Here is a 230,686-nt window from a genome sequence, read left to right as displayed (position 1 = left end):
CTGCTCATCGGCCGCACGACGGTACGGTATCCCCGACCCGGAGCACACCCTGAAAATATGGTTCCGTACCTGGGCCCCAGCCGGCTACTCACGATTGTGGCCACCTTGGGCCGGGAAACGCGGAGACTCGGTAAAATTGCGGAATTCGGCAGTCCAGCCGCGAAGCGCCACCTCCGCAGGGTCGCGCCGGGGTGCCATCGCCGACCCTCGGGGCCCCGATCCTCGGCCGCCCAGGCGCTTTTTCAACTGGTCATTGGATCGCCATTCGTCGAAACATGGAAAACACCGCGGCTCTCCCATACGCTAGCCGTGGGTGTCGATCATCGAAGACAGCGGCCCGCAGCCGCGCTCGAGTGGCGAAGAGCCCGCGCGTGATCGAGTCGCGCTCGCCGAATGCTTCGCGCGAGCGCGTTCGATCTTGTCCGCGCTCGTCACCGGCGTGAAAGAGGGAGACGCCGTCATCGTTGCGACGGATCAAAATGGTTTCCCCGTCGCGCAGCGCGTGATCGAGCGGCCCAAGAACTTGCCCCACGCCGTCGTCATCGGTCGACACAACCGCTGCGCGCTCTCGATCCCCAACGACAGCCGCGTGAGCCTGCGGCACCTGCTGCTCACGGCCTGGCCTGGCCAGGGTCCGATGCGGCTGCGCGGCTACGACCTCGGCGGCCGCGCGGGGGTCGTGCTCGCCGACGGCAAGCGCGTGCCCGGGTTCTCCGCCCACGGACAGGTGGCCCTCGCCTTCGGCAGAACTTCACTCTTCGTCCTGCCTGGCGGCCCCGCCGGGCAGGAGATGCTCGAGGGTGAAGAGGCCGAGGCCTTCCGCAAGCTGACGGGACTCGACACCTCCGGCGCGGGCCATCGCCTGGCGATCTCCGCCATGGCCGAGCCCGGCGTCGCGGAGATCGGCGGCTACCGACCGATCGACATCGACGTCCGCCCCTCTCCTCGCGGCGCGCTGCGCCTGCGCTCGACCAAGCCCGACCGCGGCCGCAGCCATCGCAGCCGCAAGCGCGAGGACTCGGCCCAGGTCCGCGAGCTCGAGATCGACAGCGAGCTGCTTCAGCGCGGGCTGTTGATCGGGCGCTACAGCGATCGCTGCTCCCTCGCCGGCCAGGGGCGCAACCTGTCTCGGGTGCACGCGCTGGTCACCGAAGAGGGGCCGAACTCGCTGCTCGTCTACGACCTCGCCAGCACCAACGGCGTGCGGCCGACGGGGCAGAGCGAGGGGCCGAGCCATCCGGTGGTTCGCATGACGCCGGATGATCCTTGTTTGCTCGGGCACTTCGAGCTCAGCTGGGTGCCGGCCGAACGGCCGACGATTCACTAGGAGCCCGTGGTGGAACCCAGCGCGGCTCCTGGCGCCGGGTTTTTCGTCGAGGGCGCGAAGCCAAAACGCCGCTGTACCGGGCGTACTGCAAGTTTTGGCGACAAAGCCCTCGGCGAAAAGACCAAGCGAGGTGTCGTGTTGGGTTTCACCACGGGCTCCTAGGCTGCGGCTGCCTTCACCCCCGCGCTGCTTCGCTCGAGTCCACCTTCGGCGGCCTCGGGCGGGATGGTTGGTGCTCGACGATACGCACGTCGTGACCCGCAGTTCCCCCTTTGGTTCTCTCGCGCTTCTCGATCCTCTGCTCTCGCCCTCTCCTCCTCTCGGCGCATGGATCTCTCCTGCTACGGAAGGGAACAATCAGCCCCGTTTAGTGAATCCCAAATTCAATTTGGGTGGGCGAGTCGCGCGGAAGCGCTGGTGCCGTGCGTCGGCCGTGCGTCGTTGGTGGCTTGGTGGCGAGCAACATGCGCCGAGCGGTGTGCGGCGAAACCCTCGCCAGGGCTGTGGTGAACACGTGTGCCCCCGGAAGACCGTCGACGGATTGCTGGGGGCCGGGGGCTCCCCACGCCGCCAAAATGTGATACGCCGCCCATGCGAGGAGAGAAGAGAGATTCGAGTATGAGCAACGAAAGCGCTCCCCCATTTGACCGCCTCGTCAAGGCGCTGACCTCGACCATCTCCCTGAAGATCGTGATGGCCGTCACCGGATTGCTCGGTGCCGGCTTCGTGCTCTTCCACATGGTGGGCAACCTGCAGGTCTTCATCGGTCCCGAGGCCCTCAACAACTACGCCGAGTTCATGCAAGGCCTCGGCGGCATCAAGTGGGTCGTTCGCCTCGGCCTGCTGACGATCCTGACGCTGCACGTGGCCTCCGCCGTGGCCCTGGTCCAGCGCAACGCCGCGGCCCGCCCCGAGGGCTACGCCGAGACCAAGCGCAAGCGGACCTCGCTCGCCGCCATGTACATGGCCGAGCTCGGCATCGTGCTGCTGCTGTTCATCGTCTACCACCTCGGCCACTTCACCATCGGCTGGTTCCACGCCGACCTCGGCTACGAGGCCATGGAGACCGTCGACGGGGTCGCCCGCCACGATCTCTACGAGCACGTGATCCACAGCTTCCGCCAGCCGGCGATCGCTATCACCTATATCGTGGCCAACCTCGCCCTCGCCGCTCACCTCGCCCACGGTGTGACCTCGATGTTCAAGACCGTCGGCTTCGCCGCTGGGCGCTGGCGGGTGCCCTTCGAGGTGCTCGGCCCGGCCTTCGGGGTCATCATCGGCCTCGGCAACATCTCCATGCCCCTCGCCGTGCTGACCGGCCTGATTGGAGGCAACTGAACCATGGACCTCGACGCCAAGATCCCTTCGGGACCCATCGAGAAGAAGTGGGACAAGGCCCGCTTCGAACTCAAGCTCGTCAACCCGGCCAACAAGCGCAAGCACCGGCTGATCATCGTCGGCACCGGCCTCGCCGGCGCCTCCGCGGCGGCCACCTTGTCGGAGCTCGGCTACGACATCGACTGCTTCTGCTTCCAGGACAGCCCTCGCCGCGCGCACAGCATCGCGGCCCAAGGTGGCATCAACGCCGCCAAGAACTACCAAAACGACGGCGACAGCGTCTGGCGCCTGTTCTACGACACCGTCAAGGGCGGCGACTACCGCTCGCGCGAGGCCAACGTCTACCGCCTGGCGCAGGTCTCGGTGAACATCATCGACCAGTGCGTCGCGCAGGGCGTGCCCTTCGCCCGCGAGTACGGCGGCACCCTGGCCAACCGCTCCTTCGGCGGCGCCCAGGTCTCGCGCACCTTCTACGCCCGCGGTCAGACCGGTCAGCAGCTGCTGCTCGGGGCCTACTCGGCGCTCAACAAGCAGATCGCTCGGGGCAAGGTCAAGATGCACCCGCGCACCGAGATGCTCGACCTCGTCCTGGTCGACGGCCACGCGCGCGGGATCATCACCCGCAACCTGGTCACCGGTGAGATCGAGCGCTGGGCCGCCGACGCGGTCATCCTGGCCACCGGCGGCTACGGCAACGTCTTCTACCTGTCGACCAACGCCATGGGCAGCAACGTCACCGCTGCCTACCGCGCCTACAAGCGCGGGGCCGGCTTCGCCAACCCCTGCTTCACGCAGATCCACCCGACCTGCATCCCGGTCAGCGGCGACTACCAGTCCAAGCTGACCTTGATGTCCGAGTCGCTGCGCAACGACGGCCGGGTCTGGGTCCCCCGCAACAAGGAGGACCTCGGCAAGAAGCCCAAGGACATCGACGAGAAGGACCGCTACTACTACCTCGAGGAGCGCTACCCGAGCTTCGGCAACCTCGTCCCCCGCGACGTGGCCTCGCGCGCGGCCAAGAAGGTCTGCGACGAGGGCTTCGGCGTCGGCTCCGGTCAGTCGGTCTACCTCGACTTCAAGACCGCCATCGAGCGCGACGGCCGGGCCGCGGTCGCCGACCGCTACGGCAACCTCTTCGACATGTACGAGCGCATCACCGGCGAGAACCCCTACGGGACGCCGATGCGCATCTACCCCGCCGTCCACTACACGATGGGCGGGCTGTGGGTCGACTACAACCTGATGAGCACGATCCCCGGGCTCCACGTCCTGGGTGAGGCCAACTTCTCGGATCACGGGGCCAACCGCCTCGGCGCCTCGGCGCTCATGCAGGGCCTGGCCGACGGCTACTTCGTGATCCCCTACACCATCGGCAACTACATCGCGACGCAGTTCAAGGGCGAGATCGGCCCGGAGCACCCCGCGTTCGTCAAGGCCGAGGCCGAGGTCCGCGAGCGCACCCGCAAGCTGCTGGAGATCGGCAAGTCCAGCGGCAAGAAGCGCTCCGTCGACGACTTCCACCGCAGCCTCGGCAAGATCATGTGGGAGAACTGCGGCATGGCCCGCAACGCCAAGGGCCTCGAGCAGGCCCTGACCCAGATCCCCGAGCTGCGCGAGCAGTTCTGGAAGCAGGCCTACGTGCCCGGGGGCTCCGAGGAGCTCAACCCCTGGCTCGAGAAGGCCGGCCGCGTCGCCGACTTCCTCGAGTTCGCCGAGGTCATGTGCCACGACGCCCTCTACCGCGACGAGTCCTGCGGCGGACACTTCCGCGAGGAGCACCAGACCGAGGAGGGCGAGGCCGTGCGCAACGACGAGGACTTCGCCCACGGCGCGGTCTGGGAGTACGAGGGCGTCGGCACCAAGCCCACGCTGCACACTGAGCAGCTCGAGTTCGAAAACGTCAAGCTGACCACCCGGAGCTACAAGTAGAGATGGACATCAAGCTCAAGATCTGGCGTCAGAAGGGCCCGGAGCAACCCGGCTTCTTCGAGGACCACAAGGTCACGGCCAACCCCCACATGTCCTTCCTCGAGATGCTCGACGTGCTCAACGAGCAGCTGCTCGAGCAGGGCCGCGAGCCCGTCGCCTTCGATCACGACTGCCGCGAGGGCATCTGCGGGGCGTGCTCGATGGTCATCGACGGCTCGCCCCACGGTCCGCGCAAGGGCACGACCACCTGCCAGCTGCACATGCGCGAGTACGAGGACGGCGACGAGATCGTGATCGAGCCGTGGCGCGCCCGCGGCTTCCCGATCATCAAGGATCTGGTCGTCGACCGTCGGGCCTTCGACCGCATCCAGCGAGCCGGCGGCTACGTCTCGATCGCCACCGGCTCGGCCCCCGACGCCAACGCGATCCCGATCGGCAAGCACGACGCCGACGCGGCCTTCGACTACGCGGCCTGCATCGGCTGTGGTGCCTGCGTCGCCGCCTGCCCCAACGCCTCGGCGATGCTCTTCGTCAGCGCCAAGGTGGCGCACCTCGCCCTGCTCCCCCAAGGTCAGGCCGAGCGCCGCAGCCGTGTCGCGAGCATGGTCTCGACCATGGACACCGAGGGCTTCGGCGGCTGCACCAACCACGGTGAGTGCTCGGCTGCCTGCCCCAAGGAGATCAGCGTCGACGCCATCGCGTGGCTCAACCGCGACTACATCCGCTCGGGCTTCACTTTTTGAAGCCTGACTGAAGTTCGGCTCTAGGAGCCCGTGGTGAAACCCAACACGACACCTCGCTTGGTCCTTTCGCCGAGGGCTTTGTCGCCAAAACTGGCAGTACGCCCGGTACAGCGGCGTTTTGGCTTCGCGCCCTCGACGAAAAACCCGGCGCCAGGAGCCGCGCTGGGTTCCACCACGGGCTCCTAGCCGGGCTTCGTCTGTCCTTTCGGCCAGCGTTGGTGGAGCATCATCGGCGCTGGCCGAATCCGTTTTAGCGACCGCGAAAAGCTCGACTTCCTGGCGCTGGGACCCCGGTCGGTTAGACTCGAAAGCATCGCCGCCGAAGAGTCACTGCTGCGTCTCGATGCCGCCGTGGGATGTGAGGCCCACGGCACGCGCTTCGATGTCCAGCGCTTCGGCGCGCTGCACAAGCTGACCAGCAGCGGCCTGACCGCGCTCTACACCGCCGAGGATCAGCGCCTCGGCCGAGCGATGAGCTTCAAGCTCCTCGACGACGATCGCGGCAAGGACCCCAAGGCCCTCGCCCGCCTCGAGCACGAGGCCCGGCTGCTCGCGCGCATCGACCACCCCGAGGTCGTCCCCCTGCTCGACATCGGCGAGGTCGGCGACGAGCCCTGTCTGCTCATGGGCGCCGTCGGGCGCCGCAGCCTGCGAGCGTGGCTGGAGTTCGGCCCCGAGGACGCTCAGCGCCTCGACGTGCTCTTGCAGGTCGGCCGCGGCCTCGCGGCGGCGCACCGCGCCGGCGTCGCGCACTGCAACCTCGGGCCCGAGCGCGTCCGCGTCGACGACCGCGGCCAGGCGCGGCTGATCGACTTCGAATTTGGCCGCCTGCTCGACGCCGAGCCCGGCGCCTGGGAGCGCGACCAGCCCAACTACGCCGGGGATCCGCGCTACATGGCCCCGGAGGCCCGCAAGGCCGGACGCCGCGACGCTGCGGCGGATCAGTACAGCTTCTGCGTGCTCGCCTGGGAGGCGCTGACCGGCCGCCGGCCGCCCCACGACCCCCTCGCGGCCGCGCGCTCGAGCGGGCCCCGGCGCCGCGCGGTGCTGACCGCCCTCGCCCGCGGCCTCGCCATCGATCCCAGCGCGCGCTGGCCCGACGTCGACGCGCTGGTCAGCGCACTCGAGCGAGCCAACTCGGCGCCACGCGATCATCTCCGCGGGCCGTGGCTCACCGCGCTCACGATCGTCGTCGTCGCCGTCATGGCCAGCGGGCTCGCGCTGGCCTTTGGCTGAGCACTCGCCGGTGCTCGCTGGTCATCGTCGTCGCCACACGGGCCAGCGAACTCGCGCGGACCCGTGGCCGAGCACTCGCCGGTGCTCGCCCTCACCATCGTCGTCACACAGGCCAGCGAGCTGCGCTGGCCTGTGGCCGAGCACTCAGCGGTGCTCGTAGAAGATCGTGATCGTCAGGCAGTGAAACTCGCGGTCGGAGCTCTGCGTGACCTTGGTATCGACAAGCTCGATGCTGTCGCCCGCGTCCGCGAGCCAACCGGTGATGCGCTCGCCGAGCATCTCACGCTCACGAGCCTTGGTCGCCGAAAACACCTTCACTCCGCTGTACGAGACCGACATGTTCCGCCCTTCGACTAGGAGGCGTGTGTACCACTGCGCCTTTCAATCTCAAAGGAAAAATCCACCCAGGATGGAACCCAGGCGGACTGGCAGCCGTGCTCGGAGTCGCTGGGCGCCGCCCTATCGGGCATAGCGCAGATTTTGGGACACGGGCGTCGGTGCTCGGAGGTGAGCCCGGGGTCGTGACGGGTTTCACCCCGGGCGCCCAGGAGTCAGAATCACCGCGTGACCGACCTCGAGCGAGCGCCAGACGCGTGGACCACGATCCGCGTGCGCATGAGCCCCAGCCCAGACCAGCCCGCACCGAGCCAGGCCGAGGCCCTGGAGACCCTCGAGGGCCTCGCGGCCTTGTTGGCCGAGCGCGATGACGTGGGCGGGGTCGAGTGCCGCGACCCCGACGCGATCGCCGAGGGCCCCGACTTCGAGGCGCCGGAGGTCCCCGAGCTGGTCGTCTACACCACGCCGGTCAATCACGAGGCGGTCCTGTCCGCGATCGCTGCGCTCGCTACCACCCTCGGCGCGCGGACCTCCACGGCCCTCGAGCACCACGCCGGCGATGACTGGCGAGACGTGTGGAAGCGCCACTATCGCTCGCTGCGCTTTCGCTCCGACACCGCCGCCTTGATGATCCGGCCGAGCTGGATCCCCCGCGAGGACGGCGACCCCGAGCTCGAGGTGATCATCGATCCGGGCCGGGCCTTTGGCACCGGCCTGCACGAGAGCACGCGCCTGTGCCTCCAGCTCCTCGTCGACCTCGGGGGCTTCGTCGACCAGGCCCCCGCGCGCCTGGCCGACCTCGGCTGCGGCTCGGGGATCCTCTCGCTGGCGGCGCTGCGCCTGTTCCCCGGGCTCGCCTCGGTGGTCCTCGTCGACCTCGATCCCGAGGCCGTCGAGACCAGCGCGGAGAACCTGACAATGAACGGCTTCGCGCTCGGCGAGCCCGAGTCCGGCCCGCGGATCACCGCCGTGGCCATGGATCTCCTGGCCACGGGGGCCTTCCCCGGGGCGCCCGTGGACCTGCTGCTCGCGAACATCCGCCCCTCGGTGCTCGGCCCCGCCGCGCCCACGCTGATCGCCGGCCTCGCGCCCGGCGGGACCTTGGTGCTCTCGGGGATCCTCGACGAAGAGGTCGACGCGCTGCTGCCCGCCTACGCCGGCGCCGTCGAAGAGCTCGCGCGGCGCAGCGAGGGCGGGTGGACGGCCCTCGCCCTGCGCCGCGCCGGAGACCCATGAGCGTCCGCGCCTTCGCCGATACGGGAGCGAGCGCAGGAGCGAGCGACGGGCTCCAGCCGGGCGCCCGCCTTCGCCTCGACGCAGAGGAGTCGCGCTACCTGCTCAAGGTCCGTCGCCTGCGCCCCGACGACCGCTTCGAGCTCTTCGACGGCGCCGGCGGGCTGTGGCGCGCGCGCGTGCTCGGTGCCGACGGAGGCCGTGGCCAGGTCGAGGTCGAGGTCGAGGTCCTCGTGCCCACGCCCCAGCTGCCCGAGCGCGTGCTCTTGCTCGGCATCCCCGACACCCCAGCGACCCTGGAGTCACTGACCGCGGCGAGCGAGCTCGCGGCCACGGAGGTGATCTTGATCCGCTGCGCCCGCAGCCAGGGCCGCGTACCTTCGGTCCAGCGGGTGGATCGCGTGCTCCGGGCTGCCCAGCGCCAGTGCGGACGACCACGGGCCCCGCGGATCCTCGGCCTCGACGAGCCGTGGCCGCTCGCCCGCGCCCTGGCCCACCGCGCAGACCTCCCGGGGTGGTTCGCCTGGGAGCGCGAGCGAGGACCCGAGGCCGCCCAAAACGTGCCTGCGAGCGCCTCGATCGAGCCGGGCCTGCGCCTGCTCGTCGGCCCCGAGGGGGGCCTCGACGCGGCCGAGGTCGAGGCCCTGCGCGCCTCGGGCTTCAGCCCCCTGGGCCTGGGTCCCTGGGTGTTGCGGACGCCCACGGCCGTCGTCGCGGGGCTGACTCGGCTCCTGCGGTGAACACCCGCACCGGGGACACCCGCGCCGGGTCCTCGGCCCGTGGTGTGAAGTTGCGCGGCCTGCTAGTGTCGGCCTGTGCTTCAGGGGACTTCGAAGCTCGCCCCGCGTGGCCGCCGAGCCGCCCGCAGCGAAGCAGGAGGGATCGCGTGAGCGAAGATCTGCCCCTGCGCCGCCGGGCCATGCCCTGCCCTCACTGTGACGGCGAGCTCCCCCGCGAGCTCGCCGCCGAGCCCGAGCCGCGCTGCCCTCACTGCGGCCTGCCCTGCGTCAGCGCCGAGGTCGCGGGCTTCTGGCGGCGCCTGGCCGCCGGCGCCATCGACCTCGGCCTGCTCGCGCTGACCGCCGGCCCCGTGAGCTGGGCGATCCACCGCGTCACGCATCCCCTCCCCCTCGCGCCCAACGCCCGCGGTATCGATCTCCTGCTGACCGTGGGCGCGACGGACCTCGACGTCCTGCTCCGGCGCGCCGGCCCCTTCATCGTGCTCGCAGCCCTCTACTTCATGTTCATGACCCTGTGGACCGGGCAGACCCTCGGCCAGCGCGTGCTGGCGATGCGGATCATCGATCGCCACGGCGGCCGCCCAGGCCCCGTGGTCGCCATCGTGCGCACCCTCGCCCAGGTCGTCGGCACCCTCGCCGCCGCCCTGGGTCCGCTGTGGATCGCCTTCGACAGCGAGCGACGAGCCTTCCATGACCTCGTCGCGGGCACCTACGTCGTGAGGTCAATGTGACCCAGTTGCTCGATCAGCTCCGCGCCTCTGGTCTCGTCGACGAGCGCGCGCTCGAGTCGGCGCGGCGCCGTCAACAGATCTACGGCGGCTCCCTCGACACCGTCTTGCTCGAGCTCGAGCTCATCGATCCCTACGAACTCGAGGCCCAGCTGTGCGCGGCCAACCGCTGCGAGGCGGTCCCCGTGGCCGTGCTCGAGCCCGGGCCCGAGCGGCCCTGGGACGCGCTCCCCGAGGACCTCGCTCAGCTCGGCTGGGTCATGCCCCTGCGCAGGCACAACGGCATGATCCAGGTCGCCATCCACCCCGAGATCCCCGCGGATCAGCGCGCGGCCCTCGAGCGCGCCGTGGAGCACGTCGAGGTCCTCGTCACCTGCGAGGCCTGCCTGGCCAAGCTCGCGGCCGAGCGCAGCGCCTCGGTCATCCCCCAGCGCTACGCGATCTTGGCGCTGCGGTGGATCCAGGCCATGCGCCAGCGTCGAGAGCAGGGTGAAGAGCCGCCCAAGCGAGAGGCCGGCGCGCCCGCGCCGTGGATGAGCGTGGCCTCGGAGACGGCCCCCTTCGCCGTCCCGCCCACGGACGCCCCGGCGCCGCCCTCGAGCCCAGTGCTCAAGAATCGGCCGCCAGCCGAGCCCGGCCAGCGCAGCTCGACCTTCCTCTACGGCCTGCCCGTCGCCGACGACGACGAGGACGAGCTCCCCCCGCTGACCGACGACGACGAGGACGAGCTCCCGCCCCTCGACGCGCCGGCCTCCCCTCGCCCGCCGACATCGACATCGACATCGGCGGCTGCCTCGGCGCCGCCCCTCGGCGCGGCCGCGAGCGCGCCCATCTCCGACGCCCTGCGCGAGCGCCTCGCCGGCCCGCGCAGCACCTTGGCTCGAGCCACCAAGCGCGACCAGACCACCGACGCGCTGGTCCGCGCCGCCATGGTGCTCAGCCCTCGGGTCGCGCTCTTCGGCATCAAGCGCGAGGGCCTGCGCGGCCTCGACTCGCCCGGTGAGATCACCGAGGCCAAGGATCAGCTCGTCGAGATCAGCCCCAAGGTCGACGCCGTGATCGAGGGTCAGGCGAGCTTCGATCGCGTGGTCGACCTCGACCTGCGCATCGCCGTCGGCCAGGAGGTCGCGGTGCCCTGCATCTTCTTGCCGATCCAGGTTCACGAGCGCCCGGTGCTGATGCTCTACCTCGACCGCGACGGCGAGGCCTTCGCGCCCGAGGAGATCACGGCCGCCAGCGACCTGTGCGAGGTCGCCGGCCAGACCCTCGAGCTGGTGCTCCGCAACATCCGTGAGGGCGGCAGCGCCCCGAGCCCGGTCGCGCGCCCGCAGACCGCCCCCAACACGGTCAAGCACGCGCCGATCCCCGACGCGCCCGCGCCCGCGCCGATCCCCGTCTCGCCCACGCCCGCGCCGATCCCCGTCTCGCCCACGCCGAGCTCGGGCCCGGTCGCCAGCCCGCCGGCCTTCGAACCGCCGCGGCCTCGCTCCGGCCCGACCTTGACCTTTGGCGCGCCACCGCCCGGCACCGGCCCGCTCTTTCGCCCGCCCTCGGCCCCGGTCGGCTCGCCCAGGGCCCCCTCGGCCCCCTTCACCGTCGCCTCCCCCGAGCCGCCGCAGTCGGGGCCCCTGCCCGCCTCCGCGCACGCGTCCTCTGGGCCCAGCCCGATCCCGAGCCCGCCGCCGCTGCCCAGCGCCGCGCCCCCGCTCCCTCCCGCGGGCGTCCCCAGCTCCGCGCCGCCCCTCCCTCCCGCGGGCGTCCCCAGCTCCGCGCCGGGTGTCCCCGACAGCAAGCCCCCGGTCCGCGTCCCCCAGGCCGACTCGGGCGCCTCGCCGCGCCCCAAGTCGCGGGGCGTCGAGGCCCTCTCGCCGCCCCTCGGCGCCGGCAAGTCCGACGCCGGTGCGTCCATGCGCGGCCGCATCCAGCTCGACGACGAAGATCGCCCGCGCCGCGACGACACCAAGGCGGAGATCGACGCCGCCATCCAAGAGGCCATGCGCGGGAGCGGGTCAGCCATCGAGCACCTGCTGCGCCTCGGCGACCCGGCCTTCCGGCGGATCATCAAAAAATTCCCCGGCGAGCTCGACGTGGCCCGCCGCGACCTCGACGCGCTCCCGCCCTTGCCGGCCCACGGCCCGCTGATCCGCGCGGTCCTCGATCTCGGCGAGGTGCTCGGGTCCTACCTGCTCGAGATCGTCGATCACCCCAACCCCACGGTCCGCTTCTACGTCGCCTTCGTGTTCATGGAGCTGCGCTTCGAGGCGGCCGTCTCGGCCCTCGGCGAGCTCGCCTTCGACCCCGACGCGGACGTGCGCGCCATCGCCATGCGCGTGCTCGAGACCTACTCGGGCGAGCCGGGCTTCGACGCCGCCGTCGCGGCCATCCGCCGCGAGCTCGACAGCCCCAACCGCACGCGCCAGCTGCACTCGACCCGGGCCGTGGGCACGGTCCGCGACATCCAGGCCGTCGCCAAGCTGATCGATCTGCTGACCAGCAAGGAGCGCTACATCCAGGAGGCCGCGCTCGAGTCGCTGTGCTCGGTCACCGGGCAGCAGCTCGGGCTCAAGCCGCACCGCTGGCGCAGCTGGTACGGCGACAACGCCCACCACCACCGCGTCGAGTGGATCATCTCGAGCCTCGCCCACAAGGATCTCTCGGTGCGCCGCTGGGCCGCCGACGAGCTCCGGCGGATCACCGGCCAGCGCATCAACTTCCTGGCCGCGGGCAGCAAGCAAGAGCGCGAGATCGGCATCCGCAAGTGGGTCGAGTGGTGGAACGCCGACGGCCGGGCTCAGTTCGGCGGCTGAGCGCTCCGCTCGGCAGAGCGCTCCGCTCGACCGAGCGCTCAGGGGCGTCGCCGCGGCAGGCCCAGGCCGACGCCAGCCAGCAGGACCAGCGCGCCCAGGCCCTCGCGGGGCGCCACGCTTTCCCCCAGGGCGAGCCAGGCGATGCCCGCGGCGCCGACCGGCTCGAGCATCACCGCCATGGCCACGGTGTGCACCGGCACCCGGCGCACCGACCAGTTGAGCAGGCCGTGGCCGATCACGCCGGGGATCAGCCCGAGCCACAAGATCGCCAGCAGCGCCGTGGCCCCTGCGCCAGTCTGCGCCGGCGTCACGGCCACGCCCCGGGCGAAGACGACCGCCCACAGGGCCAGCGCCGCGACCAGGTTCATGATCACGAAGTAGCCCTCGACCGGCAGGGCGTCGCCGAGGCGCGCGTGGACATGGCGGCCGATCGCCAGGTGCACGGCCGCCGTGAGCGCGCCCGAGAGCGCGAGCAGATCTCCTCGCCAGCTCCCCCCAGCCAGCGCGCCGGGCTCCGCCGCCATGATCACCGTGCCAGCCACCGCCACGAGGGCGCCCAGATAGATCCGCCGCGGCGCCTCGTCGCCCACGGCCCGCGCCAGCAGCCCCGCCCACAGCGGCTGGGTAGTGACCAGCGCCACCGAGCGGACCACCGAGGTCATCCACAGCGAGGCGATCCACGCCTCGAAGTGCGCCGCCAGGCACAGCCCCGCGAGCAGCGTGAGCTTGGCCTCTCTCGGCGAGGCGATCAGCAGCCGCAGCGCCCGCGCGGTCGCCGGCAAGGTCAGCACGGCCAGCGCCAGGGTCGTCACCGAGACCCGCAGGCATGCCACCGCCTCGGGCCGCAGAGGAGGCGTCAGGCGGATCGCCGGCGCGGCCGTCGAGATCGCCACCACCGCCACCGCGAGGGCCACGGCCACGCCTGCGGCCCGCTCGGGGGCATCGCCGGGGGTCGCGGTCGCCACCTGTCCAGGCTCCTCTAGTTCCGAGCAGCGGGCAAGCAGGTCCGCGCAGTGGGCAAGCCCCCCGACACTTGTGCTATCTCCACTGCGTGTTCGAGACCATCTCCAAGGGTTTTCGGGCCGCGCGCGAGCGCCTCACGGGCAAGGGCGAGCTGACCGAAGAGGTCGTCGACGCGGCCCTCAAGGACGTGCGCCTGAGCCTGCTCGAGGCCGACGTCGAATTTCGTACGGTCAAGAAGTTCCTGCGCGCCGTCAAGGAGCAGACCCTCGGCGAGGAGGTCCGCCTCACCGCCAAGGGCAAGGACAACAAGACGATCCGCGTCCGCCCAGAGGACCACTTCGTCCAGATCTGCCACCAGGCGCTGGTCGACCTCATGGGCCCGGTCGACACCAGCTTGGCCCAGGCCAGCAAGGGCATCACCGGGATCATGATGGTCGGCCTGCAGGGCTCGGGTAAGACCACGACCAGCGGCAAGCTGGCCCGCAAGCTGCAAAAGCAAGGGCACGAGGTCATGCTGGTCGCCGCCGACGTCTACCGCCCGGCCGCCATCCACCAGCTCCAGGTCCTCGGCCAGCGCCTCGACGTGCCGGTCTTCGCCCAGCCCGGGGGCAACCCCGTGGACATCTGCCGCGAGGCCACCGAGGAGGCCGCGCGCAAGGGCTTCGACTACATCATCTACGACACCGCCGGGCGCCTGACCGTCGACGACGCGTTGATGGAGGAGCTCGAGAACATCCAGGCCAGCGTCCACCCGGCCAACATCATGCTGGTCATCGACGCGATGATCGGCCAGGACGCGGTCAAGACCGCCAAGGCCTTCGACGAGCGCCTCGAGCTCACCGGCGTGATCCTGACCAAGCTCGACGGTGACGCCCGCGGCGGCGCGGCGCTGTCGATCAAGGCCGCGACCGGCAAGCCGATCAAGTTCCTCGGCATCGGCGAGGGCCTCGACAAGCTCGACGAATTCCGGCCCGAGGGCCTCGCCGGGCGCATCCTCGGCATGGGCGACCTCGTCGGCCTGATGAACGACTTCCAGGAGGTCGTCGACGAGGAGCAGGCCGCGGCCGACGCCGAGAAGATGCTCGGCGGCGGCTTCGGGATGGACGACTTCCTCCAGCAGATCAAGACCATCCAGTCGATGGGCTCGCTGCGCGACCTCGTCGACAAGATGCCGCTCGGCTCGCTCTTTGGCGGCGACCTGCCCGAGGAGGTGCTCGAGCAGGCCGCCGACGACGGCGAGCTGGTCAAGATCGAGGCGATGATCAACTCCATGACCAAGCAAGAGCGCCGGGATCCCGAGCTCTTCTTGCAGGAGGAGGCGCGCACCTCCACGCCGGCGCACAGCAAGCTCAGCCGCCGCAAGAAGCGGCCCAAGAAGGCCAAGGATCCCTCGGCCCTCGACCCCGAGGACTTCGTCGACAGCCGCGTGAACCGGGTCGCGCGCGGCTCGGGCCGCGAGGGCGAGGAGGTCATGGGCCTGGTCTCGCGCTTCATGGTCATGCGCGACATGTTCGGCATGCTCGGCGACCTCATGGGCGGCTCGGGGCTGATGGGCAAGATCCCCGGCCTCAAGCAGATGAAGCAGATGAACGCGGTCCGCAAGCTCGCCAAGGACCCCGACGCCCTCCAGGCGCTCATGGGTGGCGGCGGCGGTGGCATGCCCGGGCTCCCCGGCGGCATGGGCATGCCCGGCGGCATGGGCATGCCCGGCGGCGCGGGCATGCCCGACCTCGCCAGCTTGCTCGGCGGCGCCGATCCGGGCGGCAAGCAAAAGAGCGGCAAGCAAGTGACCAAGACCAAGTCCAAGCGCAAGCAGGCCAACAAGGCGCGGCGCAAGAACCGACGCAAGTGAGGCGACCATGAGCGAGCCAGCCCGAGGATCCGAGACCGCGCCCGCCGGGGCGACCAGGCGCTACCGCTGCCCAACCTGCAAAAAGCAGCACATGGCCGGCCCCGAGACCACGCACCGCCCCTTTTGCAGCGACCGCTGCAAGATGGTCGACCTCGGGCGCTGGCTCGACGAGGACTACCGCATCAGCCGGCCGCTGGGCCCCGACGACCACGAGTGAGCGCCGCCCTCGACATCCGCGACTTCGAGCGCGTGGTGTTCTTCACCGGCGCGGGCATGTCCGCCGAGAGCGGCGTGCCCACCTACCGCGGCAAGGGCGGGATCTGGAAGTCCTACGACTACCAAAACTGCGCCTGCCAGGAGGCCTTCGAGCGCGACCCCGAGTACGTGTGGGAGTTCCACAACTACCGCCGCGGCCTCGTCTCGAAGTGCGCCCCCAACCTCGGGCACCAGCTGATTACTCGCTGCCAACAGCAGCTGCCCTCGGTCCGCGTCGTCACCCAGAACATCGACGGGCTGCACCAGGCCGCCGGCAGCGTCGACGTGCTCGAGCTCCACGGCAGCCTGTGGCGCGTCCACTGCGAGGCCTGCGGCTGGTCCGAGGAGGACCACGCCGCCCCCGTGCTCGCGCTGCGCTGCCCCGCGTGCGGCGACGCCTACAAGCGCCCGGGGATCGTGTGGTTCGGCGACCCGCTGAACGAGGCGGTGATCCGCGAGGTCGCCGACGCGCTCGCGGCCTGTGATCTGCTGGTCTCGATCGGCACCTCGGCGGTGGTCTACCCCGCCGCCCAGATGCCGTTGATCGCCAAGCGCGGCGGGGCCACCCTCGTGGAGATAAACCCCGAGGACACGCCGATCAGCCACGCCTACGATCACCACCTGCGGACGACCGCCACCGAGGGTCTCGCGGCGCTCTGCGCAGGGCTCGATCCCTGAGCAACCTGCGCGCCGCTCAAGCTCGACGAGGCGCGCCAGGGCTGCGGCCGAGCGCGTCGAGCTCGACCCCGGCGGCCTGCAGGAGCGGCGAGGGCCGCCCGGCCCACAGCAGCCACAGCCGGCTCATCGCCCGGGTCGCCGCGACATAGAGCGCCCGGCGAGAGGCCGCGTCCGCGGCGTAGCTGGCCGCGTTGAGGTCGGGGAGCACGACCATGTCGAACTCCAGGCCCTTGATCGCGTCGACGCAGGTCACGCTGATCCCCGGCGTGAAGCGAAAGTCCCCGTCGACCACCAGGCGACAGTCGACGGCCCGCTCGAGCAGCGCGTACATCCGCCGGCTCGAGGCCGCCCGCCGGCAGACCACGGCGACGCTCGCCAGGCGATCCCGACGGCGCAGCTCGGCCAGGGCGGCGCTCAGCCGGGCGAGGAGATCGAGCTCGTGGGCCGCGGGCGTGAAGCACAGCGCGGGGTCGTCCACGGCCACGCCCCCCGACTGCTGCCCCGCGCCCGCCTGCGGATCCACGACCCGGCGGGCGAAGTCCTCGAGCGCGGGCGGGCAGCGGTAGCTCTCCTTCAAGGTCACCCGCTGCGTCCGCGTCGCGACCCCGAGCTCGTCCAGCGCCCGCTCCCAGCCGCAAAATCGCAGGGTCTCGTCGACCTGCTGGTTGGCGTCGCCGGCGAGGGTCAGGGATCCGCGAGCCGCCAGCGCTCGGCCGATGACCGCGAACTCGACCGGCGCGAACTCCTGGCCCTCGTCGAGCAGCACGTGATCGTAGCGCGCGAGCTTGGGGTTTTTGCCCCGGCGCAGGCGCTCGAGCTCGAAGAGCAGCGCGAAATCTTCGACGTCGAGGCTCTCGGCGTCCTGGTCGGGGGTGGCTTCGTCGATCGCCAGGCCGTCGACGGTCTGGAGCCGGTCGGCGTCGACGTGGGCGTAGCGCTGCTCGCTCGTCGGCGAGAACTGGATCTTGGTGTGGGCGATCACCTGGGCGGCCATCCCGGCCGTGAGCTCGCCGCCGCTGCTCGCGACGAGCTCGTCGAGCAGCGCGCGGTCGCCAAACAGGTGCAGCAGGTCGTCGCGGATCTTGACGCGCTCGTCGTCGCGGTAGCCAGCCTCGAGCTCGCGCATCGCCTCGGTCTTGGCGACGATCCGCGGGAGCAGCTCGAGCAGCGCGGGGTGACGCTTGACCCGGCTGACCGCCAGCGAGGTGTCGCGGCTGTCTCGCGCCGGCAGGTCCCGAAAGGCCCGGCGACCCTGCGCGGCGATCCACCCCGCGAAGGTCTCGACCTCGGCGTCGTCGACCCCCAGACGCTCGAGCAGCGCGGTCAGCAGGTTGCGCAGGCCCGGCGTGGGCACGAGCACCAGCGCACGAAATTGCGGCTTGGGTCGCTCGCGGCGAGCCTGGGCGCGCAGCCGCGCGAGGCGGTGGAGCGCGACGGTGGTCTTGCCGAAGCCGGCCTCGCCGAGGATCAGCAAGCTGCACCCGGGCTCGAGCTCCACGGCGCCGCGCTGCACCGGATCGAGCTCGACCTCGATCGGCGAGCTGACCCGGTCGCGCTCGCGGCTGTCCCGGGGGACCAGGGGCGAGCGCAGCTGCGAAGGCTCGACGCGCCAGCACACGGCTGCATCCCCCCCGCTCTCGACCCGGACGAAGCGCAGCTCCCCGTCATCGACGACCGCCAGCCGCCCTGCCGCGACCACGAGCAGCTCCCGCGCGAGCACCTCCCCCTCGATGGCGTGGTCGTCGTCGAGCTCGACCTCGTACTCGTCGCCGACCTCGTTGGCGAAGAAGACCTCGGCCAGCGGGGCCTGCTCCCAGTCGATCATCCCGACCCCGCCGCGCACGAAGGACTCGCCCCCGAGCAGCAGGTCGCGGGTCCGCCCGGCGCTGCGCACCCGCAGGCGCCCGAGGCATTGCGCGCCAGGCTTGAGCTCCCACAGCGCGGCGCACAGGCCCTCGAGCTCGACGAGACGAGCGAGCTCGGGGGGGCTCGGGGGGCGACCAAGCGAGGGACGGGCGAGCGCAGCCATTCGCACGATCTGCGCCAAGCCGCCCGCCGGCGCAAGACTCGAAGTTTTCTCGGAGACGCGCTAGGATCGGCTCGAATCGGGGATGGAGATGGCGACCTCGCCGAGGCTCGCGCCAGCGTGTCGATGGAGCGCGCGGTACCAGGCCAGGGCCTGCTCGCAGCGCGCCGCGAAGGCCTGCGTCCCCCACAGCAAGCACAAGGTCTCGCGGGTCTGCGCGTGGGTCTTGCTGCGCTGGCTGTCCTTGACCGCGTTGGCGCAGGGCCCCGCGGCGTCGTGCAGGCACAGCAGCCCGTCGAGGCTGATCTCCTGACCCGAAGCGTTGAACACGTAGCGCCCCTGCTCGACGACGCCCACGCGCAGCGGCGCCTCGACGCGCTCGAGATCGACGACGCTGATCGGCACGCCGGCGTGGAGCGAGGCGACGTTGCACAGATCCACCGCGAGGTTGATCGAGCCGAGCTCGCCGCGGGTCGCCGCGCGCAGCAGGAATTCGCAGGCCGGCTTGCTGCGACCCGCGGGCTTGAAGCCGCCGTGGCGCAGCAGATCACGGACGGCCTTGCGCAGGGCGTCGTCGGGCGCCGGCTGCGGGCGCCCGGCGAGCTCGGGGGTCGCGTCGAGCTGCGCCGCGTCGAGCTGTAGGCCCGCGCGCAACCATGTGGGACTCGGCGTCGCCTCCAAGCTCGCGTCGAAGCGGGCGACGAAGGCACCGAGCCACAGGCTCGGGTGGGGCTCGCAGGTCAGCGCGATCGGCTCATCGGAGATCCGCATCGCCGAAAGTCTATGCAATCCCCGCCGCAGCTTGCATGAACCGACACATTCCTCGGACAAAGTGTCCTCCCCAACTCATATTTCATCTGTCAAACGTGAACTTGTCTGATACCCTGCGTTTCGGGCGAAATTCGTGGTCGCAGCGCCCAACCAGTCCACGACCACTCGAGCAATGAGCAGTGATCACGGGGACGTCTTCGATCCCGACGCGGTAGTGGGTCACCGCTACCGGATCATTCGCTATTGCGAAAAGCGCGATTTTGGCCAGGTCTACCTCGCGGAGGACACGGCCATGGATCTGCGCGTGGCGCTCTTGCGTCTCGAACGCGCGTTCTCCCAGGAGTCCGTCCGCGAGCGCTTCTTCGACACGCGCGCGACCGCCAGCGTCGAGCACGAGGCGATTGTCGACCTCACCGACTACGGCGAGGACCTCGACGGCCGGCTCTTCCTCGTCATGCCGGAGCACTCCGACGCGCGCTCGCTGCGAGCGGCGCTCGAGGCCGAGGCGCCGCTGAGCTGGGAGCGTGTCCAAAAGATCACCACGCAGCTCTGCGACGCCCTCGTCGCCGCCCACGCCAAGGGCGTGCTGCATGGCGCCCTCAACCCGCTGCACGTGCTCTTGGCCCCGGGTGATCGCGTGCACGTGGTCGACTTTGGCCTCGCCCGGGCGCTGGTTGGAGAGGCTGGCGCGAGCACCTCTCGCGGGGACAGCACGACCCGCTCGCTGCTCGGCGATCCCGCCTACCTCTCCCCGGAGCAGCTGCGCGACGAGCCGCCGACCGCGAGCAGCGACACCTACGCCCTCGGCCTATTGCTTTGGGAGCTGGTCTCCGGGGCCCCGCCGATCACCGGCACGCGCGCCCAGGTCCTCGACGCCCGCGGGCGAGCCCTGCCCGAGCTCGCCCGCCCCGGCGGCGCGCCGGTCGAGGTCGAGGCCTTCTTGCACCTCGCCCTGGCCAGCGATCCCGGCGAGCGCTTCGCCAGCGTCGAGGAGCTCCGCAGCACCTTCACGGCCCTCGTGGAGAGCGCCGAGCCGACCGCCCCCACGTCACCGGCGCGGCCGGCAGCCCCAGCCGCGAAGCCAAAGCCAGCCGCGAAGCCAAAGCCAGCCGCGAAGCCAAAGCCAGCCGCGAAGCCAAAGCTCCCCGCCGCGCCCAAGCCGGCCGCGCCCAAGCCCCCTGCCCGCGCCAGCGAGACCAAGAAGACCCACCTGGGCATCGGTCCAAAGTCCGCGCCCAAGACCCCGCGACCGCCCAAGCTGCCCTCGGCCGACGGTCGCAGGCCGCCGGCCGGCCGCATCCACCGACCCAGCGCGCAGCCGACCGAGCCCGTCCCGGTCCTCCCCAGCGCGCGCTCGGCCACGCCGGGCGTCCCAGCGGCGATCCCAACGACCACGACCAAGGCTCAGCGCCGCGTCGAGCCCACGCCGCCCCCCGAGCCCGTGCTCACCAAGTCGGCGACTCGCCGCGGCCCGCCCACCAGGCCGCTGCCCACCCTCGAGTCGAGCGACTCCCAGGCCGCCCCGCAGGCTCCACAGTCGAGCATCGACACCGCACCGCTGCGCAACGACACCACCGCCGCCGCCATCGACTCGGCCATCGAGGCCCTGCACGACGCGGGGCTCGAGGCGCTCGAAGAGCCCGCCGATCCCCTCGCCGCCCAATCCGGCGAGATCAACTCCAAGACCCCGAGCGCTCCGCCGACGCCCTTCACCTCGCCGCGACCGACCACCCCCGTGGTCACCGCCGGGCTCGCGCGATCCGAGCCCACCCCCACGCCGCTTCAGCTCGACGATCCAGCTCACGCCTCCGCCATCGCCAGCATCACGCCGCCGAGCCAGCGCCGGCGCTTTGGACCCCTCGAGCTCGGAGTCGTCGCCCTGCTCGCCCTCGCCTTGCTGGGCTTCGCTGGCTGGCGGATCTTCGGAGGCAGCCAGGACAGCGACGAGCTCGCCGCCAACACTGCGCCGACCACCGCGCAGGAGCCCCAGCCAGGCGCCGCCGGACCGGGCGCCGCGTCCGCCTCCGCCGAGCCCGCAAAGCCCACGCCCAAGCCGATCGCCGCAGGTCGACCCGAGGACGTCAACGAGGTCCTCGCCGAGCTCGTGCCCGAGCCCGTGTCCCAGGGCCCCACCCGCGCCCGCGGCCAGCGGCTCAGCGAGAAGGACTTCCGCGAGGCCATGGTCTCCGCGCGCGCGGGCATCGTCAGCAACTGCCTCGACTCTCGCATGCGTCGCACCCTCAAGGTCGCCGTCAAGGTCAAGCCCAGCGGCGAGGTCGAGGCCGCCCGCGTGCTCGGAGGCCTTGGCGACACCAACTTGGGGCGCTGCGTGGTCCGGCAGGTCTACCGCATCGACTTCCCCGCCACCGTCGAGGGCGGCCGAGACACCTACACCCTGCGGCTACGCTAGTGTGCGCGGGGAAGCCCCACGAAGCTCCTGTGCATCACGCACGCACCGAGCGCGACTCGACGAGCGAGGTGCCGCGCGAGCGCACCCCACTCGTCGCGCCGGCTCGGCTCGGATCAGCCGAGCTTGGCGTTGCCGACCTTCTCGAGGTAGCCCTGCAGGGTCTTGATGTTGGCGTCGTAGGCCGAGGGCTCGCCGACCGAGATGTTCCCACGCAAGTAGTATTGAATCGGAAGCTCGCGGACCGCGAAATAGCGGGTGAAGCCGTCCGGCTGACCATCGGGCCAAGACAGACCGATCGCCCAGTTGCGCGACTTGTAGTCGTTGAGCTGCGAGATCACGCCGTTGACGCTCGAGACCTCTTCTTGGCGCTCACGATCGATGTAGGTCGTCAGCATTGCGATGTTCTGATCGTAGGCCGCGGGCGACCCGATCGAGAGCCCCGCGCCGCGAATGTAGGTGACGAAGTTCATGTCGCGTTCGGCGAAGGAGACGGTGAACCCATCGGGCTTACCGGTGTCGCCATTGAGGCCAATGGCCCAGTTCTTGGACTTGTAGTCGTTGATCTCGATGACGGTTTTCTTGGCCCACTCGACCTCACTGAGGAAAGGACGGCAGACGACGACATTGGATACGGCCATGATTGTTCTCCTTGTTTCTCTACTGTTTCACGAGCTGCATTCAGCTCATTTGGCATGATTCGGCGCACACGGGGGCACGAACGTCGATTCGAGCTCGCCGAGCATTGGAGGAGGCGCCATGGGTCATTTCATGACCAAAGGCGCTACGCCACTCGCCCTGACATGACACCCACGCCAGCGCCCCGACAGCCTCCCACTCGCCCCGCTGAGCGTCAAGACAACATCAACATTCGAGATCACAACAATCATCAACTCTCCAACAACGACGATTCGCGTTTATCACCGACAGAACATGCATCGCTCGCTCGCTGAGGCGCCGCGCCCCGCGCAAAACTCACACATGAACGCCAGCGCTCACACCGCCAAAGCCAGCCATTTCCCTAACAGCTCCACCCCAGGCGCTTCCGCCACTGATCCTTCGCCAGCGCCACGGCTGGATCTCTGCTCGCCTCGCTGCCATGAGTCGGCCGTGTCTCGCGTCTTCATCTTCGGAGCGACCGGTGGCGTCGGCCACCGCCTGTGCCCCCTGCTCATCGCCGCAGGCCACCGCGTCAGCGGCCTGCACCGCGACCCCGCCCAGGCCGAGGCCCTGCGCGCGGCCGGTGTCGAGCCCGTGCTCGGTGACCTCATGACCCTCGACGTCGACGCGGCGATCGAGCTGATCCGCGATCACGACGTGATCGTGTTCTCGGCCGGCGCCGCCGGCAGCGGCCCCGAGCGGACCCGCACCATCGACGGTCACGGCCCGGTCACGGTCATCGCGGCCATGCGCGCCCTCGGGCTGCGCCGGCTCCTGCTGGTCTCCGCCTTCCCCGAGGCCAGGCGGGGCCTCGAGATCAGGCCCGGCTTCGAGCTCTACATGCAGGTCAAGAAGCAGGCCGACGCCGCCCTCGCGGCGACCGAGCTCGACTGGGTGATCCTCCGCCCCGGGACCTTGGTCCACGCGGACGGCGACGGGCGCGTGGCGGCCGGCCTCGCCCTCCCTTATGGCAACGTCGCCCGCGGCAGCGTCGCCGCGCTTTTGGCCGCTCTCGTCGACACCCCGGCCATCCGCCGCGAGATCATCGAGCTCACGGACGGCGAGACTCCCGTCGCCGAGGCCGTCGCCGCCCTCGTCCGCGAGTAGCACCAGTGCGCGCTGCGGAGGGGCTGAAGAGCCCCAGGCTTGGAGCACCGATCGCCGCTCTAGTCGGGCTGGTCGACGAAGCGCAGGTAGGGCGAGACAGCCTCGAACTCCCCCAGGCGCCGGCGCGTCTCCTCGTCCGAGAGCCGCGGCGAGACGATCACCCGATCGCCGCGCTGCCAGTCGGCCGGCGTCGCCACCGGGTAATGGTCGCCGAGCTGGAGGGCGTCGATCGCCCGGAGCAGCTCGCCAAAGCTGCGGCCCACGTTGACCGGGTAGCTCGAGCTCAGCCGGATCCGCTTGGCCGGGTCGATGATGAAGGCCGTGCGCACCGTGGTCGTGTCGGCCGCGTTGGGGTGGAGCATCCCGTAGAGGTTGGCCACGCTGCGATCGGGGTCGGCGATCAGCGGGAAGTCGAGGTCCACGCCCATGACCGCGCCGACGTTGCGGATCCAGTCCTCGTGCTCCTCGAGGGGATCGACCGACAGACCGATCACCTTCACGCCTCGGCGCGCGAACTCGGGCGAGAGCCTGGCGATCTGGGCTAGCTCGGTGGTGCACACCGGGGTGTAGTCCTTGGGGTGCGAGAACAGCAGGCCCCACGCGTCGCCCAACCACTGGTGAAGGCGAAGCTCGCCCTGTGTCGTCTGCGCGCTGAAGTCGGGGGCAGCGTCTCCAAGCCTGAGAACCATGGCCGCGAGCATAGCCTCCGCGCGACCGACCCGGAGACCGCTGCGCTCCCCCTTTGCCCGAGGTCCTCAGCCCCCGCGAACCACGTAGACCCGCTCGGTCAGCAGCTCGTCGTGATCCGGCGAGACCGTGAGCCCTGGGTTTAGATAGGCCCGAAAGATGAAAAACACGCTGTCGTCGAGCGCCACGCCCGGGAACGCCGTGGGCAGCGTCAGGCAATTCTCCCTGCCCGTGCAATCCCGACGAATCTCATGAGCCCAAAGCTGATCCGCATTTGGGTGATTGGGTAGGTAAGCAAAAGCGCTGCCTTGCATCTGATCGCTGTTGATCGCCGCCACACCAACGCGTGATTGCTGACTATAGAGCCCGGCGTTGGAGTATGTGGCCTTACCGGCCGCGGCGTGGTTGACCCCAAAAGCGACGAAGTAGTCGTTTGGGCCCAGGTTCAGGCTGCCCGTACCCTGAAATACCGAAAGTGGTCCGGCCGCGTAGGTCGCGTCGCCGTTGTCTCCCAAGCACTCGGTGACGAAGTCGATGCAGCGCTGCGGATCGATGGGGATCGCGACGAGGGCCGAGCTCGCGATGCCGACGCTTTGAAAGTCTGCCTCGCCAAAGCTGTCGACGATCGCCGCGTCGAGGGCGTTGAGGGCCGGCAGCAGCGAGGTCTCTTTGACCCCATCCCCCGGGGGGTGCGCGCGGGCGCTGCCAGGGCGGCCCCGCTGCCTTCGGGCGTCAGGCGATAGACCGCGAGCGGCGGCGCCTCGGTGTAGGCGGCCCCGGCCGCGGCGTCCTCGTAGAGCGCCACGCGACCGAGGAGCATCGTCGCGTCCGCGCTTTGTTCATCGAGGCCGAAGTCGACCAGCGCCTGGGGGAAGACCAGCTCGTTGATCGCCTCGCCGGGGACCCCCTCGGCCTCGAGGGCCCCGCGCGCGGCCGCAACCGCGTCCGCGTCCGATCCGGCGATCACCGCGATCTCGGCCGAGAACGGCCCGCCGGGCCCCGTGCCCGCGTTGACGAGGTTGAGCGTGTCGCCGAGGCTGGCGAACACCGAGATCCGCTCCCCCTCTCCGTCGACGCGCGAGAACAGGTAGGGCGTGAAACCGAAGTACCTGGCCGCGGGCGGGGTCTGGCCGTGGATGACCACGACCTCGTTGGCGGCGAGCAGGTAGGACGAGCTCATGTTCGCGGGGATCTTGGGCGCGCCGCCGACCGATCCGGGGCCCAGGGCGACCGGCTGATCCGGGTGTGCCGGCACGCTGAACAGCAGATAGGGCGTCGAGGGGTTGTTGCCGTAGCAGTCGTCGAGGAGCTCGCAGTCCGCGACGGTGAAGGACGTGACCACGCCCTCCTGGACGCGAAAGCCCGCGTCCTCGAAGTGCGCGAGCAGCCCCTCGGCGGGGGCCTCGGCCCCCTGGTCGGCGCTCGACTCGGCCTCGGCCGTCATCTCCTCCCCAACCGCGCCCTCGCCCGCCTCGGTCTGTGCCGCGTCGCCCTCCCCCGGCGCGCTCTCGCTGCCCGCGCTCTCGCCTTCCCCGCCTTCACCCTCGCTCTCGTCGCCCTCGTCGGCCTGGCTCTCGCCCCCGCCCTCGCCCGCATCGTCGGCGCACCCACAGCACAGCTGCGCGAGCAGCCCAGACAACGCCAACGCAGGCAGAATCTTCGAATCTCGACGCATCTCGTCCTCCTCACCGAATACGCCCCGTGACGCCCACGCCTCCCACCTTCGTGGGAACCAACAGGCGCGGCCTCGGGGTCCACGGCTCTAGCCAATCCTATTGCAGCTCGCCGCCAACGCAGCAGCTCGCGGCCACGAAAGCCGCCGGGAAACACAACTACACAGACTCGTGCGCGACGCAGGAGACTCGAAAGGGTCCAGGCGCGGGGTCCTCGACGACTTTGCAATATCTTCAGCGAGCCAGCCTCGGCATCATGGTCTCGCCATGTCCCTGCCCCCCGAGCTGCCCGAGGATCTCGAGACCCCTGACGCCGCGCAGGCCCCCGAGGGCGACGCCCTCGAGCCAGTCGATCGCCGCACCTTCTTGCGCATGGGCGCGGCCGCGGCCGCGAGCATCGCGGTGGGCTGCGCCGACGACGGGGCCGGGCTCGAGGCAGGCTCCGAGGACGAGAGCGCGGGCAGCGAGAGCGCCGGCCTCGACGAGATCGGGACCAGCGAGTCGGACACGGGCAGCGACGAGGCCGAGTCCGACGCCGAGACGGGCACGGACAGCGAGACCGAGACCGACACCGGCGAGCCGCTCGAGCAGTGCGAGGGCGAGCTGATCGACTTCGACCCCGAGGCCGTGGCCCTCGACGAGCTCGGCTTCCCGCTCGCGCTGATGGCCGGCGAGATGCGCCCCGACTCGGTCATGCTCGCCGTCTACATCGAGGACGCCGCGCCCAGGCTGCTGCGGGTGTGGCGGCCCAGCGACCAGCCGGGGGTCATCGACCTGATCGCCGAGCGCGAGGTGGTGCCCGACGCCGACGGCTACGCCAAGCTCGGCGTCGACGGGCTGTGCTCGGGGACCTGGTACCGCTACGCCTACTTCAGCGACGAGGACGGCGAGCTCACGGCCCGCAGCCGCGTGGCCGAGTTCCGCACGGCGATCGCCGAGGACTCGCTCGAGCCGGTGGTCGTGGCGATCTCGGCCTGCAACGGCAACAGCTTCGACTGGCCAGCCCTCGAGCGCACCGCCGAGGAGTACTACGACGTGTTTTGCCACCTCGGCGACATGGCTTACAACGACGGCGCGTTCACCCGCGACGAGTATCGAGCCAAGTGGAAGCAGTACCTCGGCAACGAGGGCTTCAAGTCGGTCTACGCCCTCGCCGGGCTCTACGCGACCTGGGACGACCACGAGATCACCGACAACTCGGCCTTCGACCCCGAGACCGAGGACCCCGCTCAGCTCGAGAAGAAGGACAACGCCCTGAACGCCTACTTCGAGGTCCTGCCGATCGCGCAGGCCGAGGCCGAGGACTACAAGCTGTGGCGCAGCTTTCGCTGGGGCCTGAGCGTCGAGTTCTTCGTGCTCGACTGCCGCTACGAGCGGCGGCCCTCGCTGGGCGAGTACATCAGCCAGGCGCAGATGGACTGGCTCGAGCAGGGCCTGATGGCCAGCCCCTGCCACTTCAAGGTCATCCTCAACTCGGTCCCGATCACCAACATGCCGATCTTGTGGGACGTGGCCGCCGACGACCGCTGGGAGGGCTTCCCAGGCGCGCGCGACTCCCTGCTCGCGTTCATCGACGACCACCAGATCGAGAACGTCTGGTTCATCGCCGGCGACTTCCACGTCTGCTTCGTCTCGCGCCTCGAGCCCATGGGCACCACGCTCTCGGCCCGGACCCGCGAGATCGCGGTGACCGGCGGGCGGACGAACTTCGCCGGTGACACCCTGGGCCTGTCGACCCAGTTCGACTACGGCGTGGGCGACCCGCGCGGCTGCGTGCTGACCTTCGACCCCGCCCTGGACGCGGTCAATGTCCGCTTCATCAACCCCGAAGGTGGCGACGACTACAATCAAGACCTGACCCAGGACTGATCCGCCTGGGGGCCGCGGTGTTACTCTGGATCCCCGTGGCGAACCCCATGCACAGGTCCCCCCGCCTCCTCCTGCTCGCTGCCACCCTCGCGCTCTCGGCCTGCTCCACGCCCGCCGACGACGGTGGTGACGATGGGACCGGGACCGGGACCGAGACCGACGCCGAGGACACGGACACGGACACCGACGGGGCCTGCAACCCCACGGGGACCTACGCCGAGTGCGGAGCCGCGGGCACCGCGGCCTGCATGGCCGACGGCCAGCCCCTGGTCTGCCTGGTCAGCGCCGAGGCGGGCACCTGCAGCCGCGAGTGCGAGGACGCCTGCGACTGCTGGGCCGCGCCCGAGGCCAACGCCGACAGCGCGACCGTCGACTGTCTCGCCCTGGTCGAGGGCGACCCGGTCAAGTCCTGCGTGCTCGCCTGCGCGGGCGGGCTCGCCTGCCCCAGCCCGATGACCTGCGACGAAGGCCTGGGCTTTTGCGTCCATGATTGAGTCCAGCCGCGCGGGCGCTCAACCCTTCAGCGCCTGGGCAACGAAGGACTCGATGGCTGGGGCCGGTCGCGCCCCCGCCACGCGCTCGAGCTCGCGGCCGCGGTGGTAGACGGCCATGGTGGGGATCGAGCGCACGCCCATCTGCGCGCCGACCCGGGGCAGCGCCTGGGTGTCGACCTTGGCGACCAAGAAGCGCCCCGCGCTGCGCTTGGCCACGGTCTCCAGCTCCGGGGCGACCATGCGGCACGGCCCACACCAGGGCGCCCAGTAGTCGATGAGCACGGGCAGGGCCGAGGTCTCGATCAGCGCCCGAAACGCCGCCTCGTCGAGGACCTCCGCCGGGGCGTCCGCGCCCTCGCCCATGGGCGCGTGGCAGCTCCCGCACTTGGCCGGCTCGTCGAGCTTGGCGAAGGGGACTCGGTTGACCTTCCCACAGCGAGGACAGGGCCGACGCAGGCCCTTGGGATCGACTTTGAACGCGGCCATGGGCCCAAACTAAGTCGACTGTCACAGGCCACAACCCAAGCCCCGACGTGACCCGCCCCACCTTCTTTGTCAGCGCCAGCTCACGCGTCGCAGCCCGCGCGGGTGTAGGGTTGGCGCAGCGTCATGACCAGCGACGACCAAGAGACCCAGGCCCCCGCGTCCCAGGACCCCGCCCAGGGCGACGCGACCACCGAGAAGCGACCCGTCAAGCCCATGAAGTTCGCGGTGCTCTCCCAGCGTCCCGAGCTCTACTCGACCCAGCGCATGGTCGAGGCCGTGCGCAGCCGCGGTCACGAGTGCCACCTGATCGACTACCGGCGCTGCTACATGAAGATCGCCACGCACCGGCCGACGATCACCTACGACGGCCAGCTGCTCGAGGGCTTCGACGCCGTGATCCCGCGGATCTCCGCCGCGCACTCGTCCTACGGCACCGCCGTGGTCCGGCAGTTCGAGATGATGAACGTCTACTGCGTCAACGGCTCCCAGGCGATCGCCCGCGCCCGCGACAAGCTGCGCAGCATGCAGATCCTGGCCAAGAAGGGCATCGGCCTGCCGCTGACCGGCTACGCCCACACGACCTTGGACGTCGACGGCCTCGTCGAGATGGTCGGCGGCGCGCCCCTGGTCATCAAGCTGCTCGAGGGCACCCAGGGCATCGGCGTGGTCCTGACCGAGACCCACAACGCCGCGACCTCGGTGATCGAGGCCTTCCGGGGCCTCGACGCCAACATCCTGGTCCAGGAGTTCATCGCCGAGGCCAAGGGCTCGGACCTGCGCTGCTTCGTGGTCGGCGACAAGGTCGTGGCCTCGATGATGCGCAAGGGCGCCCCGGGCGAGTTCCGCTCCAACCTCCACCGGGGCGGCAGCGCCGAGGCCATCAAGCTGACCCCCGAGGAGCGCAGCACGGCCGTGCGCGCGGCCAAGGCCATGGGCCTGCGGGTCGGCGGCGTCGACATCCTGCGCTCGAACCACGGGCCCTTGGTGATGGAGGTCAACTCCTCGCCGGGGCTCGAGGGCATCGAGAAGGCCACGAGCAAGGACGTGGCCGAGGCGATCGTGAAGTTCATCGAGAAGGACTCCGAGTCGGGGCGACGCGGGGACCGAAACCTCAACCACTGAGGACCCGCGCGCGCCCGAGCTCGCGCGCACGCGAAAGGCGAAGGCCCCTCGACATGCTCGAGCGGGCCTTCGCCTCTTTCGTGGGCGCCTGTGAGCTTTTACGTCCGTGCGCTCAGCCGGCCGCGCGCCGGCCTTCGAGGATCGTCAAAAACGAGCGGCTGCGCAGCTCCGCCTCGCTCAACCCCGTGCGCGCGAGCTCGTCGAGGGACACCGCCCCGCAAGCCAGGGCGCGCAGGAAGTAGTTCAGCAGCCCCTGGCCGGTGGCCGCGTCGTCGAAGACGTCGCCCACCAAGGTCGCCTGGGCGGCCTGCTCGACGAAGTTGCGCAGGCGCTTGGCCGCGGCGTCGAAGCCCTCGAGGAAGAACCCGTAGCAGGCGGCGTAGCGCGCGGGCAGCTGGGCGGGGTGGAGGTCCCAGCCCTGATAGAAGCCGCGCACCAGCGAGCGCCGGTTGTGGCCATGGGCCAGGCGCCAGGCGCCGTGGACCGCGGCCCGGTTCTCGGCGAGCTGCTCGTCGTCGAGGTCCTCGCCGCGGTGCAGGGGCACGGGCATCACGTTGGTCGCCCCGTCCGACAAGAACACCCCGGTCTCGGCGAAGCTGGCCTTCATCAGGTCGAGGGCGAAGTCGCAGGCCGGGTGATCCATGCGCTGGTGGGCCGCCGTGACCCCAAAGCTGGCCGTGAAGTCGTAGGTCCCGAAGTGCGCGCCCACGCAGCGCCCCTCGGCGGCCGCGAGGAGCTGGGGCAGCAGGCAGCGGCCCTCGTCGTCGAGCAGGCCGTGGGCGAGCTCGATCATCAGCTCCATGGCCAGCGCGCCCTCGTCGAGGCCCAGGCGGCGCTCGAGGGCCTCGAAGGCGCGGACCAGGGTCGAGACCTGCTCGGGCACCGAGATCTTGGGCAAGGTGATCACGAAGTTGTCGGGCAGGCGCCCGGCCTCCTCGACCAGCGTGGTCACGAAGCGCTCGAGGGTGCGGATCGACCGGCGCATGAGCGCGCCCTCGAGCGGCTTGATGCGGATGCCACAAAAAGGCGGCAGCGTCCCCGCGGCCAGGCCAGCCGCGAGCTCCCTGGCCGCCGACACCGAGGTCGCGTCCTCCTCGTCGTCGGGGCGGTTGCCGTAGCCGTCCTCGAAGTCGAGGCGGAAGTCCTCGACCGGCTCGCGCTCGAGCTTGGCCCGGACCCGCTCGTGGACGCTCAGCGCCAGCCAGGCGCTGGGCTGGAGCTGGCGCAGCGAGTCGGGGTCCTCCGCGAACTCGGCCATGGCCGCGGCCGAGTCCTCCCCCAGGCCCTCGGCGCCCGGCAGGCCCATGGCCCGGGCGAACTCGAAGGGGTCGGCGCCGTAGGTGTCGAGGCTGCGCACGGCCAGCGCCCCGAGCTTGACCGCGGTGTCGCGGCGAAACAGGTGCGCGCCGCCGTAGACCACGTGGACCGGCTGGCGATCCCCGCGCTCCCCGGGGTGGCGATCCGCGAAGCGCTCGCAGGCGATGTCGAGGGCGGCGAGGGTGTCGGCGATCTCGTCGACGAGGTCGGTGGTCGGCGTGGACATGGCTGGGGAGTCTACCAACTCCCCGGGCTGGCTCGGCTACCGCGGCCTGCTCAGCTACCGCGGTAGGTAGAGTAGCCAAAGGGGCTGAGCAGCAGCGGCACGTGGTAGTGCTGGTCCGTATCCTCGACCTGAAACACGATCTCCGCCCAGGGATAGAAGCTCGGCGCGTCGCCAAAGTACTCCGCGGTGTCGAAGTGGATCCGGTAGATCCCCGGGCGCATGCTCCCCGAAGAGATCAGCCCCGAGAGCCGGCCGTCCTCGTCGGTCTTGCCGCGGCCGAGCATCTCCCAGTGCTCGGGCCGATCTTGGCGCCACAAGGTCACGGAGACGCCCGTCGCGGGGCATCCACGCGCGGTGTCGAGGATGTGGGTGGTGATCGGGCTGCGAGAATCGTTCATGCGAGGGTCTCCAGTCGTAGCCGGGTGATCTTTGCCTGCTCGCCAGCGGCGACGCGAAGCTCGGTCTGGGGGTCGTTGGGCATGCGCGCGCGCAAGATCGCCAACATCTGCGCGGCGCTCTTGCCCGAGGCGCAGACGATGAAGATGTGGCCAAAGCGAGCCTCGTAGGCCAAGTTGGCGTCGCGCAGGGCCTCGAGCTCGGCCTCGCTGGCCGCGGCGGCGCCCGCTTGCTCGCCAGCGCTGAGCGCCGCGGTGTCGGCGAATTTCTCGCGCAGGCGCGAGAGGTCGGCGCCGATGCGCGGGTGATGATCGAAGGCCTCGAGCACGTCGGCGCGCGCCATCTTCGCCCACTCGGCCAATGCCGCGGCGTAGAGCGCCTCGTCGCCGGCGAAGGGCCGGCGCGCGAGCATGGCCGCGACCCAGCGAGAGGCCCCGCAGCACCGGACCAAAGCCGCCTCCGCGGCCGCCTCGTCCATCGTGTTCAGGGCCGCCGCGGGCCCTCGCCCCGCCTCACTCACCCGCCCTCCTCCACCGCCCGTCCATAGGCCCGCAGCCGCGCGACGCCGCCGTCGGGGAAGGTCTCGAGGCGCAAGTGGGTGAAGGGGCCGCGATCTTCGAGCGCGGCGATGAACTCGCGGCGGTCCGGCCCGAGGGTGTGCTCGCCAAAGATCCGCCGCCAGCGCGGCGCCTCGGCCGGCTGGGGCAGGACCTCCTGCCAGCCGCCCTCGCTGACATTCCCCACGAGCAGGTCCGTGGTCCTGGCCGTCGGCGCGAAGCAGCCCCACAGCGCGCAGCGCTGGGCGTGGTTGCCATGAAAGTGGCCGGTGTCGACCTCGATCACGTCCAGGCGCCCGGGCGCGGCCAGGCGCAGCAGGATCCAGTCGTGGCCCGGCCCGCGCCGCCGCCTGGTCTCCCAGCCGCCGCCCATGAAGGTCGAGCGGCCCGGGGCGATCAGGTTGTCCATGGGCGCGAAGAACATGTCCGAGCACGCCAGCGCCCGGCCGCCGTTGCGCAGCGCCGCGAGGTCGCGGGCCGCCGGATCGAGCTGGGCCTGGACTTGGGCCACGTCGTCGGGCGCCGGCCAGCTGCTCGGCGCGGCCGCGACCTCACCAAAGGCCCGCAGCCGCGCGACGCCGCCGTCGGGGGTGATGGTCAGGCGCAGGTGGGTGATCGCCTCTTCCCCCGCGAGGGTGAAGCAATTGTGCGAGCCGGCGCGCAGCGGCGACTGCTCGAGCAGCGGCCGCCAGCTGGCGTCGGCGAGGGCCTCGAGCGTCGCCTCGCCCGCGCCCATGTCGACCCCTTCGAGCCGGGCGAAGGGCGCGTGGTTACCCAGGAAGTGGCTGGTGTCGAGATCCACGGCGCGCACCCGGCCGCGGACGCCGAGGGCGAGCACGCACCAGTCCTCGCCGGGGCTGCGCCGCCGTCGGCTCTCCCAGCCGTCCATCCACTTGCCGCGCTCCGTGTAGCGCTCGGGGTCGAAGATCGCCGCCTCGACCTTGCAGAGGTTGGCGGCCGCGGCGAAGAACTCGTCGCTACAGCCCAGGGCCCGGCCGCCGAGGCTCGCGCTGGCGAGATCGACGAGGCCGGGGAAGCTGGGGGCATCGCTTGCAGTGACAATCATGTCTGTCGACCAAGCAGCGTACGCCCCTGCGCCTCGCCTGGAAAGCGCTCCGCCTGATCCGGCGCATAGATCGAGTGACCGCGCAGCCAAGTGCCGCGCACCTCGCCTCGCAGCTCGCGACCCAACCAGGGCGAGACCGGGTGGCGAAAGTGCAGGTGCTCGCGGCCGACCACGAAGCGCGCGTCGGGGTCGAAGGCGAGCAGATCCGCGTCGTAGCCCGGTGCGATTCGCCCCTTTCGTCCGCTCAGACCCGCGACGATCGCCGGCGCAGCGGACATCCAGTGAGCGACCTGCTCGAGCGCGATGCCGCGGCCAGACGCCTCGGTCCACACGCTCGACAGGCCCAAGGAGAGCGAGGCGATGCCGCCCCAAGCCTCCAGAAAGTCGCCGCGCTCGGACGCCTTGAGCTCCGGGGCACAAGGCGAGTGATCCGTGACCACCAGGTCGATCACGCCCTCGCGCAGCGCCGCCCACAGCCCCTCGCGGTTGTCGGCCTCGCGCACCGGCGGCGCGCACTTGAACTGCGTGGCCCCCTCGGGGACGTCCTCGGCGCACAAGCACAGGTAGTGCGGGCAGGTCTCCACGCTGACCGGCAGCCCCTCCGCGCGGGCGGCCCGGAGCATGGGCAGGGCGCTGGCCGCCGAGAGATGCACGATGTGCACGGCGCAGCGGGTCTCGCGGCACAGCGCGATCAGCAAGGCGATCGCCGCCTCCTCGAACTGCGGCGGGCGGCTGTGCAGCCAGCTGTGATAGTCGCGGGGATCTTCGGGCGCGCTCGCGTCGCCCTGGGCGAGGGCGCCGACGATCTCGGCGTGGGCCAGGAGCGGCAGCCCGGCCGCCGCCAGGGCGGTCATCGCCGCGCGCAGATCCGCCTCGCTGCTGGCCGGGAACTCCTCGATGCCCGAGTCACACAAAAATGCCTTGCAGCCGAGCACCCCGTCGCGCGCGAGGGCCCCGATGTCCTCGGCGTTCCCGGGCACCACCCCGCCCCAAAAACCAACGTCGATCCACAACTGCCCCGCGCAGTCCTCGAGCTTGCGCGCCAGCGCGTCGGCCGTGGTCGTGACCGGCAAGCAGTTGAGGGGCATGTCGACCAGCGCGGTCACGCCCCCCGCCGCGGCCGCTCGGGTCGCGGTCTCGAAGCCCTCCCAGTGCGTGCGCCCGGGCTGGTTGACGTGGACATGGCAGTCGACCAGGCCAGGGAGCAGCGCCAGATCACCGAGCTCGCGCCGCGGCAGGTCGCCAGGTAGCGCGCCGGGCTCGACGACCGCGGCGACGCGCTCGCCTTCGATGATCACCGCCGCCGGGCGCAGGCCCTCATCCGTCAGCACCCGCTCGCTGACCAGCGCGAAGCGCCCTTCCTTCGTCGTCGCGCTCATCGGCTCACCTCCGCGACCGCCATGACGTCGGCGCCCTGGGCGATCCACGCCGCGATGATCTCTCGCTCCTCCTCGGTCATCCCGGTCTGGTTGGCCAGGGGCATGGTCTTGGCGACCACGACCACCGAGTTGATGCGCGGGGCCAAGGTCGCGATCTGCTCGGGCTTGTCGAACATCACCCCCTGAGGCGCGGCCTTGTAGCCGCCGTGGGTCGGCGCCGCCGAGTGGCAGGTCACGCAGCGCTGACCGACGATCGTCCGCACCTCCTCGAAGCCGACCGTGCGGTAGTCCGCGTAGCTCTTGGGCTTGGACACGAAGGCCAGCGCGACCATGGCGAGCGCCGCGGCCGGCAAGATCCACACGTTTTGCTTGCCCTCGTCCTTGAGGTTGAACCAGTGCCGGGTGCCCGCGCCGACCAGCGCGATCGCGGCGAGCAGCGCCCAGTTCCACTGGTTGCCGTAGGTGAAGGGGTAGTGGTTGCTGACCATGATGAAGAGCACGGGCAGCGTCAGGTAGTTGTTGTGCAGCGAGCGCTGGGCCGCGTCGCGGTTCCACTTGGGGTCGGGCTCCCCGCCCTCGACCATCGCGCCCACCGTCTTGCGTTGGTTGGGGATGATCACCACGAACACGTTCGCGGCCATCATCGTGCCGAGCATCGCGCCCACGTGGATATAGGCCGCGCGGCTGCCAAAGGTCTGGGTCAGGCCATAGGCCACGCCGGTCATGACCAAAAAGCCGATCGCCGCGAAGGCCAGGGTGTGCCGGCCCAGGGGCGAGCGGCAGGCCAGGTCGTAGACCAGCCAGCCGACCACCAGCGAGCCCGCCCCGATCCCCACCGCGACCCCCGGGCTGAGCGCGCGCACGCCCGCGTCGATCAAGAACTGGTCGGCGCCCAGGTAGTAGACCAAGGTCAGCAGCAGCGCGCCGCTGATCCAGGTCATGTAGGCCTCCCACTTGAACCAGTGCAGGGTCTTGGGCAGGCGCTCCGGCGCGACCTCGTACTTGAGCACGCGATAGAAGTGGCCGCCGTGGATCGACCAGACCTCGCCGCCGACGCCCGCGCTGACCTGATCCGGTCGCTCGGGCTCACGCAGGGCGTGGTTGAGCCAGTTGAAGTAAAACGAGGTGCCGATCCACGCCGCACCGAACACCAGGTGCGCCCAGCGGACGATGAGCTCGAGCCAATCGAGGAGGTAGGTTCCCATACCCACCGCGATGATGGCACATGAGCCGTACACCGGCTGAGCGAGGCCGCCCACACCACACGCTCAAAGCCATGAAAGCAGTGAGGACTTGCACGACCAATTCCGGGCCCAGATCTGCGGCGCAAACATCGACCCAGCACGAACGCGACGAGCCCCCTCGTCGCCGAGGAGGCCCATCGAAGCCGCGAGCCCGCGGCCGCTCAGAACATCTCGCGCACGCGCTCGAACCACCGCCGCGGCAAGCTCGGCCCCGGCGCTCCGCCGCGCGCGTGGATCGGCGCGACGTCGAACTCCATCTCGACCGGCTCGTTGCGGGCCCCGTAGAGCACGAGGCCCACGCCGGTCGCGAAGCGAGCGTCCTGGATCACGCTGGCGAAGCCGCCCTCGGTCAGGCCGATCTCGCGGCCGTTGCCGTCGGCGTAGACCGGCGCGCCCAGGCGCACGGGCATCTGGAAGATGTCCTCGGCGATCTCCGACATGCCGGCCATCTGCGAGGCGCCGCCGGTCAGGACCACGCCGGAGGCGGCGAGCTCCACGAAGCCGCTCGAGAGCAGCTCTTGGCGGGCGAGCTCGAGGATCTCCTCGACCCGCGGCTCGATGATCTCGGCCAGGAAGCGGCGCTGGAACTCGCGCGGCGGCCGGGGGCCGACGCCGGGGACCTGGATGATCTCGTCTTGCTCGAGCATCGAGACCAGCGCGCAGCCGTGCTGACGCTTGATCGCCTCGGACTCGCTGACCGAGGTGCGCAGGCCGTGGGCGATGTCCTGGGTCACGCGGTGGCCGCCCATGACGATCACCGAGGTGTAGATGTTGGAGCCCTCGGAGTAGATCGCCAGGTCCGTGGTCCCGCCGCCCATGTCGATCAGCACCACGCCCAGGTCGCGCTCGTCGTCGTGGAGCACGGCGTTGGCCGAGGCGACCGGCTCGAGCACGACCTCGACCACGTCGAGGCCTGCGCGGTTGCAGCACTTGACGATGTTCTGGACCGAGGTCACGGCCGCCGTGATGATGTGCGCGCGGACCTCCATGCGCACCCCGGACATGCCGATCGGATCGCGGATCTGGCCCTGGCCGTCGATCATGTACTCGAGCGGCAGGGTGTGGATGATCTGGCGATCGAGGGGGATGTTGACGGCCTTGGCCTGGTCGATCACCCGGGCGACGTCCGCCTCGGTGACCTCGCGGTTGCGCATGCTGACCTGACCGAGGCTGGTGAAGCCGCGGATGTGCCCGCCCGCGATGCCCACGTAGACCGACTGGACGTCGACGGCGGCCATCTGCTCCGCCTCTTGAATCGCAGCGGCGATGCTGTTGGTGGTCGCCTCGATGTTGACGACCACGCCCTGGCGCAGACCCTCCGAGGGGCTGGTCCCGACGCCGATGACGTCGATACCCGACGAGGTCACCTCACCGATCACCGCAGCCACCTTGGTGGTGCCGATGTCGAGGCCGACGATCACTTCTCCGACTTGAGCCATTCTCTCCGTCCTCGCTTGCTACTCGTAGCGGGGGATGCGATTGCGACGACCGGCGGCGCGCGCCGGCTTGCGCTCGGGCTCGTCGGCGATCCCCGCGGGGTGTTGATCTTCAGGTTCTTCCAGGTCCGGCTCGGCGCGCTCGACCGCGGCCAGGAGCAGGGCCTCATCGCGCTCGCTGGCGAAGCGAGCGACGACCCGATCACGGCGATCGGGCTTGCTGTCGTGGTCGAGGTGGACGACCGCGAGACGATCGGCGCGCTCGCCCAGGGCCGCGCGCAGGGCGTCCCAGCGCTCGAGGCGGGCGGCGTACTCGCCACGGCCGAGGACCAGAGCGGTGCCGGCCTCGGCGGTGTAGAGGGTCACCGAGCCGTCGTCGCCCATGTGCAGCTCGCCCAGGCGCGGGCGCTGCTTGCTCTGGTATTGGCGCAGGAGCTCGAGGCCCTCGGCGATGTCTTCGACGGCGCGCTCGCGGCCGTCCTCGTCGAAGAGCTCGGCGCGGTCGATGCCGGTGATGATCGGCAGCTCGCCTCGCTCGCCGCGCTCGACCTGCTTGAAGGGTCGGCCCGCGCTGTCGACGAGGTAGAAGCGCTCGGCCAGGACGATGGCCTCGGGCTCGTGCTCGACGACCGCGACCTCGAGCGTGTCCGGGAGGTTGCGGGTCACCGTGGCCTCGGCCACCCAGGGGTGGGCCGCGACGCTCTCGCTGAGCGCGACGAGGTCGAGGGCCAGGATGTTCGTCCCCGGCTCGATCGCCAGCAGCTCGCGCAGGGTCTCGTCGTCGATGTGCGCCGTGGGCTCGTAGATGAAGTGGCTGGCCTCGAAGCGAGCCGAGGTCGTTGCGTACTCGTAGACCTCGCGGCCGGCGACGAGCAGCGCCCAGGCCACGGCCATGACCGCGCCCAGGCGCAGGCCCACGCGACCGAGGCGGCGCGGCCACTCGCGGCGCGGCGCGTCGGTGCGGGTCTCGAGAAAGGCGCTCGCCTCGGCGCGCCGAGCCTGGCGCTCGCGCAGGCGATCCCGCAGGCCCTCGCCGGCAGCCTTCATCCGCTCGCGGGCCGAGCTGGCGCCCGCACGAGTCGCGCGAGCCTTGGCACCCTGGCTCCGCCGCGCGCCCTCGCGGGGCTTGCGGACGTTGCGGTTGCGGCCGGTCTGCTGGCGACGCTGGTTGCGACCACGGGCCGCGCGGGAGGCGGTTCGTGGGCGTCGCTTGGGAGAGGTGCTCATGGGAGAGATCAGCCGCCGAGTGGGGTGAGATCGGCCGCTGATCTGCGATACATCCCGTGTGCGGGATCCCCAAAAAACCCGCGTCGCCGAGGCGCGTGGTGGCGGTGGTGAACGGGCGAGCAGCATCCTGATCCCCACCTCGAGGACGGAGATTCCCGGCAAAGAGCCTGGTAAACCGGGGCCCATGGCTGACGCCTCCTTGTTCTCGAGCTGGTCCCAGGTCTGCGCCGAGTTCCCGATCGCCTGCCGCAAGGTCGAGCTCTTCGACGGCAGCGCCGAGCGCCTGCTCTACCTCGACCACGCCGCGAGCACCCACGCCCCTCGCTGCGTGCTCGATCGCTACGTGCACTTCATGGCCGAGGAGTACGCCAACATCCACCGCGGCACGCACCAGCTCTCGCGCTCGGCCACGGAGACCTTCGACCAGTGCTACGCCACTGTCGCCGGCTTCATCGGCGGCGAGCTCGAGCGCGGCGCGATCGTGTTCTTGGGCAACACCACCCAGGCCATCGACCTCGTCGCCCACGTCGTCGATCCCCTGCCCGGCAAGGTCCTGATCACCGAGCTCGAGCACCACTCCAACGACCTCCCTTACCGCAAGCGCGGCCCGGTCCTGCGCGCCCGCGTCCGCGAGGACGGCAGCTTGGACATGGACCACGTCCGCGACCTGCTGCGCTTCAACCGGGTCAAGCTGCTCGCCGTGACCGGGGCCAGCAACGTCACCGGCTGGATGCCCCAGATCCACGCGCTCGCCCGCATCGCCCACGAGCACGGCGCCCTGATCGCCCTGGACTGCGCCCAGCTCCTCGCCCACCAGCGCATCGAGGTCCTCGACCTCGACGACGACGCCCACCTCGACTTCGTCGCCGGCGCCGGCCACAAGGCCTACTCCCCCTTCGGCGCCTCCTTCCTCTACGGCCCGCGCTGGCTCCTCGACCAGGCCCCGCCCTACCTCCCCGGCGGCGGCACGGCCAGCCGCGTCACCGCCCGGACCGCCGAATTCGTCGCCTCCCCCGATCGCCACCAAGGCGGCACCCCCAACATCGGCGGCGTGATCGCCCTCGCCGAGGCCCTGCGCTTCCTCGACACCATCGGCCTCGACCGCATCCGCGAGCACGAGCGCGCCTTGACCCAAAAAGCCATGACCGCCATGCGAGCCATGGACGGCGTCACCCTCTACGGCCCCGAAGACCCCGACGCCCGCCTCGGCGTCCTGAGCTTCAACATCGCCGGCGTCTCCGACCTGCTCGCCGCCGCCGCCCTCGCCCAGGAGCGCGGCATCGCCTGCCGCAACGGCCGCTTTTGCGCCCACGTCTACGTCGACCGCCTGCTCCAAAACCAAGCCGGCGCCACCGCAGAGCCCGGCGCCACCCCGGGAGCCGTGCGCGCCTCCTTTGGCCTCTACAACACCCTCGAAGACGTCGACCGCCTGCTCGAGGGCGTCTCCATGCTCCGCGACCGCCGCTGGCAAGGCCGCTACCGCGTGCTCGGCCCCGACAGCGAGAACGTCGCCCAGACCGAGGCCGCCTCCCGCTGCAACGACCGCTGGATGGCTCCCGAAGGCTGACCCCCCGGCTCTCCGACGACGGCGACGCTTCCCCGCCGCCTGCACCGGAGCGTCTCCCTCCAACGACGACGCTCCCCCCTCGCCTGTGCCGGAGCGTCTCCCTCCAACGAAGACGCTCCCCGTCGCCTGTGGCAGCGCGTCTCCCTCCAACGACGACCCCTCCCCATCGCCTGTGCCGGAGCGTCTCCCTCCAACGACGACGCTTCCCCGTCGCCTGTGCCGGAGCGTCTCCCTCCAACGAAGACGCCTCCCCGCCGCCTGTGGCGGAGCATCTCCCTCCAACGACGACGCTTCCCCGTCGCCTGTGCCGGAGCGTCTCCCTCCAACGACGACGCTTCCCCGTCGCCTGTGCCGGAGCGTCTCCCTCCAACGAAGACGCCTCCCCGCCGCCTGTGGCGGAGCATCTCCCTCCAACGAAGACGCCTCCCCGTCGCCTGTGACAGAGCGTCTCCCTCCAACGAAGACGCCTCCCCGTCGCCTGTGGCGGAGCATCTCCCCGCCGAAGAGGCGCACAAAAGGGACAGCAGGGGACCCTCTCGGCGAGTTTCGCGTACGCACAGCACCGCTAGCGAGACACCCCCCACCAACCACACCGCCCCAGCCACCGGAGCCCCTCCGGAGTCAGCGACCTGTCTGAGCCGCGAGGGTCCCCTGCTGTCCCGTGCGCCTGCTCGCCGTCGAGAAAGCCCCCGCAAAAGACTCGACGGCCCCCGTGCGCCTGCTCGCCGTCGAGAAAGCCCCCGCAAAAGACTCGACGGCCCCCGTGCGCATGCTCGCCATCGAGAAAGCCCCCACAAAAGACATCGCGAAACACTCGCAAGCCTCGCGAACAACCAGCATCCCCCCAAGCAAACACCCCCATCCCCACCACACCAAAAACACCCAACACCCCCACCCCACCATGCGATAACCCCCACAAATGCCCCTAACACTAGCCTTACTCACCACCCTCGCCGCCGAGATCCACCTAAACCCCGGCGACGACTTCAAGGCCACCGTCTCCAACGCCGCCCCCGGCGACGAGGTCATCTTCCACGCCGGCGACTACGCCACCGAGGGCTACTGGGGCCCCAACCTCCAGGGCACCGCCGACCAGCCGATCATCATCCGCGCCGCCGAGGGCGAGGCCGTGTCAATCACCGGCATCTCGGCTCAGAACGCCATCGATATCTCCGGCACCTACTACACCTTCGCCGGCTTCGAGATCATCGGCGGCTCCCACGGCGTCCGCGTCGGCAACTCCGCCCACGCCACCTTCGAAGACCTCGAGATCCACGACACCGCCGACGTCGGCCTGTCCTGCAACCGCACCGGCGAGGTCTACGAGGACATCACCATCCGCCGCGTCCACATCCACGACACCGCCGGGACCGGCGAGTGCATGTACCTGGGCTGCAACGACGGCTCGTGCACGGTGTTCTCCTCGCTCGTCGAGTTCAACTGGTGCCACGACACCACCAATTCCAGCCAGGGCGACGGCATCGAGCTCAAGACCGGCTCCTACGACGTGACCATCCGTCACAACGTGATCCACGACGTCAAGTACCCGGGGATCACCATGTACGGCACCCAGGGCGAGGCGCCCAACGTGATCGAGGGCAACATCATCTGGAACGTGGTCGACAACGGCATCCAGACCGTGGGCGACGCGATCGTCCGCAACAACGTGATCTTCAACGTCGGCGGCAACGGCATCCACGCCAAGCCCAGCCAAGACGAGGTCCCCAGCAATCTGACGGTCGTCCACAACACCGTGATCGACGACAACGGCCCGTGCTTTCGCGGCAACGACTGGCCCGAGGACAGCGGCAACCTGATCGCCGGCAACGCCTTTTTTTGCGAGGGCGGGACCGCGGTCAAGCTGGTCAACGCCGGCAGCGGCACGTGGTACGACAACGGCGTGATCGGGGCCCTCGACGGCCTGGGCGAGGGCACCTTCGCGATCCAGAGCGCCAGCGCCGAGCTGCTCGCCCCCGACGAGCACCACGCCTACCCCCAAGACGGCTCGAGCCTGCTCGCGGCCGCGAACGAGGCCTGGGCCGAGCTCGACTTCAACTGCCTGCCCCGCGACGCGACCGCGGACGTCGGCGCCTATGAGCACATGGGCAGCGACAACCCCGGATGGATCCCCCAGTCGGGCTTCAAGTCCTGCGCCGACGATGGCGGCGGGGGCGAGGACGACACCGGCGGTGAAGAAGACACCGGCGGTGAAGAGGACACCGGCGACGAGGGCGGCTCGACGACCGGTGACGAGGGCGGCTCGACCGGCGACGAGGGCTCGGGCGACGAGCTCGGCGATGACGCGGGCTCGGGCGACGACGCGGGGACGGGCGACGGCACCGGCGACGCGGGAGCCGAGGACGCAGGCGACGAAGGTGGCTGCGCCTGCGCCAGCGATGGGCGCCGCGGCGCCAGCCCGTGGGCGCTGCTCGGGCTCATGGGCCTCGCGCTGGTCCGCCGGCGTCGGCGTCAGCGCTGAGCCTCCTCGCCGCGGCCCGCTGACAGCGAGAGCGCCCGGCAAACACAAATACAAAGACGAGTGAGCGGAGGCGCCCGGCGCCCGCTCACTCGTCTTCGTCGCTCAGCCGCCAGTCCGACAGCCCCGTCGTCCACGCGCGCAGGCTCAGCGGGTGCTCCCAATGCCAGGGCTCGCGCTTGTAGGGCGTGAAGCCAAAGCGGTAGGCGTTGGCGATCAGCCACGCGTAGGCCGGCGTCTTCTTCTGCTTGGCCGCCGTCTTACTCTTGGGCTCGAGGCCGCCCGTGCCGAAGTCCACGGCCAGGCCAGTCTCGTGGGGCGAGCTGTAGGCCAGCCACTTGCGGCCCTCCTTCACGCTCCCGTACTTCTTGGTCACGTATTGCTCGTACTGCTTGCGCGAGCTCCAGCGGTGCCTTCGCCAGCCCGACTGAACGAGCAGCTCGACCCCGATGTCCTGCTTGCACGCGGCCACGAGCTGCGCGAGGTCGACGGCAGCGAGGCGGTGGAGCAGCCGCGTCTTGCCCCCGGTCCCGGGGACCTCGACCAGGACCGCGGAGCTGCGCGGCACGGAGCCCAGCCGGGCCACGCGGACCCTCCGCTCGACGAAGTCTCCGCTCTGGCAGCGAAAGCCAGCTTGCTTCCACACGCGGATCTCCGCCCGCGTCGGCGCGTCGACGATCCCCGCCTGGGCCTGGCCAAAGGACACCCGCACACGCTTGCGCGCGTAGGCGGAGATGCGGTCCTCTGCCCGCGCGGCCGTCTGAAAGGCGACCACGGCCTTGGTCGTGGCCTTGTCGAACTTCCCCGAGGGCGAGTCGTCGCACACGCCAAAGGCGAACAGATCGTTTTGCAGGGCGAGCACCGCGTCGCCCGAGTCGCCCTCGCGCAGATCCGCGTCCGCGTCGAAGTAGGCGAAGGCCTGGCCGACGCTCAACACCCGGGGCGGCGCGTCGCTGGCCTCGTCATCGTCGTCATCGTCGTCGTGCGGATCTTCGCCCTCGGCGACGTCGTCGAGCTCCTCCTCCCCCGAGGGCTCGTCGTCGCGCACCCAGACCTTTTTGAAGTGATCGAAGGTGCCCGGACCGACCTTGCCATCGGCCGCGATGCCCTGGGCGCGCTGCCAGGCCTGGATCTGCTTGACAGTCTGCTTGCCCCACTTGCCGTCGGCGCTCGCGCCCACGGTCCGCTGGATTCGCTTGACCGTCTCGACGTCGTAGTCTTGCTGCTTGTTGTAGCTGACCGCGCTCATACTCGCCGAGCATGATAGCGCCTCGGAGCCGAGGCGACGCCTGCCCTTCAGTGGGGCCCCGCCCAGGGTTCAGCCCAGGCGGCGCACGCCCACGTCATCGAGCAAGTACTCGACCACCGCTTTTTGCATCTCGATCCGCCGGGCCTCCTCGAAGCCCATCCAGGTCTCGATGCACAGGCCGACACAGCCGATCGCGTCGACGATCACCTCCGTCGACGAGGTCGCCACGGGGAAGTAGTGCGGGTCCCAGTGCTCCTGCTCGCCGTCGAAGCGCGCGTTGAGCCGCGCCAGCGTGCGGTCGACGATCTCCGGCCGGGGCTCGACGCCATAGACGATGGTCTGGCCAAAGGTCGGATAGTCCAGGCTCGGGTCGTAGCGCTTCTTGGACTCGTGGAGCGTGACCATCAGTGCCGGGCGCTCGTCTTCGACGAGGTCCATGAACTTGCGCGCGAGCCGACGCTCCCACTCGGGCGAGTCCGCGTCACCCGGGAACATGCGATTTAAATCGAGGCCACCAGGTGCCGCGCGCTCACGCGCCCGATACGCGCGCGGGTTCATCACCGGGCAGACCAACAGCCGGCCATGGCTTGGACGCAGCGCGGCCTCGAGCAGCTCTTGCAGCGCGTGCACCCCCGCGACCTCGTCTCCGTGGATCCCAGCTTGGATCAGCGCCGTGGGTCCGGGCTCGCGGGCCTCGAACACGTAAAGAGGGATGGTCGGCTCGAGGAAGTGGACGCCAGGGGTGAAGGGCATGGCGCGGCCAGGATAGTGCCCCGCCGACGCGTCTGAAAAGGCCCGCGGGCCGCCCCAAAAGCGCTCCGGCTCGAGCTCGGGCTCAGGCTTCGAGCTCGAGCATGATCCGCTCGAGCTGCTCGCGCGCCCGACTCAGGCGGCGACGCATGGTCGCAGGCTTGGTGTCGAAGCACTCGGCGATCTGCGCGGAGGTCAGGCTCTCGAAGTAGTAGAGCTCGAGGGCGGCCTGGAGCTGGAGGGGCAGGCGGCGCAGGGCCTCGTTGAGCAGCTGCTGACGCTCGCCCCGCCCGACCATGGTGCTCATGCCCATGCCCATGTCCTCGAGGGTGTGGGTCAGGGGGTCCACGACCAGGCGCTGGGCCTTGGTCAGGTGCTCGCGCCACAGGTTCCAGGCGATGCCGTAGGCGTAGCCGAACACCGTCTTGTCGATGCGATCGCGGCCGTCGACGAGGCGGAGCATGGTCTCCTGGACCAGATCCTGGACCTGGTCCCCGCGCACCCGGTTCCTGAAGAAGCGCATCAGCGCCGGCGCCAAGTTGGCAAAGAGCTCACGCCCGGCGTGCTCGTCACCACCGCGCCAGCGCTCGAGCAGGTCGGCGTCGCGCTCCTTGGTCACGCACCGACGTTCGGCCGCTCAGCCAGAAATGTCAACGATAAACAAAAAGATGAGCATCACTGGCAGCGCGCGCGCTGACTCCCGGTGAACACAGCTCATTTTTCTAGGTCGAATCGCGCCACTGCCTCACCAAAGCGCCGGTGTTCGAGCGATGTACCGCCCTCTGGAAGGGTGTGCACAATCCATAGGTCACCGTACTGTTTTTCGCCGATCCGCACCTTTTCCTCGACGCCCAGGGCCTCCAGCAGCGGCGGGATGGTGTTCGAGTGACCCACGACCAGGGACACGGTACCTGCCTCACGTCGCAGGCGCGCGAGCAGGCCGTCGATGTCCCTCGGCGGATAGTGCGTGGGCTCGATGCCAGTGACGGCCGCGACCGCGGCCGCGGTCTCCTCGGAGCGCCTGCTCGCCGTCACGTAGATCGCGTCGAGCTCGCGCAGGGGCAGGTCCTCGGCCAAAGCCAGGGCTCGCGCCTGCCCCTCGGCGGAGAGCGGCGGATCCCGGCGCGCCGCCTCGTCCGCCGCCATGTCGCCCGTCTCGCCTGGAGACACCTGCTTCTCGGCGTGGCGGACGATATAGACGGTGATCGGCTCGGCCTGAGGGAGCTGCGCGCAGGCGCAGGCGTCACCGCAGCCGAGCGCGGCGACCAGGCTGGCAGCCAGGCCCACGCCCAGCAGGCGCAGGCTTCGACGACGCTGGAGGAGGCAGGGTTCGGGCTCGACGCGCATGGGAGGTCACCGCGCTCAGCGCAGCAGGTTCAGGGGGACGAGCTCGGACTCGGCGGCCGCGGCCTCGCCAAAGAGGTCGTCCTCGCCGACCTCGGCGACGGCCCCGGCGCCCGCCAAGCTCGCGTCCCACAGGTGCGAGGCTTTGACGTTGCCCACGGCCGCGAGCAGGCTCTTGCGCAGCAGCGGGTTGTCGCGCTCGAGCTGGGCGAGCAGGGCCTTGACCTGCGCGCGCTTGAGGTTGGGCTGGGAGCCGCACAGATCGCAAGGCACGATCGGGAAGCCGGCGGCCTCGGCGTAGGCGGCGATCTCGGCCTCGGCGCAGGTCGCCAGCGGCCGGATGATCACGTTGCGCCCGTCGTCGGAGCGCAGCTTGGCGGGCATCGCCTTGATCTGCCCGGCGTAGAACAAGTTGAGCAGCAAGGTCTCGATCACGTCGTCGCGGTGGTGACCCAAGGCGATCTTCGTGGCCCCGAGCTCGACGGCGACGTCGTAGAGGATGCCCCGGCGAAGCCGCGAGCACAGCGAGCAAAACGCCTTGCCCGCCGGCGTGTTGGCCTTGACCGGCGTGTGCGTGTCGCGGGCGACCAGGCGATGGGCGAAGCCCTCGGCCTCGAGGTGCTCGCGCAGGATCTCCACGGGGAAGCCCGGGTGGCCCTGGTCGAGGTTGACGGCGATCAGCTCGAAGTCGAAGGGCAGGCGCCTTTCGTAGGCGCGCAGCAGGTGGAGCATCGCCCACGAGTCCTTGCCCCCGGAGACCGCGACCATGATCCGGTCGCCGGGCTCGATCAGCGTCATGCTGCGGTTGAGCCGAGAGATCTGGCGCAGCAGCCTGCGCTCGAGTTGCTCGCGGTTCATAGCGACCCCTGGGCCAGCGCGAGCAGCCGCGGGGCCTCGGCGAGCAGCACGTCGAGCTCGATGCGCTGCCTGGAGCGGTAGACGAGGCCGACGAGCTTGTCCTCGCGGCGCCACAAGATCAGGTAGGCGGACTCCGTGGACCGCCCGGCCGTGTCGTACTGGGTGAGCTCCTTGAAGCCGACGTCGACGCCCGAGAAGGTCTCGACCCGGGGCATGTCGGCGATGCGCTCGTCGAGCTCGCGCTGGGCCTGCTCGTCGGCGAGGTCCTGGACGATCGGCTCGATGATCCGCTCGCCGTCGACGACCTCGGCCAGGCCGCGGCAGACCTCGGCGGCCGCGGGGGCGAGCTGCTCGCCGTGGGCGATCAGCGACTCGACCCCCTGGCCCGAGGCCGCGGCGCCGCGCGAGAGCAGGTCCTCGACCGCGGCGCTGAGCTGGCCGTCACCCGCGTGCTCGGCCCACAGCGCCGCGCCCTTTTGGCTGGCCTGGTCGCCGAGCTCGCCCGCGAGCGCCTTGCCCCGCTCACCGGCCTTGTCACCCAGCTCACCAGCTTTGTCGCCCAGCTCCCCCGCCAGCGCCTGGCCGCGGCGCTGGGCCTCGTCGGCCGCCGCGCGTGCCTTGTCCTCTGCCTGCTCGCGCGTGCAGCTCAGCGCCAGCGCCAAGACCGGCGCCAGCGCGAACAAGCGGGTCATCCGTGGTCCGCCCATGGCACCCCAAGCTACGCCAGCGCAGCCCCGGGGGCCAGCGCTCGGACGAATCGGATATATTCCGACCCGCCCGCCGTGTCGGTCCTCCGCACAATCGTCCACTCCTCGCGCGCCCTGGTCACCACCGCCAAGGACGCCGTACGCTTTCGTGAGATCGCCCAGGTGTTCATCACCCACGGCTTCGGCTGGGTCGTCGCCCAGCTGCGCCTACGCCGGGAGCTCCAGATCGAGCACGACGGCGAGGACCTCGGCCGCGCCGCGCTCAACAGCCCCGACACCGGCAAGCGCCTGGTCAAGGCGCTGACCCTGCTCGGCCCGACGTGGGTCAAGTTCGGTCAGATCCTGTCCACGCGCCACGACGCACTCCCGCCCTCGATCGTCTCCGAGCTCCAGAGCCTGCAAGACGACGTCGAGCACGTCGACATCGAGGACATCCACGCCCAGCTCGAGCGCAACCTCGGCAAGGACTGGCGCGCGCACTTCGAGTCCTTCGAGGACGAGCCGCTGGCCTCGGCGAGCATCGGCCAGGTCCACCAGGCCGTGCTCGGAGACGGGACCAAGGTCGTGCTCAAGATCCAGCGCCCGGGCATCGGGCCGACCATCGAGAGCGACGTCAACATCCTGCACACCATCGCCGGCTACCTCGAGGAGGCCTTCGAGGAGGCGCACATCATGGACCTGCGCGGCATGGTCCGCGACTTCGCCAAGTCCCTGTCCCAGGAGCTCGACTACCAGGTCGAGTCCAACAACATGGAGCGCTTCCGGCGAAACTTCGCCGCGAGCGAGGACGTGCGCATCCCCGCCGTGTTCAAGGCGCTGAGCACCAGCCAGGTCCTGACCATGGAGTTCATCGAGGGCAAGAAGTTCGACGTGGTCATCGACGAGGGCGAGGCCCCCGACGAGCTCGTGCGCCGCTACTTCAACGTCGCCTACAAGATGCTGTTCATCGACGGCTTCTTCCACGGCGACCTGCACCCGGGCAACGTGCTGCTGACCCCCGACGGCCGCCTCGGCCTGCTCGACTGCGGCATGGTCGGGCGGCTCGCGCCCAGCCGCCGCGACAAGGTCATCGACATCATCCACGCGGTCATCAACGAGGACCTCGAGGCGCTCGCGCGGACCTTCTTCCAGCTCGCGATCCCCCAGGGCCACGTCGACTACCCGGCCTTCGAGGCCGACGCGATCGCGATCGCCGAGCAGTACCTGCTCGGCGTGCCCCTCGCCCAGATCCAGATCGGCGAGCTCTTCCAGCAGCTCGTCGGCGGCGCCGCCCGCCACAAGGTCCGCATGCCCACGGACTTCACGATGATGTTCAAGGCGATCATCACCACCGAGGGCCTGGCCAAGGCGATCGCCCCCGACGTCGACCCGATCGAGCTCGCGCGCCCCTTCATCACCCAGATGATCACCGAGCGCTACAGCCCCGAGCGCCTCAAGCAGCAGGCGACCCGCGACCTGATCGCCTTCTCGGGCATGGCGCGGACGATCCCCAACACCATCCCCGTGCTCCTCGACGAGCTCGGCGGCGGGCGAATGAAGTTTGGCGTCGCGCCCGAGACCCTCGCGCTCCAGCACAAGGCCGCCGACCTCCGCGTCGGTCGGGCGATCCGCGCCGCGCTCTCGATCGCCCTGCTGATCTGCGGGACCGCGGTGATCGGCGTGGCCGGCCTGCCCATCGCGCTGTGGGGGATCCCGTGGCTGACGATCTGTTTTTGGGGCGCGGCGCTGCTGCTCAACGCGACCTTGCTGCGGCGCAAGAACATCCTGCCGCAGGACTGAGCGCGCGTTCGCTCCGGCGCTCGCCTCTCCCAGGGGCGCGGCCCAACACAACCCGACGCAGTTGGAAGTGCGGGTGAGAGCCCGAGCTTCGCGCCGGCGCGCGGTGGTGCCCGATCCGCGCCCCAATATGCGTATGGCGAGTCCTGAATCCGCGGAGAGGTTGAACGAAGCGAGGAGCTTCTCCTCGCTTCACCGCGGCGACGCTGCCCTCTCGCGCGGCGCTCCTCCCTGGCAACGCGCTCTCACGACCCGTTGAAGGTCTGGAACAGCGCATGCAAGGCCTCGGCTTTCGTCGCCCCCAGCGCGCGACCGTCCGAGACCAACCATGCTTCGACTTCGATTGATCACGCTGCTGCTCGTCGCCTTCACGGTGATGGGTTGCCGAGCGCAACACCAGACCAAGGAAGAGGCCGGCACCTTCTTGGTGACCAGCCCGCTGCGCGAGGACGCCGAGCTGACCCACGAGTACGTCGCTCAGATCCGCGCGATCCAACACATCGAGCTGCGCGCGCTCGAGCGTGGCTACCTCGAGGACATCTTCGTCGACGAGGGCCAGCAGCTCGAGGAGGGCGAGCTGATGTTCCAGATCATGCCGATCATCTATCAGGCCGAGGTCAGCAAGGCCAAGGCCGAGACCGAGCTCGCCGGCATCGAGTTCGACAACGCCAAGCTGCTCGCCGATGAGAACGTGGTCTCCCCGAGCGAGCTCGCCCTCGCCAGGGCCAAGCTCCACCGCGCCAAGGCCGAGCTCGAGCTCGCCTCCGCGCACCGCAAGCTGACCGAGATCCACGCGCCCTTCTCCGGGATCATGGGCCGCTTCTTCGCCCGCAAGGGCAGCCTGCTCGAGGAGGGCGAGCTGCTGACCACGCTCTCGGACAACAGCACCGTGTGGGCCTACTTCAACCTCTCGGAGCGCGAGTACCTCGACTACGAGCGCCGCTCCCAGACCGAGGATCTCAGCGCGGTCCAGCTCCAGATGGCGACCGGCGAGCTGTTCTCCGAGCCCGGCAAGATCGAGACCATCGAGGCCGACTTCGACAACGAGACCGGCAACATCGCGTTTCGAGCCAGCTTCCCCAACCCCGAGGGCCTGCTGCGCCACGGCGAGACCGGCAAGGTGCTGATGACCATGCCGCTGCCGGGCGCGCTGCAGATCCCCCAAAAGGCGACCTTCGAGATCCTCGATCGCCACTACGTCTACGTCGTCGGCGAGGATGGCGTGGTCCACTCGCGGGCGATCACCGTCGCCGCCGAGCTCCCCCATCGCTACATCATCTCCGAGGGGCTCGAAGAGTCCGATCACATCCTGCTCGAGGGCCTGCGCAAGGTCCACGAGGGCGAAGCCATCGAGGTCGAGTACCAGGCCCCCGCCGAGGCCTTCGACCAGCTTCAGCTGCACGCGGAGTAGCTGCACATGTTCGAGAAATTCATCCACCGCCCCGTCCTCGCCATCGTCCTGTCGCTGATCGTCGTATTCCTCGGCGCGCTGGCGATCCGCGAGCGCCCCGTGTCGCAGTTCCCCGAGATCGCCCCGCCGCGGGTGATCGTGACCATCGCCTACCCGGGCGCGAGCGCGGACGTGCTCGTCAAGTCGACGCTGATCCCCCTCGAGCGCTCGATCAACGGCGTGCAGAACATGAAGTACATGATCTCCGACGCCACGAGCGCCGGCGAGGCGACGATCCAGGTGGTCTTCGACCTCGGCACCGACCCCAACCGCGCCGTCGTCAACGTCAAGAACCGCGTCGACCAGGTGCTCAACCGCCTGCCCCCGCTGGTCCAGCTCGAGGGCGTGGTCGTCTCGCGCGTGCAGCCGAGCATGTTGATGTACGTCAACTTGTACAGCACCGACGAGGAGGCCGACGAGAAGTTCCTCTACAACTACGCGAACATCAACATCCTGCCAGAGCTCAAGCGCATCAAGGGCATCGGCAACGCCAAGATCCTCGGCAGCCGGCAGTTCGCGATGCGCGTGTGGCTCGACCCCGATCGCATGCGCGCCTACGGGATCTCGGCCGACGACGTCATGAAGGCGATCGACGAGCAGAGCGTGATCGGCCGGCCCGGGCGCCTGGGTCGCAGCTCCGGCAAGCAGGCCCAGTCGCTCGAGTACGTGCTCGTCTACCAGGGCCGCTACAACAAGCCAGAGCAGTACGGGAAGATCATCTTGCGCGCCAACGCCGAGGGCGAGTCCCTGCGCCTCGAGGACGTGGCCAAGGTCGAGCTCGGCAGCGAATTCTTCGACATCTACTCCAACCTCGACGGCCACCCCTCGGCCGCGATCGTGCTCAAGCAGACCTACGGCAGCAACGCCAGCGAGGTCATCGAGCAGGTCAAGGACAAGCTCGAGGAGATCCGCGGCGACTCCTTCCCGCCGGGCATGGACTACAAGATCAGCTACGACGTCTCGAGCTTCCTCGACGCGTCGATCGAGCAGGTCTTGCACACCCTCGGCGAGGCCTTCGTGCTCGTCGCCCTGGTCGTGTTCGTGTTCCTCGGTGACTGGCGCTCGACGCTGATCCCGACCCTCGCGGTCCCGGTCTCGCTGATCGGCGCGTTCATCTTCATGTCCGCGTTCGGGATCTCGATCAACCTGATCACCTTGTTCGCCCTCGTCCTTGCGATCGGCGTGGTCGTCGACGACGCGATCGTCGTCGTCGAGGCCGTGCACGCCAAGATGGCCGAGGAGGACATCTCGCCCTACCAAGCGGTCAAGCGCGTGCTCGGTGAGATCAGCGGGGCGATCATCGCGATCACCGTGCTGATGGCCGCGGTGTTCGTGCCCGTGGCCTTCATGTCCGGCCCGGTCGGCATCTTCTACCGCCAGTTCTCGATCACCATGGCGACCTCGATCGTGCTCTCGGGCATGGTCGCGCTGACCCTGACCCCGGTGCTGTGCGCGATGATCCTCGAGCGCCACGGTCACGGCGGGCACAAGCGGCGCACGCTGCTGCGTCGCGGCCTCGACGGCTTCGACAGGGTGTTCGAGAAGGGCACCTCGGTCTACGTCGGCGTGCTGCGCAAGACCGTCAAACGCCGCGCGCTGACCGTGGGCCTGCTGCTCGCCTTCGTCGGGGGCATCATCGCCGTCAGCCTGACCCTGCCCGCCGGCTTCGTGCCCAACGAGGACCAGGGCATGATCTACGCCATCGTCCAGACCCCGCCCGGGGCCACGCTCGAGCGCACCAACGAGGTCTCGCACCAGCTCCAGGCCATCGCCGAGGACGTCGAGGGCATCGAGTCCGTGTCCTCGCTGGCCGGCTACGAGATCCTCACCGAGGGTCGCGGCTCGAACGCGGGCACCTGCCTGATCAGCCTCGAGGACTGGAGTCAGCGCGAGCACTCGGTCCACGAGATCATCGAGGAGCTCGAGGAGAAGACCAAGGACCTCGGCGCGGTCATCGAGTTCTTCGAGCCGCCCGCCGTGCCCGGCTACGGCGCCGCCGGCGGCTTCGCCCTGCGCCTGCTCGACAAGACCAACTCGACCGACTACCAGGACTTCGATCGCATCAACCAGGAGTTCATGGCCAAGTTGCGCGAGCGCCCGGAGATCACCGGGTTGTTCACCTTCTACGCCGCCAACTACCCGCAGTACGAGCTCGAGATCGACAACGAGCTGGCGATGCAAAAGGGCGTCTCCATCGGCGCGGCCATGGAGAACCTCGACATCATGATCGGCAGCACCTACGAGCAGGGCTTCATCCGCTTCGGGCGCTTCTTCAAGGTCTACACCCAGGCCGCGCCCGAGTTTCGGCGCATGCCCTCGGACATCCTCGAGATGTACGTGAAGAACGACAAGGGCGAGATGGTCCCCTACTCGGCCTTCATGACCATCCACAAGCGCCAGGGGCCCAACGAGATCACCCGCTACAACCTCTACAACTCCGCGGCGATCCGCGGCGCGCCGGCGCCCGGCTACACCAGCGGCGACGCCATCAAGGCCGTCGAAGAAGTCGCGGCCGAGGTCTTGCCGCGGGGCTACGACGTGGCCTGGGAGGGCCTGTCCTTCGACGAGGCTCGGCGCGGCAACGAGGCGCTGTACATCTTCATGATCGTGCTCGCCTTCGTCTACCTCGTGCTCGCCGCCCAGTACGAGAGCTTCATCTTGCCCCTGGCCGTGGTCCTCTCGCTCCCGGCCGGCGTGTTCGGCTCGTTCTTGCTGCTCGAGTCCATGGGCCTGGCCAACGACATCTACGCCCAGGTCGGCCTGGTCATGCTCGTGGGGCTGCTCGGCAAGAATGCCGTGCTGATCGTCGAGTTCGCGGTCCAGGAGCACCGCAAGGGCAGCTCCGTGTTCGACTCGGCGATCGAGGGCGCGCGCGCCCGCTTCCGCCCGATCTTGATGACCTCCTTCGCCTTCATCGCGGGCCTGCTCCCACTGGCGAGCGCCTCGGGACCCGGGGCCATCGGCAACCGGACCATCGGCACCTCGGCCCTGGGCGGCATGCTCTTCGGCACGCTCTTCGGCGTGGTCATCGTCCCCGGCCTCTACTACATCTTTGGCAAGCTCGCGGACCGCGAGCAGCTGATCCGCGACCAGGACCACGAGCCGCTCTCGGAGCACGAGGCGAACCTGCCCGAGCCCTCCGGCGTCCGCATCCGGGAGACCCTCCCGGACGAGGACACGCCCCCGGAGCTGCAGATGCCCGCGGTCGAACGCTCGAGCGAGCCAAGCAGCGCCGTCTCGGACGCGCCCGCCCACTCGCAGGAGCTCGCCGCCACACCTCGCCGCGCGCCCGAGAACGAGGAGGACCACGATGCCTAGCCGCCCCTCGACCCTGAAGCGGGCCCGCCGCGCCCTCGCTGGCCTGGCCCTCGTCGCGCTCCTGCCCGCGGGCGGCTGCGCGAGCTACCTCGCCAACAACCCGCCGCGCGAGGCCGACCGCGAGCCACCGGACAGCTGGGGCGAGCAGGTCGAGGTCGACGCGGGCGGCGAGACGACCGCCGCCGCGCAGCAAAAGTGGGAGGAGTTCTTCGCCGACGCGCACCTGCGCGCGCTGATCGAGGAGGCCCTCGACAACAACCAGGAGCTCAACATCAGCCTCCAGGAGATCATCATCGCCCAGACCGAGATCGCCGCGCGCCGCGGTGAGTACATCCCCAAGCTCGACGGCTGGGTCGGCGGGGGCATCGAGAAGGTCGGGCGCTTCACCAGCCAGGGCGTCAGCGACGAGAGCCACGGCGTGGCGGCGAACCTCCCGGACCTCGGCTTTGGGGTCTCGGCCTCGTGGGAGCTCGACGTCTGGGGCAAGCTGCGCAACGCGGCCAAGGCCGCCAACCAGCGCTACCTGGCCAGCGTCGAGGCCCGGAACTTCCTGGTCACGCAGATCATCGCCGAGATCGCCGACGCCTACTACGAGCTGCTCGCCCTCGACGCTCAGCTCGAGGTCATCGATCGCAACATCGCGCTCCAGCAGGACGTGCTGAAGATCGTCAAGCTCGAGAAGCAGGCCGCGCGGGCCACCGAGCTCGCCGTGCAGAAGTTCCAGGCCGAGGTGCTCGAGAACCAGGGCAAGAAGTTCGACCTCGAGCAGCGCCGGGTCGTCGCCGAGAACCGCATCAACCTGCTCGTCGGTCGCTACCCCCAGCACGTCGAGCGCGACGCGGCGCGCCTCCACGCGGGCACCTCTCTCGACCTGCCCGCGGGGATCCCCGCCGAGCTGCTCGACAACCGCCCCGACGTGCGCCGGGCCGAGCGCTTGCTCGAGGCCGCCAAGCTCGACGTCAAGTCGGCCAAGGCCCGCTTCTACCCCTCGCTGAGCATCGACGCCGAGCTCGGCTACCAGGCCTTCAACGCCCGCCACCTCGTCGACACGCCGCAGTCGCTGATCTACAGCCTCGCCGGCAGCCTGGTCGCGCCGCTGCTCAACCGCGCCGCGATCAAGGCCGACTATCAAAAGGCCAACGCCATGCAGATCCAGGCCGTGTTCGAGTTCGAGCGCGCCCTGCTCTCGGCCTTCACCGAGGTCGTCAACTACATGGCGATGACCAAGAACCTCGCCGAGCGCTACGACCGGGTCCAGCAGCAGGTCGAGACCCTGCGCCAGGCCGCCGAGATCTCGAACACCCTCTATCGCTCGGCGCGGGCCGACTACATGGAGGTGCTGATGACTCGCCGCGATACCCTGGACGCCGAGATGGAGCTGATCGAGCTCGAGAAGCTCCAGCTTCAGGCCCGGGTGGGGCTCTATCGCGCGCTCGGAGGCGGCTGGCGCAGCGAGTGAGGCGAATCGAGGGTGAGGGCGAAGACCTCGAACACAGTCAACGCCGTGGCTCGCGGGCTGCGGGCGCGCGGGCGCGATCGAGCTGCTAAGCTGGGGTCGTCATGGAGCTGTCTGTCGATCCCCGCCACCTGATCGAGCGCTTCCGAGCCCGCGAGCGGGCCGCCTCCAGCCCGAGCTCGCGCGCCGCCAACAGCGAGCGCGCGCCGGTCATCCGGCGCATGGACTTCGACTTCGCCGCGGCCCTCGACGCCGGCGCCCTGCCCCGGCACTGGCTCGACGGCAGCGTGATGGGCACCGCCCTCGCCAACGGCGTCAACCTGCTCTTCCCCGCCGGCGAGCGCTTCTTCGTGCGCAGCGTGAACTGCTACCTCGACAGCCTCGACGACCCCGCGCTCCACGAACGCGTCAAGCGCTTCTTTGGCCAGGAGGGCCAGCACGCCAAGGAGCACCAGCGCTTCTTCGAGATCCTCCGCGAGCAGGGCTACGACGTCGACGCCTTCTTGGTCCCCTATCAGCGCATGGCCTACGAGTGGCTCGAGCCGCGCGTCCACCCCAAGCTGCGCCTGGCGATCACCGCCGCCCTCGAGCACTTCACGGCGACCCTGGCCGAGCACGCCCTGAGCACGCGCTTCTTCGAGACCCGGACCCCGCCGGAGATCGCCGCGCTCTTGCTGTGGCATGCGGCGGAGGAGATCGAGCACAAGGACGTGGCCTTCGACGTGCTCCAGGCCGTGGACGACAGCTACGCGCTGCGGGCCGCGGGCGCCTTTGCTGGCGCGGCGCTGCTCGGGGGCTTTTGGGTGATGGCGACGATCATCTTGCTGCGCCAGGAGCCGGAGCTCGACTGGGGGCGGCTGGCCCGGGAGTACAAGCACGCCATCGAGAGCGGGCACGCCAGCGGGGGACGCATGGCCGGGGCCTTGCTTCAGTACCTCAGGCCGGGCTTTCATCCCGCGGACACCGGAAACGACGAGCTCGCGGCGCGCTACCTCGATGAGATTGGCCGGCTTTACGCCTGAGCGTCAGTCCATGTTTGGCGGCGGCAGCCGCAGCCCCGGCGGCTCATCCGGGTGCCGACGCTCGGCCCCGCTGGGCGTCCCATCACTAAAGCGCGGCGTCTGATCCGCCCACGCCTCCTGCCCGCCGATCAAGTTGAACAAGCCGATCTTCGCCACGACCGACGCCATGTTGCAGTGCCCGATCACCGCCCCCGAGCGCGCCCCCTGGCGGCTCAAGAACGCCAGCTGAGGCTCGTAGGAGTAGTCGTAGTCCCAGCACTGCGTCCCCTCCCCGCACACCGGCTTCGGGCTGAACCACGGCCCGCCCTCGAAGGCCCGAGAGCAGTCCCCCTCCGGTGACTTCGTGTTGCGATAGATCCACGCGTTGCGCACCGATCCGGGGATCTCGAGCGTGTCCTGCCCCGGCGCGTAGGGAGCGATGAGCACCATCCGCTCGATCTCCCCCCGCCCCTCGCCCACGCGCGGGTCGTCGGCCAGCGCCTTCGGCAGCGCGTCCCCGGCGAGGGTCGCCCCGGTCGACCAGCCCACGGCGTAGATCGAGCACGCCGGATCCCCCTCGCCGACCTTCCCGTCGCCGTCTTGGTCCATGCTCGTGATCAAGCCGTCCATGCCCTCGCGCCAGTCCTGCCCCGACCACAAGCTGAAGCAGACCTGCTCGTCCCCCTGGCCCTCACAGCGCCGGACCACGCCCGGCGACTGATGGCAGAGCTCGCGCAGGTCTCGGTTCGCGCCCTGGTCGAGCGGCCCGGGTCCGGCGATGCACAAGGTGCGCTGGCAGGGCTCGCCGCGGTTGCCGATCTCCACCCGCGGACCCGCGGGCGCCTCGGCGGCGGGCGCCGGCTTCGGCTCGGGTTGAACCTGCGCCTGCTCGGCAGCCTGGTCCGGCGAACCCGAGTGGGCCTGCCCGTCTTGGGCCTGCTCCCCCTGCTTCGAGGCGGAGGAGCAGGCGCTCACGGCCAGGAGCAAAGGCACGATCACGGGCGAGATTCGGCGCACGGGCGACAATCTACGCGATCGTCCGCCAACACGGCCAACGCTGGCGCTCGCGTCCCTCGAGCGCAGCTCGGCCCGGGGCTGGCCGGCCCTGCGCCCAGGCGGGTACCTTCCGGCCATGCGCTCTTTTTCGCTCCACGTCGCGCTCCTCACCCTCGCCCTGAGCGTGGCCTGCGCCAAGCCCACGCCGGCCCCCCTCGCCCCCGCGCAGCCCGAGGCCCAGTCCGAGACCCCCGCGCCCGCGAACCCCCAGCTCTCGGCCGAAGACATCTACGCCTCCGTGGCCTTCCTGGCCGACGACGCCCAGGGCGGCCGGCCCCCGGGCGGAGAGGACGACGCGGCCGTCCAGGCGTGGATCATCGAGCGCATGCAGGCCGCCGGTCTGCAGCCCGGCGCCGAGGCGGGGCAGGCCTTCGTCCAGCACTTCGAGGTCGGCGACGGCGTGGCCCTGCGCGATGGTCAGTCGAGCCGCCTGGCCGAGCGCGGCGCCAAGCCGGACGCGCCCGGCCTCGCGCACGCGCTGCTGCCCTTCGGCCACGACAGCGGCGAGGCGGGGGTCGAGGGCAAGCTGGTGTTCGTGGGTGAGGGCGTCGCGGGCGAGGGCGAGGACGCCGGCGACTACGCGGGCATCGAGGCCAAGGTCAAGGGCGCGATCGTGGTCGCTCTCGTCGGCAGTAAAAATCCCCACGCCAACCCCGCGCGCAGCCGCCCCCAGGGCAAGCTGATCGCCGCCCGAGATCGCGGCGCCGTGGGCTTCGTGCTCTGGGATCCCAACAGCGACGCGCCCCTGCCCAACCACGGCCAGTTCAGCGAGCTCGAGGTCCCCGCGGTGTTCGTGGGCAAGTCGGGCAGCGCCGCGCTGCGCCAGGCCCTGCGCGCCCGCGGCGAGGCCCCGCCCAAGCTCGGCGCGACCAGCCGCAAGGCCTTCGGCCTGAGCACGCCGATCGAGCCCGTGATCCTCGAGACCGCCAACGTCATCGGCGTGCTCCCGGGCAGCGACCCCGAGGCCGAGCGCAAGCGCATCTACGTGGGCGCGCACATGGACCACCTGGGCATGGGCACCTCGAGCTCGCTGACCCCGGGCGTGCACGCCATCCACAACGGCGCCGACGACAACGCCTCGGGCGTGGCGGTGATCCTCGCGCTCGCCGAGGCCATGGCCGCGATCCCCCCGGCGCAGCGCCCCCACGACCTCGTGTTCGTGGCCTTCGGCGCCGAGGAGATGGGCCTGCTCGGCAGCAAGTTCATGGTCGAGAATTTCGACGCGGCCGAGCGCGCCAGGATCATGGCGATGCTCAACTTCGACATGGTCGGGCGCCTGCGCGAGCGCCTGATGGTCAACGGCCAGGGCAGCGCCGAGGAGTGGCCGGCGCTGGTCCAGGCCGCCAACGGCGGTGGCGAGGGCGCGGCTGAAGGCGCGGACGTCGAGGCCCTGGTCCTCGAGGGGGACCCCAGCGGGTGGGGGGCCTCGGACCACGCCTCGTTTTACGGCGAGGGCGTGCCCGTGCTGCACTTCTTCACCGGCTCCCACGACGACTATCACAAGCCCAGCGACGACCTCGACACGCTCAACACCGAGGGCACGGCGCGCGTCGGCGAGCTCGCCGGGCGGGTGCTCGTGGGCCTGATGCAGCGCTGCGACCCCCTGACCTTCGTCGAGGTCGAGCGACCCAGCGCCGGGCGGAGGGCCTTCAAGGTGTCCCTGGGCTCGATGCCCGACTATGGCCGCGACGTCGACGGCCTGGCCCTGGCCGGCGTGCGCGAGGGCGGGCCGATGGCCCTGGCCGGCCTACAAAAGGGCGACGTCATCACCCGCATCGGCGCCCGCGAGGTCCACAACATCGACGACTACATGGCCTGCTTTGGCGAGCTCGAGCCCGGCGTCGAGGTCGAGATCGAGTACCTCCGCGACGGCGAGCGGATGACCGGCGCGCTCGTTCCGACGGCGCCCTCACCTCACTGAGCCCCCTTCACTTTCGTGACCAAGCGGCGCGACGCTGGGCGATCACTCGCGCAGCCTCGCGCTTCGATTTTGTCTCGACGCGGCCACAGCTGCGCGCTCGCGGGCGTTCGCGTCCCACGCTGACACGCGCCGCCGCGCCGCCGCCTCGACATCGCCGGCGACTTTTTAAACAATGGCTGCATCGCACCAATGACTTCGACACCCGATGATGCACCGCTCCCCTATGACCGCGAGCGCTTCGCCAGCCTCCGCGAGGACTTCCTGCGCGGCGCGCTCAGCCGCGAGAAGGCCCGCCTCCCCGAGCCCCCCAAGGCCCTGAGCCCCGACGACGGCCGGCTCGTCCAGCTGCCCAGCACGGACGCCGAGATCGCCGAATTGGCGGCCGCGGGCGAGGCTGCCCTGCGCGCCGGAGAGGTCGCCACCTTGATCCTCAACGGCGGCCTGGCCACGCGCTTTGGCGGCGTGGTCAAGGGCGTGGTCCCGGCCATCGCGGGCGAGCCCTCGCGCAGCTTTCTGGCCCTCAAGCTGGCCGACGTCCACGCCCTCGGCGAGCGCCTCGACGCCAAGATCCCCGCGGTCGTGATGTGCTCCTTCGCGACCCGCGAGGCCAGCGACGCCCACCTCGCGGCCATCGAGTGGTCGGGCATCGCCCCCGCCGAGCGCCTGAGCTTCGACCAGTCCGTGCTCCCGCGCATCGACCTCCAGGGCGCGCCGCTCTATACCCGCGAAAACGCGGCTGGGCGCCCGCTCAACGAGGTCTTCGCCGCCCCGGGGCACGGTGACACCCTCGAGCAGGTCGTGGCCAGCGGCGTGGTCGAGCGCCTGCGCGAGCGCGGCGTCCGGCACGTGCTGATCTCCAACGTCGACAACCTCGGCGCGACCCTCGACCCCATGCAGGTCGGCCTCCACCTCGCGGCCGCCGACGAGGGCGCGCAGGTCAGCGTCGAGGTCGTTCGCCGCAGCCCCGGCGACGTCGGTGGCTGCATCGCCGAGGTCGACGGTCGCCCGGTGATCGTCGAGGGCTTCCGCCTGCCCAGCGACACCGATCCCACGCGCTACGGCCACTTCAACACCAACACCTTGTGGCTGACCATCGACGCCCTCGGCAGCCGCCCGCCGCTGACCTACTTCCCCGTCCAGCGCAGCGTGGACTGGGATGGCGAGAGCCTGGCGATCGTCCAGTTCGAGCGGCTGATCGGGCAGATCACCGAGTTTGCATCGACCGCCTACGTCGAGGTCGATCGCGCGCGTCGCTTCATGCCGATCAAGACGCGCGATGACCTGGCCGCGGCGCAGCCGTGGATCCAGCGTCACGTCGAGCGCTCCGGTCGCTAGCGTCATTGCGCTCTCGTCGCGAAGCCCCTTCACATTGCAGCGCCACATCGCGCTTCATGAGTGGTGACTCGCCGTCAGTTCACGCTGACGCCGAGTCACCACTTGACGGCGCCCCGTGCACGCTGGTCTTTTCGGACAAACTCTGTTATAGTGCGCGCAATACAACGTTTGTTACCCGCCAACACGGCACGAATGGCGCTCGTGACACTGACGACAATCACTCGTCACTGACACGATGTGCCCAGCGTTATGTTATTAGCAACAGATCTCGACGGAACATTCCTCGGCGGCGACCAAGAGGCCCGCATGAGGCTCTATCAACTCATCAGCTCCAGGCCGGACATCGATCTCGCGTTCGTGACTGGTCGGGGGCTCGAGGACGTGCTCCCGCTGCTCGCGGATCCGACGATCCCGCAGCCCGACTACATCATCTGTGATGTCGGCGCGACGATCGTCCATGGAGACACGCAGCAGCCCGTGGGGCCCGTTCAGGGCCCAATTGACGAGGTCTGGCCCGGACGTCGGCTCGTCTCCGACTCGCTCGCGCACATCGAGGGCCTCCAGCATCAAGAGGTGCCTCAGGAGCGACGCTGCTCTTATTTTTGCGATGAGCACCACATCGACGACGAGGTCCGCGAGATCGTCGCCAAGCTCGGCTGTGACATCTTGTTCTCGGCCGGCAAATACTTCGATGTGTTACCGCCCGGTGTGAATAAAGGTAGCACGCTGACGCGCCTCATCGAGCACCTCGGCCTCGACCCCAAAAAGGACGTCATGGTCGCCGGTGACACGCTCAACGATCTATCCATGTATGAGCACGGCTTCGAGGGCGTGTGCGTGGGCGACTCCGAGGAGGGCCTGCTGCTCGCCACGCAGAAGCTGCCCAACGTCTATCACGCGCGCGAGCCTGGAGCCGGCGGCATCGTCGAGGCCCTCGAGCACTTTGGCTTCCTCGACCGCGAGGGCATCGAGGCCGAGCTCGAGGTCGTCGCCGAGCCCGGCAAGGCCGACCTCGTGATCGTCTATCACCGGCTGCCCTATGAAGAGTTCGTCGACAAGGGCGTGCGCAAGCGCCGGCGCCCGCGCTCACCCAACGGGATCATCCCCACGCTGCTGAGCTTCTTCGCCGACGGCAAGGCCGGCTCGTGGGTCGCCTGGGCCATCGACGATCCTCGCTACGGCGAGTTCGAGGTCCACACCGAGGTCGACACCCGCGACTACCCCAAGCTCGTCGCCGCCCGCGTCGGCCTGAGCGAGGAGGACGTCGAGGTGTTCTACAAGCGCTTCTCCAAGGAGGCGTTTTGGCCGACGCTGCACACCTTCTGGGAGCGCGCGAGCTTCGACGAGGAGCACTGGCCGGTGTTCCTCGACGTCAACCGCCGCTTCGCCGAGCGCGCCGCGGCCGAGGCCGCCGAGGGCGCCGTGGTCTGGATCCACGACTACAACCTGTGGATGGTCCCGGCCTACCTCCGTGAGGCCCGCCCCGACGTCACCATCGCCTTCTTCCACCACACCTACTTCCCCTCGGCCGACGTGTTCAACGTGCTGCCCTGGCGCCGACAGATCGTCGGCAGCCTGCTCCAGTGCGACTACATCGGCTTTCACATCCCGCGCCAGGCCGAGAACTTCGTCGACGTCGCGCGCGGGGTGATGCCGATCGAGATCGTCGAGAAGGTCAACTGCGCGCCGCGCTTTTTCACCTACGGCTGCGCCGTGGGCCTCGACGAGATGACCGCCGAGATCGAGGTCTCCGGCCGGCGCATCGGGATCGGCGCTCACCCCGTGGGCCTCGACCTCAAGCGGGTCGAGCGGGCCCTGGCGCGCGAGGACATCCAGGCGCGCATCAGCGAGCTGCGCGAGGAGCTCGGCGACACCCGAATGATCCTCTCGGTCGAGCGCCTCGACTTCACCAAGGGCATCCTCGAGAAGCTCCAGGCCTATGAGCGCCTGCTCGACGAGCACCCCGAGCTCCACGGCGAGATCACCTTGCTGACGATCTGCGTGCCCGCGGCCAAGGGCATGACGATCTACGAGGAGCTCCAGATCCAGATCGAGCAGACCGTCGGGCGGATCAACGGCCGCTTCGGCCGCTTCGACTGGGCCCCGCTGCGCTTTTTCTTCCGCGCCGTGCCCTTCGAGCGCCTCGTCGCTTACTACGCCGCCGCCTCCGTCGCCTGGGTCACGCCCCTGCGCGACGGCCTCAACCTGGTCGCCAAGGAATTCGTGGCCACCCAGGGGCTCACCGGCGGCAAGGGGGTGCTCGTGCTCTCGGAGTTCGCCGGCGCGGCCGCCGAGCTGCGCGGTCCGCTGCTCACCAACCCCCACGACCCCAACGACATGGTCTCGACCTGTCACCTCGCGCTCACCCTCAGCCCCGAGGAGGCGAGTCAGCGCCTGTCCGAGGCCTACGACTCGGTCCGCTACTACGACATCGCGCGCTGGGGTGACGATTTCATGACGGCGGTCGACGCCGTCGCGGCGCGCAACAAAGAGCGCGAGCGCGAGCGCGAGCGCGGACGCGAGCCCGAGCCGCCGGTCCGCAAAGACCTCGCTTCGTGAGCGGCGCCTCACTACACACCGTCGACTACGCCATCCTCATCGGCTACGCGCTGGTCGTCCTCGCCGTGGGCGCGTGGGTCAGCCGGCGCTCCCCCGACGTCGACGAGCTGTTCTTGGCCGGGCGCAGCCTCGGCCCGGCGGTGATCGGGCTGTCGCTCTTCGCCTCGAACATCTCCTCGACCACGCTGATCGGCCTGCCCGGCGCGGCCTGGGAGCACGGGATCTCCGTGGCCAACTACGAGTGGATGGCCGCGCTGGTCCTGCTGTTCACGGCGGTGTTCGTGCTCCCGGTGTTCATCGGCCGGCGCCTGACCACCGTGCCCGAGCTGCTCGAGCAGCGCTTCGACGCGCGCATGCGCAAGTACCTCTCGGCCAGCTCGCTGTTCTTGAGCGTGGTCCTCGACACCGCCGGCAGCCTCTACGCCGGCGCGCTGGTGTTGATGCTGTTCATCCCCGGGCTCTCGCTGGCGCCGACCTGCGCGGGGCTGGCCGTGTTCGCCGGGCTCTACACGGCCTTCGGGGGCCTGCGCGCCGTGGCCTACACCGACGTGCTCCAGTCCTGCGTGCTGCTCGTCGCCTCGGCGCTGCTCGCTGGCCTGGTGTTCGCGCGCTTCGACTTCGACTGGACCCAGGTCGAGGCCGCCATCGACCCCGAGCACCTCTCGCTGATCCGCCCGATCGACGACCCCGCCCTGCCCTGGCTGGGCACGCTGATCGGCCTGCCTATCCTCGGCTTTTACTACTGGACCATGAACCAGTACGTGGCCCAGCGCCTGCTCGGCGCCCGCGACGTCGGTTCGGCCGGCTACGGGGCGCTGATCGCCGCGGCCCTCAAGCTGCTGCCGCTGTTCATCATGGTCCTGCCCGGGGCCATGGCCGCGGCCCTGTTCACGGACCTCGCCCGGCCCGACACGGTCTTCCCCCGCCTGGTCGCCGAGTTCGCCCCGCCGGGCCTGGCCGGCCTGCTGATCGCCGGACTGATGGCCGCGATCATGTCGAGCGTCGACTCCACGCTCAACTCGGCCTCGACCCTGGTCATCGTCGACTTCGTGCAGCCGCGCCGCGCCGACGCCAGCCGCGAGCAGCTCGCCCGCTGGGGGCGGCTGTGCACCGGCGCGCTGATGGTCATCGCCGCCATCTGGGCCCCGATGATCGACAACTTTCCCGGGCTCTTCGCCTACCTCCAGCAGACCTTCGCCTATGTCACGCCGCCGCTGGTCGCGGTGTTCGCCGTCGCCTTCCTCAGCGCGCGCGTGGGCACCAAGGCGGCGCTGCGCGGGGTGGTCAGCGGGCACCTGATCTCGGCGCTGCTCTTCGTGGGCGCGCAGCTCGGCTGGCACGAGGTCCACTTCACGATCGTCGCCGGGGGGCTCTTCGCCCTGACCGTGGCGGCGATCTTCGCCTGGCAGGCGCTGGCCAAGCTGCCCGCGGCCAGCCCCGAGCAGCGCGCGGCCGTGGCCAGGGCCAGCTACACGCCGGCCCCCAGCCCCGTCCGCGTCGGCGCGATCGTGCTGACCGCGGCGACGCTGGGGCTGGTGCTCGCGTTTTGGTAGCTCGCGCTCAGCGGCGCGTCAGCAGCAGGCCCTGACTGTCGCGCAGGACCACGGGCTCGTTCACGTCCTCGCACAGCGTGTGCGGGGTCGCCAGGGCCAGGCTCCAGCCCTCGCCGGCCCCGGCCAGCAGCTTGGCGGGCACGACCTCCACGGGCGCGCCCTCCATGTTGGCCACGAAGCCGACCTGCTCGCCATCGGGGCCCTTTCGCCAGCCGCGGAAGAGCACGGTGCCGTCCGCCGGCCAGCGACGATCGAAGTGATCCTGCGACTCGAAGGCCCCGCGCAGCCACGGACGCTCGCGCCGGAAGCGACGCAGGCTGAGGTTGAAGTGGACCTGGGCCGGGTCGAGCTCGGCGACGTAGTGCGAGACGTTGCAGTAGTCGTGCAGGTCGTCCATGAACGCCCGGGCGACGCGCTTGAGCGTGGGCACGTCGACGACCCGCGGGCCCTCGAGGCGCAAGGTGCTGACGCGCATGATGTCGGCGATCGCGTCGAGGTCGTAGTCCGTGGCCTCGACCCCCGCCTCGAGCACCTTCACGAAGGCGCGCAGGTCGTCGACGTGCTCGAAGCCGAAGGCCTTGAGCCGCGGGAAGCGGCCGACCTTGTTGTAGGACATGTCGTCGACCTGCCAGATCAAGAAGCTGCTCTCCTCGGCCATCAGCTTGACGCCGTAGCGGTCGTCGGTGTTGCGCATGAACCCCCAAGACGCGCGCATGCTCGCGTTGAGGAAGTCCATGGGCACGCCCGAGAGCATCCCGTGGGTCAGCAGGTTGGCCGCGGGGTGGTCGTAGGCGTGATCGAGGATCGCGCAGTAGGTGTCGCCCAGGCGGGTGTTGATGTTGAGCTTGGTGCTCAGCTGGGCGCCGCGCCGCACGGTGTCGTGGTTGGCGCAGCCGGTGATCCAGTTTTGTCCGTGGTGGACGATCTCGAGCACCCGCCACCACTTGCTGATCCAGAAGGTGTAGAGGAAGGGCGTGTTGTGGGCGAAGGTCAGCGGCCCCCACTGGAAGACCTCGGGGTCGTGGACCTGATCTTCGATCACCGCGCGGTAGGTGCTGGCCAGCTCCCAGTCCTCGCGCGGCCACGGGCGGCCGTCCTCGAAGATCATCCACGGGCGATAGCGGCGGCCGGCGACGGACTGCTCCGACAGGCTCATGGCCCGCAAGAAGGCGTCGTCGTGGCGCAGGACCTGGGCCTCGGGGTCCCAGATCTTGAAGTCCTGCGCGCCGTCGACCCGGACGCCGTCGAAGCCGAAGTCGACGAGCCGGCGGTACATCTCGAGCAGGATCGCGCGGACCACCGGGTGGCGGTAGGCGAGGTCCTGGCCGTACATGTTGGGGCCCGCGAAGAACTCGGGGGTCAGCAGACCGATGGCCTGGTTGTCGGCGTGACCAAAGACGACGTCGAGGACCACCTTGATCCCGCCCTTGGGGAAGGCGTGGAGGATCTCGAGCAGGTCGACGAGCTCGTCGGGGCGGCGGGACTCGAGCAGCGCCGGGTTGATCGCCCCGCAGCCGCTGATGACCACGTCGTAGCCCCAGTTGGTGGTCGTCGGCCGGCGCAGCACGAAATTCACCGACTCGGCCAGGGTCTCGCCCTGCTCGTCCGCGGCCTCGAAGAAGGCCGGGCCGCCCTCGAAGACCACCGTGGGGTGGACCGGCATGAGCTGGACGGCCTCGTAGCCCAGCCAGACCTCGTCGGCTGGGGTCAGCGGGCGGCCCGCCTCGACGCGCTGGGCGATCCGCCGCAGCCGGCGGGTCAGGCTCGCTACCGTGCCCCCCGAGGAGGCCGTGCCGATGTGGACCTCGAGCAGGTTGATCGGCGGCGCGATCCGGGGCGCCTCGCGGTCCTCGTCCTTGGCCCCGATCTTCGCGTACCAGTCGAGGTCCCCGCGCTGGGCGTGCATCGCCTCGACGTCGTAGACCTCCGCGGGTCCGAAGGCGCCGAAGGGCAGCGAGCGGGCCAGGTGATCGGCCCCGGTCCGCCACTCGCCGTCACGATCGCGGAAGCGCAGCCAGTAGAGCGCGCCGAGCTGCGCGCGGCTGCCCACGGGCACGCCGCTGACCGCGGCCCACAAAAAGCGCCCCGATCGCTGCATGGGGATCAGCACCCGACGCAGCGCCACCTCCTGCTGGCTGACCGCCAGGTCCAGCGCGTCGTCCGCGTCGATCAGCAGCTCGAGGTAGACGTCCCCCGGGGCCACGCCGAGGGCGTCGAGGTCCGGGCTCCACAGCCCGAACTCCACCCAAGTCCGCTCGCCCTCGTGGCGCACCGTCGCGCCCAGGCGCTGGGCGATGTGGTCCATGGCGTGGGCAGGGTCCTCGCCGTTGGTCAGCAGACGGTCGCACCAGGCGACCAGCGCCGTGGTCTCCTCCTCCAGGCGCTCGATGAACAGATCTTCAGCCTGCGTCAATGTGAATGAGCCTCCCACGGGTTCATGACCTTGCCCCTACCACAAAACGCGACGCGCGGCGGCCCGTCCACGACGGCGCGGGCAGCCGCCGGACCCGCGAGCGCGGTCAGACGGCCACCCAGCAGCCATTTAGTCGTCGAGCGCGGCGCTCAGAGACTCGCGACCGTCGCCGAGATCGGGCTCGCCACGTGGTCGCTCGCCAGCCACGCGTCGACCTCGAGATCGGCCTCGGGATCGATGCCGGTCTGGGCAAAGTCGAACACGTAGGCGTCGAGCTGGACGTCGTACTCCGCCGCCCAGGTCTCGGCCTGAGCCTCGCCGTCGACGATGAACTGCAAGCTCAGGGGCGCGCGCACGTGGATGTCGTCCTCGGGGGCGTGCCAGGCGTCGTGCAGGCGCCAGCCGTAGACCGGCCAGGTGTCGTCCATGACCAGCTCCGGCTGGGGCAGCACCAGGCTCAGCGCCAGGGTCTCGGCGTCGACGAGGTTGGCCGCGAGCTCGGCCTGGGCGTGCTGGACGACCATGAACTCGCCGCTCGCGGACTCGAAGGTGGTCTCCATGGTGCCGTTGAAGTAGGGCCCGCTGGCCACGAGGCGGTAGACGCCCGCCGGCCAGTCCGCGGGGACCTCCCAGTCCACCCACCACTCGTGCTTGCGGCCGACGGCGACGTCTCCGTTGGGCGCGGGGTCGGGATCGTAGTGGGTGATCATCTCGTTGCGCGTGTTGTCGTAGGCCCGGCCGGCCCAGCCCGCGGGGTGCGGGACGTCGACGAACTCGCCCTCGCCGGCGTCGACCTGGACGCGGACGATCGGCGCGCCCAGGGTCGGGTCGCCGGCGCCGAAGCGCCAGCGCACGCGCTCGGTCCGCTGGCGCTCGCTGGCGATGGCCAGCAGATCATCGCCGGCGTTTTGGCTGACCTCCACGCCGCGCGGCGAGAACGAGTCGGTCTCGGCCAGCGTCGGGCTCTCCTCGATCAGCGAGGGCCCGATGTTGCCCACGAGGATCTGCTCGATCATCGACATGTTGGTGTCGACCATGAAGCTGCCGCCGTAGGGCCCCCACAGGCTCATCTCCGACTCGTAGCCGCCCTGATACCAGTCGTCGGGGGCCGTGAAGTAGAGCAGGTGATCCTGGGAGTAGCCCCAGACCATGAGGTCGAGGGGCTCGTCCCCGATCACCGCCGCGAACTCGTCGCGCGCGTACTTGACGATCGAGTAGGCCGGCTCGCCGGGCATCGACATGATGAACAGCGGCCCGAGCCGCGCCACGCTCAGATAGGTCTGGTGGATCTCCGCGTGCGGCAGATCGTTGCCGATCAGCAAGGTGTCGATGGGGATGCACTGCTTGGGCTCGCCCTCCATGCTGGTCTCGAGGTCGTCGTCCTCCTCGACGCCGGTGCACTGCCAGCCGCCCCACTCGTAGTCGATCGGGATGATGTCGAGGATCAGCCCCGAGAACTCGCCGTTCTCGTCGTAACCGAATTTTTCGTAGCTCAGGTCCACGCGCCGCGACTGCACGACGATCTCCGGGTCGTCGTCCCACTCGAGGCTCTGGAAGGCGTCGTAGATCACCGGCGCGGCGACCATCCCGAGCAGCTCGGTCTTCTGCGTGGGCGCGTCGTGGCCCAGGAACCCGCCGCCCGGCGAGGCGTCGCCGCCACCAGCTTGGGCGAAGAAGCCAAAGATCGGCTCGCCGCTTTGCTGATAAAAGTACTCCTCGAATTCGAGCTCGAGGGCCCCAGGCGCGTCCTCGGTCAGCAGCTCGTTTTCGTAGGCCACGGAGATCCCGTGGATGCCGAAGTTGAACAGCGCCGCGAGCGGGGTCCCGTCGGGGCGGCGCAGGCCGAGCACCGTCAGCCGCGGGTCCTTGCCGTAGATCGGGTTGTTGCCGCTGCGGCGGTCGCGATAGACCTTGTCCTCGGGATCCCAATCATCGAGGTAGGTGTAGCCCCACTCGGCGTCGCCCATGTTCTCGACGGCGTCGTGGATGGTCTCGGCGAAGGCCGTGGCGATCAGGTCGATCACCTCCTCGTCGGCCGTGTCCGCGCCCACGGCCCCGAAGATGTCGGGCAGCCGCCAGTAGCGGCCGTGGGCGTGGTGGGAGTGCGTCCCGCCCATGATGATCCGCCCGCGCAGGTCCTCGCCGTAGAGCGCCTCGTACTTGGCCGCGACCGCGTCCGTGATCCCCGACTCGGCGCTCATCATCGGGGTCTTCATCATGATCAGCCGCTCGCCCTCGTCGGACTCGAGCACCATCGCCTTGATTGTGGGGAAGTTGTAGAGCCCGCGGGTCCCCCAAAACAGCCCGCTCCACGGCGTGTCGGTCCCACCCACGCGCCCGCCGTAGCCGGCCAAGGAGATGCCCACGGGGCGATCGAGGTGACGCATGGCGACACCCGCCTGGAGCGGCGTCGGCATGCCGCCGGTGGTCTCGCCGCTCTCGCTCTCGTCCGCCTCGGTCTCGCTCTCGCTCGTGTCGACACCGTCACTGCTCGTCTCCGGCTGTGTGTCACCGATCTCATCCTCACTCCCGCTGGTCCCGGCCGTCTCGGTGGCCGAGACCTCATCGCTCGCGCCGACCGTGTCGTCACCGCACGCCAGAGCGAATAGCGCAGGGACAGCGAGCCAGACGAATTTGGAGTTTGGTGCAGAATCGGCCATGGCCACGAATCTACGACGACCTGGTCTATGGCGAAAAGCGTCGTTCATCGACCACACGTCGACTCTCGAATCGCGGAGATCCCACCGCTCGACAGGGCCACGGCCCAGAGGGGATGCTGGCCAGGTCTACCCAAGAAGATCTAGCCATGAGCATTACACGACGAGAGCTCCTCCGTCGCGCCAGCTTGCTGGGCGCGGCCACCCTGATCCCCAGCTTCAGCGCCGCCTGCCGGGGCGATGACGCCGCCAACGACGACGAAGGGGGCGACGGCACTGAGGACACCGATGAGGGCACCGACACCACGGGGGGCGACGATCTGCCCGAATACAGCTGGGATGGCGAGCTCGGCCCCGAGGGCATATTCGCTCATGGCGTGGCCAGCGGGGACCCCCTCGCCGACTCGGTGATCCTCTGGACCCGGGTCAGCCCGACTGCGGACGAGGACGTGGAGCTCTTCTTCGAAGTCGCCCTCGACCCCGAATTCAGCGAGCGGGTCGCGGCCGACTACATCCCCGAGGCGACCACGGCTGCGCGCGACTACACCATGAAGATCGACCTCGAGGGCCTCGAGGCGGCGACGACCTACTACTACCGCTTCTACGCCCAGGGTCGGGTCTCGACGATCGGACGCACGCGCACGGCCCCGGCCGGCGCGAGCGATCACCTGCGCATGGTGCTGTGCTCGTGCTCGAGCTACGGCCACGGCTACTTCCACGCCTACAGCGAGATGGCCGGGCGCGCCGACCTCGATCTGATCGTCCACGTCGGTGACTACATGTACGAGTACGGCTCGTTCATCTATGGCGAGGTCCGGGAGTACGACCCGCCCCACGAGTGCGTGACCCTCGACGACTACCGCCGACGCTACCGCCACTATCGCAGCGACCCCGACTGCGCCGAGGTCCACCGTCAGCACCCCTTCGTCGTGACCTGGGACGATCACGAGACCTGCAACGACGGGTGGATGGACGGCGCCGAGAACCACGACCCAGACACCGAGGGCAGCTGGGTAGAGCGCCGCGCCGCCTCGACGCAGGCCTACTTCGAGTGGCTGCCCCTGCGCGAGGGGGAGCCGGGCCGGGTCTACCGTCAGCTCGCCTACGGCGACCTCGTCGACCTGATCGTCCTCGACACGCGCTACGAGGGCCGCGAGGAGCAGCTCACGACCTCGACCCCCGAGGGCCTGGCCGGCATGTACGCCGAGGGCCGCCAGATGCTCGGCGCCGAGCAAGAGGCGTGGCTCTTCGAGCGCCTGAGCTCCAGCACCAGCCAGTGGAAGCTGATCGCCCAGCAGGTGATGATCGGCCAGCTGATCCTCGAGCCCGGCCAGGACGGCGAGCCCAACCGACCCTTCCAGGGCGACCTGTGGGACGGCTACGACGACGCCCGCCGGCGCCTGCTCCAGCACATCGTCGACGAGGCGATCAGCGACGTCGTCGTGCTCTCGGGCGACATCCACACCTCCTTCGCCAACGAGATCACCTTTGATCCCTACGTCGACTATGACCCCGAGACCAGCGAGGGCGCCGTGACCGTGGAGTTCGTGACGCCGGGGATCACCTCGCCGGGTCTGTCCCTCGACGACGCGACCGTCGCGGCCCTGCGGGTCATCAACCCGCACAACCGCTTCGTCAACGCCCTCGACCGCGGCTACGTCACCTTGGACATCAAGGCCGAGCGGATCCAGGCCGACTGGTGGCACTTCTCCGGCGGCCAGATCGGCCAGCCGGGCTTCTCGGGCAGCACTCACGGGGCCGCGTGGACGGTCGAGACCGGGACGCCGCGGCTGCTCGAGGCTGGCGAGCCGGCCGCCGAGAAGGTCGACCCGCCCGTGCTCGCTCCCTGAACGCGAGCCTCCGCCACCGCTTCGCCCGCGCTCGCCACGAGCGAGCCCGGGAGAAGCGGCGGTGACTAGTGTGCGCGGCAGAGGACTTGAAGGGTCCCAGGCTTGGAGCACCGGCCGCTGACTTCGTTGCTCGTCAGTCATTTGTGCCCGACAAACTCCCTCCTCGCGCCTCGTCAGCAACCGGCGGTCCGGCGCCTGGGACCCTTCAAGTCCTCTGCCGCGCACACTAGCGACTCAGGCCTCGGAGCCGGCGAAGAGCGCCCCCGCGTCGCCGATGACCTTGGCCCGCTCTCGCAGGCGCTGGAGCTCCTCCACGTGGGTACACTCGCCGAGGCGCGCGCGGAGATCCGCCGGCAGCGACAGCCCCCTCAGCTCGAGGATCGTCGAGATCAGCTCGCGAAGCCCCTCGACCAGGCCGTTGGCGTGTCCCTCCGCGAGGCCCTCGGCCTTGCCCTCGGCCCGGCCCTTTCGGATGCCGTCGTTGTACAAAAAGCTGCGCAGCTCGATGTCGGTGAGTTCGTAATCTTGCATCTTCATCGCTCCCAAGAGCACCTCTCGCGCCTCGTCGTCGACCGCCGACAACAGGTAGGAGGCGTATCGCCAGCGCCGCTCATCCTCGAGCGCCAGCACTGCTGGCAACGCTACCCGCAGCGCTCGAAGGTCGCCATGGACGGCATGCAGGACGGCCGAGAGCACCAGCCAGCCTGGACGCTCGGGATCCTCGACCGCCTCGACGACCGGCATGTTCTGCCTGTCCAGGACCAGCAACCAGTCCCGAGGCGGTAGCTCGCGTCTACCCAGCGCGCGCGCCCACGCGGAGACTCGATCCGAGAGCGAGAGCACCAGCGTCGCCGTGACATAGCCGAGTGATTCGGCGACCAGCGCCCAATAGACCGACATGCGCAGCGCTTTTTGACAATCCGGACGGCCTTGAACCTCGACAACGATGCCCACGCCACCGTGTGGATCTTCTGGGTTGTCTCCGGACAATACGCCGTCCGGACGAAGCTCACCCGAGTCGCCAAAGCAGGGCGCGAAACGGTCGATGACCGCAGGATGAGCGCGCATGTCCGCGAGCGGCGGGAGCTCGAGGTCGAAGACCTCTCGGAGGGCACGGAAGCCGAGGGCGGGCTCGTCTGTGAACAAGCGCGCGATCGCCTGGTGGAGGATGCCGGGCATGGGCGCCGAACGTCGCAAGGCGCGTGCCGGCGAATTTCTCAGTGTTCTCGCGGGAGCACCCGGACGAAGGCGGCCAACTCACGGGACAGTGACCCATGGACTGGCCGTCCCAGCCGTGCCCAGTGCCCAGGCTCAAAAAGGCCCGACGCGAGGCGCTCCGAGCCTGGCCAGTCAAACGTCTCGGGTCGCACCCGCGTGAATGGTCGAACCCGGAGCGAACACTAGAGCGGCAATCAGTTTGGATTCACCCCCTCAGGCACGTCTGGGTGGCCCCGTGGTCTGATTGCCGCTCTAGAAGCGCAGCATCAGGCCGTCAGGCGTCGCCGACAGCTGCGGGGGCGGGGGCGCGTTGCGGCGCGCCTTGGCCAGGGTGATCGTGCCGCCGACACCCAGGCCGAGGCCCAAGAGCTGCGTCACGCCGACCATGCCGAGGCCAAAGCCCAAGGTCGCCGAGGGCGAGCGCGCGGCCGAGATGAAGGGGCCCACGACGGGGATCAGCATCGGGCGGCCCATGCCGTAGGGGTCGCCCGCGTCGATGACCGCCGTGGCCGAGGCCGCCGAGATCAGGTAGCTGACGCCGAAGATCGAGTAGCCGGCGATCGTCATGCCCAGGCCCTTGTTTCGGTTGTAGCGCGGCGGCACCGGCCGAGGCGCGGGCGCGGGCTGGACCGCGGGCGGCGGAGGCTGCTGGCCGTAGACGGTGCCCGGCTGGCCCTGCGGCGCGGTCTGAGTCCCCTGCGGCTGGGGGAAGCCGGGGGCGGCCTCTCCCTGACCCGGCTGGGGGAAGCCGTTCGTCGGCTGGGCCTGGCCAGGCTGAGCGTAGCCGGGCTGGGCCTGGCCAGCGGGCGCCGGCTGGGGCTGGGGCGCGGGCTGGGCAGCGGCCGGCTGGGGCTGGGCAGCCGGCGCGACGGAGATCGCTTCGGTGGGCGCCGGCGCCGGTGCAGGCTCCGCGGCGGGGGCCGGCGCCACCTCGGCGGCGGGCTCCGGAGGCAGCGCGGGCGCGCCAGCGAGCGCGACGGAGGGCACGGACCAGCTCAAAGTGAGCCCGATGGCGAGGACAGCGGAGGAGATCGTGCGCGAGGAGGTCAGGTGGCGTTGCATCGGCGGTCCTATCAGCGCATTCTTCTTAGCACGGCTTTTCAGCGTGCAAATGTGGTAATTCACCGCTGCAAAATGCAACGCGTGAGCCTTCGTGACCTGGCTCCTCGCGCCTCGTCAGGGACCGGCGGTCCGGCGCCTGAGCCCCCTCCGGTCCTCTGGAGCGCGCACGAAGAGCTCGTGGTGGAACTCGACGCGGCTCCTAGAGCTGGCCCAAACGCTCGCCCTCGTGGCAGCCTCTGAGCACGCCGATGGACGCCCTCTTCGTCATCGTCGCGGAGCTCCTCGCCGTCCCGCTGCTGCTGTGGGCGCTGATTGCTCTGGACCTCACCCTCGGCGTGGCCATGTCCGTCGTCGCGGTCCTGCTCGGGCGACGCACGGTCACCGGGGCGCTCCAGCACCGCTGGCGCAGCGTCCGAAAGCGCCTGCTGTGGAGCCTGATCTTCCTGAGCACGGCCTTGCTGCTCGCCGACCTCGTGTTCTTCGAGACCCTCGTCAGCCTGTCCCTGGCCCGCGTCGACGAGCGCGACGATCTCGAGGTCTACTACACGAAGGTCGAGGGCAGCTTCATCCTCGGGCGGATCGAGTTCGAGGATCTGGTGCTCGCGGGGCGCCGCGGCCAGGCGGACGCCCCCAGCGATCGCTTCGAACTCGAGATCGGTGAATTCGTCATCGACATGGACACGGCCCGGCTCCTGCGCCTCGACTTCGCCGTCGAGGAGCTGTCCTTGGAGGGCGCCCGCGGCAGCTGGGACCACCTCGCCGCCGCCGAGGCAGGCGCCCGGGCCCAGCCTCCTCCCGCCCGCGACTTCGAGCTCGAGCGCATGCACGTGGGCGAGCTGGCGCTGAGCTTGCGCGACCACACCCACCCCGTGATCGCGCAGGACGGCGCCGCCACGCCGCGGGCGCTTCAGATCGAGCTCCTCGAGCTCGACCTCGGGCCGCTGCGCAGCGAGACCGCGGTCTTCGATCTGCTCACCCACAGCCGCGGCCGCGGATCGGTCGCCGGTCTCCCCTTCGAGCTGACGAGCGCCGAGCTCGAGGGTCGGGCCCAGACCACCCTCGAGATCCGCGAGCTCCCCCTCGACGCGCTCGCGCGCCCGCTCGAGGCCCGGGCGGGCATCCGCGCCAGCGGCCAGGCGGATCTACGCATGACCAACCGCCTCCATCCGGCCGCGACCCCCGACCAGCCCGCCGAGGTCGAGCTCGACCTCGCCCTCGAGCTGCGCTCGCTCGAGCTGTCTGGCGGCGAAGACATGAGCGTGCGATCCAAGCTCATGCTCCAGGCCGCAGAGACCACGCTCGAGCGCCTCGGCGGTGACTTTCCTCTGGCCTTCACCCTGCGTGTAAACGAAGACGAGCTCCGGGGTATGCGGAGTCTGGCCGACTCGGATCTCGTGGAACGGGTCGCCAGCGCCAGCGCCGAGGCCCTGCGCGCCCGCCTGGGCGAGCGCGCCACCAACAGCAAAGCCGGCCGCAAACGCCTGTTGCAGCGCGGCGAGTGAGGAACACACGAGCAGCCTCCCCATCGAGGGGCCTGCGACATCTCGATCCGCCGATGGAGGCCGCTTGCCATGCGCCATCAGCGAGCTAGACCACGAAGATGAGCATTGAGCACCTACGAGCTCGCGCGAGTATCTGCGCGCTGACCCTAATTTCTTCGTTGACCCTCGCCAGCGGCTGCTCCGACGACGGCGGCGCGGAGGAGTCCGAGTCCACCGACGAGTCCGGCGAGTCCGAGTCCACCGACGAGTCCGAGTCCACCGACGAGTCCGAGTCCACCGACGAGACCGAGTCCACCGACGAGACCGACACCACCGACGGGACCGAGGAGACCGACACCGGCAACCTCAGCTGTGAGCCCGAGGGCGACGTGACGATCTCCTACAGCATCGAGGTCGGCGCCCTGGACGAGCCGCCCTCCGTCGACCTCGACCTCGCCTGCACGCTGGCCGAGATCGACACCGACGGCGTGACCCAGGTGCTGATCCTCGACTGCCCCGAGCTCGAGAACGTCGCCGTCATCGATATCGCGGTGAGCCCCGACATGAGCCTGCCCCTGGTCGGCGGCGAGGCCATCTCGATGCGCTACATCCTCGAGGGGCCGTGGTGGTTCAACACCTACCTGCGCCTGGACGTCGAGGGCACCGGCCACCTGCTCACGCTGATCGACGGCGACAGCCTCCTGCCGCCCGAGGAATTCGAGTTCACCTCGCCCGTCGAGCTGACCGCGGTCTACGACCTATGCGAGCCCGTCTCGGACGGCTGCGGCCAGCGTGAGCGCCTCGCCCTGATGACGACCATCGCCGGCGAGGAGGCCCAGATCTTCGACGCCAATTACGCCGAGGTCGGCGGCGAAGAGGGCACGGAGATCTGGGTCGGCGCCGCTGGCCACCTGCACGAGATCGAGTGCACCGACACGCCCGACGAGTGGTTCCAGGTGCTGATCGTCGGCCCCGGCGAGGGCTGAGAGCGCACGCCCTCGCGTGCTCGTGCACCACGCACGAGCGCGCGGGCGCATCCGGCCCTCGACGCGCTCGAGAGCCCGCAGGGGCGACGCGGACCATCGCGCACGAGCGCGCTCAGGCGACGTCGTCGTCTTCGCTGTCGAAGCAGTCGCGCAGGGTCTCGGCGAGCAGGCGACAGACGTCCGTGGTCGTGAGGATGCCGGCGAGCTTGTCACCGCGCATGACCAGGGCCGAGCCGATCTGTCGCCTGGCCATCTCCTCGGCGACCTCGTCGAGGGGGGTCTCGAGGCCGACGATGAAGGGCTGGCGCGTGCACACGTCGCCCACGGTCAGCGGCACCCCCTGGGCGTCGACGCGCAGCGCCACCCGGGTGTCGCGCTCGGACAGGATGCCGATCACGTTGTGCTGCTCGCAGACCGGCAGGTGACGGATCCCATGCTCGCGCATCATCTCCTGCGCGCGCGCCAGGTCCTCTCCTGGGGCGATGGAGAAGGGGAAGGCCGTCATGACCGACTTGATCCGCGGGATTCGTCCCATGCTCGCGCGCGGACTCTCTCACAATCCCAGCCGCGCCGGCAAACACCCGCAGGCCGTCGAGTGGGCGCGTCAGCGCTCGGGCTCACCGGCGCAGCTGCTGCCAGCCTCGGCGCCAGCGCTGGCCGCGTCCTGGTTGTGCTCCACGCAGCGCACGCAGCTGTCCGAGGCCTGCTCGCAGCGCTGCTTCGCCTTGCGGCACAGCATCTGGTACTCGCTGTCCGAGACGCGATCGTCGGCGATCTCGCACATCTTGGTCTTGACCTCGCAGATCGCCTGCGAGAGCTCGCACAGCGCCTCGCACTCGCTGGGGTCGTTGGTCCCCGCGGCGATCCGAGCCTCGTGCTCCTCGGTCAGTCGCTCGAGGCGCAGATCGAGCTCGTCGATCGACTCGCCCTCGAACTCACCTTCGGGCTTGAGCTGCGAGTCCCCGCCGCCGCCCCCCGTGGGGATCACCGTGCTCGCGCCCCCGCGCTCGTCACAGGCGATGCCGAGGCCGAGCAGGGCGAAGATGGACAGGCCAGACAGACCGATCAAAGGACGGACACGGCTCACGACTCGACCTCCTCGAGCAGCAGGGAGAGGACCTCGAGGGCGCGGGCGTAGGCGCTCATGGCCCGGGCATGATCGCCGCTGCGGGCCGCCGCGTCACCCATGGCGACCAGACCGCGCGCGCTGACGCGATCCAGCGGCAGCGAGCGCTCGGGGGCGAAGTAGCGCTCGAGCAGCTCGAGCGCGCGCTCGGCCTCCCCGGCCTCGATCAGGGTCTCGCCCAGGCGCGCCGCGAGCTGGACCTCGAGCAGCTCCGCGGTGCCGTCCCCTGCGGGCGCCTCGAGCTCGAGGGCCGCGCTCAGGACCGCCGCGCGTGCCTGGGCGTCGGCGATCGCGTCGGCCCGGCCATGCGCCGCAGCGACGGCCTCGACGTAGGCCAGCCCGGCCTCGCTGGGCTCCCCCGGGAGCAGGGCGTGGGTCTCGAGGCGAAGGTCCAGCTCGGGCTCCGAGCTGACCGAGCCCTCCTCGGCGCAGCCGCCGAGCACCGCACAGCTCAGAGCCACGGCGAGCAGCCCCCGCGCGCTGACGCGTCGACTCACCCGCCACCTCCGGCACGCAGCCGACGCTCGTAGTCCGCGGCCAGAGCCGCGGCCCGCTCGCTGTCGCCCACGCCGTCATCGAGGGCCTCGAGCAGGCTCCGCGCGTGCTCGCCGACCTCGGCCAGCTCCGCGAGCTCGGTCTGGGAAGGGCCCTCGCCCTCGCGCAGCACGAGCACGGCGAGGACAGCCGCGGCCGCCAACCCGGCGGCGGCCAGCGGCCAGCGCCGACGTCCACCGCCCCCCGCTCGGCCGCGCGTCGATCCCTGCTCGTCGGGCGCGGGCGCCGAGCGAGCCTCGACCCGCCGCCAGCCTCGGTGCAGCTCCAGCTCCGAGAGGTCTTCGAAGGCCAGGGGCTCCGCGAGCTCATGCATCCGCGCGACCTCGGCGATCTCCGCCCGGCCCTCGAGCGCCCCCTCGGACTCGAGCAGGGCGCGCTCGTCCTCGCTCAGCGGCGCCTCGTCGAGGGCCGCGAGCTCGCGCGCGATCGTGTCTTTGCTTGGCGACGTCATCGCTGGTGTGAATTCCTCAAGGCGCGAGCCAGGACTCGGCGCCGGCCTCGTCGCCGTAGCGACGGACATAGATCTTGCGAAAGGACTTGCAGGCCCGAAACAAGAGTACATCGAGGGTGCCGATGGTCACCCCCATCTGCGCGGCGGCGTCCTCCCGCGAGCGCTTGTCGATGATCCTCAGCTGAAGGACTTTTTGGTAGCGCGGGTTGACCTCGGCCATGCACGCGTCGATCCGCTCGCGCAGCACGTCCGAGAGCTCGGCGCGACCGAGCAGAGACTCGGCGTCGTCGTCCGTGGGGTCCGGGAGCTGATGCTCGAGGCCCTCGGGCCAGGCCCCCACGCGCCCGGCCTTGCGCAGGTGATCCAGGCACAGGTTCTTGCCGATGCGGATCAGCCACGGCAGCAAGCCCTTGCCCTGCCAGCTGAAGCGGTGGAGGTTTTCGATCGCCCGCAGGAAGGTGTCGGCGAGCAGGTCCTCGGCGAGGTTGCGATCCCGGACCATGGGCATGATGGCGCAGCGAAATACGGTGTTCGCGTGGAGCATGTAGAGCGCTCGGATGGCCCGCTGGTCGCCCGCTTGGGCCCGCTCGACGAGCGCGCGCTCGTCCACTTCGCCTGGTTCATCGGTCGCATCGGAGGTCGGGGTCGCGCTCGTCACTTGCGTCCCTCCCGGTCCGGGCACAGGCCCTGGTCGGGATGATGGGTCACCGGGCGACGCGAGTGAGGTTCGCGTGCTCAACGGGGCCCTCCGGTCCACCTTACATCGACCCTCTCCGGGCCAGGGCGCCGCGGCGTCCGAGATCGTGCTCTCAACGGCCTCGTCGAGAAATCGCCCATTCCTAACCCCAACTGAGAGTCGTGCGTCGACTTACGGCTCTAGCGACAGAACTGGCGATTTTTTCCAGAAAGACGCGCTCGGATCGCGCGTTGTGCTCCTCTGGCCATGGCTGGGCCGGCCCACGGCTCAGCCCGCGGCCAGCCCGGACGAGAGTTCCAGCACCTCTCCACCACAAATTCATGTAAACCAATGTGAACGCGGCCGGGTCGAAGGCTCCAACGCTTGACCCTCCGCGCCCCGGAGCGTAGTCAAGCCCACGACTCCGGTGTCTGCGTCCCTCTCCACGTCGCTCACCCTCGCGCTCCTCGCTGGCCTCGCCGCTTGGAGTCCGCCGACGGGCGCGTCTTCCGAGCAGCCGCTCGACGCACCCGATCAGGTCGACGCACCCGATCAGGTCGACGCGCCCGATCAACCCGCGAGCGCGATGGCAGACAGCCACGTCAGCGATCCCGAGAGCCTGCGCAGCGAGGCATTCGGAGACACGGACTACGTGCTGCCCTTCGCCACCGAGGACCTCCAGCTCTCGGAGGTCTTGCAGCTCGCCCTCGACGAGAACATCGAGCTGCAAAACAAGCTCGTCGCCGTGGAGATCAGCGAGGCCAACGTGCTCGCGGCCACGGGCGCCTTCGACGTGCAGCTGACGGCCGGGCTCGAGGCCTCGCTGCAAAAGAGCACGCCGCGCGGCTCGGTCTACGTGTTCAGCACCGGCTCGCGCTCGCTCTCGGGCTACCTCGGCGTGTCCCGCCAGCTCGAGACCGGCGGCAGCTTCTCCGTGCAGGTCGACGTCACCCGCAGCCTCACGGACCAGCCCCTGAGCATCATCGACCCCACCGGCGGGTCGACGACCCTGGCTTCCTACTCGATCCAGCCGCGCCTGACCTTCTCGCATCCGCTGCTCCGCGGCATGGGCGTGAAGGTCAACCGCGCGGCCATCGACCGCGCCAAGCTGGCCCGCTCGAGCGCCGAGGCCGACGAGCTGGTCTCGGCACAAAACGCCATCCGTGATCTGATCAGCGCCTACTGGGACGTGCTCTACGCCCAGCGCGATCTCGAGAACAAGCGCACCGGCGTGGAGCTGGCCAAGGAGCAACTCACGCGCACCGAGGCCCAGGTCGCCGCCGGGCGCCTGGCCGCCGTCGAGGCCAAGGCCGTCGAGCAGAGCCTGGCCCAGCGCGAGACCGACGTGCTCCTGGCCGAGAACGCCTTGCTCGAGGCCAGCTTGGGCCTGCGCACGCTCATGGGCCAGGAGTTCGCCGGCCGCGACACCCTCGGGGTCACACCGACCACGGACCCCGTCGGCTTCCTCGAGCCCGAGCCCGTCGACGTCCAGGCCGCGATCGAGAAGGCCCTCCAGGCCAACCCCTCCGTGCGCCAGCTCGAGATCGCCCTGGCCAGCAAGCGCATCGACGAGCTCGAGGCCGCCAACGAGCGCCTGCCCCAGCTCGACTTCACCGGCAACTTCTCCACCCAGGGCCGCAGCGTCGACACCAGCGCCGACTCGAGCACCGGCGAGGCCGGCGAGGCCGGCAGCTGGGGTGAGGCCTTCCGCAACTTCGTCACCGCCGACATCGCCAGCCAGGGCCTGATCGCGGAGTACACGGTGACCGGCGCCCTCGACCTGACCTGGTCGATCCAAAACCGCACCGCCAAGGGCAACCACCAGCGCGTGCTCGCCGAGCTGCGCCAGGCCGAGCTCAACCTCAAGTCCACGCGCCAGAGCACCTCGACCCAGGTGATCACGGCGACCAACAGCATGCGCTCGGCGCTCAAGCAGATCGAGCTCGCGGATCTCTCCATCGAGCTCGCCGAGCAGAACCTCGCCGCCGAGCAGGCGCGCTTCGAGGTCGGCCGCTCGACCAACTACGACGTGCTCGAGCGCATCGACGAGCTGCTCAGCGCCGAGAACACCCGGCTGCTCGCGGGCCTCGACTACCTCAAGGCGCGCTCGGACCTCCAGGCCCTGACCGGCGAGATCCTCCCGGCCTACGGCCTCGACCTGCCCTCGGCCGCCAACCCAGGCAACTGAGCCCAGCTGCTGGCCCTCCAGGCCAGCACGCTCGCGTCTGGCGAGCGCGAGCGGACCAGCGCGCCCTCACGGCCGGCTGGATCGGCCCGAGCGGCCGGCCCCTCGCTCAGCTGTCTTCGGCGAAGGGCTTGGCGCGCAGCTGCGTGAGCGTGTGGCTGCCCAGCGCCCGCGTCCGCCACTGGGTGTTGCCGATCATCATGTACAAAAAGCGCGGCATGGTCGGGCGGCTCATGAGCTCGACGGCCCGCGCGGGGATCGACTGGCCGCGCGCGAGGGCCTCTGCGGCCATGGTCAGCGCCGGCACCGCCCAGCGCCCGTGCGGCATGGCCTCCTGGAGGCGATGCCCACCGATGGGCTGGCCGCCGCCCATGGCGAGGGCGCCCGCCCACTCGAGCTTGGCCGCGCGCGCGAAGATCCGCGCGATATCCACGGCGGTCTCGCAGTGCGCGGCCTCGGGGAAGCCGCAGTTGATGACCGCGGCGAAGCGCGTGGGCGAAGGCTCGGCCTGGGCCTCGCGGTGCGCGGCGATCCGCTCGCAGGCCTGCGTGACCAGGTAGGGCAGCGAGTCGACGTAGACCGGGCTGGCGAGCACGACGAGATCGGCGGCGTCGACCTTCTCGCACAGCGCCTGCCCGCGGTGCGAGTAGACGACCAGGCGCTCGATCTCAATTTCGATCCCTTCGGCCTCGCCCTCCCCCGCCTGGGCCGCGAGCTGCTCGCCCAAAAACCGCAGCAGCGACTCCGAGGCGCTCGTCCCCGCCGGCTTCCCGCTCCCGATCAGCAGCAGCACCTTCACGCGACCGCCTCCTCTCGAGCCACGCGGGCGAGGACCTCGGCGATCGCCCCGTCGAGCGCCACCTCGAGGCGCGCCGGCGCCTCGCCTGCGGCGACCACCAGCGGGAGGTGGATGTGCGCGTGGGTGTTGAGGGCCACGCGGCCGACGAGCTTGCTGAACACCGCCGCGGCCTCGGGATCGGGCGAGGCGAGCTCGCCGACGTCGAGCTTCGCGGGGTAGTGATCGTAGCGAGGCTGATGGTGGACCTCGCCCTCGACCTTGGTGAAGAAGGGCTCGACCAGGCAGATCAGCCGGTCGAGGATCTTTTTGATCTCCGAGGAGAACCCGCCAAAGGTCACCGGCGTGACGATCGAGGTCACGTCAGCGTTGATCCACGCCCGCGCGATGTCCTGAGATTGATCGTGGGTCTTGCACTGCCCGGGGCTCTCGACCCAACACTCGAAGCAGCCCACGCAGTGGGCGAGCTCGAGCTCGCGCAGACACAGGACCTCGGCCGAGACGCCCAGCGCCTCGAAGCGCGCGGCGAGGCGGGCGCTGAGCGCATCGCAGCCGTCGTGCCCCCCGCCGAGAGAGCCATTGAAGATCAACGCTCGCTTCACGCCACCAAGACTCCTCCCCCTGTACGTGCCCCAAAAGCGCAGATGTTGCGCCTGACAGCGTTGCAAACACGTAACCGAGCGGCCCACCTCCCGGGCTGGTGTCGGCGAGGAACGCAGCTCGTGCTTCGAGGCCACGCGAAGATCGGTCATGCTCGAAGCTGCCATGAACATCTCGAAGACCATGGGCGAGCTTGGGATCGATCGCGACAACTATCGCGCCCTGGGTCTCTTGCCGCTGGTCTACGTGGCCTGGGCCGACGGCACCGTGCAGCGGGCCGAGGGCTCGCTGATCCGCCGCGTGGGTCGAGACAAGGGCTGGCTGACCGGCGGCGGCGAGGCCCTGCTCGAGCGCTGGCTGTCCACGCCGCCGACGCCAACGAGCATCGATGAGGGCCTGAAATTGCTGCGTTCTTTGGCCAACGAGCGCCGCGGCTTCGGCCGCGCGGTCTCGGTCCAGACCCTGTCGAGCCTGCTGGTGCTCTGCAAGGAGGTCGCCGAGGCCGCCGGCGGCATGTGGGGGCTGACCGAGTCGATCAGCGCCGAGGAGGAGCAGGCGCTGGCGACGATCGCCGAGGCCTTTGGCATCGGCGACGCCGGGACCTGGCGCGAGATCGTCTCGCGGGTCGAGGCCGAGCCCGTGCCGAGCGTGCCCGGACCGCGGGGGAGCGTGCTCGTCGGTGAGCTCGCCGCCTTGAGCCGCGATCCCCTCGGCCTGCTGCTGCGCTGCCTCAACGATCACGGCGACGTCGTCCGCGTCCGCATCCCAGGCAACGAGTGGTTTTTGATCTCGCACCCCGATCACATCAAGCGCGTGCTGATCGAGCGCACCGACAACTACATCCGCGGCGAGAGCCAAGAGCGCATCCGACTGATCGTCGGCAAGAGCGTGCTGACCACCGAGGGCGAGGACTGGCGAGCGCTGCGCCGCATCACCCAGCCCGCCTTCCACCGCGACTCGCTGGCCAAGATGAGCGCGATGATGGTCCGCTGCGCCGACGAGATGGTCGACGAGTGGGCCGCCCGCGAGCAGCCCGGGGGCGCGGTCGAGCTCGCCGGTGAGTTCCACCGCCTGACCCTGCGGATCATCGGCCTGGCGCTGTTCAGCATCGACCTCCGCGCCGAGCAGACCCGGGCGTTCAGCGAGGCCCTCGCGCTGACCTTGGAGTACGCCGCCGGCTCGTCCAGCCCCTTTCGCCTCCCGAGCTCGGTCCCGACCCCCAGCAACCTGCGCTACAGCCGGGCCCACGCCCTGTTCACGCGCACGGTCGACGAGACCCTCGCGGCCCGGCGCAAGCGCGGCGAGGCGCCCCCGGATCTCCTGGCCATGCTGCTCACCACCGTCGACCCCCAGACCGGCGACGGCCTCGACGACGACCAGCTCCGCGGCGAGGTCCTCACCTACCTGATCGCCGGCCACGAGACCACGGCCAACGCCCTGACCTGGCTGTTCTACGCGCTCTCTCGCCACCCCACGGTCGCCCGCCGCGTCGACGAGGAGCTCGCGCGGGTGCTCGGCGACGCCACACCGACGGCCGCCCACCTGCCCGAGCTCGAGTACCTCGAGCAGGTCCTGCTCGAGACCATGCGCCTGTACCCGCCGACCTTCCTGCTCGCCCGCGAGGTCGTCGCCGAGGACAACATCGGCGGGTTCACGATCCCCGCGAAGTCCTGGGTGCTGCTCTCGCCCTACGTCACCCACAGGCGGCCCGAGCTGTGGCCCAACCCCGAGGGCTTCGACCCCGAGCGCTTCTCCCCCGCGGCCAGGGCCGAGCGCCACGCCTGCGCCTACCTGCCCTTCTTCGTCGGGCCACACAAGTGCATCGGCCAGCACTTCGCGATGATGGAGATGAAGCTCGTCACCGCCACGCTGCTCCAGCGCTGCCGCCTGGATCTCCTCCCCGGCTTCGAGCCCGGGCTGGACGCCACGGGGCTGACCTTGCGGGCCCAGCACGGGCTGATGGTGCGCCCGCGCTGGCGCGAGGCCGACGCGCCTACTTCTTGACCAGCTTGAGCCCGGCGGGCTTGCGCATCTCGACGCGGTACTTGCTGCCGGCGCGGACCTCGATGGTCCCCGCGCGCTTCCACGAGTCGCCCTCTTTTTGGCGCATGTAGACCGCGTGGCGGCCCTCCGTCAGCCGGGCCTGGCGGCGCGGCTCGAGGGTCATGACCCGGCCGTCGACCTTCACGTAGACGAAGAAGAACTCGTTGGCGACGAACTCGACGGAGACCCGGCGCTTGGACTTGGCGTCGTCGCCGTCCTCGTCCTCGTCTTCGTCGCCCCCCTCGGCCTCGTCCTCGTCCTCGGGCGCAGCGGCGAGCTCGGCCGCGTCTTCGCCGGTCTCTCCGGTCCCGCCGGTCTCGCCCTCACCGGTCTCCCCCGCCTCGCCGGCCTCGGCCATCTCCTGCGCGGCGGCCTTCGCCAGCTCGGGGTCGGGCTCGATGTGACGCGTCACCACCGGCTTTGCGTCGCGATCGTTGGCCTCGTCGTCGTCGTCGCCAAAGATCGCGGCGCTCAGGCCGATCAGCCCGAGCAGGCCGACGCCCGCGAGGGCTGGGATCAGCCACTTGGGGCGACCGCTGCCCAGGCCGCCGATGCCTCCGTCGTAGTAGAGCCCGCTGTCCGAGGCGAGCTCGCGCTCGGGCTCGGTCTTGGGGAACTCGGCGGACGAGGCGGACGAGCCCATGATCCGGCGCAGATCCGTGTCCGTCCTGTCGCTGTCGAAGGCGGCCTGCACGAGCGCGCCGGCGGCCTCGGGGTGCTCCCCCGCCGCGGCAGGGGCGGCCGCGGAGGCCATGGCGCCGTCGAGCGCGGCTCCCCACTCCGCCTCTTCTGCGGCCGCCTCTTCTGCGGCCGCCTCTTCTCGCGCGGCCTCTTCTCGCGCCGCGCCCCACTCCGCCTCTTCTCGCGCAGCTTCTTCCGCCGCGGCCTCTTCCGCCGCGGCCTCTTCCGCCGCGGCGTCTGCCCGCGTCGCCGCACCTGTAGCGACCTCCTGCGTCGCGGCGTCCAGGCTCAGCGCCGCGCTCGTCTCGAAGTCTCGCTGCCGTGGCGCGCCGCCGGGCTCGACCTCGCCGGTGGGCGCAGCCGAGTCTTCGAGCGCGCTCGAGACCACAGTGACCTCGTCGGGGCCAGCGAACTCGTCGGCGCGCACGCCCTCGTCTCGCTGCTGCGCGTAGCTGCCCGACTGCCCCGGGGTCGCCCCGGGCGAGAAGCTCTGGCGCCGCGGGCTCGAGCCCACCGTGGGCACGGCCGGCGCCTTGTCGGGGACCTCGCGCACGAAGGGCGAGCTCTGCGAGGCCGAGGGCGAAGGACCCGTCCGCAAGCCGGTGCGCGAGCCAGTTCGAGAAATTGCAGCGCTCGACTGCGAGGCCGAGGGCACCGGCACGCCCGAGAACGAGCCCTCGGACTCGAGGATCTCCTCGGGGATGGCGTAGGCCGAGGAGCGCTCGACGAACTCCTGGACGAGCGCCCCGAGGCCCATGGACTCGTTGCGATAGTCCGGCCACTTGTAGAGCTGCTCGAGGGACTCCTTGGCGCTCTGCAGCCGGTCGACCTCCTCGGGCTCGAGCAGCCACATGCGCAGCAGGTCGAGCTGAGCGGGGACTTCGGTGGGGTCGACGTTGAGCTCGGGGACCTCACCTTGGAGGACCATGCCCAGCAGCCGGGTCTCGTCGATCCGCGCCCGGAAGGGCCGGCCGTCGATGAGCTCGTGGAGGATGCCGCCGACGGCGAAGAGATCGATGGTCGGGTTCCGGGTCTGCTTCTTGAGCTGCTCCGGCGGCATGTACTGGAGCTTGCCCTTGACGAAGACCCCTTGGGTCTCCTCGGTCGCGAAGCGAGCGATGCCGAAGTCCATCAGCTTGACCTCGCCGGAGGTCGTGACCATCACGTTTTGCGGCGAGACGTCGCGGTGAACGATCACCGAGCCGGCCGGCGTGCGGACCTCGTGGGCGTAGGCCAGGGCCCGGAGCAGCTCGCCGATCACGTAGGCCGAGACCCGCACCGGGAGCTTGCGGCCCTGCTTGCCCAGGCCACGCTCGAGCTGCGAGAGCGTCATGCCCTCGATCAGCTCCATGACCATGTAGCACTCGTCGCCCTCGTCGATGGCGTCGAAGACCTGGACGATGTTGCTGTGGCTCAGCAGCATCGACAGCCTGGCCTCGGCCAGGAACATGTCTCGATACTGCTGCTTTTGCGCGAGGTGTGGCGCGAGCACCTTGATCGCCAGGAACTTGTCGCCCCCGACCGTCGAGGTCGACGCGGCACGGCGCGCAGACCAGACCTCGGCCATGCCGCCAGTGCCGATCCTGCGCAGCAGCTGATATGGGCCGAGGTAACGCATGCAGTGGCGCCCGGGTGGGCGTCGAGTCGCCATGTTGCACGGGGTATCGGCCTTCGATCAAGAAGCGCGAAGCCCTGCGCCGGGCTGCCCTGGGGCGCCCCGGTTTCTCTACAGTAAGTAACCCCTGGTAGATCACGCATCTGCCAATTCATCACCTGTACGTCCGAGCCCCCACCCCACGTCGACCGAGCCCAGCTGTACGAAGTGACAGGAGACACGGCGAAGGACCTCGCCCTGACAGGACGTGCGCGAGCCTTCACACCCAAGCCCGCCATCGGGGCACCTCGCGCAGCCGCCTACCAGTACCTGTAGGGCACTAGTAGACGGCGTGTTCCCCATGATCTGTACAGTCCGCAAATCTTGGTATGGTCCCCGCCGTGCTCGCCGCCACCGCGCTCTCCGGGCTGCTGCTCTTCGCTCCCGTGGAGCAATCACCGGGTTACCAGGAGGCCCTCACCCGCGTCGAGGAGGCCAACATCGAGGTCAACCGTGACCCCGAGAGCAACTACGCGATGCTCGCCGAGGCCCTCGAGCAACTCGGTGACTTCGAGGCCGAGCTCAGCGACGACGCCGAGGCCCAGGAGATCGTCCAGCTCTCGATGCTCAACCTCGCCCGGGCCCTGCTCGTCGCAGACGACGCGCAGGCGGCCGTGGTCATGGACGAGGCCATCCGCGCCAGCCAGGGCCAGCCCATGCCCGTCGAGCGCTTTGGCCCGACCCTCGTCGAGTTCCACGACGAGCGCCTGGCCGCCCTCGAGGCCGAGGGCCGCGCCGAGCTCCAGGTGGTCTGCGCCCTGCCCTGTGAAGTCGCCATCGACGAGCGCCCCGCGGACACCGACGCCTCGCTCTTCCTGGGCAGCTACCGAGTCCGCGTGATTTCCGCCGATGGCTCGCTCCCGCCCGAGCGCCACACCCTCGAGCTGGACCGCGCGAACGACGTGGAGGTCATCGAATTCCCCCTGGCCGGCCTGCCCAGCGACGAGCCGCCGCCGCCCCCTCCGCCCTACCAGCGCATGATGCCGCGCTGGGCGGAGATTGGCCTGACCGTCGTCGGCATCGGCGCGATCGTCGGCGGTGGCGTCGCCCTGAGCTTCGACGGCAAGTGCCCCAAGAAGCTCGACCCCATCGACGACGCTGCCGACTGCCCCTCGCTCTACGAGAGCACCGTCCCCGGCTTCGTGGCGATCGGCGTGGGCGCGGTGACGACCCTGGTCGGCGGGGTCATGCTCACCGTCGACGAGGTCCGCCTGGGTCGCCACAAAGGGCGGCAGGTCAGCCTCTCGTGGACCCTGCGCTTCTAGGAGCCGATCCAAAAAAGCACCCCACGCAACACCATCGCCGCGTGGGGCCCAGAGGATGGACAGCGGAGCCTTTGCTCCTCTGACAAGCTACGCCCAGACGGACCGCGGCGCCGGTGCAACGTTGGACGCGTTCACGGCTCGGACGCGGCAAAAATGGCGCGCGCCCGGAGCTGGCCGCGGCTCACCAGGGGAGCCAGCCCAGGGGATCGTCGGGGCCCTCGCCCTGACCACGGATCGCGTGCTGGGTCTGGCTCGCGATGGCCTCGCGGGCGTCCTCGGCCAGCTGGGGAGGGAGGCGCAGCTTGACCTCGGCGCCCTCGAGCAAGATCCCGCCGGTCAGCAGGTCTCGGCGGACCCGGCGGACGTTGCGAAAAGCCAGCCGCTGCGGGCGTCCGCGGTGATCGAGGACGACCACCGAATTATCGGTGACCAGCACGGCGCGGCGGCTGAGCCACTCGCGGCCGCCCAGGAGCAGCGCCGGCGCCAGCACGGGGGCCAGGGTCTTCCACTGCTCGCTCAGCGGCGCCCGCCACATCTCGGGGGCGAAGAGCGTGGCCAGGCCGAGGACGACCAAGCTGGCCAGGCCGACCCAGACCACCGGCCACCAGCTGATCTCGGCCTTGTGGTTCCACCAGATGACGGGTTCACCAGGGCGAAGCTGCCGGGCGAGCTCGAGGGGGACCGTGCCCGGGGAAGCTGGCGCGTGCGCCGCAAAGCGCCTGCCCGCGGGGCCCGGCCCGTGGACGAGCTCGGCGTCGATGGGGCCCCCCGCCTCGCCGCCGGCCTCGCGCGCACGATCCTCCGGCGCCGCGACCAGCTGCAGCCGTCCCCGGGGGCCGCTCATCCGCGCTCGTCTCCTGGCGCGGCGGCCACCAGATCTCCGACGCGCGCGCCCAGCCGACGCAGCGCGTGGTCCATGACCACGAGGGCCGCCATGGCCTCGACCATGGGCACGGCGCGAGGCAGCACGCAGGGATCGTGGCGACCCTTGCGAGGCACGAATGTCACCGAGCGGCCGTCGCGGGTCACCGTCTCTTGCGGCTTGAAGATCGTCGCCACCGGCTTGAAGGCCACGGCCAGGCGGATCGCCTCGCCGTTGCTGAGCCCACCTTGGATCCCCCCGCTGTGGTTGGTCCGCGTGCGCACGCGATCCTCGGCCATGAAGAAGGGGTCGTTGTGTGTCGAGCCGCGCATGGTCACCGCCGCGAAGCCCTCGCCGATCTCGAAGGCGCGGCTGGCCGGCAGGCTCATCATCGCCCCAGCCAGGGCGGCGCTGAGCTTGTCGAAGACCGGTTCGCCGAGGCCCGGGGGCACGTTACGGATCACGCAGCGAACCACCCCACCCAGGCTGTCACCTTGCTTGCGAGCCTCGCGGATCCCCGCGTCCATCTGCTCGGCGACCGCCGGATCCGGGCAGCGCGTGGGCGAGCGATCGACCCGCGCGCGATCGATGCTGGCCTCGTCCATCGCCGGGCAGCGCAGCGCGTCGATCTGCTCGACCCAGGCGACGATCTCGACGCCAAAGCAGGCCGCGAGCAGGTCCTCGGCCAGGGCCCCCGCGGCGACCCGGGCCACGGTCTCGCGCGCCGAGGCCCGACCCCCGCCGCCCACCGCCCGCAGGCCGAAGCGCGCGTCGTAGGTGTAGTCGGCGTGGGAGGGGCGGTAGAGCTCGGCGAGGTCGCCGTAGTGCCCGCTGCGATGGTCGCGGTTGCGGACGAGCATGGCGATCGGCGTGCCCAAGGTCCGCTGTGACTCGGGCTCGACGCCCGCGAGCAGCTCGATCTCGTCGGCCTCGCGGCGCTGGGTGGTCAGCTCGCTCTGGCCGGGGCGCCGGCGGGCGAGCTGGGCGGCGATCGCCGCGTGCGGGAAGGGGTGCCCCGCGGGGCAGCCGTCGATCACCACCCCGAGCCCTCCGCCGTGGGACTCGCCGAAGGTGGTCACGCGAAAGCGCTCGCCAAAGCCGTTGCCTGCCACGTCCTCAGTCTTTCACGCAGCGGTAGCGCAGGCGCTTGCCAGGGACCTGGCCGCGGGGATAGCCGCCGTGGTCCACCGCCAGCGGCTCGTCGTCTTCCTCGTCCCGGGCGTTGGACCAGCGCCGCGCCGAGTCCACCTCGGGGTCGGCGCGCACGAAGTACTCGAGCTCCGCGGGCGTGGGCAGGCGCCAGCGCGAGCCGGCATCCTCGCTGATCATCGACGCGCAGCCGTCGATGGCCGAGCCCCAGGTGGCGAGGGTGGCGGGGCCCATGCACTCGCCGTCGACGAAGCGCTGGCCGTGGTCGCAGATCTCCCACACGAGCTCGGCGTGCGGGCTGTCCTCGTCGGCGCAGGCCGACGCGGTCACGGTCGCGACCAACGCCAAGGCCGCGACCAGAGGTCCTTGCAACAGGCGCGGCGCCCGGGCGATCGAGAGGGAGGCCATGAGTCGCGGGATGATACCCGAGGCCAGGGCCGCCGCCGCCCCGCCTACGCTCCCGCTTACGCCCCCACCCACGCCCACGCAGGACCCGCGACCCCGGCGCAGCCACGCCAGCGCGACCCTGCGCCCAGTCCTGCGACCCGTCGTGCAGCCAGCTCAGCGCTGGCCGCGACCGTCACGGCCAGCTGGGCTCGTCGGTCGCGTCGGCGTCGCAGACCGAGCGCTCGACGCCGCAGTCTCCCCACAGCCCGGCCCGGGCCGCCACCAGGCAGCTGCCGCAGTCGTCGGGGGAGCTGGCACAGATCGCGTCGCAGGCCAGATCCGCGCAGGAGTAGAGCGAGCCAAAGAGCCGCGCCGTCTGGGCGGTGGTCGACGCGAAGCAGGCCGCGGCGCAGTCAGTGGCCGGGTCTCCACAATTGGTCAGACAGGCCTCGAGCTCGCTGCAGCTCTTGTTCTTGTAGCTGCCCGGGGTCGTGCACCAGCAGGCATGCTGAAAGCTCTCGGTGGGCGTGCAGGTCACGTTGAGGGAGGTCCCGCAGACCGAGGCGCAGTCGTAGTTCACGAGCTCGCCGGAGTCGTAGTCGCAGGTCCACAGCGAGTCCTGATCCGCGCAGTAGTCGTCCAGGACGGTGCACGCCTCGTCGTCGTCGTCGCTCGTGTCGTCGTCGTCACCGTCGGTGTCGTCGTCGTCCCCCGTGTCCGTCTCCTCGGCCCCGGGTAGGCTCTCGAGCTCCTGGAAGAAGTCACAGCCACCGAGCGCCAAGCTGAGGGCGAGGGTGAGGAGCGAAGCGGCGCGGCGGTTCACGGCTCGCAGTGGGACACGAAGGCCGCCGGGTCAGCAAAAAAACCGCAAAAGGGCGCTGGTGCCAGGAAAGGCCGCGCTCTGGCATGCTCCAGGACCATGAGCCCGGCCGCGCCCCCGACCATCGATCCCGAGGACCCTGCCGCCTTGCGCGAGCGCGTGGACGCCCTCGAGGCCCGGGTGACCGAGCTCGAGATCCAGGCGAGCTACGACCGCCGCAACCACGATCTCCTCGACGAGGTCGTGCGCGAGTTCGCCGCCCGGGTCGAGGCCCTCGAGCGCCGCCTCACCGAGCTGGGCGAGGCCGTGGCCACGGCAGGAGATCCCTGAGCGCCGCTCACCTTCCGCCCGCGGCGGTGTTACAACCCTCGCCGTGGCCCGCCGCGGCATCCCATTTGGCAAGCCCCCGCCCGCCCCGGGCGGCCGCGGCGGCGTAGATCCGGCGCACGAGCGCCCGGGCCCCGGGCCGCAGGACGCACCTCCCCAACAGCAGCAGCACCCCCGCGGGCGCCCCGGGCCGCGGATCCACGGCGTCCACGAGGTCGTGAGCCTGGCCCACCGCACCCTCGAGCGCGCCCTGCCGGCGCTGTGGGTCGAGGGTGAGGTCTCCAACCTCTCGCTCCCGCGCAGCGGCCACGCCTACTTCACCCTCGAAGGCGGCGGCGCGGCCCTGTCCACGGCGATGTGGGCGACCAGTGTCCGCCGCCTGCGCTTTCGCCTCGAGGACGGCCAGCGCCTGCGGGTCTTTGGCCGCCTGGGCATCTACCTCAATCAGGGCCGCTTTCAGCTCTACGCCGACCGGGCCGAGCCCGCCGGGGGCGTGGGTGAGCGCACCTTGCAGCTCGAGCAGCTCAAGCGCCGCCTGGCCGACGAGGGCCTGTTCGCCGCCGCCCGCAAGCGCCCGCTCCCGCCCTGGCCGCGCCGCGTGGGCGTGGTCACCAGCCCGACGGGCGCGGCCATCCACGACATCCTCCAGGTCATGCGCCGGCGCATGCCCACGCCGGTGCTGCTCTCCCCCGCCAAGGTCCAGGGCCCCGACGCGCCCCTCGAGCTCATGGCCGCCCTGCGCCGCCTGGCCGCCGTCGAGGGCGAGGACGCCGTCGACGTGATCATCATCGGCCGCGGCGGCGGCTCGCTCGAAGATCTGTGGGCCTTCAACCACGAGGGCCTGGCCCGGGCCGTGGCCGAGTGTCCGCTGCCCGTCGTGTCCGCCGTCGGCCACGAGGTCGACGTCTCGATCTGCGATCTCGTCGCGGATCGCCGGGCCGCCACCCCCTCGCAAGCGGCCGAGCTCGTGGTCCCCGACCGCGAAGCCCTGCGCGAGCGCCTGGCCAGCCACGAGCGCCGCCTGGTCCGCGGGATCGAGCGCCACACCGTCGACCTCGGCGCCCGGCTGCACGGCAACAGCAGCCGCCTCGAGCGCTGGGGTCAGGCCCTGGTCCGCCGCGAGCGCGAGCACCTGCGCGTGGCCTCGGCCCGCCTCGAGCGCAGCCTCCGGGCCCAGCTTCGCAGCCAACGCGCCCGCCACCGAGCCCTCGCCGAGCGCCTGCGGGCCAACGATCCGCGCGCGCGCCTGGGAGAAGAGCGCGCCGAGCTCCGCGCCCTCGAGCGGCGCCTGCTCCGATCCGGCCGCGCGCTCACGGCCGAGCTCCGCCCGCGCCTGGCCCGGGCCGCCGGCAAGCTCGACGCCCTCTCTCCGCTCTCGGTGCTCGGCCGCGGCTACGCCCTGGTCCGCGACGACGAGGGCCGGGTGATCCGCGACGCGGCCGAGGTCGAGCGCGGGGATCGCCTGGCGCTTCGCCTCGCCCGCGGCGCCCTCGAGGTCAGCGTCGAGGCCACGCACGGAGCCGATCCCGCCCCCACTCTCCCCCCCACCCCCCAGCTAGGAGCCCGTGGTGAAACCCAACACGACACCTCGCTTGGTCCTTCCGCCGATGGCGTTGTCGCCAAAACTTGCGGTACGCCCGGTACAGCGGCGTTTTGGCTTCGCGCCCCCGACGAAAACCCCGGCGCGAGGAGCCGCGCTGGGTTCCACCACGGGCTCCTAGACGAGGGGACAAAAGACGAGTGAGCGCCTCCCCAAAACTGCTGCCGCGCTGCTTTGGGGTGTTCGGCGATCCCATCGCCCACTCGCGCTCGCCGGTCATGCACCAGGCCGCCTTCGCCGTGCTCGGCCTGCCCCACCGCTACCTGCCCTTCCACGTCCCCGCGCCGGCCCTGGCCGCGGCCATGCGCGGCGTCGCGGCCCTCGGCTTCGGCGGCGTCAACCTCACGCTCCCCCACAAGCAGGCCGCGCTCGCGCTTTGCGACGCGCGCTCGCCCGCGGCCGCGCGCATCGGCGCCGTGAACACCCTGCGCGTCGTCGACGGCCGGCTGTGCGGGCACAACACCGACGGCCGCGGCTTCCTCGACGCCCTCGCCGAGCTCGGTGATCTCGGCGAACTCGACGCCCTCGGCGAGCGGGCCAGCGCCACGGTGCTCGGCGCCGGCGGAGCCTCGCTGGCCATCGTCGACGCGCTGCTGACCCGCTTCCCCCGGCTCCGACTGCGCTGGGTCAGCCGCCGCCCCGAGCGGATCCCCGCGCAGCTCCCCGGGCTCGCCGACATCCCCGACGCCGCGACCCGAGTCCAGCCCTGCGCCTGGTCCGAGCTCCGCGAGCTGAGCGGTCAGCTGCTCGTCAACACCACCATCGTCGGCCTCGCCGGCGGGCCCGAGGACTTCCCGGCCCCGCTCGAGCTCGGCGGCCTCGACCCGCGCGCGCGCGTCGTCGACATCGTCTACCCCCGGCGCCCCGAGGGCCTCCTGGATCGCGCCGCCGCCCACGGCCTGCGCGTCCAAGACGGCCTCCCGATGTTGCTGTGGCAGGGCGTCGCCGCCCTCGAGCTGTGGCTCGGCGAGCGCCCCTCGCAGGCGGCGATCGCCGCCATGCGCACGGCCCTGTACAGCTGAGCGAGACAGCTGCGCGAGCGCGGGTGCTCACGGCCCGACGTGGACGATGTCTCCGTCGATGACCTGGCCGATCCACTCGGGCACGGAGGTGCCCCCGACCGAGGTGATGTTGTAGCCCACGCGCAGGACCGTGTGCCCGATCCCCACCGGGTAGAAGGTCGACATCCGGTCTTCGTTGAGCGCGCGGATCGACAGCAGATCCTCGGCGTAGGTCAGCGCCGGCACCGAGGTCGACAGGCCCCCGCAGTTGTTCCACTGCCCGTTGCCCCAGCCCGCCCCCATGTAGGCGCTGATGATCGCGTCGGAGGTGTTCGAGAACACGCCAAACTTCATGTCCGGATAGTTGCTCAGCGCGTGCTCGAGGAAGCCCGTCGCAAAGTCGTTGGGGTCACAGCTCGCGCACTCGGCCAGGACCGTGCCGTCGAGGTTCCAGGTGTCACGAAAGAGCGTCTGGAGGCAAGGCGGGATCACCTCGTCGCTCAGCGGCGGGCCCGAGTCGTCGATCACCGTGATGTCGACGCCCGCACCGTAGGCGTCGGCGACCTGCGTGGAGTTGAGCGCGGCCCCAAAGCCGCCGGCGCTGATCCCCGTGAGCAGCACCCGCTCGGCCGGGAAGCTCGGCACCCACTGCTGAAGGAAGGTCCCGATGTTGCTGTAGCCCCGGAACTGGCGCAGCTGCCCGCCGAGCTCGGCCTCGGCGTCGCCAGCGTGGATGTCCCCCGTGCAGTAGGGCACGTAGATCATCGTCCAGTCCTTGACCGGGCTGGCGGCGTTGCTGCGCGAGAAGATCCCGTCGGAGGGCGGGATATAGGGGATGTTGAAGGACATGAAGTCGCAGCCGTCGCTGAAGCACGCCCCGCCCCCCTCCAGGTAGATCATCACGTCGGGCGAGTCGGGGTTGTAGTTGACCGCGAAGCCTGCCGTGGAGCCGTTCATGCACTGGGTCCCCGGGATCTCGAAGTAGGTCCACTCGAGCGCAGGCGGTGCCAGCAGCTCGACCGCGCTGCAGTCCGACAAGCAACCATCGAAGTCGTCGTCGTTGCCGTCGTCACAGGCCTCCCCCGCGTCGACGACCCCATCTCCACAGACGGGCTCGCTCTGACCCGTGGTCTCGCTGTCTTCGGTCTGCGCGCCCGTATCTGCGCCAGTGTCGGTACTCTCACCCGTGTCTTCGGACTCCGTCTCTCCGGACGCCGTCTCTCCTGCTGTCTCCTCCGAAGAGTCGCTGAAATCTGCGTCTGAATCACAACCCGCGACGGCGAGCGCCATCGGCACCATCCAACGTATCGCTCTCATGGTTTCCACCCTATTTGAAGTGGACATGGATGTCCATTTAAAAAGTGCGTTTCGCGCATCTTTTTTTTTTGCCGCCCCTCAACTCGGTGATTCGACCCGCCCGCCAAGGACCGATCGATGACCTGGCGCTATCATGCAGGGGTGGCCGGGTCGACCAAGACACCGACGGCGCGCCGACGCGACGCCCAGGAAAACCGCGAGCGAATTATCCAAGCTGCGCGAAAGGTGTTCGCGGCCTCGGGCTACGAAGCACCCTTGAGCGCGATCGCCAGCGAGGCCGGCGTGGGCCGGGCGACCCTCTACCGCAACTTCCCCGATCGCTCGAGCCTGGCGACCGCGATCTTCGAGGACAACATCATGTTCCTCGAGACCCTCGCCAAGGAGCACAGCGGAGAGCCTGGGGCCTTCATGGTCCTGCTCTCGGCCGTCGTCGAGCAACAGCTCGAGAGCCACGCGCTCTTCCCCTCGCTGCTGGCCAGCGAAAACCCCGACCTCCGCGTGCTCGAGCGCCGGACCAGGAACCTGCTGCGTGGGCCGCTGCGCGCCGCGAAGGCTGCTGGGGAGGTGCGCAGCGACCTGTCCCCGACCGACGTGCTGATCATGCTCGCGATGCTCTCGGTCGTGGTGATCGGCAACGATCAATCCAACATGCGCCAGCAGAGGATCAAGCGCGCCCACGAGCTATTGCTCGCGGGTATCCTGCCACGCTGAATCGTCCTCGAGCAATGTCTCGAGCGCGAATGATCGACTGCTCGAGACCACGCGTTCGCGTGAATGGGAGTCACGGATCGAAGTGAGCGAATCGAGGCTCACGAGTTCGAGACCCACCAATCGATTGATTCATCGCCGAGTGTCAGCGCCCGCCCTCGACCCCGTCCCGCGCGAGGCGACCAGGGCGCAGGCGGCATCGGCCTCGCGTTGCCGCGCGGGCCCTCGTCGACGACGGCGAGCCAGCCCGACGCGCCCGCCCAGGGCTGCGGGGATCACCTCGCGCCACGAGCGGCCGGCGCTCGCAACCCTCGCGCGCGACCCCAAGCTGCAATCTGCTCGGCGTGCTCGGCGTGCTCGGCGTGCAGCGAGTCCTCGACGAGCGAGCCCGAGCTCTCGTCTTCGAGCGCGCGCGCGGCCTCCTCGGCCGCGGCCCAGTTTCGCGCGCGCGCTTCGTCCTCGCCCTGCGCGTCGGCGAGCTTGGCGAGGACGAAGTAGGCCTTCACGCGCCCCTCGGCCTCGACCCGCGCGTCCGTCGACGCGAGCGCCTCGACCACCGGCGCGAGCGCGGCCTCGGCCTGCTCGAGCTCCCCTCGCTCGAGCAGCAGCTCGCCCAAGCTCCGGTGGACCTCCACCATCCGCTCGGCGCACTGCTCGGGGACGGTCGCGCACAAGCGCTGCGCTCGTCGAAGCGTCTCCAGGGCCCGCTCGTCCTCGCCCTGCTCGCGCAAGAAATTGGCGATGGCCTCGAAGCTCCAGATCAGTCGGAAGTGCTCCGGGCCCAAGCTCGCCTCGAAGATCTCGCGCGAGCGCTCCGCCGCCGCGATGGCCTCCTCGTATCGACCGAGCTCACCGAGCACCAGGGCCATGTTGTGCAGGGTCGATCCGACCTCGAGGTGCTCCTCGCCCAAGTTGGCCTCGCGCAACGCGAGGGCCCGCTCGTAGGCGCGCAGAGACGCCTCGTAGTGTCCCTGCGCGTGCAGGACCACCGCGATGTTGTTGTGCGCGATGGCCAGGTGGACGTGCCCGGGCTCGAGGCTCGCCTCCCAGATCTTCAGCGCCCGGTGGTAGGCGGCGAGGGCCTCCTCGTACTCTCCCAGGGCGCCGTGAATGTTGCCGATGTTGTTGAGCGAGCCCGCGAGATCGGGGTGGTCCTCGCCCAAGCTCGCCTCGTCGATGGCCAAGGCGCGCTCGAGGGCGGCGCCCGCGGCCTCGAGATCCCCCTTGCCCGCGAGCACCTTGGCCTGGGCGTTGAGCAGCTTGGCGACGCGTGGATGCGCGGGGCCGAGGGTGCGCTCGAGCCCGGCGAGGCTCTCGTCGAAGGCCGCGAGGGCCTCATCGTGGCGCTCCTCGGCCGAGTAGATCAGCCCGATGTTGTACAGCGAGTCCGCGACCTCGGGGTGCGAGCGGCCGAGCAGCTGCTCGCGCACCTGCTTGGCCGCGATCGCGCTCTCGAGTGCCTCATCGTAGCGCCCCAGTGAGCGCAGCGCCGTGCCGAGGGCGTCGCGCATGTCCGCTGTCTCGAGGCTGACCTCGCCCAGCGCCGCCTCGTCGATGGCCAGCGCCCGGGCGTAGGCCTCGCGCATCGCCTCGTAGTTGCTCGCGCGCATGTACACGCCGCCCAAGCTGGCGAGCAGCTCGGCCTCGTGGACCGAGCCCTCGAGGCCGAAGCGCTCGATGTACATGCGGCCGAGCTCGCCCCAATAGAGCCCCCGCTCGATCCGCGACAGGTCTCGACCCTCGACGGCGGCGAGCTCGTTGACCACGCGCAGGGCGATGACCGAGCCGCCGTCGGCGACCGCCGCCAGGTAGGCCCGCTCGCCCGCGTCGACGGCGGCCTCGTAGTCTCCGAGGCGCCCGTGAAAGCGAGCGACCAAGAGCGCGGCCTCGGCCTCGAGTCCACGCTCGCCGGTGGCCGCGGCCCGCTCGGCGAGCGTCGTGGCCAGCTCGAGGCCGGCCTCGTACCTGCCGGCGAAGTCCAGCGCCCAGCCGCGCTCGAGCTGCTGACGCAGCGCCGCCTGCTCGGGATCGGGGAGCGCCCAGGATCCAACCTCGCTCGCCGCGGCGCCCTCCGAGGGGTCCTCCAGGCAGCGCGTGGGCGAGGGTAGCGAGGCCGCGGCCGAGGTCGCCAGGGCCAGGGTCTCGCCGTCGAGGCGCTCCCAGGCGGCGAGCAGCCCCTCGAAGGACGCCCTGCGCTCGTCCAGGCAGGCGTCGATCGCCGCGTGGCGGGCCGCCTGTGCCTGCGTGCGCCCCGTCAGGGCCTCCGCGCAGCTGCGCGCGCGCGCGGCCGCCCAGTCCTCCGCGAAGGCGTCCATCCAGCCGCTCGTATGCGCCCAGGCCTCGGCGCCAAAGCCAGGCTTGGCCGCGGCGAAGCGCTGGCCCAGCGCCTCTCGGGTCGCCTCGTTCCAGCGCTCGTCCAGCGCCCCCGCCTCCGCGCCGCAGAGCTGCTCCGTCGCCGCCTGCTCCCGCGCCGCGTTCACCCGCACGCCCACGGGCACCGCGGCGACCAGCGCGACCAGGCCGCCCAGCATCAGCCACCGCCGGCGGCGCCGCGAGGGGTCCTCGCCCAGGGCCTCGAGCAGCGCGTCCATCGACGGCCAGCGCCGCTTGGGGGACACCGCCAGCCCGCGCTCGACGACCTCGCGCAACCAGCTGGGGACGTCGCTGGGCGGCGGCGGCTCGAGCTTGCCGGAGCTGACGGCCCAGCACAGCTCGGTGAAGCTCGTCCCCGAGAAGGGCCGCCGGCCATAGAGCGCCTCCCACAGCGAGACGCAGAAGCTGAACTGATCCGAGCGCGCGTCGACCCCCCGCGCGTCGAACTGCTCCGGAGCCATGTAGGCCGGCGTGCCCAGCAGCGCGCCCGTGGCCGTCAGCCCCGAGGGCCCCGGCTGCGCCTCCTCGCTCTCGCCGGCGAGCTCTCCCTCGCTCATGGTCGCCGGTCGATCCGCCCGGGCGACGCCGAAGTCCATGACCAGCACCCGCCCGTCCTCGGCCAGCATCACGTTCTCGGGCTTGAAGTCGCGGTGGACCAGGCCCTCGGCGTGAGCCGCCGCCAGCCCGCGCCCCGCGGCCTCGAACACCCCCACGATCTCCCGCCAGCCCCGCTTGGCGCCCCGCAGCCAGCCCGCCAGGGTCTGCCCCGCCACGAACTCCATGACGATGAACACCCGGCCCTCGTACTCGCCGATCTCGTAGACCCGCACCACGTTCGGGTGAGCCAGGCGCGCCTGCGCCTGCGCCTCCCGCTCCAGCCGACGCCGCCCGCGGAGGTCCGACTCCACCCGCAGCAGCTTCACCGCCACCTTGCGCTCGAGCTTGGGATCGTAGGCCGCGTGGACCACCCCCATGCCCCCTTCGCCGAGCTTGCTCAGCAAGACGTAGCGACCCAGGCGCGCCGGCCCGCGCGCGACCCTCTGCGCCTCGTCCTCGAGCGCCTCGTCCTCGAACTCATCGTCCTCGAGCTCCTCGTCCTCACCACCCCAGGTGTCATCTCCCGCGATGGTCGCCTCCATCGCCTCCTCGAAGCCCGGCGTGGGGGAGAGGGTGTCCTCGAGATCGGACGCTTCGGCTCTCGAGTCGGACGATGGATCAGCACTCGACGGCATGAGCGGATTCGTACGCTATCAAGGATTCGCCCCCCCCGTCCCACGAGCGATCTGCGCAAGCAAAACCCCCTCCGCGGTCTCGGTGTGTGACCGTGGTGGCTTTCACTACAGGCTGATAGGTTCGGGTTCATGAGCTCCATCGCCCGCACCGAAGCCACTGGCGGCGCCCTCGACCCCGACTTCCTGGCCTGGCAGACCTCGCTGCCCGTCGATCGCCGCCTGCTCGCGGTCGACGTCGCCGGCAGCGTCGCCCACGTCGAGGGCCTGGTCGCCGGCGGGCTGCTGACCCGCGAAGAGGGCGACACGCTCCAGGCCGCCCTGCGCAGCCTGCCCGGCCGCGTCGCCCGCAACGAGGTCGAGCTCCCCCTCGAGGAGGACGTCCACATGGCCGTCGAGGTCTGGCTGCGGGCCACCGTCGGCGAGCTCGCCGACAAGCTGCACACCGGGCGCAGCCGCAACGATCAGGTGGCCACGGATCTCAAGCTGTGGGTCCGCGAAGCCATCGGCCGCCTGCTCGAGGCCCTCGAGCGCCTCGATGTCGTCTGCGAGGACTGGATCGCCGAGCAAGGCGAGCTCGCGATGCCGGCCTACACCCACCGCCAGGTTGCGATCCCCGTGCTCGCCCGGCTGTGGATCGGCGCCGCCTTGCGCTCGCCCATGGCCCGCGACCGCCGGCTGCTCGCCGTGGTCGAGGAGGAGATCGCCGAGTCTCCCCTGGGCGCGGGGGCGATCGCCGGCAACACCTTGCCCATCGATCCCTGGGTCGCCGCCCGCGAGCTCGGCTTCACCAGCCCGCCGCAAAACCCCCTCGACGCCGTGGGCTCCCGGGATCACGCGCTGACCCTCGCCTTCGCCTGCGCGCGCATCAGTCAGCACCTCGGCCGCTTCTGCGCCGACGTCGTCGAGCTCAGCGCCGACGGCCTCGCCAAGCTCGGCGGCGCCGTGGCCTGCGGCTCGTCGATGATGCCCCACAAGCGCAACCCCGACCTCTTCGAGCTCGTCCGCGGCCAGGCGGCCCTGCGCCTGGGCGAGCTCAACGCGCTGATGGCCACCTTCCAGGGCCTCGGCACCGGCTACCACCGCGACCTCCAGCAGGACAAGCAGGTGCTCTTCGCCAGCGTCGACGGGACCGTCGACTGCCTGCGCATGGTCGCCCTCGGCATCCAGCACCTGCGCCTCGATCAGGCCGGCTGCATCGCGGTGCTCGAGCGCGGCGACGCCGTGGCCACCGACCTGACCGAGGCCCTCGTCGCCGGCGGGGTCCCCTTCCGCCAGGCCTACCGCAAGATCGGCGCCCTGGTCGCGGGTCAGCGTGCCAAGGGCAAGCGCCTCGTCGACCTCGAGACCGCCGACCTCGACGCCGCGGGCCTGCCCCACAGCTTGCTCGAGTGCCTCGACGTCGAGGCCAGCGCCCGACGACGCGCCAGCCGCTACCGCTGAACCAACTCCACCTGGTCCGCCGCTCGTCGGCGTAGCGATTGGTCTGTCACTGACGCGCTGGTTGACCTGTCACCGACGCGCCGGCTGGCCGATCGCTGACATGGAGGTTGGTCTGTCACAGACCCGCGAACAACTCCCGCGCCAGCGCCCAGGCCGGGGACTTTCGCCCCACGGCAGATTTGCAGCCCGACGAGCCGTGGGCGCTCGATATCGACGTTTTTTGAGTTGCGTGACGGGATCGCGAGTGAGGCGCACCACCAAGAGTGCGCCTCGCCGCCTCCCGAGCCATGCCCAGCCACTCGCCCAGCCCAATCCCCCGCCCCCGCGTCCACTCGCCCAGCGGCCCCCTGCCAACGGTGGTCGTCCGCGCGGGCGTCATGACGATCTTCAAGGCCAACGTCCACGACGACATCGAGGTCGTGCTCAACGCCAAGTGCGAGCTGTGCGTCCGCGAGCGCCAGCGCGACCTGCTGCTGTGCACGATCCCCGTCGAGTTCGTCGATCACATCGAGTACATCGAGCAGCACGAGCTCCAGGCCGAGGCCGACGAAGACTCGCCCGTCGCACCGGCGACACGCAGCACCCGCGCGACCGTGCCCTACCCCAGCGCCAAGCGCTGACAGCCCACGCCCGCAGCCAGCTCGGCGATCACTCTCCCAGCAGGTGCTCGGCGCCCAGCTCGAAGCTCAGCGCGGCGTGGTCCGAGGCGCGACCGTGGTGCACCCGACCGTCGAGCACGTCGAGCTCGCGCACGAAGGCGTGGTCCAAAGGGGTGGTCCGGCGATCGTCGGCGAACTCGACGGGCGCGAGGTCCAGGCCGCGGGTCAGCTCCTCGAGTCGACGCAGGCGGCGCGTCGTCCAGGTGTTGAAGTCACCGGCGAGCAGCACCGGGCCGCGGTGCTCGCCCACGGCCGCCTCGATCCGCCGCAGCTGATCGCGGAAATTCTCGAAGCCCGCGAAGTTGATCGCGTGGACGTTGGCCACGAGCAGGGTCTTGTCGGGGCTCGGCCCGAGGCGATATTCGGTGAAGAGCGCGAGCTTGGGGGTGCGCGTGAACGGCTCGCGGCCCAGGGTCTGGAGCGCCCGGACGCGCAGCGAAGACGCCCGCGCCGCCGTGCCGAGGCCGGTGCCCACGCCCCCGCGACGCGCGTAGCGAAAGCTGGTCGCCGTGGCCCACTCACCTTCGTAGGCGTCGAGCAGCGCCCGGGTGCTGTCCTCGAAGACGAGCTCCTGAGCCAAGATCAGGTCGCGGTCACGGGCGAGCTCGCCAAAGCGCGGGCCGAAGCTGCGCCGCTTGCCCTTGAACACGTTCCAGACCAGCACGCGCAGGGTCTTGGGGCACAGCTGCGCGGCCGGGGCCTCGCCGTGGCGCGCCGTGAGCTCCGCCGGGTGCGGGACCTCCCAGCGCTGACTTCGGCGGGTCGCTAGCGCGGTCCGCAGGGCCCGCTTTTGCCCACGCTGATCTCGAGTTTCGTCCACGGAGGCCTCGGCTCGCTGCCAGGCCCACACTATGAGCCGCCTTTTGCGGCCTGCAAGACCTCGCGCGCCCGTGCGCCGTCGCCCTGGCCTGTCTCATCGGGACTCTACCGGCCACGGCCGGCCCCATCCCGAAGCCCCATCCCGAAGACCCATCCCGAAGAGGGGATCAGCCGGGCCGAGACAGGCCGAGACAGGCGGGGATCCGAGACGCCTCAGGTGGCGCCGTAGGTCTCGTCGATGTTGTCGAGCTCCTCGAGGGTGTCTCCACAGGCCATACCGCCGATGGCGATGGCGAGCGTTGCGATGACGAGGAAGGCAGTGAAAGTTTTACGGGTCATCTGGGAAGACTCCGGGGCTGAGAAGCGAGTGTAACAGAGAAAAGTCCGGGCTTTGCCGGGCCCGGGCCAGGCGGCGAGCGAGTCGAGCGCGCGTCGTGGGGTCGGCGCGCTCGAGCACCTCGTGCTCGACCCACCAGGTCTGGTGAGCCGCGGCAGCATCGCCGAGATCGAGGGCGAGTTCCACCCCCTGGGCGATGGTCTCCCAACGGTCGGGTCGCAGAGACCTTGCACGTCGAACCAGGACCAGGGCCTGCTCGGGCTCTCCGATGCGCTGGTGGACCCGCGCGGCGGCTGCGTGGAGCTCGGGCGAGTAGGGGTAAGCGCGCAGGCCGCGAGAGAGCAGAGATCCCGCGAGCGCCCGGCGATCCTCGCCGAGCTCGGGGTGCACCTGGAGCCACTCGCCTGGGAGATCCAGGGCCAGCTGGGCCATGGCCGCGATGGAGCGATCGTTGCGATCCACGCTCACGGACACCGCACGCTGGTGGGCCTCGAAGGCCGCGCCCCAGTCTTCCCGGGCGACGGCGAGCTCGGCCAGGCAGATCCAGGGCAGCTCGTAGCGCGGATCCAGCTCCCGAGCGCGCGCGCAGTCGCGGGCCGCCACCTCCTCGACTCCGGGGGCCAGGCCGTCCGCCTGACGCCCGGTGGCCAGGCGCTGGAGGCCCATGAGCGCGTGGGCACGGGCCGAGTCCGGGGCGCGGCGCAGGGCTACGCGCCAAAGAGTGGTGTTGCTCACATATGTCCGCGTGGCGGCCAGGCCGAGAGAGCCCTGCACCAGCACGAAGAGCAGCAGCGGCAGCCACGGTCCCAGGGCGGCCACCCCGAGCGTCTCCGCCTTTCCATCTGGCTCGGCCCCTCCCGCACCCGAGATCTCCACCGCCATCTTGGCCGACCAGCGCTGGCCGAGGTGCAGGCAGATCCCCGCGAGCGCCACGCACAGCGGCGCGCTCGCCAGGTACATGAAGCGATCTGCCCGCATGTTGGGCAAGCCCACGAGATTGCTCGTCGGGACGCACAGCAGCATCCACGCCAGCGCGGCGCAGGCCAGGCCGAGGCGCCCCGGCGCGCCCCGATCCCGACGCGCGCAGGCCCAGGCCGCGGCGACGAAGATCAGCGCGAGCAAGCCCGCGGCCAGGACCGTCTCGGGATCCGTCCACGCGGCCCCGCGATCGCTGTACTCCGGCGACAGGCCCAGAGGCAGGAAGATCTGCCCGAGGTAGCCGACGTGGATCTGCGTCGACGCGGCCAGCACCGGGCCGAGGCCGATCCGAGCCGCCAGCACCCGCGGGTTCTCGACGCCGTAGGGGCTCAGGCCGCCGTGGACCGCGGCCGTCTGGGCCACGGCCGCGGCCACGCCCAGACCCAGGGCGACGAGGGCCACGGCCACGCCCGCGCGCCGCTTCAGCGCCGGACACGGCCACGGCTGCGCCCAGGCCAGCAGCCCAAACACGGCGACCAGCGGCGCGGCCGAGAGCTTGGCCGCGCAGGCGAGCGCCATGCCCAACACCGCCGCCGCCGCCCAGCCAGCCCGGGCGAGGCCGCGGGCCTCGGCGACGCGCAGCCCGGCGAGCATCGCCGCCATGCCGAGCAGCGCCGCCAGCAGATCCTCGCGGTAGGAGATCACGGCCACGGCCTCGGCGTGGATCCCCAGCAGCCCAAAGCAGGCCGTGGCGCCCAGGCTCAGCGTCTCCGGGGCCCCCAGGCGACGCAGCAGCCGGGCCAGCAGCGCGCACACGCCCACGTGCAGGGCCACCGAGAGCGCGTGGTGGGCCCAGGCCGCGAGCCCGAACAGCCGCAAGCTGAGCATGTCGACGAACACCGAGGTCGGCCGAAAGGCGTCGGGGATGTGACGCGCCAGGGCCTCGGCCGAGAACAGCAGCGCCGGCTCGAAGTGCCCCGGGCGCAGAAAGCCGTTGCTGCGCAGCGTCCAGCTGTCGTCGTAGACCAGGCCAAAGCCCAGCAGCGGCAGGTGGGCGGCGGCGATCACCGCCAGGACGCCGAGCAGCCGCCCGCGCGCGGAGCTCGGCCAGGCCCACGGGCTCGCGCTCGGCTCGGGCGAGTTTGGCTCGGAGGACAAGGAGCAGGGCCCCGGGGCCCTCAGAGCGCGTCGCAGCCGCGCCTGGCGTTGCGCTTCTCGTGCTTGCGGACGAGCGGCCCGCAGCGGTTCCAGTCGACGGCGTAGGTGACGATCGCCAGGGCGTAGCCGATGACCGCCAGGGCGGCCCCGGTCGCGGCGAGGGTGTTGAAGCGCTCGCCTCGGGTGACGAGAGTGTCGCGCTCGGCCTCCGTCATGCTGGTCTCGTAGCCGTCTTGGAGCTGCCCCCGGGTCACGTAGCCGCCCACGCCAAAGCCGATGGCGCCCGCGGCCGCCACCGTGCCGACGATGATCCCCGTCCAAAACAACGCCGGCGTCACCTTCTCGTGCTCGACCTCGCCGCCGGTCTCGATGCGAACGTCACGCTCGAGATCGGTCATCGTGTTGGCCACGGCGAACTGCTGGAGCTCCGGGCGTGAGAGATCCACGTTGGCTCGCGTCATCGCGCCCGGGGCCCTGAAGCCCGAGCCCATGCCCGAGTCTCCAAAGGCCGCGCAGCCCGAGCTGACGAGGGCCACGGTGAGCACACATGAGATCGAGCCAGCGAAGCGGCGCGCGCGAGGGAGCAGGGTCGAGGGAGCAGCCATGGATTCGACGCCCGCACGGTAGCAGAGGCCGCCGCCGAGGGCACCGGCGAGGCCCCCGCGCGCCCCCTTCTCGCGCGCAATTCGGCGTGGTAGCCCTCACGCAAACGAGGCAGCCTAGACACAGACCCGCGCAGCTGGACGATGTCCTGGGCGCGTGGTACCTACCGCCGCCATTTCAACCCCCATGCCCCTGGAGGGGAAGCCAGCGTGCCGCTCGCGGAGCATCCGACGCAGCGGTGGGCGACCTCGACGAAAGGGGCAGAGGCCCAACGCAAGGAACAAAAAGAATGAGCGAGAACGAGACCACCGCCGATCCCGGCATGGGAATGATGGACGAGGCCCAGCGGATCATCACGATCCGTCAGCTGCTCGAGTGCGGCGTGCACTTCGGTCACCGCACCGAGCGCTGGAACCCGAAGATGAAGCAGTACATCTTCGGTGCGCGCAACGGCGTCCACATCATCGACCTCCAGCAGACCGCCAAGCTGCTGCGCCGCACCTACGCCTACGTGCGCTCCGTCGCCGCCGAGGGTCAGCCGATCCTCTTCGTCGGCACCAAGCGCCAGGCCCAGGACGTGCTGATCAGCGAGGCCTCTCGCTGTAACCAGTTCTTCGTCGTCACCCGCTGGCTCGGCGGCACGCTGACCAACTGGAAGACCATCCGCCAGTCGGTCGACAAGCTGCGCAACATCGAGAAGATGTCCGAGGACGGCACCTACGAGAAGCTGACCAAGAAAGAGGTCCTGCAGCTCGAGCGCAGCCGCGCCAAGCTGGAGCGCAACCTCGGCGGCATCAAGGACATGCCCAAGCTCCCCGGCGCCGTGTTCGTGATCGACCCGGCCAAGGAGTACATCGCGGTCGCCGAGGCCAACCGCCTCCAGATCCCGGTCATCGCCCTGGCCGACACCAACGCCGACCCGGCCAAGATCCAGTACATCATCCCCGGCAACGACGACGCGATCCGCTCGATCAAGCTGATCACCAGCAAGATCGCCGACGCCGCCGCCGAGGGCTCCCGCCTGGGCAAGCAGCGCGCCGTCGCCGATGCCGACGTCGAGTCGACCCCCGCGCCGATCCGCGTGACCACTGGCGGCGACGGCCCCAAGGTCGAGCTCGTCTCGCGCCGCACCCAGCTGCCCACCCCCGAGGCCGCGGCGACGCCCGAGGCCGAAGAGAAGACCGCCGCCGACCCCTCGACGGCCCCCAGCTGATCCTCAGCGCAACCTCAGCCACGTAGATACAAAAGAGCAATCATCATGGCGAAAGTCACTGCAGCGATGGTCAAGGAGCTCCGCGAGCGCACGCAAGCGGGCATGCTCGACTGTAAGAACGCGCTCAAGGAGACCGACGGCGACATGGAAAAGGCCGTCGAGTACCTGCGCAAGAAGGGCCTGTCGAAGGCCGCCAAGAAGGCCGGCCGCATCGCGACCGAGGGCGCGGTCGTCAGCTACATCCACAGCGGGCGCGTCGGCGTCCTGCTCGAGGTCAACTGTGAGACCGACTTCGTGGCCAAGACCGAGGGCTTCCTCGACTTCTGCCACGAGATCGCCCTCCAGATCGCGGCCATGAACCCCCAGTCCGTCGACCGCGAGGGCATGGACCAGGCCGCCGTCGAGCGCGAGCGCGACATCCTGCGCGAGAAGGCCCTCAACGAGGGCAAGCCCGAGAAGATCGTCGACAAGATCGTCGAGGGTCAGGTCAACAAGTTCTACTCGGAGAACGTGCTGCTCGAGCAGAAGTACGTCAAGGACGACAAGAAGAGCGTCGAGGACGTGCTCAAGGAGCAGATCTCCACCATCGGGGAGAACATCAAGATCCGCCGCTTCGTCCGCTACGAGCTCGGTGAGGGCCTCGAGAAGAAGCAAGAGGACTTCGCGGCCGAGGTCGCGGCCCAGGTCGCCGCCTCTGGCGGCTGAGCCAGACAGCGGGGCTTCGGCCCCGCTTTTTTTTGCCCCTTTTTCAGCGTCCCTTCCCCCTACCAACCTCCCAGCCGAGTCGAGCCGAGCAGTCCCATGACCCCGAAGTTCAAGCGAGTCACCCTCAAGCTCTCCGGCGAGGCCCTGCAAGGCAGCCAGGGCTACGGCATCGATCCCGAGGTCCTCGCGAACATCGCCGGCGAGGTCAAAGCCCTGATCGAGCTGGGCGTGGAGACCGCCCTGGTCATCGGCGGCGGCAACATCTTTCGTGGCCTCAAGGCCTCGGCCAAGGGCATGGACCGCTCGAGCGCCGACTACATGGGCATGCTGGCCACGGTCATGAACGCGATCGCCATGCAGGACGCCCTCGAGCGCATCGGCGTCTACACCCGGGTGCTCTCGGCCATCGAGATGAAAGAGGTCGCCGAGCCCTACATCCGCCGCCGGGCCACCCGTCACCTCGAGAAGGGGCGCGTGGTCATCTTCGCGGCCGGGACCGGCAACCCCTACTTCACCACCGACACCGCCGCGGCCCTGCGCGCCATGGAGGTCGGCTCCGAGGTCCTGCTCAAGGCCACCCGTGTGGACGGGGTCTACGACAAGGATCCCCTGCTCCATGACGACGCGGTCCGCTACGAGCGCCTGAGCTACCTCGACGTCCTCGCCAAGGGCCTGCACGTCATGGACAGCACGGCGATCTCGCTGTGCAAGGACAACGACCTGCCGATCATCGTCTTTGATATGCTCGGCCCCGGCAGCGTGCGCCAGGTCGTCTGCGGCGAACCCCTCGGCACCCTGGTCGCGCCTCCCAACTTCGAGCGTCCCCGCTGACGCAGCCCCCAACCCCCAGGAACGAACATGATCGACGACGCTCTCGAACTGGCTCAAGACGCCATGGACAAGGCCTCCCAGCGCCTCGCCCAGGAGCTCGCCCGCGTGCGCGCGGGTCGGGCCAACCCGGCCCTCCTCGACGGGGTCCGCGTGGAGGCCTACGGCGCGCAGATGAACCTCAACCAGGTCGCCACGGTCTCGACCGCCGACGCCCGCCTGCTGATCGTCAAGCCCTTCGACGCCAACAGCATCGGCTCGATCGAGAAGGCGATCCTCAACGCCGACCTGGGCCTCAACCCGAGCTCCGACGGCGTGATCATCCGCGTGCCGATCCCCCCGCTCACCGAGGAGCGCCGCCGCAACCTGGTCAAGCAGGTCAAGGACCTCGCCGAGGACACCAAGATCGCCATCCGCCAGGGTCGCCGCGACGCCAACGACCTCCTCAAGGAGGCCGAGAAGGACAAGGACATCTCCGAGGACCAGCTCAAGCGCGGGCTCGAGAAGGTCCAGGACCTGACCAACAAGTTCGTCGCCACCGTCGACGAGGCCGTGAAGAAGAAAGAAGCGGAGATCATGGATGACTGACCACGGTCACGCTCCGGCGCGCCAGCTTCTGCCCGGCGCGGGTCTGCTCCTCGGCCTCGGGCTCAGCATCAGCGGCTGCTTCCTCGAGTCCGGCGGGGCGCCGGCCTTCCGCTACGACTGCAGCCAGACCAGCGAGTGCGGCGACGGAGAGGTCTGCGCCGACGGGCTGTGCCAGCAGCCCTGCGGCGGCGAGCAGGACGAGGACTGCTCCACCGACGCGCCCGTGTGCTTCAACGGCTACTGCGCGAGCATCTGCCCGATCGGGGACGACGTCTGCTCGGCGCCCCAAGAGTGCATCGCCGTCGACGAGGACAGCGAGTCGGGCATCTGCGGGGTCCTCTGCGAGAGCGACGAGAGCTGCGCCGAGGGCGAGACCTGCGTGTCCGGCGTGTGCATCTCTGGAGGCGGCTGAGCGTGCGCGTGCCCTCCCCCCTCGCCTGGGTCCTGCCCGCGCTGCTCCTGAGCGCGAGCCTCGGCGCGTGCAACAAAGAGGACGAGGCCTCCAACCTCGCCAAGATGGCCGCGGCCGACGACGCGGACGGCCCCAGCGCCGGGCGAGACGCCGAGGCAGGCGGCCAGAGCGTCGCAGGCCAGGCCGAGGCCGGCGAGCAGCCCGAGGATCCCGGCCAGGCTCCCAGCGCGGACGCCGACGGGTTCACCCGCGACGCCGGGGGCGTCCCGATCCCCGCCCGCGATGGCCCCGCCAAGCTGATCAACGCCGGCGCCGAGGAGCGCCGCGCCGAGCTGCGCCTCGCCCTCGACGAGGGCGCCCGCTATCGGATCACGACCATCGGCATGGTCCACCTCCCGCTGATCGAGAAGCCCACCGGCTTCGCCCGCGAGGAGGAGCTCAGCCTCGGCAAGTGCGCGGGCGAAGGTCCCGGGCGCAGCTGCCTGCTCACCCACAGCTACCGCAACTACGAGGCCGAGCCGCCCGCCGGCGCCGGCCTCGAAAAAGAAGAGCGCGAGGTCGCGGGCCTGAGCACCAGCCACCGCATCGACGCCAGCGGCCTGCGCCTGACCCAGACGCAGATCTCGGGCGAGGCCGAGGCCATCGCCGCCGCGGGCGAGGCCGGCCAGGCGCTCGCCGAGGTCCACCGCATGTTCTGCATCCGCCTGCCGGCCGAGGCCGTGGGCGAGGGCGCGACCTGGAAGGACGCCTGCCGCCTGCGCCAGGCCGGCACCGTCGTCACCCGCGAGCTGACCTGGAAGCTGGCGAAGCTCGAGGACAGCGAGGACGGCGTGCGCGCGCAGCTCGAGTACGCCGGCAAGATCTACAAGCGCAGCAGCGACGAGACGCTGCGCACCGGCCAGGTCCAGGGCACGCTCTTTTTGTGGGCCGACGCCGGCGAGCCGCACATGATCCGCGAGCGCCTGATGTTCACCCTCGACAGCGGCAAGGGCCTCAGCAGCGGCAACGACCTGCGCGTCCAGTTCACCAAGGTCGCCGAGGACGGCGAGACCTTGCTGCGCACCGACGGCAAGGCCTTCGACCAGCCCCCGACCGCGCTCAACGATCCGCGCGAGCTGCCCAACGGCGACACCCGCGAGGCCGAGCACGCCCCCAACCACCAGCCGAATTGACGACCACGGCAGGCCTCGGCCTGCTATGGTCGTCCCCGCGAGGATCACGACCATGGGCTTTTCCGACAAGATGCGCGAGACCCTGGGCAGCGAAGGCGCCCGCATCGATGTGCTCACCGACGACGAGGGCTGGGCTGCGCGCCTGGCTCCCGGTCAGGCCGGCCAGGCCAAGGTCAGGCTCTCGGGCGGCACCAAGACCGCCCGCGTCGAGGGCGTGATGTTCTATGTGCTCATCCGTCACCGCCAGTGGAGCGATGGCCAGGGCATGGTGTTCACCGACGAGCAGGCCAGCGAGCTCGAAGATCGCCGCCACCTGACCCCCTCGTGGACCCGCGAGCTGCTCGCGCAGGTCCGCGTGGCCGTGCACGAGGAGGTCGAGCCCGGCGACGAACGCGAGGTCAGCGTCGACCTCGACCTGCCCGAGCACTGCGACCGGACCTCGGCCGCGTGCACGATCAACATCCTCGCCCAGGCCGACATCCGCGGGCAGATCGACCCCACGGCCACGGGCAAGCTGCTCGTCGCCTGAGCCCGAAAAACGCGGCGGGCCGGGGCGAGCGAGGCTCGCCCTTCGAGCCCGACGAAAGCCCATCAGAGCGCCGGTCGGAGCTCGACCACGTGCGGACTCTCGCCCGGGTCCGTGGTCAGGCTCAGGACCTCGCGCGCGGCGTCCCACTCGCTCGTCCAGCTGCCCTCGGGGTCGTCGACGACGAGCTCCCAGCCCTCGGGGTACCAGCGCGACTGCGGGATATAGATCTCCGTGGGTCCCGAGACGCCCTGGCGGTGCTCGAACTCGAGGTGGAGCTCGCGGGTATGGGCGTCGTAGACGTGCACCAAAGGCGTGCCCGCGACGGCCCGCGCGTAGGGCCGGGTGAGGACCGCCGCCGCCGGCCGCTCCTCGCCCATGGGGTCGATGATCCCGCGACCGTTGGTGTCGTAGCTCCAGTAGGTCCAGCCCGAGGTCGCGCGATCCGCCATGGTCAAGATGTCCTCGAGCAGCTCGGGGCCAAAGTCCCAGTCGGGCATGATCCCAAACTCCCCGAGCATCACCGCTCCACCGAGCTCGGCCTGCTCGGCCTCGCGCGCGCTCTCCCAGTTGTCGAGGGTCGGGTTGCTGGCCGACCAGGCCCCGAACACCTCGGCCTCGATCGGGTAGAGGTGCGGGAAGTAGACGATCCGCGGGCCCGCGGCCCGGGGGTCTTCCACGTGCCCGAGCACGGCGGGCCGACCCGCAGCCGCGGCGCCGTAGCGCGGCTCGATGAAGATCCAGCTGTCCTCGTCGATCTCGCGGATCCCCGCGGTCATCCGGGCATAGAAAGGGGTGAGCGCGTCCTGACCCCAGGCGGCCACCGCCGCGCTGGGCTCGGCCGCGTCGATGTCACCAAACTCCCAGGCGGTCCCCGGGAAGGGCTCGTTCATCAGGTCGTAACCGATCAGGTTGGGCGTCCCCGCGAAGGTCTCGGCGACGTGCTGCCAGGCGAGCACGTAGTGCTCCTGGAGCTCGGGGTGCGCCCCCCCGTCCCCCGCCCAGAAGTTGTCGAAGGCGTGCTGGACCGCGGGCTGGAGGTAGTTGGCGGACCACAGCGACTGCTGCTCGAAGGCCTCCCCGTCGTCGAAGATCGCCCAGGTCGGCGCGCCGTCGCAGCAAAAGGCCTCGGAGTACACGTCTTGGTGCATGTCGAGGATCACCGCGATGTCCTCGTCCGCGAACCAGGCCATGCGCTCGCCGATGGCCGCGAGATAGGCGTCGTCGTAGATCCCCGGCTCGGGCTCGATCGCGTCCCAGAAGATCAGCAGCCGGACCACGTTGAAGCCCCAGTCGTGGGCCATGCGGGCCACGTCGTCCTGGGTGATCGTCGGCAGGCGATCGGCCTGGTACTTGGAGGCGTTGTGGACGTTGATGCCGTGGAAGATCAGCGCGCGGTTGTCTGCGTCGACGATCAGCTCCGGGGGCAGCTCGGCCTCGCCCTCGTCCTCGCCCACGTCCTCGCCCCCCTCGCCCGTCTCACCAGTCCCCGCCGTGTCGATGTCGTCTCCTGCCCCGCTCTCGCTGACACTGAGCGCCTCGCCTTCACCGCTCGCGCCGCCACAGGCGGAGCTCGCTCCTGCGATGATCAAACAGCTCAGAGAGCTCGCCAGACTCGAGGATCGGAGTGAAAAAGGACGCACGGTGACATGATGTCACCAAGGTGCCAGTTTGCACCCATGCGCAAGCTAAAAGCGCTCACGTGCTCGAGCGCGGCGTCCCTCAGGGGGAGAGCCGCCGCGCGAGTTGGTCTTCATAGAGCGAAGCTGGCTCGAGGCTCGCCGCGACCTCCGCCCCCTCGAGCCAGTCCTCCGGCGCCGTGTAGAGCGACTCGAAGAGCATCCCCTCGTCCAGCTCCCGCTCGATGCTCAGGCCGTGACTACCGATGATGTAGCCCCAGCCCCACTGAAAGCTGCGCAGGACGCCGGCCCCGGAAACGGCCCAGAACACGTTTTGGGTGGCGGAGTGCCCGGCCCCGCTGCTGAAGCCGGTGCGATTGACCGCATGCCAGCCGTCGTCGATGCGCGCGCCGTCGATGAGGTTGGCCATGGCCAGCGAGTGGTGAAAGTCGCTGTAGCCCGGCAGGGGGACGGACTCCGTCGAGTCCACGAAGGCCGCGCCCGCCTCGCTCTCGACCCGCAGCCACACGCAGCCGCTGGTCCCAAAGTCCCAGTTTTGGATGAAGTTGTGGCGCCCGCCGCTGGCGACGCTGTCGCGGGTCATGATCTCGCTGCTGCGCGAGATCTCGAACAGGTAGCCGGCGCCCCCGGTGCCGCGGTGCTGCGGCCACGCCATGGTCGAGTCGGCCACCGTCACCCGCTTGGCGTCGCTCACGAACAAGCCACCGGACATGAGATGGCGCTGGCGATCATCGCTGCTGTTGGGCGACTCGAAGCTCGACAGCCCGCGCATCCAGCTGTCCTTGACGGCGATCATCGCAGCGGCGTGGCTGCGCGGGTTCGTCCAGGCCGCGTCCCAGTCGGCGCTGACCGTGGACAGGCGCAGGTGCTCGAGGCCGACCTCCTCGAGGTAGCCGGTCTCGACGCGCACGCTGGCTTGATCCCGGAGCTTGGCCGGGTAGCGCAGAGGCACGTCCAAGGTCAGCGTGCAGCCTGCGGCGTCGCAGTCCATGGCCACGAGTTCGCGGCGAAAGAAGGTCCGCCACTGTCCGTTGAAGCTCGCCCACATCCCGGCCATCTCGTGCTCGTCGACGAACTCGTCGGTGATCACCCAGCCGATCGCCAGGTCGTCACCGAGCGCGAGGGCGTCTCCGGCGTCCGCCCCCACCCGGACCGTCTCACTGCGCGGCGCCCCGTCCTCGAGCAGCGCGAGCTCGGCCCCCTGGACCAGCTGCCCGCGGAAGCTCAGGTGCTCCTGGCCGTTCATCTCGGCGGTGCGGGTGAACCACAGCGAGGTCTCGGGGCCGGCTCCGCGGATGACCACGCCGGCGTGCGCGACCGTGAGCAGGCCGTCGCAGCGGTAGCTCCCCGGCGGCAGCCAGACCACGCCGCCGCCGGCCTCCCCTACGAAGTCGATGCTCGCCTGGATCGCCGCGGTGCTGTCCTCCGCTCCCGTCGGATCGGCGCCGTCGTCGAGCACCGAGCGCTCGACGCCGGGGATCTGCTCCGGCAGCGGGAGCACGCCGCCGTGGTAGCCGGCGTAGGAGAAGTCGTGGAGAAAGCGGCCGTCTTCGTCGACGAGCTCGGGCGTCCAGTCTTCGGGGTAGAGGACGCTGCGCCAGCTCTCCTCCCCCGTGTCGGAGTCCGAGTCCGTGCCCGAGTCGGCATCCGTCCCCGTGCCCGAGTCCGTGTCCCCGCCCGTGCCCGTGCCGACCTCGTCCGTGTCCGAGCTGCTCTCGCTGCCCACATCGACAGCGCCCGCGTCGGTCTCACTCGAACCCGAGCAAGCCACCAACGCGAGCGCGAACGTAGCGGTCAAAACTGTCCGCATCGTGGCCAGCATGCCACGACGCGCGGTCCCCAGGTCGCCGGATGCGAGTGTCCCCGGGTGCAAGCTGCGGGTCGATCAGCCGCGCAGCTTCTCGAGCTTCTCCTCGATCGTCTTCACGCGATCTTCGGCCTTCTCGAGGTTCTCCTCGACGACCTCCTTGCGCTTCTCGAACTCGGCGAGGCTGCGCTCGGCGTCCTTGCCATTGCGGATCTTCTCTTCGATGGCGGGGATGTGCTCCATCGCCCGCTGACGCATCTCGAGGGTCTGGTTGGCCGCACGCAGCTCGTCCTCCCAGTAGATGATCTCCTCGTCCTTCGACTCGAAGGACGAGGGCTCCTCGGGCTTGTCCGAGTTCGGGGCCATGCCGCTCCCCACCATCGAGTTGGCGATGCGAGGGTTGAGGCGAGGCTTGGGGGCCGAAGGCTGCGCGTCGTCGGTGCGCCGGGCCGCGATGCCGGTCTTGCTGGAGCCGGAAGCCGTCCGCGAAGACGCGCTGGCTTGGTCCTTGCCCGCAGCCTCCTTGGCGGCGGCCTTGTCCTCGTCTTCGTCTCCACCAAAGAAGAACAACGCGGCGACGAGCAAGATGCCTACGCCTGCGAGCAGGGCGGGGAGCATGCCCCCGCCATCGCTGCCCTGCTTCGACTTGGGATCAGGGGAAGTCATGGCGACGCAATATAGCACTCTTTCCGAGGCAGCCAGCTTTGTTAGTTTTGCCTCTAGCCGTCTTTTCGCGCAGCGACGCACGCGCCGCTTGTCTTCGCGTCGCGCGCGCCTCGGCACTCCGTCACGAGCGCGGCACTATCATCCCGCCGATGGACGCCGACGCGGCCAAGGAGCTCGCGCTCCTCAGCGACGAAGAGCTCGAGCTCCACGACGACCTCATCGTCGACGAGCACGGTCAGGCCTTCATCGAGTTCGAGCTCGAGGTCGGCCCGGGCCACGGCGGCTACCGCCTCGACCGCTTCTTGTCGCTGCGCTTCACCCGGATGTCACGCACCCGCGTGCACAAGATGCTCGCGGCCGGCGGCGTCCGCTGCCGCAGCAGCGGCGAGCCGCTGGTCAAGAACGCCCTGCGCCTGCGCGTGGGCCAGGTGATCGTGATCCGCCGCCCCGCCCCCGAGGAGCCGGCGGTGATCCTCGACTACAGCGTGCTCCACGAAGATCCCTCGCTGCTGATCCTCGACAAGCCCGGCAACCTGCCCGTGCACCCCTCGGCCCGCTATCACCGGCACACGCTCACGGCCTTGATGCGCCGCCGCCTCGGCCTCGGCCATGGCTGGGAGATGGCCCACCGCCTCGACCGCGAGACCTCCGGGGTGATGGCCTTTGGCCGCCGCAAGGGCAGCGCCTCCCAGCTCAAGGGCAGCTTCTTTCGCCGCGAGGTCGACAAGGTCTACCTCGCGCTGGTCTCCGGGCACCTCGAAGGCGAGCGGATCCTCGACGACCCTCTGGGTCCCGCCGAGGGCTCGCAGATCCTGATCAAGGTCGGTCGCCGCGAGCTCGAGGATGGCGGCCTGCCTGCGCGCACCCACGTCGAGCCGATCGCCTGGGCCAGCTTCCGCGACCAGCCGATCACCTTGGTCCGCTGCCGGCCCAAGACCGGGCGAACCCACCAGATCCGCGTGCACCTGGCCCTCGACGGCCACCCCCTGCTGGGCGACAAGATCTATGCCGTGCGCGAGCAGGACTTCCTCGACGTGGTCGAGAACGGCCGGCCCGTGCAGGAGCTCGAGGCCAAGCTCGGGCTGTGGCGCCACGCCCTGCACGCGCGCACGCTGAGCTTCCCGCACCCCGAGTCCGGCGAGCGCGTGCGCTTCGAGGCGCCCTGGCCCGAGGAGCTCGCCGCGATCCTCCCGCTCCCGCCGGGCTGCTGAGCCGAGCCCAGCTCAGAGCAGCGGCTCGGCATCGGCCGCGCGCAGCGACTCTTGGATCTCGCCGGTGAGCACCTGGATCTTGGTGGTCCGGCCCTCGATGACCTCGATCTTGAACTGAGCCTTGTCGGCGCCCGGGGCCAAGGTGAGGTCGCGATCGGGCAGGTGCACCACGTTGATCGCCGGCGCCTCGCGGCCGAGGCCCACGCGGAACTTGCCCTCGGACAGGCTCATCTCTCGCGGCGTCCCCGGGGCGATGGTCGCCTCGACCTCGGGCAGAGGGTGCAGGCGGCGATGACCAATCTCCCGCTCGTAGCGGACGATCGCGACGATCCCCGCGAGCATGGCCAGACCCAGACCCGCGGCGATCAGCTGCCGGCTCCTGCGTCCCGCGTTCCACCCACCGAGGCGGCCGAGGTGATGCTCACCCCGCGGCGGGGCGTCGAGGAGCTCGTCGTCGCGGCTGCCCGGCCGCGCGTTGCGACGCAGCTCGAAGGCCACCAGCCCGTTGCCCTTCGCCGTCGCCTCGCGCTCACGCTCGAGCTGCGCCTTGAGCTCGGCCATGCTCATGCCCGACTGGATGTCCTCGTCATCCAGAGTCTCTCGCAAGCTGTCGGAAGGGCTCGGTGAAAAGGCCCCGCTGCGACTCGCAATTGGCTCGAGCGCGGACAGATCGTCCCGGCCGTCGGGATCGCTCATGTCGCCATCCTCGCCCGGGTATCGGCCCCGCGTCCAGCACTTGGCCAGCTTCTGTGGGCCGCCCACCCACGAAGGCTTTGCGAGCACCCGGGCATTCGACGCCAGAAACGGCCTTTGGACCATTCTTTGGACGAATCGCCAGTGACGAAAACGCGAGACCCCGCTGGCGAACCAGCGGGGCCTCATCCTCGCGTCGAGCCGAGCGCTCCGCTCAGCGGTTCGCTTCGTCGATCAGCCGCGCGCCTTCCATCAGCAAGCTCGTGGTCGAGGTCTGGATCTTGTCTTCCATGTCGACCTCCATGGCCGTGAAGTGAAAGCGCCCCTTGTCCCAAGTGAGCATGTGATAGACGCTGTTGGGTCCGTCGCGGTCCTCGGCGTCCTTGTCGATCTTGGCGTTGATGACCTGACCCTTGCGGATGAAGATCCGCCCGATCTGCTTGTCCGCGGCGTGCTGAAGCTGGAGCACGCCGTCCTTGCGCTCCATCTCCATCATCACCAGGAGGCTCGACAGCCCGAGCTGCTCGAGGCGCCCGGACAGGCCGGTGCGCTTCATGGCGCCGGAGAATGAGCCGCTGGCCGAGGCGTCGCCGGTGTCTCCGGCAGGCTCCTCTGGCGCGCGCGCGGGGGGCTGCCCGGGGGGCTGTCCAGGTGTCTGATTGGGGGCCTGCCCGGGTGGCCCGTGCACGGACGGGTTGAAGCCCGGGTCGAAGCCGCCGTGTCCAGGCACCTGCCCGGGCGGTCCGTAGCCCTGCTGCTGCTGCTGCTGCTGCTGCTGCTGCTGCTGGTAGCCGCCCTGCTGCGGATAGCCGCCCTGCTGCGGATAACCCTGCTGCGGATAACCCTGCTGCGGGTAACCCTGCTGCGGGTAGCCGCCCTGCTGCGGGTAGCCGCCCTGCTGCGGGTAGCCGCCCTGCTGCGGATAACCTCCGAAGCCTCCGCCTCCACCACCGCCGAAGGGCTGACGCCCGGCCATCCCCCCACCAGACATGCCCCCGCCGGGTCGCGGACCCGGGCCGAAGCCACCTGAGAAAGGACTCCCGCCTGCACCACCGCCATAGCCCGGCGCGCCGCCGTAGCCCATGCCGTCGTCCACCTTGCCGCGCTTGGCGAGGGCCTTGAGCACGCGGCGCTCGAGGTCGTCGAAGCGGAAGGGCTTGGACACGTAGTCGTCGGGCTTGAGGCCGAGGGCGTGGAGTCGATCCTCGTCCTTGCCCAGGGCCGTCAGGAAGAGCACGGGGATGTCCGCGAGGGTCGGGTCCGCGCGCATGGCCTGGACCAGCGCCCAGCCATCCATCACCGGCATCATCACGTCGGTGATCACGATGTCTGGCTTCGCGGCCTGTGCCTTGCGCAGCGCCTGCTCCCCGTCGCGAGCAGTATCGACGGCATAGGTCCCCTTCTTCTCCAGGCTGGAAGACACCATGCGGAGAATCCAGGGGTCGTCGTCGACCACGAGCACCCTGATCTGGCTCACTTGCGCAGCCTAGGTGGGGCGCTGCGGCGTGTCAACGAAAGGGTGCGGAGATCCTGTGGCCCAACGCGATCGAGCGAAGAGCGCAGGCCGCAGGGCGGCCCGCGCCGGGGCTCAGGCCACCATCCAGCTCGGCCGGATCTGCGACCAGGCCACCGACGCCACCATCCCGACCTTGGTCCCAGCCAAGCCCACGGCACCCTGAACCTGGCGCAGGCGATCCCTCACCGGATAGTGGGCGGCGTGTCGTGGCGCGAGGCTAGCATGAACGACGTGGCCAGCGGTCTTGAGGTACTCGCTCAAGAAGATCTGCGGCCGCCGCTCTGCACAGGCCAGCAGCGCAAGCGAGCGCACACGCTGCCGCTCACCGCTGCGCCAGTAGCTGAACAAGGCGCGACGGATGCCGCGAGCACCCGAGCCCTCGCCGCGGAAGGCCTCGTAGATCGAGTCGGCCAGCGCCTGCCGCGTGGGCACATAGCGATCGTGCTCCACGCGGAAACGGCGCATGCAGCGATCGTCGAGCCAAGGCTCGCGCGCGCCCACGTCGGCGCGGCGACGCGCCTCCCGGCCGAGATACTTGGCGTCGAGCAGACCCATGGTCATGCCGCTGGCCGTGATCGGGTGTGAGCACCCGGCGGCGTCTCCGATCAGCACCAAGCCTGGCGCCGTCGCCGGGGGCGCCGGGAGGTTGACCGTGGGCGCCATCTCCACGGGGCGGCTGAGCCCGTTGAGCGCCGCGCTGACCTGCTCCGACAGCTCCGTGGGCAGGTAGGGCACGAAGGCGTCGAGCAGATACTCGCTCAGCGCCCTGCCCTTGGCCGGGAGCGTGTGCGGGAGGTCGAAGGTCAGCCGGTAGCGCATCGACTCGCCCTCGCGGGCGATCGGGTAGCAGAGCATCGGCCCCGGGCCGCCGAGGTAGACGGTCGCGTGCAGGGGGTGGGCCACGGCCGCGTCCGAGACCTCGAGGCCGGCGGTGAAGCCCAGGGTGTGGCGACGATCGGGGATCCCCGCCAGCTTGCGCACGGTGCTGGCCTTACCGTCGGCGGCGATCAGCAGGTCGCAACGAGCCTCGCGCAGGCGCCCGGCGGGATCGCGGATCACCACGCCGACGACGCGCTCATCGTCGAGCTCGTCGCGGATCAGATCCGTGACGCGCCAGCCGGCGCGCATCGTGACCTGCTCGCGCTCCATCATCGTCCGCCGCATCACCTTGACGATGGTCTTGTGGTGGACCGAGATGCCCTGGGGCCGCTCGCCGACGATCGACTTGTAGTCGAGGACCACCGGATCATCGACCTCGGCGTCCTCCATGACCACGAAGCCGTCGACATCGACAGCACCCTCGGCGATCAGCCGGTTGTAGAAGCCGAGGTCGTCGAGGATCTCCGCCCCGCGCGGGTGGATGTACTCGCCGGAGAAGCGCGGCGAGACCTGCTTGTGGAGGTCGACGACGAGGATCGAGCGGCGGTTGCGTTGATCCGCGCGCGAGAGGGCCTGGGCCGCGGCGCAGCCTGCCACGCCCGCGCCCACGATGATCACGTCGTAGCGATCCGCCAGGCTGTCGTCTTCGATGGACTTCCCGATCTCGGCGTTCATGCTTGGGTCTCCTCTTGGATGTCGAGCTCGCGGTAACGCAGCAGGGCCACGTGGACGTCGCGGACGCCAGCGCTGGGATCGTGCAGGCGCGGTGACAGGCCGTAGCCCGGCAGGCCGCCCTCGCAGCTGCTCGGCGCGGCGCTGAGGGTCTCGCGCGCGAGCAGGCCCACGCGCGCGATCAGGGCCCGGGCGGCGCGGTGACACTGGACGCAGACCGCCTCGCCCCGGGGCGAGAGCTCGAGCAGCGCGAGCAAGGCCCGGGCCGTGGCCAGCTCGTCGCCAAAGCTCCCGTCCTCCCACTGGCGCTTGCGCAGCGCGGCCTCGCAGGCCAGACGCAGCGGATCCCCCGGCGGGCACTGGGCAGCGCAGGCGCGCAGCACCTCGGCCAGGGTCGAGACCGACCACGCGTGGCCGTGGAGCTCGAGGGCCTCGCCGAGCCAGGTCAGCGCCCGCGCCACGCGGTCGTCCTCGCGCCGCCAGCCCAGGACCGCGAGCTCGCGCAGGACCATGGCCGAGAGCGAGACCTTGGCCTCGTCCTCGGGCGCGCCGAGGTTGAGCTGATCCGCGTCGCGCCAGGGCAGGTGCGAGAGCGGCACGTCGGCCTCGCCGCGCTCGAACCTGGCGAAGGATCCGTCGGGCTCCTGCATCGCCAGCATGACCTCGGCGGCGCGGCGCAGGCTCGCCCGCGTGGCCGCGGTCCGAGCCCCACGCAGGGCCGAGAGCACCACGCAGGTCGAGCGCAGATCGAGCAGGTTCTCGGCCTGGGCCTCGCTCGGCCACCCGCCGATCGGCGCGTCGGCTCGGCGCTGCCAGGCACCGACGGCGCTGATCTCCGCGGCCAGCAGGCGCTCGCGGACCATCGCCGCCGGCTCGCCGAGCTCGGCCCCGGCGACCATCCCCAGGCGCGCGACCTTGGTCAGCGGCCGCGCGCTCAGGCCTTGCGCCCGCAGCTCGCGGCCCTCGACCTCGACGACGCCCCGGGCGGTCCGCAGGTAGTCCAGCCCGCGACGGATCCGCGGGTCGTCGGAGTGCACGCCGATCGCCCGCAGCGCGAGCAGGCTGTAGAGGGTCGGCCGCGCCGAGAACCAGCCGCCGTGGCGCTGCTGGGCCTCGTCGACCCAGCGCGTGGCCACGGCCAGCGCCCGACGATGGACCGCGCCGCGGGGCAGCGCCCGCGCCAGCTTGATGGTGCGATCGAAGGCCTGCAGCAGGTCCCCGGCCAGCCCCGGCGCCGTCAGCCGCGGGGGGATGGGCTCGTCGTCGCGGTAGAGCAGCAGCTCGCTGGCCTCGTAGAGATGGATGCGCGCCGAGGACTCGGCGAGCAGGTGAAAGGCCGCGACCATCTGCCGGGCCCAGGGAGACAGGCGCGCCGGCGAGAGCGGGGCGAACTCGGGCAGCAGGTAGAGCTCGGCCGGCACCGCCGGGACCCAGTCCCAGGGCACCGCGCCGGCGAGGGCGAGCCACAGGCGGACCGTCAGGTTCGCCCGCCTCGCGCCGCCGAGCTCGTGGATCAGCCGCAGCGCCCGGACCAGCTCCTCACCCTCGGGGTCGTCGCCGTGCTGAACCAGGGCCCAGTAGCCCAGGCAGGTCAGCGAGAGGTCGACCTCGCCGTCGAGGTCGCGCCAGCCACCATCTTTGCCCTGCTGGCTGCGGATCCACGCGAGCATGCCCTCGCGCTCGTCCGCGTCGAGATCATGAAAGAGCGCGTCGGCCAGCAAGACCTCGCAGGTCGGGCCGACGTCGGGGACCGCGATCAACCATGGGCTCGCGGCGTGGAAGCGCTGCCACCACGTGCGACACCAGCCGTGGGTCCGCGCGATCGCGGCGTCGAGGGGAGCGTCGGCGCCAGGCCCCTTCGCGGCCGGCAGAGTTTGACCCGCGCGGGGGCGACGAGACTGGGTCCGGGGTTCGCTGACGGTCGGTTTTTCGAGCATGGCGGCGGTCACCAGTTGACGGCGTGGGGCGCGCAAAACGCGGTCCCAGAATACACGCGCGCTCTTCCCTTCCCGGTGACGGCCATCACAGCCAGGGTGTCGCAAAACCGCCACAGGTAGCCGTATTCTGCTAGCTACACGCGATTTTGAATTCACGGCGTGTCCGCCTTCGCAGCGCTCGAGGGCGGCCTCGATCCCGGCTTGCTCGACCACTGTGGCCTCTGCCACACTCGCGCTCAAATGAAGGTGACGAAGTCTGCCTTGACCACGGGGGCCGCGCTCTTGGCCCTGACCGCCTCGTCCAGCTGCAAGGAGCCCGAGCCGGATAAATTCGGAACCGTCCGCATCGAACTCAGCCCGCTGGGCGGCGAGGGCGACACGGTGTTCGCTGGAACCACCGAGGTCATCGCCACGGTGAACTACGAGGACTGTCTGCAAGACTTCTATCTGATCGACAGGACCGACTACCAAAAGGATGGCCCCGAGGGCGCCCCGGTCTTCGATCAGTTCGCCGAGACCTTGTGCACGGACTACGACGAGGCCCCCGAGTGCGAGGTGGACTCCATCGACCAGACGCTGCTCGAGGGCACCGACGTCTACAACCTCAAGGTCACCTTCACGATCACCGACCCCAGCAGCCTCTCCTACCGCGAGCTCAACATCGGGCCGCTGCCGACCGAGGACCTCGCCGGCTGCTCGCCCATCGTCGAGCTCAACGTCAACGGGCTGATCGGGCGAGACGCCAACGGCACGCAGATCTGGGGCATCTCGACCCTGCCCGGATCCAGCCGAGCGACGACCAACCAGGGCGCCCCGCTGCGCGTCACGCTCGCCCGGAAGTAGCCGCTTGGCGAGGCTTGCGAAGGACGCGCATCGCGGCTGGCTCACGTCGGCCGCGGGCGCGATCTCATCGCTCCTCTCCTTGTCTGGCTGTGTGTCTGGCTGCGTCGCCCAGAGCAGCGCGGACCACGGTGAGATCGCCGATCCCCGCCCCGCGGATCGGGCCGCCGCCGCCGAGCCGCGCTGCACGAGCCCTGGCGCGCAGACCCTGGCCTTCGCCTCCGTGGCCGCGCCCGAGCCTGCGCCCTGCCCCATGGCCGTCGTCCTCGACGCGCCCACTCCCGACACCGACGCCGACGCCGGCACAGCGGACGAAGCGGATCGGGGCGCGGGCCTGTCCGTCGTGCAGCACCGCCCGATCCCCGACGCAGAGGCCACGACCGAACCCGAGCCCGAGCTCCTCGGCCGCGGCCAGGCGCCCTCGGCCTGTGGCGTCGACGTGCAGCGCTGCGAGCTCGAGCTCCACGCCACGAGCCTCGGCCCGCTCGTCCGCGCGGCGCTGCGCGGTCACGAGAGCGAGGTCCCCGAGCAGGTGTTTTGGGGCTGGCTCATCGACGCGCAGCTCGTGTTCGCCCCGAGCTGGCACAGCCCCAGCGCCGTCGCCGATCACACGCGGATCGGCCCGGCCTTCGCCCTGGCGCCCTTCGACTGCGCCGGCGCGCTGACCTTGCTGCCCACCCCTCGCCTGCCCGCGGCCGAGGCCGAGACCCTCCCCGACGCGCTCACCGAGCGAGCCGGCGAGTGGACCCTCGACGAGCTCGGCCAGGTGCGCCCCCCGAGCGAGCCCGCCGCCCTGAGCGAGGGCTGCACCCCGCTCTTCGAGGGCCTGCCTTGAACCTGATCATCCTCGAGCCCGAGGACTTCGTGGCCGAGGATCGCGTGCGCCTCGTCGACCGCCGCCTGGTCCACGCGCGCAAGCACCTCAAGGCCGCCCCCGGCGACCGCCTGCGCGTCGGCCTGCTCGACGACCGCGTCGGTGAGGCCGAGGTCCTGCGCATCGATCGTGAGGCCCTCGAGCTGCGCGTGGCGCTGAACGCCGACCCGCCGCCCGCCTCCTCGCTGACCCTGGCCGTCGCCCTGCCGCGCCCGGCGACCCTCGAGAAGGTGCTCCAGCAGGGCACCGCCCTGGGCATCAAGCGCTTTTGCCTGTTCCACTGCCGCCGGGTCGAGAAGAGCTACTGGGACGCCTCCGCCCTGGCCCCCGCGGCCCTCCGCCGCCAGCTCCTCCTCGGCCTCGAGCAGAGCTGCGACACTCACCTGCCCACGATCGAGCTCCACCGACGCTTCTTGCCCTTCGCCGAGGATCGCCTGGCCAGCGCCCGCACGCAGGGCCCCGTGCTCGTCGGCGATCCCCTGGGCGCGACCCCCTGCCCGCTCGGCCTCTCGGGCTCGGCGACCGTCGTGCTCGGCCCCGAGGGCGGCTTCATCGACTACGAGCGCGAGCGCTTCGCCGCCCTGGGCGACGCCCTGATCAGCCTCGGGCCACGGATCCTCCGGGTCGAGACCGCCGCCGTCGCCCTCCTGGCCCGGCTCGCCCAGCTCCCCAGCTGACCTGAGCGCTGCGTGCCCACGGGCCGTTGAACCGATCCCCAGCTGTGGGGACGAAGGGGATGATGCACGCCCGCGAGACCACGGCCATGCGCGACGCGACGTCCGCCCCCAGCCGATTTGGTGTAGAACCGTCATTGGCGAGGTCCAAGTGAAGCGGTGGTCGACAATCTCTGGCGCGGCCGTCATCGCCACGCTGTGCGCGAGCGCGGGCGCCCTCGAGGGGACGGCCTGGGCGGCCCCGACGGTCCAGCGTCCGCAGAGCGAGGCGAGCTCCGACCCGGACGCGGCGAGCGTCCCAGCCGAGCGCGAGGCCGCGCCCGACGCCAGCGCGTCGCCGCAGCCCGGGACGAGCGCCCAGACAGAGGCCGAGACCAAAGCCGAGCCCGCGCAGCTCCCCGAGGCCTCCCCGGACGAGCCCGCCGCCACCGAGGCTCCCCCGCCCGACGCTGGCCTGCCCAGCTACAGCGAGCTCCCCAGCTACGCCGACACCCCCTCGGCCAGCCCCATCGCCAAACCCGAGCCCGGCCTCGCGGTGCCCAGGGACGGCCTCGGCCTCCTCTCCGCAGGCGGGATCGTCCTCGCCGGTGGCGTGACCTTGACCGGCATCTCCAGCGCCCTGATCGTCGCCGAGCGCGACACCGGCCTGTGGTTTGGTGGCCTCGCCATCGGGAGCGTCGCGACTGCGGCCGGCATCGTCTCCACGATCATCGGCTCGAGCCTGCGCAAAAAATATCGGGGCTGGGCGAGCCTGCGCGAGGATCAGGTCCCGCCCCAGGGCAATGGCCTGCGCGCCGCCGGGGTGACCTGTGTGATCGCCGGCCCGATCGGCATGACCTTGGGCGTGGTCTCCATGGCCATCCAAGACGAGGATGATCTCCCCTACGGCGAGACCATGCTCGGCCTCGGCTCGGCGGCCGTCGTCGCGAGCATCCCCATGCTCGTCATCGGCGCGCGACGCCAGCAGAACTTCCGACACTGGCGCATCGCGCAGGACACCGGGACCAGCGCCCAGCTCGTACCCAGCTTCTCCCTGCTACCTGGCGGCGCCACCCTCGGTGTGGGTGGGCGCTTCTAGCCGGCGCTCACAGCCGACGCTCACAGCCGACGCTCACAGCCGACGCTCACAGCCAACGAGGCGCCGCGATGTTATAGAGCCTCGGCGATGGTCGAGAACGCTCTCAGTCCCCAGGCGCCACAGGCCGCGCAGAAGACCAGGCCGCCCGAGCTGCCCAAGCTGCTCACGCCCCGCCAGACCTCGCTGCGCGCCGTGGGCATGGTGTTCGGGGCCGAGATCGTGATCGGCGTGCTGTGGGCCCTGAGCCAGTCGGCCTGGCTCGCCCTGGGCCTCTTCGTCGGCGCCGCCATGCTCTGGGGTCGACAGCGCCGGGGCAACCTCCAGGCGGCCATGACCGCCAACGAGCGCGCCCGCGAGTTCCTCGATCTCGGCGCCCTCGATGACGCCGAGGCCGTCCTCGACGAGGTCCTCGCCAGCCGCCGGACCCCGCCGAGCATCCGCTGCTTCGCCGCCTACTACCGCGCGCTCACCTCCCTGCGCCGGGGAGACTACGCCGACGCCCGCGCCCGCCTGCACGGCGTCCTCGACTCGCAGTGGGTCAACAACGGCCGCACGCTCCAGGGCATCGCCCCCGGCGTCTACGCCAGCATGGCCCTGGCCGCGACCCTCGACGGCGACCTCGAGGACGCCGAGCGCTGGCGCGAGCTCGGGCGCCGCTCCCCGGCCAGCCTCGAGCGCCACTGGTTCGTCAGCGACGCCTACGTCCTCGCCCGCCGCCAGCGCTGGACCGAGCTGCTCGAGTTCCTCGAACGGCACCAAGACGCCATCGAGGGCACCGTCTCTGGAGTGGGGATCCGCCAGCTCCAGCTGCTCAAGGCCTTCGCCCTGACCCAGCTCCAGGAGCGCGAAGACAACTACCGCGGCCTACACTCCGGCGAGGACATCCACGCCATGCTCCACGGCACCCGCCGCGGCCGCTTCGACCACATCGCCAAGCGCTGGCCCGAGCTGCGCGCGTTCATGGCGGCCCACCACCTGCTCGCCGAGCCCTTCGACGAGACATCTGGTGACCCGCTAGCGCTCGACAGCGCGGGCTGATCGCTGGCTGCGCATCGAAGAGCTCGCGCGGCGTCCGCGGGGACAGAACCCCGCTAGCGGCCCGTTTTCGAACGTTGTTCGAAGCTCGGCAAAATTTCCGTGACGGTGTCGAGCGTTAGCGTCACTACCACATCGATCGCTCCGAGCTTCACCGGAGCGACGAATGTGCCATCACGTTCGAGACACACCGAAGAGGCGGCCCCACGTGGCCGCCTCTTCTCTTTTGCTTTGTGGTCTCATGATCGACGTGTGGACTCGCGCCTCGATCCTGCTCGCCTTCGCGCCGATCCTCGCCTGCTACCACGGCATCGACGACCCGCCGATCGCCGACGGTGAGACCAGCCTCGAAGACGCTGGCTCCGACGCGGACGACTCACCGGGAGAGGACTCGAGCGCGGACGGGTCCGACTCGTCCGCGACCAACGACGACGGCTCCTCGACCACCGGCCCGGACACGGACGACGAAGGCAGCAGCTCGAGCTCGGCGGACGAGGGCACCAGCGGCACGACCGGCGGACAAGGCTCGAGCGTCTGCGAGCGCTGGAACGCGGACCGTGCCCAGGTCTACGAAGGTAGCTGGGACGGCTCCGTCGACAGCTGTGACCCCGCCGACATGGCCGCCGACTGGCGCGAGCGCGCGCTGCTCCAGGTCAACCTCTACCGCTTCCTCGCCGACCTCCCCGAGGTCACGACCTCGAGCGAGCGCGACGCGAAGGCCCAGGCCTGCGCCCTGATGATGAGCGCTAACAATTCTCTGAACCACAGTCCTCCAGAAGACTGGACCTGTTGGTCCGAAGATGGATCCCAAGGCGCCGGCAGCGCTAATCTCGCGAGCACGCCAGCGGTCACCGCCGTCGATCTCTATATGGTCGATCCAGGCAACCCCACGACCATGGGACACCGTCGGTGGATACTTTCAAATTCACTGGGACCCACAGGCATCGGCTCGACCGACGAGTACTCGTGCATGTGGACCCTCGGAGGTAGCGGCGACGCCGGCAAAGCATGGACGGCCTACCCGCCTCCTGGGGAATTTCCCTTCGGGGCCGTCAATCCCCTGTGGTGGGGCGGTGGCATCGATGAAACCGGCTGGACGGTTCAAAGTGATGACATCGACCTCGGCGCGGCCGAAGTCAGCATCACCGTCGATGGAGAGGCGCGCGCGGTATCGGTCACCAGCCTCGCATCTGGCTACGGCAGCACCAGCGCGATCACCATGATCCCCGACGGTTGGACGACCCAATCCGGAACGACTTACCACGTCGAGATCACCGGAATTAGCGAGGCGATCAGCTACGATGTCGAGGTCATCGACTGCGACTGAGAAACACGTGAGCTTACGCAAGTACAACAAACTGATCACTCTGGCCCATATCCCCACATCAACCTTGGGTGATCCGAGCAGAAGCCGGATGCCCGAGGTCCCATGCCCCCCAAGTACCTGACGGATCACATCTACCTCAGCAACATCCACACGTTCGAGGAGTACCTCTCGGTGATGGAGGCGAGCTACGAGCTCGCCGAAGAGAGTATCAAAGCGCGATATAGCTCGGGCGGCTCGGTCGATCCCCTCGCATATAGCAGCCTCCAGGACGCCCGCGAGCTCCTCGAGGAAGAGGTCCCCGAGTTCTACGCGGCCCTATTTTGCTTCGAGATCGCCGCTGCCCGAGAACCCGAGATCTATGGCTTCACCTACCGGCTGTTCCGTGAATTCATGATGCGCTGCGCCGTCGGGGTCGTGCGCAGCCAGGGTCTCGAGGTCGATATCCCCAGGACGACCATCCCGAACCGCTGGATCGGCCGCAACGACGCCCGCTTCCGTGCGCAGCTGGTCGACGGCCGGCTGTGGATCCAGACCCCCGAGGGCGAGCAGACCGTCTTCGAGCCCGACCTCGGCATGCAGAACAGCTGCGAGGCCTGAACCCATCAGAGCGGTCCGCCCACGCGGGCCGCTTTGATGCGTTCAGGCCTCGAGCGCAGCCCGGCCCCCGATCGACCCCTCACACACGCCGACCATCCGATCGAGCAGGGCACCCAGCTCGGCCTCACGCCGCGCGACCTGGCGCTTATAGAGCATCCGCGCCAGGGCGTAGGCGCCCCCGAACCACCCGAGCACGAACACCGGGACCAGCGTCGGCGCGAACACGATGGGCAGGGCGATCAGGCCCATGCCGCCGCCCCCGAGGCCGCCGACGATCCCGCCGAAGAGCGCCCCGACGAGGTTCTGAAGCCGCTCATCGATGCGGATCATCGTCTCACCGCGGGCCGCCGTCACCGTCACCGCGATCCGCCGCCCGGGCTGGCCCTGGGTCACGACCGAGTGCCAGGCCAAGCTGCGGTTGCTGCGGCTGATGCTCCCCGGCTCGCCGAGCGCCGCGTTGATCTCGAAGATCAGCTCGTCGAAGCAGTCTTCGGGGATCTCGCCGGTGAGCCGAGCCTCGAAGTGCAGGCTCGAGGCCGCGCCGATCAGCGGGTTGACGCTCTGCTCGCGCGGCTTGGGCTGGGCGAGCTCGCGGGCGGCCTGACGCACGAGCGCCGTGTCGATGCCGGCCTCGCCAGCGATCGCCTCGACCTCCTCGATGGACATCCGCCGCGAGTCTCCGGGCGACTTGGCCTGGAGCTCCGCGGCTCGCTTGAGGATCAGCCCGACCTGCTCGTCGTCGTATCGCTTCGGCGCGGCCACCTATCTCAGGGTACCCCGACGGGCGCGCGCGAGGGCGCTCAAAACTGTAGCCCCCCGGCGACCACGTCGGAGCCCAGCGCGAGGACCAGGAGGGCCCCACCGAGGCCGCAGGCCACCAAGATGAGCAGCATCAGTCCGCGGGTCAGGAACACCCCATGGAGGTAGCTCAGGCCCTTGGCGAGATCCTCGCGCGTCCCCTCGGGCCGGCTCAGCCGGCGCAGTGACCAGCCCGCGAGCAGCAAGAACACCGCGACCGCGAGCAGCAGCGCCGAGGACATGATGCTCAGCTCAGACACGCCCTCGTCGACGATGGCGGCGAGCTCGCGGAGCAAGGCGAGGGTCCCCGCGACCAACGCGAGCCTCGAGATCCTCGCGCTGCTCTCGCGCAGCGCCTCGCTGCATACGAAGGGCTCGGCGCTGCCAGCCTCGACGCCGAGTGGAGGCGTGGAATTATCGCTATCGTTCATTTCGTCCATCGTTTTCAGTTACAGCAGCGGCAGACCAAAGAGCGACGTCACGACGCGCCCAAAGCTCAGCAGTACACCAATTGCGACCTCGGCGATCATCACGTCCCTGAGCCGGGAGAAGGCCAGCTTCAGCTCCCCGCTCAGCCCCACCTCGGACACGCGCCCGAACGCCTTCCCAGCCTTCAACAGCCACATCGACTGAACGACCAGGGCCACGACCCAGGCGACCATGAAGCCCCCGTAGACCAGCCCCAAGGGCCCCAGGCCAGGGAGCGCGCTCAGGAAGCTCGCGCTCGAGAACAGCCACACGAGCGCCACGAGCACGAAGAGACCGAGCAGCACGAGCGTGAGTACACCAGTCAGCCGCATCCACTTCCCGAGCGAGGCGGCATTTTTCGTCACTCTGGGGTCGAGCGCCTCGAAGCTTTCATTCGACATGCACCGATTGTCCCACAACCCCGGCGCGCCGCAATTGAATCAGGGCCGTGAATCCGCGATGGCCCGACGCGTGGCCTCGAGCAGCGAGCTCGGCGTGAAGGGCTTGCGCAGCAGCCCGCGAGACTGGGCCGAGATGCCCTGGCGGTGAATCTCGTCGTCGGTGTAGCCCGACATGAACAAGATCGGGCCACGCCAGCCCGCCGCCACCACCTTCTCGGCGAAGGCGCGGCCGGACAGCCCCGGCATCATCAGATCCGTGATGATCAGCCGCAGCGCGTCCGCGTGCCGCTCGAGCGCCGCGAGGCCCTCGTGGCCGCCGGCGCAGGTCAGGACCTCGGCGCCCTCGCGCCGCAGGCTCCGCGCCGCGATGTCACGGACCAGCTGGTCATCATCGACCACCAAGATCAGCCCCTCGAGCGGCCCCTGCCTCGACGGCTCGAGCGCCGCGACCACCGGCGCCGTGGTCATCGCCGGGATCCGGCAAGTGAAGGTCGAGCCCTCGCCCAGCCGCGACTCGATCTCCAGGCGCCCCCCGGCCCCGTCGAGGATCTCCTTGATCGTCGCCAGGCCCAGGCCCGTGCCCGTGCGCTTGGTGGTGAAGAAGGGCTCGCAGACCCGCTCGCGGACCGCCTCGCTCATGCCCTCGCCCTCGTCGCGCACTCTGAGCACGAGCTCGGGGCCAGCCGAGCCCTCGTCCTCGGCCGTCAACTCGATCTCGATCGTCCCGCCCTCGGGCATGGCGTCGCGGGCGTTGATCACCAGGTTCATGACGATCTGAACCAGCTGGGCGTCGTCGAAGCGGATCGCCGGCAGGTCCTCGGCGACCCGCAGCGAGAGGCATAGATCGTCGTCGAGCAGGCGGACCAGCATCCGCTGGCAGCGCTCGATGATCGCCATGGGATCGAGGCGCCGCGGCTGCACGACCTGGCGCTTGCTGAACGCGAGCAGCTGACTGGTCAGCGCGGTCGCGTGCTCGGCCGCGTCCTCGATGCTCTGGAGCAGCTCCCTCGGCTCGCCCTCGTCGAGGTCGAGGCCGAGCAGCGAGGCCCCGCCGATGATCACCGTCAGCAGGTTGTTGAAGTCGTGGGCGACCCCGCTGGCCAGGCGACCGATGGCGTGCATCTTCTGGGCGTGGAGCACCTGGCTCTGGAGCCGGCGCTGCTCGGTGATGTCCTCGACGCAGGCGAGCACGAAGCAGCCGTCGTCGCGCTCGAGGCGACGCCCGATCACCCGGACCGGGACCAGCTGGCCGTCGCGGCCGAGCAGCTCGCGCTCGACCGGGCCGGCCTGGCCGCAGGCGAGGGCGTCGGCGATCAAGGCCTCGAGGTCACCGCGGAAGTCCTGTGGCGTGAGCGCGGGCAGACGCTCGCCGATCAGCGCCGAGGGCTCCTTGCGCCCGAGCTTGACCTGCTCCGCCCGCGGCTCGCGGCCCAGCGCCCGGCGCAGCGCCGGGTTGACGTCGACGATCTCGCCCTCGAGGCCGCGGAGCAGCGCCAGGCCCACGGGGGCGGCCTCGAAGAGCGCGCGGGCGTGGGCCCGGCTGGCCTCGAGCGCGCTCATCGTGCGCGCGTTGGCGGCCAGGGTCTCCTCGACCGAGGCGCTCATGCTGTTGAAGCCGTCGACCACGGCCTGGAGGTCACCGCCAACGTCGGCGATGCGGTGGCTGAGGTCACCGGCCTTGGCGCGCTCGAAGGCCTCGAAGAACGAGCGCTCGACGTTCTCGAGCACGCTGCGCGTGGGCACGGTGCACATCAACAACCAGCCGAGGTTTGGGATCGCGCGATAGATCAGGCGCAGCGAGGTCCCCGAGCTATCGACGAGCTCGCGGGTGCCCGAGCGCTGCGCGAGCATGTCGTCGAGGTCGAGCTCGGCGAAGTCCCCTCCGAGGCTGGCGAGCTCCTCGCGGAAGACCTCGCCCTGCTCGCGGACCACGGTCTGCATGCCGTCGTGGGCGATCAAGCTGCCGTCGCCCTCGACGATGAAGGTCGTGCGCGAGCGCCTGCGCTCGATACCGCTGAGCGCGATCAGCTCGTCGACCTTGACGTCGAAGCTCCACACCCCGACGAGCTCGTCGCCGACGTAGAGCGGGATCGATGGCGAGACCATCAGACCCTGACCGCCGTAGTCGAGGTTGAGCGGGGCCCAGCGGATCTTCCGCGCGGGGTTGGCCTCGGGCCCCGCCGCGACATAGGTGTGATAGCTGTGCCAGTCGAAGTCCGGCGGCACGACCGTGCAGGGGTCGTGCATGGGATAGGTCATCGCGAAGCCGGTGGCGTCCTGGTAGTAGATCCACGCCAGCCCGGCGAGGCGCTCTTTGATCCCCGCGATCGCCGCGGCCATGTCGCGCATGGCGTACATCCGCGCCCGCGCGAGGGGATCCACGGCCACGCGCGCGTCGGCATAGTAGATCTGGTGCAGCGGGTCGACCTCGCCAGCCCGCGCCCGCGCGAGCAGCTCCAGACGCTCGTAATATCCGTAGGCGTCGATCCCAAACCCGCTTTCGTGGTGCCATGCCTCGGCGGCCCCACGCTTCCCGACCTCGACGCGATGCAGCAGGATCGTCAGGTCGTGCAAGGCGTGGAGCGCGTCGTAGATCCGAGCGATGCGCTCGTTGATCGTCAGCGCGCTGATCTCGACCTGGCGCACGAGGGCCTCGAGTTCTCCCGCCATGACCCCACTAAAGTAATGCCCTCGCCGTGGGCCATGCACCCTCGATTGCCACACCGAAGGCGGGCGTGCTAACACGCACGCCCGGGCTTTTCACGACCTCCGCGCTCGGCGAAGCCATGGTCATGGCCCCGAGGCCGCGCTACCTCTTCGCAGGCTCCGGTCTGGCCGGCCTGAGCCTCGCCGCTGTGCTGGCGCCCGACCTCGGCGCCAGGGCGCGAATCATGTTCGTGGATCCCCTGGCCGAGCGCCTCGAGGCTGGTTCCGGGCGGGGCGGAGAGCGCACGGGCCCGACGACTACGCCCTGCGCTGATCTGCGCTGCGTACTCGACTGGTCGCGACGAGCACCGAGCTCCGCCCCGCGGCGCCGCGGGCGAGCGGGCCCTCCTCGGTATCTCGCCCGCGAGCGAGCTCGAGGGTGATCTACACGAGCGCCTCGTCCTGCGCCGCTGGACCGACCAACATTCGATCCTCAGCCTCCTCGAATTCACGCTGGTTCGGTCGTGGGTAATCGAGTATGAACCATCGATTGCGGGATATTGATGATCCGCTCCATATTCAACGATATCCCGCTCACGCTTTGATCACGTCACCGGTGAACTGTCCATTCGGACATTCATTTTGGTGAGCGCCACTCCCTCGAGCCGTCAATCGAAATCGCCATGTCCTCGAATACACTTTCTTCGCAGCCCCACCTCTCCGCCTGGGCCACGCGCACGCCACTGTGCGCAGCGCCCATGCTCCTGGCCGTCCTCGCCTGCACGGACCCCGGCGCCTCGAGCGACGATGAACTCGGTACCGAGACCCAGGGCACAGACGAGGGCCTCGACGCCACCGACGGGAGCACGACCGGCACCGGCGGCGAGGGTGAGACCGAGACCGGTACCGAGACCGGTACCGAAGATACCGGCACGCAGCTCTCCGAGTGCAACGACGGTATCGACAACGACGGAGACGGCTACACGGACTGGCAATACGACCTCGGCTGCTACGGTCCCGGCGACCACACCGAGGCCGCCCTGAGCCGCGACGAAGAGGACGGCTTCACCACCTTCGAGATCGGCGACGACAGCCTGGCGATCTACGTCAGCAGCGAGGGGGACGACGCCAACGACGGGCTCAGCCCGCAGACCCCCGTGGCCTCCCTCGCGGCTGGCGCGGCGCTCGTCCGCGACGCCGAGCACGACTTCTTGCTCCTGCGCCGCGGCGACACCTGGCGCGGCGAGGACCTCTACCGCTTCAAGTCGGGCCGCGACGCCGAGCACCCGCTCGTGATCGCCTCCTACGGCGAGTCGACCGAGCGCCCGCGCCTCGAGCTCGTCGACTGGTTCATCGACCACGACGGCGCCCAGCGCAGCTACGTGGCGCTGATCGGCCTGCACCTGATCAGCCTGCACAAGGATCCCAGCGACCCCGAATTCGACGACGAGTCCGACAGCCCAGGGGCTCTGCACTACGTGGGCAACGGCAGCGGCCACCTGATCGAGGACTGCCACTTCGAGTACGCCGAGTCCGTGTTCCATAGCTACGGCGAGGGCGAGCTCGACAACATCGAATTTCGGCGCAGCATCGTCGAGCGGGCCTACCACGCAAACACCTGCACGACCGGCGCCACCTACCGGCCCTCGGGGATCTACGCCAGCCACGTCGACGGCCTGCTGATCGAGGACAATTTGCTCGATCACAACGGCTGGAACCCAGAGCAAGTCGAGAGCGCCTGCGCGACGATCTACAACCACAACCTCTACCTCGGCGGCCACGACATCGTGATCCGCGGCAACCTGCTCGCGCGCGCGTCGAGCATCCAGATCAAGATGCGCTCCGACGAGCCCGGGGTGGTCACTGGCCTGGTGATCGACGACAACTTCATCATCGAGGGTGAGATCGGCATGTCGATCGGCGGCAACGCCGAGGGCGAGTACCGCTTCGTCGACACCACCATCCGCGACAACGTGCTCACGGACATCGGCCGCACCCGCCCCACCGACCGCTACCTGGCGTGGGCGCTCGATCTCTCCGATCACGACGGCCTGGTGGTGGAGGGCAACCTGATGCTCAACCACCGCCAGGACAGCGTCACCAACTCCTATGGCGTGCAGCTCGGCGGGACCTCGGCCAGGGACTACCTGATCCAGGACAACCTGTTTTGGCGGCTCCAGAACCGGTCGATGATCGTCAACGAGATCGCCAGCACCTCGAATCTCTCGATCCTCGACAACGAATTCGTCGATCCCGAATTCGCCTCGCGGATGATCGTCCACCAGCCGAGCTTCGCGGCCTACACCTACGCCGACAACCGGTACTACACGCAGGCCGAGGCGTGGTTCGGCGCCGGCGGTCAAAACGTCGACTTCGACGCATGGGTCGCCGCCAGCGGTGAGACCGGGGCCACGGCGCTGGCCGCCGTCCCCGGCTACAGCGACCCCGAGCGCGACATCGAGAGCTACGCCGTCGTCGTCGGCGCGGGCACGACCCTCGAGGACTTCCTGGCCCTCGCCACCGGCCAAGGGCGCATGGCCTGGCGCGAGGACCTCAGCGCCACCGCGGTCAACGACTACATCCGCGCCGGCTTCGATCGCTGAGCCCGCCGGGCTTTGGCATACTCCCGACGTGCGCCTCCGCTCTCGCATCCCCGCGGCCCTCGCGGGACTCCTCGCCTGCGCCCCCGCGGCGCAGGCGCCCGATGAAGGCAGCAGCAGCAGCAGCAGCAACGGCAACGGCAGCGGCAGCGATGACGCGTCCGGCGAGGCCGACGACGCGACGAGCGCGGCCAACTCCGAGGCCGGCGACACGGCCGACACCGACACCGGTGACACCAGCGACGACGGCCCGATCCCCGCGGCCTGCGTGACCGGTGAGCCGGCGCCCCAGTCGATCCCGGAGCTCGTCGCGCGCATCGAGGCCCTGCCTCACCCAGTCACCATCCCCTGCGTGCTCGCCAGCCTGCCGCGACCGCTGAGCGTGGTCGCGACCGACAGCGAGTTCAGCATCCAGCCAGCGGTGGGCGAGGACAACCCGCGGCTGTTCATCCTCGGCGACGGCCTGATCCTCTCTGTCGTGCCCGCGGGCGACGGCGCCCCGCTGCTCGAGTTCAGCGAGTGGGTGGACAGCACGCACACCATCAAGGGCGAGCTCGCCTTCCCGATCACCGAGACGATCGACCCCGGCGATCCCTACGACCTCGAGTACCAAGACGGCCTGACCCGCTGCGGGGTCTGCCACGCCAACGAGTACGAGGTCGCCGAGCGCCCCGGCGCCCACGCGTCCTTGGCCCTCCAGCCCGTCGCCACCTCGCTGGTCGACGTCGACGGCCTCGACGCGCTGCTCGCCGACTGCGACTGGCAAGCCGAGGCCGCGCGCTGCGAGCTGCTCAGCGGCCTGCTCGACCATGGCGAGGTGGTCGAGGGCGCCTTCCCCGAAGACCTGCCGACGATCTTCGACTGACGACGGACACCCGGACTTGCATCTCCACGACCACGACTTCGCCAACCTGCCCGCGCCGGTCTGCGCGGCGAGCAGCCCGGGCACGCTCTCGACCCCGCTCCCGGCCCTCGACGACGAGGAGGGACCCCGCGTCCCCGACGGCCTCCCGCCCCTGGTCGACGCCCACGTCCACCTCTTTCCCCCGCGGCTGTTCGCGGCGATCTGGCGGTGGTTCGACGCCCACGGCTGGCCGATCCGCTACCGCCTCCAGGCCCGCGAGGTCCTCGACTTCTTGTTCTCGCGCGGGGTCGAGCACGTCGTCGGCCTGCACTACGCCCACAAGCCCGGGGTCGCCGAGGTCCTCAACGCCTTCGCCGCCGAGCTCGCCCGCGACGAGCCGCGGCTGACCGCCCTCGCCACGGTGCTCCCCGGTGAGCCCGGGGCGGCGGACATCCTCGAGCGCGCCTTCGCCGAGCACGGCCTGCGCGGCGTCAAGCTCCACTGCCACGTGCAGTGCTTCGCCGCCGACGATCCTGCCCTCGCCGAGCTCTATGACGTCTGCGTGCGCTGGGATCGCCCGATGGTCATGCACGCCGGCCGCGAGCCCAAGAGCCCGGCCTACGCCTGCGACACCTACGAGGTCTGCGCCGTCGAGCGCGTCGAGCAGGTCCTGCGCAACTGGCCCAAGCTGCGCCTGTGCGTGCCCCACTTCGGGGCCGACGAATTCGAGGGCTACGCCGACTTGCTCGAGCGCCACGACAACCTGTGGCTCGACTCGACGATGATGCTCGCCGACTACTTCCCGTCGGCGCCGCCCAGGCGCCTGCTCGAGATGCGACCCGAGCGGGTGCTCTACGGCACGGACTTCCCCAACATCCCCTACGCCTGGGACCGCGAGCTGCGGCTGCTGCGTGACTACGCGCTGAAGCCCGAGACCCTCGAGTGGATCTGCGGACGCTCGGCCCGCGGGTTGTTTTCGATCGCCTGAGCGGCGCAGCGCCACCTTCGCGTGGGCGCGCGTCCGCGCGAGCCATCCACGCCCGAGCGCCCCCAGCTCACGGCGACGGCCCTCGAGCGCCAATTTGATCGACAGCCCCCGCTCGCAGGGTCACCTTGGCGAGACCGAGCTCCCCGCGCGCGCCCTGTTCTTCGGCGCCGCGGACAGCTCGCCACGGATCCACATGAGCCAAGCAACGCCCAGCGCCCGCCCCCGCGGCATCGAGCACATCGGCATCACCGTCCCCGACCACGCCGCCGCCGTGCACTTCTTCGAGGCCGCCTTCGGGGCCAAGGTCCTGTTCTCCCTCGTCGACAAGTCCCGGGCGCCGCTGACCGCGGAGGAGGTCGGCGCACAAAACGGCCTGCTCCCTGGCACGGCCATCGTCGCCGTGTCCATGCTCCGGTTTCAAAATGGCGCGAACCTCGAGATCTTCGAGATCGACGCGCCCCGACACACCGGCGAGCGCGGCATCTCCGACATGGGGATCAGCCACTTCAGCGTGACCGTCGACGACATCGAGGCCGTGACGGCTGCGTTCGCGGCCGCGGGCGGCAAGCTGCTCGAGGGACCCTATCCGCTCATGGGTCAGGAGGCCGGCCCCGGCAACCGCGGGCGCTTTGGCCTGACCCCCTGGGGCCTGCTCATCGAGTTCGAGCGCCTGCCCTCGCCCATGGACTACGACGAGGACACGGAGGCCCAGCGCTGGATCCCCGAGCCTCCAGCGTCGGACGAGTGAGACGCGCGGACCAGGACGTCCGCCACCGACACCAGCGCTCACGCCCCGCTCACCGGGCACCTGATGTCAATCGATCGGTACAAAACGGAGCAGAGGCGACGCGTATGGAACGATCGATCTTCGAAGGGCGACATCGACATCGACATTGACCAATGTCGCGCACCATGCCGACAATGGCTCGGTGATGCATTTGAGCAAGGCAGGTTGCGGCCTGGTGGTCGCCACATTCCTCGTCACCTCGGCGTGCACCGACGACGGAGGCGAGGCGGACACCGACGAGATGGGCAGCGAGTCATCCGCCGATGAGACCGACGACACGAGCGCCGAGACCGACTCGAGCTCGGACGACACCGACGAAGGCTCCGAGACCGACACCGACACCAGCTCGGATGACACCGACGAAGGCTCCGAGACCGACACCGGCACCGACACCGACACCGACACCGGCGAAGACACCGGGACCGACACCGAGGGCGAGCTGTGCGGGAACGGGGTCCTCGACGAGGGCGAGGCTTGCGACGACGGCAACGCCGACGAGACCGACGCCTGCACGACCCTTTGCCAGGCGCCCACCTGCGACGACGGCATCCTCAGCGGTGACGAGAGCGATCTCGACTGCGGGGGCAGCTGCGCCGGCTGCCTGACGGGTCAAGCCTGCGAGGCCGCCAGCGACTGCACGTCTGGGGCCTGCGAAGAATCGCTGTGCACGCTCGCGGCCCACGTCGCGACGGGCAACAACCACACCTGCGCCGTGCTCAGCGGCGGCGCGGTGCGCTGCTGGGGCCACGGCTTCGACGGCGCCCTCGGCTACGGCAACACCACCACGATCGGCGATGACGAGACCCCCGCGGAGGTCGGCGACGTCGCCCTCGGCGGCCTCGCCATCGACGTGAGCGCTGGCGGCTTCCACTCCTGTGCGCGCCTCGACGACGGCGGCCTGCGCTGCTGGGGCTCCGCGGACTACGGCCAGCTCGGCTACGGCAACACGCTAGCGATCGGCGAAGGCCTGACCCCCGACTGGGCCGGCGACGTCCCCGTTGGCGGCCCGGTCATCGACATCACCGCGGGCTCCACCCACACCTGCGCCCTGCTCGAGGGTGGCAGCGTCCGCTGCTGGGGTCGCTCGCTCTCCGGGCAGCTCGGCTACGCCAACACCCTGAGCGTCGGCGATGACGAGACCCCGGAGGAGATCGGCGACGTCGACGTCGGCGGCGTCGTCACCCAGATCGCCGCGGGCACTACCCACACCTGCGCCCTGCTCGAAGGCGGCGGCGTCCGCTGCTGGGGGAGCGCCTCCCAAGGCAAGCTGGGCTACGCCAACTCCCAGAGCATCGGCGACGACGAGACCCCCGCCGAGGCCGGTGATGTCCAGCTCGGCGGCGCCGCCGTGCAGGTGGTCGCGGGCGGCAACCACACCTGCGCCCTGCTCGAGGGCGGCGCCGTCCGCTGCTGGGGACGCGGGGGCTTTGGCGCCACAGGCTACGGCGACGGCGAGAACATCGGCGACGACGAGACCCCAGCCTCCGCCGGCGACGTCCCCATCGGCGGCACCGCCGTGCAGCTCACCGCGGGTTACCAGCACACCTGCGCGCTCATGAGCGGCGGCGCGGTCCGCTGCTGGGGCAACGGCGGTCAGGGCCGCCTCGGCTACGCCAACGAGGCGGTCATCGGCGACGACGAGACCCCCGACACCATGGGCGACGTGGACCTCGGCGAGGGCGCGGTGGCCGTGGAGGTCGCCGCGGGCACCTATCACACCTGCGCGCTCCTGACCGACGACAACCTGCTGTGCTGGGGCTGGGGCTCCAACGGCCGGCTCGGCTACGGCAACACCGAGAACATCGGCGACGACGAGACCCCGGCCTCCGCTGGCCCCGTGTCCTACCAGTGAGTGATCCGGGCGGGCCCTCACCCGCCCTCTGTCTCGGGCTGCTCACGCCGCCCGAGACAGACGAGATGCCCGAGCGGCCCGAGCCAGAGGGCCCTCGGGCGCTCGCGCGACCGCTTCAACGCGAGCTCAGCACTCGCACTCGTCCTCGCCGTCTTGCTCGCGCACGCTCAGGGTCAGCTTGTAGTTATAGTTGACCACCGCGGGCCCATAGACCCGCACCAGCAGATCATTGTCATAGGCCGCCCCAGTCTTGTCGACATTGACCCGACCATTCTCCGCGGTCTGCGCGACGAGCAGCTGCATGCTCTCTGCGTCATAGACCTCGACGGAGACCGTGTTCTCCACCGCCACCGGCAGCTCGGGCTGCTCGCACCAGACACCACACCAGCTCGAGCCCTCGACGATGATGTCCACATAGAACGCGCGGTCCTCTGGGTCGGACTCGAAGTCGGTGGAGGAGACGTCGAGGAAATACCAGTCTTCCTCCTCACACAGCGACGCCTCGAGGCTCGCGTAGAGCTCGAACCCGTTCCAGTCGTTCCACTCGACCGCAAACGCCTCCTCTGCCACGTCGTTGTCCTCGAAGGCGTCAGCGGGCAGGCAGTCCAGGTTTCCGCCCGTGTCCGTGTCCGTCTCCGTCGTGTCGGTCTCGGCCGTCTCGCTCTCCGTCGTGTCCCCATCCGTCGTGTCCCCATCCGTCGTGTCCGTCGACTCCGTGCTCTCCGTGTCCGTCGACTCCGTGCCCGTCGACTCCGTGCCCGTCGACTCCGTGCTCTCCGACTCCGTCGACTCCGTGCTCTCCGACTCCGTCGAGGTGTCCGTCGTCGACTCGGACTCGCTGCCGGTCGAGGTCGTCTCTTCCTCGGACTCACTGCCAGATCCGCCCGTCGCGTCGTCGTCTCCACCGGGGATACATGCGCTCATCAGCAGCAACGAGAGCGGCAAGATTGTGGAGAGACGCCAGTGGGCCAAAAGAGTCGCCTGGGGAGCCATCTTCACTTGGTAGCAAATATGCTCTTCCCACGCCACAGTTGGCACAATCGACGCCTCTCCCCGCGACTCACCGAGGCACCAGGCGCCGTCCCGCGAGCCGGTTTGGTTGACCGCGAACACGCGCCACCACCACCCCCTCGCTGGCGCGCCTTCACTCCCCGGGGATCGCCGCCCCCGCCACGCCGACGTCCACGCGCAGCAAGGCCGCGGGCATGATGTCGGCCGACTGCTGGAGCGGAGGCGTCAGCGCGGACCCGAACAGGTTCCCGTCCGTCGACACGTAGAGCACGGTCTGGTCGTCGGGTCCGCGTCCAAAGGCGGCCGCGGCTGGACCCCAGACCTCGTCGAGCTTGTCGTGAACGAGGCGCACGCTGCCGTCGGGGCGGATCAGCACGACGCCGTTGAAGGGGTGCGTGGTCGCCCACAGGTTGCCCTCGACGTCGATTGCGAAGTCGTCCACGGCCACGCCAGAGGCGACGAGCTCGGCCTCGCCAGCGGTGCCGTCGTCGAGGATCGGGACGCGGACGATGGACAGCTGCGAGGAGTTCGAGGTGTAGACGTAGCCGTCGAAGATCTCGACGCCGTTGGGGCCAGGGAAGCCGCCGGCCTTTTGGTCGAGCAGCGAGCCCTCGGCCCAGACCTCCGCGAAGGCGCCCTCGAACTCGAGCCGAAACAGCCGGCCGGTGCTGTCGGCGGCGTAGAGGTTGCCGCTGGTGTCCACGGCGATCCCGTTGGGCCGGCTGTCCTGGGGGAGCTCGGCCAAGGTCGTGGCCTGGCCGCCCTCGACCAAGATCAGCTCGCGCGGGCCCTCGGGATCTTCGGGGACCACCAAGGTCCCGTAGATGTCGCCGAGCTCGTCGATGACCAGGTTGCTCAGCGCGCCCTCCACGAAGGGGGTGGCAAAGAAGAGCTCGCCCTCGAACACGGTGAACACCCCCGTGCCCGTGGGCCCGCGGTTGGTCAGCCACAAGCTGCCCTGGTCGTCCGTGGCCACGGACTCGAGGAAGTCCCCGGCCGCGAAGGTCTCGACGACCTCGAGGGGCGCAGGGCCGGCGTCGAGGGTCAGCTGGCCCGAGAGCTCGAGCTCGCAGTCGAGGATCGCCGAGCTCATGGCGTAGCTGGCCGTCAGCACGGCCTCGTCGTCGAGGTCTTCGCCGCGCAGCTCGAGGCTCAGCGCGGTCATGGTCACGCTCGCCGCCTCGCCCTCGAACTCGACCGCGCACTCGAGCGCGAGCTCGCCGGAGGCGAAGCCCAGGGCGCCGTCCCAGGTCATCGGGACCTCGCAGCCCTCGGCGAACGCGAGGCTGTACTCGCCCCCGCCGAGCGCCTCGACCACGAAGGCGTCGGTGGTCAGCGGCTGAGCGTAGGCCTCGCCGCTACAGCTGCCGAGGATCAACCCGGCCCCCGGCTGCCAGTCCCCGGCGATCATCGGGGAGTCGACGCTGGTGTCGGTCTCGCTCGTCTCCTCGCCGCTCGACTCGCCCTCGCCCTCGCCCTCGCCCTCGCCCTCGCCCGTCGTGTCCGTGTCGGTCGAGCTCGAGTCGCCCTCGGAGCCCGTATCGGAGCCGGTCTCGGTCCCTTCACCGCCGCCTGGATCGTCGTCTCCAGGACAGCCGGTGAGGGCGACACAGGCGAGCGCGAGCGCGGGCAGCCGCGCGAGATCCATGGATTTGAGCGTTCGAATCGCCATGACGTCGGCGGAGCCTAACAGCCGCGGACCAGCGCAGCCACGGGCTGTAAGCTGTCCTCGCCATGGTCCTGGATCCGCTGCCCCAGTCTTTTTGCGCCCGCGAGGTCGAGGCCCTCGCCCGAACGCTGCTCGGCTGTCGACTCCAGCGCGGCGAGGTCGTCTTGCGGATCACCGAGGTCGAGGCCTACGCCGGCCCCGAGGACACGGCCAGCCACGCCCGCGCCGGCGAGACGCCGCGCACCGCCGTGATGTGGGGCCCCGCCGGCCGGGTCTACGTCTACCTGTGCTACGGCATCCACAACATGCTCAACATCAGCGCTGGCGAAGCCGGGCGCGCCAGCGCGGTGCTGATCCGCGCCTGCGAGCCCCTCGCCGGCCTCGAGCAGGTTCGCGCGCGCCGGGGCGGCAAGACCGGGCCGACCCTCCTCGACGGCCCAGGCAAGGTCGGCGCCGCCCTCGAGCTCGACACGAGCTGGTCTGGGCACCCGCTCTACGAGCCCGGCGAGCTGGTCCTCGCGGGGCCCGAGCCCGACTGGCAAAACCCTGGCCTGCTCGTCGGCGCGCGGGTCGGCATCGACTTCGCCGCGCCCGAAGACCGCGATCGCCCGTGGCGCTTCGCTCTCGCCGACAACCCCTGGGTCGGCCACCGCAAGCTGCTGCGCGCCCAGAAGTGAGCGCGCCCCTCGGCCCCGACCGAGATCGGATCCGAGGGGCGCCCGCTCACCGCGGCGCGCTCACGCTCAGCTCTCTTCGCTGGCGACGGCCTCGATATCGACGAGCAGGTCCCCCGCCGCCAGGGCGTCGCCGACGTCCACGGCCATGCGCGTGACCTTGCCGGCGATCGGAGCCGCGACCACGGTCTCCATCTTCATGGCCGAGAGCACCACCAGCGCGTCGCCCGGGGCCACGCGCTCGCCGACCTTGGCGCGGACCTCGATGACCACGCCGGGCATCGGCGCGCCCACGGAGCCCTCGACCTCGGGGCGCGCCCGCTCGCGGCTGACGGCCTCCTGGCTGACGGAGGCGTCGGCGACGAGGATCGAGCGCGGCTGACCGTTGAGCTCGAAGAAGACCTCGCGCAGGCCGTCCTCGCGCACGTCGCCGATCGCCGTGAGCTTGACGATCAGCAGCTTGCCGCGCTCGATCTCGAAGCTGATCTCCTCGCCGAGCTTCATGGCCCCGATGAAGTTGCGCGTCGGCAGCAGCGAGACGTCGCTGAAGTCGTTGCGGAACTTCATGTACTCGGTGAACACCTGGGGATAGAGCGCGGCCGAGAGCACGTCGACCTCGCGGATGTGCGGACCCCACTTGCCCTCGAGCTCGCGGCGCAGGGCGTCGAAGTCCAGGGGCGGCAAGCTGGCCCCCGGGCGGCCCTCGATGGTCGGCAGGTCGCGGACCACCTTGGTGCGCAGGGGCTCCGGGAAGCCGCCGTGGGGCACGCCCAGGTAGCCCTGGAAGTACTCGACCACCGAGCGCGGGAGCGAGAGGGTCTCGGCCCGCTCGCGCACGGCCTCCTCGTCGAGGTCGTTTTGGACCATGAACTGCGCGAGGTCACCGACCACCTTGGAGCTCGGCGTGACCTTGATGATGTCGCCGAGCAGGCGGTTGGCGGCGGCGTAGGTCCGCTTGATCGCCTCCCAGCGCCCCGTGAGCCCGAGCGCGCGGGCCTGGAACTGCAAGTTTGTGTACTGGCCGCCGGGCATCTCGTGCATGTAGACGTCGGCGCTGCCGCTGCGCAGGCCCGACTCGAACGGCCCGTAGAGCCGGCGGACCTGCTCCCAGTAGGCGTTGAGGGGCTGGATGTCCTCGAGCTCGAGGCCGGTGTCGCGCGGGGTATCACGCAGCGCCGCGACGATCGCCCCCATCGCCGGCTGCGAGGTCAGGCCGGCCATGGCGTCGACGGCCACGTCGACCACGTCGGCCCCGGACTCGGCGCAGGCGAGCATCGAGGCCACGCCGGTGCCCGCCGTGTCGTGGGTGTGCACGTGGATCGGCAGGTAGGGGAAGGACTCGCGCAGCGCCGAGATCAGCAGGCGCGCGGCCCCGGGCTTGAGCAGCCCGGCCATGTCCTTGATCGAGAGCACGTGCACGCCCCGCTCGTGCAGGGCCCCGGCGAGGTCGACGTAGTACTGCAAGGAGTACTTGGTCCGCCGCGCGTCGCTGACGTCGCCCGTGTAGCAGATCGCGGCCTCGATCACCCCGCCGGCCTCACCCACGGCGTCGATGCCCAATTGCAGGTTCTCGAGGTAGTTGAGGCAGTCGAAGATCCGGAACACGTCGACGCCGCGCTGCTTGGCGAGCTTGACGAAGCGACGCACGACGTTGTCGGGGTAGTTGGTGTAGCCGACGGCGTTGGCCCCACGCAGCAGCATCTGGAAGGGCACGTTGGGGACCAGCGCGCGCAGGCGCTCGAGCCGATCCCAGGGGCACTCCCGCAAGAAGCGCAGCGCGACGTCGAAGGTCGCCCCGCCCCACATCTCGAGGGCGTAGCAGTTGTAGAGCACGTGCGAGGTCGCCGGGGCGATGGTCGCGAGTTCGCGGGTGCGCACGCGGGTGGCCAGCAGCGACTGGTGAGCGTCGCGCCAGGTCGTGTCCATGAGCAGCAGGCCCTGGTGGCCGCGCACCGCCTGGGCGAAGGCGGCCGGGCCCTCCTCGAGCAGCACCCGCCGCCAGCCCTCGGGCGGCCGCGCCCCCGGGGCGGGGATCAGCGAGTCGGGCAGCAGCGGCTCGGGGCCGGGGGCGAGCTCGTTGCTCGGCGCGACCGTGGGCCCGTTGACGGCGACCTCGCCCAGGAAGCGCAGCGCTCGCTGGGCGCGGTTTCGCCGGCGAGGGAAGCGGAACAGCTCCGGGGTCTGATCGATGAAGTCGGTGCGCGCGTCCCCGGACAAGAAGGTGGGGTGGCGCAGGACGTTTTGCAGGAAGGGGATGTTGGTCTTGACCCCGCGCACGCGAAACTCCGCCAGCGCGCGGTGGAGCTTGGCCGCGGCCCCGCCGAAGTCGAGGGCCGAAGCCGTGACCTTGACGAGCAGCGAGTCGTAGTGAGGCGAGACTCGGGCGCCGGCGTAGCCCGAGCCGCCGTCGAGGCGCACGCCCATGCCCGAGGCCGAGCGGAAGGCCTCGATCCGCCCGGTGTCGGGCTGGAAGTTGGCGAGCGGGTCCTCGGTGGTCACGCGGCACTGGATCGCAAAGCCGCGGGTCTGGATGCCCTCCTGGCTCAGCCCGAGCTCGGCCATGGTCGCCCCGCCGGCGATGCGGATCTGCGCCTGGACGAGGTCGACCATGGTCACCTGCTCGGTGACCGTGTGCTCGACCTGGATGCGCGGGTTGACCTCGATGAAGTAGTGGCGCCCCTCGCTGTCGACCAAGAACTCCACGGTCCCGGCGTTGCGGTAGCCGGTGTGCCGGGCCAGGGTCACGGCGTCGCGGGTCAGAGCCTCGCGGGTCTCGGGGTCCAGGCCCACCGCGGGGGCGACCTCGACGACCTTCTGGTGGCGGCGCTGAACCGAGCAGTCGCGCTCGAACAGGTGGATGACCTCGCCCTTGGCGTCGGCGAGGATCTGGACCTCGATGTGGCGCGGGTGCTCGATGTAGCGCTCGAGGAAGACGGTCCCGTCGCCGAAGGCCGAGGTCGCCTCGGAGCGCGCGCGCTCGAAGGCCTCGGCGAGCTCGCCGGCCTCTCGGACCACCCGCATGCCCCGGCCGCCGCCGCCCATGGCCGCCTTGATGATCACCGGCAGGCCGTGCTCGGCCACGAAGGCCTGCGCCGCGGCGACGTCGGCCACCGGGCCGTCGCTCCCGGGCACGACCGGGACCTTGGCGGCGATCGCCAGGTCGCGGGCCCGGGTCTTGTCGCCGAGCACGTCGATGACATCGGGCGAGGGCCCGACGAAGCGGATGCCCGCGGCCTCGCAGGCCCGGGCGAAGTCGGCCCGCTCGGACAAGAAGCCGTAGCCCGGGTGGATCGCGTCGACATGGTTTTGCTTGGCGACGTCGATGATCCCCTCGATGTCGAGGTAGGCGGCGACGGGCGACTTGCCCTCACCGACGAGATAGGCCTCGTCGGCCTTGTAGCGGTGGAGGTGAACGCGATCTTCACGGCTGAAGATCGCCACGGTGCGGATCCCGAGCTCGGTCGCCGCTCGGAACACGCGGATGGCGATCTCGCCGCGGTTGGCACACAGGAGCTTTCGAATTGGCCGATGGGGCACGGCCGGAGTGTACCTGCGTGATAGCGTGAGGGGCCAATGAACAGCCCTGCTTTCGAGACCGCCTTCAAGCTGGGCGGCGTCGCGCTCTATCTCGGCGCGCTTTTGGTCATCGGCGCGCTGGCCTCGCGGCGCATGCAGGACATGCGGGACTACTTCGCCGGCGGCAAGCAGCTGGGCTTCTTCGCCGTCGCTTTTTCTGCCCGCGCGACCGGTGAATCAGCCTGGCTGCTCCTCGGGCTCACGGGCATGGGCGCCTTCGTGGGGGTCAAGGCGTTTTGGGTCGTGCTCGGCGAGGTCCTCGGCGTGGCCATCGCCTGGCTGGTCCTCGCGCGTCGCTTCAAGCGGCTGACGGATCGCTACGACTCGCTGACGATCCCCGACTACCTCGAGTCGCGCTTTCACGACGGCCCGGGCGAGGATGGTTCAGGCGAGCGGGGCGGCGGCCAGCGCCTGCGCCGCGTCGCCGCCGGCACCTTGGCCGTGTTCGTCACGATCTACGTCAGCGCCCAGATCCACGCGACCGGTGCGGCCTTCGCGGGCTTCCTGGGCTGGAACTACTACGTCGGCGCCCTCGTCGGCTTCGCCGTCGTCTTGGTCTACATCGTCAGCGGCGGCTTCGTGGCCGTGGTCTGGTCCGACGTCTTCCAGGGCCTGCTGATGTTCTTTGGCCTCGTCGGCCTCCCGCTCTACGCCCTGAGCCTCGCCGGCCGCCTCGGACCGATGACCACCGAGCTCGCGGCCATCGACCCTGCCCTGCTCAGCCCCTCGGGGGAGGCCGATGGCTGGAGCCTGGGCGCGGTGTTCAGCGTGATCGGCCTCGTCACCATCGGCGTCGGCTTTTTGGGCTCCCCGCAGATCTTCGTGCGCTTCTTGGCCCTGCGCAGCGAAGACGAGCTCAAAAAGGGCGCCTTCGTGGCGATCACCTGGACCTTGCTCGCCGACGCCGGGGCCGTGCTCACCGGCCTCGTCGGCCGCCACCTGCTCACGGATCCCGGCCAGAGCGTCGAGGCCATCCTCGGCCACGCCGGCGAGGACGTGCTCCCTCAGCTCGTCGAAGCCGTGCTCCCCCTGGCCCTCGTCGGCCTGTTCATCGCCATCGTGCTCTCGGCGATCATGTCCACGGTCGACTCCCTGCTCGTGCTCGCCGCCAGCGCCGTGGTCCGCGACGTCCATCAAAAAGTCCGCAACCCCCTGCTGCGCGACGAAGACCTCGTGCCCCTGAGCCGGCGCGTGACCGTGGTCCTCGCCCTCCTCGCCCTGGCGATCGCCTTTTGCGTGGCCTGGGTGAGCGACGGCCAGTCGGTGTTTTGGTACGTGATCTTCGGCTGGTCGGGGATCGCCGCGACCTTCTGCCCGGTGATCGTGCTGTCGATCTTCTGGAAGGGCATGACCCGGCGCGGGGCCCTGGCCGCGATGCTCTCCGGCTTCCTCGCCGTCCCCCTGTTCACCTTCGTCGTCCCAGAGCTCGGGGCGATCGGTCAGACCATCGCCACGCTCAGCGAGCTCCCGCCCTCGGTGCTCTGCTCGACCCTCGTCGGCGTGATCGTCAGCGCCCTCGACCCCCGCGGACGCGAGGCCCTCGCCGCGGTCGAGGCGGAGCTCGACGAGGCCGCTCGTTGAGCCCACCGCTCGCGCCGAAGCGCGGCCGAGTCAGCCCGGATCGGCCGCGCAGCTCACCTCGCCCAGCGCCTCTCGGTAGGCACAATTCCAGCGCACGAGCGCCTCGGCGACGGCCGCCGCCCGCGTCGAGTCCCCGTCCTCCACGGCCCTGCGATAGGTCGCCCAGCTGTCCAGATAGGCCGCCGCGTCGAAGCCCGCCTCGCCCAGGGCCGCGCGCATGCCGGGGAGCAGCGCCCGCGCATAGATCAGCCCCTCCCACGCGCTGGCGATCCCCGCGGGGTCGCCGAGCGTGCCGCGGTCCACCGCCTCGTCACAGCCCGCGCGGGCGAGCACCGCAAAGGTCTGCGCCAGGCCGCGCTCGATCCTCGCGACCTCGACCTGCGCCGGATCCCCGTAGAGCATGCGCTGCATCTCGGCCAGGGTCCGGCCGCTGCGCTTCGTCCCCGACATCGGGGCCGAGAGCAGATCGAGGAGCATCGCCGCCTCCAGCGGCCCCGCGGGCTGCTCGGCCCCCAGCGCCGCGAGCTCCAGGACCCGCCGCAGGACCACCGCCTCGCCAGCCGCGTCGATGATCCGCCGCGCGGGCCTGGTCTTCGCGGGGTCCTGGCCGTCGTCGTGGATCCCCGCGCGCCCAGATGCAAAGGCATCGGTGACGAGGGCCGACCAGCCCTCCCAGCCCGCGCCCTCGTCCACCGCGTCCTCGTCCGCCGCGTCGAGGTGCTCGGCGAGCGGCGCGACCGCCCCCGACCACAGGCACCACGCCTCGTCCCACTGCCCGCCGAGGCGCGCGCCGAGCCCATCGCCGCGCTCCTGAGACTCGCTCACCTCCGCCAGCAGGCGGCGATGGTCGAGGAACGCGACCTCGCGCAGCTGCGTGATCACGTCGACGAGGGCCCGCGCCGCGACCCCGTCGTCTTCGTTCGTGCGCAGCTGCTCGAGCGCCTGGCCGATCAGCACCACGTCGCGACCGTCGCCGCGCGTCGGGACCCGACCCAGGCGCAGATCCGCCGCGGCCACCCACTCGCGCAGCGACTCGCCGTGGCGATCGGCCTTGGTCCACAGCGCAAAGACGGCCTCCCCCGAGACCCGGGTCCCCCTGGCCTCGGACTTGCGGCGCAGCCCCTCGAGCTCGGCGAGGCGCGCCATGGCCGAGCGGCAGGCCTGGCTCGACGCGTCTCCGAGCTCGCCCGAGATCGGCGGGCCCTCGGGCGAGGCCATCGCCTCCACCACCTGCTCTCGCGCGCCCGACTGCTCGACCTCGTCCGGCTGCTCGACCGCGTCGCGCGGCTCGGCCTCACCCGGCCGCTCGGTCTGCACCGCGTCATCATCACCGCGCGCCGCGGCACTCGCCGGCTTGGCGCCGCCCTCGGCGTCCCCGAGCTCCCGCCCGCCGCAAGCGATCGACGAGCCCAACCAAAACGAGATCAGCAGCGAGGCCCCGCGCATCGCTGCCAGCTTAGCCCAGCTCGGCCCAGCTCGGCCCCGAGGCCGCGCGAGCGGCCCAACTCCCCGGCTTTACCCCCACGCAGCGCCGTGATGAGATCGCCCCATGTCCACGCGCTCCCTGCCCAACGTCCTCGTCCTCGCCAGCTTCGCCCTCGCCCTCGCCGCCTGCGACGACAAGACCCCGTCGCCGCCCGCCAAGATCGACGAGGGCAAGAGCGTGCTCCAAGGTGGAGAGGCCCGCACCGCCCCGGGGCGCCAGCTCGAGGGCGCCAAGCAAGAGATCGAGGGCGCCGAAGCCAAGATGCAGCGGCGCAACGACAAGATCTTCGAGAAGGCCAACCAGGCCGAGGATCGAGTCGAGCGCGGCGTGCCTTGACGTGATAGATTGGCCCGCGGCAGGCCAAGCCTGGGCTTCCTTCTAACCCTCTGAATTCAGCTCGGGCGATTTCCTGCCGCTTCTCTGCGCTCTCCCGGCATGCAGACCCAGCGGATCTCCAAGTTGCTGCTGACGCGGCGCGGGCTGGTCTTCTTGCCCGAGCCCGACCCTCGGTCGTCGCCAGGGAGCGCCAACGCCATCGGCGCTGTCCTGCTCGAGCTCGCCAAGCTCGGCTACGCCGGCTCCACCAAGCTCCGCCTCGCCCTCGAGCGCCTGTCCACGGCCCAGCTCGGCGAGCTGCGCGACTGGACCACGCAGGCGCTGCACGAGGCCCTCGGCAGCAACCAGATCCACACCCCGCTGTTTCGGCGCTTCCCCCAGGACGTGCCCGAAGACACCCAAGCGCTGTGGTTTCGCCGCGTGCTCAGCCACTTTTTTCAGGCCCCGGACCAGCCCTGCCTGCACTGCGGCGCCCAGGGCAGCACCCACGTGCTTCGGCCCTGCGAGCACGTCGTCTGTGATCGCTGCTACGACGGCGCCAACTACTCGGCCTGCCCGATCTGCAACCACAAGGTCGACCGCAGCTCCCCCTTCTTCCAGCCCGACGAAGCCCGCGAGGCGCCCACAGAGCGCGTCCGCTTCAAACGCCTCGACCTCGGCGAGGACCTCGACGCAGCCGCCCGCGCGCTCTTCGAAGCGCTCTGCGCCCGCCCCCAGGCCCTCAACCCCGACGACGAGATAGCCCTCACGACCCTCGTCGAAGAATACGGCGAGCGCATCTTCGACTGGCTCCCCGCCGAGATCCCCCTGCGCGAGAACGTCGCGCAGATCTTTGGCGGCGCCCTGCTGCGCCTGCCCGCCGAGCGCGTCCTGACCGTCGCCCGTCCTCACCTGCGCACGGCCACCGACCTACTGCGGCTGATCGCCGCGGCCTCGGGGGCCGACCCCGCGCTCCAGGGCGCCACGATCTGCGACAAGGTCGAGACCCGCTACGCCGACACCTCCTGGTGGCAGCAGCTCACGCCCCAGCAGCGCGAGGCCGCCAAAGCCCACGGCGAGCGAAGCTTCATCACCACCACCAACTTCCGCGTCGTCAAGCGCTTCCCCATGGCCAAGCTCGGCCGCGCCACTCGCCGCGCGCTGCTCGGCCACCTCGAGCGCTTCGACGGCGACACGCTGATCGAAGACATGCTCCGCCACCGCTCCTACTGGGTGTGGGTCGGCGAATTTCTCCACCCCGGCGAGTACGCCAAGCGCTTCCCCAAGGTCGCCCGGGCCTTTCGCGTCGTCCGCAAGCGCAGCCCCGACGGCACCCCGGCCGCGCCCTTTCACGGCTTCTACAGCCAAGTCGAGCGCGCCACCGCGGCCGCCGACAGCCACGCCATGGTCGAGCTCCTGCGCCAGCGCCCCGGCGAGTACGCCCGGCGCCTCGACCTCCTGCTGCGGATCGCCGGCGACGACCCCAAAGCCCGCGCCGAGGTCCTCACCAACTTCACCGCGGCCATCCGCGCCTACTCCACGCCACTGCTCCTGACCCTCTACGCCTTGCTCCCCACCCGCGCCCAGCCGGCCGCGCGGCGGATGTTCTGGCCCAAGGGGAAGCTCGCCCTCGGCGTGACCGCCCCCGACGAGCGCCAGCCTCTGCATCAGGCGAGCATCGTCGCCGCCCACGAACCAGTCACGAGCGAGCTCCTGCGCCGCTTCGCCGAGCGTCCCCGCTTCGCCCTCGGCGTGGTCGACGACGCCCTCGCCGAGATCATCGCCCCCTTCAACGAGCGCACCGCCTCACCAGCCGCGATCAACCTCCCCCGCGGCTCCCGAGTCGCCGTCCCTCCGGGCAAGCTGATCCGCCTGTTCTTGCACTGGTGCGAGCCCCAGCGCGGGCGGACCACCGACATCGACCTCTCCGTCGCCTTCTACGACGCCAGCTGGACCTACGTCGGCGTCTGCTCCTACTACCAGCTGAGCTTCGATCACCAGCGACGCAACATCGCGCGCAGCTCCGGCGACTTCACCTCGGCCCCCTACCCCGAGGGCGCCAGCGAATTCGTCGACCTCGACCGCGAAGCCGCACGCGCGGCCGGGATCCGTTACGCCGTCATGGTCGTCAACGCCTACGCGGGCGAGCCCTTCTCCCAGCTCGAGCGCGGCTTCGCCGGCCTGATGCTCCGCGACGACCCCGGCGGCCACCACTTCGATCCACGCAGCGTCGCCCTGCGCTTCAATCTCCAGGGCGAAAACGGCATCTACATGCCCCTGTGCGTCGACCTCGAGCGCGACGAGCTGCACTGGCTCGACGTCTACGCCCGTGGCCAGCTGGCCATGAACAACGTGGACAGCTCGAACAAGAAGATCACCACGATCTGCCCGGAGACCATCGAGTACTTCGCCAGCGGCGTCCGCCTCGACATGCGCCGCCTCGCGTTGCTCCACGCAGCAGCGCGCTGCGACTGCGTCGTCTTGCGTGGACCGGGTGGGCTGCGGGTCTACAGGCGCCAGGCCGACGAGTCCGCCCAGGCCTTCCTCGCCCGGCTCCAGGCGGACACGGCCCAGCCCACGCCAGAGGCCGGGCACGCTCTCACCGAGGCGCCGGCTCTGGCCTTGCTTCACCGTGGTGACCTCGAGTTGGCGGAGGGCAGCAGCGTCTACGCGCTATTTAGTGAGCAGCTCAGCCCGACCCTCGCAGCTGCTGATCTGCTCTGAGCGGGCCTTCGTGGGCTTTTGAGCGAGTCCCGAAGTGAGACCGGCCAGGTCAGTGACATCACTCACAGCCGCTCGAGTGATCAGATCAGCTCGAGTTCCATCTTCTCTACTGAGGCCTGTCACTCGGGCCTCGCCAACACACCAACAACCCGGACACACCCGACGCACTCGAGGGCTCGCCAGCTGCCCTCGAGTGCGTCTTTTATTCATATACTAAAATCAACATATCCCAATTACACCCAACCGAGCGTGCGTGCTTGAAAGCAGCAAACCAGTCATATTTTCTTGCACACGCAACCTCACCATTTTCATCATATTTTCTAGTGGAGCACGCATCCGTTCACTGCTACGTTGTTCTCCACTTCGGCTCACCGGCGCCCTCCTTCACCGTTGTCGTCTACCGGGCACTCATTGCCGGTGAGCCACTATATTTCCCCTCCACACGGCCAGCTGAGCGCCGTGCGACAGGATATCTCCACCCAATGTCCCAATACACCATCTCCGGCCGTATCCTCTCCATCACCGGCGCCCCCCAGGCGGGCGTCTCCGTCACCGTCTTCGAGCGTGTCAGCATCTCATCCGACACCACGAAGGCCACGACGACCACCGGGACCGAGGGTCGATATGTGCTCACTTGGGAGGAGACCGAGGCCCCCGCGACGCCCTGGGACCTCTTCGTCCGCGCCGAAGACGGCGAGACAAGCGTCGACTCGGCGCTGCTCAGCGACCTCGAAGGCGGCGCCGTCGTCGACCTGATCCTCGGCGAGGGCAGCTACCGCGGGCAGAGCGAGTGGGAGCGCATCGCCGGCAGAGTCACTCCTTTGCTCGAGGGCAGCGCCATCGTCGACTTGCCCATCGACCGCATCGAGTGGCTCGCCCGGCGGGCAGACGTGCTCCCCACCCAGCTCGGCAACTACATCCAGGCCCACCGCCTGGCGGATCAGCGCAGCGTGGAGGCGAGCAGCTGCTACGCCTTCCTTCAGGGGGGTCTGCCCGCCGATCTGCCCGGGCTCTTGCGCGCGGGAGAGGCCGCCTGGGAGCGCGCGCTTCGCCTGGGCTGGGCGCGCATGACCATCACCGCGCCCGGCACGGGGACCGCCGCCGAGCTCGACGCTCGGGTCGCGCAAGAGCTCGACGCGATGCGCGAGCTGCTCGTCGAGGCCGCGCTCACCCGCACCACCGAGGGTGTCGTCAATCAGCGCACGCGCTTTGACACCGCGGGGCTGTCCGAGGCCGACCAGCGCACCTTCAACGAGCTATGGGTCGCACGCACGGGCTCCATCTCCCAGTTTTGGACCGATCTGGAGGCGAGCCTCGACGCGACGCGCGTGGCCACCTTCCAATTCACGATCCGCGCCGCCGCCTTCGTGGGCGACCACGTCGAGGCCCTCGAGGGGCTCCAGGCCGAGCGCAGCGCCGGCAGCCTCTCCTCCTTGCGTGACCTCGCGGCGTGGAGCGAGAGCGACTGGCACGACTTCCTGGTCAACCGCGAGATCGCGGCGCCCGAGAGCCTGCCCGGCGCCGACGCGAGCGCACAGCGTCAGGCCTACGCCCGCGCCCTCAACCACCTCACCGAGGACGCCTACCCCACGGCCGTGTTGCGCCACAGCATCGCCCGCGACGAGGCCGACACCAGCGCGCCCGCGGGCACCGCTCACGTCGTCACCTTCCTCGCTCAAAACCCCGACTTCGACATCGAGCGCTCGACCATCGCCAACTACCTCGACCAGGCCGCCGACCCCTGGCAGGGCGTGGCCAGCGAGGACCTCGAGGCCGCGCGCAGCAACCTCGCCCGGGTCCAGCGGGTCTATCGCCTCACGCCGCGGATCGGCCGCTACGCCACGACCAAGGCCCTGCTCGACGGTGGGGTGCGCTCGGCGGCCCAGGTCGTCGGCCGCACCCGCGAGGAGTTCGTCGCGGACTTCGGCGCGCAGATGCCCGAGGACATTCACAGCGCCGAGGCCCTCGCCGGCGCGGTCTGGGACAGGGCCTCGGCCGTGCACGGCGCGACCGTGGCCATGGCCTCGCAGCTCGCCCTGGCCAAGACCCAGGCCGACTTCACGCCCGTCGCCATGCCCGGCGCCGACGCCTTCGAGGACGCCGAAGGCGGCCTGGCCCAGCTCGCCACGATCCTCGGCAACCTCGACTACTGCGCCTGCGAGCACTGCCGCTCGGTGTTCAGCCCCGCCGCCTACCTGGCGGACCTGCTCCACTACCTCCAGTCGCGGCCCTCGAGCATCGCCGACAACGCCCTCGAGGCCCTGAGCCTGCGCCGCCCGGATCTTCGCCACGTCCTGCTCGACTGCGACAACACCAACACCACGCTGCCCTACATCGATCTGGTCAACGAGGTCCTCGAAGCGACCCTCGCGGGGGGCCTGGGCGAGAGCGCCAAGCAGACGACCTGGTCCGCCGAGGAGCTCCGCGCCCACCCCGAGCACCTCGACGACAGCGTCTATCTCGGCGCGCCCGCGAGCCTGGTCCACCCCTGGAGCCTGCCCTTCTCCCTGTCCGCCATCGAGGCCCGGACCTACCTCGAGCACCTCGGGGTCCCGCGCGCCGAGCTCATGCGGATCTACACCCCGCTCAGCCCCGACGCCGCGCTCACCCAGGCCAGGGCCGGCGAGGGCCTGGGCCTGTCCGCCGCCGAGGTCGAGCTGGTCACGGGGGCGCACTCGGCCGAGGCGCGCGAGTGCTGGGGCTTCGCGCCGGCGCCAGCCGACGCCAATTGGGTCGGCGTCCTCAACGGCACCGACAGCGCCGAGGGTGACGTCGGCGAGCTCCTGCGTCGCGGCGGCTACAGCCTCGACGAGCTGCGCGAGCTGCTGACCTTCGACTTCATCGATCCCGACGGCAACGTGGCCTTCCAGTGGTCCGAGAGCTGCGCGCTGACGGACGCGAGCATCGCCTTCCTGGACGAGGCGCAGCTCGAGCGGCTGCACCGCTTCACCCGCCTCCAGCGCGGCTGCCAGATCCCCGCGCGGATGCTCAACCTGCTCCTGGTCGACGCCCTCGGCGGGACCCTCGACGCCGACGCGCTCACCGGCCTGGCCGGGATCGTCGCCCTCCAGGCCGAGCTGCGCCTGCCCTGGGACGAGCTCGCCAGCTTCTGGAGCGCCGTGATCGATCCAAGGGCCTACGCCGACGGGCCGCGCTCGCTCTACGACCGCCGCTTTCGACCCAAGGGCCACGCGGTCTCCCAGTACCTCGATCCCGCCGGCGACGCGCTCCTCGGCGAGTCCCTGAACCTCTCGCTGAGCGACGAGGAGCACCTGCCCGCGGTGCTCGCGGGCCTGCGCGTCAGCGAGGCCGACTATCAGCGCCTGGTCGCCTCGAGCCTCGCCGACGACAGCCTCGCCTTCGCCAACCTCACCAGGCTCTTCGCCTGCGCGACCCTGGCCCGGGCCCTGCGCCTGAGCATCGAGGACTTCCTGACCCTCGCCGGCGCCGAGGCTGGCCTGACGGGGATCGACCCCTTCGCCAGCCCAGCCGACACCCGGCGCTTCATCGCCGCCGTCGAGCGCATCCGAGACAGCGGCCTGGACATCGACGAGCTCGACTGGCTGCTGCGCGATCGCGGCGAGCCCCCCTTCGACGAGGACCAGAGCGCCCGCGAGCTGGTCACCCTCGCGCGCGGTCTGCAGACGATCCTGGACGAGACCGCCACCCTCACCGACACCAGCCTCGACGCCCTGCGCACCAACCTCGGCGCCCTGGTCGATGACGTCGCCCTCGCCGAGCTGCTCGAGATCGTCGATCTCGACAGCGCCCTGACTACGGCCGAGCAACACCAGCGCATCGACGACCACCTCGCGGCCTACATGGACGCGGCGCAGGCCAAGGCCGCGCTGATCGACGAGGGTGAAGATCGCCTCACCGACGTCCCCAGCCGCCGCACCTGGCTCCTGAGCCAGATCGTCAGCTACCAGCGCCGGCGCGCCCTCATCATCGACAACCTGTCCGCGCGCTTCGAGGTCTCGGCCGAGCTCGCCGACGCCCTCGCCTTCGGCCTGCTCCATCAGCAGCAAGACGGCGCCGCCCTCCTCGGCGACCTGCTCTTGGTGCCCCTGGCCAGCGAGGCCCAGATCATCGCCGGCATCGATCCTGCCGAGCACGTCGAACACTTCGTCGGCTGGACCAAGCTGGCCAAAGCCGCGGCGGCCTGCCTCGCCCTGGAGCTGGGCGCCGACGAGCTCGAGTGGTACTCGGGCCGCGGCGCGTGGCTGGACCTCGACGGCCTGCCCGCGGTCGAGGGTGAGGCCGACGCGAGCTTCGAGTCCTTCGCCCGCCTGCACGCGGCCCTGAGCTTGCGCGAGGTCTTCCCCGCGGATGAGCTGACCCACGCGCAGCTGCTCGCGGCCGCGTCCCTCGACGAGGCCGTCGCGCGCTTCGCCGAGGAGCCCGAGTGGGACGCGAGCGCCCTCGCCAATGTGGCCGCGTCCTTGGGCTACAGCGAGGTCGCCGACCTCGAGGACGAGCAAGCCCTCGTTCACCTGCGCGAGGTCGCCGAGATCGCCGCGCGCCTGGGCGTGAGCCCAGAGGTCGCCATGGGCTGGACCGAGGCGACCCCGAGCGCTCAGACCGCGACCGCGGTCATCGCCGCCGTCCGGGCCAAGTACGACGACGCCCAGTGGCAGCGCGTCGCCGCTCCCCTGCGCGACGAGATCCGCTCGCGCCAGCGCGACGCCCTCGTCGACGCCGTGCTCGCGCAGCGCCAGGACCTCGCCGACCGCGACGCCCTGTTCGCGGAGCTGTTGATCGACGTCGAGATGAGCCCCTGCATGCTGACCTCGCGCATCAAGCAGGCGATCAGCTCCGTCCAGCTCTTCATCCAGCGCGTGCTCCTCGGCCTCGAGGACAACAGCGTCACCCTCGGCAGCGAGGCCGTCGCGCGCTGGGAGTGGATGAAGAACTACCGGGTCTGGGAGGCCAACCGCAAGGTCTTCCTCTACCCCGAGAACTGGATCGAGCCCGAGCTGCGCAGCGACAAGAGCCCGGCCTTCGAGACCCTCGAGGCCTCCTTGATGCAGGGTATCCTCGACGAGAAGCGGGTCGAGAAGGCGCTGGTCACCTACCTCGAGGGCCTCGACCGCGTGTCGAAGCTGGAGATCGCGGGGCTCTACGAGGACCGCAAGTGGGGAGACCTGTGGCTGCTCGGGCGCAGCGCGGCCACGCCCCACAAGTGGTTCGTGCGCAAGCGCAGCCAGGCTGGGGCGTGGTCGCCCTGGGAGGAGGTGCCGAGTCAGATCAGCGGTGAGGCTGTGACGATCGTGGTCCGCGAACGACGGGTGCACCTGTTTTGGCTGACAAAGCAAAACAGCGTCAAAAACAGTGCCCAATACTTATCCTTCCGCATCAGCCACGTAGAGCGCACGGACGACGGATGGAGCCCCATTCAGCTCTCCGATCCCGGCCACGAACATAGCACCATACACAACGAAACAAACTACAAGCTACAGATCTGGAACCTCGAGGCTGACATACGAATCGCAGTGGTAATCTTTTGGAACCCCGCGTCGCCCATTTACGTAACCGACGCGTTCCGCTTCGAGCCAGCCAGCCGGGGATTCGACTACCTTGGCTCTCGGTTCAATAGCCTTCCAAAGCTGACGCAGGGCAACTCGCTCGCCTACACCCTCGACAAGTCCATCATCGGTCTCCAACCAGGATACGGCATCGAAGGGCAACGCTACCAGAACACCTACTACACCGACCAGGACACGAAGACAGTCATCAACATGAACATCGTTGGAGGAACGTGGTTCTGCCAGGGAGACTGGAATGAGCAGCTCTTCGACGGCCGCTCATCCACAGATAATGCCCCCGCGCTGATCCACCACCCCGACATCTGGGACACCACGGGCGAGCTGGTCACCACCCCCGCGGCCTACGACGACGCCGTCCGCAAGTACCTGCTCGAGCCCTACCCCCGCTACGAACAGCAAGCCGCCGCCGAAGAGAGCGGCTCCGTCAACCCCTACGTCGCGGGCGCGACCGTCGTCGACAACTTCTGGCTGTGCCCCGAAGCGGGCACCACCGAGCGCCTGAGCGTCAGCTCGTCGCTGGCTCAGACTCAAAAGCTCCAGGATCGCCTGAGCGAGGCGACGGCCTGGTCTGCCGGCATCCCGGGCGTGATCGAGGGCCTCAGCGAGGTCTCGAGCAGCGCCTACAACCCCGCGAGCTGGCAGGCCACCGACCTGCTCGGCGAGGCCCAGGCCACCGCGCGCGCCTCGACCATCCCCCTGGGCGGCTCCGGCCAAAAGAGCGCCGAGTCGACCAAGCCCGCCTCCTACGGCCTGCGCCTGGTCTCGCTCTTCCACCCCTACTCGCGGACCATGGTCGAGCGCCTGGCCACCCGGGGGATCGACGGTCTCTACAGTCCAAAGGCCGACGACGACCTGTTTCGCCAGCAGGGCAGCTTCGACCCTCATGGCGCCGACACCCTCGATCTCAACACCTCGCTGGTCGACCCCGAGACCGCGCCCCTCGATGACTTCGACTTCGGCTACGACAGCCCCTACGGCGTCTACAACTGGGAGCTCTTCTTCCACGTCCCGATGCTGATCGCCGCCAAGCTGACGACCGAGCAGCGCTTCGAGGACGCCCAGCGCTGGCACCACCGGGTGTTCAACCCCATCGAGCCCGTGGAGGGCGACGAGAGCAACGCGCGCTTTTGGCGGATCAAGCCCTTCGTCGCGCAAGCGGGGAGCCTGGCCAAAGACCAGCTCGAGGTCATGCTCGGCATCGGCGTCAGCGCGGCCGAGCAAGAGCAGGCCGTGGCCGACTTCGCCGAGCAGGTCGCCGTGTGGGCTCAAAACCCCTTCGACCCCCACGCCGTCGCCCGGATCCGGCCTGGCGTCTACCAGCGCACCTTGCTGCGCAAGTACTTCGACAACCTGATCGCCTGGGCCGACACCCTGTTTCGCCGCGACAGCATCGAGTCGATCAACGAGGCCACGATGCTCTACGTGCTCGTCGCCCAGCTGCTGGGGCCGCGGCCCCAGGCCGTCCCCGGGCCCGACTCGAGCATCGCGCACAGCTACGCCGAGCTCGAGGCGGGGGGCCTCGACGCCTTCTCCAACGCGCTCGTCGAGCTCGAGAGCTACGCTCACCTGCCGGCCGGCACGGCCAAGAAGCTCGGCTGCGCCTCGTCCACGACCCAGGCGAGCTCGGACCCCTGGGTGCGCGTGCCCGTGATCTCGCGGACCTGGTACTTTTGCTACCCGCCCAACCCCGAGCTGCTGAAGTACTGGGACCTCGTCGAGGACCGGCTGTGGAAGATCCGCCACTGCCAGAACATCGAGGGCGTGACCCGCAGCCTCGCGCTCTTCGAGCCGCCCATCGACCCCGGCATGCTGGTGCGAGCCACCGCCGCTGGCGTCGACATCCAGTCCGTGCTCGCCGAGCTCGACTCGGGCCTCCCACCCTACCGCTTCCGCGCCGTACATGGCCGCGCCGTGGGCTTTTGCGCCTCGCTGCGCTCGCTCGGCGGCGCGCTGCTCTCGGCCATCGAGCGCCGCGACGGCGAGGCCATGGCTCGCCTGCGCAGCGACCACGAGATCGAGCTCCTGGATCGCGTGCGAGACATCCGCGCCCAGCAACTCGAGGAGGCGCAGCGCCAGCTCGCGTCCTTGCAGGCCGCCCGCGCCACCGTCGAGCAGCGGCGCAGTCACTACGACACGTTGGCCGCCGAAAGCGAGTCAGACTCACTCTCCGAACACGAGAAGAGGCACTTCGACCTCGCCATGGACGCACACAAGGCTCGCAAGGTCGCCGGTGAGATGTCCAACACGGGGGCGATGCTCGCCATCATCCCGCAATTCGAATTCGGCCTCCCTCCCGTGTCGAGCTTTGGCGGCCAGCACCTGGCCAACGTGTTCTCCGCGCTGGCGAGCATCCACCAGACCATTGCGGCAGGTCACGACTTTTACGCCAACAAGGCCCTGCAGCAGGCCAGCTTCAGGCGCCGCCGGGAGGACTGGGAGCACCAGCGCGACCAAGCCGACATGGAGCTCGCCCGCCTCGATCACGACATCCTCGCCGCCCAGCTGCGAATCCAGATCTCGAGTCAGGAGCTCGCCAACCACGATCTCCAGGTCGAGCAGACCCGCGAGCTCGACACGACCATGCGCGAGAAGTTCAGCAACCGCGAGCTCTACGACTGGATGACCGGGCAGCTGTCGACGCTCTACTTCCAGACCCACCAGCTCGCCTTCGACCTCGCCAAGCGGGCCGAGCGAGCCTACCGCCGCGAGCTGGCGATCCCCGCCGGGGAGCCGATCATCAAGTACGGCTACTGGGACAGCCTGCGCCGCGGCCTGCTCGCCGGGGAGCGCCTCGCCCACGACCTCGAGCGCCTCGACCTCGCCTACATGGATCGTGACCGCCGCGAGTTCGAGCTGCGCAAGAGCGTGTCCTTGGCCGCGCTCTCGCCCCAGGCCCTGCGCGACCTGCAAGAGACCGGCGCGTGCAGCTTCGCCCTGCCCGAGCCGCTCTTCGACCTCGATCACCCGGGCCACTACCTGCGCCGCATCCGGGCCATGCGGGTCTCGATCCCCGCCGTCGTCGGCCCCTACACCAGCTTGGGCGCCCGCCTCGAGCTCGTCGAGCACCGCACGCGGATCAGCCCCGCTCCAGGCAGCGACTACGCAGACGAAGCCGTCGATGGCCGCTTCGAGCGCGGCTACGGCGGGGGCGAGGCCATCGCCACCAGCACCGCCGTCGCCGACGCCGGGCTGTTCAACCTCGACTTCCGAGACGAGCGCTACCTGCCCTTCGAGTACGCCGGGGCCGTGAGCAGCTGGACCCTGCGCCTGCCTCAGCAGCTGCGCCAGTTCGACTACCGCAGCATCGCCGACGTGGTGATCCACGTCGACTACACCGCCCGCGACGGCGGCGACGCCCTGCGCACCGCCGCCGAGGACTCGCTGGCCGAGCGCCTCGACGCCGCCGTCGACGGTCAGACCCTCACCCAGCTGATCGTCGCCCACGAGGCCTTCCCCAACGACTGGGAGCGCCTGCTCTCCCCCGACGAGGGAGCGACAAGCCAGGACATGCGCCTGCCCCTCTCGCTCGCGCACTTCCCCTACTTCGCCCAGCGCCGCGGCCTCGAGGTCGTCGGCGTCGACTTCGCCCTCCTCGCCCAGGAGGGCGTCGACGCCCAGTCCCCCTTCGACGCCGCCCTCGACCTCGACCCCGAGGCGCTGTCGATGACCGCCAGCGAGGGCAGCCACTACGTGGGCAGCACCGGCGAGCTCTCGGGGGAACAGCCCGCGACCTGGACGTGGTCCGTGAACGCGGGCGCCGGCCCAGCCGAGCTCCTCGACACCGACGACCAGTGGCTCGACCGCGACAAGGTCGCGGGGCTGCTCGTCTTCGTCCGCTACACCCTCGCCGCCAACTGAGCAGGAGCCCGCGATGACCGACGACAGCAAGCAACGCGGCCCCGGCATGACGGCCGGCCCCTCCCTCCCGATCCACGGCCCCCAACCCAGCCAGCCCTTCAACGCCGGCCTCACCCCGGGGCGCGACGCCCCGGGCGCTGGCCCGCAGTCCAAGGACGATCAAAACCCCTTCGCCGACAGCCTGCGCTCGCCCTACGGGGATCAGGCCAACGCCGGCGAGGGCCAGTCGCCCACCGCCAGCTTCTCCCCCGCGATCAGCCTGCCCACGGGCGGCGGCGCCCTGCGCAGCATCGGAGAGAAGTTCTCCGCCAACCCCTTCACCGGCAGCGGCTCCATGTCCGTGCCGATCGCCTGCTCCCCGGGGCGCGGCGGCTTTGGCCCCGAGCTCGCCCTGCGCTACGGCTCCGGCCAGGGCAACGGCCCCTTCGGCCTCGGCTGGCTCTTGGGCGTCCCCGCGATCTCTCGCAAGACCGAAAAGGGCCTGCCCGAGTACCGCGACGAGCACCCCGACCTCAGCCAGCGCGACACCTTCATCCTCGCCGGCGTCGAGGACCTCGTGCACGCCCTCGACGACCAGGGCGAGGCCTGGGAGCAGACGCGCGACGGCCACCGCATCCACCGCTTTCACCCCCGCGTCGAGGGCGGCTTCTCCCGGATCGAGCGCTGGACCTCGCTGACCACCGGCGAGACCCACTGGCGGACCATCAGCCCCGCCAACGTCACCAGCGTGTTTGGCAAGACCAGCGCCGCCCGGATCGCGGATCCCCTCGACAGCGCGCGGGTGTTCTCGTGGCTGCTCGAGGAGAGCCACGACGACCGCGGCAACATCATCGTCTATCAGTACAAGCAAGAGGACCTCGCCGGCGTCGACCAGGGCACCCCCGCCGAGCGCCCCCGCCTGGAGCAGACCCTCGTCCAGAGTCAGCGCTACCTCGAGCGCATCTACTACGGCAACACCACGCCCTTTCAAGCGGGCGACTGGCTGTTCGAGCTCGTCCTCGACTACGGCGAGTACGACACGCCCGAGCTCACCAACACCCCCGCGCGCCCCTGGCCCGTCCGCCTCGACACCTTCTCCACCTACCGCGCCGGCTTCGAGCTGCGCACCCGTCGGCTGTGCCGTCGCGTGCTCATGTTCCATCACTTCGACGAGCTCGGCCCAGCGCCCACCCTCGTCGCCTCCACCGACTTCGTCCACGACGAAGACCCGGCCCTCACCCGCCTCGTCGGCGTCATTCAGCGCAGCTACCTGCGCGACGAGCAGACCGGCAACTACGACCTGGCGCAGCTCCCCACCCTCGAGTTCGACTACAGCCAGGCCTCCCTCGATCCCACCCTCCACGAGCTCGACGACCCCGCCACGCTCCAAAACCTCCCCGCCGGCATCGACGGTCGCCTGCACCGCCTCGTCGACCTCGACGGCGAGGGCCTCCCCGGCGTGATCTCCGAGCAGGCCGGCCACTGGTACTTCAAGCGTGGCCTCGGCGACGGTCAGTTTGGGCCCATGGTCGCCCTCCCCGCCCAGCCGACCACCGCCGGCTTCGCCGGCGCCCAGCTCATCGACCTCGACGGCGACGGCTGCAAGGAGCTCGTCCACTTCGTCGCCCCCACCCCCGGCTTCTTCAAGCGCGTCGCCAACGAGGGCTGGACCAACTTCCGTCGCTTCTCCGCCATCCCCAACATCGACTGGAGCGACCCCGGGCTCCAGCTCGTCGACCTCAGCGGCGACGGCTTCCCCGACCTCCTCCTCGATCGCGGCGATCACTTCGCGTGGTATCGCAGCAAGGGCCCCGAGGGCTTCGACGCCCCCCGCCGCCTCCCAAACCCTCGTGACGAGCGCAGCAAGCCCGTCTTGCTCTTCCTCGACGCCCGCGCCGCGATCCAGCTCGCCGACATGACCGGCGACGGCCTCCTCGACATCGTCCGCGTCCGCGACGGCGAGCTCGCCTACTGGCCCAACACCGGCCACGGCCGCTTCGGCCCCATGCTGCGCATGCCAGGCCTCGCGCCCTTTTGCCCCCGCGACCTCTTTGACCCGGCCCGCCTGCGCTTCGCCGACGTCGACGGCTCCGGCACCACGGATCTGCTCTACCTCCACGAGCGCGGCGCCTCCTTGCACCGCAACCTCGCCGGCAACGCCTTCGCCCCCGCCGAGCCCATCGAGCGCTTCCCCGGCATGCGCAGCGTCGACTGGGCCGAGGTCGTGGACCTCCGGGGCTCGGGCACCGCTTGCCTCCTGTGGTCCTCGGCCCTCCCCGCCGGCCGCGGCCCTCGCCTGCGCTACATCGACCTCATGGGCGCCCAAAAGCCCCACCTCCTCGTCGCCTCCCGCAACAACATGGGCGCCGAGACCAGGATCGCCTACGCCCCCTCCACCAAGTTCTACCTCGCCGACGCGCGAGCCGGACAGCCCTGGGCCACCAAGCTCCCCTTCCCCGTCCACGTCATCGAGCGCGTCGAGGCCATCGATCACGTCGCCCGCCAGCGCTTCGTCCAGCGCTACGCCTACCACCACGGCTGCTTCGACGGTCAGGAGCGCGAGTTCCGGGGCTTCGGCATGGTCGAGACCTGGGACACGGAGTCCTTCGACGACTTCACCCACGACGGCCTGTTCACCTTCGACCAGTTCGACACCGTCGAGCACAACCTCCACCAGCCCCCCGTCCACACCAAGCAGTGGTTTCACACCGGCGCCTTCATCGAGCGCGCGCGCATCTCCACCGCCTTCGCCGACGAGTACTGGCGAGGTGACGCCGACGCCTTCGTGCTCCCCGACACCGCCCTGCCCGCGGATCTCAGCGGCCCCGAGCGCCGCGAAGCCCTGCGCGCCCTCGCCGGCTCCAGCTTGCGCACCGAGGTCTACGCCCTCGACGGCTCCGCGCTCGAGCCCATCCCCTACACCGTCAGCGAGGCCAACTTCGCCGTGCGGCAGCTTCAGCCGGCCGGCCCCAACCGCAACGGCGTCTACCAAACCCACGGCCGCGAGACCCTCAGCGTTCACTACGAACGCGACGTCGATGACCCGCGGCTCGCTCACGGCTTCGTGCTCGAGGTCGACGACTACGGCACCGTGCTGCGCGGGGCCGAAGTCGTCTACCCGCGGCGCAGCCCGGCCCATGCAGAGCAGGCCGCCCTGCACGTCACCCTGAGCGAGGCCGCCGTCGTGCACCTCGACGACCTCGATGCCGCCCTGCGCCTCGCCGTCCCGGTCGAGTCGCGCAGCTACGAGCTGCACGGCTTGGCCCTCGACGGCGCCGCCGCCTTCTCCTGGCAGGCCCTGCGCGACGCCGCCGACACGGCCGTCGCCATCGCCCCCACCGCTGCGCCCACCGGCGTCGGCGCCCTGGAAAAGCGCCTGCTCGGTCGCAGTCGCACGCTCTACCTCGCCGATGACCTCTCGGCCCCGCTGGCCCACGGCACCGTCGAGAGCAAGGCCCTGGTCCATGAGACCCAGACCTTGGCCATGACCGAGGCCCAGCGCCAAGCAGTCTTCTCCTCGCTCACCGGCGCCCCCTCCGACACCGAGCTCGAGACCGAAGGCGGCTACCTGCACCAAGAAGGCGACTGGTGGCTTCGCAGCGGCCACCCCACCTACGCCCCAGACAAGTTCTTTCAGATCACCGCCGTCGAAGATCCCTTTGAAAACGTCTACACCACCACCTACGACGCCCACGCCCTGCTGACCCTCAGCAGCACGGACCCGCTCGGCAACACCCTCACCGCCGCCCACGACTACCGCCTGCTCGCGCCCTGGCAGCTCACAGACCCCAACGGCAACCGCAGCCAGGTCGCCTTCGACGTCCGCGGCTTCGTCATCGCCAGCGCCGTGATGGGCAAGGCAGGCGACAGCGACGGCGACACCCTCGAGGACCCCACCGCCACCTTCGAGTACGACCTCTTTTCCTGGGTCACCACAGGAAAACCCAACTGGGCCAAGTCGAGGGCCCGCGAGACCCACCAAGACCCGAGCACCCGCTGGCTCGAGCAGCGCACCTACTTTTCAGGTGCAGGCGCCGTCGTCATGACCAAGGCCCAAGCCCGCCCCGGACTCGCGCCGCAGCGCGACCAAAACGGCCAGCTCGTCCTCGACGGCGAGGGCCAGCTCGTCATGCAAGACACCAGCCCCGACCTGCGCTGGGTGGGCAACGGCCGGGTCATCCGCGACAACAAGGGCAACCCCCTCAAGGCCTACGAGCCCTACTTTTCCAGCACCCCCGACTACGAAGACGAAGCCGAGCTCGTCGAGCAGGGCGTCACCGCCCTCAACCACTACGATCCGCTCGGCCGCCTGATCCGAACCGATCTCCCGAACGGGACGTTCTCGTATGTCGAGTTTGACCCCTGGCAGCAGACCAGCTTCGACCCCAACGACACCGTCCTCGACAGCGCCTGGTTTTCCCAGCGCATCGACTACGCCGGCAGCGACGCTGGCCTGCTCGAGGAAAAGCGCGCCGCCCAGCTCGCGGCCGCCCACGCCAACACGCCCAGCCTCGTCCACCTCGACACCCTCGGCCGCCCATTTTTGAGCGTCGCCCACAACAAGACCACCGCCAACGAAGACGAGTACATCGAGACCCGCAGCGTCCTCGACATCCAAGGCAAGGTCCTCGCCCTCATCGACGCCCGCGGTAACACAGCCGAAGCCCGCACCTACGGCATGCTGGGTCAGTCGCTGCGCGTGACCAGCGTCGACGCCGGAGACCGTTGGCACCTGCGCAACGCCCTCGGCCAGCCCATGCGCGTCTGGGACAGCCGAGACCAGCGCTTTTCCTTCTCCTACGACGCCCTGCGCCGGCCCACAGACCGTACCGTCAGCGTCGCCGGCGGCCCCGAAAAGCTCCTGACCCGCATTCTCTACGGCGAGCAGCTCGACACGCCCACCCTCACCAACCACCGCACCCATGTCTACCGAGCCTACGACGGCGCCGGCGTGGCCACCACCGACGCCTTCGACTTCAAAGGCCACCCCACCTCCGAGCAGCGCCAGCTCGTCTCCCAAAAAACCTCTCAACCCGACTGGAGCCCGCTGCTCGGCATCAGTACAATTCCCGCCATGGCCACCGCCGCCGCCCCACTGCTCGACGCCGAGGTCTTCTCGGCCAGCAGCACCCGCGACGCCCTCGGCCGCACCCTCACCGCCCTCTCCCCAGACGGCAGCGAGGTCACCTACGGCTACGACCAAGGCGGCAACCTACAGCGCGTGACTCTGCGCCACCGCGGCGCCGACTCCCTCGACACCATCGTCGGCGACATCGCCTACGACGCCAAGGGCCAGCGCCAGTCCATCACCCACGGCCCCATCGATGCCCCCACCTCGACCACCGCCTACACCTACGACCCCCTCACCTTTCGTCTACAGCGCCTGACCACCACGCGCGCCAGCGACCAGGCCCTGCTCCAGTCGCTCCACTACCACTACGACCCCGCCGGCAACATCACCGACGTCCGCGACGCCGCCCAGCAGACCCTCTACTTTCAGAACACCGTCGTCCAGGCCGCCAACAGCTACACCTACGACGCCCTCTACCGCCTCATCGAAGCCACCGGCCGTGAGCACGCCAGCGACGGCACCGCCCAGCGCACCCACGACCAGCTCCCCGTCGGCCCGCAGCCGATGACGACGGACCCGTCGGCAATGCGGCGCTACACCCAGCGCTACACCTACGACGTCGTCGGAAACATCCTCGCCGTCCAACACCTCCCCAGCGCCGGCACCGGCTGGACGCGCCGCTACCAGTACGCCGAAGACGGCAACCGCCTGCTCGCCACCTCCGCCCCAGGCGACGCTCAGGACGTCTACACCCACGACGCCCACGGCAGCATGACCACCATGCCGCACCTGGCCGCGATGGTGTGGAACCACGACGACCAGCTCGAGCAGGCCACCGCCGGCACCACCACCGTCCACTTCCAATACGCAGGAGGCAGCCGCGCCCGCAAGTACACCCAGCACGCCGGCGCCACCTCCGAAGAGCGCATCTACCTCGGCCCCTTCGAACTCTACCGCAAGCGCGTCAACGGAGACCTCGACCTCGAGCGCGAGTCCCTCCACGTCAGCGACGGCACAGGCCGCATCTGCCTCATCGAGACCAAGACCGTCTCCGACGGCGCCACCATCCAAGACCCCCTCCCCATCTGGCGCTACCAGCTCGGCAACCACCTCGGCTCTGCGGCCATCGAGCTCACCCGTGCCGGCCAGGTCATCTCCTACGAGGAGTACCACCCCTACGGGACAAGCGCCTACCGTGCCCTCGACGCTGCCATCGACGTCAGCCCCAAGCGCTACCGCTATACCGGCATGGAGCGCGACGAGGAGACGGGGCTCGCCTATCACACGGCCCGCTACTACGCGCCTTGGCTCGGGCGATGGACGGCTGCAGATCCCATCGGCCTCTCCTCGGGCCCCAACCGCTATCAGTACGCAACCTCCTCGCCAGTCTCACTCTCGGATCTGGAAGGCTGCCAGACCCCCGCGGAAAAACTCACTCAATTCCAAAATCAGATCCGTCAAGCAGAGTCTACTCGCCATCGCATCGAGCAAAATATTGCACAGGCAGTATCCATAGGAGATTTCCGGACCGCGGAACAAGCCCAGATCGACTTGCACGAGCAAGACATTACTCTCGGCAAACTCAGGCAATTCGAAGCACAAACAAAACAAGAAATCAACGAAGCTCCAGGCATTACGAGCGCCAACAACATGATGTCACTGATGAGGGCGAGCACAGATGCAAAAAACAACGAACTTGACCTTCTCCAGATCAAAATCGACATAACCTCAGTCGCAGTCGAATTTACAGGCGTCGGCGAGCCAGTCGCAATACTACTCGACGTCGTAAACGCCAACATCTCTGCCAAACGAGGAGACGAGTCTGGATTCGGTCTTTCAATGTTCTCAACCCTTCCGGGCATTGGCCTCATCGGGAATTTTGCTTTCGCGGCTCGTCTCGGCGACGATGTCATTGACGCCAGCGGGGATCTCGCAAAGAGTTCTGTCCGCAAGACGACTCCTGCCCCAGACGCCCCCAAGAAGAGCACGCTCCCCGATGGTGAGGGCGCCCAAGCTAACAGGGGTAACAGTGCTTCGTCTGCCGCAGGGGGGGGAGGACCAATCGAGGGGGCAACCCGACTTCATCCCGACGAACTCGCTACCGGTGAACGGCTCAGCAATCAACTTGGCCGTAGGCTAAAGGAGAGCCCGCACGAGGGCGCGGAATACATAGACGACCTGGGTCGCAGCTACGACGCACTTGGACGACCAGCAGCATCAAAGTTCTGGAACGAGAAGCAGTTCTTCAAGTCCATCGACCATCACCTCCTCAAATCGAACGACTTTACCGCCATTGACCTGACTGGCTTCACATCTGCTCAAAAAGCGGCGGTAGCGGCATATGTGGATGCCTTGCCCTCGGCCAGCCAAGCACGGATAATCAGGATTGGATTCTAGATGCCTACGATCAGCACCGGAGACAACCAAAATGAGGCGTGGACTGTAGCCCGGTGGGCTTTCTGTGGATTCCTTGCCCACGTGAAGGAGGAAGTCGGAAACGACGACGAGCTTCTGTACTGCGTAGATCAAGCCGTTGCGCTGGATGGGCTTCATCTCTCACTGCTGGAAAAGACTGTTGCCGAACGGTTGCGCCCTGTTCTTATTCGTATCGCGGATGAGGCCGCGGTTGGAAACCGGCCTGTGAGTGCCGGAGACCGTGTGCTCGATTCAAAAAGTCAGTTGCAGTTTCAGAACTCAACGGCGGAACTCGCGTCGATGCTGAAGCGGCGCGAATCGGATACGTGACCCGAGGGTGACCTGAAGGTGGCCGGCAGACGCCACACGGGCCAAGGAGCACGGTGGGAGTGAACCGGCCAACGATAAAGCTGCAAGAGATCGACGCGCCCGGCCGGACAACTTCAACTCGGCGATCGCCTGGACGAGCACTCTGGGCTTAGACTGAGAGCCGGATGACGCTCCCGCTGTTCCGCGAGACCCGCCCTGAGCCCATCGTCCTGCTCCACCTCAACCACACCCTCGCCGAGAACAGTGCCGAACGCTTTGGCCGTCGAGGTTGCTACGCGGACTGGATCGCTGCCCACGAGCGCTATCGGGCCTGGCTGGTCGACCTTCTCCGCGAACGCACGGTGCTGCTGGTGACCGCCAGACCCACCCGCTACGAGGCCGCGACGATGCGAAGGATCGCGGAGACTTGTGAGGGATGGCAGCCGACGGAGGGCGCGGATCGCTGCCTGAGCAGGACTCGGTGGGTTGCCTGTTGGGGTGCAGGCGAAGCTGGAGGTGGGCGACGTCGATGATCCGCTCGAGCGAGAGGCGGACGCGATCGCAGACCGGGTGATGCAGGAGGCGGAGCCGACGATGTCGGCGAGCTCGCCGGTCTCGGTCGTGGTCGCGGTCGCACCGGCGCCTGTCAGCGCGGCCTTCTCTTCACCCACGCCAGCGCGCGAGCCCGGTCAGGGCGAGCAGACGGGCGAGGGCGAGGGCGAGCAGGAGACGAGCGAAACGACGTGATCGACACCATCGTCTCGGTGCAAGGCTGGCGACAGCGACGGCGACACCCTCGAGGACCCCACCGCCACCTTCGAGTACGACCTCTTTTCCTGGGTCACCACAGGAAAACCCAACTGGGCCAAGTCGAGGGCCCGCGAGACCCACCAAGACCCGAGCACCCGCTGGCTCGAGCAGCGCACCTACTTTTCAGGTGCAGGCGCCGTCGTCATGACCAAGGCCCAAGCCCGCCCCGGACTCGCGCCGCAGCGCGACCAAAACGGCCAGCTCGTCCTCGACGGCGAGGGCCAGCTCGTCATGCAAGACACCAGCCCCGACCTGCGCTGGGTGGGCAACGGCCGGGTCATCCGCGACAACAAGGGCAACCCCCTCAAGGCCTACGAGCCCTACTTTTCCAGCACCCCCGACTACGAAGACGAAGCCGAGCTCGTCGAGCAGGGCGTCACCGCCCTCAACCACTACGATCCGCTCGGCCGTCTGATCCGAACCGAGCTCCCGAACGGGACGTTCTCGTCTGTCGAGTTTGACCCCTGGCAGCAGACCAGCTTCGACCCCAACGACACCGTCCTCGACAGCGCCTGGTTTTCCCAGCGCATCGACTACGCCGGCAGCGACGTAGCCCTGCAAAAAGAAAAGCGCGCCGCCCAGCTCGCGGCCGCCCACGCCAACACGCCCAGCGTCGTCCACCTCGACACCCTCGGCCGCCCATTTTTGAGCGTCGCCCACAACAAGACCACCACCAACGAAGACGAGTACATCGAGACCCGCAGCGTCCTCGACATCCAAGGCAAAGTCCTCGCCGTCATCGACGCCCGCGGTAACACAGCCGAAGCCCGCACCTACGGCATGCTGGGCCAGTCGCTGCGCGTGACCAGCGTCGACGCCGGAGACCGTTGGCACCTGCGCAACGCCCTCGGCCAGCCCATGCGCACCTGGGACAGCCGAGACCAGCGCTTTTCCTTCTCCTACGACGCCCTGCGCCGGCCCACAGACCGTACCGTCAGCGTCGCCGGCGGCCCCGAAAAGCTCCTGACCCGCATTCTCTACGGCGAGCAGCTCGACACGCCCGCCCTCACCAACCACCGCACCCATGTCTACCGAGCCTACGACGGCGCCGGCGTGGCCACCACCGACGCCTTCGACTTCAAAGGCCACCCCACCTCCGAGCAGCGCCAGCTCGTCTCCCAAAAAACCTCTCAGCCCGACTGGAGCCCGCTGCTCGGCACCAGTACAATTCCCGCCATGGCCACCGCCGCCGCCCCACTGCTCGACGCCGAGACATTCTCGGCCAGCAGCACCCGCGACGCCCTCGGCCGCACCCTCACCGCCCTCTCCCCAGACGGCAGCGAGGTCACCTACGGCTACGACCAAGGCGGCAACCTACAGCGCGTGACTCTGCGCCACCGCGGCGGCCCCACCGTCGAGACCGTCGTCGGCGACATCGCTTACGACGCCAAGGGCCAGCGCCAGTCCATCACCCACGGCCCCGTCGAAGCCCCGACCTCGACCACCGCTTACACCTACGACCCCCATACCTTTCGTCTACAGCGCCTGACCAACACGCGCGCCAGCGACCAGGCCCTGCTCCAGTCGCTGCACTACCACTACGACCCCGCCGGCAACATCACCGACATCCGCGACGCCGCCCAGCAGACCGTCTACTTTCAAAACACCGTCGTCGAGGCCGCCAACAGCTACACCTACGACGCCCTCTACCGCCTCATCGAAGCCACCGGCCGTGAGCACGCCAGCGACGGCACCGCCCAGCGCACCCACGACCAGCTCCCCGTCGGCCCGCAGCCGATGACGACGGACCCGTCGGCAATGCGGCGCTACACCCAGCGCTACACCTACGACGTCGTCGGCAACATCCTCGCCGTCCAACACCTCCCCAGCGCCGGCACCGGCTGGACGCGCCGCTACCAGTACGCCGAAGACGGCAACCGCCTCCTCGCCTCCTCCGCCCCCGGCGACGCCCAGGGCGTCTACAGCCACGTCTACACCCACGACGCCCACGGCAGCATGACCACCATGCCGCACCTGGCCGCGATGCTGTGGAACCACCACGACCAGCTCGAGCAAGCCACCGCTGGCACCACGACCGTCCACTTCCAGTACGCAGGAAGCAGCCGCGCCCGCAAATATACCCAGCACGCCGGCGCCACCTCCGAAGAGCGCATCTACCTCGGCCCCTTCGAACTCTACCGCAAACGCGTCAATGGAGACCTCGACCTCGAGCGCGAGTCCCTCCACGTCAGCGACGGCACAGGCCGCATCTGCCTCATCGAGACCAAGACCATCTCCGACGGCGCCACCATCCAAGACCCCCTCCCCATCTGGCGCTACCAGCTCGGCAACCACCTCGGCTCTGCGGCCATCGAGCTCACCCGCGCCGGCCAGATCATCTCCTACGAGGAGTACCACCCCTACGGGACAAGCGCCTACCGTGCCCTCGACGCTGCCATCGACGTCAGCCCCAAGCGATACCGCTATACCGGCATGGAGCGCGACGAGGAGACGGGGCTCGCCTATCACACGGCCCGCTACTACGCGCCTTGGCTCGGGCGATGGACGGCTGCAGATCCCATGGGGCTAGCCGATGGCCTGAACCAGTACACCTACACAAAAAACAAACCCACCATAACAACAGATCCAAACGGGAACAAAGGATGGCTATCAAACACAATAGACTCTTTTCCAACGCCATCTTCCCCCACGTCCGAGCTCTATCCCTCATATATCATACCGCAGTCACCTCAGACGACTGAGGTTGAAGAAGAAACAGAACATAGCGAAACCGCAACATCCCAAACCGAAGACAACCCCACGCCGCGGAAAAAGACCGACGCAGAGTATGAGGCAGAAGTTTACCGAGAGTTAGAGCACCAACTCGAAGTCGAAGACGCCGACCACTACAACCGGCCACTAATCGCAGAGTTCCTTCCGCTAATAGGATTAGTAGACCTCCCGCACGATGCAGGACAACTAGGAGCGGCCATTGAGCTTGGCGACGAACAAAGAGCACGCAACGCACTCACACAAGTCAGCCTCGACGTCATCTTCACGGTCTTAGATATCTACACATTTGGGGGAGACCGAATTATTGCAGGATCCGCAAAAAAACTCGCCCGAAAAGAGGCTCAAGCCCTCACGCTTTCGGCAAAAGGTGTAAATGGCGAGGCCCGTCACGAAGCGAAAGCAGCAGTACGAAGCAACGTTTCATCCACCGCAAGCGAGGGAGTGCCCAAGTGGGTGGAGAAGCTCCCGGACAAGGTGAGGAAGCAGATTGACAAAGCGCAGCTTCCGCTAGGAGGAGAGACTCCGTTTCAACCGGCCCTCGTCACGAAGCGAGGAAAAGTACAAGTGAAGACAGCCGAAGTGGCGCATGGCCCCCGGCAGGGCGAAGTAGGACGCGTTGACACGGAAGGGCGAATCTGGCTGCGAGACAAACCTCATGCTGGTTACCCAGCACACTGGGATGTCCAAATGAATGGTGGAAAGACTCATCAGAACGTAGGATTCGACGGTAATCCCCTGAAGAGAGACTAGTCCCATGCGAAGCACAGAAGCAGTACACGTGGATCTCCTGATCGACGGTGAGGAGGAAGGTCTTCTCACCGTCGCCCTGAACGCGGGAGAGTTTGGCCTCCAGTGGCACTCGTTGCCAGACGGAGGATTGCGAGCGATGCAAGGTATGCTCACAACGGGAGCTGGCGAGAATCGAGAGTTGATTGTCGGAGAGATACTCGGCGTTCCCCTGCACCTAGTAGGGAGGGAAGGAGTCTTTAGCTTCAAGTCGCTCTCCTCTGACTCCTCAGCCGACTTGTTTCGCTTCGATCTATCACCAGATATGGTAGAATCGCTCATTGCGGCTTTGAGTGACGCTGTAGAGGACTGGGAGGACCGATAGTTGTCGCTTTTCCTTGCACACCGGTACACGCGACGCAGGCCAAGGATCAGGGGCGCTGCGAGCGAAGCCCCGGAGACAAGTCACCGAGGTGGATTCGATCCTGATCAATGGGCGAGCGTGACCTCGTGGCGATGGACAGCGGCATAGGTGGCCCAAACGGCGCGCCAGCGTTTCGAGATGACGAGGGCTCGCAGTGTGAGCGTTCCTCGCAGGCCAGGCACCTCCCAGGACTGCGCGGGGCGCTTGACGCGGCGTTGCATCGTCCAGCAGGTGCTCTCGGTCGCGCCGCTACCAATGGGCAGGTTGGCCGCGTACGACGACGCATAACGCATCAGCGGTTTGCGATGGCGTATGTAGCTGAGCGCGGCCGCGACCGCCGTGCGAGCGGTCGTGTCCCGGCCCGGCAGTCGCTTCGCCCGTTCCAGAAGACCTCGCCAGATCCGCTCGATCGCGTCGTCGTCGCGCAGGAGCTCGCCGCGATACCAGCTCTTCATGTTGAAGGGATCGCCCTCGGGCTCGCAGGCATCCACGACGGCATCGAGGTAGTTGCTCGTCAGGTGCTCGAAGTCGATCGAGGTCCGGACCTTCGCGTCGCTCGGCAGCACTCGAGCCAACGCCTCGGGCAGCGCACGCAGCTCGGGCGCGGCGTCTTGGACCACGTGAACCGGGAGCTGTGGGTGGCTACGGAGGATCCACGCCACGTCCGCCGCGACCCGCTCGGCGAGCTTTCGGACGTCCTCCCCCGCATCGGCTGCGTATCGCCAGGTGTGCAGCTCCTGTCCCTCCGCGTCGTGGATGGTGACGCTGCCCACCCACGCCTTTCGCCAGTGGTGCTCCTTGGGGGGCGGCGGCTTGCGGACGTACTCTGCGAGCCGCCGCTTCGGTCGCGCCGCCTCCGCGAGGTCGGCGTCGAGCTGCTCAGCCATGCGCACCGAGAAGCGATCGAGCCCGCAGCTGATCGAGGCCACTCCCGGCGGGATGGCCTCCACGGCCCTGCTCGCGGCCTCGAGCATGTCGATGTCTTCGACGATGTCGGCGGACATCAGCTTGACGCGCTTTTCGAGCAACGAACGGCTCGGAGGCCGCATCCCGACCACCCTCAGGATGTTCTCGAGCTCGCGGCTGTTCAGGTCCACGCTCAGCTCACCAGCGATGCGGCTTGCCATGGTGACCTCCAGCCCAGCATGATCTCAAACCTCGGAAACCACAACCGGGGAGTCGCCGTCCTCCTGCAACGCGCTGGGGAGCCTACTCAGGATCGGCTCCGCCCCGGGAGGAAGAGTCCAGATGGAAAAACGCGTATCGAGTTCAATTTGGAGGGGCATTTACATATGAACGAGGGACCACATGTTACCATTCGACAGTTTGACGGCAAACGCCACAGCGTAGTGGAGAAGATCTTTATTGAAGGAAAGGAGACACTCCGATGACCTTGCCAAAACCCACCAGCATAACGCCGTCCATGGCCCTCGCCAATCTCGGCCGGATTTTAGGTACGACCCCCTCCGCCCTAACACCGGACTCGATCAGTGATGCCGCGGGCAGCACTCATTGGACATCGATTAACAATTGGGAGCAGTACGAAGACGCAAAACTCGCTATTATGGCGAACTTACTGCCCACGCCATTCAAGGGGAATTTGATGGTCGTGTCTGACCATTCACTCACTAGCAATGGGGGCGGGCTCGCGGTCGCATCGTCGCAACTAAAAGAGCTGGTAGCTGGCCACCTGATACTGTTCGGAGAATGCCTCTTTAACGGAGATGTGATAATTGCGGAACTCGGCGGCAGTCTGATTTGGATGTTTCATCACGAAGGTGCATATACATTATTTGACAGGACACTCTGACCGAAAATGGATTTACGGGAACAGCTGTGACCAATGGCGAAGATCCGCGGGAGGGGCTTCAGGAATTCGAGTTGGTCACGGGCGAGAACGGCCGCGTAGAGAAATTTGAGAGAGCGCCTTGCAACGGTCGCGGTAGGGACGGGCCTTAGCTCGAGGGTTCGGCCCGCCCCCCGCACAGATCCCAGCGAGCGGAACTACCGCACTGGGCTCCTACCTCGGGTGTTGGCGTCGAAGCGGATGGTTGGCCAAGGATGAAGGATCTGAGCTCGCGGCAGCCATCGGCCAGCCAGGTTCTTCATCCGCTCCCAGGTTAGTCGATGCCGCTGGCTTCGGCGCCGAAGCGCTCGCAACCAGAGACGGACGACCTCTCGGCAGAATTGTCCCAGCTTCTCGATGTTGGTCGGCACCGCATAGTACCCGAGGTGACCTCGTAGTACGCGAGCCAGCCATGCTCCTTGAGCGGGTAGCGGATGATGCCGTCGACGCATCAGCTCTCGTCCGATGGCCTTCAGCTTCGCCCGCATGCGCTTGGTCGATGTGTGACGCAACAGCAAGAAACGTCCGCGCCTGGACTTCCCACAGATGTGGATGAAGCCCAGAAACTCGAAGGTCTCTGGCCGTCCCTCCCCTCGGTCTCGACGCTGCGCCGCAGCACACCTGCCGAAGCGAAGCAAGCGAGTCTTGTCGGGGTGCAGTTCCAGTTCGAACGCGTGCAGTCGCGCGCGCAGAGCGTTCTGGAACCGTTTCGCATCCGACTCGCGCTGGAAGCCCACCACGAAGTCGTCGGCATACCGCACGATGATCATCTCACCGACAGCATGACGCTTCCTCCATTGCTGGGCCCAAAGGTCGAGAACGTAGTGAAGGTAGATGTTCGCCAGAAGCGGCGAAATCGTCGCTCCTTGAGGCGTCCCACCCTCGGGGTACGTCATCTCCCCCTGCTCGAGGATGCCGGCTTTGAGCCACTTGCGCAGCAGCCGAACGATCCTCTTGTCCGCGATCCGATGCTCGACGAATTTGATCATCCACTCGTGGTCGATGGCATCGAAGAAACCACGAATGTCCGCGTCGAGCACCCAGTTCACCTTCCTCCGCTGGACTCCAGTAGCCAGGGCATCCAGAGCCTGATGAGGGCTCCGCCCAGGCCGAAACCCGTAGGAGAAGCCGAGGAAGTCGGTCTCGTAGATGGCGTTCAGCACCTCGACCACCGCACGCTGGACGATCTTGTCCTCCAACGACGCGATACCCAGCGGACGCTGCCGCCCGCCAGGCTTCGGGATGTAGACACGCCGAGTCGGCTTCCCTCGGTACGCCCCTCGGTGGAGTCGGTCGAGCAGGTCACGAAGGTTGTCTTCGAGACGCTGCCCGTACTCCGCCCATGTCACGCCGTCGGTGCCGGGAGCCGCCCGCCTACGCAGCGCGTAGTAGGAGGCCCTCAGCCGTTCGAGCGTCACATGATGAAAGAGCGCCGTGAACTTCATCTTCTTGTCTTTCCTCGCCGCCTCCCGCACACGATCGAGCGCACTTGGCGTGCTTCCCCGGCACTGCGTCCGGCGCACGTTTTGCTCGTCCGTGTTCCCCTTGGTCGGTCCCCTTCCCTCCACCACCTCCTCAGCCCTGCGGGCGTCGTTCGGCGGCTTCGTCGGTACTATGGGCCCGTCCGACCTCTCCATCCCGTGCACCACCGGCGTGTGGCCGACGGCCTTCCCGGTGCGGCCCGAGCCACCATCTCGCTCGGGCGGGGTGGAGATCTCCCGGTTCTCGCGCAAAGAGGTTCCGTGCGTGCGAGGGGTCTCCGACCGCGCGGGGTCACCCAACTCCTCGCGCTGACGGCGCTGGGCGTGTGGCCTTCCGCTTTGCTTAACAGCGTCGGCACCCCGAGTTGACCTGATTTCGCGGCTCAATACCCTGCCCGCACGTGCCCCTGTCAACGCTTCGCCTGAGACCTCGCGATCGTCGACGCATGGCTCGGGGTCACCGTGGGTCGCTACTCCTTCGGTGTTGGACTCTTTCATTCCTTCCTCTCTGCCGGTTTATCCCGGCGCACTAAGCACTCGGTGAGGGCATCTGTCGCCGGCTTCGACCCAGGCCGACGATCGGCGGACGCCAACAACCCCGCTCAGCCCCACCAAACTCGTCCAGATCACCGCCAAGCGCCGCTGGTCTCGTCCCGATGCCGCCAAGGTCGTCCAGGCCTGGCGCGACAGCGACCTCAGCCGCCAAGCCTTTTGCGAGCGCTACGACATTGACGAGCAGCGCCTGGCTCGCTGGGCCAAGAACTTCCCGGCGCTGCCTCGACTGGCCGAGCTCGTCGTGGTCGGCGAGCTCCCCATTTCTCAGCGTCGCCCACAACAAGACCACCGCCAACGAAGACGAGTACATCGAGACCCGCAGCGTCCTCGACATCCAAGGCAAGGTCCTCGCCGTCATCGACGCCCGCGGTAACACAGCCGAAGCCCGCACCTACGGCATGCTGGGCCAGTCGCTGCGCGTGACCAGCGTCGACGCCGGAGACCGCTGGCACCTGCGCAACGCCCTGGGCCAGCCCATGCGCACCTGGGACAGCCGAGACCAGCGCTTTTCCTTTTCCTACGACGCCTTGCGCCGGCCCACAGACCGTACCGTCAGCGTCGCCGGCGACAGCTCCGAGAAGTTGCTCGGCCGCATCCTCTACGGCGAGCAGCTCGACACGCCCGCCCTCACCAACCACCGCACCCGCGTCTACCGAGCCTACGACGGCGCCGGCGTGGCCACCACCAACGCCTTCGACTTCAAAGGCCACCCCACCTCCGAGCAGCGCCAGCTCGTCTCCCAAAAAACCTCTCAGCCCGACTGGAGCCCGCTGCTCGGCACCAGTACAATTCCCGCCATGGCCACCGCCGCCGCCCCACTGCTCGACGCCGAGACATTCTCGGCCAGCAGCACCCGCGACGCCCTCGGCCGCACCCTCACCGCCCTCTCCCCAGACGGCAGCGAAGTCACCTACGGCTACGACGAAGGCGGCCACCTCACCCGCGTAGACCTCCGCCACCGCGGCGGCCCCACCCTCGACACCATCGTCGGCGACATCGCCTACGACGCCAAGGGCCAGCGCGAACAGGTGATCCACGGCTCGACGTCGAGCCCGACGATGACGACGAGCTACCGGTACGACCCGCAGACGTACCGGCTGGCGCACCTGTCGACTCTCCGCGAGAGCGACGATACGTCGCTGCAAAGGCTGTATTACCACTACGACCCGGTGGGGAATGTCACCGACATCCGGGACACGGCGCAGCAGACGGTCTACTTCCAAAACAGCGTGGTCGAGGCAGCGAACAGTTACACCTACGACGCGATGTACCGGCTGATCGAGGCGACCGGGCGCGAGCACTCGACGCAGGGGACGAACCAGCGGACGGACGTGCAGATCTCGAGCGGACCCCAGCCAATGACGAGTGATCCGTCGGCAATGCGGCGGTACACGCAAACGTACAGCTACGACAGCGTCGGCAACATCCTGAAGATCAAGCACATTCCGGCGTCAGGGACGGGGTGGACGCGGCGCTATGAGTACGACGAGTACGGCAACCGACTCGAGGCCAACTCGGCGCCGGGGGATCCGGCGAATGGACCGTACACGCACACGTACTCGTACGATGCGCACGGGAGCATGACCTCGATGCCCCATCTGTCGAGCATGGTGTGGAACCATGACGACGAACTGCGGGAGGTGACGGTTGGGAGCGAGACGGTCTGCTTTCAGTACGCGGGAGGGATCCGGAGCCGGAAGTACACCCAGAAAACGGGAACGACGACGGAAGAGCGCATCTACCTGGGACCGTTCGAACTCTACCGCAAGCGGGTGAACGGGGTGCTGGACGTGGAGCGAGAGTCGCTGCACATCAGCGACGGGAGCGGACGGATCTGCCTCGTGGAGACGAAGACCGTCGATGGTGGGTCTGCCGTGGGGAGCCCGGTGGGGATCTGGCGATACCAGCTGGGGAATCACCTGGGGTCGGCGTGCGCGGAGGTGGATGGGTCTGGGGCGGTGATCTCGTACGAGGAGTACCATCCGTATGGGACGAGCGCGTATCGGGCGGTGGACTCGAGCGTGGACGTGTCGACGAAGCGGTACCGGTATACGGGGATGGAGCAGGACGAGGAGACGGGGCTGGCGTATCACTCGGCGCGGTACTATGTGCCGTGGCTGGGGCGGTGGGCAGCGGCGGATCCGATTGGGCTGGGAGATGGCCCGAATCGTTATGGGTATGCAGGAGAACGCCCTACCAGCGTCGCCGACCCAAATGGAAACGCACCACCAAAAAAGACTGGTTGGAGAACCTACCAAGTTGGCGTCGACAGCCCCCTGGGCCGACAACAAGAAGATACCAGGGCTCTGGAACGCGACTTGCAGAGTGAACGCGCGATTCTATCAGAGTTGGAGCGCAGCGGAGCGACAGAGACCGAAGTCGAGGAACTGCGGGCAGTCGTAGCGGACCTCGAAAAAGCCGCATTCATCAATCGTGCCGTACTCGATCTGGCTGCGGGGGATCAGTCTGCGGCGGAACGCGTAAGTAAATCAGGCATCTCGCTCACCCTAAGGTATGATATCGGACGACGTGCATTGTCGCTCCAGAACCAGCAGGCAAAATATGAATTAGAGAGCGACCAAAAGGCAAAGGCCTCTCGAGTCTATCTGACTGCCGGTGGCCAATTTACAGAATCGGAGCTACATGCTCAAGAGTTTCAACGTGAGGCGGCTGTCGTCACTGGCCCATTTGCGGGTGCGGTGACCTTTGGCGTTACCGGCAACGTTGAACTCGCGGAGGCTGTCAACAGTGTCGGAGGGGCCTTCTCGGTCATGGCTCCTGGAATACGCCAGCCACTGGGAGGAGGTCCCCGGAGTCAACGCCCAGCGACGCCCTCACCACGGAAACCGCCGACCGCTCAAAGACCGACGCCCAAACCCGTACGAAGCAACGTTTCATCCGCCGCAGGGGGGGGGAGGACCAAAGGCGCTGCCAGCATTGTCAGTGTCAACGGAAGCCGAGTTTCTTGCCAACGCAACGCAGGTAGGTAAGGGAGGGGTCTCTCCCGTCGGCAGGGCAATCCAAAAGCACGGACAAAGGGAGGTAACCTTCTTCGAGAGCGCAGGCGGAAACGCCCAGAAGAACGCGGCGATAGGAGAAGAGTTCCTGAACAACTTGTTTGCAAACCCCGCGAAAACGGTGACGCGACGAACCCACAAAGTACACGGGCCAGTGGTCGACATTCGACTGCCAAACGGAGCAGGAGCGCAGTTCACTGAGGGTGGACGCTTCGTGGGCCTTCTGGAGCGCTTCACAAGGAGGTAGACACAATGACTTGGAAAGCAGACCTGACGAACGACCCTGCCAACGACTACGAACTCTGCATCGACATCTGGAATGGAGAGGAACACTTTGCGCGAGTCGAGAAGGATAGCGAAGGCGAGCTTGCTCTCCGGGTATTCGCTGACACTAGCGACACGGTGGTACCAGTGGGCTGGCTATGCGACGTTCTCTCTCGGGCTCAGCAGGAGATCAAGTAGTCACATAATGTGGCCACAATAGGCGAGATAGGCACTCGCCTCACGGGCCGGGTGAGGTAGTTATCGATGATCCAGGTGGGAGCTTGCCGCCCATCCCACCGGAGGCCATACACATCATCCGCGTCGTGGCTGGCTGATCGAGCTCGGTGCTCGAGCTCGGGCAGGGCGGTGCCACAGCCTCCGTGCGCTCGCGTTCGCAAGACGCCCTCACCGAGTGCTTACGCGCCAGAGGACTTGAAGGGTCCCAGGCGCCGGACCGCCGGTTGCTGACGAGGCGCGAGGAGGGAGTTTGTCGGGCACAAATGACTGACGAGCAACGAAGTCAGCGGCCGGTGCTCCAAGTGTCGACGATGGCAGACATCCGCGGGAATCCGAGCGCGAGCCTGCGCGTAGTGCGGGGCTCGAGCCCGGGCTTCGTCGACTTTCTTGGACTCTCGCCAGACCCCCAGTAAGGCGCAGCGGTCAACCAAAGCAGAAGGCCGGGACAGCAATTCCCGACCTCCAAAAGGCTGCCGAGCAAGCAGCCGTGGTGTCAACCGAGGCCGGGTGTGCCCGACCCAGACGCCGCTGTCCAATTTTTGGCTGACGGACAGGAGCACCCGTCCCCGCGCCGAATTCCGAGAGCGCCCGCCAGTTCAACTGCGGTCGATGTCGCCAGCTCGTCGTTCTGTGTCGCCGCTGCGATCACGGCAACGTCTACTGTGGCCGAGCCTGCTCGACCCTCGCCCGACGCGAGTCGAGGCGGGCGAGCAACGCCCGGTACCAACGAAGCCGCCGAGGCCGTCGGCTCCACGCGGCCCGACAGGCCCGCTATCGGGCTCGAAAGTCGAAAGTGACGGACCACCGTAGCGACGACGGCCTCGTCGCTCGCAGGGTCGAGGTCGCCGCAGACGAGGACGTCGCGGCCGAAGACCATGACCCGACGATACGACCCCGACGACCACGACCCCGCTGCACTCACTGTGGCCGACCAACGAGCGGCTGGCTGCGCCACGAGTACCTGGCCCGCGGCCGAGCTCGAGGCCGCGCCCGACCGCCACCGCGACGACGCTGACGGAGCCTGGTCATGAGGCGGGTCAGCGCGGAGCTCGAGGCCGAGATCCTGCGTCTACGCGCGGCCGAGCGCTGGCCCGTGGGCACGATCGCGACCCAACTCGGAGTCCACCACGGCGTCGTCCGCCGGGTCCTCGACCAGGCTGGGATCCCCGCGCCGCGCGAGTCTCCGCGGCCGTCGATCGTCGACCCCTACATGCCCTTCATCCGCGCGACCCTCGAGCGCTACCCCAAGCTGACCGCGAGCCGCCTGCACCAGATGGTCAAGGCCCGCGGCTACACCGGCTGCGAGTCGCACTTTCGTCGCCTCGTCGCCCAGGTCCGCCCGCGACCCAAGGCCGAGGCCTACGCGCGCCTGACCTTCCTGCCCGGCGAGCAGGCCCAGGTCGACTGGGGCCACTTCGGCAAGGTCGTCGTCGGCCGGGTGATCAGCGTCAATTATTTTTTCCGATTGGCGACGATTATTCCTGCCGGTGCGAGACTTGCGCGTCCCCGTGCACGGCGACCTCGCGCGCGGGGTAGTTGTCGTTCGGGCAGTTGTCGCAGCCCGGTGTAGTTGTCGTCGGGCGTCAGCCCTTCTTGCGCCCCTTGGCCTTCTCGGTCCGGTAGCTGGACACGTTGAATTCCAGGATCACCGAGTGGTGCACGAGCCGGTCGATCGCGGCCGAGGTCGCCATCTTGTTGTTGAAGATCCGGTCCCACTCGCTGAAGACCAGGTTGCTCGTCAGCGCCGTCGAGCGTCGCTCGTAGCGCTCGGCCAGCAGGGTGAAGAGGACCTCGGCCTCCTCGGCCGACTGCTTGACGTAGCCGATGTCGTCGAGGATCACGAGCTCGAAGTTGTCGAGCCGACGCAGCTTCCGGGGCAGCTCCAGATCTCGCTTGGCCGCGAGCAGCTCCTGGATCAGCGAGTAGGTCGGCGTCCACAGCACCGAGCGGCCCTGCTCGACGAGGGCGTGGCCGAGGGCCGCGAGGGCGTGGCTCTTGCCGACGCCGGGCAGGCCGAAGGCCAGCACGTTGATCGCCTCGTCGAGGAAGTCGCCGGCTTGCAGCTCGCGGAGCTTGCGGACCACCGGTCGCGGCAGCCGCTTGTCGTCGAGGGTCTCGAAGGTCTTGCCGACGCTGAGCTTCGAGGCCCGGCGCAGGCGAGCGACTCGGCGAGCGTGGCGGGCCTCGGCCTCGAGGTCCAGGACCTCGGCGATCGTCGCCAGCGCTGGCTCGTGGCCGTCGGTGACCAGGCGCGGGACCAGCTCCTCGGCCGCGGTCGTCAGCTTGAAGCTGCGCAGCAGCGTGGTGATCTGCTCGGCGTGGGCGGGGGGTCGAGGGTTCACGCCGCACCTCCGAGCAGCTCGTCGTAGACGCCCAGATCGGGCTCGCCGACCTCGAGCTGCGGGACCTCGGACTCCGTGGGCTGGACCCGCTGCTTGACCGTCGCGTAGTCGAAGGGCGCGCCGGCCTCGAGCAGCTGCGCGAGTTCGGCCTCGACCGTCGACTCCATCGTCATCGCCGCGAGGTGCAAGATCCTCACGTAGTCGACGTGGCCGCGCCCGGGTCGAGCGCGCTCGAGCGCGTCGTAGGCCCGGCGGAAGATCAGCGAGGGGTACAGCTCCTCGCGGAAGCAGTAGTTGGGGAAGGCCCCGGGCTTGCGCACCAAGGAGGCGATCACGTGGCGGTAGTCGATGCGGTGCGCGCCTTCGCCTCGCAGCCGCGGGAAGGTCTCGACCACCTCACCGCCGTAGCGCAGCTCGACCTCGTTGGCGTGCAGCCGGACCTCGACCTGGTGGCCGATCAGCTGCGAAGGCACCGAGTAGATCCGCCCCCGCACCTTGATCGTGCTCCAGCGCCGGACCTTCGGCGTCTCGGTCGTGTAGGTCGGCACCGGCTTGATCGGCAGCGGCCTCAGCAAGGGGCTCTCGAGCTCGAGCTTCGCCGTGACGTGCTGGTTGTGCTCGCGCTCGAGGGTCTGCTGGACGAAGCGCTCGTAATCCTCGACGCTGGCGAAGTCCCGGCTGCCCCGCAAGATCAGCGCCTGCTTCAGCAGCTTTTTGGTTCGCCGATGCCGGACCTCGACCGCGCCGTTTTCGTGCGACTTGCCCACGTTGATGCGCCGGACCGTCTCGATGCCCAGATGCGTGCACGCGTCCGCGAAGCGCTTGTTGAGGCTCCGGCCCCGCGCCTTCTTCAGCTCGTGCGTCGCCGCCGACATGTTGTCGAGAGTCAGCTTTCGCGGCACCCCGCCCAGGGCCCACAGTGCCCGCTGGAGCCCCTCGACCAGCGCCTCGTAGCTCTCCGACAGCGCCACGCAGGCCCAGGTCCACGCGCTCGCGACCAGGACCAGCTCGAAGAGCAGGTGGCGGAAGGGCTCGCCCGCGATCGTCACCTGCAGCTCGTTGCAGTTGGTGAAGTCCAGCGCCGCTTCCTCGCCGGGCGGGTGCTCTTGCTGGAAGTAGACCTCCTTGTCTGGTCCGTGCAGCGCTCGCCAGTCCCGGACCCGCCGCTGCATCGTCCGCAGCTGGCCCTGGTTGAAGCGCTCGGGCTTCTCCTCGATCAGCTGCTTCAGCAGCGTCTTGGCTTCGAGCTCGCCCTCCTTGTCCCGCTCGAGCAGCGGGACGATCTTCTCCTCCCACACCCCCTCGAAGGGATCCTTGCGCGTCCGCCAGTGCCGCGGCTCCTTGGTCTGCGAGGGCAGTGGCCCGCTCTGCCACTTCCGCGCCGACCTCACGCTCATTCCCGCCGCCGCTGCTGCGGCCTGCTGTGTCTTGCCTTGGTTCATCTTGCTCCGTAGCAGCCGTACTTGCTCGTCCGTGACCACGTGGGGGCTCCTGCTCCCCAGCGTCCCACGCGCGTTCTGGCTGGCTCGGACCGGCAGGTTTAGTTGTCGTCGACCGGCAAAAGTTATTGTCGTCGATCAGCCAGCTTCTTGCGCGGTCACGTCGACGCCTTCGAGCACTTCGGGGGGGTGCCCCGCGAGCTGCTCTACGACAACTTGAAGAGCGCCGTGACCGAGCGCCTCGGCGACGCGATCCGCTTCAACCCGACCTTGCTCGAGCTCGCGAGTCACTACCGCTTCGGCCCTCGCGCGGCGGCTCCAGCCCGCGGCAACGAGAAGGGCCGAGTCGAGCGCAGCATTCGCTACATTCGGGACAGCTTCTTCGCCGCCCGCGACTTCATCGACCTCGACACCCTCAACGCACAAGCCCTCGAATGGTGCACGACCGTCGCCGACGCGCGACCGTGGCCGGGTGAGCGAGGCGCAGGTAAGTCCGTCGCCGAGGCCTTCGCCGCCGACGAGCGCGAGGCCCTGCTGGCCCTGCCCGATGACCGCTTCGAGAGCCAAGAGCACGTCGGGGTCCGGGTCGGCAAGACGCCCTACGTCCGCTTCGACAACAACGACTACTCGGTCCCGCACACGGCCGTGCGCACGACCTTGACCGTGCTCGCCAGCGTCGAGCGGGTCCGCATCGTCGACGGCCACGAGCTCCTCGCCGAGCACGCGCGCAGCTACGACAAGGGCCAGCGCATCGAGGACGCCGCTCACGTCGAGGCCCTCGCCGAGGTCAAGCAGCGCGCCCGAGCCCGCCGCGGCATGGGTCGGCTGCAGGCGGCGACGCCGGCCGCGGATCTGCTCTTGCGCCGGGCGGCCGAGCGCGGCCTCAACCTCGGCGGGGTGACCTCCCAGCTGCTGACTTTGCTCGACGAGTACGGCCCGGCCGAACTCGAGGCTGCCCTCGTCGAGATCAACGCCCGGGAGGTCGTCCACGTCCCCGCCGTCCGCCAGCTGCTCGAGCAGCGTCGCCACGCCGCCGGCCGCCGCCCGCGGACCCCCGTCGAGCTCCCCGACCCCAAGCTGCGCGACCTCGCCGTCCGCCCCCACGACCTGTCCACCTACGACTTCACCAGCGACTCCGACGAGCCCAATGATGACTGACGACGAACTCGAGCAGCTGCGCAAGCGCGCGGCCAAGCTGCGCCTGTACGGCCTCCTGGCCGCCTGGGACGCCCTCGGGCGCGAGCCTTGGGTCGCCAAGCTCCTCGACCTCGAGGAGCGCGAGCGGGCTCAGCGAAGCCGCGAGTACCGGATCAAGTCGGCCAAGATCGGCGCCTTCAAGCCGATCGTCGACTTCGACTGGAAGCACCCCAGCAAGATCGACCGCGCCCTCGTCGAGGAGCTCTTCGACTTCGACTTCCTGACCGAGCCCGCCAACGTCGTCTTGCTCGGGCCCAACGGCGTCGGCAAGACCATGATCGCCCAAAACCTCGCCTACGAGGCCGCCTTGCGCGGACACTCCGTCCGCTTTTGCGTCGCCGCCGACTTGCTCAACGACCTGTCCGGTCTCGACGGCGCCACGCTTCGCACCCGGGTCAAGCGCTACGTCGCGCCCAAGCTCCTCGTCCTCGATGAGGTCGGCTACCTGCGCTACGACGACCGCCACGCCGACCTGCTCTACGAGGTCGTCCGCCGCCGCTACGAGCGCGGTGTGCCGATCGTCGTGACGACCAACAAGGCCTTCTCCGAGTGGAACCAGGTCTTCGAGAGCGCCGCTTGTCTGGTCACCTTGATCGACCGCCTGTGCCATCGCGCTGAGATCATCGAGATCCGCGGTGCCTCGTACCGCGTCAAGGAGAGCAAGGCCCGCTCGACTCGAAAGCGTAAGGCCCGGCGTAAGCGCTGACTCCAACTCCGGCCGCGCTTTGAGAGAGTCGAAATCCCGCGCTCGAAATCCCGCGGTTCTTTGCGATCGTCTACACCAAGCCTGGGGCCCTTCAAGTCCTCTGGCGCGCACACTAGCGGAGTCCCTAGCTCAGCCAAGACCTTGATGGACATCACCTTCGAGGTTCCTTTTGCCCGGAGCATCGTCAGGATGGCGTTCCTTGGCTCGCCCGCTCCGTGCATCTTTCGCGCTTCTTCGATTGCTGTTGAGTCGTTCATAGTCGCCCTAGAGCTTTGAAAGGTCGACCACTACTCACGGGGCTCCTGTGGGAACCAGGTCAGTTCGTCTAGAGACCCGTTCACGATGGTCTCGATCACCTTGGGCTTCTCGAACATTTTCGAGAGAATGGTCAACAACCTGTGGACATCGAACTCGGGGTCCACCTCGGTGACTTTTTCGTCCATTAGCGCGGTCTTCATCCCGAAACTCAGGAAGGCGCGCTTGCGAGGGTCTTCGACCTCGCTGATCAATGCTGATGCTTCTTCGTATTTTCCGGCCATCACAGTCCTTTTAGCGCGGAGTAGATGGGCTGGAGTTTGCCGCCCGCGCCGACGCCGAACTCGCTCCCGATCTTGGTAACGTTGCCCCGGAACAGAGCACCTGAGGGGCACACTACCAGCGCTTCGCCGAACTCACCGGCAAAGATGTGGGCTCCGTCAGCGCCGGCAGATCGAGCGGCCGACCAACTTCCACCACTGAGCTTGTTGATCTGACCCGCCATACCTTCGAACGTGGCGGCTTTGTCTGCGGCCGATCCACCCATTTGCTTCAGGTGCCCAACTGCTTGCCCGAGCATCTCACGGTTTGAGCCCTTTGTAATCGTTGGTAGTGCCCGAGCTCCCCCCTCTGCGGCAGACGAAGCACTGTTACCCCTGTTAGCTTGGGCGCCCTCACCATCGGGGAGCGTGCTCTTCTTGGGGGCGTCTGGGGCAGGAGTCCTCTTGCGAACGGAGTTTTTTGCGAGATCCCCGCCGGCGTCAATGACATCGTCGCCGAGACGAGCCGCGAAAGCAAAATTTCCGATGAGGCCAAAAGCTGGTATGACGGCAGCTGTTGAGAGTCCAGCTGCGACCCAGTCGCCTCGAGTCGCTGAGATGCCGGCATTTGTGATGTCGAGCACCATTGCGATAGGCTCACCAAACACCGTCAACTCGGAGGCGACTGAGGCTGCGTCGAGTTCGAGTTGGAGGATGTCGAGTTCGTTGTTCCTCGTGTCCGAACTCGAATTGACCGAAGTCATCATGTTGTTGGCGCTAACGAGGGCCTTGGCTGTGGCTTGGGCGAGCGCGTGTTCTGTTTGTGCTTTGAGTTGCCTGAGTTGGCCGAGGGCGATGTCTTGCTCGAGCAAGGCGATCTGGGCTTGTTCCGCGGCCTGGAAGTCTCCTGTGGATAATGCCTGTGCAATGGCTTGCTCGAGGTGATGGTGATTGGACTCCAGCTGGCGGATCTGACCTTGTACTTGTGCAAAGTGCTCCGCGAGGGTCTGGCAGCCTTCCAGATCTGAGAGTGAGACTGGCGAGGAGGTTGCGTACTGATAGCGGTTGGGGCCGGAGGAGAGGCCGATGGGATCTGCAGCCGTCCATCGCCCGAGCCAAGGCACGTAGTAGCGCGCCGTGTGATACGCGAGCCCCGTCTCCTCGTCGCGCTCCATGCCGGTATAGCGGTAGCGTTTGGGGCTGACGTCGATGGCAGCGTCGAGGGCACGGTAGGCGCTTGTCCCGTAGGGGTGGTACTCCTCGTAGGAGATGACCTGGCCGGCGCGGGTGAGCTCGATGGCCGCAGAGCCGAGGTGGTTGCCGAGCTGGTAGCGCCAGATGGGGAGGGGGTCTTGGATGGCGGCGCCGTCGGAGATGGTCTTGGTCTCGATGAGGCAGATGCGGCCTGTGCCGTCGCTGACGTGCAAGCTCTCGCGCTCGAGGTCGAGGTCTCCGTTGACGCGCTTGCGGTAGAGCTCGAAGGGGCCGAGGTAGATGCGCTCTTCGGTGGTGGCGCCGGCGTGCTGGGTATATTTGCGGGCGCGGCTGCTTCCTGCGTACTGGAAGTGGACGGTCGTGGTGCCGGCGGTGGCTTGCTCGAGCTGGTCGTCGTGGTTCCACAGCATCGCGGCCAGGTGCGGCATGGTGGTCATGCTGCCGTGGGCGTCGTGGGTGTAGGCGTGGGTGTAGACGTTCTGAGCGTCGCCGGGGGCGGAGGAGGCGAGGAGGCGGTTGCCGTCTTCGGCGTACTGGTAGCGCCGGGTCCAGCCAGTGCCCGTGCTGGGGATGTGCTGGAGGGCGAGGATGTTGCCGACGACGTCGTAGGTGAAGCGCTGGGTGTAGCGCCGCATCGCCGACGGGTCCGAGGTCATCGGCTGGGGGCCGACGGGGAGCTGGTCGTGGGAGCGCTGGGCGGAGCCGTCGCTGGCGTGCTCGCGGCCGGTGGCCTCGATGAGGCGGTAGAGGGCGTCGTAGGTGTAGGTGTTGGCGGCTTCGACGACGGTGTTCTGAAAGTAGAGGGTCTGCTGGGCGGCGTCGCGGACGTCGGTGAGGTTGCCGGCGGGGTCGTAGTGGTAGTGGAGCGACTGGAGCAGGGCCTGGTCGCTGGTGCGCGTGGTGGTCAGGCGCTGTAGACGAAAGGTGAGGGGGTCGTAGGTGTAGGCGGTGGTCGAGGTGGGGGCATCGATGGGGCCGTGGGTGATGGACTGGCGCTGGCCCTTGGCGTCGTAGGCGATGTCGCCGACGAGGGACTCGACGGTGGGGCCGCCGCGGTGGCGGAGGTCTACGCGGGTGAGAAGGCCGCCTTCGTCGTAGCCGTAGGCGACCTCGCTGCCGTCTGGGGAGACAGCGGTGAGGGTGCGGCCGAGGGCGTCGCGGGTGCTGCTGGCCGAGAAGACCTCGGCGTCGAGCAGTGGGGCGGCGGCGTTGGCCATGGCGGGAATTGTACTGGTGCCGAGCAGCGGGCTCCAGTCGGGCTGAGCGGTTTTTTGGGAGACGAGCTGGCGCTGCTCGGAGGTGGGGTGGCCTTTGAAGTCGAAGGCGTCGGTGGTGGCCACGCCGGCGCCGTCGTAGGCCCGGTAGACGCGGGTGCGGTGGTTGGTGAGGGCGGGCGTGTCGAGCTGCTCGCCGTAGAGGATGCGGCCGAGCAACTTCTCGGAGCTGTCGCCAGCGACGCTGACGGTACGGTCTGTGGGCCGGCGCAAGGCGTCGTAGGAGAAGGAAAAGCGCTGGTCTCGGCTGTCCCAGACGCGCATGGGCTGGCCCAGGGCGTTGCGCAGGTGCCAGCGGTCTCCGGCGTCGACGCTGGTCACGCGCAGCGACTGGCCCAGCATGCCGTAGGTGCGGGCTTCGGCTGTGTTACCGCGGGCGTCGATGACGGCGAGGACTTTGCCTTGGATGTCGAGGACGCTGCGGGTCTCGATGTACTCGTCTTCGTTGGTGGTGGTCTTGTTGTGGGCGACGCTGAGAAATGGGGAGCTCGCCGACCACGACGACCTCGGCCAGTCGAGGCAGCGCCGGGAAGTTCTTGGCCCAGCGAGCCAGGCGCTGCTCGTCAATGTCGTAGCGCTCGCAAAAGGCTTGGCGGCTGAGGTCGCTGTCGCGCCAGGCCTGGACGACCTTGGCGGCATCGGGACGAGACCAGCGGCGCTTGGCGGTGATCTGGACGAGTTTGGTGGGGGGGAGCGGGGTTGCTGGCGTCCGCCGCTCGTCGGCCTGGGTCGAAGCCGGCGACAGATGCCCTCACCGAGTGCTTACGTTGCAAGGCGCTCTCTCAAATTTCTCTAGGCGGCCGTTCTCGCCCGTGACCAACCCAAATTCCAGAAGCCCCTGCTTACTTTGCTCGGAATCTGGCCGGAGGCGTCGTCGTCGAACATCAAACGAGAAACGGCCCCAATCGTCCGCATGCAGGCATCTGGAGCCGCTCGTCAGATTTGACGGTGCTCAGGTTACAAGAGCCGGACGGTCCCCCTTGTCTCTTGGGCCCGTGGGGCATGTGCCGAATCAATCCGTCGACGGAGACAACGCCCACGCAAGAAAAACATCCAGGAGTTCATGAAGGTTTTTGGCCCTCCAAAGCCGACAAAGCGCCCTCCATCAAGATGGACGCGAATCCAGTCTTCTGAAGAGTAGGTGCGCTGCTCGAGCCAGCGGGTGCTCGGGTCTTGGTGGGTCTCGCGGGCCCTCGACTTTGCCCAGTTGGGTTTTCCTGTGGTGACCCAGGAAAAGAGGTCGTACTCGAAGGTGGCGGTGGGGTCCTCGAGGGTGTCGCCGTCGCTGTCGCCTGCCTTGCCCATCACGGCGCTGGCGATGACGAAGCCGCGGATGTCGAAGGCGACCTGGCTGCGGTTGCCGTTGGGGTCCGTGAGCTGCCAGGGCGCGAGCAGGCGGTAGTCGTGGGCGGCGGTGAGGGTGTTGCCGAGCGGGTCCGTGCTGCTGAGGGTCAGCAGGGCGTGGGCGTCGTAGGTGGTGGTGTAGACGTTTTCAAAGGGATCTTCGACGGCGGTGACCTGAAAGAACTTGTCTGGGGCGTAGGTGGGGTGGCCGCTGCGAAGCCACCAGTCGCCTTCTTGGTGCATCCCGCAGTCACCGAGAGATCTCCGCGGCCACCGGCCTGTCGAAAGGCTCGGTCAGCACCTACCTGCGCCGAGCTCGTGAGGCCGGCCTCGACTGGGAGAGCGCCCGCGAGCTCAGCGAGAGCGAGCTCGAGGCGCGTCTGTTCAAGACCCCAGGTCGCAACCTCCCGGTCGACCGCGTGCCGATCGATCACGCGTGGGTCCACCGAGAGATGCGCAAGAAGGGTGTCCCCCTTCAGCTGCTGTGGGTCGAGTACCGCGAGGCCTCGCTGAGCGATCCCCAGCAGCTGCGCCCTTATCAGTACAGCCAGTTCTGCGAGCGGCATGCAAAATTTCGCGAGCAGGTCGACGCGTCGATGCGCCAGGAACATCGTGCGGGCGAAAAGACCTTCGTCGACTACTCCGGGATGAAGCCGATGCTCGCCGACCGCGAGACCGGCGAGGTGATCGAGGTCGAGCTCTTCGTCGCCGTACTCGGCGCAAGCAACTACACCTACGCCAAGGCGACGCTGACCCAGCAGCGCGACGTGTTCATCGCCTCGATGGCCCGCACCTTCGAGTAGGTCGCCGACGACCGCCGCGACAGGCGAGCGTAGCGTCGGCCTCCGACCTCGACCACGTCGGCCTCCGAGACAGACTCGCGCAAGTCGTCGTCCTCACGCTGCCACAGCACGTCTCGCATCAGCTCCGCCTCCAGATCACGCCGCTGCTCGAAGGTCGCATCTGGCCCGAGCTGCTCGTCGACCTTCTGCTTGATCATCGCCGCGAGCTTCCGCACCAGCTCACTGTTCGGCTTCTTGGGCTGCTTCTTGGGCTTTTTCCGGCTTGCTATGGTGACCTCCAGCCCAGCATGATCTCAAACCTCGGAAACCACAACCGGGGAGTCGCCGTCCTCCTGCAACGCGCTGGGGAGCCTACTCAGGATCGGCTCCGCCCCAATTACGGCCGAAGAGGCGCGGAACCATTTTCTGACAGAGGTCGAGTCATGGGTTCGAACGGAGTTCGGTCTCGGGTGGGACCTCAAACGTGACTGGGTAACGCACGAAATCGAAACCGCTGTGGATGCGGCGATGCTGCCGCGCAATCCGGGGACTGATCTCTGACGGGTGTAGATCTCAGATCATCATCGAAGTTCCAGAAGAGTGCAACGCGATCGGCGAGGTCATGCGCGAGGTCGGCAGTTGGATGACGCGAGCAGTCCGCAAGGCCAAGAGTCGGCAGCGGCACCGTCGAGGCGACGTGCAAGACGGTCGTCTCGGTCCGCATGAACGAGCGGAGGCGCGCTGGAAAGAAGATAGGGGGCGACATGTGCTGCTCCTGCGCGTGCTCGCCCAGAGCGATGCTTGGCCGGTCATACGCGACGTCGCGCTGCGGCACCGGGCTCCCACCGTCTCTCTGCGGGAGGCAGCCTGATCAATCTCGCGGCCACCCCCTTCCAGCGAGTGTGCGCTACAGAGGACTCGAGGGGTCTCAGGGCCCCCCGTCGGGCCCCTGAAGCGAGCCCACGGCCGCCCCCGTCCCGCCGGGCTCGTCGACGCGCACCTTCTGGTAACCCACGGCCACCCCCTCCTTCGCAAAGGCCCGCGCGATCATCTCCATCACCCGCGAGCGCGTGTCGAAGAACCCGCCGCGGTTCGAGGCCCAGACCAAGAAGCGCACGTGGATCGCCGAGTCGCCCAGGCGATCGACCCAGATGATCGGCTCGGGCTCCTGGAGCAGGGCCGGCTCCTCGAGGGCGATGCGACGCAGCAGGGCACGCACGCGGTCGAGGTCCTCGTCGTAGGCCACGCGCAGGTCGATGTCGATGCGGCGGATCGGGTTGCGGCTGAGGTTGACGATCTCCGACTTGATCAGCGTCTCGTTGGGCACGCGCACGTAGAGGTTGTCGAAGGTGCGCAGCTTGACGGAGAGCAGGTCGACGGAGAGCACTTCGCCGGTGGTCTCGCCGACGACGATGGCGTCGCCCACGGAGAAGGGGCGCTCGCCGAGCAAGAACACGCCCGAGATCACGTTGGAGGCGGAGGTCTGCGAGGCGAAGCCCAGGGCCACGGAGAGGATGCCGGCGGCGCCCAGGAGCACGCTGGGGCTGACCCCGAGGGTGTCGAGGACGGCCAGGACCGTGAGCACCAAGATGGCGTAGAAGACGAAGCGCCGGGTGATCATCACGCCCTGGGCGCTGCCGCGGCGCGCGGCCAGGCGCGCGGCGGTGCCCGAGAGCAGGCGCCCGAGCAGCAAGCCGGCGACGATCAACAGCGCGATCTGGACGCCGATCGCCAGCAGGTCCGTGGCCTTGACGTCGAGCAGCTCCGCGAGCCACTCGGCGGCGCTCCCCTTGATCTTGATGGCGCCGACCTTCATGGCATCAACCCGCGAAAGGCCGCGGCCAGGACCCTGCCGACGGCGTTGGAGGAGCGGTCTTCACGGGGGTCCGAGACCCGCGTGGTCGAGCCGGCGCCGGCCGGTGGGGCCACGCCGAATTTGGCCGGCGCGTTGCCGGAGGGGTCGTAGTTGACGGTCGCAACTTCGGTCCACAGCGCGTCCTGCTCGTCGACGAAGATCGACATCTGCGGGAGCGGCAGGGCGATCCGCTCGATCCGCAGCGGCTCTCGGTGCGCGTTGTTGATCTCGAGGCAGGTCGCCACTCGCGGGCCGAGGACGGCCACGCCTTCGAGGGCGAGGCGAGCCAGGGTGCGGGTCGCGTAGCACAGCCGACCCTCGAGGGTGTTCTCGCCCAGCCAGGTGCTGGACGGGCGCCAGGTCGGGATCTCGGCGAAGGTGAGCAGCGGCTCCCCCGCGGCGAGCTCGACCCACACGGGCGTGGCGACGTAGACGGTGGTCCGCTGGCCGGCGGGGATGATCACCGGGGTCTCGGGGCGGGTGACCATGGCCCGATCTGCGACCCGCGGTGTCAGGCGCAGGCGATTGTTCTCGCCAGCGACCAGGAAGCGCCGACGCTCCAGGTCTTCTGGAGGGCCCTCGGCGCAGGGCTCGGCGACGACCACCTGGGGCTCGAGGGGGTCCTCGGACCAACGACTGACGACCTGCCACTCCCCACGCAGACGCGTGATCCACAGCTCTAGGGGGCCTATCTGCCAGCGCCGACAGCCCTCTTCGAATTCGAAATCTCCCCACCACTGGGTCATGCCGGGCGCCACCGTGAACCGGAATTGGTCGCCTTGCAAGACCAGCGCTCGGCGTGGCGGTCAGGCGGCGTGCAGACGCATGCGCTCGCGGGTGGCCACGCGCGCGCGGTGCAGGCGTGTCTTGACCGCGGGGACGGAGAGCCCGAGCTGACCCGCGACCTCCGCGGCCGAGAAGCCCTCGAGGTCGCGGCGCAAGAGCACCTCGCGGTCGACCGCAGGCAGGGCCCCGATCGCGGCGAGCAGGGCCTCGCGCAGCTCGCCGTCGACGATGCGCTCGTAGGGGTCGAGGCTCTCACCGGGCAGACCTTCGAAGCGCTCGCCGAGGTCGACCCGCATGTGCGCGGCCTTGGCTTCGACGGAGCGGCCGCGACGACGACGGCCGCAGTAGGTGCGGGCGATGGTGTAGGCCCAGGTCAACAGGCTCGAGTCGCCACGAAAGCGCTCGATGTTGATGGCGATGCCCATGAGCGTGTCTTGCAGGACCTCGGCCGCCTCTTCTTCGTTGCGACACATCCGGCGACAGATCGCCTGGAGGCGCGGCCGGTGCTGACGCAGGAGCTCGTCGAGGGCCTGACGATCTCCGAGGCGCGCGGCGGCGAGCAGCTCGTCCTCGTTGCGAGCCGAGCGAGCGACGCAGACCCGAGCGTGGCGAGGGCCGGAGGCGGAGATACAGACGGGAGCGAGGTCCACGTGTCTGCCAGTAGCAAGCTCCGCTCCCGCCCTCGACGCCTAAAAAACAGTGTAATTTCATGGACTTTTTGGGTGCCCGGGGAGAAGCAGAGGCCTGGCATCCGATCCATCGGATCTCCAACCTCCGATCGGAGCCCTCGTCCCCTCGCCGCCCGGCTGGGCTCAGACTCTCAGCCCCCCGCCGGCCCCTCGTCTTGCCCAGCCGCAGCGGGCTGCTCGCTCCCCTGCCCCTCGGCCTGCTCGGCCTCGATGCGCTCCCGCTCGGCCCGCTCGGCCCGCTCGTGGGTCTCGGGTCGCGGCGCCTGGGGCCGAAAGAGCACGAAGGACAGGTCGTCGGGCTTGCAGGGGATCTCGGGCTCGGGGTCGAGCCCGGCCATGCGCCCGCGCAGGCGACCGAGCAGCTGCTCGGCGGTGGCGTAGGGCTCGCCCGCCCGGACGAGCTCGATGATCTCGTCGTGATAGAGGTTGTCGAACACCCCGTCGCTCCCGAGCAGCACCGTGTCGCGGGCGGCCAGCTGGATGCCGGAGGTGGCGGCCATGTGCATGCCCTCCATGCCGAGGACGTTGGACAGCAGGTGGCGCTCGTCGTGGAGCAGGGCCTCGGCCTCGCCGAGCAGGCCCGACTCGCGGGCGTAGCCGACCGGCGAGTGCGGGATGGTGCGCAGCTTGAGCTTGCCGCGCTGGCCCACGACCAGCAGCTCCGAGTCGCCCACGGTGTAGCAGCGCAGCTCGCCGCGGTGGATCGTGGCCACCACCAAGGTCGTGGCCAGGGAGCCGGCGCGGGCGACGAGGCGGGAGTTGGCGCGCTCGATGGCGGCCATGACCGGCTCGCGCAGGTCGGCTGGTGGCGCCTCGCCCTCGGGGCCCGGCGCGAGCTCGCCGATCTCCTCGAGCGCCGAGGCGATCGTCAGCAAGGCCGTGCGCGCGGCCTCGTCCCCGCGGCCGTGTCCCCCGACCCCGTCGGCGACGGCGAGCACCGCCGCCTCCGGGCCGAGGTCGAAGATCGCCACGCCGTCCTCGTTGAGGCGGTCGGCGGGGACCGGCGAGGGGGCCGTGTACGCGATCGCCGTGCCCCCCGCGACGGGCACGAGCACCGGCACCCGCAGATCATCGCGGAGGAACAGATGCGCCCGCACGGCTCAGCTCTTCTTGGTCCGGCGCTCTGTCGCGTAGCGCAGCGCCTTGCGCTTGACCGGCTTGAAGGCGCGGTACATCGCCACCGCGTCACGAAAGCGCTTGCGGGTCTCGACCTCGAGGGCCCGACGAACGAACTCGCGCAGGTCGGGGTGCAGCACCTTGAGCCGCTCCTTGCCCTCGGTTGGCCACTCGAACGGCCACTGCGGGAGCTTGCCCGTGAGCAGCTGGTGGATCACCAGCCCGGCCGAGAACACGTCGGAGCGGGCCGAGGGCTTGCCCATGGCCTGCTCCGGCGCCATGTAGCCCACGGAGCCGGACGCCGAGGCGTTGATGGTCTTGCGCGCGAACTTGGCGATGCCGAAGTCCGCCAGGCGCAGGCGCCCCTCGGGGAAGAGGATCATGTTGTCGGGCTTGATGTCGCAGTGGATGATCCCGCGCTCGTGGGCGTGGGCGAGGCCGGCGAGCATCTGGTCGATGTAGTCGAGGCGGCGCTCGAGGGTCATCCGCTTGCTCATGCGATCGTCGAGGCTCTGCTCGCCGAGGGGCTGGACGATCGCAAACACGTCGCCGAGGAAGTCGGCGTTCTTGATCGGCAAGATGTTTGGGTGCTCGAGCTTGGCGGTGATCCGCACCTCGCGACGGAAGTCGTCGAGCTGCTCGGGTTTGACCGATCCGCCGAGGGGGATCTTGAGCGCCACCGAGATGCCCTCGATGGTGTCGTAGGCTTCGTAGACGTCGCCGAAGCCCCCACGGGCCACGCGTCGCTTGAGCCTGTACTTGCCGAGGCGTTGTCCGACACGAACCATGATCTCTCGCAGGGTCTCTCAGCTCTCGCCGTCGCGGAAGTCTTCTTTACGCAGGCCGTGGCGCTTCATCTTCTCGAAGAGAGAGCGCTCGGCGATCCCGGCCCGGCGCGCGCTGGCACCGATCCGGCCCCCGCTGGCCCGCAACAAGCCCTCGAGGTAGGCCCGCTCCCCGGCCCGCAGCAGCTGCTCGCGGACCTCCTTCCACGGGCGCTCGAGCCAGGCCGGGGGCAGAGCCAGGCCCAGGGCCGAGCCGGTCGGCTCGACCGGTGCGGCTGGCCCAAGCGGCCGTGTTGGCCCGGTTGGAGCGCAAAACGAGGCGGAGGGAGCGAGCATCGCTGCGGCGGGGGTCTCGGTGCCGGCGATCGCCGCCGGCAGGTCTCCCAGGGTGAGCCTGTCGTGGACGGATAGCAAGACCGCGCGCTCGATCACGTTGACCAGCTCACGGACGTTTCCCGGCCAGGCGTAGGCCTGCAGGGCCGCCATGGCCTCGGGCCGCGGCTCCCCCATTCGCCGACCCAGACGCTCGGCGAAGCGGACCACGTAGCGGCGGACGAGCGGCTCGATGTCCTCGCGCCGCGCTCTGAGGGGCGGGATCTCGAGCTCCACGACGCTCAGGCGATAGTAGAGATCTCGGCGGAAGGCCCCGGCCTCGACCTCGCTGCGCAGATCACGATTCGTGGCGGCGACCACCCGGACATCGATGACCAGCTCACGGTCGGCCCCGAGTGGGCGAATCGATCCGTCTTGTAGCGCGCGCAATAGCTTGGCCTGGAGCGGCAGGGGGACGTCGCCGATCTCGTCGAGGAAGAGGGTGCCGCCGTGGGCGAGTTCGAAGTGGCCGCGGCGGACCCGCTGGGCCCCGGTGAAGGCGCCCCGCTCGTGGCCAAAGAGCTCGCTCTCGAACAGCTCGCCAGGGATCGCCGCGCAGTTGACGGCGACGAAGGGGCCGCGGCTGCGGGGGCTCCACTCGTGGAGCAGCTGAGCGACCCGCTCCTTGCCGACGCCCGTCTCCCCCAGGAGGAGCACCGGCGAGTCGGCCCTGGCCACGCGCTGCGCCGTGCCCAACAGCTCGCGCATGGCCGCGCTCGCCGAGATCATCGGCGGGGGCTGGCTCGCCCCGACCCGGGTCGCCCGGTGCTGCGCGATGACCTCGTCGCGGCGCCGCTCGATCAAGGTGGCGAGGGCCTCGGACAGGCCGGCGTCGGACAGGCCGATCCACAGCACCACGAGGGCCCCCGCCGCCAGCAGGGCCGCGTGGGCCCGCGGGTCGTCATCGGGGTGCAGCAAGATCATCCCAGTCCGCTCGGGCAGGCTGGCGAGCGCGTCGGCGAGGGCTCCGGTGAGCACGTCCTCGTCTTCGCTGGAGACCTCGGTGAGCACGAGATCCTGTGGCTCGCTGCGCAGGCTCTCGACGAGGTCTGCGCCGGCGTCGAGCTCGCTGACGATCACCGCCGCGAAGCGCCGACGGTCGACGCGATCACGCACGCGCGACCGCGTCGACATGAGCTCCCGAGCGCGCTCGCGCAGCGCTCGATCACGGATGTGGATCCCGGCGCGGACGAGCATGGAGACCCCGGAGGAACGGGCGCCTCGATGGTATCGCGGGCGAGGCTGCGCGCTCCGCCGGTCGCAGACGGTCTCTCGGACAAAAAATTTTAGTCATGTAATTTCAGTAACTTAGCCCCAAAACTGGTGTTCCAGGAGGTGCCCCGGGGCCGAGCTGAACCCTTTTTCCAGCGCACGGCTCCAAGCCCCCGACCATGAAACTCCTCCGCGTACTCGTCTGTGCCCCCCTGCTCTTCTCCCTCGTCGCGCTGAGCGGCTGCGACAAGAAGAGCGAAGACAAAAAAGCCGAAGACAAGAAGGCCGAAGACAAGAAGGTCGAAGACAAGAAGGCCGAGCCCGCTGCCGAGCCCGAGCCCGAGCCCGAGCCCGCTGTCGAAGAGCCCGCCGCCGACGAAGAAGAGCCCGCCGACGGCGAGCCCGCCGCCGACGACGAAGAGCCCGTCGAGTAGTCGCTCCAGTCGATCAAAAAATAGCGGTGGCCTGATCTCCACATCAGGCTCTCATCGAAGAAAAGCGCCCGTTGGGCTCACTCCAGCGGGCGCTCGACTCGCCCGCCGCGACCGGATCGGTGGCGGCGGGTCCACGCTCGCGCCAGACTGTCTCCAGATGTGTTCGAGTTAGCGCGTGGCCTTGGAGCCCCGCGAGTTGGACCCCCCTTCGATCCCGAATGCCATGGTCGCCACCGCCAACACCTCCAATGAGACTGCCGGCGCGCGCGCCGACGACCTCGTCCGTAACTACCTCGCGCAGATCGGCCAGGTCGCGCTGCTCACCCGCGAAGGCGAGCTCGAGTTTGCCCGCCGGCGCGAGCTCGCGCTGGTCGACGCCCGGGCTGCCGCCGCGCTGAGTGCCTCGAGCAGCGCCGCCCTCGACAAGGCGCTCGAGGAGCTGCCCGCCAGCGAGACCGAACATCGTCAACGCCAGGCCAGGGTCGCCCTCGCGCAGCGCGAGGCCTGCCGCGAGGCGCTCGCCTGTGGGCGCATCGACGCCGCCACGGCGCTCGCTCGGCTGCGCCCCTACATCCCCCACCTGCCGGCCAAGATTCAGCGCTGGGACGACATCGTCGGGGAGTTCGCCGCGACCTTGAGGGCCGCCCTCGAGCCGTCGACGAGCGAGGCCGAGGGCCGGCAATTCGCCGCGCGCCTGGGCCTGCCCCCCTCGACCTGGACCGTGCTCGAGGCCAGCCTCGACCGCAGCCTCCGCCAGGCCCGGCGCGCCTGCGGGGACCTGGTGGTCGCCAACTTGCGCCTCGTCGTCGCCGTGGCCCGCAAGTACTCGCGGGCCAGCTTGCCCATGCTCGACCTGATCCAGGAGGGCAACTTGGGGCTGATGCGCGCGGCCGAGAAGTTCGACCCCCAACGTGGGCTGCGCTTCTCGACCTACGCGATCTGGTGGATCCGCCAGTCGATCACCCGGAGCATCGCCGACCAGGGCCGCACCATCCGCCTGCCCGTGCACGTGGTCGAGACCCTGCACAAGCTCGCCCGCATGCGCAGCGAGGCCATCGCGGTCAACGGCCGCGACCCCGACGCCACCGAGCTCGCCGAGCGCCTCAACCTGTCCGTGCCGCGGGTCCGCTTCCTGCTCGAGATCGGCCCCGAGCCGATCCCGCTCGAGACCCCCGTGGGCGAGGACACCGAGATCGGCGACCTGCTCCAAGACGAGCGCAGCCCCGACCCCCTCGCGCGCATCGACGGCGACGACCTCGCCCGCGCGCTCCAGAGCGCCATGGGCCGGCTGACCGAACGCGAGACGCGGATCCTCGAGCTGCGCTTTGGCCTCGGCGAGCAAGAGGAAGAGCAGACCCTCGAGGCCGTCGGCCGGGCCTTCTCGCTGACCCGCGAGCGCGTGCGTCAGATCGAGGCCCGCGCCCTGGACAAGCTGCGCCGCAACAGCATCCGCGCGCAGCTCTCCGACTTCATCGGCTAACGCTCCACACGAGCGCTAGAGCGGCGATCGGTTTGAAGGCGCGCCGTCAGGTGCGTCTGGGCGGCTCCGTGGCGAGGAGCGAGGCCGAAGCTGTGGTGGACCCACTGCGAGCGCCGAGCGACAACGACCACGGGGCCGCCAAGATGTGCCTGGCGGTGCGAATTCAAACCGGTCGCCGCTCTAGCGGTAGCGATCCGTGGCCGCGACCAGGGCCGAGATGATCCCCGGCTCGAAGGCCGAGTGCCCCGCGTCGGGCACGATCTCGAGCTCGGCCTCCGGCAGCTGCTGGTGGAGCTGCCAGGCGTTGCGCACCGGGCAGATCACGTCGTAGCGCCCGTGCACGATGCTCGTGGGGATGTGCCGGATCTTGGCGCAGTCTTCGAGCAGCTGGCGGTCGTGGTCGAGGAAGCCGCCGTTGACGAAGTAGTGGCACTCGATCCGCGCGAAGGGCAGCGTGAAGCTCGGGTCCTGGCAGTGCGCCGCGACCTCGGGGTCCGGCATCAAGGTGGCCACGCGGCACTCGTAGAGGCTCCACGAGGTCGCGCAGCGCGCCCGCAGCTTGGGGTCGTCGCTGGTCAGCCGGCGATGGTAAGCGCGGATCAGATCCCCGCGCTCGGCCTCGGGGATCGGCGCCACGAAGTCGGCCCAGGCGTCGGGGAAGAGCGTCGCCGTGCCTCCGCCGTAAAACCAGTCCATCTCGGCCTGGGTGAAGGTGAAGATCCCGCGCAGGACCAGCTCGGTGACGCGCTGCGGGTGAGTCTGGGCGTAGGCCAGCGCCAAGGTGCTGCCCCACGAGCCGCCAAAGACCTGCCAGCGCTCGATGCCGAGGTGCTGACGCAGGCGCTCGATGTCCTCGACCAGGCTCCAGGTCGTGTTGTCCTCGAGGCTCGCGTGCGGGCGCGAGCGCCCGCAGCCGCGCTGATCGAAGAGCACGATGCGATAGCGAGAAGGATCGAAGAAGCGGCGGTGCTTGGGATCCGTGCCGCCGCCGGGGCCGCCATGGAGGAAGAGCACGGGCTTGCCCGCGGGGTTGCCCGACTGCTCCCAGTAGAGCTCGTGGATCGGCGAGACGCGGAGGTGGCCGCTCTCGTGAGAGGAGATCGCGGGATACAAGGAGCGCTGACCAGGCACGAGGGCGAGCTTGGCAGAGCAGGCCACGGAGATCCAGGCGCGCGCGGGCTCAGCCAGGCACGGGGACGCCCTTGAGCGCGCAAAAAGCCGCCACGCTGTCGGCGCGCAGCGCCGGGTTCGTGGCGAACTCCCACATCAAGGTGCTCGTCGGCGTCTTGCCGTAGTCGTGCCCCGGGTAGACGCGGGTCTGCTCGGGCAGCGAGCCGAGCTTGCGCTGGAGCGTGTCGACCATCGCCGCGGGATCCGAGCCCGGGTAGCCCACGCCGCCGCACGAGCCCACGAAGAGCACGTCGCCGGTGATCAGCGCCTCGCTCTCCGGGCCGTACCAACACACGCAGCCCGGCGTGTGCCCCGGCGCCCAGATCGCCCGCATGCGCCCGGCGCCAACGCTGACATCTTCGCCGTCGCTCACGGCCTCGACACGATCCGCGAAGCGTCGCGCGATCTCGACCTCGAGCGGGTGGCAGCGGACCACGGCACCGGTCGCGGCGTAGGCCTCGTCGAGGCCGGCGACGTGATCGTCGTGGGTGTGGGTCAGCAGGATCGTGTCCACGGTCCAGCCCTCGCGCGCGGCCACGGCGAGCAGGCGATCCACTTCGAATGCGGGATCGACCAGCGCCGCCCGTCCGGTCTCGGGACAGGCGATCACCTCACAAAAATTTTGAAGCAGCCCGACCTCGAGCTGATGGATCTCGAGCCGGCCCATGGCCGCAGCCTATCACCGGCCGTGCGCGCTTGCGGCGTCGATCGCAAACCCGTACAAGTCCGGGCTCGCGCCGATGGATCTCTCCTCTCTAAACCCTGCCCAGCGCGAAGCCGTGCTTCACACCGAGGGCCCCCTGCTCGTCCTCGCCGGCGCCGGCTCGGGCAAGACCCGCGTCATCACCCACCGCATCGCGCACCTGCTCGAGCAGGGTGTCGGCCCCGAGCAGATCGTCGCGCTCTCGTTCACCAACAAGGCCGCCGAGGAGATGCGCGAGCGCATCGCCAAGATGGTCGGCCAAAAGCGGGCCAAGGCCCTCCAGCTGGGCACCTTCCACAGCCTCGGCTCGTGGATGATGCGCGAGGATCCCAAGGGCTTCGACGTGCCCAAGCGCTTCCAGATCCTCGACCAGGGCGACGTGTTCGGGATCATCCGCGCGCTCCTGCGCGATCACGGCTACCACGGCCCGGCCAACAAGAAGCGCTTCGACATCAACGCGATCGTCCAGCGCATCAGCCTGTGGAAGAACGACTTCCTCGACACGCAGGCGGTCCGCAAGATCATCTCGTCAAACGACTACGACGAGATCGCCGCCGAGCTGTTCGAGCCCTACGAAGATCGCCTGCGCAGCCTCGCGGCCGTGGACTTCGACGACCTCGTGTGCCGCATCGCCTCGCGCCTGCAGGAGGACCCGGCGACCAAGCGGCGCTGGCAGCGACGCTTCCGCTACCTGCTCGTCGACGAGTACCAGGACACGAACACCGCCCAGTTCCAGATGCTGCTCGAGCTCCTCGGCGAGGAGCAGAACCTGTGCGTGGTCGGTGACGACGACCAGGCGATCTACGGCTGGCGCGGGGCCAAGGTCGCCAACATCCTCGGCTTCGACATGTACTTTCGCAACGCGAAGGTCGTGAAGCTCGAGGCCAACTACCGATCCAAGCCGCCGATCACGACCTGCGCCAACACGCTGATCGCCCACAACACCGCCCGCCACGACAAGCAGCTGATCCCCCAGCGCCGCGGCGACGAGCCGGTGCAGATCGTCGTCACCCCCGACGGGCCGATGGAGGCCAAGTGGGTGGCCGACAAGATCCTCACCCTGGTCAAGGAGCGCCAGGCCCCGCCCAGGGAGATCGCGGTGCTCTATCGCTCGAGCCGACAGGCGCGGATCGTCGAGCAGAACCTGCAAGAGCACGGGCTCCCCTACCGCGTGCTCGGTGGCCAGCCCTTCTACGACAAAAAAGAGGTCAAGGACGCCACCGCCTACCTCAAGCTGCTGGTCATGCCCAGCGACGAGATCGCGGTGCGCCGGGCCCTCGACACGCCCAACCGCGGGATCGGGCGCAAGACCGTGGAGCGCCTCGATCGCTGGGCCGAGCTCAACGGCCGCCGGCTGATCGACGCCGTCTACCACGCCGACGAGATCGAAGGGCTGAGCGGGCGCCCCCTCCACGCGCTCCAGCAGTTCGCCCAGCAGATCCGCCACGCCCAGGGCGAGGCCCACCACGGCTCCGTGGCCGATGCCCTGCGCGCGCTCCTGCGAGAGGTCCGCCTGCGCGACAACATGGTCAAGGAGGTCGGCTCCGGCGAGGCCGCCAAGAACCGCTGGAGCGGCGTCGAATTCCTGCTCGAGAGCGTGTCTCGCTACGAGCAGCGCGCCTGGGAGCAGCGCGGCAGCAAGCAAAACCCCGAGGGCAAGCCCAAGTGGCGCGACTACCTCGGCAACCTCGACCTCAAGAAGAAGGACGAGGGCGAGGGCGAGGACGCCGGCCAGGGCCAGATCACCCTCTCCACCTTCCACTCGGCCAAGGGCCTCGAGTGGGGCTGCGTGTTCATCCTCGGCGTCGAGGAGGGCACCATGCCGCACAAGCGCACCGACGCGCCGCGCCTGTCCGACGCGATCTCCGGCGACATCGAGGAGGAGCGGCGGCTGTTCTACGTGGGCATCACCCGGGCCCGCGACCGCCTGTGGCTGACCCGCGCCGCGACCCGCGTCGACCGTGGCCGCGAGCTCGAGATCCGCCCGAGCCGCTTCCTCGAGGAGCTGCCCGGGGACGACAGCGGCGTGATCGCCCACTACGACGTCCGCGAGCAGGAGAAGCTCTCGCAAGAGAGCATGGAGGAGATGGCCAGCGCGTTCATGAACCAGCTGCAGGCCTTCGCCCCCGCCGACGGGCCCGCGCGCTCGAGCTGACGCGCGCCAGGTCGCCCCCGGTCGCCCCCGGTCGCCCCCGGTCGCCTTCCGCGTGTCGGGCTTCCGCGTGTCGGGCTGCGCCTGCGCGCCACACTCGATGCCAAACAATTAAGTTGCGTACAATATTTTTGCAGGCCATTTAAAAGCTCGTGAGCCGCCCTCTCGAGCCGAGCCTCGCCCTCGACGACCAGCTGTGCTTCGCCCTCTACGCGGCCTCCCGCGCCATGACGGCGGCCTATCGCCCGCTCCTCGAGCCCCTCGGGCTGACCTATCCGCAGTACGTGGTGATGCTCGTGCTCTGGGAGCGAGACGGTTGCTCGGTGCGCAGCATCGGTGCGCGCCTGAGCCTCGACTCCGGCACGCTCACCCCCCTGCTCAAGCGCCTCGAGTCCAACGGCCTGGTCAGGCGCCAGCGCAGCAGCGCCGACGAGCGCGTGGTCGAGGTCTTCTTGACCACCGAGGGCAAGCGCCTGCGACGGCGCGCGAAGTCCATCCCTGGCTCGCTGATGTGCCGCTACGGCGGCGAGCCAGCGGACATCGCTGCCCTGCGCGAGGCCCTGGTCGCGCTCACCCAGAAGATTCGCGCGGCCGAGGGTCGGTGATCCGCCCGCGCCAGCGCCCAAGCTCATCCAATCATCCACCTCGTCCACCTCACGACTGGCCAGCTCGGCGAGCTTGCCATGGCTGGAGTACGCACCGTGATCCCCTCGACCATCAAGACCACCAAGATCCAAGACGTCTTTCGCATCCTCCTCGGGCTGATGATGGTGCTCCCCGGCATCGGCCACATGACCTTCCAACGCCTCGAATTCCAGGCCCAGGTCCCCGGCTGGATCCCCCTCGATCCCGATCTCGTCGTGATCCTCTCCGGGGTCGTGGAGGTCGGCCTGGGCGCGGCGATGCTCTTCGCGGGCAAGTGGAAGGTCTGGGTGGGTCTGACCCTGGCGACCTTCTACGTGCTGATCTTCCCCGGCAACATCCACCAATACACCCACCACATCGACGCCTTTGGCCTCGACTCGGACCGCGCGCGCTTGATCCGGCTGCTCTTTCAGCCGCTGCTGATCGCCTGGGCGCTGTGGTCCACGGGCGCCCTGCGTGCGCTGCGGGGACGAGGCGAGGTGCCGCAGCCCGCGGCCGAGTGAAGCCCGAGATTGACAGCCCCGCGCGCGCCTTCGAGAGTGCAGCGGTGACGATCCTCGACGCCATCGGCGAGACCCCGCTCGTCCCGCTGCGAGCCCTCGCCCGCGGCCTGCCGACGCCGGTGCTCGCCAAGTGCGAGCACCTCAACCCCGGCGGGAGCGTCAAGGATCGCATCGCCAAGGCGATCATCGACGACGCCGAGGCCCGCGGCCTGCTCCGCCCCGGCATGACGGTGATCGAGGCCACGGCCGGCAACACCGGGGTCGGCCTGGCCATGGTCGCGGCTGCCCGCGGCTACGGCCTAGTCTGCGTGATGCCCGAGAAGATGTCCGTGGACAAGCGGCGGACCCTCGCGGCCATGGGCGCGAAGCTCGTGATCACGCAAAACGCCCCACCGAGCAGCCCCGACAATTTTCAAAACGTCGCCCGCGCCCTCGCCGAGGCCCACGGCTACTTCCTGACCGATCAATTCCAAAACCCCGTCAACGTCGAGGTCCACGCCAAGACCACCGGCGCGGAGATCCTCCGCCAGACCGGCGGCCGCGTGGGCGCCTTCGTGGCCGGAGCCGGGACCGGGGGGACGATCAGCGGCGTGGCTCGGGCGCTGCGCCAGGCCTGCCCGGAGGTGAAGATCATCCTCGCCGACCCCATCGGCTCCTCCCTCGCCCACTGGATCGAGACCGGCGAGCTCGGGCCCGACGGAAGCTACGCCGTCGAGGGCATCGGCTCGAGCGCGGCGCCGGCCAACCTCCACCGCGAGCTGATCCACGCCGCCGAGTCGGTCTCGGACGCGCTGAGCGTCGCAACCACCCAGCGGCTGATCCGCGAGGAGGGCCTGCTCGTCGGCGGCTCGGCGGGGACCAACGTCGCGGCGGCGCTGCGCGTGGCGGCCCGGGGCGAGCTCGCCGGACCCGTGGTCACGGTGCTCCCCGACAGCTGGGATCGCTACTTCAGCACGGCGTGGCTGCGGGACATGAGCGCAGAAGCGACCCGCGCCGGGTCCAGCGCCGAGTAGAGTAGCCCGCGACGGCCCGAGACCCCCGCGTGCAGCGAAAATCGGCGTTCTGAAGGCTCGAAGCAGGCAAATTTTGCCATTTTGCAAATAGGTTGCATATTACTCCGCCGTGATCACGTCTCAAGCGCACCCCGATCTGACACCCGAGGACACCAGCCGACTGGAGGCCAAGCTCCAGGCGGAGCGGGCCACGATCCTCGCGCGCTCCCAGGCGCGATCCTCCGAGGCGCTCGCAGAGCAGCTCAAGCTGCCCGACGAGTTCGACCAGGCCAGCGTCCACTCCTCCCAGACCCTCGAGCTCAAGCTCGCTGGCAAGGACCGCAAGCTGCTCGTCCTCATCGACCACGCGCTCGGTAAAATTCGACGCGGCGAGTACGGGCTGTGCGAGGGGACCGACGAGCCGATCGAGCTTCGACGGCTCGAAGCCCGCCCGTGGGCGCGCTACAGCCTGGCCTACAAAGAGCAGCTCGAGCTCGAGCGCTCGATGCACGTCGACTGAGCGCCTCGATACTCGTGAGACCGCGCGAGCGAGAGCCCGCGTCAGGACTTGTCTTCGGGCTCGTCCTGACGCGCCTCGCGTTCCTCCTGACGCTCCTCCCGCGCCTCCTCGCGCTCCTCCTGACGCTCCTCGCGTTCTTCCTGACGCTCTTCCTGACGCTCTTCGCGTTCTTCCTGACGCTCCTCTCGACGCGCCTCGCGTTCCTCCTGACGCTCCTCCCGCGCCTCCTGGCGATCGTCTTGACGCGCCTCGCGGGCCGCTTCCTGCTCGCGCTTCTCGGCCTTCACCCGCTCGCGCGCGTCGCCGATCTTTAGCAGCTTTTCTTGCAGCCACGAGTTGTTCTCGTCGGTGGCCTGGAGCGAGAAGCCGCGCTCGTCGCCATAGCTACCCTCGACCTCGATGTTGTTGTTGGGTCCCAGGGCGAGCGGGTCCTCGACGACGCTCGAGCCGATCTCGATGCCCAGGGCGATCAGCGGACGCTTCAGGCCGTCCTCGAGCTCGCCTTTCATCTTCACCTTGCTGAAGTGCGGCTCGATCCACCCGCCAAAATCCCCGCCCTCACCGTCGAGGTGGACCCCCAGCGCGGCGTAGCCGTCGGTCACGCGCACGCCGACGTAGTTGGCGATCAGCGGCTCGATGGCCTCGAGGCGGAAGCCCTCGAGCTGCGCGTCGATCGAGAAGGCCCGCGGGGTCTCTCCGTTCTTGGCGAAGTCGCCCGAGAGCTCGACCTTGCCGCCCGACTCGACCTCGCCGCTCAGGGCGAAGGTCGCCGGGGTGGTGTCCTCGTCGGCGTCGTCGAGGTTGCCGAGCTCGCCCGAGAGCGAGACGAGCTCGAGGTCGAGGCCGGTGCGCTCGTCGACGTAGCGCGCGCGGCTGTCCTCGACGGTGATCTCGCGCGAGTCCCAAGACGAGAGCGCGCGGATGTCTTCGAGGGCCTGCTCGCTGATCAGCTGCTCGTGGCTGGGATCGTCGCTCCTGACGAAGTGCAGCGCGAGGCCGCGGATGACCAGCTCGGACTCGCTGGCCGAGCCGGCGATCATCGGGCCGAAGACGTCGATCTCGAGGCGCTCGGCGTAGATCAGATCGTCTTCGACGCCGCCCTGGTCGGGGTTGAGGTGCACGCCGGAGATCACCAGGTGGCGATCGAAGACCTCGAGCTGCGTGTCCTCGACCTCGGCGGTCATGCCTTCGACGCTCTCGAACTTGCGCTCGACCACGACCTGCGCGATGGCGTCGAGGAAGAGCGCGGCGACCCCGACGACGAGGACGAGAGCCAGCGCGAGTGCGCCGAGGATCCACAGGCCAACACGCTTGCGAGAGGACATGCCTCCAGTACAGAGCAAGCGCCGTACCAACGCGCCCTCGCCGGAGCTCCGGTCGGCGCCCGCGCCAGGCACGAGCTCTGGCCTCGAGGCGCCTTCGAAGTGAGCCGCATCGTCACGCCTGGAGCGAAAAGCGTGGCCGGATGACACCCCCGGCCCGGGCCCGCGAACGACTTGCTACGCTGACCTCTGCCCCTCCCCCTCGGTCCCTCGCCTCGAGCACCCATGCGCCCCTCCAAGCTCTCCCTGGTCCTGTCCTCGCTCGCGCTCCCCACCTGGCTGCTCGCCTGCGAGCCCACCGTGTTCGAAGACGACGACGCGGGGGACGAGAGCTCGAGCAGCGGTGGCGAAGACGAGGCCTCGACCAGCGCCGAGTCATCGAGCGCCGGCTCCGGGGATCCGGTCTATAACTGCGAGCCCGGCCGCGAAAGCCCCTGCCCCGACGGCCAAAAGTGCACAGCGCTGACCGCCGACGGCGAGCTCGTCTACGACTGCGTCAACGATGACGGCACGCTGCTGGCCTTCGACGCCTGCGAGCCCGACCCGAGCACCGGCCAGGACATGTGCCCCGCCGGCCACACCTGCATCGCGGCCGAGGAGGGCAGCGAGGGCCTGTGCCTCGAGCTGTGCGAGAACGACAACGACTGCGACGACGCCTCGCTGTGCACCACCGCACCCGAGCAGCTCGTGCCGACCTGCGCGGCGATCTGTGACCCCCTCAGCCCCCTGTGCCCCGGCCAGCAGGTCTGCCAGCGCGTGGCCCAGAGCGCCTTCGTCTGCCAGTACCCCGGCAGCGACGACCACGGAACCACCGCCGATCCTTGTGACGCCGCCACCGACCGCGGCTGCGCCCAGGGCTTCGTGTGCGAGACCGGCGAGATCATCCCCGGCTGCGGCGACCTGGCCTGCTGCACCTCGCTGTGCGATCTCGCCGGGACCGATCCCTGCGAGGCCCCGATGAGCTGCGGCGAGCTCCCCCTCGACCCCCTCCCCGGCCTCGAAGACATCGGCGCTTGCTATGTCCCGCAGTGAGCCCGCGATCGCGCCTGCGCCCGATCGAGCAGGCCGTGACGAGAATTTTGCGCGATACCACCCCTGAACGGCGTATCAACTGGATCCTCGCCACCACCTCCGCTAGTGTGCGCGGCAGAGGACTTGAAGGGCCCCAGGCTTGGAGCACCGGCCGCTGACTTCGTTGCTCGTCAGTCATTTGTGCCCGACAAACTCCCTCCTCGCGCCTCGTCAGCAACCGGCGGTCCGGCGCCTGAGACCCTTCAAGTCCTCTGCCGCGCACACTAGCTTTTTCAGTCGGAGGTCGAGCTTGGCGACATCATCTTTGTACGAGCGGATCGGTGGCCGCGATGCGATCACCGCGGCAGTTGGCATCTTCTATCAAAAGATCATGAATGATCCCCTGGTCGCGCCCTTCTTCGACGGCTACGAGATGCCGAGGCAGATCAAAAAACAGATCGCCTTCATGACCATGGCCTTCGGCGGACCGCACGGCTACACGGGCCGAGACCTTCGCACGGCCCACGCCCCCCTCGTCGCCCGCGGCCTCGGCGAGGTGCACTTCAACGCGATCGCCGGGCACCTCGACGCGACCCTGCACGAGCTCGGGGTCGCCCAGGCGCTGATCGACGAGGCCATGACCATCGTCGGCGGGACCAAGGCCGACGTCTTGAACCACTGAGCCGCGCTCAGCTCGAGCTCAGCTCGGTGCAGGCCGCGAGGATCGCCGCGGCCTCGTCCAGGGCGCGGCTCGCCGCATCGTCGCGGCGCAACCCGAGGCGCACCAACCCCTGGGGAGGCATCACCGGGATGGCCATCAAGGACGCGCAGCGCTCGGCCAGGCTCGGTCCGAGCGGGCCCGCCAGGCTCGGGTCCGAGCCCAGCATGCGCAGGTGGTCGACGTAGCTGCGGCCCCAGATGTCCTCACAGCGCGCGCGCGTCCACCCGCGCGTGCTCATCTCGACCAACGCCGCGTTTAGGGCCATGCCCGCAGCCCGCCGCGCGAGGGTGACCGCCGCCCGGCGCGAGCCGAGCTTGGTCCGGCCTTGCTCGAGATCGTTGCGCGCGGCGTCGAGCCACTCGCCCGCGCCGAGGCGCCAAAGCCAGTGTGTCTGATCGTCCGCCATCCCCTCGGCCCTGGGCCCGCCACTCACCCCGTGGTGGTGTCGGTGTCCGTGTCCGTGTCGGTCCCGGTGTCCGTGTCCGTGTCGGTCCCCGTCTCGGTGTCCGTGTCCGTCTCGGTGTCCGTATCCGTGCCCGTGTCGGTCCCGGTCTCCGTGTCGGTGTCGGTGTCGGTCCCGGTCTCCGTGTCGGTCCCGGTCTCCGTGTCGGTCCCGGTGTCCGTATCGGTGTCGGTCCCGGTCTCCGTGTCCGAGTCGGTGTCGTCGAAGCCCCCGCCGATGTCCCGCTTGCTGGGCATGTCGTCGTAGATCGGCATGTCCGAGAGGGCATCTTGGCCGGGGAGCGAGTCGTCGTCGACGCAGTAGCCGACTTCGAGATTAATCGCGCACTCGCCATCTTCGAGCACGTCGCGCTCGTCGATCACACAGACCAGGCCATCGCGGCAGTCCGAGGCGCAGCGGCAGACCTCACCCGTAGGGCTCTTGCAGCCGCCGGCGCCAGCGACCAGGGCGATCGCCCACACGGCCGCGGCGCGAGCCAGCCCCGGCGCCCGGCGAGCGCGCTCCTGCCCGGAGAACCGGAGAGAGAGTCCAGCGAGCACGGACCAGGGGCTGTTCGGCGGCTGCAGCGGGTGCATCAGGGGATCCTCATGTACTCGACCTTGAGGATCTCGAACTCGCGGTCCCCCTTGGGTAGGTGCACCGTGACGTCGTCGCCCTCCTCCTTGCCGAGGAGCGCGCGGGCGATGGGCGCGGAGATCGAGATCTTGCCGGCCTTGACGTCCGACTCGTCCTCTCCGACGAGGCGATAGACGACCTCTTCTTCGGTGTCGGCGTCGGCCAGGGTGACGGTCGCGCCAAAGGCGACGCGATCGGAGCTGGTCTCCTCGGGGTCGATGACCTGGGCGAGGGAGATGCGGCTCTCGAGGTAGGCCTGGCGGGCGGCGAGCTCGGCCTGACGCTCCTTGGCGGCGTGATACTCGGCGTTCTCGCGCAGGTCGCCGTGGCCGAGGGCTGTCTCGATGTCGGCGACGTTTTGAGGGCGCAGGTTCTCCTTGATGTTGCGCAGCTCGTCGCGGAGGGTCTGCAGCCCGCTCGGGGTAATCGGGACTCGTTGGGTCATCGTGTCACTCTTCGCTCGAACAACGCCGGGCGCCGGCGTCAGCACGCGCCGACCCCGGCGCTCCTAACCAGCGCCCCCTCGCGGTGAGCGTGTTCGGCCATGGTAGCTCAGGCCGGCTTGGGCCGGTAGGCGTCGCGGTCGGCGGGCTCCTGACCAGGCGTGTAGTGCGGACGCTGGTGGTACTCCTGGAGCGACACGGCCTCGAGCACGCTCCCGCCGAGGCGCGCAGACTCGATGGCGTGCGCGGTGGCCAGCGCGCCGGCGATGGTCGTGAAGTAAGGAATGCCCAGGCTCAGGGCCGTGCGGCGGATCGACAGCGAGTCCCGGGCGGACTGCTGGCCCTCGGTGGTGTTGATCACGAGGGCGACCTCGCCGTTGAGCATGCGGTCGACGACGTGCGGCCGGCCCTCGAGCACCTTGTTGACCTCAGCGCAGTCGATGGCCTCCTCACGCAGCACGCGCGCGGTCCCTCGCGTGGCGAGGATCGAGAAGCCCAGCCGACGCAGGTGCTTTGCCGCAGGAACCACCGCCAGCTTGTGCGGATCGGCGACGCTGATGAACACGGTCCCGCCCTGGGGCAAGAACACGTTGGCCGCGGCCATGCCCGAGTGAAAGGCCGCGCCGAAGTCCTTGGCGATGCCCATGACCTCGCCGGTGCTGCGCATCTCGGGTGAGAGCAGCACGTCGACGCCGGGGAACTTCATGAAGGGGAACACCGGGACCTTGACCGAGACGTGCTCGGGCACGCGCTCGCTGACCCCGAGCTCGGTCAGGCTCTTGCCCGCGCCGACCAGCGCGGCGATCTTGGCGAAGGCCACGCCCACGGCCTTGGACACGAAGGGCACGGTCCGCGAGCCGCGAGGGTTGACCTCGAGGATGTAGAGGCGCTCGCCCTTGAGGGCGTACTGCACGTTCATCAGGCCGACCACGCCGAGCTCGCGAGCGAGGGCCTCGGTGACCTCGCGGATCTGGTCGGTGATCGCCGTGCTGACGCTGACCGGCGGCATGCAGCAGGTCGAGTCGCCGGAGTGCACCCCGGCCTCCTCGACGTGCTCCATGATCCCCGCGATGACCACGTCCTTGCCGTCGGCCACGGCGTCGACGTCGAACTCGATCGCCTGGTGGAGGAACTCGTCGATCAGCACCGGGTGGTCCGGCGAGGCGCGCACGGCCAGCTGCATGTAGCTGTCGAGCTGCTCGTCCGAGTGGACGATCTCCATGGCTCGGCCCCCGAGCACATAGCTGGGGCGGACGAGCACCGGGAAGCCGATCTCGTGGGCGACCGAGAAGGCCTCTTCCTCCGAGCGGGCCACGCCCCAGCGCGGCGCGTGCAGGCCCAGGCGGTTGACCAGCTCGCCAAAGCGCCCGCGGTCCTCGGCGCGGTCGATGGAGTCGGCCGGGGTCCCGAGCAGCGGGTAGCCGGCGCGCTCGATGGCCGCAGCCAGCTTGAGCGGGGTCTGGCCGCCAAACTGCACGAGTACCCCGACGATCTCCCCGCTCGCGGCCTCGACATCCAGGATGTCGAGCACGTTCTCGCGGGTCAGCGGCTCGAAGTAGAGCCGGTCGCTGGTGTCGTAGTCCGTCGACACCGTCTCCGGGTTGCAGTTGACCATGATGGTCTCGTAGCCGGCGTCGCGCAGGGCGAAGGCCGCGTGGCAGCAGCAGTAGTCGAACTCGATGCCCTGGCCGATGCGGTTGGGCCCGCCGCCGAGGATGACCACCTTCTCGCGCCCGGACACCGCCGACTCGTCCTCCTCCTCGTAGCTCGAGTAGAGATAGGGCGTGTGCGCGGCGAACTCGGCCGCGCAGGTGTCGATGGTCTTGAACACCGGGCGGATCCCCGCCTGCAGCCGGCGCTCGCGGACCGCGTCCTCCGAGGTCCCGCGCAGCGCGGCCACGCGGCGATCCGAGAGCCCCGAGCGCTTGGCCTCGCGCAGCAGCTGCGAGCCGGGGACCTTGCCCCGCGGGCCCTTGGCGATGCGCTGCTCGAGGGCGATGATCGCCGCGATGTGATGCAGGAACCACGGGTCGATGCCGGTCCGCTGGTGGACCGTCTCGATCGTCATGCCCCGACGCATGGCCTCGCCGATCAGCCACAGCCGCTCGGGCGTGGGCCGGCTGATCAGCGCCTCGAGCTGGTCGAGGTCGAGGTCGCCGACGGTCGCGTCGAAGCCCCAGGTCTCGGTCTCCATGCTGCGCATGGCCTTGCCCAGGGACTCGCGCACGCTCCGGCCGATGGCCATGGCCTCGCCCACGGACTTCATCTGGATCGTCAGCGTGTCCTCGGCGCCCTTGAACTTCTCGAACGCGAAGCGCGGGATCTTGGTGACGATGTAGTCGATGCTCGGCTCGAAGCTCGCCGGGGTGACCTTGGTGATGTCGTTGTCGAGCTCGTCGAGGGTGTAGCCAACGGCCAGCTTGGCCGCGAACTTGGCGATCGGGAAGCCGGTCGCCTTCGAGGCCAGGGCCGAGGACCGGCTGACCCGCGGGTTCATCTCGATCACGATCATCCGCCCGCTGGCCGGGTCGATCGCAAACTGGATGTTGCAGCCGCCGGTGGTCACGCCGATCTCGGTGACCACGGCTCGGGCCGCGTTGCGCATGTGCTGATACTCCTTGTCGGTCAGCGTCAGCGCCGGAGCCAAGGTGATCGAGTCGCCGGTGTGCACCCCCATGGGGTCGAGGTTCTCGATCGCGCAGATCACGACGAAGTTATCCTTGCCGTCGCGCATGACCTCGAGCTCGTACTCCTTCCAGCCGAGCACCGACTCCTCGATCAGCGCCTCGCCGCGCAGCGACTCGGACAGGGCGTGGCTGGCCATGCGCTCGAATTCTTCGCGGTTGTAGGCGATCGCCGCCCCGGACCCGCCCATGGTGAAGCTCGGGCGGATGATCGCCGGGAAGCCGATCTGGTCGAGGGCCTCGCGGGCCTCGACGATCGAGTGCACGTAGAAGGAGCGCGGGACCTCGAGGCCGATGCTGACCATCGCCGCCTTGAAGCGGTCGCGGTCCTCGGCCTTCTCGATCACGTCGAGGGGCGCGCCGAGCAGCTCGACGCCGTGGTGCTCGAAGATCCCGCGGCGCCCGGCCTCGAGCGCCAGGTTGAGGGCCGTCTGGCCGCCGACCGTGGGCAGGACCGCGTCGGGCTTGGTCTTGCGCAGGACCTGATCGAGGTCCTCGGGCGTGAGCGGGCGGACGAAGGTCTCGTCGGCCAGCTCCGGATCGGTCATGATCGTCGCCGGGTTGGAGTTGATCAGCACGACCTCGTAGCCCTCCTCACGCAGGGCCTTGATCGCCTGAGTGCCCGAGTAGTCGAACTCGCAGGCCTGACCGATCACGATCGGGCCAGAGCCGAGGACGCAGATCCGCTTGATATCGTCGCGACGAGGCATGGCAGCTCGCCGCTACTTACCTTGGCGAACTGCGCCTCGCAAACCGGCGTTCAGCGCCGCTTGACTCGCGCGCCGTCGAAGCTGTGCTCGTCGTCGAGGTGCTTGCGAACCACCTCCGCGTGCGCGGACACGTCCCAGCCCAGATCCGCGAGGCCGTCGAGAATTCGCGCGCGCAGCCGCACCGAGTCCTCCTCGGCTTTGCCCAGCTGTGACATGAGGGCGTCGAGTGACTCGACCTCCGCGTTGTCGACGAGCGCCTCGACACAAAAGAAGCGCACGCTCTCGTCGGGATCCTCGAGGTAGCGAGAGAGGATCTCGCGGACGCGCGGATCGTCGATCTCCTTGAGGTGCGTGAGGGTCTGGAGCTTGGGCGAGGAGTCGCGCTCGTAGACCGGGGGGTGCGCCTCGAGCAGGGCGTCGAGGATCTCCCACTCCTCCTCCTCGCTGGCCACGTCCTCGACGATGCGCAGCGCCCAGGCTACGCCCTCGGCCTCGACCACGAAACGCTTGATCGGCCCGAGCATCGGCTTGCCGATGGCCGTGAGCCGGCGATAGAGCCAGCCCTTCTCCTCTTCGTCGTCGATCGTCTTGCTCGCGACCGTGGTGAAGCGCTTGAGCACGCCCACGTAGGCGTCGTCGGCCGAGCGCTCGAGCTCGAGGCGCTCCGGCGTGCCCTCGGGCAGCTTGAGGGCCTTGTCCCAGGTCTTCGCTGCGAGCCCGAGCAAGTCCTCCATGGCCCCGTAGCGGTCCGCCGACTGGGCATACTGGTTGGTCGCCCGCTTGGTCAGTCGCTCGGCCCGGGTCTTCCCGCGCCCGCTGCCGCCGCCAAAAAACATGTCCTTGAGTCCCATATGTCGCAATTCCTCGACCTAGCCGGTCGTCTCGGTCTCGCCGCCGGTCTCGCTGTCCGTCTCGGTCCCGCTGTCCGTCTCGGTCTCGGTCCCGCTGTCCGTCTCGGTCCCGCTGTCCGTCTCGGTGCCGGTCTCGCCGTCCGTTCCCGTCCCGGCGTCCTCGACACCCACGGCGCAGCCGCCATAGCTGGCTTCGACGTCGGATCCGATCGCGTGACAGCAGCCGTCGGCCTCGCAGGCGTAGCCATCCGGGCAGTCGTCGCGGCCCTGCGGCTCGCAGGAGAAGAGCACGTCGTCCCCCGGCGGTGAAAAACACGCGCCGACCAGGCCGAGCCCGAGCCCGAGCCCGATGCCGAGGCTCCACAGCGCCATCACACCAGCCCGCGCGAGGCGTCCCCGCGCGGGTCGTCCGGCGGTCGAGTGCTTGGCGCGCTGAAGGCTGCGCTGAGGGTCGAGTGGCGTCACCGCGGGTTCCAGAGGGCGAGGGATCAAAAACGAAGGCGCAGGCCACCCGGGCCAGGGTCGACGCGCACCGCCGCCCGCTCACCGGCTCGCCGGTGGCGGACGCCCTCGGCGATGAACAGGCCCAGGCCAGTCAGCACTACCACGCCACCTGCGATGATCAGACCGCGGGCAGCCCACTGATAGGCCTCGCCCTCGCGGAGGGTGCGCTCGTAGTCGTCGGCCACGTCGGCGTAGAGCGTGGTCGCGCCGGTGGTCAGGCTGAAGGAGTAGGCCATGCGATCCGCCGCGTCCTCGCGCGTCTCGGCGATGCCGGCGAACACGCCCCCGGCCGTGGCCAGGGTCACCCCCGCGAACACCGTCCACCAGCCGGCCGCCTGGAGCGGGGGCAGGCGGGCGGGCACGCCCTCGATGTCGTCGAGGCTCTCGCCCTCTAGATCGGACTGCGCCCGGGTCGCGTTGGGATCGTCGGGATCGACGATCGCCCCGGCCACGCCGCCACCGCTAGGTACATTGGACGGCTCGACCGCGTCGACCTCGACCGCCGCGCCCTCGCCAGCCTCCACTTCCACCTCGGGCTGCTCGGTCTCGCCCTCGGGCTCGGTCTTGGCCTCGCCCTCGGTCTCGGGGCCAGCTTCGGCACCAGCTTCGGGGGCTGCCGGATCGTCCGCCGGCGAGCCCGGCGCGAGCGCCTCGGTCTGAGCCTCGGCCGCGCCCCCCGGCGAAGGCGCAGCGAGGGCCGGGCTCGACGCGGCGACCAGAGCGATCGCCGTCACACAGGCGAGCGCCCGTGCGGGATCGAGTTCGAGCGCGGCCTTGCGGGGCATCCGGGCGGCAGGATAGCGGTCCGCCCGGCCTGGGCAAAGACCCCACCGCGATCGCCCCTGCTGTCGAAGCTGCGCACAAATGTTATGCACCGGCCACGTGCTCTCCGCGCTCGAAGCGATCCGCGCGCCTGTGACGGCCTGGACCCCGCGAGGTGCCTGGTCGGCCGCGGCCTTGGCCCTGGCGGCCTGCACCTCCTCCCTCCCCGGCGGCAGCTCGACGCGCTCGGCCTCCTACCCCCAGGCCTCGATCTACGAGCTCGAGCCCGAGTTCGCGGGTGAGTGGCGAGGCGACATCGGCGGCCTGCCCGGCGTGCTGACCATCGGCGAGCTCGACGAGCGCGCCTACTTTGGCTCCTTCGTGACCAAGGGTACCGAATACACGCTCCTGCTCGAGCACACCTACGTGACCTCCGAAGAGGGCAGCGAGGTCCCCAGCAACCGCACCACCTTCACCTGGCAAGACGGCCTCGGCAGCCGCGGCCACGGCTGGCTGCTGATCAACCGCGAAGACACGGCGCTGACCGGCTCCTTTGGCTACGGCGCGGCCACGGAGGGCCTCGGCGCGTGGAGCTTCGTGCGCGAGGACGGCTGACCCCCCAGTTTTGCGCGAGGGCTGGTGTGGCTGCTCGTAGCGGCAAAAGCCCCAGTCTGATAGGTAGAAAGGCGATGCCCACCAGCCGCCAATTTCTGCTCTCGTCCCGCCCCGAGGGCGAACTCTCCGACGACGACCTCGAGCTGCGCGAGGTCGAGCTGCCAGAGCTGGGCGAGGGAGAGATCCGCGCGCGCACGACCTGGATGTCCGTCGACCCGACCATCCGCATCTGGATGAGCGACATCCCCCAGTACATGCCGCCGATCGCCATCGGTGAGGTCGTGCGCAGCATCGGCGTGGCCGAGGTCGAGGCCTCGACGCACCCGGGCTTCGCCGTCGGCGACCAGGTCTCGACGATGATCGGCTGGCAGACCCGGATCCAGGGCAAGCCCGAGGCCCTCGGCTGCATGAAGCTGCCCGAGGGCACGGACCCCGGCATGTTCCTGGCCACCGTCGGCCCGACCTCGGGCATGACCGCCTACTTTGGCCTCTTCGACATCGGCGAGCCCAAGCCCGGCGAGACCGTGGTCGTCGACGCCGCCGCGGGCGCCGTGGGCAGCCTCGTCGGTCAGCTCGCCAAGCTCCACGGCTGCCGCGCGGTGGGCATCGCTGGCGGCCCCGAGAAGTGCGCCTACGTGACCGAGGAGCTCGGCTTCGACGCCTGCATCGACTACAAGAACGAGGACGTCGGCGCCGGCCTCGACCGCGCCTGCCCCGACGGCATCGACGTGTGCTTCGAGAACGTCGGCGGCCCGATCTTCGACGAGATCCTGCTGCGCATGAACAACTTCGGCCGCGTCTCGCTGTGCGGGATGGTGTCCGGCTACAACCGCGCCGGCGAGCAGCTCCCCGGCCCCTATCAATTCCCCATGGTGCTCATGCGCCGCCTCAAGGTGCAGGGCTTCATCATCCTCGACTACGCCGATCGCTACGCCGAGGCCGCCGCCAAGCTCGGCGCGTGGGTGGCTCAGGGCAAGCTCGAGTCGCGGCTCCACGTCCGCGAGGGCTTCGAGAGCCTGCCCGACGCCCTGCGCGAGCTCGTCGGGGGCAAGAGCGCCAAGATCGGCAAGATGGTCGTGCGCTTCTAGCCAACAAGAACTCCCATGACCCTCGAACTGATCCTCTTCGTCGTCCTCGCCGCCTCTGGCCTGACCATGGTCGGGCTGCACTACGCCTACGAGTCGCAGCTGACCGACGCCATCAAGATCTACCCCAAGCGAGCCAAGCGCTTCACCCTCGCCCGGCGGGCGCGCAACATCCTGCTCAACGGGCTCTACTCGGGCGGCGCCGCGGTCGGTGTCAGCTTGCTGCTGCGCGACTTCTTGTTCGACGAAGGTCCGAACGCCGCGCTCACCGTGGCCTGGCAGGCCGTGGCCGTGCTCGCGCTCTACGACCTGCTCTACTACTTCATGCACCGGTTCTTGTTCCACGAGTGGAAGTGGCTGCGCGACGTCCACCTCGTGCACCACAGCCACAAGTTCCCGACCGCCTTCGAGAGCCTCTACGCCAGCCCGATCGAGATGCTCGCCGGGGTCGTGCTGGTCATGGCCTGCGTGGCCATCGTCGGGCCGATCTCCTTGCCGGCCTTTGCGATCGTGTTCACCGTGTTCTCGATCTTCAACGTGGTGATCCACTCGGGCCTCGACTTCAAGCACCCGCTGCTGCGGCCCTTCGCCTACCTCAACCGCAAGCACGCCCGGCACCACGCGAGCATGAAGGCCGGCAACTTCGCCAGCATCTCGCCGCTGCCGGACATCTTGTTCGGCACGGCCGAGTAGCGCTCCCCGCTCCGAAGCGCCAAACGCAGCGCGGGCGCCCTGTTGTGGGGCGCCCGCGCTGCGTTTGGGCTCGGGAGCGGGGAGCCTCAGAGCGCGACGATGATCTTCACCCCGGGCTCGGCGAAGAGCAGCTTGCGGGTGCCCGCCTCGGTCTCGACGATCGCCAGGCCCGAGGCCTCGAGCTTGACCTCCGCCTCGCCGTCGTCGGGGACCTCGGCCTCGTGGACCTTCTTGGGCCCGGTGACCTTGATCTTGGTCCCGCTGCCCTCCTCGCGGGTCACGACCACGTAGCAGTCCTCGCCGCCGATCCACTCGGCCTCGTAGGGGTAAAAGGCCTTGATGCGCTGCTCGAGCGCGGCCATGCGCGTGGCGACCTGAGGCCCGCGCAGATAGTCGCGGGCGGCCGCGTCGGTGTAGAGGCTCTGGGCCAGGCGCAGGGCGGCGAGCGAGCGGCCGTAGGCGTTGATCCGCGCCTTGGGGTAGCTGAAGGGATCGTCGGCCCGGAAGGTCTCGACCCAGACCTTGCGCAGGCCCTCGAGGCGAACCTCGGCCTCGAGCTCGGCGCGGGCGAGGGCGGTCTCGAGCAGGTCGGGGGCCGCCCGCTCGGCGCGCTCGATGGCCTTGCGCGCCGCGGCGAACTGGCCGACCTCGATCATCTTGGCCGCGTAGGCGGTCTCGACCACGGCCCGGATGCGCCCGTAGGCGGGGTGGCTCTCCCAGTCGGCCAGCATCTTGCGGGCGTCGCCGCTGTTGCGCATCGAGGTTGCGATGATCAGCTGGAGGTTGAGGGTCTGGTTGGTGTCCTCGAGCACCAGGGCCTGCTTGGCGAACTCGATCGCCTCGCGGGTCTCGCCGGCGGCGATGTGCGCGGCCACGCGCTGCATGAACAAGCCCAGCAGGGTCTGGCGCAGGCTCTCGAGCTCCGCGCCCGAGAGCTGCTTCTCGGCGTCGGCGAAGGTCGCCAGCCCGCGCTGGGTGCCCTCGTCGTAGGCCCGCATGTAGATCTGCAGCGAGGCCGCGTACATCCGCAAGTTGAGCAGGTCGATCAGCTTTTGATGCTCGTCGACGCGGGCGCGGGGATCTTGGAGGGCCAAGATCGAGTTGAGCGCGCCGTGCTCTCCGCGGGTCGCCGCGTGGTAGAGCACCTCCTGGCGCTTGTCCCACCAGACCTGCTGGACGCCGATCTGGTCGATCGGCATCAGGCGCAGCGCCTGATCCAGGAAGGCCACGGCGTCGGCGGCCTCGCCGTAGCTGCCCTGGATGTAGGCCTCGAGCTTGGCGAGCACCGTGAGCGGGTCGCGCTGCATGGCCAGGGCCTGGTCGTAGTCGGACAGGGCGTCGGCGTAGTCGCCGTTGCGGATGCCCGCGTGGCCGCGCTCGATGTAGATCACCGCGACCAGGCTCTTGCAGCCGCGGCAGTCCTTGTTCTCCATCAGCACGTCGATCGCCTCGGTGTAGCGCTCGACCTTCATCAGCGCGCGGGCGTAGGCGATCCGCGGCTCGTCGAGGTTGGGGCTGAGCGAGAGCGCCTCGCGGTAGATCGGCAGCGCCGTGTCGGGGTCGCTCTCCATCATCTTGGAGGCGCGACCGAGCAGCAGCGAGACCAGGGCGCGCCGGGCATCTTCGGCGTCCGTGCCCTTCTTGCTGCGCATGACCTCGCGGTAGAGCTCCTCCGCGCGGGCCTCGTCGCCAGCGTCCTCGGCGAGCGCGGCCTCCTCCATCTTGGTCTTCGCGTCCGTGAAGTAGGCGCAGCCACCGGCGAGCACCACCGACAAACCAAGCGCCAACCTCCGCGCGCGCCGCTGCGCGCCTTCGCCCTTGGGGGCAACCGTCTTCGTGGACATGGGCCCGCTTATATCCCTCTACATTTTGTATTTCAAATCACTCATTTCTCACCGTTCGGCGGGTGGGCTCGGCGTATTTTCGAGCGCCCTGCCCCCTCCTGTGGCCGGTGATCGGGGTATTTTCGAGCCGTGTTCGCCGCGACCCTCGCCCTCACCTCGCTCCTGTCCTCCCCGGTGTTCGAAGCACCCTGGGCCTGCGAGGGGATCTACAGCTGCACGCAAGGCAACGGCGGCGAGACCAGCCACACGGGCTACGCCCAGTACGCCTGGGACTTTGGCATGCCCCTGGGTACCGACATTCACGCAGTCCATGGCGGGACTGTCACGCACGTCAAGATGGACTCGACCACCGGGGGCTGCTCGAGCGACTACGCCAACCTGTCCAATCACGTGGTCATCGACCACGAAGACGGGACCGCCGGGCTCTACCTCCACGTCGAGGGCGAGTCCTCGAACCTCGAGGTCGGCGACGTCGTCGAGACCGGTGATGTGATCGCCCGCGTCGGGCTGACCGGCTGGACCTGCGGGCCGCACCTTCACTACCAGACCCAGGAGGTCTGCGGCTCGTGGTGGTGCCAGTCGATCCCCGCGGAGTTCTACGGCTACGGCGTCGTGGCCTACGGCCAGTCGGTGGTCAGCGAGAACTGCGGGCCGTGCCCGGCGACCCTGGCCGGAACAACCACGACGATCAGCGAGAGCGAGGTCCGCTGCTTCGATCGCTTCACGCAGTGGTGGACCGACGCCGAGGAGGGCCTCGACGGCCACCACTGGTACACGGCCGCGACGGCGGCCGACTACGCCGACACCTACGGCCGCTGGCGCTTTGGCGTGGAGGTCCCCGGCGACTACGAGGTCGAGGTTCACATCCCCAGCGCCTCGGCCGACGCCCAGGGGGCCGTCTACCACGTCCACCACGCCGGCGAGATCGACGAGGTCGGCGTGGACCAGGCCGCGCAAAAGGGCTGGCAGAGCCTGGGCGTGTTCGACTTCGACGGCGGCGGCGACGAGTTCATCGAGCTCCCGGACAACACGGGGGAGGACTACGCGCTGATGGTGCCCCTGGCCTACGACAGCGTCCGCTTCACCTACGCCGACGAGGGTGACGAGGGCGGCGAGGACTGCCCCATCGGTCAGCCCGGCTGCGCGTGCACGGCCGGGGGCGGCTGCGACCCCGGGGCGAGCTGCGTCGACGGCCTCTGCGTCGCGGATGAAGACGAGGGCGGCGAGGGCGGCGAGGGCGGCGAGGGCGGCGAGGGCAACGAGTCCGGCGAGGGTGACGAGTCCGGCGGTGACGATGAAGCGGGCGCAGGGCTCGACGCAGGCGCGAGCGAAGACGCAGGCTGCAGCTGCTCGAGCGCGAGCGACGAGCCCGGGGGTCAGCGGCTCGGTCTGCTGCTGGGGCTGCTCGGTCTCGCCGCCATTCCTCGCAGGCGAAGCGCCCCAATCAGTCAGCACGGCAACAGCTGACACTCATATACAATCGACACCCCCATTTTTCACAGCCTCGCCCTCCCGCATTGTGCATGACCACAATGGGGGAGACATTTGCCCTTGGACCCCAACCCCGCGGCCGTTGAGCCCGCGACGGACAATCTCGTAATTGATGGGCGACAGGATCAGTCACCCATGACGACCATAAAACGACACACCTCGACATTTCTATTTGCAACATCACTACTCGGAACATTCGCCTGCATGCATGGCCCCGGCGGCGATGGTGATGAATGCAACGATGATGATGGCACCGAGAGCGCGGAGGGCGAGGGCGCCGACACCTCGGAGGGCGACGCCACCAGCACCACCGGCGAGTCCGACTCCGGCGACACCGACGACACGAGCGCCGACGCCGACTCGAGCTCCGGTGAGTCCGACTCGAGCGACACCGACGACGCGACCTCAGAGGGCACGAGCGCCGACACCTCCGAGGCCGACACCTCCGAGGGTGACGCGCCCGTCTGCGGCGACGGCGTGCTCAACGGTGACGAGGCCTGCGACGACGGCGTCAACGACGGGTCCTACGGCGGCTGCGCCGAGGACTGCATGAGCCTCGGCCCCCACTGCGGCGACGCCGAGGTCAACGGCCCCGAGACCTGCGACGACGCCAACGAGGACAGCGCCGACGGCTGCCTGTCCACCTGCCTCGTCCCGGCCAGCTGCCAGGAGATCCTCGACTTCGACATCCTGGCCGAGAGCGGCGCCTACCAAGTCGGCGTCATGGGCCCCGACGCCGTGTTCGAGGTCGACTGCGACATGGACACCGACCGCGGCGGCTGGACCGGCATTCGGGTCGGGAACACCTGCAACGGTGACCTCGAGTCGACCCTGACCCCCGTCGAGGCCGCCCCGAGCGCGGGCATCGACGACGCCTGTCGGCCCTTCACCCAGGACGCCGAGGGCCCGCACACCTACTACTGGGACATCGAGTTCCCCCCGACCTTCGAGTCCTTCTACCTGTCCGGCTTCACCATCAAAGACAACGCGGGCACGGACCTCGCCTCGGACATCAGCCCAGACGTCTTCGTCCAGAGCGACTGGGAGCTCGCCTATCTGGGCTCCGAAGCTGGCGTCGGCGACGTGTCCTTTGGCGCGGCCGAGAACACCGGACCCACGACCAGCTTCGCCGCGACCTTGGACGAGAGCTTGTCTTGCAGCGCGTGTGAGACCCCCTTCCCGAACGACCTCCAGCTCTACGAGGTCGACACCACCAGCAGCACCTTCCGCATCGGCTGGGGCGAGGCCGGCACGCAGGCCGAGGGCTGGTATCCGTGGTGGAGCGGCACCATCTACCTGCGCTGAGCTCGACGCGACGCGACGCGACGCGACGCGATTGAGCGCCACGCGTGCCCGATCTCCTGGTCCGCAGATGATGCGTGCCAGGAGATCGCAAGCGCGAGGTCGAGCTTCGAAGCGCGAGCTCGCGCCTTCCATGACCACAATGAGAGGTTTTTGCGCCCGAGCCCCAACCCCGTGGTGGTTGAGCCCGCGCCCAGCAATCTCGACACTCGGTCGGACAGGAGCAGCTCCTCATGTTCAATATCAAACATCGCGCTTCGACCCTTTTCTTCGCCTCTTGCTTGCTTGGGACCTTCGCCTGCGGTGACGACACCGGCACCGAGGACAGCTCGGGCGACACCGAGGACACCGAGACCGCCGGCGACGACGAGATCGACAGCTCTGGCGAAGAAGCCAGCACCACCGCCGACACCAGCTCGACCGACACCGACGACGCGAGCACCGACACCACCGACGCGAGCACCGACACTTCCGACACCACCGACGACGCGAGCACCGACACCACCGACACCGCTGAGAGCGACACCGCTGAGAGCGACACCACCGAAACCGGCGACACCACTGACGGCAACGCGGCCATCTGTGGCGACGCCGAGGTCAGCGGCGACGAGGCCTGCGACGACGGCGTCAACGACGGGTCCTACGGCGGCTGCGCCGAGGACTGCATGAGCCTCGGCCCCCACTGTGGCGACGCCGAGGTCAACGGCCCCGAGACCTGCGACGACGCCAACGAAGACAGCGCCGACGGCTGCCTCGCCAGCTGCATCGTCCCCGCCAGCTGCCTCGAGATCCTCGAGTTCGACGCCCTCGCCGAGAGCGGCGCCTACCAGGTCGGCGTCATGGGCCCCGACGCCGTGTTCGAGGTCGACTGTGACATGGACACCGATGGCGGCGGCTGGACCGGCCTGCTCGTCACCAACACCTGCAACGGCGACCTCGAGTCCCTCGTCACCGCGGTCGAGGCCGCCCCCACCGAGGGCATCGACGACACCTGCCGACCCTTCACCCAGGACACCTCCAGCTACCACACCTACTACTGGGACATCGAGTTCCCCCCGACCTTCGAGGCCTTCTACCTGTCCGAGTTCACCATCAAGGCCAACGCGGGCGCCGGCGACACCTCGGACATCTACCCTGGCACCTTCGCCCAGAGCGACTGGAGCATCGCGCACCAGGGCGCTGGCGTCGGTGACGTGTCTTTTGGCGCGGCCGAGAACACCGGACCCACGACCAGCTTTGGCGCGACCTTGGACGCCAACTTCGAGTGCCTCGACTGCGAGGGCGTGTTCCCCGAGGACATGGTGCCCTTCGCCGTCGACACCACCAGCAGCGCCTTCCGCATCGGCTGGGGCGAGGCCGGCGGTCAGACCGAGGGCTGGTACCCGTGGTGGAGCGGCGCCGTCTACCTGCGCTGAGCTCGACGCGACATCGCTGAGCGCTCACACGATCGGCCGGCCCTCGCAGCGCGCGAGGTGCCGGCCGCTTCAATCGTGTCGCTCCGTGGTCGATGCTTGGGTTCGCGCGCAAGTGCGAGGTCGAGCATCGAGGCGCAGGTACGCGCCATCCATGGCCACTTCGAGGGGATTTTGCCCCTGCTTCCCAACCTCGTGGTGGTTGAGGTCGCGACCATCGATCTCGAAAATTGAACAGACAGGAGTAGCTCTTCATGTTCAATATCAAACACCGCGCATCGACCCTTTTTTTCGCCTCTTGCTTGCTCGGGACCTTCGCCTGCAGTGACGACACCGGCACCGAGGGCAGCTCGAGTAGCACCGACCCGGACACCGAGACCGACGGCGACGACGAGATCGACAGCTCTGGCGAGGAGGCCAGCACCACCGCCGACACCAGCTCGACCGACACCGACACCGACACCGCGACCTCCGACACCACGGACGACGCGACCTCCGACACTTCCGACACCACGGACGACGCGACCTCCGACACCACCGAGGGCTCGACCACGGACACCACCGACGGCGACACCACCGACGGAGACGTGGCAGTCTGCGGCGACGGCGAGGTCAACGGCGACGAGGTCTGCGACGACGGCGTCAACGACGGGTCCTACGCCGGCTGCGCCGAGGACTGCATGAGCCTCGGGCCCCACTGTGGCGACGCCGAGGTCAACGGCCCCGAGACCTGCGACGACGCCAACGAAGACAGCGCCGACGGCTGCCTCGCCAGCTGCATCGTCCCCGCCAGCTGCCTCGAGATCCTCGAGTTCGACGCCCTCGCCGAGAGCGGCGCCTACCAGGTCGGCGTCATGGGCCCCGACGCCGTGTTCGAGGTCGACTGTGACATGGACACCGATGGCGGCGGCTGGACCGGCCTGCTCGTCACCAACACCTGCAACGGCGACCTCGAGTCCCTCGTCACCGCGGTCGAGGCCGCCCCCACCGAGGGCATCGACGACACCTGCCGACCCTTCACCCAGGACGCGGGCGGGAGCCACACCTACTACTGGGACATCGAATTTCCCCCGACCTTCGAGGCCTTCTACCTGTCCGAGTTCATCATCAAGGCCAACGCGGGGGCCGGCGGTACTTCGGACATCAACCCAGCCTCCTTCGTGCAGAGCGACTGGGCCAGCGCCGGCCAGGGCACCCTCGGCGACGTGTCCTTTGGCGCGGCCGAGAACACCGGACCCACGACCAGCTTTGGCGCGACCTTGGCCGCGGGCATCGACTGCTTCGACTGCGAGACAGTGTTCCCCGAGGACATGGCGACCTTCGCCGTCGATACGACCAGCAGCGCCTTCCGCATCGGCTGGGGCGAGGCCGGCAGTCAGTCGGAGGGCTGGTACCCATGGTGGAGCGGCGCCGTCTACTTGCGCTGATCTCACAGCGACATCGTTGAGGCCCTTTCACAAATCGGCCGGCCGCTCGGAGCTTGCGAGCGACCGGCCGATTTGTTCAGCACCTCCACGCGCGCAGGCCCAATATGCGCGATCACCTCATCCCTCCTCAGCCAGAGAGCTCCCTCACTCATTGGCCGCCACTGGACTTCGCCCTGCCCTCCGAAGCCCGAGCGACAAATTGAAATGCTCAAACTCGCGCACGGCCAGAGAGAAACCCGCCCCCCCCGACCAGTCCGGAAATGCTCCAATTCATGCACAGAGCGGACGGTATCGCCGATACCAGCGGACCTCGACATTCTCGTTCGCCCACCTTGGACCTCTAAATATATCGCTCTGGGTATCGCTCTGGGATGATTTTTCGAGGTGTAAGGCCCAAACGCTACTGAAGATAGGCACAGCGCCATGAGGTGCTGATCACAAAATTCGGCTCCAGGTCGATTCGGAGCAAACGAACGTCTGCGAGGCGACACAGAAAATGAGCCAACTTCGCCATTTGGGGACGACATGTACACGACGCAGATCTTGGAGCCCAGGGATCCAACAGTCATCAGCTACCCACGCGGCCCATGCCAGGCCAGCTGTAAAGGTGATCCGCCGCGGACACAGGGAGCGCCGCAGAGCCGGGCGAGCGCCCTCGAGGTCCGCGCGAGCATGAGTGAGGACGAAGAGGACGACGACTTCACCTTGCTCGCGCTGTGGCGAGGTGGAGACTCGCGCGCAGGGAACAACCTCTACGATCGCCACTTCGACGCCGTTCGCCGGTTCTTCATCAACTCGGTCAGTGATCGCGAACGCGAAGATTTGACTCAGGAGACCTTCACCCGCCTGACCTCCGCCCTCCCCTCCTTCGAAGGCCGGGCGAGCTTTCGGACGTTTACTTTGAGGATCGCCCGCTACGTGCTCTACGACCACCTTCGACGGCGCTACCGCGGAAAGTCGGACTTCGATCCCCTGACCCACTCGGTCGAAGACGACAGCGGCCTCAACCCCTCGCGGATCATCGCCTCTCTCGATCGCCACACTCGCCTGCTCCACTGCGTGCGTCGCCTCCCCACGCAGACCAAGCTCCTGCTCGAGCTCTACTATTGGCAAGGCGTCCCCCCGCGGGAGATCGCCAAGGTCTTCGAGATCAAGGAGGTCACCGTCCGCGGTCGCCTGCGCACCGCGAGGCTGGCTCTCCAGGCTGATCTTCAGCAGTCGGAGGAGGCGGCCATCGACGACACGGACCTCGAGGACAAGCTCTACGAGCTCGGTAAGTTCTTCACCGACGGCCCCTGCGGGTCTTGAGCGGCGGCTCGCTCGTCATCCCGTGCAGCCGGGCTCGCCGCCACGTGAATCCTCAGCACGCGGTTTTGCGATTTCCCAATGTGAAAACGCTGGCCGAGGAAACGATACATACACGGAGGGTGACCCGGCCCGCGCAGGCGCCAGGTCACCCTCGCCTCGCTCAGGCGCTGGCCAGCGCCTGCTCGAGCGCCGCGAGCCCCTCGCGGATGTCCTCGAGGCCGCAGGCGAAGCTCAGGCGCAGGTGGCCTGGCGCGCCAAAGGCCGAGCCGGGCACCGTGGCCAGGCCCTTGTCCTCGAGCAGGAAGCTGGCCAGGGCGAGGTCGTCGGCGAAGCGTTCGCCCTCGCCGCAGAGCGCCGAGAAGTCCGGGAACACGTAGAAGGCGCCGTCGGGCTCGACGAGCTCGACGCCGGCCGAGCGCAGCCCGGCGATCATCGCCTCGCGCCGCTCGGCGAAGCGGCCGCGCATCTCGTCGACGGCGGCGATGCACTCGGGATCAGTCAGTGCCGCGAGCGC

Annotated in this window: 184 protein-coding genes (2 of these 184 only partly in view); 96 read left to right on the top strand and 88 right to left on the bottom strand. The window is 69.4% G+C overall.

The features are described 5' to 3' along the window. A protein-coding gene (locus tag G6O69_RS19800) for a polymer-forming cytoskeletal protein (RefSeq protein WP_172305083.1) crosses the window boundary here: on the bottom strand, window positions 1–8 show its 5' end (the start). The gene continues 373 nt to the left of window position 1, outside the view; 8 of the gene's 381 nt are visible here — the first part of the coding sequence; the start codon lies at window positions 6–8; its stop codon lies beyond the left edge, outside the window. Window positions 9–313: 305 nt separating this feature from the next. Here G6O69_RS19800 and G6O69_RS42260 point away from each other — a divergent pair, with 305 nt between their 5' ends. From G6O69_RS42260 to G6O69_RS19775, 5 genes are all read left to right on the top strand, one after another. After that, window positions 314–1,327 carry an FHA domain-containing protein gene (locus G6O69_RS42260; protein WP_176396969.1) on the top strand — a complete coding sequence of 338 codons (1,014 nt, stop codon included), beginning with the start codon at window positions 314–316 and terminating at the stop codon, window positions 1,325–1,327. A gap of 618 nt (window positions 1,328–1,945) precedes the next feature. After that, the gene (locus G6O69_RS19790; protein WP_172305081.1) at window positions 1,946–2,665 is read left to right on the top strand and encodes a succinate dehydrogenase cytochrome b subunit; all 720 of its coding nucleotides are present in this window, start codon (window positions 1,946–1,948) and stop codon (window positions 2,663–2,665) included. 3 nt (window positions 2,666–2,668) lie between these two features. After that, window positions 2,669–4,594 carry a fumarate reductase/succinate dehydrogenase flavoprotein subunit gene (locus G6O69_RS19785; protein ID WP_172305080.1) on the top strand — a complete coding sequence of 642 codons (1,926 nt, stop codon included), beginning with the start codon at window positions 2,669–2,671 and terminating at the stop codon, window positions 4,592–4,594. Window positions 4,595–4,596: 2 nt separating this feature from the next. After that, the gene (locus tag G6O69_RS19780) at window positions 4,597–5,337 is read left to right on the top strand and encodes a succinate dehydrogenase/fumarate reductase iron-sulfur subunit (RefSeq protein ID WP_172305079.1); all 741 of its coding nucleotides are present in this window, start codon (window positions 4,597–4,599) and stop codon (window positions 5,335–5,337) included. Window positions 5,338–5,688: 351 nt separating this feature from the next. Next, the gene (locus G6O69_RS19775) at window positions 5,689–6,573 is read left to right on the top strand and encodes a serine/threonine-protein kinase (protein WP_172305078.1); all 885 of its coding nucleotides are present in this window, start codon (window positions 5,689–5,691) and stop codon (window positions 6,571–6,573) included. Window positions 6,574–6,594: 21 nt separating this feature from the next. Here G6O69_RS19775 and G6O69_RS40355 read toward each other — a convergent pair whose 3' ends face one another. Together G6O69_RS40355 and G6O69_RS19770 are read right to left on the bottom strand one after the other, a co-directional pair. Continuing rightward, window positions 6,595–6,717: a hypothetical protein gene (locus G6O69_RS40355; protein ID WP_255215826.1), complete on the bottom strand. Its 123-nt coding sequence runs from the start codon at window positions 6,715–6,717 to the stop codon at window positions 6,595–6,597. Next, the gene (locus G6O69_RS19770; RefSeq protein ID WP_172305077.1) at window positions 6,718–6,912 is read right to left on the bottom strand and encodes a hypothetical protein; all 195 of its coding nucleotides are present in this window, start codon (window positions 6,910–6,912) and stop codon (window positions 6,718–6,720) included. Window positions 6,913–7,137: 225 nt separating this feature from the next. On the opposite strand from G6O69_RS19770, the gene G6O69_RS19765 reads away from it, so the two are divergent. From G6O69_RS19765 to G6O69_RS19750, 4 genes are read left to right on the top strand one after another with little or no spacing between them, the layout of a single operon-like run. After that, a complete protein-coding gene (locus G6O69_RS19765; protein ID WP_172305076.1) occupies window positions 7,138–8,145 on the top strand; it encodes a 50S ribosomal protein L11 methyltransferase in 1,008 nt (335 codons plus the stop codon). Next, entirely contained in the window at window positions 8,142–8,882 is a 741-nt protein-coding gene (locus G6O69_RS19760) for an RsmE family RNA methyltransferase (RefSeq protein ID WP_172305075.1), read from the top strand. Before G6O69_RS19765 ends, G6O69_RS19760 begins: the two co-directional genes overlap by 4 nt. Next, on the top strand, window positions 8,879–9,613 hold the full coding sequence (locus G6O69_RS19755; protein WP_176396968.1) for an RDD family protein: 735 nt from the start codon (window positions 8,879–8,881) through the stop codon (window positions 9,611–9,613). Before G6O69_RS19760 ends, G6O69_RS19755 begins: the two co-directional genes overlap by 4 nt. Further along, window positions 9,610–12,417 (top strand): hypothetical protein, encoded by a 2,808-nt coding sequence (locus tag G6O69_RS19750; RefSeq protein ID WP_172305073.1) that lies wholly within the window; start codon window positions 9,610–9,612, stop codon window positions 12,415–12,417. Before G6O69_RS19755 ends, G6O69_RS19750 begins: the two co-directional genes overlap by 4 nt. A gap of 38 nt (window positions 12,418–12,455) precedes the next feature. Here G6O69_RS19750 and G6O69_RS42255 read toward each other — a convergent pair whose 3' ends face one another. Further along, window positions 12,456–13,382 carry a DMT family transporter gene (locus G6O69_RS42255; RefSeq protein ID WP_172305072.1) on the bottom strand — a complete coding sequence of 309 codons (927 nt, stop codon included), beginning with the start codon at window positions 13,380–13,382 and terminating at the stop codon, window positions 12,456–12,458. A gap of 86 nt (window positions 13,383–13,468) precedes the next feature. On the opposite strand from G6O69_RS42255, the gene G6O69_RS19740 reads away from it, so the two are divergent. The 3 genes from G6O69_RS19740 to G6O69_RS19730 are packed head-to-tail and all read left to right on the top strand — an operon-like array spanning window position 13,469 to window position 16,165. After that, entirely contained in the window at window positions 13,469–15,232 is a 1,764-nt protein-coding gene (locus G6O69_RS19740; protein ID WP_172305071.1) for a signal recognition particle protein Srp54, read from the top strand. Window positions 15,233–15,239: 7 nt separating this feature from the next. Next, window positions 15,240–15,449 carry a DNA gyrase inhibitor YacG gene (locus G6O69_RS19735; protein ID WP_172305070.1) on the top strand — a complete coding sequence of 70 codons (210 nt, stop codon included), beginning with the start codon at window positions 15,240–15,242 and terminating at the stop codon, window positions 15,447–15,449. Continuing rightward, window positions 15,446–16,165 (top strand): NAD-dependent deacylase, encoded by a 720-nt coding sequence (locus G6O69_RS19730; RefSeq protein ID WP_172305069.1) that lies wholly within the window; start codon window positions 15,446–15,448, stop codon window positions 16,163–16,165. Before G6O69_RS19735 ends, G6O69_RS19730 begins: the two co-directional genes overlap by 4 nt. A gap of 16 nt (window positions 16,166–16,181) precedes the next feature. Here G6O69_RS19730 and G6O69_RS19725 read toward each other — a convergent pair whose 3' ends face one another. Next, entirely contained in the window at window positions 16,182–18,194 is a 2,013-nt protein-coding gene (locus G6O69_RS19725; RefSeq protein ID WP_172305068.1) for an ATP-binding domain-containing protein, read from the bottom strand. Between the two features lie 60 nt (window positions 18,195–18,254). After that, a complete protein-coding gene (locus tag G6O69_RS19720) occupies window positions 18,255–18,962 on the bottom strand; it encodes a phenylalanine--tRNA ligase beta subunit-related protein (RefSeq protein WP_172305067.1) in 708 nt (235 codons plus the stop codon). Window positions 18,963–19,134: 172 nt separating this feature from the next. Here G6O69_RS19720 and G6O69_RS19715 point away from each other — a divergent pair, with 172 nt between their 5' ends. Next, entirely contained in the window at window positions 19,135–21,372 is a 2,238-nt protein-coding gene (locus G6O69_RS19715; RefSeq protein WP_172305066.1) for a protein kinase, read from the top strand. Window positions 21,373–21,485: 113 nt separating this feature from the next. Here the strand turns inward: G6O69_RS19715 and G6O69_RS19710 are convergent, their stop codons facing one another. Next, complete coding sequence (locus G6O69_RS19710; protein ID WP_172305065.1) at window positions 21,486–22,010, bottom strand: hypothetical protein; 525 nt, start codon at window positions 22,008–22,010, stop codon at window positions 21,486–21,488. A 469-nt stretch (window positions 22,011–22,479) separates the two neighbouring features. Between G6O69_RS19710 and G6O69_RS19705 the strand changes: the two genes are divergently transcribed. Then, window positions 22,480–23,136, top strand: a complete 657-nt coding sequence (locus G6O69_RS19705; protein WP_172305064.1) for an NAD(P)H-binding protein — start codon at window positions 22,480–22,482, stop codon at window positions 23,134–23,136. Between the two features lie 59 nt (window positions 23,137–23,195). Here G6O69_RS19705 and G6O69_RS19700 read toward each other — a convergent pair whose 3' ends face one another. Both G6O69_RS19700 and G6O69_RS19695 read right to left on the bottom strand, forming a co-directional pair. Further along, window positions 23,196–23,825, bottom strand: coding sequence for a peroxiredoxin (locus G6O69_RS19700; RefSeq protein ID WP_172305063.1), 630 nt, complete (start codon window positions 23,823–23,825; stop codon window positions 23,196–23,198). Window positions 23,826–24,268: 443 nt separating this feature from the next. Continuing rightward, window positions 24,269–25,498, bottom strand: a complete 1,230-nt coding sequence (locus G6O69_RS19695; RefSeq protein WP_172305062.1) for a hypothetical protein — start codon at window positions 25,496–25,498, stop codon at window positions 24,269–24,271. A gap of 265 nt (window positions 25,499–25,763) precedes the next feature. Between G6O69_RS19695 and G6O69_RS19690 the strand changes: the two genes are divergently transcribed. Further along, window positions 25,764–27,365: an alkaline phosphatase D family protein gene (locus G6O69_RS19690; protein ID WP_172305061.1), complete on the top strand. Its 1,602-nt coding sequence runs from the start codon at window positions 25,764–25,766 to the stop codon at window positions 27,363–27,365. Window positions 27,366–27,412: 47 nt separating this feature from the next. After that, a complete protein-coding gene (locus G6O69_RS19685; RefSeq protein WP_172305060.1) occupies window positions 27,413–27,859 on the top strand; it encodes a hypothetical protein in 447 nt (148 codons plus the stop codon). Window positions 27,860–27,877: 18 nt separating this feature from the next. On the opposite strand, the gene G6O69_RS19680 is transcribed toward G6O69_RS19685, so the two are convergent. Beyond that, window positions 27,878–28,345 (bottom strand): thioredoxin domain-containing protein, encoded by a 468-nt coding sequence (locus G6O69_RS19680; protein WP_172305059.1) that lies wholly within the window; start codon window positions 28,343–28,345, stop codon window positions 27,878–27,880. Between the two features lie 213 nt (window positions 28,346–28,558). On the opposite strand from G6O69_RS19680, the gene rimK reads away from it, so the two are divergent. Continuing rightward, on the top strand, window positions 28,559–29,467 hold the full coding sequence (rimK, locus tag G6O69_RS19675; protein WP_172308275.1) for a 30S ribosomal protein S6--L-glutamate ligase: 909 nt from the start codon (window positions 28,559–28,561) through the stop codon (window positions 29,465–29,467). A gap of 112 nt (window positions 29,468–29,579) precedes the next feature. Here rimK and G6O69_RS19670 read toward each other — a convergent pair whose 3' ends face one another. The 8 genes from G6O69_RS19670 to G6O69_RS19635 all read right to left on the bottom strand — a co-directional run bounded on the left by G6O69_RS19670 (window position 29,580) and on the right by G6O69_RS19635 (window position 38,315). After that, a complete protein-coding gene (locus G6O69_RS19670) occupies window positions 29,580–31,010 on the bottom strand; it encodes a phosphoenolpyruvate kinase (protein WP_172305058.1) in 1,431 nt (476 codons plus the stop codon). Window positions 31,011–31,060: 50 nt separating this feature from the next. Next, entirely contained in the window at window positions 31,061–31,408 is a 348-nt protein-coding gene (gene uraH / locus G6O69_RS19665) for a hydroxyisourate hydrolase (RefSeq protein ID WP_172305057.1), read from the bottom strand. Next, window positions 31,405–31,926, bottom strand: coding sequence for a 2-oxo-4-hydroxy-4-carboxy-5-ureidoimidazoline decarboxylase (gene uraD, locus G6O69_RS19660; RefSeq protein WP_346017064.1), 522 nt, complete (start codon window positions 31,924–31,926; stop codon window positions 31,405–31,407). The genes uraH and uraD overlap by 4 nt, the downstream gene beginning before the upstream one ends. Continuing rightward, window positions 31,923–33,029 carry an allantoicase gene (gene alc / locus G6O69_RS19655; RefSeq protein WP_172305056.1) on the bottom strand — a complete coding sequence of 369 codons (1,107 nt, stop codon included), beginning with the start codon at window positions 33,027–33,029 and terminating at the stop codon, window positions 31,923–31,925. The genes uraD and alc overlap by 4 nt, the downstream gene beginning before the upstream one ends. Further along, window positions 33,026–34,408: an allantoinase AllB gene (gene allB, locus G6O69_RS19650; protein WP_172305055.1), complete on the bottom strand. Its 1,383-nt coding sequence runs from the start codon at window positions 34,406–34,408 to the stop codon at window positions 33,026–33,028. Before allB ends, alc begins: the two co-directional genes overlap by 4 nt. Next, on the bottom strand, window positions 34,405–35,613 hold the full coding sequence (locus G6O69_RS19645; protein WP_172305054.1) for a urate hydroxylase PuuD: 1,209 nt from the start codon (window positions 35,611–35,613) through the stop codon (window positions 34,405–34,407). The genes allB and G6O69_RS19645 overlap by 4 nt, the downstream gene beginning before the upstream one ends. A 200-nt stretch (window positions 35,614–35,813) precedes the next feature. Next, a complete protein-coding gene (gene ftsA / locus G6O69_RS19640; protein ID WP_217909870.1) occupies window positions 35,814–37,091 on the bottom strand; it encodes a cell division protein FtsA in 1,278 nt (425 codons plus the stop codon). Window positions 37,092–37,109: 18 nt separating this feature from the next. Next, window positions 37,110–38,315, bottom strand: coding sequence for an FtsQ-type POTRA domain-containing protein (locus tag G6O69_RS19635; protein ID WP_172305053.1), 1,206 nt, complete (start codon window positions 38,313–38,315; stop codon window positions 37,110–37,112). 184 nt (window positions 38,316–38,499) lie between these two features. Between G6O69_RS19635 and G6O69_RS19630 the strand changes: the two genes are divergently transcribed. Together G6O69_RS19630 and G6O69_RS19625 are read left to right on the top strand one after the other, a co-directional pair. Then, entirely contained in the window at window positions 38,500–39,882 is a 1,383-nt protein-coding gene (locus tag G6O69_RS19630) for an aminotransferase class V-fold PLP-dependent enzyme (protein ID WP_172305052.1), read from the top strand. Between the two features lie 919 nt (window positions 39,883–40,801). After that, window positions 40,802–42,361 (top strand): right-handed parallel beta-helix repeat-containing protein, encoded by a 1,560-nt coding sequence (locus G6O69_RS19625; protein ID WP_172305051.1) that lies wholly within the window; start codon window positions 40,802–40,804, stop codon window positions 42,359–42,361. A gap of 85 nt (window positions 42,362–42,446) precedes the next feature. On the opposite strand, the gene G6O69_RS19620 is transcribed toward G6O69_RS19625, so the two are convergent. The 6 genes from G6O69_RS19620 to G6O69_RS19595 form a co-directional block, all read right to left on the bottom strand. Continuing rightward, a complete protein-coding gene (locus tag G6O69_RS19620) occupies window positions 42,447–43,607 on the bottom strand; it encodes a M15 family metallopeptidase (protein ID WP_172305050.1) in 1,161 nt (386 codons plus the stop codon). A gap of 69 nt (window positions 43,608–43,676) precedes the next feature. Further along, window positions 43,677–44,360 carry a succinylglutamate desuccinylase/aspartoacylase family protein gene (locus tag G6O69_RS19615; protein ID WP_172305049.1) on the bottom strand — a complete coding sequence of 228 codons (684 nt, stop codon included), beginning with the start codon at window positions 44,358–44,360 and terminating at the stop codon, window positions 43,677–43,679. Window positions 44,361–44,442: 82 nt separating this feature from the next. Continuing rightward, a complete protein-coding gene (locus G6O69_RS19610; RefSeq protein WP_172305048.1) occupies window positions 44,443–44,976 on the bottom strand; it encodes a sigma-70 family RNA polymerase sigma factor in 534 nt (177 codons plus the stop codon). Window positions 44,977–45,071: 95 nt separating this feature from the next. Continuing rightward, window positions 45,072–45,704 carry a histidine phosphatase family protein gene (locus tag G6O69_RS19605; protein ID WP_172305047.1) on the bottom strand — a complete coding sequence of 211 codons (633 nt, stop codon included), beginning with the start codon at window positions 45,702–45,704 and terminating at the stop codon, window positions 45,072–45,074. 15 nt (window positions 45,705–45,719) lie between these two features. Continuing rightward, the gene (gene ttcA, locus G6O69_RS19600; RefSeq protein WP_172305046.1) at window positions 45,720–46,559 is read right to left on the bottom strand and encodes a tRNA 2-thiocytidine(32) synthetase TtcA; all 840 of its coding nucleotides are present in this window, start codon (window positions 46,557–46,559) and stop codon (window positions 45,720–45,722) included. Then, window positions 46,556–47,266, bottom strand: a complete 711-nt coding sequence (locus tag G6O69_RS19595) for a hypothetical protein (protein WP_172305045.1) — start codon at window positions 47,264–47,266, stop codon at window positions 46,556–46,558. The genes ttcA and G6O69_RS19595 overlap by 4 nt, the downstream gene beginning before the upstream one ends. Window positions 47,267–47,341: 75 nt before the next feature. Between G6O69_RS19595 and G6O69_RS19590 the strand changes: the two genes are divergently transcribed. From G6O69_RS19590 to G6O69_RS19570, 5 genes are all read left to right on the top strand, one after another. Then, window positions 47,342–49,045, top strand: a complete 1,704-nt coding sequence (locus G6O69_RS19590) for an AarF/UbiB family protein (protein WP_172305044.1) — start codon at window positions 47,342–47,344, stop codon at window positions 49,043–49,045. A 325-nt stretch (window positions 49,046–49,370) separates the two neighbouring features. Beyond that, a complete protein-coding gene (locus tag G6O69_RS19585; protein WP_172305043.1) occupies window positions 49,371–50,453 on the top strand; it encodes an efflux RND transporter periplasmic adaptor subunit in 1,083 nt (360 codons plus the stop codon). A 6-nt stretch (window positions 50,454–50,459) separates the two neighbouring features. Then, entirely contained in the window at window positions 50,460–53,810 is a 3,351-nt protein-coding gene (locus G6O69_RS19580) for an efflux RND transporter permease subunit (protein WP_172305042.1), read from the top strand. Further along, the gene (locus G6O69_RS19575; RefSeq protein WP_172305041.1) at window positions 53,803–55,269 is read left to right on the top strand and encodes an efflux transporter outer membrane subunit; all 1,467 of its coding nucleotides are present in this window, start codon (window positions 53,803–53,805) and stop codon (window positions 55,267–55,269) included. Before G6O69_RS19580 ends, G6O69_RS19575 begins: the two co-directional genes overlap by 8 nt. 101 nt (window positions 55,270–55,370) lie before the next feature. After that, a complete protein-coding gene (locus G6O69_RS19570) occupies window positions 55,371–56,288 on the top strand; it encodes a metal-dependent hydrolase (RefSeq protein ID WP_172305040.1) in 918 nt (305 codons plus the stop codon). 3 nt (window positions 56,289–56,291) lie between these two features. On the opposite strand, the gene G6O69_RS19565 is transcribed toward G6O69_RS19570, so the two are convergent. Further along, window positions 56,292–57,284, bottom strand: a complete 993-nt coding sequence (locus G6O69_RS19565) for a hypothetical protein (RefSeq protein WP_172305039.1) — start codon at window positions 57,282–57,284, stop codon at window positions 56,292–56,294. A 115-nt stretch (window positions 57,285–57,399) separates the two neighbouring features. Between G6O69_RS19565 and G6O69_RS19560 the strand changes: the two genes are divergently transcribed. From G6O69_RS19560 to G6O69_RS19545, 4 genes are all read left to right on the top strand, one after another. Then, complete coding sequence (locus G6O69_RS19560) at window positions 57,400–59,244, top strand: M28 family peptidase (RefSeq protein ID WP_172305038.1); 1,845 nt, start codon at window positions 57,400–57,402, stop codon at window positions 59,242–59,244. Between the two features lie 189 nt (window positions 59,245–59,433). Further along, on the top strand, window positions 59,434–60,579 hold the full coding sequence (locus tag G6O69_RS19555) for a UTP--glucose-1-phosphate uridylyltransferase (RefSeq protein ID WP_172305037.1): 1,146 nt from the start codon (window positions 59,434–59,436) through the stop codon (window positions 60,577–60,579). 249 nt (window positions 60,580–60,828) lie between these two features. After that, window positions 60,829–63,138: a glucosylglycerol-phosphate synthase gene (gene ggpS, locus G6O69_RS19550; RefSeq protein ID WP_172305036.1), complete on the top strand. Its 2,310-nt coding sequence runs from the start codon at window positions 60,829–60,831 to the stop codon at window positions 63,136–63,138. After that, the gene (locus tag G6O69_RS19545; RefSeq protein WP_217909869.1) at window positions 63,135–64,691 is read left to right on the top strand and encodes a sodium/solute symporter; all 1,557 of its coding nucleotides are present in this window, start codon (window positions 63,135–63,137) and stop codon (window positions 64,689–64,691) included. Before ggpS ends, G6O69_RS19545 begins: the two co-directional genes overlap by 4 nt. A 7-nt stretch (window positions 64,692–64,698) precedes the next feature. On the opposite strand, the gene gghA is transcribed toward G6O69_RS19545, so the two are convergent. Further along, the gene (gghA, locus tag G6O69_RS19540; protein ID WP_172305035.1) at window positions 64,699–67,104 is read right to left on the bottom strand and encodes a glucosylglycerol hydrolase; all 2,406 of its coding nucleotides are present in this window, start codon (window positions 67,102–67,104) and stop codon (window positions 64,699–64,701) included. A gap of 149 nt (window positions 67,105–67,253) precedes the next feature. Further along, window positions 67,254–69,764 (bottom strand): neutral/alkaline non-lysosomal ceramidase N-terminal domain-containing protein, encoded by a 2,511-nt coding sequence (locus G6O69_RS19535; protein ID WP_172305034.1) that lies wholly within the window; start codon window positions 69,762–69,764, stop codon window positions 67,254–67,256. A 146-nt stretch (window positions 69,765–69,910) separates the two neighbouring features. Here G6O69_RS19535 and G6O69_RS19530 point away from each other — a divergent pair, with 146 nt between their 5' ends. Beyond that, the gene (locus G6O69_RS19530) at window positions 69,911–71,611 is read left to right on the top strand and encodes an alkaline phosphatase D family protein (RefSeq protein WP_172305033.1); all 1,701 of its coding nucleotides are present in this window, start codon (window positions 69,911–69,913) and stop codon (window positions 71,609–71,611) included. Window positions 71,612–71,845: 234 nt separating this feature from the next. On the opposite strand, the gene G6O69_RS19525 is transcribed toward G6O69_RS19530, so the two are convergent. Both G6O69_RS19525 and G6O69_RS19520 read right to left on the bottom strand, forming a co-directional pair. Beyond that, window positions 71,846–72,790: a hypothetical protein gene (locus G6O69_RS19525; RefSeq protein ID WP_172305032.1), complete on the bottom strand. Its 945-nt coding sequence runs from the start codon at window positions 72,788–72,790 to the stop codon at window positions 71,846–71,848. Between the two features lie 291 nt (window positions 72,791–73,081). Then, entirely contained in the window at window positions 73,082–73,891 is an 810-nt protein-coding gene (locus G6O69_RS19520) for a hypothetical protein (RefSeq protein WP_172305031.1), read from the bottom strand. Window positions 73,892–74,139: 248 nt separating this feature from the next. Between G6O69_RS19520 and G6O69_RS19515 the strand changes: the two genes are divergently transcribed. Continuing rightward, complete coding sequence (locus G6O69_RS19515; RefSeq protein ID WP_172305030.1) at window positions 74,140–75,393, top strand: hypothetical protein; 1,254 nt, start codon at window positions 74,140–74,142, stop codon at window positions 75,391–75,393. 98 nt (window positions 75,394–75,491) lie between these two features. Then, a complete protein-coding gene (locus tag G6O69_RS19510) occupies window positions 75,492–76,358 on the top strand; it encodes a hypothetical protein (protein ID WP_172305029.1) in 867 nt (288 codons plus the stop codon). Window positions 76,359–76,470: 112 nt separating this feature from the next. Here G6O69_RS19510 and G6O69_RS19505 read toward each other — a convergent pair whose 3' ends face one another. From G6O69_RS19505 to G6O69_RS19485, 5 genes are all read right to left on the bottom strand, one after another. Beyond that, on the bottom strand, window positions 76,471–76,893 hold the full coding sequence (locus tag G6O69_RS19505; protein WP_172305028.1) for a CBS domain-containing protein: 423 nt from the start codon (window positions 76,891–76,893) through the stop codon (window positions 76,471–76,473). 69 nt (window positions 76,894–76,962) lie between these two features. Then, window positions 76,963–77,445, bottom strand: a complete 483-nt coding sequence (locus tag G6O69_RS19500) for a hypothetical protein (RefSeq protein WP_172305027.1) — start codon at window positions 77,443–77,445, stop codon at window positions 76,963–76,965. After that, window positions 77,442–77,981, bottom strand: a complete 540-nt coding sequence (locus tag G6O69_RS19495; protein WP_172305026.1) for a hypothetical protein — start codon at window positions 77,979–77,981, stop codon at window positions 77,442–77,444. The genes G6O69_RS19500 and G6O69_RS19495 overlap by 4 nt, the downstream gene beginning before the upstream one ends. Next, the gene (locus G6O69_RS19490) at window positions 77,978–78,490 is read right to left on the bottom strand and encodes a hypothetical protein (protein ID WP_172301262.1); all 513 of its coding nucleotides are present in this window, start codon (window positions 78,488–78,490) and stop codon (window positions 77,978–77,980) included. Before G6O69_RS19490 ends, G6O69_RS19495 begins: the two co-directional genes overlap by 4 nt. A gap of 16 nt (window positions 78,491–78,506) precedes the next feature. Next, window positions 78,507–79,148 (bottom strand): RNA polymerase sigma factor, encoded by a 642-nt coding sequence (locus G6O69_RS19485; RefSeq protein WP_176396966.1) that lies wholly within the window; start codon window positions 79,146–79,148, stop codon window positions 78,507–78,509. A 445-nt stretch (window positions 79,149–79,593) separates the two neighbouring features. On the opposite strand from G6O69_RS19485, the gene G6O69_RS19480 reads away from it, so the two are divergent. Beyond that, window positions 79,594–81,354 (top strand): TolC family protein, encoded by a 1,761-nt coding sequence (locus G6O69_RS19480; RefSeq protein WP_172305024.1) that lies wholly within the window; start codon window positions 79,594–79,596, stop codon window positions 81,352–81,354. A 106-nt stretch (window positions 81,355–81,460) separates the two neighbouring features. Here the strand turns inward: G6O69_RS19480 and G6O69_RS19475 are convergent, their stop codons facing one another. Both G6O69_RS19475 and G6O69_RS19470 read right to left on the bottom strand, forming a co-directional pair. Further along, on the bottom strand, window positions 81,461–82,150 hold the full coding sequence (locus G6O69_RS19475; RefSeq protein ID WP_172305023.1) for an NAD(P)H-dependent oxidoreductase: 690 nt from the start codon (window positions 82,148–82,150) through the stop codon (window positions 81,461–81,463). Further along, complete coding sequence (locus tag G6O69_RS19470; RefSeq protein ID WP_172305022.1) at window positions 82,147–82,749, bottom strand: NAD(P)H-dependent oxidoreductase; 603 nt, start codon at window positions 82,747–82,749, stop codon at window positions 82,147–82,149. The genes G6O69_RS19475 and G6O69_RS19470 overlap by 4 nt, the downstream gene beginning before the upstream one ends. Window positions 82,750–82,897: 148 nt before the next feature. Here G6O69_RS19470 and G6O69_RS19465 point away from each other — a divergent pair, with 148 nt between their 5' ends. Further along, entirely contained in the window at window positions 82,898–84,751 is a 1,854-nt protein-coding gene (locus G6O69_RS19465) for a cytochrome P450 (RefSeq protein WP_172305021.1), read from the top strand. Here the strand turns inward: G6O69_RS19465 and G6O69_RS19460 are convergent. Beyond that, on the bottom strand, window positions 84,741–87,122 hold the full coding sequence (locus G6O69_RS19460; RefSeq protein WP_172305020.1) for a serine/threonine-protein kinase: 2,382 nt from the start codon (window positions 87,120–87,122) through the stop codon (window positions 84,741–84,743). The two genes, G6O69_RS19465 and G6O69_RS19460, sit on opposite strands and share 11 nt — an antisense overlap. 344 nt (window positions 87,123–87,466) lie before the next feature. Here G6O69_RS19460 and G6O69_RS19455 point away from each other — a divergent pair, with 344 nt between their 5' ends. Then, window positions 87,467–88,390 carry a hypothetical protein gene (locus G6O69_RS19455; protein WP_172305019.1) on the top strand — a complete coding sequence of 308 codons (924 nt, stop codon included), beginning with the start codon at window positions 87,467–87,469 and terminating at the stop codon, window positions 88,388–88,390. Between the two features lie 181 nt (window positions 88,391–88,571). Here G6O69_RS19455 and G6O69_RS19450 read toward each other — a convergent pair whose 3' ends face one another. From G6O69_RS19450 to G6O69_RS19435, 4 genes are all read right to left on the bottom strand, one after another. Continuing rightward, window positions 88,572–89,234 (bottom strand): hypothetical protein, encoded by a 663-nt coding sequence (locus G6O69_RS19450; protein ID WP_172305018.1) that lies wholly within the window; start codon window positions 89,232–89,234, stop codon window positions 88,572–88,574. Continuing rightward, window positions 89,231–90,364, bottom strand: a complete 1,134-nt coding sequence (gene aroC / locus G6O69_RS19445) for a chorismate synthase (protein ID WP_172305017.1) — start codon at window positions 90,362–90,364, stop codon at window positions 89,231–89,233. The genes G6O69_RS19450 and aroC overlap by 4 nt, the downstream gene beginning before the upstream one ends. 4 nt (window positions 90,365–90,368) lie before the next feature. After that, window positions 90,369–90,809 (bottom strand): hypothetical protein, encoded by a 441-nt coding sequence (locus tag G6O69_RS19440; protein ID WP_172305016.1) that lies wholly within the window; start codon window positions 90,807–90,809, stop codon window positions 90,369–90,371. A 172-nt stretch (window positions 90,810–90,981) separates the two neighbouring features. After that, complete coding sequence (locus G6O69_RS19435) at window positions 90,982–91,611, bottom strand: hypothetical protein (protein ID WP_172305015.1); 630 nt, start codon at window positions 91,609–91,611, stop codon at window positions 90,982–90,984. Window positions 91,612–91,707: 96 nt separating this feature from the next. On the opposite strand from G6O69_RS19435, the gene G6O69_RS19430 reads away from it, so the two are divergent. The 3 genes from G6O69_RS19430 to G6O69_RS19420 are packed head-to-tail and all read left to right on the top strand — an operon-like array spanning window position 91,708 to window position 94,557. Next, complete coding sequence (locus G6O69_RS19430; protein ID WP_172305014.1) at window positions 91,708–91,938, top strand: hypothetical protein; 231 nt, start codon at window positions 91,708–91,710, stop codon at window positions 91,936–91,938. Between the two features lie 43 nt (window positions 91,939–91,981). Continuing rightward, window positions 91,982–93,679, top strand: coding sequence for an exodeoxyribonuclease VII large subunit (gene xseA, locus G6O69_RS19425; protein WP_172305013.1), 1,698 nt, complete (start codon window positions 91,982–91,984; stop codon window positions 93,677–93,679). Further along, the gene (locus G6O69_RS19420; RefSeq protein ID WP_172305012.1) at window positions 93,676–94,557 is read left to right on the top strand and encodes a shikimate dehydrogenase; all 882 of its coding nucleotides are present in this window, start codon (window positions 93,676–93,678) and stop codon (window positions 94,555–94,557) included. The genes xseA and G6O69_RS19420 overlap by 4 nt, the downstream gene beginning before the upstream one ends. Before the next feature lie 27 nt (window positions 94,558–94,584). Here the strand turns inward: G6O69_RS19420 and G6O69_RS19415 are convergent, their stop codons facing one another. Continuing rightward, complete coding sequence (locus G6O69_RS19415; RefSeq protein ID WP_255215820.1) at window positions 94,585–95,826, bottom strand: pectinacetylesterase family protein; 1,242 nt, start codon at window positions 95,824–95,826, stop codon at window positions 94,585–94,587. A gap of 144 nt (window positions 95,827–95,970) precedes the next feature. On the opposite strand from G6O69_RS19415, the gene G6O69_RS19410 reads away from it, so the two are divergent. Next, window positions 95,971–96,564 carry a TetR/AcrR family transcriptional regulator gene (locus G6O69_RS19410; protein WP_176396965.1) on the top strand — a complete coding sequence of 198 codons (594 nt, stop codon included), beginning with the start codon at window positions 95,971–95,973 and terminating at the stop codon, window positions 96,562–96,564. 272 nt (window positions 96,565–96,836) lie between these two features. On the opposite strand, the gene G6O69_RS19405 is transcribed toward G6O69_RS19410, so the two are convergent. Next, window positions 96,837–100,166, bottom strand: a complete 3,330-nt coding sequence (locus G6O69_RS19405; protein WP_172305009.1) for a serine/threonine-protein kinase — start codon at window positions 100,164–100,166, stop codon at window positions 96,837–96,839. A 129-nt stretch (window positions 100,167–100,295) separates the two neighbouring features. Between G6O69_RS19405 and argH the strand changes: the two genes are divergently transcribed. Together argH and G6O69_RS19395 are read left to right on the top strand one after the other, a co-directional pair. After that, the gene (gene argH / locus G6O69_RS19400) at window positions 100,296–101,606 is read left to right on the top strand and encodes an argininosuccinate lyase (RefSeq protein WP_172305008.1); all 1,311 of its coding nucleotides are present in this window, start codon (window positions 100,296–100,298) and stop codon (window positions 101,604–101,606) included. A 287-nt stretch (window positions 101,607–101,893) separates the two neighbouring features. After that, a complete protein-coding gene (locus tag G6O69_RS19395) occupies window positions 101,894–102,226 on the top strand; it encodes a hypothetical protein (RefSeq protein WP_172305007.1) in 333 nt (110 codons plus the stop codon). Between the two features lie 28 nt (window positions 102,227–102,254). On the opposite strand, the gene G6O69_RS19390 is transcribed toward G6O69_RS19395, so the two are convergent. The 4 genes from G6O69_RS19390 to G6O69_RS19380 all read right to left on the bottom strand — a co-directional run bounded on the left by G6O69_RS19390 (window position 102,255) and on the right by G6O69_RS19380 (window position 106,102). Further along, window positions 102,255–103,085, bottom strand: a complete 831-nt coding sequence (locus G6O69_RS19390) for an endonuclease/exonuclease/phosphatase family protein (protein WP_172305006.1) — start codon at window positions 103,083–103,085, stop codon at window positions 102,255–102,257. A gap of 212 nt (window positions 103,086–103,297) precedes the next feature. Continuing rightward, a complete protein-coding gene (locus G6O69_RS40345) occupies window positions 103,298–103,423 on the bottom strand; it encodes a hypothetical protein (protein ID WP_255215819.1) in 126 nt (41 codons plus the stop codon). Beyond that, window positions 103,413–105,497 (bottom strand): hypothetical protein, encoded by a 2,085-nt coding sequence (locus tag G6O69_RS19385; RefSeq protein ID WP_172305005.1) that lies wholly within the window; start codon window positions 105,495–105,497, stop codon window positions 103,413–103,415. The genes G6O69_RS40345 and G6O69_RS19385 overlap by 11 nt, the downstream gene beginning before the upstream one ends. Window positions 105,498–105,517: 20 nt before the next feature. Continuing rightward, complete coding sequence (locus G6O69_RS19380; protein WP_172305004.1) at window positions 105,518–106,102, bottom strand: hypothetical protein; 585 nt, start codon at window positions 106,100–106,102, stop codon at window positions 105,518–105,520. Between the two features lie 320 nt (window positions 106,103–106,422). On the opposite strand from G6O69_RS19380, the gene rpsB reads away from it, so the two are divergent. The 7 genes from rpsB to G6O69_RS19345 all read left to right on the top strand — a co-directional run bounded on the left by rpsB (window position 106,423) and on the right by G6O69_RS19345 (window position 111,547). Continuing rightward, window positions 106,423–107,313 carry a 30S ribosomal protein S2 gene (rpsB, locus tag G6O69_RS19375; protein WP_255216418.1) on the top strand — a complete coding sequence of 297 codons (891 nt, stop codon included), beginning with the start codon at window positions 106,423–106,425 and terminating at the stop codon, window positions 107,311–107,313. Between the two features lie 45 nt (window positions 107,314–107,358). After that, entirely contained in the window at window positions 107,359–108,018 is a 660-nt protein-coding gene (gene tsf / locus G6O69_RS19370; RefSeq protein ID WP_172305002.1) for a translation elongation factor Ts, read from the top strand. A 96-nt stretch (window positions 108,019–108,114) separates the two neighbouring features. After that, complete coding sequence (gene pyrH, locus G6O69_RS19365) at window positions 108,115–108,849, top strand: UMP kinase (protein WP_172305001.1); 735 nt, start codon at window positions 108,115–108,117, stop codon at window positions 108,847–108,849. Window positions 108,850–108,876: 27 nt separating this feature from the next. Then, window positions 108,877–109,434, top strand: coding sequence for a ribosome recycling factor (gene frr, locus G6O69_RS19360; protein ID WP_172305000.1), 558 nt, complete (start codon window positions 108,877–108,879; stop codon window positions 109,432–109,434). Next, window positions 109,427–109,846: a hypothetical protein gene (locus G6O69_RS19355; protein ID WP_172304999.1), complete on the top strand. Its 420-nt coding sequence runs from the start codon at window positions 109,427–109,429 to the stop codon at window positions 109,844–109,846. The genes frr and G6O69_RS19355 overlap by 8 nt, the downstream gene beginning before the upstream one ends. A 2-nt stretch (window positions 109,847–109,848) precedes the next feature. Beyond that, the gene (locus G6O69_RS19350) at window positions 109,849–111,018 is read left to right on the top strand and encodes a hypothetical protein (protein WP_172304998.1); all 1,170 of its coding nucleotides are present in this window, start codon (window positions 109,849–109,851) and stop codon (window positions 111,016–111,018) included. 25 nt (window positions 111,019–111,043) lie between these two features. After that, on the top strand, window positions 111,044–111,547 hold the full coding sequence (locus G6O69_RS19345; RefSeq protein WP_176396964.1) for a sporulation protein: 504 nt from the start codon (window positions 111,044–111,046) through the stop codon (window positions 111,545–111,547). A 62-nt stretch (window positions 111,548–111,609) separates the two neighbouring features. Here the strand turns inward: G6O69_RS19345 and G6O69_RS19340 are convergent, their stop codons facing one another. The 3 genes from G6O69_RS19340 to G6O69_RS19330 form a co-directional block, all read right to left on the bottom strand. Further along, a complete protein-coding gene (locus G6O69_RS19340) occupies window positions 111,610–113,136 on the bottom strand; it encodes a cellulase family glycosylhydrolase (RefSeq protein WP_172304996.1) in 1,527 nt (508 codons plus the stop codon). 130 nt (window positions 113,137–113,266) lie between these two features. Beyond that, window positions 113,267–114,982, bottom strand: coding sequence for a glycosyl hydrolase family 28-related protein (locus G6O69_RS19335; RefSeq protein ID WP_176396963.1), 1,716 nt, complete (start codon window positions 114,980–114,982; stop codon window positions 113,267–113,269). Window positions 114,983–115,069: 87 nt separating this feature from the next. Next, window positions 115,070–115,657, bottom strand: coding sequence for a hypothetical protein (locus tag G6O69_RS19330; RefSeq protein WP_172304994.1), 588 nt, complete (start codon window positions 115,655–115,657; stop codon window positions 115,070–115,072). A 149-nt stretch (window positions 115,658–115,806) separates the two neighbouring features. On the opposite strand from G6O69_RS19330, the gene G6O69_RS19325 reads away from it, so the two are divergent. Further along, entirely contained in the window at window positions 115,807–116,868 is a 1,062-nt protein-coding gene (locus tag G6O69_RS19325; RefSeq protein WP_172304993.1) for an RluA family pseudouridine synthase, read from the top strand. Between the two features lie 12 nt (window positions 116,869–116,880). On the opposite strand, the gene G6O69_RS19320 is transcribed toward G6O69_RS19325, so the two are convergent. The 4 genes from G6O69_RS19320 to G6O69_RS19305 all read right to left on the bottom strand — a co-directional run bounded on the left by G6O69_RS19320 (window position 116,881) and on the right by G6O69_RS19305 (window position 122,565). Continuing rightward, window positions 116,881–117,564 carry a hypothetical protein gene (locus tag G6O69_RS19320; RefSeq protein ID WP_172304992.1) on the bottom strand — a complete coding sequence of 228 codons (684 nt, stop codon included), beginning with the start codon at window positions 117,562–117,564 and terminating at the stop codon, window positions 116,881–116,883. A 211-nt stretch (window positions 117,565–117,775) separates the two neighbouring features. Then, the gene (locus tag G6O69_RS42250; protein ID WP_172304991.1) at window positions 117,776–119,038 is read right to left on the bottom strand and encodes a response regulator; all 1,263 of its coding nucleotides are present in this window, start codon (window positions 119,036–119,038) and stop codon (window positions 117,776–117,778) included. A gap of 111 nt (window positions 119,039–119,149) precedes the next feature. Then, window positions 119,150–120,631, bottom strand: coding sequence for an FAD-dependent monooxygenase (locus tag G6O69_RS19310; protein WP_172304990.1), 1,482 nt, complete (start codon window positions 120,629–120,631; stop codon window positions 119,150–119,152). Further along, a complete protein-coding gene (locus tag G6O69_RS19305) occupies window positions 120,628–122,565 on the bottom strand; it encodes a prenyltransferase/squalene oxidase repeat-containing protein (RefSeq protein WP_172304989.1) in 1,938 nt (645 codons plus the stop codon). Before G6O69_RS19305 ends, G6O69_RS19310 begins: the two co-directional genes overlap by 4 nt. A gap of 159 nt (window positions 122,566–122,724) precedes the next feature. On the opposite strand from G6O69_RS19305, the gene G6O69_RS19300 reads away from it, so the two are divergent. The 7 genes from G6O69_RS19300 (at window position 122,725) to G6O69_RS19270 (ending at window position 128,990) form a co-directional block, all read left to right on the top strand. Continuing rightward, window positions 122,725–123,408, top strand: coding sequence for a hypothetical protein (locus G6O69_RS19300; RefSeq protein ID WP_176396962.1), 684 nt, complete (start codon window positions 122,725–122,727; stop codon window positions 123,406–123,408). A 4-nt stretch (window positions 123,409–123,412) separates the two neighbouring features. Then, window positions 123,413–124,240, top strand: a complete 828-nt coding sequence (locus tag G6O69_RS19295) for a hypothetical protein (RefSeq protein WP_176396961.1) — start codon at window positions 123,413–123,415, stop codon at window positions 124,238–124,240. Next, window positions 124,237–124,956, top strand: coding sequence for a 16S rRNA (uracil(1498)-N(3))-methyltransferase (locus tag G6O69_RS19290; protein ID WP_172304986.1), 720 nt, complete (start codon window positions 124,237–124,239; stop codon window positions 124,954–124,956). The genes G6O69_RS19295 and G6O69_RS19290 overlap by 4 nt, the downstream gene beginning before the upstream one ends. A gap of 148 nt (window positions 124,957–125,104) precedes the next feature. Continuing rightward, entirely contained in the window at window positions 125,105–126,031 is a 927-nt protein-coding gene (locus tag G6O69_RS19285) for a hypothetical protein (protein ID WP_172304985.1), read from the top strand. 87 nt (window positions 126,032–126,118) lie between these two features. Beyond that, window positions 126,119–127,069: a hypothetical protein gene (locus G6O69_RS19280; RefSeq protein ID WP_172304984.1), complete on the top strand. Its 951-nt coding sequence runs from the start codon at window positions 126,119–126,121 to the stop codon at window positions 127,067–127,069. Window positions 127,070–127,316: 247 nt separating this feature from the next. After that, window positions 127,317–128,393 (top strand): CAP domain-containing protein, encoded by a 1,077-nt coding sequence (locus G6O69_RS19275; protein WP_172304983.1) that lies wholly within the window; start codon window positions 127,317–127,319, stop codon window positions 128,391–128,393. Between the two features lie 102 nt (window positions 128,394–128,495). Further along, a complete protein-coding gene (locus G6O69_RS19270; RefSeq protein ID WP_172304982.1) occupies window positions 128,496–128,990 on the top strand; it encodes a hypothetical protein in 495 nt (164 codons plus the stop codon). 42 nt (window positions 128,991–129,032) lie between these two features. Here the strand turns inward: G6O69_RS19270 and G6O69_RS19265 are convergent, their stop codons facing one another. From G6O69_RS19265 to G6O69_RS19250, 4 genes are all read right to left on the bottom strand, one after another. Then, the gene (locus G6O69_RS19265; protein ID WP_172304981.1) at window positions 129,033–129,752 is read right to left on the bottom strand and encodes a hypothetical protein; all 720 of its coding nucleotides are present in this window, start codon (window positions 129,750–129,752) and stop codon (window positions 129,033–129,035) included. Window positions 129,753–129,790: 38 nt separating this feature from the next. Beyond that, window positions 129,791–130,228: a hypothetical protein gene (locus tag G6O69_RS19260; RefSeq protein ID WP_172304980.1), complete on the bottom strand. Its 438-nt coding sequence runs from the start codon at window positions 130,226–130,228 to the stop codon at window positions 129,791–129,793. 9 nt (window positions 130,229–130,237) lie between these two features. Beyond that, entirely contained in the window at window positions 130,238–130,561 is a 324-nt protein-coding gene (locus G6O69_RS19255; protein WP_176396960.1) for a hypothetical protein, read from the bottom strand. A 135-nt stretch (window positions 130,562–130,696) separates the two neighbouring features. Next, entirely contained in the window at window positions 130,697–133,327 is a 2,631-nt protein-coding gene (locus G6O69_RS19250) for an ATP-binding protein (protein WP_172304978.1), read from the bottom strand. 65 nt (window positions 133,328–133,392) lie between these two features. Between G6O69_RS19250 and G6O69_RS19245 the strand changes: the two genes are divergently transcribed. The 6 genes from G6O69_RS19245 (at window position 133,393) to G6O69_RS19220 (ending at window position 140,374) form a co-directional block, all read left to right on the top strand. After that, the gene (locus G6O69_RS19245; protein WP_176396959.1) at window positions 133,393–133,746 is read left to right on the top strand and encodes a hypothetical protein; all 354 of its coding nucleotides are present in this window, start codon (window positions 133,393–133,395) and stop codon (window positions 133,744–133,746) included. Window positions 133,747–133,986: 240 nt separating this feature from the next. Next, complete coding sequence (locus tag G6O69_RS19240) at window positions 133,987–135,906, top strand: hypothetical protein (RefSeq protein ID WP_176396958.1); 1,920 nt, start codon at window positions 133,987–133,989, stop codon at window positions 135,904–135,906. Between the two features lie 28 nt (window positions 135,907–135,934). Then, on the top strand, window positions 135,935–136,768 hold the full coding sequence (locus G6O69_RS19235; protein ID WP_172304976.1) for a hypothetical protein: 834 nt from the start codon (window positions 135,935–135,937) through the stop codon (window positions 136,766–136,768). Window positions 136,769–136,784: 16 nt separating this feature from the next. After that, the gene (locus tag G6O69_RS19230; RefSeq protein ID WP_255215818.1) at window positions 136,785–137,735 is read left to right on the top strand and encodes an amidohydrolase family protein; all 951 of its coding nucleotides are present in this window, start codon (window positions 136,785–136,787) and stop codon (window positions 137,733–137,735) included. Window positions 137,736–137,829: 94 nt separating this feature from the next. Continuing rightward, window positions 137,830–138,483, top strand: coding sequence for a VOC family protein (locus G6O69_RS19225; RefSeq protein WP_172304974.1), 654 nt, complete (start codon window positions 137,830–137,832; stop codon window positions 138,481–138,483). 184 nt (window positions 138,484–138,667) lie between these two features. After that, a complete protein-coding gene (locus G6O69_RS19220) occupies window positions 138,668–140,374 on the top strand; it encodes a hypothetical protein (RefSeq protein ID WP_176396957.1) in 1,707 nt (568 codons plus the stop codon). Between the two features lie 126 nt (window positions 140,375–140,500). Here G6O69_RS19220 and G6O69_RS19215 read toward each other — a convergent pair whose 3' ends face one another. After that, on the bottom strand, window positions 140,501–141,298 hold the full coding sequence (locus tag G6O69_RS19215; RefSeq protein WP_172304971.1) for a hypothetical protein: 798 nt from the start codon (window positions 141,296–141,298) through the stop codon (window positions 140,501–140,503). A 220-nt stretch (window positions 141,299–141,518) separates the two neighbouring features. Beyond that, entirely contained in the window at window positions 141,519–143,057 is a 1,539-nt protein-coding gene (locus G6O69_RS19210; RefSeq protein ID WP_172304970.1) for an SMP-30/gluconolactonase/LRE family protein, read from the bottom strand. 62 nt (window positions 143,058–143,119) lie between these two features. Here G6O69_RS19210 and G6O69_RS19205 point away from each other — a divergent pair, with 62 nt between their 5' ends. Further along, window positions 143,120–143,731, top strand: coding sequence for a DNA-3-methyladenine glycosylase (locus G6O69_RS19205; RefSeq protein WP_172304968.1), 612 nt, complete (start codon window positions 143,120–143,122; stop codon window positions 143,729–143,731). A gap of 66 nt (window positions 143,732–143,797) precedes the next feature. Here G6O69_RS19205 and pyc read toward each other — a convergent pair whose 3' ends face one another. Continuing rightward, entirely contained in the window at window positions 143,798–147,265 is a 3,468-nt protein-coding gene (pyc, locus tag G6O69_RS19200) for a pyruvate carboxylase (protein ID WP_172304967.1), read from the bottom strand. A gap of 36 nt (window positions 147,266–147,301) precedes the next feature. Here pyc and G6O69_RS19195 point away from each other — a divergent pair, with 36 nt between their 5' ends. Next, on the top strand, window positions 147,302–148,885 hold the full coding sequence (locus G6O69_RS19195) for a sodium/proline symporter (protein ID WP_217909868.1): 1,584 nt from the start codon (window positions 147,302–147,304) through the stop codon (window positions 148,883–148,885). 30 nt (window positions 148,886–148,915) lie between these two features. Here the strand turns inward: G6O69_RS19195 and G6O69_RS19190 are convergent, their stop codons facing one another. Further along, on the bottom strand, window positions 148,916–150,331 hold the full coding sequence (locus G6O69_RS19190) for a hypothetical protein (protein WP_172304966.1): 1,416 nt from the start codon (window positions 150,329–150,331) through the stop codon (window positions 148,916–148,918). Between the two features lie 103 nt (window positions 150,332–150,434). Here G6O69_RS19190 and G6O69_RS19185 point away from each other — a divergent pair, with 103 nt between their 5' ends. The 9 genes from G6O69_RS19185 to G6O69_RS19145 all read left to right on the top strand — a co-directional run bounded on the left by G6O69_RS19185 (window position 150,435) and on the right by G6O69_RS19145 (window position 175,242). After that, complete coding sequence (locus G6O69_RS19185) at window positions 150,435–150,707, top strand: hypothetical protein (RefSeq protein WP_172304964.1); 273 nt, start codon at window positions 150,435–150,437, stop codon at window positions 150,705–150,707. Window positions 150,708–150,806: 99 nt separating this feature from the next. Further along, a complete protein-coding gene (locus tag G6O69_RS19180; RefSeq protein ID WP_172304962.1) occupies window positions 150,807–153,410 on the top strand; it encodes an MXAN_6230/SCO0854 family RING domain-containing protein in 2,604 nt (867 codons plus the stop codon). A gap of 482 nt (window positions 153,411–153,892) precedes the next feature. Then, a complete protein-coding gene (locus G6O69_RS19175) occupies window positions 153,893–162,814 on the top strand; it encodes a neuraminidase-like domain-containing protein (RefSeq protein WP_172304961.1) in 8,922 nt (2,973 codons plus the stop codon). A 13-nt stretch (window positions 162,815–162,827) separates the two neighbouring features. Continuing rightward, complete coding sequence (locus tag G6O69_RS19170) at window positions 162,828–170,261, top strand: SpvB/TcaC N-terminal domain-containing protein (protein ID WP_172304959.1); 7,434 nt, start codon at window positions 162,828–162,830, stop codon at window positions 170,259–170,261. Between the two features lie 81 nt (window positions 170,262–170,342). Further along, entirely contained in the window at window positions 170,343–170,609 is a 267-nt protein-coding gene (locus G6O69_RS19165) for a hypothetical protein (protein WP_172304957.1), read from the top strand. Window positions 170,610–170,773: 164 nt separating this feature from the next. Next, window positions 170,774–171,121, top strand: a complete 348-nt coding sequence (locus G6O69_RS19160) for a hypothetical protein (RefSeq protein ID WP_176396956.1) — start codon at window positions 170,774–170,776, stop codon at window positions 171,119–171,121. Continuing rightward, window positions 171,087–171,335 carry a hypothetical protein gene (locus G6O69_RS19155; protein ID WP_172301260.1) on the top strand — a complete coding sequence of 83 codons (249 nt, stop codon included), beginning with the start codon at window positions 171,087–171,089 and terminating at the stop codon, window positions 171,333–171,335. Before G6O69_RS19160 ends, G6O69_RS19155 begins: the two co-directional genes overlap by 35 nt. 207 nt (window positions 171,336–171,542) lie before the next feature. Then, a complete protein-coding gene (locus G6O69_RS19150; protein ID WP_172304955.1) occupies window positions 171,543–174,881 on the top strand; it encodes an RHS repeat-associated core domain-containing protein in 3,339 nt (1,112 codons plus the stop codon). Window positions 174,882–174,885: 4 nt separating this feature from the next. Beyond that, the gene (locus tag G6O69_RS19145) at window positions 174,886–175,242 is read left to right on the top strand and encodes a hypothetical protein (RefSeq protein ID WP_172304954.1); all 357 of its coding nucleotides are present in this window, start codon (window positions 174,886–174,888) and stop codon (window positions 175,240–175,242) included. Between the two features lie 104 nt (window positions 175,243–175,346). On the opposite strand, the gene G6O69_RS19140 is transcribed toward G6O69_RS19145, so the two are convergent. Next, window positions 175,347–176,408 (bottom strand): hypothetical protein, encoded by a 1,062-nt coding sequence (locus tag G6O69_RS19140; protein ID WP_172304953.1) that lies wholly within the window; start codon window positions 176,406–176,408, stop codon window positions 175,347–175,349. 260 nt (window positions 176,409–176,668) lie between these two features. Here G6O69_RS19140 and G6O69_RS19135 point away from each other — a divergent pair, with 260 nt between their 5' ends. Continuing rightward, window positions 176,669–177,091: a hypothetical protein gene (locus tag G6O69_RS19135; RefSeq protein WP_172304951.1), complete on the top strand. Its 423-nt coding sequence runs from the start codon at window positions 176,669–176,671 to the stop codon at window positions 177,089–177,091. A 194-nt stretch (window positions 177,092–177,285) separates the two neighbouring features. Here the strand turns inward: G6O69_RS19135 and ltrA are convergent, their stop codons facing one another. Beyond that, window positions 177,286–179,106, bottom strand: coding sequence for a group II intron reverse transcriptase/maturase (gene ltrA, locus G6O69_RS19130; RefSeq protein ID WP_172304950.1), 1,821 nt, complete (start codon window positions 179,104–179,106; stop codon window positions 177,286–177,288). Window positions 179,107–179,336: 230 nt separating this feature from the next. Between ltrA and G6O69_RS19125 the strand changes: the two genes are divergently transcribed. The 3 genes from G6O69_RS19125 (at window position 179,337) to G6O69_RS19115 (ending at window position 184,251) form a co-directional block, all read left to right on the top strand. Further along, entirely contained in the window at window positions 179,337–182,153 is a 2,817-nt protein-coding gene (locus G6O69_RS19125) for an RHS repeat-associated core domain-containing protein (protein WP_172304949.1), read from the top strand. Window positions 182,154–183,556: 1,403 nt separating this feature from the next. Next, a complete protein-coding gene (locus G6O69_RS19120) occupies window positions 183,557–183,712 on the top strand; it encodes a hypothetical protein (protein WP_172304948.1) in 156 nt (51 codons plus the stop codon). Continuing rightward, the gene (locus G6O69_RS19115) at window positions 183,709–184,251 is read left to right on the top strand and encodes a hypothetical protein (RefSeq protein ID WP_172304947.1); all 543 of its coding nucleotides are present in this window, start codon (window positions 183,709–183,711) and stop codon (window positions 184,249–184,251) included. The genes G6O69_RS19120 and G6O69_RS19115 overlap by 4 nt, the downstream gene beginning before the upstream one ends. A gap of 13 nt (window positions 184,252–184,264) precedes the next feature. Here G6O69_RS19115 and istB read toward each other — a convergent pair whose 3' ends face one another. Both istB and istA read right to left on the bottom strand, forming a co-directional pair. Further along, window positions 184,265–185,023: an IS21-like element helper ATPase IstB gene (gene istB, locus G6O69_RS19110; protein ID WP_172301660.1), complete on the bottom strand. Its 759-nt coding sequence runs from the start codon at window positions 185,021–185,023 to the stop codon at window positions 184,265–184,267. Beyond that, complete coding sequence (gene istA / locus G6O69_RS19105) at window positions 185,020–186,465, bottom strand: IS21 family transposase (RefSeq protein ID WP_172301650.1); 1,446 nt, start codon at window positions 186,463–186,465, stop codon at window positions 185,020–185,022. The genes istB and istA overlap by 4 nt, the downstream gene beginning before the upstream one ends. 147 nt (window positions 186,466–186,612) lie before the next feature. Between istA and G6O69_RS19100 the strand changes: the two genes are divergently transcribed. Beyond that, complete coding sequence (locus G6O69_RS19100; RefSeq protein ID WP_172304946.1) at window positions 186,613–187,620, top strand: DDE-type integrase/transposase/recombinase; 1,008 nt, start codon at window positions 186,613–186,615, stop codon at window positions 187,618–187,620. Then, a complete protein-coding gene (locus G6O69_RS19095) occupies window positions 187,613–188,365 on the top strand; it encodes an ATP-binding protein (protein ID WP_172308270.1) in 753 nt (250 codons plus the stop codon). The genes G6O69_RS19100 and G6O69_RS19095 overlap by 8 nt, the downstream gene beginning before the upstream one ends. A 287-nt stretch (window positions 188,366–188,652) precedes the next feature. On the opposite strand, the gene G6O69_RS19090 is transcribed toward G6O69_RS19095, so the two are convergent. The 3 genes from G6O69_RS19090 to G6O69_RS19080 form a co-directional block, all read right to left on the bottom strand. Next, on the bottom strand, window positions 188,653–188,904 hold the full coding sequence (locus G6O69_RS19090) for a hypothetical protein (protein WP_172304945.1): 252 nt from the start codon (window positions 188,902–188,904) through the stop codon (window positions 188,653–188,655). Beyond that, window positions 188,904–191,936 (bottom strand): RHS repeat-associated core domain-containing protein, encoded by a 3,033-nt coding sequence (locus tag G6O69_RS19085; RefSeq protein ID WP_172304944.1) that lies wholly within the window; start codon window positions 191,934–191,936, stop codon window positions 188,904–188,906. Before G6O69_RS19085 ends, G6O69_RS19090 begins: the two co-directional genes overlap by 1 nt. A 390-nt stretch (window positions 191,937–192,326) precedes the next feature. Continuing rightward, on the bottom strand, window positions 192,327–192,956 hold the full coding sequence (locus G6O69_RS19080) for a hypothetical protein (RefSeq protein ID WP_172304943.1): 630 nt from the start codon (window positions 192,954–192,956) through the stop codon (window positions 192,327–192,329). Window positions 192,957–193,132: 176 nt separating this feature from the next. Between G6O69_RS19080 and G6O69_RS40330 the strand changes: the two genes are divergently transcribed. Further along, entirely contained in the window at window positions 193,133–193,516 is a 384-nt protein-coding gene (locus G6O69_RS40330; protein ID WP_255215817.1) for a hypothetical protein, read from the top strand. On the opposite strand, the gene G6O69_RS19070 is transcribed toward G6O69_RS40330, so the two are convergent. The 7 genes from G6O69_RS19070 to G6O69_RS19040 form a co-directional block, all read right to left on the bottom strand. After that, window positions 193,447–193,713: a hypothetical protein gene (locus G6O69_RS19070; RefSeq protein ID WP_172304942.1), complete on the bottom strand. Its 267-nt coding sequence runs from the start codon at window positions 193,711–193,713 to the stop codon at window positions 193,447–193,449. The genes G6O69_RS40330 and G6O69_RS19070 overlap by 70 nt on opposite strands. Before the next feature lie 710 nt (window positions 193,714–194,423). Then, window positions 194,424–195,311: a mechanosensitive ion channel family protein gene (locus G6O69_RS19065; RefSeq protein WP_172304941.1), complete on the bottom strand. Its 888-nt coding sequence runs from the start codon at window positions 195,309–195,311 to the stop codon at window positions 194,424–194,426. Continuing rightward, window positions 195,308–196,135, bottom strand: a complete 828-nt coding sequence (locus G6O69_RS19060; RefSeq protein WP_176396955.1) for a hypothetical protein — start codon at window positions 196,133–196,135, stop codon at window positions 195,308–195,310. The genes G6O69_RS19065 and G6O69_RS19060 overlap by 4 nt, the downstream gene beginning before the upstream one ends. Window positions 196,136–196,156: 21 nt before the next feature. Then, window positions 196,157–196,786: an RNA polymerase sigma factor gene (locus G6O69_RS19055; RefSeq protein ID WP_172304939.1), complete on the bottom strand. Its 630-nt coding sequence runs from the start codon at window positions 196,784–196,786 to the stop codon at window positions 196,157–196,159. A 170-nt stretch (window positions 196,787–196,956) separates the two neighbouring features. After that, window positions 196,957–197,922 (bottom strand): protein phosphatase 2C domain-containing protein, encoded by a 966-nt coding sequence (locus G6O69_RS19050; protein ID WP_172304938.1) that lies wholly within the window; start codon window positions 197,920–197,922, stop codon window positions 196,957–196,959. A 3-nt stretch (window positions 197,923–197,925) separates the two neighbouring features. Then, complete coding sequence (locus G6O69_RS19045; protein ID WP_172304937.1) at window positions 197,926–198,729, bottom strand: serine/threonine-protein kinase; 804 nt, start codon at window positions 198,727–198,729, stop codon at window positions 197,926–197,928. 18 nt (window positions 198,730–198,747) lie between these two features. After that, window positions 198,748–200,295, bottom strand: coding sequence for a sigma-54 dependent transcriptional regulator (locus G6O69_RS19040; protein WP_172304936.1), 1,548 nt, complete (start codon window positions 200,293–200,295; stop codon window positions 198,748–198,750). A gap of 194 nt (window positions 200,296–200,489) precedes the next feature. Here G6O69_RS19040 and G6O69_RS19035 point away from each other — a divergent pair, with 194 nt between their 5' ends. Both G6O69_RS19035 and G6O69_RS19030 read left to right on the top strand, forming a co-directional pair. After that, on the top strand, window positions 200,490–200,744 hold the full coding sequence (locus G6O69_RS19035) for a hypothetical protein (RefSeq protein ID WP_172304934.1): 255 nt from the start codon (window positions 200,490–200,492) through the stop codon (window positions 200,742–200,744). Between the two features lie 223 nt (window positions 200,745–200,967). Then, window positions 200,968–202,224, top strand: a complete 1,257-nt coding sequence (locus tag G6O69_RS19030; protein ID WP_172304932.1) for an RNA polymerase sigma factor RpoD/SigA — start codon at window positions 200,968–200,970, stop codon at window positions 202,222–202,224. A gap of 180 nt (window positions 202,225–202,404) precedes the next feature. Here G6O69_RS19030 and pip read toward each other — a convergent pair whose 3' ends face one another. Continuing rightward, window positions 202,405–203,382 carry a prolyl aminopeptidase gene (gene pip, locus G6O69_RS19025; RefSeq protein WP_346017063.1) on the bottom strand — a complete coding sequence of 326 codons (978 nt, stop codon included), beginning with the start codon at window positions 203,380–203,382 and terminating at the stop codon, window positions 202,405–202,407. A gap of 22 nt (window positions 203,383–203,404) precedes the next feature. After that, on the bottom strand, window positions 203,405–204,061 hold the full coding sequence (locus G6O69_RS19020; protein WP_172304931.1) for an MBL fold metallo-hydrolase: 657 nt from the start codon (window positions 204,059–204,061) through the stop codon (window positions 203,405–203,407). On the opposite strand from G6O69_RS19020, the gene G6O69_RS19015 reads away from it, so the two are divergent. The 5 genes from G6O69_RS19015 (at window position 204,060) to G6O69_RS42245 (ending at window position 208,909) form a co-directional block, all read left to right on the top strand. Continuing rightward, window positions 204,060–206,252, top strand: a complete 2,193-nt coding sequence (locus G6O69_RS19015; RefSeq protein WP_176396954.1) for a UvrD-helicase domain-containing protein — start codon at window positions 204,060–204,062, stop codon at window positions 206,250–206,252. The two genes, G6O69_RS19020 and G6O69_RS19015, sit on opposite strands and share 2 nt — an antisense overlap. 224 nt (window positions 206,253–206,476) lie before the next feature. Next, entirely contained in the window at window positions 206,477–206,854 is a 378-nt protein-coding gene (locus G6O69_RS19010) for a MarR family transcriptional regulator (protein WP_172308267.1), read from the top strand. Between the two features lie 78 nt (window positions 206,855–206,932). Beyond that, window positions 206,933–207,397: a DoxX family membrane protein gene (locus G6O69_RS19005; protein WP_172304929.1), complete on the top strand. Its 465-nt coding sequence runs from the start codon at window positions 206,933–206,935 to the stop codon at window positions 207,395–207,397. After that, window positions 207,394–208,410 carry a cysteine synthase family protein gene (locus tag G6O69_RS19000; protein WP_176396953.1) on the top strand — a complete coding sequence of 339 codons (1,017 nt, stop codon included), beginning with the start codon at window positions 207,394–207,396 and terminating at the stop codon, window positions 208,408–208,410. The genes G6O69_RS19005 and G6O69_RS19000 overlap by 4 nt, the downstream gene beginning before the upstream one ends. A 109-nt stretch (window positions 208,411–208,519) precedes the next feature. Further along, window positions 208,520–208,909 carry a TraR/DksA family transcriptional regulator gene (locus G6O69_RS42245; protein ID WP_172304927.1) on the top strand — a complete coding sequence of 130 codons (390 nt, stop codon included), beginning with the start codon at window positions 208,520–208,522 and terminating at the stop codon, window positions 208,907–208,909. Between the two features lie 41 nt (window positions 208,910–208,950). Here the strand turns inward: G6O69_RS42245 and G6O69_RS18990 are convergent, their stop codons facing one another. Then, the gene (locus tag G6O69_RS18990) at window positions 208,951–210,234 is read right to left on the bottom strand and encodes a DUF748 domain-containing protein (protein WP_172304926.1); all 1,284 of its coding nucleotides are present in this window, start codon (window positions 210,232–210,234) and stop codon (window positions 208,951–208,953) included. A 222-nt stretch (window positions 210,235–210,456) separates the two neighbouring features. Between G6O69_RS18990 and G6O69_RS18985 the strand changes: the two genes are divergently transcribed. Together G6O69_RS18985 and G6O69_RS18980 are read left to right on the top strand one after the other, a co-directional pair. After that, the gene (locus tag G6O69_RS18985) at window positions 210,457–211,263 is read left to right on the top strand and encodes a hypothetical protein (RefSeq protein WP_172304925.1); all 807 of its coding nucleotides are present in this window, start codon (window positions 210,457–210,459) and stop codon (window positions 211,261–211,263) included. A 289-nt stretch (window positions 211,264–211,552) separates the two neighbouring features. Continuing rightward, a complete protein-coding gene (locus G6O69_RS18980; RefSeq protein ID WP_172304924.1) occupies window positions 211,553–211,924 on the top strand; it encodes a group 1 truncated hemoglobin in 372 nt (123 codons plus the stop codon). Between the two features lie 7 nt (window positions 211,925–211,931). Here G6O69_RS18980 and G6O69_RS18975 read toward each other — a convergent pair whose 3' ends face one another. The 7 genes from G6O69_RS18975 to G6O69_RS18945 all read right to left on the bottom strand — a co-directional run bounded on the left by G6O69_RS18975 (window position 211,932) and on the right by G6O69_RS18945 (window position 219,018). Next, the gene (locus tag G6O69_RS18975; protein ID WP_172304923.1) at window positions 211,932–212,369 is read right to left on the bottom strand and encodes a hypothetical protein; all 438 of its coding nucleotides are present in this window, start codon (window positions 212,367–212,369) and stop codon (window positions 211,932–211,934) included. A 23-nt stretch (window positions 212,370–212,392) separates the two neighbouring features. Next, complete coding sequence (locus G6O69_RS18970) at window positions 212,393–213,001, bottom strand: hypothetical protein (protein WP_176396952.1); 609 nt, start codon at window positions 212,999–213,001, stop codon at window positions 212,393–212,395. Further along, complete coding sequence (greA, locus tag G6O69_RS18965; protein WP_172304921.1) at window positions 213,001–213,486, bottom strand: transcription elongation factor GreA; 486 nt, start codon at window positions 213,484–213,486, stop codon at window positions 213,001–213,003. Before greA ends, G6O69_RS18970 begins: the two co-directional genes overlap by 1 nt. A 107-nt stretch (window positions 213,487–213,593) precedes the next feature. Next, on the bottom strand, window positions 213,594–216,878 hold the full coding sequence (gene carB, locus G6O69_RS18960) for a carbamoyl-phosphate synthase large subunit (protein WP_172304919.1): 3,285 nt from the start codon (window positions 216,876–216,878) through the stop codon (window positions 213,594–213,596). A 50-nt stretch (window positions 216,879–216,928) separates the two neighbouring features. Further along, window positions 216,929–217,729, bottom strand: a complete 801-nt coding sequence (locus tag G6O69_RS18955) for a HEAT repeat domain-containing protein (protein WP_172304917.1) — start codon at window positions 217,727–217,729, stop codon at window positions 216,929–216,931. 18 nt (window positions 217,730–217,747) lie between these two features. Continuing rightward, window positions 217,748–218,194, bottom strand: a complete 447-nt coding sequence (locus tag G6O69_RS18950) for a hypothetical protein (RefSeq protein WP_176396951.1) — start codon at window positions 218,192–218,194, stop codon at window positions 217,748–217,750. A gap of 23 nt (window positions 218,195–218,217) precedes the next feature. Beyond that, on the bottom strand, window positions 218,218–219,018 hold the full coding sequence (locus tag G6O69_RS18945) for a hypothetical protein (protein ID WP_172304915.1): 801 nt from the start codon (window positions 219,016–219,018) through the stop codon (window positions 218,218–218,220). 79 nt (window positions 219,019–219,097) lie between these two features. Here G6O69_RS18945 and G6O69_RS18940 point away from each other — a divergent pair, with 79 nt between their 5' ends. The 3 genes from G6O69_RS18940 to G6O69_RS18930 all read left to right on the top strand — a co-directional run bounded on the left by G6O69_RS18940 (window position 219,098) and on the right by G6O69_RS18930 (window position 221,388). Beyond that, on the top strand, window positions 219,098–219,610 hold the full coding sequence (locus G6O69_RS18940; RefSeq protein WP_176396950.1) for a hypothetical protein: 513 nt from the start codon (window positions 219,098–219,100) through the stop codon (window positions 219,608–219,610). A gap of 74 nt (window positions 219,611–219,684) precedes the next feature. Continuing rightward, on the top strand, window positions 219,685–220,698 hold the full coding sequence (locus G6O69_RS18935) for an NADP-dependent oxidoreductase (protein ID WP_172304912.1): 1,014 nt from the start codon (window positions 219,685–219,687) through the stop codon (window positions 220,696–220,698). Window positions 220,699–220,713: 15 nt separating this feature from the next. Next, the gene (locus G6O69_RS18930; RefSeq protein WP_172304911.1) at window positions 220,714–221,388 is read left to right on the top strand and encodes a sterol desaturase family protein; all 675 of its coding nucleotides are present in this window, start codon (window positions 220,714–220,716) and stop codon (window positions 221,386–221,388) included. An 86-nt stretch (window positions 221,389–221,474) separates the two neighbouring features. On the opposite strand, the gene G6O69_RS18925 is transcribed toward G6O69_RS18930, so the two are convergent. Next, the gene (locus G6O69_RS18925) at window positions 221,475–223,232 is read right to left on the bottom strand and encodes a tetratricopeptide repeat protein (protein ID WP_172304909.1); all 1,758 of its coding nucleotides are present in this window, start codon (window positions 223,230–223,232) and stop codon (window positions 221,475–221,477) included. A gap of 129 nt (window positions 223,233–223,361) precedes the next feature. Between G6O69_RS18925 and G6O69_RS18920 the strand changes: the two genes are divergently transcribed. The 5 genes from G6O69_RS18920 to G6O69_RS18900 all read left to right on the top strand — a co-directional run bounded on the left by G6O69_RS18920 (window position 223,362) and on the right by G6O69_RS18900 (window position 230,172). Then, complete coding sequence (locus G6O69_RS18920) at window positions 223,362–224,699, top strand: peptidoglycan DD-metalloendopeptidase family protein (RefSeq protein ID WP_172304907.1); 1,338 nt, start codon at window positions 223,362–223,364, stop codon at window positions 224,697–224,699. A 228-nt stretch (window positions 224,700–224,927) separates the two neighbouring features. Beyond that, window positions 224,928–226,028, top strand: a complete 1,101-nt coding sequence (locus G6O69_RS18915; RefSeq protein WP_255215816.1) for a fibrinogen-like YCDxxxxGGGW domain-containing protein — start codon at window positions 224,928–224,930, stop codon at window positions 226,026–226,028. A 278-nt stretch (window positions 226,029–226,306) separates the two neighbouring features. Beyond that, on the top strand, window positions 226,307–227,440 hold the full coding sequence (locus G6O69_RS18910) for a fibrinogen-like YCDxxxxGGGW domain-containing protein (protein WP_255215815.1): 1,134 nt from the start codon (window positions 226,307–226,309) through the stop codon (window positions 227,438–227,440). Window positions 227,441–227,739: 299 nt separating this feature from the next. Further along, window positions 227,740–228,864, top strand: a complete 1,125-nt coding sequence (locus G6O69_RS18905) for a fibrinogen-like YCDxxxxGGGW domain-containing protein (RefSeq protein ID WP_255215814.1) — start codon at window positions 227,740–227,742, stop codon at window positions 228,862–228,864. Window positions 228,865–229,389: 525 nt separating this feature from the next. Further along, complete coding sequence (locus G6O69_RS18900) at window positions 229,390–230,172, top strand: sigma-70 family RNA polymerase sigma factor (protein ID WP_176396949.1); 783 nt, start codon at window positions 229,390–229,392, stop codon at window positions 230,170–230,172. Window positions 230,173–230,332: 160 nt separating this feature from the next. Here G6O69_RS18900 and G6O69_RS18895 read toward each other — a convergent pair whose 3' ends face one another. Further along, on the bottom strand, window positions 230,333–230,686 hold the 3' end of the coding sequence (locus tag G6O69_RS18895; protein WP_172304903.1) for a pyridoxal phosphate-dependent aminotransferase. Its footprint extends 858 nt past the window's final position; 354 of the gene's 1,212 nt are visible here — the last part of the coding sequence; its start codon lies off the right edge, out of view; it ends in the stop codon at window positions 230,333–230,335.

The organism is Pseudenhygromyxa sp. WMMC2535 (genome assembly GCF_011083025.2).
Note: the sequence above shows the minus strand (reverse complement) of the source record. Positions and strands in the feature narration are given on the sequence as shown.

Coding starts and splice junctions, on each gene's coding strand:
- G6O69_RS19015 (WP_176396954.1), top strand. CDS start 204,060: ATGGCCGCAGCCTATCACCGGCCGTGCGCGCTTGCGGCGTCGATCGCA.
- G6O69_RS19150 (WP_172304955.1), top strand. CDS start 171,543: ATGACCAAGGCCCAAGCCCGCCCCGGACTCGCGCCGCAGCGCGACCAA.
- G6O69_RS18940 (WP_176396950.1), top strand. CDS start 219,098: ATGTTATGCACCGGCCACGTGCTCTCCGCGCTCGAAGCGATCCGCGCG.
- G6O69_RS19095 (WP_172308270.1), top strand. CDS start 187,613: ATGACTGACGACGAACTCGAGCAGCTGCGCAAGCGCGCGGCCAAGCTG.
- G6O69_RS18935 (WP_172304912.1), top strand. CDS start 219,685: ATGCCCACCAGCCGCCAATTTCTGCTCTCGTCCCGCCCCGAGGGCGAA.
- G6O69_RS19020 (WP_172304931.1), bottom strand. CDS start 204,061: ATGGGCCGGCTCGAGATCCATCAGCTCGAGGTCGGGCTGCTTCAAAAT.
- G6O69_RS19505 (WP_172305028.1), bottom strand. CDS start 76,893: ATGGGACGAATCCCGCGGATCAAGTCGGTCATGACGGCCTTCCCCTTC.
- G6O69_RS19280 (WP_172304984.1), top strand. CDS start 126,119: ATGGTCGAGAACGCTCTCAGTCCCCAGGCGCCACAGGCCGCGCAGAAG.
- G6O69_RS19785 (WP_172305080.1), top strand. CDS start 2,669: ATGGACCTCGACGCCAAGATCCCTTCGGGACCCATCGAGAAGAAGTGG.
- G6O69_RS19720 (WP_172305067.1), bottom strand. CDS start 18,962: ATGCGGATCTCCGATGAGCCGATCGCGCTGACCTGCGAGCCCCACCCG.
- G6O69_RS19220 (WP_176396957.1), top strand. CDS start 138,668: ATGCATTTGAGCAAGGCAGGTTGCGGCCTGGTGGTCGCCACATTCCTC.
- G6O69_RS18985 (WP_172304925.1), top strand. CDS start 210,457: ATGCGCCCCTCCAAGCTCTCCCTGGTCCTGTCCTCGCTCGCGCTCCCC.
- G6O69_RS19460 (WP_172305020.1), bottom strand. CDS start 87,122: ATGGCGACTCGACGCCCACCCGGGCGCCACTGCATGCGTTACCTCGGC.
- rpsB (WP_255216418.1), top strand. CDS start 106,423: ATGGGAATGATGGACGAGGCCCAGCGGATCATCACGATCCGTCAGCTG.
- G6O69_RS18975 (WP_172304923.1), bottom strand. CDS start 212,369: ATGGCGGACGATCAGACACACTGGCTTTGGCGCCTCGGCGCGGGCGAG.
- G6O69_RS19070 (WP_172304942.1), bottom strand. CDS start 193,713: ATGATCAAGCAGAAGGTCGACGAGCAGCTCGGGCCAGATGCGACCTTC.
- G6O69_RS18990 (WP_172304926.1), bottom strand. CDS start 210,234: ATGTCCTCTCGCAAGCGTGTTGGCCTGTGGATCCTCGGCGCACTCGCG.
- allB (WP_172305055.1), bottom strand. CDS start 34,408: ATGAGCGCGACGACGAAGGAAGGGCGCTTCGCGCTGGTCAGCGAGCGG.
- G6O69_RS19685 (WP_172305060.1), top strand. CDS start 27,413: ATGCACAGGTCCCCCCGCCTCCTCCTGCTCGCTGCCACCCTCGCGCTC.
- frr (WP_172305000.1), top strand. CDS start 108,877: ATGATCGACGACGCTCTCGAACTGGCTCAAGACGCCATGGACAAGGCC.
- G6O69_RS19735 (WP_172305070.1), top strand. CDS start 15,240: ATGAGCGAGCCAGCCCGAGGATCCGAGACCGCGCCCGCCGGGGCGACC.
- G6O69_RS19145 (WP_172304954.1), top strand. CDS start 174,886: ATGCGAAGCACAGAAGCAGTACACGTGGATCTCCTGATCGACGGTGAG.
- G6O69_RS19195 (WP_217909868.1), top strand. CDS start 147,302: ATGAACAGCCCTGCTTTCGAGACCGCCTTCAAGCTGGGCGGCGTCGCG.
- G6O69_RS19175 (WP_172304961.1), top strand. CDS start 153,893: ATGTCCCAATACACCATCTCCGGCCGTATCCTCTCCATCACCGGCGCC.
- ltrA (WP_172304950.1), bottom strand. CDS start 179,106: ATGAAAGAGTCCAACACCGAAGGAGTAGCGACCCACGGTGACCCCGAG.
- G6O69_RS19240 (WP_176396958.1), top strand. CDS start 133,987: ATGTCCTCGAATACACTTTCTTCGCAGCCCCACCTCTCCGCCTGGGCC.
- G6O69_RS19605 (WP_172305047.1), bottom strand. CDS start 45,704: ATGCGCGTCGAGCCCGAACCCTGCCTCCTCCAGCGTCGTCGAAGCCTG.
- G6O69_RS19140 (WP_172304953.1), bottom strand. CDS start 176,408: ATGGCAAGCCGCATCGCTGGTGAGCTGAGCGTGGACCTGAACAGCCGC.
- G6O69_RS19585 (WP_172305043.1), top strand. CDS start 49,371: ATGCTTCGACTTCGATTGATCACGCTGCTGCTCGTCGCCTTCACGGTG.
- rimK (WP_172308275.1), top strand. CDS start 28,559: ATGAAGTTCGCGGTGCTCTCCCAGCGTCCCGAGCTCTACTCGACCCAG.
- G6O69_RS19270 (WP_172304982.1), top strand. CDS start 128,496: ATGCCCCCCAAGTACCTGACGGATCACATCTACCTCAGCAACATCCAC.
- G6O69_RS19090 (WP_172304945.1), bottom strand. CDS start 188,904: ATGGCCGGAAAATACGAAGAAGCATCAGCATTGATCAGCGAGGTCGAA.
- G6O69_RS19535 (WP_172305034.1), bottom strand. CDS start 69,764: ATGGCCGATTCTGCACCAAACTCCAAATTCGTCTGGCTCGCTGTCCCT.
- G6O69_RS19560 (WP_172305038.1), top strand. CDS start 57,400: ATGCGCTCTTTTTCGCTCCACGTCGCGCTCCTCACCCTCGCCCTGAGC.
- G6O69_RS19790 (WP_172305081.1), top strand. CDS start 1,946: ATGAGCAACGAAAGCGCTCCCCCATTTGACCGCCTCGTCAAGGCGCTG.
- G6O69_RS19080 (WP_172304943.1), bottom strand. CDS start 192,956: ATGCACCAAGAAGGCGACTGGTGGCTTCGCAGCGGCCACCCCACCTAC.
- G6O69_RS19780 (WP_172305079.1), top strand. CDS start 4,597: ATGGACATCAAGCTCAAGATCTGGCGTCAGAAGGGCCCGGAGCAACCC.
- G6O69_RS18955 (WP_172304917.1), bottom strand. CDS start 217,729: ATGGGACTCAAGGACATGTTTTTTGGCGGCGGCAGCGGGCGCGGGAAG.
- argH (WP_172305008.1), top strand. CDS start 100,296: ATGAGCTCCATCGCCCGCACCGAAGCCACTGGCGGCGCCCTCGACCCC.
- G6O69_RS19330 (WP_172304994.1), bottom strand. CDS start 115,657: ATGACTTCCCCTGATCCCAAGTCGAAGCAGGGCAGCGATGGCGGGGGC.
- G6O69_RS19625 (WP_172305051.1), top strand. CDS start 40,802: ATGCCCCTAACACTAGCCTTACTCACCACCCTCGCCGCCGAGATCCAC.
- G6O69_RS19215 (WP_172304971.1), bottom strand. CDS start 141,298: ATGAGCGCATGTATCCCCGGTGGAGACGACGACGCGACGGGCGGATCT.
- G6O69_RS18945 (WP_172304915.1), bottom strand. CDS start 219,018: ATGCCCCGCAAGGCCGCGCTCGAACTCGATCCCGCACGGGCGCTCGCC.
- G6O69_RS19345 (WP_176396964.1), top strand. CDS start 111,044: ATGGTCGTCCCCGCGAGGATCACGACCATGGGCTTTTCCGACAAGATG.
- G6O69_RS19760 (WP_172305075.1), top strand. CDS start 8,142: ATGAGCGTCCGCGCCTTCGCCGATACGGGAGCGAGCGCAGGAGCGAGC.
- G6O69_RS19005 (WP_172304929.1), top strand. CDS start 206,933: ATGGCTGGAGTACGCACCGTGATCCCCTCGACCATCAAGACCACCAAG.
- G6O69_RS19320 (WP_172304992.1), bottom strand. CDS start 117,564: ATGAGCGATCCCGACGGCCGGGACGATCTGTCCGCGCTCGAGCCAATT.
- G6O69_RS19380 (WP_172305004.1), bottom strand. CDS start 106,102: ATGGCTGCTCCCTCGACCCTGCTCCCTCGCGCGCGCCGCTTCGCTGGC.
- G6O69_RS19520 (WP_172305031.1), bottom strand. CDS start 73,891: ATGCAACGCCACCTGACCTCCTCGCGCACGATCTCCTCCGCTGTCCTC.
- tsf (WP_172305002.1), top strand. CDS start 107,359: ATGGCGAAAGTCACTGCAGCGATGGTCAAGGAGCTCCGCGAGCGCACG.
- G6O69_RS18925 (WP_172304909.1), bottom strand. CDS start 223,232: ATGTCCACGAAGACGGTTGCCCCCAAGGGCGAAGGCGCGCAGCGGCGC.
- G6O69_RS19120 (WP_172304948.1), top strand. CDS start 183,557: ATGACCCGACGATACGACCCCGACGACCACGACCCCGCTGCACTCACT.
- G6O69_RS19415 (WP_255215820.1), bottom strand. CDS start 95,826: ATGGCGCTCGCCGTCGCGGGTTGTGATTCAGACGCAGATTTCAGCGAC.
- G6O69_RS19715 (WP_172305066.1), top strand. CDS start 19,135: ATGAGCAGTGATCACGGGGACGTCTTCGATCCCGACGCGGTAGTGGGT.
- G6O69_RS19030 (WP_172304932.1), top strand. CDS start 200,968: ATGGTCGCCACCGCCAACACCTCCAATGAGACTGCCGGCGCGCGCGCC.
- G6O69_RS19355 (WP_172304999.1), top strand. CDS start 109,427: ATGACTGACCACGGTCACGCTCCGGCGCGCCAGCTTCTGCCCGGCGCG.
- G6O69_RS19690 (WP_172305061.1), top strand. CDS start 25,764: ATGTCCCTGCCCCCCGAGCTGCCCGAGGATCTCGAGACCCCTGACGCC.
- G6O69_RS19770 (WP_172305077.1), bottom strand. CDS start 6,912: ATGTCGGTCTCGTACAGCGGAGTGAAGGTGTTTTCGGCGACCAAGGCT.
- G6O69_RS19620 (WP_172305050.1), bottom strand. CDS start 43,607: ATGAGCGCGGTCAGCTACAACAAGCAGCAAGACTACGACGTCGAGACG.
- G6O69_RS19595 (WP_172305045.1), bottom strand. CDS start 47,266: ATGGGCGGACCACGGATGACCCGCTTGTTCGCGCTGGCGCCGGTCTTG.
- G6O69_RS19190 (WP_172304966.1), bottom strand. CDS start 150,331: ATGCGCGGGGCCTCGCTGCTGATCTCGTTTTGGTTGGGCTCGTCGATC.
- G6O69_RS18915 (WP_255215816.1), top strand. CDS start 224,928: ATGCATGGCCCCGGCGGCGATGGTGATGAATGCAACGATGATGATGGC.
- G6O69_RS19410 (WP_176396965.1), top strand. CDS start 95,971: ATGACCTGGCGCTATCATGCAGGGGTGGCCGGGTCGACCAAGACACCG.
- ggpS (WP_172305036.1), top strand. CDS start 60,829: ATGTTATTAGCAACAGATCTCGACGGAACATTCCTCGGCGGCGACCAA.
- carB (WP_172304919.1), bottom strand. CDS start 216,878: ATGCCTCGTCGCGACGATATCAAGCGGATCTGCGTCCTCGGCTCTGGC.
- G6O69_RS19680 (WP_172305059.1), bottom strand. CDS start 28,345: ATGGCCGCGTTCAAAGTCGATCCCAAGGGCCTGCGTCGGCCCTGTCCT.
- G6O69_RS19115 (WP_172304947.1), top strand. CDS start 183,709: ATGAGGCGGGTCAGCGCGGAGCTCGAGGCCGAGATCCTGCGTCTACGC.
- G6O69_RS19695 (WP_172305062.1), bottom strand. CDS start 25,498: ATGCGTCGAGATTCGAAGATTCTGCCTGCGTTGGCGTTGTCTGGGCTG.
- ftsA (WP_217909870.1), bottom strand. CDS start 37,091: ATGGCTCAAGTCGGAGAAGTGATCGTCGGCCTCGACATCGGCACCACC.
- G6O69_RS18970 (WP_176396952.1), bottom strand. CDS start 213,001: ATGCACCCGCTGCAGCCGCCGAACAGCCCCTGGTCCGTGCTCGCTGGA.
- G6O69_RS19210 (WP_172304970.1), bottom strand. CDS start 143,057: ATGGCGATTCGAACGCTCAAATCCATGGATCTCGCGCGGCTGCCCGCG.
- G6O69_RS19035 (WP_172304934.1), top strand. CDS start 200,490: ATGAAACTCCTCCGCGTACTCGTCTGTGCCCCCCTGCTCTTCTCCCTC.
- G6O69_RS19045 (WP_172304937.1), bottom strand. CDS start 198,729: ATGGTTCGTGTCGGACAACGCCTCGGCAAGTACAGGCTCAAGCGACGC.
- G6O69_RS19465 (WP_172305021.1), top strand. CDS start 82,898: ATGCTCGAAGCTGCCATGAACATCTCGAAGACCATGGGCGAGCTTGGG.
- uraH (WP_172305057.1), bottom strand. CDS start 31,408: ATGAACGATTCTCGCAGCCCGATCACCACCCACATCCTCGACACCGCG.
- G6O69_RS19205 (WP_172304968.1), top strand. CDS start 143,120: ATGGTCCTGGATCCGCTGCCCCAGTCTTTTTGCGCCCGCGAGGTCGAG.
- G6O69_RS19710 (WP_172305065.1), bottom strand. CDS start 22,010: ATGGCCGTATCCAATGTCGTCGTCTGCCGTCCTTTCCTCAGTGAGGTC.
- G6O69_RS19670 (WP_172305058.1), bottom strand. CDS start 31,010: ATGTCCACGCCGACCACCGACCTCGTCGACGAGATCGCCGACACCCTC.
- G6O69_RS19615 (WP_172305049.1), bottom strand. CDS start 44,360: ATGCCCTTCACCCCTGGCGTCCACTTCCTCGAGCCGACCATCCCTCTT.
- G6O69_RS19570 (WP_172305040.1), top strand. CDS start 55,371: ATGGAGCTGTCTGTCGATCCCCGCCACCTGATCGAGCGCTTCCGAGCC.
- G6O69_RS18900 (WP_176396949.1), top strand. CDS start 229,390: ATGTACACGACGCAGATCTTGGAGCCCAGGGATCCAACAGTCATCAGC.
- pyrH (WP_172305001.1), top strand. CDS start 108,115: ATGACCCCGAAGTTCAAGCGAGTCACCCTCAAGCTCTCCGGCGAGGCC.
- G6O69_RS19490 (WP_172301262.1), bottom strand. CDS start 78,490: ATGACGTCGCCAAGCAAAGACACGATCGCGCGCGAGCTCGCGGCCCTC.
- G6O69_RS19580 (WP_172305042.1), top strand. CDS start 50,460: ATGTTCGAGAAATTCATCCACCGCCCCGTCCTCGCCATCGTCCTGTCG.
- G6O69_RS19010 (WP_172308267.1), top strand. CDS start 206,477: ATGACGGCGGCCTATCGCCCGCTCCTCGAGCCCCTCGGGCTGACCTAT.
- G6O69_RS19700 (WP_172305063.1), bottom strand. CDS start 23,825: ATGGTTCTCAGGCTTGGAGACGCTGCCCCCGACTTCAGCGCGCAGACG.
- G6O69_RS19405 (WP_172305009.1), bottom strand. CDS start 100,166: ATGCCGTCGAGTGCTGATCCATCGTCCGACTCGAGAGCCGAAGCGTCC.
- G6O69_RS19440 (WP_172305016.1), bottom strand. CDS start 90,809: ATGGCCTCCCTCTCGATCGCCCGGGCGCCGCGCCTGTTGCAAGGACCT.
- G6O69_RS19170 (WP_172304959.1), top strand. CDS start 162,828: ATGACCGACGACAGCAAGCAACGCGGCCCCGGCATGACGGCCGGCCCC.
- G6O69_RS18930 (WP_172304911.1), top strand. CDS start 220,714: ATGACCCTCGAACTGATCCTCTTCGTCGTCCTCGCCGCCTCTGGCCTG.
- G6O69_RS19635 (WP_172305053.1), bottom strand. CDS start 38,315: ATGAGCACCTCTCCCAAGCGACGCCCACGAACCGCCTCCCGCGCGGCC.
- G6O69_RS19530 (WP_172305033.1), top strand. CDS start 69,911: ATGAGCATTACACGACGAGAGCTCCTCCGTCGCGCCAGCTTGCTGGGC.
- G6O69_RS19185 (WP_172304964.1), top strand. CDS start 150,435: ATGTCCACGCGCTCCCTGCCCAACGTCCTCGTCCTCGCCAGCTTCGCC.
- alc (WP_172305056.1), bottom strand. CDS start 33,029: ATGATTGTCACTGCAAGCGATGCCCCCAGCTTCCCCGGCCTCGTCGAT.
- G6O69_RS19160 (WP_176396956.1), top strand. CDS start 170,774: ATGACGCTCCCGCTGTTCCGCGAGACCCGCCCTGAGCCCATCGTCCTG.
- istA (WP_172301650.1), bottom strand. CDS start 186,465: ATGAACCAAGGCAAGACACAGCAGGCCGCAGCAGCGGCGGCGGGAATG.
- G6O69_RS19510 (WP_172305029.1), top strand. CDS start 75,492: ATGAGCATTGAGCACCTACGAGCTCGCGCGAGTATCTGCGCGCTGACC.
- G6O69_RS19305 (WP_172304989.1), bottom strand. CDS start 122,565: ATGCTCGAAAAACCGACCGTCAGCGAACCCCGGACCCAGTCTCGTCGC.
- G6O69_RS19395 (WP_172305007.1), top strand. CDS start 101,894: ATGCCCAGCCACTCGCCCAGCCCAATCCCCCGCCCCCGCGTCCACTCG.
- G6O69_RS19430 (WP_172305014.1), top strand. CDS start 91,708: ATGAGCCCGGCCGCGCCCCCGACCATCGATCCCGAGGACCCTGCCGCC.
- G6O69_RS19725 (WP_172305068.1), bottom strand. CDS start 18,194: ATGGCTGCGCTCGCCCGTCCCTCGCTTGGTCGCCCCCCGAGCCCCCCC.
- G6O69_RS19135 (WP_172304951.1), top strand. CDS start 176,669: ATGACCTTGCCAAAACCCACCAGCATAACGCCGTCCATGGCCCTCGCC.
- G6O69_RS19260 (WP_172304980.1), bottom strand. CDS start 130,228: ATGGACGAAATGAACGATAGCGATAATTCCACGCCTCCACTCGGCGTC.
- G6O69_RS19065 (WP_172304941.1), bottom strand. CDS start 195,311: ATGAAGGTCGGCGCCATCAAGATCAAGGGGAGCGCCGCCGAGTGGCTC.
- G6O69_RS19630 (WP_172305052.1), top strand. CDS start 38,500: ATGGCTGACGCCTCCTTGTTCTCGAGCTGGTCCCAGGTCTGCGCCGAG.
- G6O69_RS19555 (WP_172305037.1), top strand. CDS start 59,434: ATGACTTCGACACCCGATGATGCACCGCTCCCCTATGACCGCGAGCGC.
- G6O69_RS19525 (WP_172305032.1), bottom strand. CDS start 72,790: ATGCCCGGCATCCTCCACCAGGCGATCGCGCGCTTGTTCACAGACGAG.
- G6O69_RS19040 (WP_172304936.1), bottom strand. CDS start 200,295: ATGCTCGTCCGCGCCGGGATCCACATCCGTGATCGAGCGCTGCGCGAG.
- G6O69_RS19450 (WP_172305018.1), bottom strand. CDS start 89,234: ATGAGCGGCCCCCGGGGACGGCTGCAGCTGGTCGCGGCGCCGGAGGAT.
- G6O69_RS19250 (WP_172304978.1), bottom strand. CDS start 133,327: ATGGCGGGAGAACTCGAGGCCCTCGTGCGCCAGGTCGAGATCAGCGCG.
- ttcA (WP_172305046.1), bottom strand. CDS start 46,559: ATGAACCGCGAGCAACTCGAGCGCAGGCTGCTGCGCCAGATCTCTCGG.
- G6O69_RS19645 (WP_172305054.1), bottom strand. CDS start 35,613: ATGGGAACCTACCTCCTCGATTGGCTCGAGCTCATCGTCCGCTGGGCG.
- G6O69_RS40345 (WP_255215819.1), bottom strand. CDS start 103,423: ATGACCCGTAAAACTTTCACTGCCTTCCTCGTCATCGCAACGCTCGCC.
- greA (WP_172304921.1), bottom strand. CDS start 213,486: ATGACCCAACGAGTCCCGATTACCCCGAGCGGGCTGCAGACCCTCCGC.
- G6O69_RS19325 (WP_172304993.1), top strand. CDS start 115,807: ATGGACGCCGACGCGGCCAAGGAGCTCGCGCTCCTCAGCGACGAAGAG.
- G6O69_RS19515 (WP_172305030.1), top strand. CDS start 74,140: ATGGACGCCCTCTTCGTCATCGTCGCGGAGCTCCTCGCCGTCCCGCTG.
- G6O69_RS19575 (WP_172305041.1), top strand. CDS start 53,803: ATGCCTAGCCGCCCCTCGACCCTGAAGCGGGCCCGCCGCGCCCTCGCT.
- G6O69_RS19310 (WP_172304990.1), bottom strand. CDS start 120,631: ATGAACGCCGAGATCGGGAAGTCCATCGAAGACGACAGCCTGGCGGAT.
- G6O69_RS19180 (WP_172304962.1), top strand. CDS start 150,807: ATGCAGACCCAGCGGATCTCCAAGTTGCTGCTGACGCGGCGCGGGCTG.